Source organism: Jiangella gansuensis DSM 44835, from assembly GCF_000515395.1.
Classification (GTDB): Bacteria; Actinomycetota; Actinomycetes; order Jiangellales; family Jiangellaceae; genus Jiangella; species Jiangella gansuensis.
Window position 1 is genome coordinate 388,422 of record NZ_KI911782.1, and the last position, 208,568, is coordinate 596,989.

Annotated in this window: 204 protein-coding genes, 4 tRNA genes and 2 pseudogenes; 108 read left to right on the top strand and 102 right to left on the bottom strand. The window is 70.8% G+C overall.

Going from position 1 to position 208,568, the window contains the following annotated elements; all coding sequences use genetic code 11:
* Positions 1-648: 648 nt before the first annotated feature.
* The 4 genes from JIAGA_RS0102015 to JIAGA_RS0102030 all read right to left on the bottom strand — a co-directional run bounded on the left by JIAGA_RS0102015 (position 649) and on the right by JIAGA_RS0102030 (position 5,602).
* Positions 649-2,271 (bottom strand): DEAD/DEAH box helicase, encoded by a 1,623-nt coding sequence (locus JIAGA_RS0102015; RefSeq protein ID WP_245597099.1) that lies wholly within the window; start codon positions 2,269-2,271, stop codon positions 649-651.
* Positions 2,272-2,441: 170 nt separating this feature from the next.
* Positions 2,442-3,536 carry a fatty acid desaturase family protein gene (locus JIAGA_RS0102020; protein WP_026874377.1) on the bottom strand — a complete coding sequence of 365 codons (1,095 nt, stop codon included), beginning with the start codon at positions 3,534-3,536 and terminating at the stop codon, positions 2,442-2,444.
* Between the two features lie 183 nt (positions 3,537-3,719).
* Positions 3,720-4,934, bottom strand: coding sequence for a sensor histidine kinase (locus JIAGA_RS32685; RefSeq protein WP_051425569.1), 1,215 nt, complete (start codon positions 4,932-4,934; stop codon positions 3,720-3,722).
* A complete protein-coding gene (locus JIAGA_RS0102030; protein WP_026874378.1) occupies positions 4,931-5,602 on the bottom strand; it encodes a response regulator transcription factor in 672 nt (223 codons plus the stop codon). Before JIAGA_RS0102030 ends, JIAGA_RS32685 begins: the two co-directional genes overlap by 4 nt.
* Before the next feature lie 190 nt (positions 5,603-5,792).
* Between JIAGA_RS0102030 and JIAGA_RS36310 the strand changes: the two genes are divergently transcribed.
* The 4 genes from JIAGA_RS36310 (at position 5,793) to JIAGA_RS26985 (ending at position 11,118) form a co-directional block, all read left to right on the top strand.
* Positions 5,793-6,479, top strand: coding sequence for a GNAT family N-acetyltransferase (locus tag JIAGA_RS36310; protein ID WP_051425570.1), 687 nt, complete (start codon positions 5,793-5,795; stop codon positions 6,477-6,479).
* A complete protein-coding gene (locus tag JIAGA_RS0102040) occupies positions 6,476-7,465 on the top strand; it encodes a twin-arginine translocation signal domain-containing protein (protein WP_157552571.1) in 990 nt (329 codons plus the stop codon). The genes JIAGA_RS36310 and JIAGA_RS0102040 overlap by 4 nt, the downstream gene beginning before the upstream one ends.
* Positions 7,466-7,889: 424 nt before the next feature.
* The gene (locus JIAGA_RS0102045; protein WP_035813214.1) at positions 7,890-8,378 is read left to right on the top strand and encodes a gluconokinase, GntK/IdnK-type; all 489 of its coding nucleotides are present in this window, start codon (positions 7,890-7,892) and stop codon (positions 8,376-8,378) included.
* 208 nt (positions 8,379-8,586) lie between these two features.
* Positions 8,587-11,118, top strand: a complete 2,532-nt coding sequence (locus tag JIAGA_RS26985; protein ID WP_051425572.1) for a transglycosylase domain-containing protein — start codon at positions 8,587-8,589, stop codon at positions 11,116-11,118.
* On the opposite strand, the gene JIAGA_RS26990 is transcribed toward JIAGA_RS26985, so the two are convergent.
* Positions 11,119-12,465: an FAD-dependent oxidoreductase gene (locus JIAGA_RS26990; protein WP_051425573.1), complete on the bottom strand. Its 1,347-nt coding sequence runs from the start codon at positions 12,463-12,465 to the stop codon at positions 11,119-11,121.
* Positions 12,466-12,766: 301 nt separating this feature from the next.
* Between JIAGA_RS26990 and JIAGA_RS0102060 the strand changes: the two genes are divergently transcribed.
* The 7 genes from JIAGA_RS0102060 to cobA all read left to right on the top strand — a co-directional run bounded on the left by JIAGA_RS0102060 (position 12,767) and on the right by cobA (position 22,693).
* Positions 12,767-14,191, top strand: a complete 1,425-nt coding sequence (locus JIAGA_RS0102060) for an MFS transporter (protein ID WP_035811973.1) — start codon at positions 12,767-12,769, stop codon at positions 14,189-14,191.
* A 161-nt stretch (positions 14,192-14,352) separates the two neighbouring features.
* Positions 14,353-16,452: a molybdopterin oxidoreductase family protein gene (locus JIAGA_RS26995; RefSeq protein WP_051425574.1), complete on the top strand. Its 2,100-nt coding sequence runs from the start codon at positions 14,353-14,355 to the stop codon at positions 16,450-16,452.
* Complete coding sequence (locus JIAGA_RS0102070; RefSeq protein ID WP_084469405.1) at positions 16,449-17,918, top strand: FAD-dependent oxidoreductase; 1,470 nt, start codon at positions 16,449-16,451, stop codon at positions 17,916-17,918. Before JIAGA_RS26995 ends, JIAGA_RS0102070 begins: the two co-directional genes overlap by 4 nt.
* Positions 17,915-20,449, top strand: a complete 2,535-nt coding sequence (gene nirB, locus JIAGA_RS27000) for a nitrite reductase large subunit NirB (RefSeq protein WP_035811974.1) — start codon at positions 17,915-17,917, stop codon at positions 20,447-20,449. Before JIAGA_RS0102070 ends, nirB begins: the two co-directional genes overlap by 4 nt.
* Positions 20,446-20,787 carry a nitrite reductase small subunit NirD gene (gene nirD / locus JIAGA_RS0102080; RefSeq protein WP_026874383.1) on the top strand — a complete coding sequence of 114 codons (342 nt, stop codon included), beginning with the start codon at positions 20,446-20,448 and terminating at the stop codon, positions 20,785-20,787. Before nirB ends, nirD begins: the two co-directional genes overlap by 4 nt.
* Complete coding sequence (locus JIAGA_RS0102085) at positions 20,784-21,962, top strand: uroporphyrinogen-III synthase (RefSeq protein ID WP_026874384.1); 1,179 nt, start codon at positions 20,784-20,786, stop codon at positions 21,960-21,962. The genes nirD and JIAGA_RS0102085 overlap by 4 nt, the downstream gene beginning before the upstream one ends.
* Entirely contained in the window at positions 21,959-22,693 is a 735-nt protein-coding gene (gene cobA, locus JIAGA_RS0102090; protein WP_026874385.1) for a uroporphyrinogen-III C-methyltransferase, read from the top strand. The genes JIAGA_RS0102085 and cobA overlap by 4 nt, the downstream gene beginning before the upstream one ends.
* Before the next feature lie 8 nt (positions 22,694-22,701).
* On the opposite strand, the gene JIAGA_RS0102095 is transcribed toward cobA, so the two are convergent.
* Positions 22,702-24,216 (bottom strand): threonine/serine exporter family protein, encoded by a 1,515-nt coding sequence (locus JIAGA_RS0102095; protein WP_051425575.1) that lies wholly within the window; start codon positions 24,214-24,216, stop codon positions 22,702-22,704.
* 49 nt (positions 24,217-24,265) lie between these two features.
* Here JIAGA_RS0102095 and JIAGA_RS0102100 point away from each other — a divergent pair, with 49 nt between their 5' ends.
* The gene (locus JIAGA_RS0102100; protein WP_211239470.1) at positions 24,266-24,970 is read left to right on the top strand and encodes a sirohydrochlorin chelatase; all 705 of its coding nucleotides are present in this window, start codon (positions 24,266-24,268) and stop codon (positions 24,968-24,970) included.
* A gap of 91 nt (positions 24,971-25,061) precedes the next feature.
* Here JIAGA_RS0102100 and JIAGA_RS0102105 read toward each other — a convergent pair whose 3' ends face one another.
* The 5 genes from JIAGA_RS0102105 to ddaH all read right to left on the bottom strand — a co-directional run bounded on the left by JIAGA_RS0102105 (position 25,062) and on the right by ddaH (position 29,151).
* The gene (locus JIAGA_RS0102105; protein ID WP_026874388.1) at positions 25,062-25,601 is read right to left on the bottom strand and encodes a hypothetical protein; all 540 of its coding nucleotides are present in this window, start codon (positions 25,599-25,601) and stop codon (positions 25,062-25,064) included.
* Positions 25,598-26,734 carry a hypothetical protein gene (locus JIAGA_RS0102110; RefSeq protein WP_157552574.1) on the bottom strand — a complete coding sequence of 379 codons (1,137 nt, stop codon included), beginning with the start codon at positions 26,732-26,734 and terminating at the stop codon, positions 25,598-25,600. The genes JIAGA_RS0102105 and JIAGA_RS0102110 overlap by 4 nt, the downstream gene beginning before the upstream one ends.
* A 191-nt stretch (positions 26,735-26,925) precedes the next feature.
* Complete coding sequence (locus JIAGA_RS0102115; protein WP_026874390.1) at positions 26,926-27,144, bottom strand: hypothetical protein; 219 nt, start codon at positions 27,142-27,144, stop codon at positions 26,926-26,928.
* Positions 27,134-28,405, bottom strand: coding sequence for an ornithine--oxo-acid transaminase (gene rocD, locus JIAGA_RS0102120; protein ID WP_084469406.1), 1,272 nt, complete (start codon positions 28,403-28,405; stop codon positions 27,134-27,136). The genes JIAGA_RS0102115 and rocD overlap by 11 nt, the downstream gene beginning before the upstream one ends.
* Positions 28,354-29,151 carry a dimethylargininase gene (gene ddaH, locus JIAGA_RS0102125; protein ID WP_035813225.1) on the bottom strand — a complete coding sequence of 266 codons (798 nt, stop codon included), beginning with the start codon at positions 29,149-29,151 and terminating at the stop codon, positions 28,354-28,356. The genes rocD and ddaH overlap by 52 nt, the downstream gene beginning before the upstream one ends.
* Before the next feature lie 215 nt (positions 29,152-29,366).
* On the opposite strand from ddaH, the gene JIAGA_RS27005 reads away from it, so the two are divergent.
* Together JIAGA_RS27005 and JIAGA_RS32690 are read left to right on the top strand one after the other, a co-directional pair.
* Positions 29,367-29,849, top strand: coding sequence for an Lrp/AsnC family transcriptional regulator (locus tag JIAGA_RS27005; RefSeq protein ID WP_051425576.1), 483 nt, complete (start codon positions 29,367-29,369; stop codon positions 29,847-29,849).
* Between the two features lie 145 nt (positions 29,850-29,994).
* Positions 29,995-31,362, top strand: a complete 1,368-nt coding sequence (locus JIAGA_RS32690; RefSeq protein WP_026874393.1) for a C40 family peptidase — start codon at positions 29,995-29,997, stop codon at positions 31,360-31,362.
* 75 nt (positions 31,363-31,437) lie between these two features.
* Here JIAGA_RS32690 and JIAGA_RS0102140 read toward each other — a convergent pair whose 3' ends face one another.
* A complete protein-coding gene (locus tag JIAGA_RS0102140; RefSeq protein WP_026874394.1) occupies positions 31,438-31,935 on the bottom strand; it encodes an inorganic diphosphatase in 498 nt (165 codons plus the stop codon).
* A 97-nt stretch (positions 31,936-32,032) separates the two neighbouring features.
* On the opposite strand from JIAGA_RS0102140, the gene dacB reads away from it, so the two are divergent.
* The 6 genes from dacB (at position 32,033) to folE (ending at position 39,138) form a co-directional block, all read left to right on the top strand.
* On the top strand, positions 32,033-33,442 hold the full coding sequence (gene dacB, locus JIAGA_RS27015) for a D-alanyl-D-alanine carboxypeptidase/D-alanyl-D-alanine endopeptidase (protein WP_051425577.1): 1,410 nt from the start codon (positions 32,033-32,035) through the stop codon (positions 33,440-33,442).
* Between the two features lie 101 nt (positions 33,443-33,543).
* Positions 33,544-34,602, top strand: a complete 1,059-nt coding sequence (locus tag JIAGA_RS0102150) for a zinc-dependent metalloprotease (RefSeq protein WP_026874395.1) — start codon at positions 33,544-33,546, stop codon at positions 34,600-34,602.
* A 2-nt stretch (positions 34,603-34,604) separates the two neighbouring features.
* Positions 34,605-35,591: a tRNA lysidine(34) synthetase TilS gene (gene tilS / locus JIAGA_RS0102155; RefSeq protein WP_035811976.1), complete on the top strand. Its 987-nt coding sequence runs from the start codon at positions 34,605-34,607 to the stop codon at positions 35,589-35,591.
* A gap of 150 nt (positions 35,592-35,741) precedes the next feature.
* Positions 35,742-36,293, top strand: coding sequence for a hypoxanthine phosphoribosyltransferase (gene hpt, locus JIAGA_RS0102160; protein ID WP_026874397.1), 552 nt, complete (start codon positions 35,742-35,744; stop codon positions 36,291-36,293).
* Positions 36,294-36,526: 233 nt separating this feature from the next.
* Positions 36,527-38,527 carry an ATP-dependent zinc metalloprotease FtsH gene (ftsH, locus tag JIAGA_RS0102165; RefSeq protein WP_026874398.1) on the top strand — a complete coding sequence of 667 codons (2,001 nt, stop codon included), beginning with the start codon at positions 36,527-36,529 and terminating at the stop codon, positions 38,525-38,527.
* Positions 38,524-39,138 (top strand): GTP cyclohydrolase I FolE, encoded by a 615-nt coding sequence (gene folE / locus JIAGA_RS0102170; protein WP_035811978.1) that lies wholly within the window; start codon positions 38,524-38,526, stop codon positions 39,136-39,138. Before ftsH ends, folE begins: the two co-directional genes overlap by 4 nt.
* 174 nt (positions 39,139-39,312) lie before the next feature.
* Here folE and JIAGA_RS0102175 read toward each other — a convergent pair whose 3' ends face one another.
* Together JIAGA_RS0102175 and JIAGA_RS27020 are read right to left on the bottom strand one after the other, a co-directional pair.
* Positions 39,313-40,095 (bottom strand): LLM class F420-dependent oxidoreductase, encoded by a 783-nt coding sequence (locus tag JIAGA_RS0102175; RefSeq protein WP_026874400.1) that lies wholly within the window; start codon positions 40,093-40,095, stop codon positions 39,313-39,315.
* A 94-nt stretch (positions 40,096-40,189) separates the two neighbouring features.
* On the bottom strand, positions 40,190-40,888 hold the full coding sequence (locus JIAGA_RS27020; protein WP_035811980.1) for a GAP family protein: 699 nt from the start codon (positions 40,886-40,888) through the stop codon (positions 40,190-40,192).
* A gap of 89 nt (positions 40,889-40,977) precedes the next feature.
* Here JIAGA_RS27020 and JIAGA_RS27025 point away from each other — a divergent pair, with 89 nt between their 5' ends.
* Entirely contained in the window at positions 40,978-41,610 is a 633-nt protein-coding gene (locus JIAGA_RS27025; protein ID WP_051425578.1) for a TetR/AcrR family transcriptional regulator, read from the top strand.
* Here the strand turns inward: JIAGA_RS27025 and JIAGA_RS35495 are convergent.
* Positions 41,603-41,746, bottom strand: coding sequence for a GPGG-motif small membrane protein (locus JIAGA_RS35495; RefSeq protein ID WP_342673655.1), 144 nt, complete (start codon positions 41,744-41,746; stop codon positions 41,603-41,605). The two genes, JIAGA_RS27025 and JIAGA_RS35495, sit on opposite strands and share 8 nt — an antisense overlap.
* A 162-nt stretch (positions 41,747-41,908) precedes the next feature.
* Here JIAGA_RS35495 and purB point away from each other — a divergent pair, with 162 nt between their 5' ends.
* The 4 genes from purB to purL all read left to right on the top strand — a co-directional run bounded on the left by purB (position 41,909) and on the right by purL (position 46,808).
* Positions 41,909-43,342 (top strand): adenylosuccinate lyase, encoded by a 1,434-nt coding sequence (gene purB / locus JIAGA_RS0102195; protein ID WP_026874401.1) that lies wholly within the window; start codon positions 41,909-41,911, stop codon positions 43,340-43,342.
* A gap of 217 nt (positions 43,343-43,559) precedes the next feature.
* Positions 43,560-43,817: a phosphoribosylformylglycinamidine synthase subunit PurS gene (gene purS, locus JIAGA_RS0102200; protein ID WP_026874402.1), complete on the top strand. Its 258-nt coding sequence runs from the start codon at positions 43,560-43,562 to the stop codon at positions 43,815-43,817.
* The gene (gene purQ, locus JIAGA_RS0102205; RefSeq protein WP_026877988.1) at positions 43,814-44,491 is read left to right on the top strand and encodes a phosphoribosylformylglycinamidine synthase subunit PurQ; all 678 of its coding nucleotides are present in this window, start codon (positions 43,814-43,816) and stop codon (positions 44,489-44,491) included. The genes purS and purQ overlap by 4 nt, the downstream gene beginning before the upstream one ends.
* A gap of 55 nt (positions 44,492-44,546) precedes the next feature.
* Positions 44,547-46,808, top strand: a complete 2,262-nt coding sequence (purL, locus tag JIAGA_RS27030; RefSeq protein ID WP_157552576.1) for a phosphoribosylformylglycinamidine synthase subunit PurL — start codon at positions 44,547-44,549, stop codon at positions 46,806-46,808.
* On the opposite strand, the gene JIAGA_RS0102215 is transcribed toward purL, so the two are convergent.
* The 3 genes from JIAGA_RS0102215 to JIAGA_RS0102225 all read right to left on the bottom strand — a co-directional run bounded on the left by JIAGA_RS0102215 (position 46,772) and on the right by JIAGA_RS0102225 (position 49,259).
* Positions 46,772-48,103: an MFS transporter gene (locus JIAGA_RS0102215; RefSeq protein WP_211239473.1), complete on the bottom strand. Its 1,332-nt coding sequence runs from the start codon at positions 48,101-48,103 to the stop codon at positions 46,772-46,774. The genes purL and JIAGA_RS0102215 overlap by 37 nt on opposite strands.
* On the bottom strand, positions 48,100-48,690 hold the full coding sequence (locus tag JIAGA_RS0102220) for an ArsR/SmtB family transcription factor (protein WP_026874404.1): 591 nt from the start codon (positions 48,688-48,690) through the stop codon (positions 48,100-48,102). The genes JIAGA_RS0102215 and JIAGA_RS0102220 overlap by 4 nt, the downstream gene beginning before the upstream one ends.
* Before the next feature lie 143 nt (positions 48,691-48,833).
* Entirely contained in the window at positions 48,834-49,259 is a 426-nt protein-coding gene (locus JIAGA_RS0102225) for a VOC family protein (protein WP_026874405.1), read from the bottom strand.
* A gap of 79 nt (positions 49,260-49,338) precedes the next feature.
* Here JIAGA_RS0102225 and JIAGA_RS0102230 point away from each other — a divergent pair, with 79 nt between their 5' ends.
* The 6 genes from JIAGA_RS0102230 to JIAGA_RS27035 all read left to right on the top strand — a co-directional run bounded on the left by JIAGA_RS0102230 (position 49,339) and on the right by JIAGA_RS27035 (position 53,290).
* Positions 49,339-49,974 (top strand): TetR/AcrR family transcriptional regulator, encoded by a 636-nt coding sequence (locus tag JIAGA_RS0102230; RefSeq protein WP_051425579.1) that lies wholly within the window; start codon positions 49,339-49,341, stop codon positions 49,972-49,974.
* A 7-nt stretch (positions 49,975-49,981) separates the two neighbouring features.
* Positions 49,982-51,151 carry an AAA family ATPase gene (locus JIAGA_RS0102235; protein WP_026874407.1) on the top strand — a complete coding sequence of 390 codons (1,170 nt, stop codon included), beginning with the start codon at positions 49,982-49,984 and terminating at the stop codon, positions 51,149-51,151.
* A 62-nt stretch (positions 51,152-51,213) separates the two neighbouring features.
* Positions 51,214-51,738: a 2'-5' RNA ligase family protein gene (locus JIAGA_RS0102240; protein ID WP_026874408.1), complete on the top strand. Its 525-nt coding sequence runs from the start codon at positions 51,214-51,216 to the stop codon at positions 51,736-51,738.
* A 53-nt stretch (positions 51,739-51,791) separates the two neighbouring features.
* Entirely contained in the window at positions 51,792-52,064 is a 273-nt protein-coding gene (locus JIAGA_RS0102245; RefSeq protein ID WP_026874409.1) for a type II toxin-antitoxin system Phd/YefM family antitoxin, read from the top strand.
* A complete protein-coding gene (locus JIAGA_RS0102250; protein ID WP_026874410.1) occupies positions 52,061-52,489 on the top strand; it encodes a type II toxin-antitoxin system VapC family toxin in 429 nt (142 codons plus the stop codon). Before JIAGA_RS0102245 ends, JIAGA_RS0102250 begins: the two co-directional genes overlap by 4 nt.
* Before the next feature lie 9 nt (positions 52,490-52,498).
* Positions 52,499-53,290, top strand: coding sequence for a sterol carrier family protein (locus tag JIAGA_RS27035; protein ID WP_051425580.1), 792 nt, complete (start codon positions 52,499-52,501; stop codon positions 53,288-53,290).
* Positions 53,291-53,309: 19 nt separating this feature from the next.
* On the opposite strand, the gene JIAGA_RS32695 is transcribed toward JIAGA_RS27035, so the two are convergent.
* The 9 genes from JIAGA_RS32695 to rhaI form a co-directional block, all read right to left on the bottom strand.
* Positions 53,310-54,017 carry a zf-HC2 domain-containing protein gene (locus JIAGA_RS32695; protein WP_026874411.1) on the bottom strand — a complete coding sequence of 236 codons (708 nt, stop codon included), beginning with the start codon at positions 54,015-54,017 and terminating at the stop codon, positions 53,310-53,312.
* Positions 54,010-54,540 carry an RNA polymerase sigma factor gene (locus tag JIAGA_RS0102265; RefSeq protein WP_211239474.1) on the bottom strand — a complete coding sequence of 177 codons (531 nt, stop codon included), beginning with the start codon at positions 54,538-54,540 and terminating at the stop codon, positions 54,010-54,012. Before JIAGA_RS0102265 ends, JIAGA_RS32695 begins: the two co-directional genes overlap by 8 nt.
* A gap of 78 nt (positions 54,541-54,618) precedes the next feature.
* A complete protein-coding gene (locus tag JIAGA_RS27045) occupies positions 54,619-54,906 on the bottom strand; it encodes a hypothetical protein (protein ID WP_035811984.1) in 288 nt (95 codons plus the stop codon).
* A 10-nt stretch (positions 54,907-54,916) separates the two neighbouring features.
* Positions 54,917-56,602: a sodium:solute symporter family protein gene (locus JIAGA_RS0102275; RefSeq protein WP_026874414.1), complete on the bottom strand. Its 1,686-nt coding sequence runs from the start codon at positions 56,600-56,602 to the stop codon at positions 54,917-54,919.
* 389 nt (positions 56,603-56,991) lie between these two features.
* Entirely contained in the window at positions 56,992-58,344 is a 1,353-nt protein-coding gene (locus tag JIAGA_RS0102280) for a serine hydrolase (RefSeq protein ID WP_157553570.1), read from the bottom strand.
* 83 nt (positions 58,345-58,427) lie between these two features.
* Positions 58,428-59,864, bottom strand: coding sequence for a rhamnulokinase (locus JIAGA_RS0102285; protein WP_026874416.1), 1,437 nt, complete (start codon positions 59,862-59,864; stop codon positions 58,428-58,430).
* Between the two features lie 4 nt (positions 59,865-59,868).
* Positions 59,869-61,908, bottom strand: coding sequence for a bifunctional rhamnulose-1-phosphate aldolase/short-chain dehydrogenase (locus JIAGA_RS0102290; RefSeq protein WP_026874417.1), 2,040 nt, complete (start codon positions 61,906-61,908; stop codon positions 59,869-59,871).
* Positions 61,905-62,261 (bottom strand): L-rhamnose mutarotase, encoded by a 357-nt coding sequence (locus JIAGA_RS0102295; protein WP_026874418.1) that lies wholly within the window; start codon positions 62,259-62,261, stop codon positions 61,905-61,907. The genes JIAGA_RS0102290 and JIAGA_RS0102295 overlap by 4 nt, the downstream gene beginning before the upstream one ends.
* Before the next feature lie 2 nt (positions 62,262-62,263).
* A complete protein-coding gene (gene rhaI / locus JIAGA_RS0102300) occupies positions 62,264-63,430 on the bottom strand; it encodes an L-rhamnose isomerase (protein WP_026874419.1) in 1,167 nt (388 codons plus the stop codon).
* A gap of 159 nt (positions 63,431-63,589) precedes the next feature.
* On the opposite strand from rhaI, the gene JIAGA_RS0102305 reads away from it, so the two are divergent.
* The 7 genes from JIAGA_RS0102305 to JIAGA_RS0102335 all read left to right on the top strand — a co-directional run bounded on the left by JIAGA_RS0102305 (position 63,590) and on the right by JIAGA_RS0102335 (position 73,509).
* The gene (locus tag JIAGA_RS0102305; protein ID WP_026874420.1) at positions 63,590-64,597 is read left to right on the top strand and encodes a LacI family DNA-binding transcriptional regulator; all 1,008 of its coding nucleotides are present in this window, start codon (positions 63,590-63,592) and stop codon (positions 64,595-64,597) included.
* Positions 64,598-64,825: 228 nt separating this feature from the next.
* The gene (locus tag JIAGA_RS27050; protein WP_051425581.1) at positions 64,826-67,072 is read left to right on the top strand and encodes a 5'-nucleotidase C-terminal domain-containing protein; all 2,247 of its coding nucleotides are present in this window, start codon (positions 64,826-64,828) and stop codon (positions 67,070-67,072) included.
* Positions 67,073-67,205: 133 nt separating this feature from the next.
* Complete coding sequence (locus JIAGA_RS27055) at positions 67,206-69,827, top strand: ExeM/NucH family extracellular endonuclease (protein WP_051425582.1); 2,622 nt, start codon at positions 67,206-67,208, stop codon at positions 69,825-69,827.
* Positions 69,828-69,908: 81 nt separating this feature from the next.
* The gene (locus JIAGA_RS0102320) at positions 69,909-71,258 is read left to right on the top strand and encodes a dipeptidase (RefSeq protein WP_026874421.1); all 1,350 of its coding nucleotides are present in this window, start codon (positions 69,909-69,911) and stop codon (positions 71,256-71,258) included.
* Positions 71,255-71,806, top strand: coding sequence for a DUF1697 domain-containing protein (locus tag JIAGA_RS0102325; protein ID WP_026874422.1), 552 nt, complete (start codon positions 71,255-71,257; stop codon positions 71,804-71,806). The genes JIAGA_RS0102320 and JIAGA_RS0102325 overlap by 4 nt, the downstream gene beginning before the upstream one ends.
* 99 nt (positions 71,807-71,905) lie before the next feature.
* Positions 71,906-72,946 carry a M14 family zinc carboxypeptidase gene (locus tag JIAGA_RS0102330; protein ID WP_035811986.1) on the top strand — a complete coding sequence of 347 codons (1,041 nt, stop codon included), beginning with the start codon at positions 71,906-71,908 and terminating at the stop codon, positions 72,944-72,946.
* Between the two features lie 98 nt (positions 72,947-73,044).
* A complete protein-coding gene (locus JIAGA_RS0102335; protein WP_157552582.1) occupies positions 73,045-73,509 on the top strand; it encodes a hypothetical protein in 465 nt (154 codons plus the stop codon).
* A gap of 109 nt (positions 73,510-73,618) precedes the next feature.
* On the opposite strand, the gene JIAGA_RS0102340 is transcribed toward JIAGA_RS0102335, so the two are convergent.
* On the bottom strand, positions 73,619-74,443 hold the full coding sequence (locus JIAGA_RS0102340; RefSeq protein WP_035813241.1) for an SDR family NAD(P)-dependent oxidoreductase: 825 nt from the start codon (positions 74,441-74,443) through the stop codon (positions 73,619-73,621).
* Between the two features lie 111 nt (positions 74,444-74,554).
* Here JIAGA_RS0102340 and purF point away from each other — a divergent pair, with 111 nt between their 5' ends.
* The 3 genes from purF (at position 74,555) to purM (ending at position 78,446) form a co-directional block, all read left to right on the top strand.
* Positions 74,555-76,144 (top strand): amidophosphoribosyltransferase, encoded by a 1,590-nt coding sequence (purF, locus tag JIAGA_RS0102345; protein WP_026874426.1) that lies wholly within the window; start codon positions 74,555-74,557, stop codon positions 76,142-76,144.
* A gap of 205 nt (positions 76,145-76,349) precedes the next feature.
* Positions 76,350-77,183 carry an SH3 domain-containing protein gene (locus tag JIAGA_RS0102350; protein ID WP_211239476.1) on the top strand — a complete coding sequence of 278 codons (834 nt, stop codon included), beginning with the start codon at positions 76,350-76,352 and terminating at the stop codon, positions 77,181-77,183.
* A gap of 192 nt (positions 77,184-77,375) precedes the next feature.
* Positions 77,376-78,446: a phosphoribosylformylglycinamidine cyclo-ligase gene (gene purM, locus JIAGA_RS0102355; RefSeq protein ID WP_026874428.1), complete on the top strand. Its 1,071-nt coding sequence runs from the start codon at positions 77,376-77,378 to the stop codon at positions 78,444-78,446.
* 84 nt (positions 78,447-78,530) lie between these two features.
* Here the strand turns inward: purM and JIAGA_RS0102360 are convergent, their stop codons facing one another.
* Together JIAGA_RS0102360 and JIAGA_RS0102365 are read right to left on the bottom strand one after the other, a co-directional pair.
* On the bottom strand, positions 78,531-78,740 hold the full coding sequence (locus JIAGA_RS0102360; RefSeq protein ID WP_026874429.1) for a DUF3073 domain-containing protein: 210 nt from the start codon (positions 78,738-78,740) through the stop codon (positions 78,531-78,533).
* 144 nt (positions 78,741-78,884) lie between these two features.
* A complete protein-coding gene (locus tag JIAGA_RS0102365; RefSeq protein ID WP_026874430.1) occupies positions 78,885-79,979 on the bottom strand; it encodes a Glu/Leu/Phe/Val dehydrogenase dimerization domain-containing protein in 1,095 nt (364 codons plus the stop codon).
* An 80-nt stretch (positions 79,980-80,059) separates the two neighbouring features.
* Here JIAGA_RS0102365 and JIAGA_RS27060 point away from each other — a divergent pair, with 80 nt between their 5' ends.
* The 13 genes from JIAGA_RS27060 to JIAGA_RS0102430 all read left to right on the top strand — a co-directional run bounded on the left by JIAGA_RS27060 (position 80,060) and on the right by JIAGA_RS0102430 (position 96,455).
* Positions 80,060-81,700 carry a DHA2 family efflux MFS transporter permease subunit gene (locus JIAGA_RS27060; RefSeq protein WP_051425584.1) on the top strand — a complete coding sequence of 547 codons (1,641 nt, stop codon included), beginning with the start codon at positions 80,060-80,062 and terminating at the stop codon, positions 81,698-81,700.
* Positions 81,701-81,890: 190 nt separating this feature from the next.
* Positions 81,891-82,112 carry a BldC family transcriptional regulator gene (locus tag JIAGA_RS0102375; protein ID WP_026874431.1) on the top strand — a complete coding sequence of 74 codons (222 nt, stop codon included), beginning with the start codon at positions 81,891-81,893 and terminating at the stop codon, positions 82,110-82,112.
* A gap of 838 nt (positions 82,113-82,950) precedes the next feature.
* Positions 82,951-83,883, top strand: a complete 933-nt coding sequence (locus JIAGA_RS0102380; protein WP_026874432.1) for a 5-dehydro-4-deoxyglucarate dehydratase — start codon at positions 82,951-82,953, stop codon at positions 83,881-83,883.
* 155 nt (positions 83,884-84,038) lie between these two features.
* Positions 84,039-87,014: a right-handed parallel beta-helix repeat-containing protein gene (locus tag JIAGA_RS0102385; protein ID WP_026874433.1), complete on the top strand. Its 2,976-nt coding sequence runs from the start codon at positions 84,039-84,041 to the stop codon at positions 87,012-87,014.
* Positions 87,015-87,049: 35 nt separating this feature from the next.
* Positions 87,050-88,372, top strand: a complete 1,323-nt coding sequence (locus tag JIAGA_RS0102390; RefSeq protein ID WP_026874434.1) for an ABC transporter substrate-binding protein — start codon at positions 87,050-87,052, stop codon at positions 88,370-88,372.
* Positions 88,373-88,377: 5 nt separating this feature from the next.
* Entirely contained in the window at positions 88,378-89,400 is a 1,023-nt protein-coding gene (locus JIAGA_RS0102395) for a carbohydrate ABC transporter permease (RefSeq protein WP_026874435.1), read from the top strand.
* Positions 89,397-90,278 carry a carbohydrate ABC transporter permease gene (locus tag JIAGA_RS0102400; RefSeq protein ID WP_026874436.1) on the top strand — a complete coding sequence of 294 codons (882 nt, stop codon included), beginning with the start codon at positions 89,397-89,399 and terminating at the stop codon, positions 90,276-90,278. Before JIAGA_RS0102395 ends, JIAGA_RS0102400 begins: the two co-directional genes overlap by 4 nt.
* Before the next feature lie 8 nt (positions 90,279-90,286).
* Complete coding sequence (locus JIAGA_RS27065; protein ID WP_157552591.1) at positions 90,287-91,333, top strand: enolase C-terminal domain-like protein; 1,047 nt, start codon at positions 90,287-90,289, stop codon at positions 91,331-91,333.
* Positions 91,330-92,034 (top strand): SDR family NAD(P)-dependent oxidoreductase, encoded by a 705-nt coding sequence (locus JIAGA_RS0102410; RefSeq protein ID WP_026874437.1) that lies wholly within the window; start codon positions 91,330-91,332, stop codon positions 92,032-92,034. Before JIAGA_RS27065 ends, JIAGA_RS0102410 begins: the two co-directional genes overlap by 4 nt.
* Positions 92,031-93,317 carry an enolase C-terminal domain-like protein gene (locus tag JIAGA_RS0102415; protein WP_026874438.1) on the top strand — a complete coding sequence of 429 codons (1,287 nt, stop codon included), beginning with the start codon at positions 92,031-92,033 and terminating at the stop codon, positions 93,315-93,317. Before JIAGA_RS0102410 ends, JIAGA_RS0102415 begins: the two co-directional genes overlap by 4 nt.
* Positions 93,311-94,507: a hypothetical protein gene (locus JIAGA_RS27070; RefSeq protein WP_051425586.1), complete on the top strand. Its 1,197-nt coding sequence runs from the start codon at positions 93,311-93,313 to the stop codon at positions 94,505-94,507. The genes JIAGA_RS0102415 and JIAGA_RS27070 overlap by 7 nt, the downstream gene beginning before the upstream one ends.
* Positions 94,508-94,575: 68 nt before the next feature.
* Complete coding sequence (locus tag JIAGA_RS0102425; RefSeq protein ID WP_035813247.1) at positions 94,576-95,514, top strand: LysR substrate-binding domain-containing protein; 939 nt, start codon at positions 94,576-94,578, stop codon at positions 95,512-95,514.
* Positions 95,511-96,455, top strand: coding sequence for an aldo/keto reductase (locus tag JIAGA_RS0102430; RefSeq protein WP_026874440.1), 945 nt, complete (start codon positions 95,511-95,513; stop codon positions 96,453-96,455). Before JIAGA_RS0102425 ends, JIAGA_RS0102430 begins: the two co-directional genes overlap by 4 nt.
* 13 nt (positions 96,456-96,468) lie before the next feature.
* Here the strand turns inward: JIAGA_RS0102430 and JIAGA_RS0102435 are convergent, their stop codons facing one another.
* On the bottom strand, positions 96,469-96,843 hold the full coding sequence (locus JIAGA_RS0102435) for a nitroreductase family deazaflavin-dependent oxidoreductase (protein ID WP_026874441.1): 375 nt from the start codon (positions 96,841-96,843) through the stop codon (positions 96,469-96,471).
* 152 nt (positions 96,844-96,995) lie between these two features.
* Between JIAGA_RS0102435 and JIAGA_RS0102440 the strand changes: the two genes are divergently transcribed.
* Together JIAGA_RS0102440 and JIAGA_RS0102445 are read left to right on the top strand one after the other, a co-directional pair.
* On the top strand, positions 96,996-97,613 hold the full coding sequence (locus JIAGA_RS0102440; RefSeq protein ID WP_051425590.1) for a TetR/AcrR family transcriptional regulator: 618 nt from the start codon (positions 96,996-96,998) through the stop codon (positions 97,611-97,613).
* An 84-nt stretch (positions 97,614-97,697) separates the two neighbouring features.
* The gene (locus tag JIAGA_RS0102445; protein ID WP_026874443.1) at positions 97,698-98,471 is read left to right on the top strand and encodes a class I SAM-dependent methyltransferase; all 774 of its coding nucleotides are present in this window, start codon (positions 97,698-97,700) and stop codon (positions 98,469-98,471) included.
* 356 nt (positions 98,472-98,827) lie between these two features.
* On the opposite strand, the gene JIAGA_RS0102450 is transcribed toward JIAGA_RS0102445, so the two are convergent.
* From JIAGA_RS0102450 to JIAGA_RS0102490, 9 genes are all read right to left on the bottom strand, one after another.
* A complete protein-coding gene (locus tag JIAGA_RS0102450) occupies positions 98,828-99,223 on the bottom strand; it encodes a type II toxin-antitoxin system VapC family toxin (protein WP_026874444.1) in 396 nt (131 codons plus the stop codon).
* Positions 99,223-99,387: a hypothetical protein gene (locus JIAGA_RS34225; protein ID WP_157552597.1), complete on the bottom strand. Its 165-nt coding sequence runs from the start codon at positions 99,385-99,387 to the stop codon at positions 99,223-99,225. The genes JIAGA_RS0102450 and JIAGA_RS34225 overlap by 1 nt, the downstream gene beginning before the upstream one ends.
* A gap of 150 nt (positions 99,388-99,537) precedes the next feature.
* Positions 99,538-99,834 (bottom strand): hypothetical protein, encoded by a 297-nt coding sequence (locus JIAGA_RS0102460; protein ID WP_026874445.1) that lies wholly within the window; start codon positions 99,832-99,834, stop codon positions 99,538-99,540.
* Positions 99,831-100,355, bottom strand: coding sequence for a hypothetical protein (locus JIAGA_RS0102465; protein ID WP_026874446.1), 525 nt, complete (start codon positions 100,353-100,355; stop codon positions 99,831-99,833). Before JIAGA_RS0102465 ends, JIAGA_RS0102460 begins: the two co-directional genes overlap by 4 nt.
* Positions 100,356-100,654: 299 nt before the next feature.
* Positions 100,655-100,727 (bottom strand) — tRNA-Phe (locus tag JIAGA_RS0102470).
* Positions 100,728-100,874: 147 nt separating this feature from the next.
* On the bottom strand, positions 100,875-102,881 hold the full coding sequence (locus tag JIAGA_RS27075) for a bifunctional copper resistance protein CopD/cytochrome c oxidase assembly protein (protein WP_051425592.1): 2,007 nt from the start codon (positions 102,879-102,881) through the stop codon (positions 100,875-100,877).
* Entirely contained in the window at positions 102,881-103,531 is a 651-nt protein-coding gene (locus JIAGA_RS27080; protein WP_084469410.1) for a copper resistance CopC family protein, read from the bottom strand. The genes JIAGA_RS27075 and JIAGA_RS27080 overlap by 1 nt, the downstream gene beginning before the upstream one ends.
* Entirely contained in the window at positions 103,524-104,267 is a 744-nt protein-coding gene (locus JIAGA_RS0102485) for a YcnI family copper-binding membrane protein (protein WP_026874447.1), read from the bottom strand. Before JIAGA_RS0102485 ends, JIAGA_RS27080 begins: the two co-directional genes overlap by 8 nt.
* A 68-nt stretch (positions 104,268-104,335) precedes the next feature.
* Complete coding sequence (locus JIAGA_RS0102490; protein ID WP_026874448.1) at positions 104,336-104,854, bottom strand: hypothetical protein; 519 nt, start codon at positions 104,852-104,854, stop codon at positions 104,336-104,338.
* Positions 104,855-105,038: 184 nt separating this feature from the next.
* On the opposite strand from JIAGA_RS0102490, the gene JIAGA_RS0102495 reads away from it, so the two are divergent.
* Together JIAGA_RS0102495 and JIAGA_RS0102500 are read left to right on the top strand one after the other, a co-directional pair.
* The gene (locus tag JIAGA_RS0102495; RefSeq protein WP_026874449.1) at positions 105,039-105,818 is read left to right on the top strand and encodes an ABC transporter ATP-binding protein; all 780 of its coding nucleotides are present in this window, start codon (positions 105,039-105,041) and stop codon (positions 105,816-105,818) included.
* Positions 105,819-105,820: 2 nt separating this feature from the next.
* Positions 105,821-107,182: an FtsX-like permease family protein gene (locus JIAGA_RS0102500; RefSeq protein WP_026874450.1), complete on the top strand. Its 1,362-nt coding sequence runs from the start codon at positions 105,821-105,823 to the stop codon at positions 107,180-107,182.
* A gap of 13 nt (positions 107,183-107,195) precedes the next feature.
* Here the strand turns inward: JIAGA_RS0102500 and JIAGA_RS0102505 are convergent, their stop codons facing one another.
* The 4 genes from JIAGA_RS0102505 to JIAGA_RS32700 all read right to left on the bottom strand — a co-directional run bounded on the left by JIAGA_RS0102505 (position 107,196) and on the right by JIAGA_RS32700 (position 110,713).
* Positions 107,196-108,518: a formimidoylglutamate deiminase gene (locus tag JIAGA_RS0102505; protein ID WP_026874451.1), complete on the bottom strand. Its 1,323-nt coding sequence runs from the start codon at positions 108,516-108,518 to the stop codon at positions 107,196-107,198.
* Positions 108,515-109,678 carry an allantoate amidohydrolase gene (locus tag JIAGA_RS0102510; protein WP_035813255.1) on the bottom strand — a complete coding sequence of 388 codons (1,164 nt, stop codon included), beginning with the start codon at positions 109,676-109,678 and terminating at the stop codon, positions 108,515-108,517. The genes JIAGA_RS0102505 and JIAGA_RS0102510 overlap by 4 nt, the downstream gene beginning before the upstream one ends.
* A gap of 46 nt (positions 109,679-109,724) precedes the next feature.
* On the bottom strand, positions 109,725-110,087 hold the full coding sequence (locus tag JIAGA_RS34230) for a hypothetical protein (RefSeq protein WP_157552600.1): 363 nt from the start codon (positions 110,085-110,087) through the stop codon (positions 109,725-109,727).
* Between the two features lie 197 nt (positions 110,088-110,284).
* Positions 110,285-110,713, bottom strand: a complete 429-nt coding sequence (locus JIAGA_RS32700; protein ID WP_245597102.1) for a nucleotidyltransferase family protein — start codon at positions 110,711-110,713, stop codon at positions 110,285-110,287.
* A gap of 339 nt (positions 110,714-111,052) precedes the next feature.
* Between JIAGA_RS32700 and JIAGA_RS0102525 the strand changes: the two genes are divergently transcribed.
* Positions 111,053-111,829 (top strand): DUF72 domain-containing protein, encoded by a 777-nt coding sequence (locus tag JIAGA_RS0102525; RefSeq protein ID WP_026874453.1) that lies wholly within the window; start codon positions 111,053-111,055, stop codon positions 111,827-111,829.
* 318 nt (positions 111,830-112,147) lie between these two features.
* Here the strand turns inward: JIAGA_RS0102525 and JIAGA_RS0102530 are convergent, their stop codons facing one another.
* Positions 112,148-112,546 (bottom strand): VOC family protein, encoded by a 399-nt coding sequence (locus JIAGA_RS0102530; protein WP_026874454.1) that lies wholly within the window; start codon positions 112,544-112,546, stop codon positions 112,148-112,150.
* Between the two features lie 128 nt (positions 112,547-112,674).
* Here JIAGA_RS0102530 and JIAGA_RS0102535 point away from each other — a divergent pair, with 128 nt between their 5' ends.
* The 5 genes from JIAGA_RS0102535 to JIAGA_RS27090 all read left to right on the top strand — a co-directional run bounded on the left by JIAGA_RS0102535 (position 112,675) and on the right by JIAGA_RS27090 (position 115,451).
* Positions 112,675-113,394 carry a TetR/AcrR family transcriptional regulator gene (locus JIAGA_RS0102535; RefSeq protein WP_026874455.1) on the top strand — a complete coding sequence of 240 codons (720 nt, stop codon included), beginning with the start codon at positions 112,675-112,677 and terminating at the stop codon, positions 113,392-113,394.
* A 52-nt stretch (positions 113,395-113,446) separates the two neighbouring features.
* Positions 113,447-113,920: a Fur family transcriptional regulator gene (locus JIAGA_RS0102540; RefSeq protein ID WP_026874456.1), complete on the top strand. Its 474-nt coding sequence runs from the start codon at positions 113,447-113,449 to the stop codon at positions 113,918-113,920.
* Positions 113,921-114,098: 178 nt separating this feature from the next.
* A complete protein-coding gene (locus tag JIAGA_RS0102545) occupies positions 114,099-114,368 on the top strand; it encodes a hypothetical protein (protein ID WP_026874457.1) in 270 nt (89 codons plus the stop codon).
* Positions 114,358-114,591, top strand: coding sequence for a hypothetical protein (locus JIAGA_RS0102550; protein WP_026874458.1), 234 nt, complete (start codon positions 114,358-114,360; stop codon positions 114,589-114,591). The genes JIAGA_RS0102545 and JIAGA_RS0102550 overlap by 11 nt, the downstream gene beginning before the upstream one ends.
* Positions 114,588-115,451, top strand: a complete 864-nt coding sequence (locus JIAGA_RS27090; RefSeq protein ID WP_211239480.1) for a metal-dependent hydrolase — start codon at positions 114,588-114,590, stop codon at positions 115,449-115,451. The genes JIAGA_RS0102550 and JIAGA_RS27090 overlap by 4 nt, the downstream gene beginning before the upstream one ends.
* Here the strand turns inward: JIAGA_RS27090 and JIAGA_RS0102560 are convergent.
* Complete coding sequence (locus JIAGA_RS0102560; RefSeq protein ID WP_026874459.1) at positions 115,406-116,077, bottom strand: class I SAM-dependent DNA methyltransferase; 672 nt, start codon at positions 116,075-116,077, stop codon at positions 115,406-115,408. The two genes, JIAGA_RS27090 and JIAGA_RS0102560, sit on opposite strands and share 46 nt — an antisense overlap.
* Before the next feature lie 46 nt (positions 116,078-116,123).
* Positions 116,124-116,861 carry an endonuclease/exonuclease/phosphatase family protein gene (locus JIAGA_RS0102565; protein WP_169738802.1) on the bottom strand — a complete coding sequence of 246 codons (738 nt, stop codon included), beginning with the start codon at positions 116,859-116,861 and terminating at the stop codon, positions 116,124-116,126.
* A gap of 95 nt (positions 116,862-116,956) precedes the next feature.
* Between JIAGA_RS0102565 and JIAGA_RS27095 the strand changes: the two genes are divergently transcribed.
* A complete protein-coding gene (locus JIAGA_RS27095) occupies positions 116,957-118,306 on the top strand; it encodes an MFS transporter (protein ID WP_051425597.1) in 1,350 nt (449 codons plus the stop codon).
* Positions 118,307-118,369: 63 nt separating this feature from the next.
* Here JIAGA_RS27095 and JIAGA_RS0102575 read toward each other — a convergent pair whose 3' ends face one another.
* The gene (locus JIAGA_RS0102575) at positions 118,370-119,188 is read right to left on the bottom strand and encodes an NAD(P)H-binding protein (RefSeq protein ID WP_026874461.1); all 819 of its coding nucleotides are present in this window, start codon (positions 119,186-119,188) and stop codon (positions 118,370-118,372) included.
* Positions 119,189-119,297: 109 nt separating this feature from the next.
* Here JIAGA_RS0102575 and JIAGA_RS0102580 point away from each other — a divergent pair, with 109 nt between their 5' ends.
* The 7 genes from JIAGA_RS0102580 to JIAGA_RS0102610 all read left to right on the top strand — a co-directional run bounded on the left by JIAGA_RS0102580 (position 119,298) and on the right by JIAGA_RS0102610 (position 127,261).
* Positions 119,298-119,690 (top strand): winged helix-turn-helix transcriptional regulator, encoded by a 393-nt coding sequence (locus tag JIAGA_RS0102580; protein ID WP_084469412.1) that lies wholly within the window; start codon positions 119,298-119,300, stop codon positions 119,688-119,690.
* Between the two features lie 182 nt (positions 119,691-119,872).
* Positions 119,873-120,706: an IclR family transcriptional regulator gene (locus JIAGA_RS0102585; protein ID WP_026874463.1), complete on the top strand. Its 834-nt coding sequence runs from the start codon at positions 119,873-119,875 to the stop codon at positions 120,704-120,706.
* A complete protein-coding gene (locus JIAGA_RS27100; protein WP_084469413.1) occupies positions 120,703-122,070 on the top strand; it encodes an FAD-dependent oxidoreductase in 1,368 nt (455 codons plus the stop codon). Before JIAGA_RS0102585 ends, JIAGA_RS27100 begins: the two co-directional genes overlap by 4 nt.
* The gene (locus JIAGA_RS0102595) at positions 122,067-123,398 is read left to right on the top strand and encodes an ABC transporter substrate-binding protein (RefSeq protein WP_026874464.1); all 1,332 of its coding nucleotides are present in this window, start codon (positions 122,067-122,069) and stop codon (positions 123,396-123,398) included. Before JIAGA_RS27100 ends, JIAGA_RS0102595 begins: the two co-directional genes overlap by 4 nt.
* On the top strand, positions 123,395-124,330 hold the full coding sequence (locus JIAGA_RS27105; protein WP_051425599.1) for a carbohydrate ABC transporter permease: 936 nt from the start codon (positions 123,395-123,397) through the stop codon (positions 124,328-124,330). Before JIAGA_RS0102595 ends, JIAGA_RS27105 begins: the two co-directional genes overlap by 4 nt.
* Positions 124,327-125,205, top strand: coding sequence for a carbohydrate ABC transporter permease (locus tag JIAGA_RS0102605; protein WP_211239481.1), 879 nt, complete (start codon positions 124,327-124,329; stop codon positions 125,203-125,205). The genes JIAGA_RS27105 and JIAGA_RS0102605 overlap by 4 nt, the downstream gene beginning before the upstream one ends.
* A gap of 58 nt (positions 125,206-125,263) precedes the next feature.
* The gene (locus JIAGA_RS0102610) at positions 125,264-127,261 is read left to right on the top strand and encodes a hypothetical protein (protein ID WP_157552605.1); all 1,998 of its coding nucleotides are present in this window, start codon (positions 125,264-125,266) and stop codon (positions 127,259-127,261) included.
* Here the strand turns inward: JIAGA_RS0102610 and JIAGA_RS0102615 are convergent.
* A complete protein-coding gene (locus JIAGA_RS0102615; protein WP_026874467.1) occupies positions 127,246-127,614 on the bottom strand; it encodes a hypothetical protein in 369 nt (122 codons plus the stop codon). The two genes, JIAGA_RS0102610 and JIAGA_RS0102615, sit on opposite strands and share 16 nt — an antisense overlap.
* Here JIAGA_RS0102615 and JIAGA_RS34235 point away from each other — a divergent pair.
* Together JIAGA_RS34235 and JIAGA_RS0102625 are read left to right on the top strand one after the other, a co-directional pair.
* A complete protein-coding gene (locus JIAGA_RS34235) occupies positions 127,613-127,777 on the top strand; it encodes a hypothetical protein (RefSeq protein ID WP_157552608.1) in 165 nt (54 codons plus the stop codon). The two genes, JIAGA_RS0102615 and JIAGA_RS34235, sit on opposite strands and share 2 nt — an antisense overlap.
* 139 nt (positions 127,778-127,916) lie before the next feature.
* A complete protein-coding gene (locus JIAGA_RS0102625) occupies positions 127,917-128,471 on the top strand; it encodes a TetR/AcrR family transcriptional regulator (protein ID WP_157552611.1) in 555 nt (184 codons plus the stop codon).
* Between the two features lie 9 nt (positions 128,472-128,480).
* On the opposite strand, the gene JIAGA_RS35500 is transcribed toward JIAGA_RS0102625, so the two are convergent.
* From JIAGA_RS35500 to JIAGA_RS0102645, 3 genes are all read right to left on the bottom strand, one after another.
* Entirely contained in the window at positions 128,481-128,975 is a 495-nt protein-coding gene (locus JIAGA_RS35500) for a DUF4143 domain-containing protein (protein WP_342673684.1), read from the bottom strand.
* Complete coding sequence (locus JIAGA_RS35505) at positions 128,864-129,172, bottom strand: DUF4143 domain-containing protein (protein ID WP_245597103.1); 309 nt, start codon at positions 129,170-129,172, stop codon at positions 128,864-128,866. The genes JIAGA_RS35500 and JIAGA_RS35505 overlap by 112 nt, the downstream gene beginning before the upstream one ends.
* Before the next feature lie 602 nt (positions 129,173-129,774).
* Positions 129,775-130,356, bottom strand: coding sequence for a TetR family transcriptional regulator (locus JIAGA_RS0102645; protein WP_026874471.1), 582 nt, complete (start codon positions 130,354-130,356; stop codon positions 129,775-129,777).
* A gap of 66 nt (positions 130,357-130,422) precedes the next feature.
* On the opposite strand from JIAGA_RS0102645, the gene JIAGA_RS27115 reads away from it, so the two are divergent.
* Entirely contained in the window at positions 130,423-130,731 is a 309-nt protein-coding gene (locus JIAGA_RS27115) for a putative antibiotic biosynthesis monooxygenase (protein ID WP_051425600.1), read from the top strand.
* Here the strand turns inward: JIAGA_RS27115 and JIAGA_RS0102655 are convergent.
* Positions 130,688-131,386 (bottom strand): ABC transporter permease, encoded by a 699-nt coding sequence (locus JIAGA_RS0102655; RefSeq protein ID WP_051426566.1) that lies wholly within the window; start codon positions 131,384-131,386, stop codon positions 130,688-130,690. The genes JIAGA_RS27115 and JIAGA_RS0102655 overlap by 44 nt on opposite strands.
* Before the next feature lie 86 nt (positions 131,387-131,472).
* Between JIAGA_RS0102655 and JIAGA_RS0102660 the strand changes: the two genes are divergently transcribed.
* The 3 genes and pseudogenes from JIAGA_RS0102660 (at position 131,473) to JIAGA_RS0102670 (ending at position 133,413) form a co-directional block, all read left to right on the top strand.
* Positions 131,473-132,084, top strand: coding sequence for a cob(I)yrinic acid a,c-diamide adenosyltransferase (locus tag JIAGA_RS0102660; protein WP_026874473.1), 612 nt, complete (start codon positions 131,473-131,475; stop codon positions 132,082-132,084).
* Between the two features lie 21 nt (positions 132,085-132,105).
* Positions 132,106-132,735 (top strand): annotated as a pseudogene (locus JIAGA_RS27120) (MBL fold metallo-hydrolase).
* Between the two features lie 51 nt (positions 132,736-132,786).
* Positions 132,787-133,413: a hypothetical protein gene (locus JIAGA_RS0102670; protein ID WP_026874474.1), complete on the top strand. Its 627-nt coding sequence runs from the start codon at positions 132,787-132,789 to the stop codon at positions 133,411-133,413.
* Positions 133,414-133,672: 259 nt separating this feature from the next.
* On the opposite strand, the gene JIAGA_RS0102675 is transcribed toward JIAGA_RS0102670, so the two are convergent.
* Positions 133,673-134,023: a metallopeptidase family protein gene (locus JIAGA_RS0102675; RefSeq protein ID WP_026874475.1), complete on the bottom strand. Its 351-nt coding sequence runs from the start codon at positions 134,021-134,023 to the stop codon at positions 133,673-133,675.
* Between the two features lie 73 nt (positions 134,024-134,096).
* Between JIAGA_RS0102675 and JIAGA_RS27125 the strand changes: the two genes are divergently transcribed.
* The 3 genes from JIAGA_RS27125 (at position 134,097) to JIAGA_RS0102690 (ending at position 135,885) form a co-directional block, all read left to right on the top strand.
* Positions 134,097-135,620, top strand: coding sequence for a metallophosphoesterase family protein (locus JIAGA_RS27125; protein WP_157552614.1), 1,524 nt, complete (start codon positions 134,097-134,099; stop codon positions 135,618-135,620).
* A gap of 70 nt (positions 135,621-135,690) precedes the next feature.
* Positions 135,691-135,763, top strand: a tRNA-Glu gene (locus tag JIAGA_RS0102685).
* A 47-nt stretch (positions 135,764-135,810) separates the two neighbouring features.
* Positions 135,811-135,885, top strand: a tRNA-Asp gene (locus JIAGA_RS0102690).
* 17 nt (positions 135,886-135,902) lie between these two features.
* Here the strand turns inward: JIAGA_RS0102690 and JIAGA_RS0102695 are convergent.
* Genes JIAGA_RS0102695 through JIAGA_RS0102710 form a run of 4 tightly spaced genes read right to left on the bottom strand, consistent with a single transcriptional unit; the run spans position 135,903 to position 139,328 of the window.
* On the bottom strand, positions 135,903-137,162 hold the full coding sequence (locus JIAGA_RS0102695; RefSeq protein WP_026874476.1) for a tyrosine-type recombinase/integrase: 1,260 nt from the start codon (positions 137,160-137,162) through the stop codon (positions 135,903-135,905).
* Positions 137,162-137,440: a helix-turn-helix domain-containing protein gene (locus tag JIAGA_RS27130; protein ID WP_035811997.1), complete on the bottom strand. Its 279-nt coding sequence runs from the start codon at positions 137,438-137,440 to the stop codon at positions 137,162-137,164. The genes JIAGA_RS0102695 and JIAGA_RS27130 overlap by 1 nt, the downstream gene beginning before the upstream one ends.
* A complete protein-coding gene (locus tag JIAGA_RS0102705) occupies positions 137,425-138,999 on the bottom strand; it encodes a replication initiator (RefSeq protein ID WP_035811999.1) in 1,575 nt (524 codons plus the stop codon). Before JIAGA_RS0102705 ends, JIAGA_RS27130 begins: the two co-directional genes overlap by 16 nt.
* Positions 138,999-139,328: a hypothetical protein gene (locus JIAGA_RS0102710; protein ID WP_026874478.1), complete on the bottom strand. Its 330-nt coding sequence runs from the start codon at positions 139,326-139,328 to the stop codon at positions 138,999-139,001. The genes JIAGA_RS0102705 and JIAGA_RS0102710 overlap by 1 nt, the downstream gene beginning before the upstream one ends.
* A 163-nt stretch (positions 139,329-139,491) precedes the next feature.
* Here JIAGA_RS0102710 and JIAGA_RS0102715 point away from each other — a divergent pair, with 163 nt between their 5' ends.
* The gene (locus tag JIAGA_RS0102715; protein WP_026874479.1) at positions 139,492-140,256 is read left to right on the top strand and encodes a GntR family transcriptional regulator; all 765 of its coding nucleotides are present in this window, start codon (positions 139,492-139,494) and stop codon (positions 140,254-140,256) included.
* Between the two features lie 24 nt (positions 140,257-140,280).
* Here JIAGA_RS0102715 and JIAGA_RS0102720 read toward each other — a convergent pair whose 3' ends face one another.
* Positions 140,281-140,565, bottom strand: a complete 285-nt coding sequence (locus JIAGA_RS0102720; RefSeq protein ID WP_026874480.1) for a DUF7660 family protein — start codon at positions 140,563-140,565, stop codon at positions 140,281-140,283.
* Between the two features lie 198 nt (positions 140,566-140,763).
* On the opposite strand from JIAGA_RS0102720, the gene JIAGA_RS0102725 reads away from it, so the two are divergent.
* Positions 140,764-141,627 carry a hypothetical protein gene (locus JIAGA_RS0102725; RefSeq protein WP_026874481.1) on the top strand — a complete coding sequence of 288 codons (864 nt, stop codon included), beginning with the start codon at positions 140,764-140,766 and terminating at the stop codon, positions 141,625-141,627.
* Positions 141,628-142,068: 441 nt separating this feature from the next.
* Here the strand turns inward: JIAGA_RS0102725 and JIAGA_RS0102730 are convergent, their stop codons facing one another.
* The 5 genes from JIAGA_RS0102730 to JIAGA_RS0102755 form a co-directional block, all read right to left on the bottom strand.
* Positions 142,069-143,148 carry an ImmA/IrrE family metallo-endopeptidase gene (locus JIAGA_RS0102730; protein ID WP_026874482.1) on the bottom strand — a complete coding sequence of 360 codons (1,080 nt, stop codon included), beginning with the start codon at positions 143,146-143,148 and terminating at the stop codon, positions 142,069-142,071.
* A gap of 780 nt (positions 143,149-143,928) precedes the next feature.
* Positions 143,929-144,306, bottom strand: coding sequence for a hypothetical protein (locus JIAGA_RS0102740; RefSeq protein ID WP_035812003.1), 378 nt, complete (start codon positions 144,304-144,306; stop codon positions 143,929-143,931).
* Positions 144,306-144,560: a type II toxin-antitoxin system Phd/YefM family antitoxin gene (locus JIAGA_RS27135; RefSeq protein ID WP_051425603.1), complete on the bottom strand. Its 255-nt coding sequence runs from the start codon at positions 144,558-144,560 to the stop codon at positions 144,306-144,308. Before JIAGA_RS27135 ends, JIAGA_RS0102740 begins: the two co-directional genes overlap by 1 nt.
* A 160-nt stretch (positions 144,561-144,720) precedes the next feature.
* Positions 144,721-145,017, bottom strand: a complete 297-nt coding sequence (locus JIAGA_RS0102750; protein ID WP_026874485.1) for a hypothetical protein — start codon at positions 145,015-145,017, stop codon at positions 144,721-144,723.
* Positions 145,014-145,538: a hypothetical protein gene (locus JIAGA_RS0102755; RefSeq protein ID WP_026874486.1), complete on the bottom strand. Its 525-nt coding sequence runs from the start codon at positions 145,536-145,538 to the stop codon at positions 145,014-145,016. Before JIAGA_RS0102755 ends, JIAGA_RS0102750 begins: the two co-directional genes overlap by 4 nt.
* Positions 145,539-146,080: 542 nt before the next feature.
* Here JIAGA_RS0102755 and JIAGA_RS0102760 point away from each other — a divergent pair.
* The 3 genes from JIAGA_RS0102760 to JIAGA_RS0102770 are packed head-to-tail and all read left to right on the top strand — an operon-like array spanning position 146,081 to position 147,544.
* Complete coding sequence (locus tag JIAGA_RS0102760) at positions 146,081-146,425, top strand: ArsR/SmtB family transcription factor (RefSeq protein WP_026874487.1); 345 nt, start codon at positions 146,081-146,083, stop codon at positions 146,423-146,425.
* A 49-nt stretch (positions 146,426-146,474) separates the two neighbouring features.
* On the top strand, positions 146,475-146,924 hold the full coding sequence (locus JIAGA_RS0102765; protein WP_035812008.1) for an SRPBCC family protein: 450 nt from the start codon (positions 146,475-146,477) through the stop codon (positions 146,922-146,924).
* The gene (locus JIAGA_RS0102770) at positions 146,924-147,544 is read left to right on the top strand and encodes a dihydrofolate reductase family protein (protein ID WP_026874489.1); all 621 of its coding nucleotides are present in this window, start codon (positions 146,924-146,926) and stop codon (positions 147,542-147,544) included. Before JIAGA_RS0102765 ends, JIAGA_RS0102770 begins: the two co-directional genes overlap by 1 nt.
* A gap of 161 nt (positions 147,545-147,705) precedes the next feature.
* Here JIAGA_RS0102770 and JIAGA_RS0102775 read toward each other — a convergent pair whose 3' ends face one another.
* Positions 147,706-148,995, bottom strand: a complete 1,290-nt coding sequence (locus JIAGA_RS0102775) for an Nramp family divalent metal transporter (RefSeq protein ID WP_169738803.1) — start codon at positions 148,993-148,995, stop codon at positions 147,706-147,708.
* A 119-nt stretch (positions 148,996-149,114) separates the two neighbouring features.
* The gene (locus tag JIAGA_RS27140) at positions 149,115-149,804 is read right to left on the bottom strand and encodes a GntR family transcriptional regulator (RefSeq protein ID WP_051425604.1); all 690 of its coding nucleotides are present in this window, start codon (positions 149,802-149,804) and stop codon (positions 149,115-149,117) included.
* A 158-nt stretch (positions 149,805-149,962) separates the two neighbouring features.
* On the opposite strand from JIAGA_RS27140, the gene JIAGA_RS27145 reads away from it, so the two are divergent.
* Entirely contained in the window at positions 149,963-151,342 is a 1,380-nt protein-coding gene (locus tag JIAGA_RS27145) for an FAD-dependent oxidoreductase (protein ID WP_051425606.1), read from the top strand.
* Between the two features lie 76 nt (positions 151,343-151,418).
* Here JIAGA_RS27145 and JIAGA_RS0102790 read toward each other — a convergent pair whose 3' ends face one another.
* From JIAGA_RS0102790 to JIAGA_RS0102830, 9 genes are all read right to left on the bottom strand, one after another.
* Positions 151,419-151,802: a type II toxin-antitoxin system VapC family toxin gene (locus JIAGA_RS0102790; RefSeq protein ID WP_026874491.1), complete on the bottom strand. Its 384-nt coding sequence runs from the start codon at positions 151,800-151,802 to the stop codon at positions 151,419-151,421.
* Positions 151,789-152,034: a type II toxin-antitoxin system Phd/YefM family antitoxin gene (locus JIAGA_RS0102795; RefSeq protein WP_026874492.1), complete on the bottom strand. Its 246-nt coding sequence runs from the start codon at positions 152,032-152,034 to the stop codon at positions 151,789-151,791. Before JIAGA_RS0102795 ends, JIAGA_RS0102790 begins: the two co-directional genes overlap by 14 nt.
* Positions 152,035-152,152: 118 nt before the next feature.
* The gene (locus tag JIAGA_RS0102800) at positions 152,153-153,925 is read right to left on the bottom strand and encodes an IucA/IucC family protein (RefSeq protein ID WP_051425608.1); all 1,773 of its coding nucleotides are present in this window, start codon (positions 153,923-153,925) and stop codon (positions 152,153-152,155) included.
* Positions 153,926-153,936: 11 nt separating this feature from the next.
* Positions 153,937-155,229 carry a lysine N(6)-hydroxylase/L-ornithine N(5)-oxygenase family protein gene (locus tag JIAGA_RS0102805; protein ID WP_211239485.1) on the bottom strand — a complete coding sequence of 431 codons (1,293 nt, stop codon included), beginning with the start codon at positions 155,227-155,229 and terminating at the stop codon, positions 153,937-153,939.
* Positions 155,226-155,870 carry a GNAT family N-acetyltransferase gene (locus JIAGA_RS33605; RefSeq protein WP_084469416.1) on the bottom strand — a complete coding sequence of 215 codons (645 nt, stop codon included), beginning with the start codon at positions 155,868-155,870 and terminating at the stop codon, positions 155,226-155,228. The genes JIAGA_RS0102805 and JIAGA_RS33605 overlap by 4 nt, the downstream gene beginning before the upstream one ends.
* Entirely contained in the window at positions 155,867-157,708 is a 1,842-nt protein-coding gene (locus JIAGA_RS27155; protein WP_169738804.1) for an IucA/IucC family protein, read from the bottom strand. The genes JIAGA_RS33605 and JIAGA_RS27155 overlap by 4 nt, the downstream gene beginning before the upstream one ends.
* Positions 157,705-159,153 carry a pyridoxal phosphate-dependent decarboxylase family protein gene (locus JIAGA_RS27160; RefSeq protein WP_051425612.1) on the bottom strand — a complete coding sequence of 483 codons (1,449 nt, stop codon included), beginning with the start codon at positions 159,151-159,153 and terminating at the stop codon, positions 157,705-157,707. Before JIAGA_RS27160 ends, JIAGA_RS27155 begins: the two co-directional genes overlap by 4 nt.
* A complete protein-coding gene (locus JIAGA_RS27165) occupies positions 159,150-160,529 on the bottom strand; it encodes a diaminobutyrate--2-oxoglutarate transaminase family protein (protein ID WP_035812014.1) in 1,380 nt (459 codons plus the stop codon). The genes JIAGA_RS27160 and JIAGA_RS27165 overlap by 4 nt, the downstream gene beginning before the upstream one ends.
* A 262-nt stretch (positions 160,530-160,791) precedes the next feature.
* Positions 160,792-161,541, bottom strand: coding sequence for a DUF4190 domain-containing protein (locus tag JIAGA_RS0102830; protein ID WP_169738805.1), 750 nt, complete (start codon positions 161,539-161,541; stop codon positions 160,792-160,794).
* 155 nt (positions 161,542-161,696) lie between these two features.
* Here JIAGA_RS0102830 and JIAGA_RS27170 point away from each other — a divergent pair, with 155 nt between their 5' ends.
* The 3 genes from JIAGA_RS27170 to JIAGA_RS0102845 all read left to right on the top strand — a co-directional run bounded on the left by JIAGA_RS27170 (position 161,697) and on the right by JIAGA_RS0102845 (position 164,940).
* On the top strand, positions 161,697-163,043 hold the full coding sequence (locus JIAGA_RS27170) for a M14 family zinc carboxypeptidase (protein ID WP_084469420.1): 1,347 nt from the start codon (positions 161,697-161,699) through the stop codon (positions 163,041-163,043).
* A gap of 174 nt (positions 163,044-163,217) precedes the next feature.
* Complete coding sequence (locus JIAGA_RS0102840; RefSeq protein WP_026874496.1) at positions 163,218-163,907, top strand: VOC family protein; 690 nt, start codon at positions 163,218-163,220, stop codon at positions 163,905-163,907.
* A gap of 1 nt (position 163,908) precedes the next feature.
* On the top strand, positions 163,909-164,940 hold the full coding sequence (locus tag JIAGA_RS0102845) for a PHP domain-containing protein (protein WP_026874497.1): 1,032 nt from the start codon (positions 163,909-163,911) through the stop codon (positions 164,938-164,940).
* Here JIAGA_RS0102845 and JIAGA_RS27175 read toward each other — a convergent pair whose 3' ends face one another.
* Entirely contained in the window at positions 164,941-166,170 is a 1,230-nt protein-coding gene (locus JIAGA_RS27175) for an MFS transporter (RefSeq protein ID WP_051425615.1), read from the bottom strand.
* Positions 166,167-166,742: a TetR/AcrR family transcriptional regulator gene (locus JIAGA_RS32705; protein ID WP_169738806.1), complete on the bottom strand. Its 576-nt coding sequence runs from the start codon at positions 166,740-166,742 to the stop codon at positions 166,167-166,169. Before JIAGA_RS32705 ends, JIAGA_RS27175 begins: the two co-directional genes overlap by 4 nt.
* A gap of 136 nt (positions 166,743-166,878) precedes the next feature.
* Between JIAGA_RS32705 and JIAGA_RS0102860 the strand changes: the two genes are divergently transcribed.
* Positions 166,879-167,580, top strand: a complete 702-nt coding sequence (locus JIAGA_RS0102860) for an alpha/beta fold hydrolase (protein ID WP_026874498.1) — start codon at positions 166,879-166,881, stop codon at positions 167,578-167,580.
* Positions 167,581-167,606: 26 nt separating this feature from the next.
* On the opposite strand, the gene JIAGA_RS0102865 is transcribed toward JIAGA_RS0102860, so the two are convergent.
* Positions 167,607-168,983 (bottom strand): FAD-binding oxidoreductase, encoded by a 1,377-nt coding sequence (locus JIAGA_RS0102865; RefSeq protein WP_026874499.1) that lies wholly within the window; start codon positions 168,981-168,983, stop codon positions 167,607-167,609.
* Between the two features lie 245 nt (positions 168,984-169,228).
* Between JIAGA_RS0102865 and JIAGA_RS0102870 the strand changes: the two genes are divergently transcribed.
* Together JIAGA_RS0102870 and JIAGA_RS0102875 are read left to right on the top strand one after the other, a co-directional pair.
* A tRNA-Lys gene (locus JIAGA_RS0102870) sits at positions 169,229-169,301 on the top strand.
* A gap of 358 nt (positions 169,302-169,659) precedes the next feature.
* On the top strand, positions 169,660-170,352 hold the full coding sequence (locus tag JIAGA_RS0102875) for a GAF and ANTAR domain-containing protein (RefSeq protein ID WP_026874500.1): 693 nt from the start codon (positions 169,660-169,662) through the stop codon (positions 170,350-170,352).
* Positions 170,353-170,506: 154 nt separating this feature from the next.
* Here JIAGA_RS0102875 and JIAGA_RS0102885 read toward each other — a convergent pair whose 3' ends face one another.
* The 4 genes from JIAGA_RS0102885 to JIAGA_RS0102900 all read right to left on the bottom strand — a co-directional run bounded on the left by JIAGA_RS0102885 (position 170,507) and on the right by JIAGA_RS0102900 (position 174,400).
* Entirely contained in the window at positions 170,507-171,589 is a 1,083-nt protein-coding gene (locus tag JIAGA_RS0102885) for an SAM-dependent methyltransferase (protein ID WP_026874501.1), read from the bottom strand.
* Positions 171,590-171,656: 67 nt separating this feature from the next.
* Positions 171,657-172,277, bottom strand: coding sequence for a dihydrofolate reductase family protein (locus tag JIAGA_RS0102890; protein WP_026874502.1), 621 nt, complete (start codon positions 172,275-172,277; stop codon positions 171,657-171,659).
* 483 nt (positions 172,278-172,760) lie between these two features.
* The gene (locus JIAGA_RS33610; RefSeq protein ID WP_084469422.1) at positions 172,761-174,068 is read right to left on the bottom strand and encodes an alpha/beta fold hydrolase; all 1,308 of its coding nucleotides are present in this window, start codon (positions 174,066-174,068) and stop codon (positions 172,761-172,763) included.
* A complete protein-coding gene (locus JIAGA_RS0102900) occupies positions 174,065-174,400 on the bottom strand; it encodes an ArsR/SmtB family transcription factor (protein ID WP_035812015.1) in 336 nt (111 codons plus the stop codon). The genes JIAGA_RS33610 and JIAGA_RS0102900 overlap by 4 nt, the downstream gene beginning before the upstream one ends.
* A gap of 121 nt (positions 174,401-174,521) precedes the next feature.
* Between JIAGA_RS0102900 and JIAGA_RS0102905 the strand changes: the two genes are divergently transcribed.
* Genes JIAGA_RS0102905 through JIAGA_RS0102915 form a run of 3 tightly spaced genes read left to right on the top strand, consistent with a single transcriptional unit; the run spans position 174,522 to position 176,325 of the window.
* Complete coding sequence (locus tag JIAGA_RS0102905; protein ID WP_026874505.1) at positions 174,522-175,001, top strand: DUF2975 domain-containing protein; 480 nt, start codon at positions 174,522-174,524, stop codon at positions 174,999-175,001.
* Entirely contained in the window at positions 175,001-175,207 is a 207-nt protein-coding gene (locus JIAGA_RS0102910) for a helix-turn-helix domain-containing protein (protein ID WP_026874506.1), read from the top strand. The genes JIAGA_RS0102905 and JIAGA_RS0102910 overlap by 1 nt, the downstream gene beginning before the upstream one ends.
* Entirely contained in the window at positions 175,192-176,325 is a 1,134-nt protein-coding gene (locus JIAGA_RS0102915; protein WP_035812016.1) for an FAD-dependent oxidoreductase, read from the top strand. The genes JIAGA_RS0102910 and JIAGA_RS0102915 overlap by 16 nt, the downstream gene beginning before the upstream one ends.
* Before the next feature lie 21 nt (positions 176,326-176,346).
* Here the strand turns inward: JIAGA_RS0102915 and JIAGA_RS0102920 are convergent, their stop codons facing one another.
* Positions 176,347-176,988, bottom strand: coding sequence for an NAD(P)-dependent oxidoreductase (locus JIAGA_RS0102920; protein ID WP_026874508.1), 642 nt, complete (start codon positions 176,986-176,988; stop codon positions 176,347-176,349).
* Positions 176,985-177,890: an EamA family transporter gene (locus tag JIAGA_RS34240; protein ID WP_425402774.1), complete on the bottom strand. Its 906-nt coding sequence runs from the start codon at positions 177,888-177,890 to the stop codon at positions 176,985-176,987. The genes JIAGA_RS0102920 and JIAGA_RS34240 overlap by 4 nt, the downstream gene beginning before the upstream one ends.
* Positions 177,891-177,974: 84 nt before the next feature.
* Here JIAGA_RS34240 and JIAGA_RS0102930 point away from each other — a divergent pair, with 84 nt between their 5' ends.
* From JIAGA_RS0102930 to JIAGA_RS0102940, 3 genes are all read left to right on the top strand, one after another.
* Positions 177,975-178,868: a LysR family transcriptional regulator gene (locus JIAGA_RS0102930; protein ID WP_026874510.1), complete on the top strand. Its 894-nt coding sequence runs from the start codon at positions 177,975-177,977 to the stop codon at positions 178,866-178,868.
* Positions 178,869-179,017: 149 nt separating this feature from the next.
* Positions 179,018-179,620, top strand: coding sequence for a dihydrofolate reductase family protein (locus JIAGA_RS0102935; protein WP_026874511.1), 603 nt, complete (start codon positions 179,018-179,020; stop codon positions 179,618-179,620).
* Between the two features lie 66 nt (positions 179,621-179,686).
* Entirely contained in the window at positions 179,687-181,681 is a 1,995-nt protein-coding gene (locus JIAGA_RS0102940) for a DUF2264 domain-containing protein (protein ID WP_035812019.1), read from the top strand.
* A 15-nt stretch (positions 181,682-181,696) separates the two neighbouring features.
* Here JIAGA_RS0102940 and JIAGA_RS0102945 read toward each other — a convergent pair whose 3' ends face one another.
* The 7 genes and pseudogenes from JIAGA_RS0102945 to JIAGA_RS0102980 all read right to left on the bottom strand — a co-directional run bounded on the left by JIAGA_RS0102945 (position 181,697) and on the right by JIAGA_RS0102980 (position 188,548).
* Entirely contained in the window at positions 181,697-182,935 is a 1,239-nt protein-coding gene (locus tag JIAGA_RS0102945; RefSeq protein ID WP_026874513.1) for a Zn-dependent hydrolase, read from the bottom strand.
* A pseudogene (locus JIAGA_RS36315) lies at positions 182,932-184,337 on the bottom strand (sodium:solute symporter family protein). Before JIAGA_RS36315 ends, JIAGA_RS0102945 begins: the two are co-directional and overlap by 4 nt.
* A 73-nt stretch (positions 184,338-184,410) precedes the next feature.
* A complete protein-coding gene (locus JIAGA_RS34245) occupies positions 184,411-184,569 on the bottom strand; it encodes a hypothetical protein (RefSeq protein WP_157552620.1) in 159 nt (52 codons plus the stop codon).
* On the bottom strand, positions 184,569-185,366 hold the full coding sequence (locus JIAGA_RS0102965) for a hypothetical protein (protein ID WP_026874516.1): 798 nt from the start codon (positions 185,364-185,366) through the stop codon (positions 184,569-184,571). Before JIAGA_RS0102965 ends, JIAGA_RS34245 begins: the two co-directional genes overlap by 1 nt.
* Complete coding sequence (locus JIAGA_RS27185) at positions 185,363-186,181, bottom strand: aspartate/glutamate racemase family protein (RefSeq protein WP_051425619.1); 819 nt, start codon at positions 186,179-186,181, stop codon at positions 185,363-185,365. The genes JIAGA_RS0102965 and JIAGA_RS27185 overlap by 4 nt, the downstream gene beginning before the upstream one ends.
* On the bottom strand, positions 186,178-187,404 hold the full coding sequence (locus JIAGA_RS0102975) for an amidohydrolase family protein (RefSeq protein ID WP_026874517.1): 1,227 nt from the start codon (positions 187,402-187,404) through the stop codon (positions 186,178-186,180). Before JIAGA_RS0102975 ends, JIAGA_RS27185 begins: the two co-directional genes overlap by 4 nt.
* Positions 187,397-188,548 carry a CapA family protein gene (locus JIAGA_RS0102980; protein ID WP_026874518.1) on the bottom strand — a complete coding sequence of 384 codons (1,152 nt, stop codon included), beginning with the start codon at positions 188,546-188,548 and terminating at the stop codon, positions 187,397-187,399. The genes JIAGA_RS0102975 and JIAGA_RS0102980 overlap by 8 nt, the downstream gene beginning before the upstream one ends.
* A 107-nt stretch (positions 188,549-188,655) precedes the next feature.
* Between JIAGA_RS0102980 and JIAGA_RS0102985 the strand changes: the two genes are divergently transcribed.
* The 3 genes from JIAGA_RS0102985 to JIAGA_RS0102995 are packed head-to-tail and all read left to right on the top strand — an operon-like array spanning position 188,656 to position 192,111.
* On the top strand, positions 188,656-189,792 hold the full coding sequence (locus JIAGA_RS0102985) for an Lrp/AsnC family transcriptional regulator (RefSeq protein ID WP_211239486.1): 1,137 nt from the start codon (positions 188,656-188,658) through the stop codon (positions 189,790-189,792).
* 37 nt (positions 189,793-189,829) lie between these two features.
* Positions 189,830-191,059: a dipeptidase gene (locus JIAGA_RS0102990; RefSeq protein WP_026874520.1), complete on the top strand. Its 1,230-nt coding sequence runs from the start codon at positions 189,830-189,832 to the stop codon at positions 191,057-191,059.
* A 2-nt stretch (positions 191,060-191,061) separates the two neighbouring features.
* Positions 191,062-192,111: a zinc-binding dehydrogenase gene (locus tag JIAGA_RS0102995; RefSeq protein ID WP_026874521.1), complete on the top strand. Its 1,050-nt coding sequence runs from the start codon at positions 191,062-191,064 to the stop codon at positions 192,109-192,111.
* A gap of 51 nt (positions 192,112-192,162) precedes the next feature.
* On the opposite strand, the gene JIAGA_RS27190 is transcribed toward JIAGA_RS0102995, so the two are convergent.
* Positions 192,163-192,684 (bottom strand): MarR family winged helix-turn-helix transcriptional regulator, encoded by a 522-nt coding sequence (locus tag JIAGA_RS27190; protein WP_035813304.1) that lies wholly within the window; start codon positions 192,682-192,684, stop codon positions 192,163-192,165.
* 5 nt (positions 192,685-192,689) lie between these two features.
* The gene (locus JIAGA_RS0103005) at positions 192,690-193,298 is read right to left on the bottom strand and encodes a DJ-1/PfpI family protein (RefSeq protein ID WP_026874522.1); all 609 of its coding nucleotides are present in this window, start codon (positions 193,296-193,298) and stop codon (positions 192,690-192,692) included.
* Between the two features lie 238 nt (positions 193,299-193,536).
* Between JIAGA_RS0103005 and JIAGA_RS0103010 the strand changes: the two genes are divergently transcribed.
* On the top strand, positions 193,537-193,944 hold the full coding sequence (locus JIAGA_RS0103010; protein ID WP_211239487.1) for a hypothetical protein: 408 nt from the start codon (positions 193,537-193,539) through the stop codon (positions 193,942-193,944).
* A 161-nt stretch (positions 193,945-194,105) separates the two neighbouring features.
* Here the strand turns inward: JIAGA_RS0103010 and JIAGA_RS0103015 are convergent, their stop codons facing one another.
* Positions 194,106-195,227 carry a sulfite oxidase gene (locus JIAGA_RS0103015; RefSeq protein ID WP_026874524.1) on the bottom strand — a complete coding sequence of 374 codons (1,122 nt, stop codon included), beginning with the start codon at positions 195,225-195,227 and terminating at the stop codon, positions 194,106-194,108.
* Between the two features lie 122 nt (positions 195,228-195,349).
* Here JIAGA_RS0103015 and JIAGA_RS0103020 point away from each other — a divergent pair, with 122 nt between their 5' ends.
* Positions 195,350-196,720, top strand: coding sequence for an FAD-binding oxidoreductase (locus JIAGA_RS0103020; protein WP_026874525.1), 1,371 nt, complete (start codon positions 195,350-195,352; stop codon positions 196,718-196,720).
* 7 nt (positions 196,721-196,727) lie between these two features.
* On the opposite strand, the gene JIAGA_RS0103025 is transcribed toward JIAGA_RS0103020, so the two are convergent.
* From JIAGA_RS0103025 to idi, 4 genes are all read right to left on the bottom strand, one after another.
* The gene (locus tag JIAGA_RS0103025; RefSeq protein ID WP_051425621.1) at positions 196,728-197,540 is read right to left on the bottom strand and encodes an endonuclease/exonuclease/phosphatase family protein; all 813 of its coding nucleotides are present in this window, start codon (positions 197,538-197,540) and stop codon (positions 196,728-196,730) included.
* Between the two features lie 44 nt (positions 197,541-197,584).
* A complete protein-coding gene (locus JIAGA_RS0103030) occupies positions 197,585-197,935 on the bottom strand; it encodes an MmcQ/YjbR family DNA-binding protein (RefSeq protein WP_026874527.1) in 351 nt (116 codons plus the stop codon).
* Positions 197,936-197,978: 43 nt separating this feature from the next.
* Complete coding sequence (locus JIAGA_RS0103035; protein ID WP_035812025.1) at positions 197,979-198,644, bottom strand: pyridoxamine 5'-phosphate oxidase family protein; 666 nt, start codon at positions 198,642-198,644, stop codon at positions 197,979-197,981.
* Positions 198,645-198,724: 80 nt separating this feature from the next.
* Positions 198,725-199,318: an isopentenyl-diphosphate Delta-isomerase gene (idi, locus tag JIAGA_RS0103040; protein WP_026874529.1), complete on the bottom strand. Its 594-nt coding sequence runs from the start codon at positions 199,316-199,318 to the stop codon at positions 198,725-198,727.
* A gap of 134 nt (positions 199,319-199,452) precedes the next feature.
* On the opposite strand from idi, the gene betC reads away from it, so the two are divergent.
* The gene (betC, locus tag JIAGA_RS27195) at positions 199,453-200,940 is read left to right on the top strand and encodes a choline-sulfatase (protein WP_051425623.1); all 1,488 of its coding nucleotides are present in this window, start codon (positions 199,453-199,455) and stop codon (positions 200,938-200,940) included.
* A gap of 28 nt (positions 200,941-200,968) precedes the next feature.
* Here betC and JIAGA_RS34250 read toward each other — a convergent pair whose 3' ends face one another.
* Both JIAGA_RS34250 and JIAGA_RS27200 read right to left on the bottom strand, forming a co-directional pair.
* Complete coding sequence (locus JIAGA_RS34250; RefSeq protein ID WP_157552626.1) at positions 200,969-201,112, bottom strand: hypothetical protein; 144 nt, start codon at positions 201,110-201,112, stop codon at positions 200,969-200,971.
* Positions 201,113-201,141: 29 nt separating this feature from the next.
* Positions 201,142-201,813: a GAF and ANTAR domain-containing protein gene (locus JIAGA_RS27200; RefSeq protein WP_051425625.1), complete on the bottom strand. Its 672-nt coding sequence runs from the start codon at positions 201,811-201,813 to the stop codon at positions 201,142-201,144.
* A gap of 131 nt (positions 201,814-201,944) precedes the next feature.
* Between JIAGA_RS27200 and JIAGA_RS0103060 the strand changes: the two genes are divergently transcribed.
* On the top strand, positions 201,945-202,535 hold the full coding sequence (locus JIAGA_RS0103060; protein ID WP_026874530.1) for a TetR/AcrR family transcriptional regulator: 591 nt from the start codon (positions 201,945-201,947) through the stop codon (positions 202,533-202,535).
* Positions 202,536-202,760: 225 nt separating this feature from the next.
* Positions 202,761-203,543 carry a GAF and ANTAR domain-containing protein gene (locus JIAGA_RS27205; protein ID WP_051425626.1) on the top strand — a complete coding sequence of 261 codons (783 nt, stop codon included), beginning with the start codon at positions 202,761-202,763 and terminating at the stop codon, positions 203,541-203,543.
* 6 nt (positions 203,544-203,549) lie between these two features.
* Here the strand turns inward: JIAGA_RS27205 and JIAGA_RS0103070 are convergent, their stop codons facing one another.
* Entirely contained in the window at positions 203,550-204,818 is a 1,269-nt protein-coding gene (locus JIAGA_RS0103070; RefSeq protein ID WP_211239488.1) for a Dyp-type peroxidase, read from the bottom strand.
* Complete coding sequence (locus JIAGA_RS0103075; protein WP_157552629.1) at positions 204,815-205,015, bottom strand: hypothetical protein; 201 nt, start codon at positions 205,013-205,015, stop codon at positions 204,815-204,817. The genes JIAGA_RS0103070 and JIAGA_RS0103075 overlap by 4 nt, the downstream gene beginning before the upstream one ends.
* Before the next feature lie 444 nt (positions 205,016-205,459).
* On the opposite strand from JIAGA_RS0103075, the gene JIAGA_RS34875 reads away from it, so the two are divergent.
* Positions 205,460-208,568, top strand: a 3,109-nt coding sequence (locus tag JIAGA_RS34875) for an SdrD B-like domain-containing protein (protein ID WP_035812027.1), incomplete at its 3' end; no start/stop codon positions are given.

Sequence of the window (208,568 nt, forward strand, 5' to 3'; positions counted from 1 at the left end):
GCTGGGGCTACGTCACGTGCTGGGTCTGAGTCACGCGCACGGATCGGCCGCCCGGCGTTCCGCGGCACTCACGCCCAAGACGCGACCCAGACCCAATAGGCCATCGCGCGCCTCCCCGCCGGGACCGTCCGACCAGCCGAGCAGGCCCGGCAGCGGCGCGACGAGCGCGGTGCCCCACCCTGTCGCGGGCTGGGCGTCGCAGGGTGCCGTGGTTTCCACCTGATCGTCGATGTGTCGCCTGATCGGGTCGGTGGCGACGATCAGGTGGCGTCAGCACCCATGACGGCGCTGATAGCGCACCTGATCGTCGCCAGCATGTGGACACGAAACGATCAGGCGACCTCGACACGGCGATTCGGCGCGATCGGTCACCTGATCGTTACGCCCGGGGTGGCGGCAGGAAGCCGAACGCACCGGCACTCGATGCGACAGGGAACGATGCGACGAGGCGGCGCATCGGCCGCGACCGAGTGCGGGTGCCCGCCTCGGCACCACCCACGGCGATGACCCACTTCGATAGCGCCTGCCACGCCAACACCCGGATCGGGGCGCTATGGCGCGGACGCGGCTATTGAGGTCGCACGACGCTATTCAGGTGCATGCCCGGCCCGCGATGACCGACGACCGGGCCGAACAGCCCGCTGACCGTTACCGGCGGCGGCCGGAGAATGACGCGGAGAAAGCGCCCGCGGTGGTCGAGCGGCCGGACGCGGCGGTGGTGGTGCCCCGGCCCCGGCGCTGTGCGGCGCGGCCGGCGGCAGCCGCTTCGCTGCCGCCCGAGCGTGCGGTGCCGCCCGAGCGCGGGTTGCCGCCCGAGCGTGCATTGCCGCCCGAGCCGCGCGTCGAACCGCCACCCGAACGGCGACGGCGGCCGTTGCCGTTCCTGTTGCCGGTCCGCTCGCCGCGGGACAGCTGGGGCGCAGGTGTGTGGGCTACGGGCTCCACGAACGGCGCCTTCGGCCCGGTGAGCGCCTCGATGGCGGGGTCGCCCGCCGACACGCGCGAGATTACCGGCGTGATACCGGCCTGCCGGCAGAGCGTTCGCACGTCACCAGCCTGGTCCGGCGTCATGACGGTGACGACGGCACCGTCCGCGCCGGCCCGGGCGGTGCGGCCCGAGCGGTGCAGGTACGCCTTGTGCTCGGCGGGCGGGTCGACGTGCACCACGAGGGCGACGTCGTCGACGTGGATGCCGCGCGCCGCGATGTCGGTGGCTACCAGGACACGGGCGGTGCCGGCCGAGAAGGCGGCGAGGTTGCGCTCACGCGCGCCCTGGCTGAGGTTGCCGTGCAGGTCGACCGCGGGGATGCCGGCGGCGGTGAGGCTCTTCGCGAGCTTCTTCGCGCCGTGCTTGGTGCGGGCGAACAGCAGCGTGCGGGTCTGTCCGGCGGCCAGTTCGCGCACCACCTGGCCCTTGTCGCCGGCAGGGACGGCCAGGACGTGATGGGTCATGGTGGAGACCGGCGCGACCGCGGGCGCCGTCGAGTGCATGACCGGGTTGGTCAGGTACCGCCGCACCAGTGTGTCCACGCCGTTGTCCAGGGTGGCCGAGAACAGCAGCCGCTGTGTGTCGCGCGGTGTGGTGTCGAGCAGTCGCTTGACCGCCGGCAGGAAGCCGAGGTCGGCCATGTGGTCGGCCTCGTCGAGCACTGTGACCTCGACCGAGCCCAGGTCACAGTGGCCCTGCGCGATGAGGTCCTCGAGCCGGCCCGGGCAGGCGATCAGGACGTCGACGCCGGCGCGGAGCGCGCGGGTCTGCGGTACCTGGCCGACGCCGCCGAAGACGGTGGTGGTGCGCAGGTTCATCGCGGCCGCGAGCGGCGCGAGGGCGGCCGCCACCTGGTTGGCCAGCTCGCGCGTGGGCACGAGCACGAGCGCGCGGGGGCGGCCGGGTCGCCGGGGCCGGTCGGACAGCGTCAGGCGGCTCACGGTCGGGACGGCGAACGCGATGGTCTTGCCGGAGCCGGTCTGGCCGCGCCCGAGTACGTCGCGGCCGGCGAGGGTGTCCGGGAGCGTGGCGGCCTGGATCGGGAACGGAGTGCTGACGCCGCCGTCCGCGAGGGCGGCGACGACGGCTGCCGGCACGCCGAGCTCGGCGAACGAGCGACCTTCGACTGCGGCGGCCGCCGGCCGGCCGGCCGGCGGTGCCGCGTCGATGGCGGCGGAGCTAGCGGTGGTCTCGCGGGCCGCCGCAGCGGGCTGCGGGGCGCGACGATTACGGGCACGACGGCGGGCGGAACCGCTCCGCGGCGTGCGGGTATCAGTGGGCACAGACGTCCTTCCAGGACGAGATGAGATTGGCCGGTCACGAACGGACGCCCACTCATTCTGGAAGGGGGAACCTGCGCCTGCTGACGGCGCGTCGCACTCGACCTCGGGGGCGTTTCGGCACGCCCCGTCGTCACACAGTCTGCCTTACCGGCCGCCGATGACCAAACGGCTCACGCCCGGTACTGCGCGGTGAGCGGGCACTTGAACGGGTCGCGGGCCTGCAATCCCACGTCGTTCAGATAGCGGACGACCACCCGGTAGGAGTCGAACAGGCTGGTCTCGGTGTAGGTGATCTTGTGTTTGGCGCAGAACTCTCGCACGATCGGCTGCGCCCGCCGCAGGTTCGGCCGCGGCATGCTCGGGAACAGGTGGTGTTCGACCTGGTAGTTCAGCCCGCCCATGGCGAGGTCGGTGAGCACGCCGCCGTGGATGTTGCGCGACATCAGCACCTGGCGGCGCAGGAAGTCGATCTTCATGGAGGCCGGGACGATCGGCATGCCCTTGTGGTTGGGCGCGAACGAACCGCCCAGCAGCAGGCCGAAGAGCCCCAGCTGGACGCCGAGGAACGCCAGCGCCTTCCCCGGCGGTAGGACGACGAACAGCGCGGTCAGGTAGCCACTGAGGCGGACGCCGACGAACAGCGCCTCGACCCAACGGTGCTTGAGCCGCTCGCGGCGCATGATGGTCTGGATGCTCACCACGTGCAGGTGCAGGCCCTCGAGCAGGAGCAGCGGGAAGAAGAAGTACCCCTGCCGGTTGGCCAGCCAGGCGGTGAGTCCGCGGCGGCGCTCAAGCGCCGCAGGCGAGAACGCCAGCACGCCGGGCGCGATGTCCGGGTCGGCGCCTTCCTTGTTGGGGTTGAGGTGGTGGCGGGTGTGCTTGCGCATCCACCAGCCGTAGCTCAGCCCGGTGAAGAGGCCGGACAGGACCCGGCCGGTCCATTCGTTCCAGCGGTGCGAGGCGAAGATCTGCCGGTGCGCGCTCTCGTGCCCGAGGAACCCGAACTGGGCCAACACGACCGCGAGACCCGCGGCGAGGAAGAGCTGGTACCAGGAGTCACCCAGCAGGGCGAAGCCCACCCAGATGCCGACGAACGCCGCCACAGAACCGATCATCAAAGACCAGTAAAAGCCGTACCGGCGCTTCAACAGTCCGGCCGACTGGATGATGCGCGATAACTCGGCATAGGCGCTCACGTGCCGCTCGCGCGGCGAGGCGCCCGCCAGAATCGGCCCGTCGGCGGAGGTCAGCGTCGTCTGTGTCATCCGTGGGTCACCGTTCTGTCGGGGGTGGCCGCGAAGGCCGGGACGTCGTGGGCACGGTCGCGCGTGGCTCCACCGGCGACGGAACCCTGGCGCTCGGAGCATACCCGTCATGTCGGGCGATCATGCCGACGACGATGTTCGGCCTGGCCGCAGCGGTGGCCGGCGCCCGGCTCGATGCGCAGGTCAACGGGCGGCGGGGAAGGTCAGGGTGACGGTGGCTCCGTCGCCTGGGCGTCCGTCGATGACCATCGACCCGTCGTGGGCGTGAACCACCTCGTCCACCAGTGCCAGGCCGAGCCCGAGGCGGTGGCCGTTGCCGTTCGCGCCCGGGCCGCGGCGGAACCGTTGAGTCAGTTCGGCGGCCAGTTGCGGGTCGAGCCCGACGCCGTTGTCGATGACGCTGATGCGCGCGTGGCCGTCGTCGCCGGTGAGGCTGATGGTGACAGTACCGCCGCGCTCCACGTGGTCCATGGCGTTGTCCACGAGGGCGGCGACGGCGCGGCGCAGGGCGCTGGGCACGCCGGACACGACGTGCTTGCCGTCCGGTGCGGCGTCGACGACGATGTCCACCCCGGCCTCGTCGGCGGTGGCGGAGAAGGAGTCCTTGATCTGCGTCGCCACCCGGGCCAGGTCGACGGGCTGTCGCGCCTCCGGGCGGTACTGCAGTTCGGCGGAGAGCAGCATGTCGTTGACGATGTCGGTGAGCACGCGGGCATCCTCGACCAGCTGGGTGATCTCCTGCCGCTGGTCGTCGTCGGTGACGGGGCCGCGCTCCAGCAGTTGGGCGCGCGTGTGCAGGATGGCCAGCGGGGTGCGCAGCTCGTGGCTGGCGTCGGCCACGAACCGTCGTTGTGACGTCAGCGCGTCACCAAGCGGCCGCACCGCGCGGCGGGCCACCAGCCAGCCCAGCCCGGCCGCCGCCAGGACCCCGATGGCACCCACCAGGATGGACAGGCGGGCCAGCCGCTCGGTCTCCTCCTGCTGCTCGACGAAGCTGGTGACGGCCGCGGCCCGGACGCCGTCGGTCTCGGCCACATAGGCGAAGAACGGCGTGTCGCAGGCTTCGAACTCGGTGCCGCCGGCCGGGAGGCTCTCGACGGTGGCTTCGAACGCCGCCTGGTCGCACCCTTCCGGCAACGGGTCGATCGTCAGCGGCTGGGCCGCCGACGGGTCGTAGCCCTTCGGGTTCGCGATCTTGTCCTGGAGCTTGTGCTCGGTGGCTTCGCGCCGTTCCTGCAGGCTGATGGAGTACACCAGGGCGATGACGGCGGCGACGACGACCGCCGCCGCGATCCCGGTCTGGACGGCGACGACGATCGATGCCCGCCGCAGCAGCCGTCGGTCGGACGGTGCGGACGGTGGACGGCGGCCCTGCTGGCCGCGACGGCGCCAGCTCAAGCGGATCCCATCTGATAGCCGAGGCCGTGGACGGTCCTGATGATGTCCCGGCCGAGTTTCCTGCGCAGATAGTAGACATAGGTGTCCACGGCACCGGGGCTGTCCGCGTCCTGGAACACCAGCCGCCGCAGCTCGTCGCGGGTGAACACCTGGGTGCGGTGTGCGGCGAACAGGTGCAACAGTTCGCATTCCCGGCCGGACAGCTCGATCGGTGCGGCGGTGCCGCCGGCCACCCGCCGCGACGTGACGTCCAGGTACCGCTCGCCGAGGTCCAGCCGGGTCGAGGTGTCGGTGTGCCGCCGCAACAGCGCGCGCAGCCGGGCCAGGAGTTCGTCGATCTCGAACGGTTTGACGACGTAGTCCTCGGCGCCGGCGTCCAGGCCCTCGACGCGGTCGTCGGTGGTGCCGCGCGCCGTGAGCACCAGCATGGGCGTCGTGACCCCGCGCGAGCGCAGTTTGCGGATCAGGTCGACGCCCTCGATGGCCGGCAGCCCGCGGTCGATGACCATGACGTCGAACTGGCTCGTCAGCGCCTGGTGCAGGCCGGTGTGGCCGTCCCGCGCGACGGTGACGTCGTAGCCCTCGGCGGTGAACAGCCGGCCGAGCAGGTCCGACAGCTTGGTGTCGTCCTCGACCAGCAGGAGCCGGTGGCGGCGGTCCGCTGTCATGACCTCGATGGTCCCACGGGTGCTCTGAGGTTCCTCTGAGATTCGCTCTCGACGATGGAACGTGCTGGTGACCTGGGCTTTGCGGCGCACGCGGTGGGTGATCGCCACCGGCCGACATCGCGGCGGACGCGTCCTGCGTCTACAGGTGTGAAGCCGGTCGCCTACGAGGCATCGGCGCAGGGAGGCTGATATGCGCACTGGTCGCGAGATCGACGTCGTGCCCGCGGGTGAGGACGATCTGCGGCACACTGCGGAGCTGCACGTGACGGAGCTCCCGCATGGGTTGTTCCCGCGACTCGGCGACGGGTTCGTCCGCCGTTGGCACGGCGCACACCTGGCGTCGCCTCACGGCGTGCTGCTCGTCGCCACCCGCGGCGACGAGGTGGTCGGTTTCGTTCTGGGCACCACCGACCGGCCCGCCAACGTGTCGTGGATCATCGGGCACCACCGCCGCGAGCTGGTGATGGCGGCCCTCGGCAGCCTGGTCACCCGCCCCGGAGTGGCGGCGGGGTTCGTCCGCACCCGAGGGCTGCGTTACCTGCGCCGGCTGTTCGGGCGCAGCGCGGCGCCGGCCAGGGTGGCCGGCCAGGGGGGCGTCCCGGAGGCGGACTTCGCGTCCATCGCCGTGCTCGAGGCGGTCGTCGTCGCTCCCGGTGCACGCGGGGAGGGCATCGGCACAGCCCTGGTCGAGGCGTTGCTGCGCGTCGTGGCGGCGGCCGGTGCGGAACGGACCGAGCTGGTGACGAAGGCCGGCGCAGCGGGCGCGGCCGGGTTCTACGAGCGGGCCGGCTGGCACCGGGTGGGCGGTCACGTCGACCGTGACGGCGACGAGGTGCTGACGTTCCGCATCGACCCGAGGTTCGTGCGGGCTCGATGACTCGACGTACCACCCGGCGCGCGTTCCTCGCCGGCGGGCTCGCCGCCGCTGCAGTAGCGGCCTGCGGCACCGAGCCGCAGACACAGCCGCGCACGATCCGCACACCCGATCCGGCACCCAAACTGCCGGCAGGTCCGGTACCTGAGCCCCCGTTACCGGTACCGGACCTGTCGGCGACCCAGCCATGGGAGCCATCCGCGGGAGAGATCGCGCCCGAGATCAAGGTGGCTGCTGTCCGGGTCATCGAGGCGCTGGGCAACGCGCCCGACGGTGCCGCCCCACCCACGCAGCGGCTCACGGCGGCGGGTGCCGAGCCGCGGCTCGCCGCTGCCGCCGGCCCGCTCGTGCCCCCGTCGGTGCCGTCCACCGTCGCGGTCGTCTACCCCCAGTACGGCGGGCTGGAGCGGTCAACCGCCAGCGTCATGGCCGTGACCGAGCAGACCTGGGTGGTCGACCGCGCCCTGGTGAGCCGCAGCGTCACCGTCGACGTGCGGCTGAAGCGCGGCTCCGCCGGCTGGCTGGTCGACCAGCTGCTGCCGGCCGAGGTGATCGACCGGGCGGCGCTGACGCTCGACGGTGCGGCGGCGCAGCTGGCCGCCAGCCCGCGGGTCCACCTGCCGGATGCCGCGGTGGCGGATCTGGCCGCGGGCATCGTGGACGCGCGGGTGGTCGCCTCGCTGCTCGAGCTCGCCGCGACCTACGAGCTGTCGGTGTCGGTGTTCCGCGCCGGACACCCGGAGAACGTCTTCGGCACGGACCGCACCAGCAACCACACTCGCGGCCGGGCCGTGGACATCTGGGCCGTCGACGGTGTTCCGGTGGTGACCATGGGGCTGGACGACCCCCTCCTGCTCGGCTTCCTCGACGCCGTACGGTCCACGGGCAGTGACGAGATCGGTGGCCCGGTCGACCCGGACGGGCCCGGTGGGAAGCACTTCGCCGACGACCTCCACCGGGACCACGTCCACCTGGGCTTCGAGCGGTGAGGACGGACATTGCACGTGCCGTGCGCCATCGGAGCCGGCGCGAGCCCGGCGAGGAAACGATCAGGTGACCGTTCGCGGCGAATTGGCGTGTCGGGGTCGTCTGATCGTTTCGTGTCCACATGCTGGAGGTGATCAGGTGCCCGACCCGCGTTGTCCCCGGGTGCTGTCGTCACCTGATCGTCGCCACGGACCCGATCAGACGACACATCGACGATCAGGTGGGACACCGCCGGCACGGGCAGAGCGCGCCGCGTCGCGCCGGACACACTCACCCGAACCGGCGGTGCCCATCGCCACGCCGGGCGGCACCCATGTCGTCACCCGCGGTGGCGGCCGACGCCTGTGTGGCCGGACTGGCCGGACCCGTCCGTGAGGCCGCATATGTGATCCTGGTGCCGTGAACACAGTGCCGCACCTCGTCGTCATGGGCGTGTCCGGATCCGGCAAGACGACGGTCGCGCGGCGACTGGCCGAGGTCCTGGACCGCCCGTTCGCCGAGGCCGACGACTTCCACCCGCCGGCCAACGTGGCGAAGATGGCCGCCGGTACACCACTCACCGACGAGGACCGCTGGCCGTGGCTCGAGATCGTGCGCGACTGGCTGTCCGAGCAGACCAAGGCCGGCCACAGCGCCGTCGTCACGTGCTCGGCACTGCGCCGCGCCTACCGTGACGTGCTGCGCGAGGCAGCCGGTCCGGTGCGGTTCGTGCACCTGGACGGCGACCCCGAGCTGATCGCCGAGCGGATGCGGCATCGGAAGGGGCACTTCATGCCGCCTGTGCTGCTGCGCTCGCAACTGGACACCCTGGAACCCCTGGAGCCCGACGAGGACGGCGTGCGGATCCCCGTCACCGGAACGCCGGACGAAATCGTCGAAGATGCGCTGAAACAGCTGAATCAGCTCGACCCGTGACGTATGTGACGGTTTCAACCGATGCGCATGCCGGGTATATGGGGGCGGCGGGCAGGGCGCGGCGGGTCGAGTCTCCGCTCGCGGGGGTGGCGGAGAAGCATCGCTGCGCCGTGCCCGCGCCCCGGTGCGGAACTAAGGTGGATGGTCCGGCCGTCTTCTCCTGTGACGGAAGCACGCCCAAACCAGCGCAACTCAGCATCGAAAGCAGATGAGCACCGAACCGGAACCTGACGTCCACGGCCGGGGTGACAAAGGCCCCCGCTACCGAGCCACCCGGCCCAAGCGGACCGGGTGGCGACGCGTCGTCAACTGGAAAACCTTCGGCTTCTCGCTCCTGGGACTGTTCCTGCTCGGCGCGGCCGGCATCGGGATCGCCTTCGCGGTGATCGATGTGCCGGAGCCCAACGACTTCTCCACGTCCGAGTCCACCATCGTCTACTTCGACGACGGCGAAACCGAACTGGGCAGGTTCAGCGCGGAGAACCGCGAGATCGTCGACGCCGAGCAGATGCCCGAGACGCTGAAACAGGCCGTGGTGGCCGCCGAGGACCGCAGCTTCTACGAGAACTCCGGCTTCTCCGTCACCGGCATGACCCGCGCCGCGTGGGACACGCTGCGCGGCAACCCCAGCGCCGGCGGCGGGTCCACCATCACCCAGCAATACGTCAAGAACTACTACCTCACGCAAGACCGCTCGTATACCCGTAAGGTGCGCGAGCTCGTCATCTCGGTGAAGATCGACCAGGAAGTCGACAAGGAACAGATCCTCGCCGACTACCTCAACACCATCTGGTTCGGTCGCGGCACCTACGGCGTGCAGACGGCAGCGCGGTCCTACTTCGGCGTCAACGTCGAAGAGCTCGACCTCGCGCAGAGCGCGGCAATGGCGGCCATCCTCCGCTCGCCGAGTCGGTACGACCCGACACTGGGGCCGGAGAACGCCGAGCGATTCGAGCAGCGGTACCGGTACGTGCTGGACGGGATGGTCGCCACCGGTGCCATCGACCAGGCAACCGCCGACGCCGCCACGTTGCCGACGGTGCTGCCGGAACAGCAGGTCAACCGCTACGGCGGACCGAATGGCTACCTGCTGATGATGGTCCGCGACGAGCTGCTCCAACTCGGGTACGACGAGCAGGAGATCGAGACCGGCGGCCTGCGCGTGACGTCGACGTTCAACGCGCAGGCGCAGACGGCCGCCGTCAACGCGGTGAACGAGGAGCGGCCCACCGAGGATGCCGAGCGCGTGCACATCGGGCTGGCCGCGGTGCGTCCCGGCGACGGGGCCGTGGTCGCGCTCTATGGCGGACCTGACGCCGTTGAGCAGAGCTTCAACGACGCCGTCGACGCCGTCCCGCAGGCCGGTTCCACCGTGAAGCCGTTCGTCCTGGCCGCCGGGCTCGAGAACGGCTACTCACTGAACAGCCGGTTCTGGGGCAACTCACCGTTCGATCCGCCGGAGCTCGGCCCGCCGGTCAACAACCAGGGCAACCGCGACTACGGTCGGCGGGTCACGCTGGAACGGTCGATGGAGAACTCCATCAACACCGCGTTCATCGACCTCACCATGCAGATCGGCTCACAGACCGTCATCGACGCACTGGTCCGGGCCGGTTTCCCCGAGGACGAGCAACTGCAGGCCAACCCTCGCGTGGCCATCGGCATCGGCGGGGTGTCGGCGCTGAACATGGCCAACTCGTACGCCACCCTCGCGGCGCAGGGTGTCCGCTCCGACGCCTACGTCGTGTCGGAGGTGCTCGACCGGGACGGCCAGGCCGCGTACACCCACGAGGCGGTGACGGAGCGCGCGTTCGAGGAGGACGTCATGGCCGACGTCACCTACTCGCTCACCGAGACCGTCGAGAACGGGACCGCGGAGGTCGCTCAGGACCTCGACCGCCCGGTCGCCGCGAAGACGGGCACGCACGACGACCTCACCGCGTGGTTCAGCGGCTACACACCGCAACTGGCCGCGTCGGTGGCGTACTTCCGCGGCGACGGCACGGCGGCCGGCACGGAGTCGCTCACCGGCGTCGGGGGCATGGAGAACTTCAGCGGCGGCGCCTACCCCGGCCGCACCTGGACGGCGTTCATGCAGGGCGCCATGGAGGGCCTGCCGGAGGAGGAGTTCCCCGACCGGGCCGACGTCGGCGACGGTGGCAACGGCGGCGGCAACCAGGGCGGCGGCAACGGCGGCGGCAACGGCAATGGCAACGGCAACCAGGGCGGCGGCAACGGCAACGGCGGTGGCCAGGACGACGACGATGACGAGGACCGCCCGTCCGGCGACGAGGGTGGCAATGAGACCGGCGGTACCGAGGGCGGTGACGAAGGTGGCACCGAGGGCGGTGACGAAGGTGGCACCGAGGGCGGCGACGAGACCGGCGGTACCGAGGGCGGCGACCAGTCGGGTACGGAGAGCGGCGACCAGTCGGGTACGGACGGCGGCACGGAGGGTGGCACCGACGGCGGTACCGAGGGTGGCGACCAGTCGGGTACGGATGGCGGCACGGAGGGTGGCACCGACGGCGGTACCGAGGGTGGCGACCAGTCGGGTACGGATGGCGGCACGGAGGGTGGCACTGACGGCGGCACGGAAGGTGGCACGGAAGGTGGCACGGAGACCGGCACCGAGCTCGGCGGCGAGTGGAGCGGCACCGACACCGGCCGCGCCGCCGCCGCGCTGGCCGGCGCGGGCGTCCTGGTCACCGCTGGAGGGCTGCGGCGCCGCCCCGACTGATCAGCCGGCGGCGGCCTCGATCACCTCGATGACGGTCTTGAGGTCGTGCACGACGATCGGGTCGGCCCCCGCGGCGTCGCCGGCCGCCTTCTCGTGGGCCTCGAGGCGCAGCCAGTCCTCCCAGCCGACCACGCGGACGTCGCGGTCGGCCAGCAGCCGCTCGACGGCGTCCGGGTCGGAGCGTCGCGCCGGCAGGGTCGGTACGTCGGCGAGCACCGACTCGACGACCTCGTTGGCGTCGCCGCGGTTGGTGGCGATGACCCCAGTAGGTCCGCGCCGCAGCCAGCCGGTGACGTAGACGCCGGGCAGCGCGTCGTCGCCGGCCACCACCCGTCCGTCGCGCGACGGCACGGTGCCGGTGGCCTCGTCGAAGGGAAGCCCGGGCAGCGCGCTGCCGTGGTAGCCGATGGCGCGCACCACGAGCTGGGTCGGCAGCCGCAGCGTCGGCCGGTCACCGGATCTGGTGGCCTCCAGCTCGATGGCGGTGACCTGGCCGGGGCCCTCGATGCGCACCGGCCTGCGCCAGAAGTGCAGGTGGATGCGGCGGCGCGCGCCGGTGGCCGGCCGCTGTGACCACTCATGGCAGACGTCCACGGTCACCCGTGCGTGCCGGTCGGTCGCCACCGCTTCCTCGTCGGCGGGGCCGAGCACGAGGTCGTCGGGGTCGACGATGATGTCGACGCCCTCCAGCGCGCCGAGTTCGTGCAGCTCGGGCGAGGTGAACTTCGCCTGCGCCGGGCCGCGGCGGGCGACCAGGTGGACGTCGGTCAGTGTGCTGGCGGCCAGCACGTCGACCACGTGCCGCGGCATGGAGGTGGCGCGCAGGGTGGCGGCGTCCTTGACCAGGATGCGGGCGATGTCGAGCGCGACGTTGCCGGCGCCGATGACGGTGGCGGCGCTCAGGTCGGCCGGCAGCGCGATCGGCCGCGCCTGCGGATGGCCGGTGTACCAGGCGACCATCTCCGAGGCGCCGAGTGAACCCTCGAGCTCCTCGCCGGGGATGCCGAGGCGCCGGTCGCCGAGCATGCCGGTGGAGACGACGACGGCGTCGTACGCCGCCCGGAGCTCGTCGATGGTGACGTCGCGGCCGACCGACACGTTGCCGAGGAAGCGGACCTGGTGCTGCTGCAGCCCTCGCGCCAGCACCCGGGAGATGTTGCGGGTCTTGGGGTGGTCGGGGGCGACGCCGTAACGCACCAGGCCGTACGGCGCCGGAGCGGCCTCGTAGACGTCGACGCGGTCGAAGGCCTCGCCGCGCAGTAGCGCCGCCAGGGCGTACAGGCCGGCGGGACCAGCACCGACGACGGCGGCGGCACGCGCCGCGGCGGGGGACCCGTCGTCGTCCATCACCCCAACGTTAGCCACGAACGCCCCACCCCCGCCATACCCTGCGTTGATCTTGGAGTAACTGCGGCATTGCGGGGCGATTTGTCCGATGGATTCCGCACGAACTCCAAGATCAACCGGGATGGAGCCTCACGGAGCCGGAAGCGCAGACGTGAGCAGACGTTGACATCTCCGCGTCACCTGGGCGACGCGCGTGTAACGGCGGCTCCATAGCGTCGGCGGCCATCCGAACCGAATCGGACGTCCACCCCAGATCACCGCCCGGACGGCCACGCCAGCCGACCACCCACCGGAGGCCGCCATGACCGACACCCCGACCATCGCACCGGTGCGTGAGGCCGGTCCCACTCCGCGCCGCGACGGACGGTGGATCGACCACTGGGAGCCCGAGGACGAGGGGTTCTGGGAACGCACCGGCCGGGCCGTCGCCCGTCGCAACCTGGTCTTCTCGATCTTCGCCGAGAACGTCGCGTTCTCGGTGTGGACGCTCTGGAGCATCTCCGCTGCGCTGCTGGTGGCGCACTACGGCTTCGGTTTCAGCGCCGCGCAGCTGTTCTTCCTCGTGGCCGTGCCGAACGTCGTCGGTGCGGTGCTGCGGATCCCATACACGTTCGCGGTCCCGAAGTTCGGTGGCCGGAACTGGACGCTGGTCAGCGGCCTGCTCTTGCTGGTCCCGACGGTTTTGCTGGCAATGGCGGTGAACAACCCGGGCACGCCGTACTGGGCGTTTCTGCTGATCGCCGCGACCGCGGGGTTCGGCGGCGGGAACTTCGCCTCCAGCATGACGAACATCAGCTTCTTCTACCCGGACCGTAAGAAGGGCCTCGCCCTCGGGCTGAACGCCGCCGGCGGGAACGTCGGCGTCGGGATGATCCAGCTGGGACTGCCGCTGATCGTGGGTGCCGGTGGGCTGTTCGGGATGGTCGGTGCGAGCGCGGCGGGCGTGGACCTGGCCCGGGCCGGCTGGGTGTGGGCGGTACTGGCCTTGGCGGCCGCGGGCTGTGCCTGGTTCTTCATGGACAACCTGTCGGTGTCGCTGGCGAAGTTCAGTGAGCAGATCAGAGTGGTCCGCTACCGGCACACGTGGGTCATGTCGTGGCTGTACATCGGGACTTTCGGGTCGTTCATCGGCTACTCGTCGGCGTTCCCCCTGCTCATCCAGTTGCGCTTCCCGGAGGTGACGGCGTCCAACTACGCGTTCCTCGGTGCCCTGGTCGGCTCGGTGGCGCGGCCGTTCGGTGGCTGGCTGTCCGACCGGCTGGGCGGCTCGAGGGTGACGCTGTGGAACTTCGTCGCGATGGCGGCCGGCACGGTCGTGGTGATCGTCGCCGTGAACGTCGAGACCTGGCCGCTGTTCCTGGGCGCGTTCCTGTTCGTGTTCGTCACCACCGGCATCGGCAACGGCTCCACGTTCCGGATGATCCCGATGATCTTCCAGAAGCAGGCGCTGCGGGCGGCGCCGCACGGTGACCGGGAGGCGGCGCTGGCACGGGGCCGCACGGAGGCCGCCGCGGTGATCGGGTTGTCCTCCGCCGTCGGAGCGTTCGGCGGCTTCGTCGTGGTGGCGACGTTCGGGGTGCTGGGCCTGCTGAACGACGGGCGCGTGCCGCCTGGCGCGATCGCGACGGCGTTCGTGATCTTCCTCGTGTTCTACGTGAGCTGCGCGGCGCTGACCTGGTGGAACTACACCAGGCGCGGCTCGGCCATGGCCGGCGCCGACGTCTGAACCACTCCCATGATCATCGGCCTTCGGCCCCGCCATGACGGGGTGGATCGCCGATGATCATGAGCATTCACAGGTCGCGGAGGTGACCGGTGCGACGCATTTATTCCGGACGTAACACCGCCGAGTCGGCGGGGAAACCGCAGGTTCACACCGTAGCGGGCATGGGATCGACGGCCACCCACTGCTCCTACTGCGCGTTGCAGTGCGCGATGACGCTGTCGCCGTCCGCTGATGGGACGGTGGCGGTGCGGCCGCGGGAGTTCCCGACCAACCGGGGCGGGCTGTGCCAGAAGGGCTGGACGGCGGCCGACCTGCTCACCTCACCGCACCGGCTGACCGGCCCGCTCGTGCGGGACGAACGGGGCGGTGACCTCCGCCCCGCGAGCTGGGATGAAGCCCTGGACGTCGTCACCGCCGGCATCCGCGCCACCCAGTCCCGCCACGGGCGCGACGCGGTGGCCGTCCTCGGCGGCGGTGGCCTCACCAACGAGAAGGCGTACCAGCTGGGCAAGTTCGCCCGGGTGGCGCTGCGGACGAAGAACATCGACTACAACGGCCGCTACTGCATGTCGTCGGCGGCGGCCGCGTCGAACCGGGCGTTCGGCATCGACCGTGGCCTGCCGTTCCCGCTGACAGACCTGGCGCGCACCGGTGCGGTGCTCGTCGCCGGCGGCAACGTCGCCGAGACGATGCCGCCGTTCATGCAACACCTGACCGCCGTCCGCGACCGTGGCGGTGCCCTCGTCGTCGCAGACCCCCGCCGCACCGCCACCGCCGACCAGGCAACGCTGCACCTGCCGGTCATGCCGGGCACGGACCTGGCGCTGGCGCTTGGGCTGTTCCACCTCGCGGTGACCGACGGCCACGTGGACCGGGCTTATGTCGCCGACCGTACGACGGGGTTCGACGCGGCCTGGCGAGCGGCGGCGCAGTGGTGGCCGGAACGGGTGGAACGGATCACCGGCGTCTCGGTGAGGGCCCAACGGGCCACCGTGCGGGCGCTGGCCGACGGTGCCCGCGGCGACGGCGCCGTGATCCTCACCGCGCGTGGCGCCGAGCAGCAGAGCAAGGGCACCGACACCGTCTCCGCACTGATCAACCTCGCGCTGGCGCTCGGGCTGCCGGGCCGGCCGAACAGCGGGTTCGGCTGCATCACCGGGCAGGGCAACGGGCAGGGCGGGCGCGAACACGGTCAGAAGGCCGACCAGCTGCCCGGATACCGGCGCATCGACGACCCCGCCGCCCGGGCGCACGTCGCCGGCGTCTGGGGCGTCGACCCCGACGACCTGCCCGGGCCAGGGCCGTCGGCGTACGAACTGATCGAGAGCCTCGGCACCGACGGCGGGCCGCGGGCCCTGCTGGTGCACGGGACGAACCTCGCCGTCTCCTCGCCGCGCGGGCACCGGGTCCTGGAACGGCTGTCGACGCTCGACCTGCTGGTTGTCAGCGATCTGGTGCTGTCCGAGACGGCGGAGCTGGCCGACGTCGTCCTGCCGGTCACCCAGTGGGCGGAAGAGGACGGGACCATGACGAACCTCGAGGGCCGGGTGATCCGCCGGCGCCAGGCCGTGGAACCGCCGCCCGGGGTGCGCACCGAGCTGGAGGTGCTGGCCGGGCTGGCCGAGCGACTGGGATGCGGCGAGAAGTTCCCCACCGATCCCGAGGCGGTCTTCGAGGAGCTGCGCCGGGCCAGTGCCGGCGGTGTCGCCGACTACTCCGGCATCAGCTGGGAGCGCATCGACACCGACGGCGGCGTCTTCTGGCCCTGCCCGGCGCCGGCTGAACCCGGCGCCGCGGACCATCCAGGTACGCCGAGGCTGTTCGCCGACGGGTTCCCGACGCCGGACGCCCGCGCCCGGTTCGTCGCCGTCGAGCACCGGCCGGTGGCCGAGGACGTCGACGGCGACCACCCGGTCTACCTGACCACGGGCCGCGTGCTCCAGCAGTACCAGAGCGGTGCCCAGACCCGCCGGATCCCGGCGCTGGCCGCGGCCGCCGAGCCGCACGTCGAGATCCACCCCGACCTGGCCGGGCGCAGCGGCCTCGCCGACGGCGACCTGGTCCGGGTGGTGAGCCGCCGCGGCGACGCCGTCGGCCGAGTCCGGATCACCACCGCGATCCGCGCCGACACCGTCTTCATGCCGTTCCACTGGGGCGGCGAGCAGGCGGTCAACCGGGTCACGAACCCGGCGCTGGACCCGGTGTCGCGGATGCCCGAGTTCAAGGTCTGTGCCGTCCGGCTGGAGAGGGTGATGTCGTGACGCATGTCGTCGTGGTCGGCCATGGCATGGCCGGCGCCCGGTTCGTCCAGGAGCTGCGTGCCCGGGACCCGGAGCGCCGGCTGCGGATCACCGTGCTGGGCGCGGAACCGGAAGCCGCCTACAACCGGGTGCTGCTGTCGTCGGTGCTGGCCGGCTCGCTGACGCCGGCGGAGATCGAGACGGTCCCGTCGGCCTGGTACGCCGCCGAGGACGTCGAACTGCGCACCGGTGTCGAGGTGGCGCGGATCGACCGCCGACGCCGGCGGGTGCTGACCAGCGCCGGGGAGTACATCGACTACGACCACCTGGTGCTGGCGACCGGCAGCCGCGCCTGGGTGCCGCCGATCGACGGGCTGGTCCGCGACGACGGCGAGCTGGACGACGACGTCGCGGTCTTCCGGACCTTGGGCGACTGCCGGCAGATGCTGTCCCGGCTCGGCCGGGTGCGCCGGGCGGTGGTGCTCGGCGGCGGCCTGCTCGGATTGGAAGCGGCCCGTGGGCTGGCCGGCCGCGGAGTCGACGTCGAGGTGGTGCACCCCGCCGATCGGCTCATGGAGCGCCAGCTCGACCTGGACGCCGGCCGCGTACTCGCCCGGACGCTGCGCTCGCTTGGAGTGCGGGTCCGGCTCGGTGCCCAGGCCGTGCGGTACGACGACGGTCCCGGCGGGCGCGTGCTGGTGCTCGGCGACGGCGCCCGGTTGCCTGCGGACCTCCTGGTGGTCGCGTGCGGGGTCCGGCCCAACACCGGCCTGGCCGTCGCCGCGCGGCTGGAGGTCGGGCGGGCCATCGTCGTCGACGACCGCCTCACCTCCGTCACGGACCCGGCCGTCCACGCGATCGGCGAGTGCGCGCAGCACGCCGGTCAGGTGTACGGGCTGGTCGCACCGGCATGGGAGCAGGCCGCCGTGCTGGCCGATGTGCTCACCGGCGGCGCGGCCCGCTACGGCGGCTCGGCGGTCGTCACCCGGTTGAAGGCGGCCGACGTCGACCTGGCCGCGATGGGCGACACCGACGTGGACGACCTGGACGAGGAGCTCGAGGTGCTGCGCTTCGCCGACCCGGCCCGCGGCACGTACCAGAAGATCGTGATCCGGGACGAGCGCGTGACCGGGGCCATCATGCTCGGCGGCCCCGAGACAGTCGGGACGGTCACCCAGCTGTTCGACCGGGCGGAGCTGGTCCCGCTGGACCGGCGGGCGCTGATCTTCCCCGGTGTCGCGGACGGTGCGGGCGCCGTCGACCCAGCCGACCTCCCCGACGACCACACAGTCTGCCGCTGCAACGGCGTTTCCTGCGGGCAGATCCGGACGGCCTGCCTCGGCGGGGCACGCACCGTCGCCGACATCGCCGCGAAGACCCGTGCCACCACCGGCTGCGGCGGCTGCCGCTCCGACGTCGCCGCCCTGCTCGCGGCCGCCCAGCCCGCCGACAACGAGGCCCAGACCACCGTGGAGGTTCCGGCATGACCACCCACCAGCGCACCCTCGTCGTCGTCGGCAACGGCATGGTCGGGCAGCGGCTCGTCGAGGCCGTCCGGCAGCGTGACCCCGGCCGCGGCTGGCGCATCGTCGTGCTTGGCGAGGAACCACGACCGGCGTACGACCGCGTCGCGCTGACGTCGTACCTGACCGGCACCAGCGCCGCGGAGCTGAGCGTCGTCCCGGACGGCTGCTACGACGACGACTGCGTGCTGCATCTGGGCGACCCGGTCCGGCAGCTCGACCGCGACGCGCGCACCGTCACCACCGCATCCGGGCGGGTCGTCGGGTACGACGCGCTGGTGCTGGCCACCGGGTCGGTGCCGTTCGTGCCGCCGGTGCATGGCGCGGACCTGGACGGCTGCTTCGTCTACCGCACCATCGAGGACTTGGACGCGATCCGGGAGCGGGCCGCGCGGGTGGGCAGCGGGGTCGTCGTCGGCGGCGGGCTGCTCGGCCTGGAGGCGGCAAACGCGCTGCTCTCGCTGGGCGCGCGGACCAGCGTCGTGGAGTTCGCGCCGCGGCTGATGCCGGCCCAGGTCGACCAGGGCGGCGGCGAGGTGCTGCGGCGGAAGGTCGAGGAACTCGGCCTGGAGGCCCGGCTGGCCACCGCCACCGAACGCATCGAGGCCGCCGACGACGGGTTGCGGATGGTCTTCGCCGACGGATCGTCGCTGGACACCGGGCTCGTCGTGTTCTCCGCCGGCATCCGGCCGCGCGACGAGCTGGCCCGGGCCGGCGGGCTGGACGTCGGCGAGCGCGGGGGCATCGTCGTCGACGACGGCTGCCGCACGTCCGATCCGTCGATCTGGGCGATCGGCGAGTGCGCCCTGGTCGATGGCAAGGTCTACGGCCTGGTCGCGCCCGGCTACGACATGGCCGAGGTGGTGGCCGACCGGCTGCTCGGCGGTGACGCCGTGTTCGCCGAGGCCGACACGTCCACCAAGCTCAAACTGCTCGGTGTCGACGTCGCCAGCTTCGGCGACGCCCACGCGGCCGTCCCGGACGCGCTCGAGGTCGTCTATGCCGACCCGGTCGCCGGCGTCTACAAGAAGCTCGTCGTCACCGACGACGCGACGCGGTTGCTCGGCGGTGTCCTCGTGGGCGACGCGTCGGCGTACGCCGCACTTCGCACGATGGTGGGCCGGCCGCTCACCGACACCCCGGAGCGGCTGCTGATGGCCGGCCCGGCAACCTCGGACCTGGGGGACGAAGCCCAGGTCTGCTCCTGCCAGAACGTCACGGCCGGGGCGATCCGCGGCGCGATCCACGAGCAGGGCTGTGCCGACGTGGCGGGGGTGAAGGCGTGCACCCGCGCCGGCACGGTCTGCGGCAGCTGCGTCCCGCTGATCAAGACGCTGCTGACCCAGTCCGGGGTGGTGGCGAGCACCGCCCTGTGCGAGCACTTCGACCTGAGCCGGGCCGAGCTGTTCGACGTCGTGCGGGTCACCGGGCTGCGCACCTTCAGCGAGATCATCGCCGAACACGGCCGCGGCCGCGGCTGCGACATCTGCAAGCCGGCCATCGCGTCCATCTTGGCCAGCCTCGGCTCCGGCCACATCCTGGACGGTGAGCAGGCGACCCTGCAGGACACGAACGACCAGTTCCTGGCCAACATCCAGCGCGACGGCACGTACTCGGTGGTGCCGCGGGTGCCCGGTGGCGAGCTGACCGCGCAGAAGCTGATCGCGATCGGTGAGGTGGCGCGGGACTTCGGCCTCTACACGAAGATCACCGGCGGGCAGCGGATCGACCTGCTGGGCGCCCGGGTGGAGCAGCTGCCGGGGATCTGGCGGCGGCTGGTGGACGCCGGGTTCGAGTCCGGGCACGCGTACGGCAAGGCGCTGCGGACGGTGAAGTCGTGCGTCGGCTCGACGTGGTGCCGGTACGGCGTCCAGGACTCCACGTCGCTGGCCATCATGATGGAGCTGCGCTATCGCGGCCTCCGGGCGCCGCACAAGATCAAGTGTGGGGTCTCCGGCTGTGCCCGCGAATGCGCCGAGGCGCGCAGCAAGGACGTCGGCATCATCGCCTCCGAGAACGGCTGGAACCTCTACGTCGGCGGCAACGGCGGCTTCCGGCCCCGGCACGCCGAGCTGTTCGCGTCCGACCTCTCCACGGAAGGACTGGTCGGCCTCGTTGATCGATTCCTCATGTTCTATGTGCGCACCGCCGACCGGCTGCAACGCACCGCCGCCTGGATCGAGAGCCTGACCGACGAGCACGGCGACGGGCTGGCCTACCTGCGCCGGGTGATCGTCGACGACGAACTCGGCATCGGCGGCGAGCTCGACGCCGCCATGGAGGAGCACGTCGGCTCGTACACCGACGAATGGGCCGCCGTCCTCGCCGACGAGGACAAGCTCGGCCGGTTCGTCTCCTTCGTCAACGCTCCCGACGCCCCGGACCCGAACATCCGCTTCGTCACCGAGCGCGGCCAGATCCGGCCCGCGCCGGACGCTCCCGGCGACGGGCCGCCGCTGGTCGCCGGAACGACCCTGGAGGTGGTACGCCCATGACCATGCTGGACGTTCGAACCTGGACCGCGGTGTGCCGCCACGAGCAGCTGCAGCCGGAGCGGGGCGTCGCGGCGCTCGTGGGCGACCTGCAGGTCGCGCTGTTCCGCACCCATGACGGCGGCCTGTACGCGCTGTCCAACCGCGACCCGTTCTCCGGCGCCCACGTGCTCTCGCGTGGCATCGTCGGCAGCCGTGGCGACGTGCCAACCGTCGCGTCGCCGATGCACAAGCAGGTGTTCGACCTGCGCACCGGGGAGTGCCTGGACCAGCCGGGCACCGCGGTGGCGGTGTTCGGTGTCCGGGTGCGCGACGGGGTCGTCGAGGTGTCCAGCCCGTGACGGCGGTCCAGGACACCGCGCCGTCGCCCGATGCCGCGAACGGCATCCTGCCGCTGGAGGGATTCACCGTCGGGGTGACCGCGGCGCGGCGCCGCGAGGAGTTGGGCGCGCTGCTGGAGCGGCGGGGCGCCCGGGTCGTGTACGCGCCGGCAATCCGGATCGTGCCGCTCGACGACGACGCCGAACTGCTGGCCGCGACGCAGGCGTGCGTGGAGCGGCCGCTGGACATCGCCGTGGCGACGACGGGAATCGGCTTCCGCGGCTGGATGGAGGCCGCCGACGGCTGGGGCCTGGGCGAGCAGCTGCTCGCCCGGCTGGACGGGGCGACCCTGCTGGCCCGCGGACCCAAGGCTCGTGGCGCCATCCGGGCGGCCGGGCTGACCGACCACTGGTCGCCGCCGTCGGAGTCGTCCGCCGAGGTGCTCGAGCACCTGCTGGCGCAGGACCTCTCCGGGCGTCGGGTTGCTGTGCAGCTACACGGCGAGTCCCTGCCGGACTTCACCGACGCACTGGCCGCGGCCGGTGCCGAAGTCGTGGTCGTGCCCGTGTACCGCTGGGTGCCGCCGGAGGATGTGACACCGCTGGCCCGGCTGGTCGAGTCGGTGGCGGCGCGGCAGGTCGACTGCGTCGTGTTCACCAGCGCACCGGCCGTCGTCAGCCTGTTGCGGCTGGCGTCGTCGGCCGGCCTGACGGCGGAGGTGGAGGCAGCGTTCCGCGGCTCCGTGGTGCCGGCCTGTGTGGGGCCGGTGACCGCTGCCCGGCTGGAGCGGATGGGCATCGCGACCGTCCAGCCCGCCCGGTCCCGGCTCGGTGCGCTGGTGCGCGAGATCGTGGCCGAACTGCCGGGCCGGTGCCGGACACTGCGGGTAGCCGGGCACGCGATCCAGGTGCGCGGCCACGCGGTGGTCGTGGACGGGGTCGCGCGGGAGCTGGCGCCCGGGCCGATGGCGGTGCTGACCGAGCTGGCCCGGCGGCCGGGCGTGGTCGTGTCGCGCGCGGACCTGCTGGCGGTGCTGCCCGGCGGCGGCAGCGACGAGCACGCCGTCGAGATGGCCGTCACCCGGCTGCGCGGCGCGGTGGGCGCCCGAGTGGTGCAGACGGTGGTGAAGCGCGGCTACCGGCTGGCCTACGAGCCGGAGGCCGCCGGCGGGGTCAAGTACGGCGGACAGCCATGACGGGACACGTGGCGATCGTGGGCGGCGGGCCGGGCGACCCGGGGCTGCTGACCCTGCGCGGCTTCGAGCTGCTCGAGCAGGCCGACGTCGTGCTGGTCGACCGGCTCGCCCCGCGGGCACTGCTGGACGGCCTGCGACCGGACGTGGAGGTCGTCGACGTCGGCAAGGAGCCGCACCGGCACCGGCGCAGCCAGCGCGAGATCGAGGAGCTGATGATCGACCGGGCCCGCCGCGGCCTGCGCGTCGTCCGGCTGAAGGGCGGCGACCCGTTCGTGTTCGGGCGGGGCGGTGAGGAGGCGCTGGCGTGTGCCGCGGCCGGCGTGCCGTACGAGGTGGTGCCGGGGGTGACCAGCGCCATCTCCGTCCCGGCGCTGGCCGGCATCCCGGTGACCCACCGCGGCGTCGCACAGGAGACGTCGATCGTGAGCGGGCACGCCCACCCCGACGACCCGGCGTGCACCGTCGACTGGGACCGCCTCGCCGCCGGTACGGGCACCATCGTGGTGCTCATGGGCGTGACGCACCTCCCGGCCATCGCCGAGCGCCTGGTGCTTGGCGGACGCGGCACCAACACCCCGGTGGCGGTGATCCAGGACGGCACGGGGCCGGCAGCACGGGTGGTGGTGGCGACCCTCGGGACGGTGACGCCGGCCGCCGCCGAGGTGCAGCCGCCGGCCGTCATCGTCGTCGGCGACGTCGTGGCGCTGCGCCAACAGCTTGCCGCCGGGTGATCGTGGACTCAGACGCGGGAACCGCGGGCCCGGCGGTTGACGCGCCGCTGCCAGCGGTCCATCTCCGAGCGCAGCGGTGTGGCCAGGAACTCGCCGAGCGTGACTCCGGCCGCCAGCGCCAGCGCGATGCCGAACGCGGCGATCAGTTGCCCGGTGCCACCGACGACGTCGTCGGCCTCGACCATCGCGAACATGGCGTTGTAGATGGCCAGGCCCGGCAGCAGCGGGGTGATCCCGCACACCGAGATGACCAGGTTCGGCGTGCCCAGCCGCTCACTGATACCACCGGCGAGCAGCCCGACCACCAGCGCGGCCAGGAACGACGCACCCACCGGTCCCAGGTCCAGCACCTGGCGGCCCAGCAGCAGCAGACCGGCCGACACCATGCCGGCCAGGACGATCACGAGCAGCGTACCGGCCCGCACATACGACGCCAGCCCCCAAGCACCGGCGATCAGTCCGCCACCCAGGATCTGGATGGTGGTGGGGATGCTCAGCGTCCCCGACTCCAGGACCGTGAGCGGCACCCCCAGGCGCTGGCCGATGTCGAGCATCACGCCGATGCCGACCACCAGGCCGATGGTGTTCAGGACCACCTCGTAGGTGCGCGCGGCCGCCGTCAGCGGATACCCCGCGATCGCGTCCTCGGCCGACCCCACCAGCGACAGCCCGGCCAGCAGCACCACGATGCCCGACGCGACGATCAGCGACGGCGGCAGCAACGTGGGCGACCAGCCGAACCGGTCCGTCAGCCACAACGCCAACAGTCCGACGAGCGTGGCGATGGCTGCGCCGATGACCTGCTGGAACAGATACGGCAGGCCCTTCAGCCGCAACAGGCGCAACGTCCGGTCGATGACCATGGTGGTCAGCGCAGCGACCACAGCCACCAGCCAGCCACCGTTGAGCAGCATCGACACGCCCGACGCCATCAGACCCAGGGCGAGCGTGACGATCCAGCGCCGGTACGGATGCGGCGCGTCCAGGATCTCGTCCAGCCGCCGCTGCGCCTCGTCGAGGGTGAGCTTCTTGTCCTGGATCGCGTCGACCAGATCGAACAGGTCGGCGAGCCGGCTGTAGTCGGACGTACGGACGTTGATGACCCTGACCTTGGTGATGGGGTCGTCGTCGCGGTCGATCGAGGCGATGATCGAGATGAACGTGATGTCGACCTGGCACCGCGTCACCCCGAACCCGGCCGCGAACCGCAGCAACGCCGCCGTGACGTCCGCGACCGGAGCGCCGGTGGCCACCATGGCCTCGCCGATGCGCAGCACCATGTCGAGCACCTGACGTTCCTCGTCCGCGGTGAGCCCACTGAGGCTGCCGCGGATGGCGATGGGAACCGTCGGGGGCCCCTCCGGGCGGACGACTCGCCGGGCCCGCTGACGCAGCGGGCGCGGCGGCTGCGTGCCCGGTTGCGCGCCGGCGTGCGGGCCGGTCGGCGAGGCGGCCTGCGGTGCCGCCTGCTGGCCCGGCTGTGGTGGCGTGGCCGGGGTGCCGGGGTCGTCGGGCGTCGTCACGATTCGACATTACGGATCACAGTGCCGTGCGTCGAGCAAGATGGTGGCCATGAGCGATCGTGACGTGTTGGTGGCCGTGGCGCACGGCACCCGGGCACCGGCCGGACCTGTCGTCCTGGAGGAACTGCTGGGCCTCGTCCGCGACCGGTTGCCCGGCGTGGACGTGCGCGTGGCCTACGTCGACGTCATCGGCCCCACCTTGGAAGAGGTGCTGACGGACCTCGGCGGCCGGGCGATCGTGGTGCCCATGTTCCTGGCCTCCGGCTACCACGTCCGGGTCGACGTCCCGGCGGCCGTCACGGCCACCGGCTCCGTCGCCACCGTCACGCCCGCGCTGGGGCCCGACCCCGCGATCGTGGCGGCCGTGGCGGACCGCTTGGCGACGGCGGGAGCGTCGGGAACGTCGTCGTCGGGGGCGGCGGCGGATTCCGTCGTGCTGGCCGCAGCTGGCTCGTCGGACCAGGACGCGCTGGCCGAGGTCGGCGTCGCCGCTGACCGCCTGGCGACGGTGCTGGGTGTCGAGGTCGTTCCCGCGTACGTGACGACGGCGGCACCGGCCGTGGGCCAGGCCGTCGCGGACCTGCGGGCGGCCGGACACCGGCGGGTGGCGGTGGCGTCGTACCTGCTGGCGCCGGGCCTGTTCCAGCAGCGCCTGAGCTCGGCGGGGGCCGACGTCGTCGCGGAGCCGATCGGGCCGCACCCGCTGGTGGCCGACCTCATCGTGGCGCGCTACCAGTCCGCGGCGCGGTCATGAGACGTGCTGCGGCGACGGGCTCCTCACTCGGCTGAAGGACGCAGTTCGCGGTTCAGGGCTGCCGGTGCGTCCACGCGGCGAGTGAGGTGCCTCAGGACGAGTACCAAGGCTCGCCCGGCTGTGCCTCGCGCAGCCCGGCCTCGGTGAGCCGCTTCAGGTGGTCGAGGTAGTCCTCCGGCTGCGGCCGGACGTTCACCATGCTGTCGGTCGAGGCGTCGTAGATTTCCTGCGCCTCGAGTCCGTGCCTGGCCAACCAGTCAGCAGCGCCGTCGGTGCTGCTCTCATCGTCCTCGCCCACCGCATGCAGCATGTAGTCGGTGAAGCGGATGCGCCCCCATTGTTCGCCGGGAACCGGATAGGGATCGCCTGGCGAGGCCTCAGGACCGAACACGTCGTACCAGATGCCTCGCAGCCACTCATCCGTGGACCACTGCGTCTCGTTGCGAGGCGGCGGCAACGACGACTCACGGATGTGGGTGGCCAACTCGTCGCGGAACTCGAGGAATGCGGCGTTCTCTTCCGCCAGCCATTCCGGTACCCGTTCGCAGCCGTCGATGTACATGCCGGGCTCCTGCGACGTGTCGCTGAACCAGGCGAACCAGCTCCTGAAGCTCTTGGAGCGTGGGATCACGTCAACTCCTCCAGCCGAACGTTGTCGTACGAGGGTTCTCCGGCCGGATAGGAGGTCGTCATGGTCCAGCCGTCCGCGTGCTTCTTGAAGATCAGCCGCACGCCGGGATCAGATCCTTCCACGATCGGATCGTAGGCAACGGAGCGCACCGGCGGCAGGCACTCATCGTCCTTCTTCCTGGCCGCGGCGCGCAGCTTGAGCCAGTCCTTCGCGGCCTCTTTCGTCCCCGTCCCTGCGCCGCGGAACCCGACGACGCCGCCGGGCCCTAGCCTGGCGCTGTTGGAGTTCACGAAGACCGGAGCGATCCCAGCGGCGAAGTGGTCGTCGAGGAAGCCGTCCACGCCGTCGGCATGACGCGCGGCTACGTCGAGGAACGCTTCGAGCGGGCGGACGAACGCTTCCGGCGAGCTGAATCGGGTGGCCTCGACGCCAGCAGAGTGCCTGGAGACGACTTTGCCGTCATCGTCGCGCACGCGCCAGCGGTCGGCGTCGGGTGTGCCGTGGTTCGGCGGGCGGGTCCAGCCGACGCGGAGTTCCAGTTCGCGGTCGGTGACGTGTGGGCCGTGCAGCTCGACGGCGTGGCAGTCGGGGTGCTCGAGCCATGCTCGGACCTGCTCGCGATACTTCGGCGCCACCGCGGCGATCGCGGCTTCCCTGGAGGCGATGATGGCCGCCTGGTCGGCGCCGGGTTGTGACTTGGCTTCGTCCTTGGTGGTCGCCCGGCCGCGGGGGAGATCGTCCAGCACGGTGCGGACGTAGTCGCGGGCGAATCCCTCCGGGAAGGCGTCGGCGAGGTCGTCGCCGACGGCGCCGAGCGGTGGGAGCGGGTCGAGCTGGTGGTGGCTGACGGCCAGTAGGCCGAGGACGGAATGGGCCGCGGCGCGCAGGGCAGCCTGGCTGGCCGGTACGACGGGCGCGAGATCGTCGGCCGTGCCTGCGGCCAGTGCGGCGATGTCGTTGGCGAGCTCGGTGACCGCCCGGTGCTTGCCGCCGGTGGCGCGGAGGGTCTCGGCCAGCGCGGTGATGGGTGCGGTGACCTCGGGACCGGCGGCGTCGGTCAGCCTGGGTACCTCGGCGTGCAGGCGCAGCAGGTCCTCGACCGTGCGCCGGAGGTCGCCCTGTCCGGTCACCATGCCGCACCCTCCGCCGTCGTCACCGGTCCCCGCCGCCACCGACTCGCCGTCGGTCCCGATCACGAAGGTGGCGCGGGCGGGTGCGCTGTGACACGGCCGCCCCAGGCGTCTTCCCGCGCCACCGGGCAAGCATTCCTGGTGAAGCGGGTACACCCATGCCGGACGTGATCATTTGGGGTCCGCCGACGGGGTTACGTCACGTTGACGCGCTGATCCGGCGGGAGCGGCTCGTTGTGCACCACGACGTCGTACTCGCCGCGGATCTCGATGCGCCGGGCATCGCCGTCGGCGGCTTTCAGGGCGTGCGCCCAGACGGTGGGGTCGACGCGCAGGACGGTGACGCCGTCACCGGACTTGTTGGCCACTGGGTCACCGTACGCCCGCGAGGTGTCCGGGGCGTCACGCGCCACGCTCCGACAGCACCCGGGCCAGTGCGTCGACGGCGGCGTCGATCTCGTCGCGGGTGACCACCAGCGGCGGTGCCAGCCGGATCGTCGACCCGTGCGTGTCCTTGACCAGTACACCTTCGGCGAGCAGAGCCTCGGACGCCTCGCGCCCGGTCAGCAGGGCCGGATCGATGTCGACGCCAGCCCACAGGCCGCGGCCGCGGACCTCGACCACGCCGTGTCCGATCAGGCCGCGGAGCCGGGAGTGCAGGTGCTCGCCCAGCTCGGCCGCGGCCCGCTGCCACTCGCCCGTCGCCAACATCGCGACGACAGCCCGGCCGGCCGCGCAGGCCAGCGGGTTGCCGCCGAAGGTGCTGCCGTGCTCGCCCGGGTGGATGACGCCGAGCACGTCGCGGTTGCCGACCACGGCCGACACCGGTACGACACCGCCACCGAGCGCCTTGCCGAGCAGGTAGAGGTCAGGCTCGACGCTGTCGTGGTCGCAGGCGAACGTCGCGCCGGTGCGGCCCAGGCCGGACTGGATCTCGTCGGCGACGAACAGGACCTGTCGCTGGTGGCACAGCTCGCGCACCCGCGTCAGGTAGCCGGTCGGCGGGACGACGACGCCGGCCTCGCCCTGGATGGGCTCGATCAGCACGGCGACGGTGGTGTCGTCGACGGCGTCGGCGATCGCGGCCGCGTCGCCGTACGGGACGACGGTGAAGCCGGGTGTGAACGGCCCGAAGTGGGTGCGCGCGACCGGGTCGGTGGAGAAGCTGACGACGCTGATGGTGCGGCCGTGGAAGTTGCCGGCGGCGACGACGATGGTGGCGCGGTCCTCGGGTACCCCCTTGACCTCGTAGCCCCACTTGCGGGCCACCTTGATGCCGGTCTCGACGGCCTCGGCGCCGGTGTTCATGGGCAGCACGGCGTCCTTGCCGGCCAGGTCGGCCAGCTCGCGGGCGAACGGGCCGAGCACGTCGTGGTGGAACGCCCGGCTGGTCAGGGTGACCCGGTCCAGCTGGGCCTTGACGGCGGCGACGATCTCCGGGTTGCGGTGGCCGAAGTTGACCGCGGAGTAGGCGGCCAGGAAGTCCAGGTAGCGCCGGCCCTCGATGTCGGTGACCCACGCGCCCTCGGCCTCGGTGACGACGACGGGGAGGGGGTGGTAGTTGTGCGCGGTGCTGCTCTCGACGAGCGCGATGGCGTCGTCGGTGCGGGTGGCGTGGGTGGTCACGGCTGCTCCTCGGCGGTGTTCGGGTGGTGCAGTTCCAGAGTGGCGCATTTGACGCCGCCGCCGGCCTTCAGCAGCTCGGAGACGTCGACGGGGACCGGCTCGAATCCGGTGCGGGCCAGCGCGGCGGCGAGGTCGGTCGCCTGTTCGGCGAGGACCACGTGCCGTCCGTCGCTGACGGCGTTGAGGCCCAGCACCAGCGCGTCGGCCTCGGTGGCGAGGATGGCGTCCGGGTAGAGCCGGCCCAACAGCTCCCGGCTGGCCGGTGCGAACGCGGGCGGGTAGTAGGCGATGGTGTCGTGGTCGAGCACCGCCAGTGCCGTGTCGAGGTGGTAGAAGCGCGGGTCGATCAGTTCCAGCGGGACCACCGGCACGCCGAAGACGGCGGCCAGTTCGGTGTGGGCGGCCGGGTCGGACCGGAACCCGGCCCCGGCCAGGATGCGGGTAAAGGCCCAGGCGAAGTCGCCCTCGCCCTCGTTGACGGCCCTGGGTTCTCGGACTCCGACGCCGGCACCCTCCAGCCAGGAACGGTGCGCGGGGGCTTCGCCGGCACGGACCCGCTCCCGGAAGCGGGCGCCGAGGGCGCGGTCCCCGACGACGAATGCCCCGTTGGCGGCGAAGACCATGTCCGGCAGCCCGGGCCTCGGGTCGAGCAGGTGCACGCGATGGCCGAGCCGTTCATACGTGGACCGCAGCGTCTCCCACTGTGAGACGGCGCGGTCGCGGTCGACCGGGCGCCCGGGGTCCATCCACACGTTGATCGAATAGTGCACCGCGAAGTGGTCGGGCCGGCACATCAGGTAGTCGCGGGTGGTTGCGGCTCGGCGGCCGGGAGAGGGGAGCCGGGTGCGCTCCGGCGTGGCGTTCACGGTCACATCTGTAGAAGGTAGGGCGCGCGGGGTCGGGCGATCCAGAGCGTTCTGTTGCGCACATGGATACGAAACGTTGCGTTGCCTCTCGCTGATGTAGCGATTCGTTGCGTCTGGCGGCGTGAACGGGGACGATTCCTCCCATGACCCTCGACGGCATCGATGAGCAGATCATCCGGGCGCTGACGGTTGACGGCCGGGCCAGCTACGGAGCCATCGGCGCGAAGGTCAACCTGTCCGCGCCGGCGGTGAAGCGGCGCGTCGACAGGCTGCGGGCCCGGGGTGTGATCACCGGCTTCACGGTCCGGGTGGAGCCGGCGGAGATCGGCTGGGGCACCGAGGCCTATGTCGAGCTGTTCTGCAACCCCCGGACCTCCGGTGCGGAGGTCACGCGCCGGGTGCGGGCCTATCCCGAGGTGGTGGAGGCGTTCATGGTCACCGGCGACGCCGACGCGTTGTTGCACGTGTTCGCCGGCAGCATGCAGCACTTCGAGCGGGTCCTGACGGAGATCTCGGCGGAGCCGTTCGTGGCGCGGACCCGCAGTGTGCTCGTTCTCTCACCGCTGTTGCGCCGCGTCCAAGCGCCCCGCTCTCACCCCGGTACAGCTGCCGACACGCCGGAGTGACCAGGAAAGTTGCGGAATTACATGACTGTTGTTGGTCAAGTCGACACGCCGTGGGGCTCCTGAAATTCCTGTGATTCCTGTTTCTCAGCGCGACTTTCGTGGCTAGTCTGCTCATTGGGACGCCTGATACGGGGGAGGTTGCCAGGTGCGGACGGGAATCGTGGTCGGCCTCGTGGCCGCCGCCGCGGCAGCCGGCGTGGTCGGGCCGGCGTATGCCGACCCGACCTATCCCAGTGAGAGCGACATCGAGGAAGCCCGCGACGCGGAGGAAGCCGCCGCCGGCACCGTCGCCGGGCTCGAAGCCCGGCTCGCGCAGCTGGCCGCGACCGTCGACGGCCTGTACATCCAGGCCGCCAAGGCGGTCGAGGCCTACAACGGCGCTCGCGTGCTGCTCGCCGAGGCCCAACAGGCCGAGCAGGCGGCGACCGAAGCCGCCGGCCGGCTGGCCGCCGAGGCCGAGCAGGCCAGGGCCGACCTCGGCCGGATGGCCGCGAAGTCCTACAGCAACGGTGGTCAGCTGGCCACCGTCGGCATGGTGCTCGGTGCCGAGGACGGCGAAGCACTGTACGACCGCGTCGGTGTGCTGCGCGCCGTCACCCGCTCGCAGGCCACGATCTCGCAGCGGGCCAAGGACGCCACCGCGGCGGCGGAACAGGCGGCGGCGGCCGCGGCCGAGGCCCGGGCCGAACGCGAGAACGCCGCCCGTGACGCCGAGGCCGCCCGCGACGCGGCCGAGGCCGCCGTGGCCGGCCAGGAGCAGGCGCTCGCCGCCGTCGAGGCGGAGCGGTCGACGGCGCTGGCGCAACTCGCCGCGGCGCGCGGCACGACCGTGGACCTGGAGCGGCAGCGGCAAGAGGGGCTCGCTGCCGAGCAGGAGGCGCAGCAGCCGGTCGAACCGCTGGCCGACGATCCCACCGTCACCGTCGAGCCGACACCGGAGCCGACGCCCACGACGGAGCCGACCGCCGAGCCGACGACGGAACCGTCCACCGAGCCGTCGGCCGAGCCGACCACTGAGGCGACCACGCCGCCTCGTCCAGAGCCGACCATAGAGCCGACCGCCGAGCCGACCAGCGAACCCACCGTCGAGCCGACGCCGGAGCCCACCGAGACGCAGCCGCCGGACGAGCCCGAGGAGCCGGAGCAGCCGGCCGGCGCTCAGGCCGCGATCGACTTCGCGCTGGCGCAGGTGGGCAAGCCGTACGAGTGGGGTGCGGACGGCCCGAACAGCTTCGACTGCTCCGGCCTGACCATGCGGGCCTGGCAGGCCGGCGGGGTGAACCTGCCGCACTGGAGCGTCGCGCAGGCGCAGCGGGTGGACCGGGTGTCGTACTCCGACCTGCGCCCGGGCGACCTGATCTTCTGGTCCGACAACGGTCAGGCCTCCGGCGTGTACCACGTCGGGCTCTACATCGGTGGCGGGAAGATGGTGCACGCGCCGCGGCCGGGTAAGAACGTCGAGGTCCAGAACGTCTTCTACTGGGTCGATCCCGCGTTCTACGGCCGGGTGTGAAGCCGTCATCCCATGATCATCAAGAGTTGACCCGGTGATGGCCGTATCAACCCTTGATGATCATGGGCGAGGGGATCAGTGGTGGTGGCCGCCGTTGTCGATGAGCCGCTGCCGCGACGCCTTGATCTCCTCTTCGGCGGCGGCACGGTCGACCCAGGTCGCGCCCTCGACCGACTTGCCCGGCTCCAGGTCCTTGTAGACCTCGAAGAAGTGCTGGATCTCCAGCCGGTCGAACTCGGGCACGTCGCCGATGTCCTGCAGGGCGACCTTGCGCGGGTCCTCCGCCGGCACGCAGATCACCTTGTCGTCGCCGCCGGCCTCGTCGGTCATGCGGAACATCCCGATGGCCCGGCAGCGGATCAGGCAGCCCGGAAAGGTGGGCTCCTCGATCAGCACCATGGCGTCGAGCGGATCGCTGTCGAGGCCGAGGGTGTCATCGATGAATCCGTAGTCATGGGGATACCGCGTCGAGGTGAACAGTCGCCGGTCGAGCTTGATCCGGCCGGTCTCATGGTCCATTTCGTACTTGTTGCGGCTACCCGCCGGAATCTCGATGGTGACGTCGAACTCCACGACCTCGTCCTTCCCCCTGCTGCGTCCCGATGTACTGATCGCGTCTAGTCTCCCGTACGGTGACGTCGGCCGGGTAAACAGGCTTGAGGGGGCGTGGATGTCGAGGCGGGCCGGGCTGGTCGCGGGCGTGTGCGCCGTGGTCCTGGTGGCCGGTGCGGGCGTGGCCGTGGAAGCCACGGTGGGACTGCCGTGGCTGGGCGACGAGGCCGTCGCCGACGGTCCGCTGCTGGTCCGGCCCGAGTCGCCGCCGGATCCGGACTGGGCTGCCGCGCCAGAGGTCCTCGCCGTGCCGGGAGCCGGCGACGCCGGTGGTGACGGAACCGGCGGCGGGGTCGCCGGTGGCCCACCGCTGGCGGATGTCCTGGGGCCGCTGCTGGCCGCCCCGGCGCTGGGCGGCAGCGTCGGGCTCGACGTCGTCGACCTCGGTACCGGAGCCACTGTCTTCGCCTCGGCGGCCGACGCCCCGATCGCACCGGCCAGCACGCTGAAGATCCTCACCGGCGTCGCGGCGCTGCACGTCCTCGGACCGGAGCACACGTTCACGACGCGCGTGGTGACGGCCGCGTCCGGGCTGGGTGGCGCCTCCACCATCACGCTGGTCGGCGGCGGCGATCCCAGCCTCACCGCCGACGACGAGGGCAGCGGCACGTCGCTGGTGGCCCTCGCCGACGCGACGGCGCAGGCGCTCACCGAGGCGGGTGTCACGTCTGTGGGCCTCGACTACGACGCCGCGCTGTTCAGCGGGCCCGCGGTCGACCCGGACTGGAGCCCGGGATACGTGCCCGGGCGGGTGGTGTCTCCGGTCAGCGCGCTCGCCGTCGACGTCGCCGACCGGCCGGGCGACCCGGCGCTGGACGCCGCCGAGACGTTCGCCGACCTGCTCGGCGACCGCGGCATCACCGTCGCTTCCGGCCCGCGGGAGGCGGTCGCGCCGGCCGACGCCGTCGACGTCGCCGCCGTGAACTCCGCGCCGCTGCCCGACATCGTCGAGACGATCCTGGACACCAGCGACAACGACGGTGCCGAGGTCCTGGCCCGGCACGTGGCACTGGGCTCCGGCCTCCCGGGCACTTCGGCGGACGCTGGCCCGGCCGTGCTGCAGGCTCTCACCGACCTGGGCCTGGACGTCGCCGGCGCCACGGTGCTCGACGGCAGCGGACTGGCGCGCGGCAGCGCGGTGCCGGCCTCCCTCGTCACGGCCACGCTGGTGCTGGCCGCGGACCCCGAGCGGCCGCAGTTGCGCTCCGTCATCACCGGGCTGCCGGTCGCAGGCTTCACCGGGACCCTGGCCGACCGTTTCGACGGTTCCGCCGCGCCGGCCGCGGGGGTGGTCCGCGCCAAGACCGGCACGCTCACCGGCATCAACGCGCTGGCCGGTGTCGTCGTCGCGGCCGACGGCACCAACTATGCGTTCGCGCTACTCGCCGACGACGTGCAGGGCACCCTGCCGGCCCGGGCCGCGATCGACCAGGTCGCGGCCGCCCTGGCCGGGTGTGGCTGCGCGTGATCGTCCGGGCCTCCGGGTCGTAACCCTGCGGCACTTCGATGTCAGAACCACCCGTCTGACATAGCGTGGAGCGCATGACGACCGCCGACGCTGTACCCGACATGGTCGACTGGGATCTCGCCGTCGCGACGGCCGGGCGGCTCGCCGGCTCCGGGCCGGTCGTGACCGACGACGAAGCCCGGGCCGCCGTGGCCGAGTTGCGTGCGCTCGCCGCTCGCGCCGAGGGTCACGTCGCCGCGTTCACCGGCCTCGACGCCTCCGCCGCGTCCGCACCGCTGGTCGTGGTCGACCGCGGGAACTGGGCGCGGGCCAACGCCCAGAGCATGCGCACCATCATCGCGCCGCTGGAGCGCAAGCTGCGCCAGCACCGCGAGCCCAGCCCGTTCCAGCGGGTCGGACCGAAGGTCACCGGACTGCAGACCGGCGCCCTGCTGGCGTTCCTCGCCACGAAGGTGCTCGGCCAGTTCGACCCGTTCTGGTCCGGTGCCGCCGACGGCGAGAAGGCGCACGGCCGGCTGCTGCTGGTGGCGCCCAACATCGTCCACGTGGAGCGCGAACTCGGCGTCGACCCGCACGACTTCCGACTCTGGGTCACGCTGCACGAGGAGACGCACCGGGTGCAGTTCACCGCGGTGCCGTGGCTGCGCGACCACCTGGCCGGCGAGATCGAGGCGTTCGTCGCCGCCACCGACGTCGACCCGGCCGCGTTCCTGACCCGCGCCCGCGAGGCCGTCCGCGCGCTGGCCGAGAGCGCCCGCTCCCCTGACACCGAGGTCTCCATCCTCGACCTCGTGCAGACCCCGGCGCAGAAGGCCGTCATCGACCGCGTCACGGCGTTCATGTCCCTGCTGGAGGGCCACGCCGACGTCGTGATGGACGGTGTGGGCCCCGAGGTCATCCCGTCGGTCGAGACCATCCGTCGTCGGTTCCAGCGTCGCCGGTACTCCTCCGTCGGCCTGGACCGCACGTTCCGCCGGCTGCTCGGCCTGGACGCCAAGATGCGTCAGTACCGCGACGGCGCGGCGTTCGTGAACTTCGTCGTCGACCGCGTCGGCATGGCCGGTTTCAACCGGGTCTGGGAGTCCGCGGACATGCTGCCCACCAAGGAGGAGATCGCCGACCCGATCGCCTGGGTGCGCCGGGTCCACGGCCCGGCCTGACCATGCCGCACCCGCACCTCGACGTCCGGCGTGCGGTCCGCGCCGAACTGGCCGACGTCCCGGCCGGCGAGACGGTGCTGGTGGCGTGTTCCGGCGGCGCCGACTCCCTGTCCCTGGCCGCCGCTCTCGCGTGGGTGGCCGACCGCGCCGGGCTGCGAGCCGGCGGGGTCTGCGTCGACCACGGTCTGCAGGACGGATCCGCGGACCGGGCCCGGACGACGGCGGCGGCGCTCGCCGCGCTCGGGCTCGACCCCGTCGAGACGGTGCACGTGGACGCGTCGCGCGGGTCCGGCGGGCCGGAGGGCAACGCACGGTCGGCGCGGTACGCCGCCATCGACGCGACGGCACAGCGGCACGCGGCGGTCGCGGTGCTGCTCGGGCACACCCGCGACGACCAGGCCGAAACGGTCCTGCTCGGACTGGCCCGCGGTTCGGGTGCCCGATCGCTGGCCGGCATGCCACGGCGGTCCGGCGCCTACCGCCGGCCGCTGCTGGACCTGCGGCGTACGACGGTGCGGGCCGCGCTGCCGGCCGGCCTCCAGGCGTGGGAGGACCCCCACAACGCCGACCCCGCCTACGCCCGGGCGCGGGTGCGCCACCGGGTCCTCCCGGTCCTGGAGGCCGAGCTCGGGCCGGGCGTCGCCGACGCGCTCGCGCGCACCGCGGATCTCCTCCGCGCCGACGCCGACGCGCTGGACACCCAGGCCGCCGACGCCCTCGCTGCGGTGATCGGCAGAGAGCCGCGACCCCCGGAGGGGTACCAGCTCCCTGTCGATCACCTGGTCAAGCTGCCGCCGGCGGTGCGCTGGCGGGTACTGCGCCGAGCGGCCATCGCGGCGGGCAGCCCTCCTACAGACCTGACCGCCGGGCACGTCGCCGCCGTCGACGCGCTGGTCACGGCGTGGCGCGGCCAGGTCGGGGTGGACCTCCCCGGCGGGCTGCGTGCCGTCCGCCGCGACGGCGCCGTCCACTTCTCGATGCGGCGGTAGACGACCACACAGACCGAGGTGGGCAGGCGGGGTGTGGGGGATGCCGGCAGGGGTAGGCGCGGGCGTCCGAGCGAGGAACGAGCCAGGCGGGCGGGGTCGGCATCCCCCACACCCCGCAACTCCAGCCGGCAGTGTGAAAGGCTGCCGTACGTGGATCCGCAACACGTCGACGCCGACCTCGAGAAGATCTTGCTGAGCGAGGAGGACATCCAGAATCGGCTGGCCGAGATGGCCGAGGCCATCGAGCGCGACTACGAGGGCAAGGATCTGCTGCTCGTCGGGGTGCTCAAGGGGGCGGTCATGGTCATGGCCGACCTCAGCCGGCACCTGTCGCGGCACGTCGAGCAGGACTGGATGGCCATCTCCTCCTACGGTTCCGGCACCCGCTCCAGCGGCGTCGTCCGGATCGTCAAGGACCTCGACACAGACATCACCGACCGGCACGTCCTCGTCGTCGAGGACATCATCGACACCGGGCTGACGCTCTCGTGGCTGGTGTCGAACCTCCGCTCGCGCGGTCCGGCCGCGGTCGACGTCTGCACGCTGCTGCGCAAGCCGGAGGCGGCGAAGACGTCGGTGGACGTACGCTACGTGGGTTTCGACATCCCGAACGCCTTCGTGGTGGGCTACGGCCTGGACTTCGCCGAGAAGTACCGCAACCTGCGGGTCGTCGGCACGCTGGCGCCGCACGTCTACAGTTGATCAGCGCCGTCGTCCATGCATGCTGTGACCGATCCGTCAAGTCCCCCGGGAACACTGCGGCTCACCAGCATCGTTGAGGAAGATGTACGAGGGGTGCCGGAATGGTCCGGCAGGCCTCGTGCAAGGTATCGTCGGACGAACCGACACCTTCGGTGGACATGCCGGGCGTTCGCGGTGTGTGCTGAAGCTGCCAGCCGATCATCAGGAGGTACGAGGCCGCAAGGTCTCGCATCATGAACGCCAAGCGATTCACGCGACCACTGATCTGGTTGCTCATCTTCGTGCTCGCCGCTGTCGTGCTGAGCAGTGTCCTGGACCGCACGGACGGTACCGAGGACGTCAACACCGCGCAGATCGTCAGCGAGATCAACAGCGGCAACGTCGAGTCCGCCAAGATCACCGGCGGTGAGACGCAGGAGATCGAGCTCACCCTGAACGACGGCTCCAAGCTGGTGGCGCAGTACGTCGAGGGTCAGGGCATCGCGCTGCAGGAGGAACTGCAGGGCCAGTACGACCAGGGCAACCTCGATGGTGGCTACGACGTCGAGGTCCCGCAGCCCAGCATCCTCTGGGGCATCCTCGGCACGCTGCTGCCGTTCCTGATCCTCGGTGCCCTGATCTTCTTCTTCATGACCCAGATGCAGGGTGGCGGCGGCCGGGTCATGCAGTTCGGCAAGTCCCGGGCGAAGCTGGCCAGCAAGGACGCCCCGAAGACGACGTTCGCCGACGTCGCCGGTGCGAACGAGGCCATCGAGGAGCTCCACGAGATCAAGGAGTTCCTGCAGGAGCCGGGCAAGTTCCAGGCCGTCGGCGCCAAGATCCCCAAGGGCGTGCTGCTTTACGGCCCGCCCGGCACCGGCAAGACGCTGCTCGCTCGAGCCGTCGCCGGCGAGGCGGGCGTGCCGTTCTACTCCATCTCCGGTTCCGACTTCGTCGAGATGTTCGTCGGTGTCGGCGCCTCCCGGGTCCGCGACCTGTTCAAGGAGGCCAAGGAGAACGCGCCGGCCATCCTCTTCGTCGACGAGATCGACGCCGTCGGCCGGCACCGCGGCGCCGGCATGGGCGGTGGCCACGACGAGCGTGAGCAGACGCTGAACCAGCTGCTGGTCGAGATGGACGGCTTCGACGTCAAGACGAACATCATCCTGATCGCGGCCACCAACCGGCCCGACATCCTCGACCCGGCGCTGCTGCGCCCGGGCCGCTTCGACCGGCAGATCGCCGTCGAGCCGCCCGACCTCGAGGGTCGCGAGAAGATCCTGGGCGTGCACGCCCGCGGCAAGCCGTTGACCGAGGACGCCGACCTGCGCGCCGTTGCCCGCCGGACGCCGGGCTTCACCGGTGCCGACCTCGCCAACGTGCTGAACGAGTCGGCGCTGCTGACCGCCCGCAGGAACGAGAAGATGATTACCCCGCAGGCGCTGGATGAGGCGATCGACCGCGTCGTGGCCGGCCCGCAGAAGAGCTCCCGCCTGATGAAGGACGCGGAGAAGCGGATCACCGCCTACCACGAGGGCGGGCACGCCTTGGTGGCGGCGGCGCTGCACCACACCGACCCCGTGCACAAGGTGACCATCCTGCCGCGCGGCGGTGCCCTGGGTTACACCATGGTGCTGCCGGACGAGGACAAGTACTCCACCACCCGCAACGAGATGCTCGACCAGCTCGCCTACATGATGGGCGGCCGGGCCGCGGAGGAGCTGGTCTTCCACGACCCCACCACCGGCGCGGCCAACGACATCGACAAGGCCACCACGTTGGCCCGCCGCATGGTCACGCAGTACGGCATGACCGAGCGGCTCGGCGCCATCAAGTTCGGCTCGGACCGGTCCGAGCCGTTCCTCGGCCGCGACATGGGTCACGAGCGCGACTACTCCGAGGCCATTGCCAGCCAGGTCGACGAGGAGGTGCGCAAGCTCATCGAGACCGCGCACCAGGAGGCGTTCGACATCCTGGTCGAGAACCGCGACATCCTCGACAACCTCGTGGTGGCGCTGCTGGAACGGGAGACGCTGAACAAGGAGGACGTCGCGGAGGTCTTCGCGGCCATCCGCAAGCGGGGCCGCCGCCCGGCATGGACCGGGTCGGCCACCCGCAAGCCCTCCGATCAGGGCCCGGTTGCGTTCCCGGTCAAGGTCTCCAGCAACGGTAACCACGCCGACCACGAGGAAGGCATCACCATCGCGCCTGAGCCGAACCCGGTCACGAACCCCGAAGGCCCGGGCGGGAGCTGAACCCGGTGAGTCTCGACGTGGAGTCCGGACCTCCGGAGGCGCTGCCTCAGTTCGACCACGCGCGAGCTGAGGCGGCGGTGCGTGAGCTGCTGATCGCGATCGGTGAGGATCCGTCCCGCGACGGCCTCGCCGACACCCCGGCCCGGGTGGCGCGCGCCTACGCGGAGATGTTCCGCGGGCTGCGGCAGAACCCCGCCGACGTGCTCACCACCACGTTCGAGCTGGGCCACGACGAGATGGTGCTGGTGAAGGACATCGAGCTGGCGTCCATGTGCGAGCATCACCTGGTGCCGTTCTCCGGGTACGCCCACGTCGGGTACATCCCCGGTCCCAGCGGCCGTATCGCCGGGCTGTCCAAGCTGGCCCGGCTGGTCGACGTGTACGCCAAGCGGCCGCAGGTCCAGGAGCGGCTGACCACGCAGGTCGCCGACTCTCTGGTCACCCTCCTCGAACCGGCGGGTGTGATCGTCGTGGTCGAGGCCGAGCACCTGTGCATGACCATGCGCGGCGTCCGCAAACCCGGCTCCAAGACGGTCACCAGCGCGGTGCGCGGTCAGTTGCGCGACGCCACTACCCGCGCCGAGGCGATGACCCTCATCACCAGCCGCTGACGGCTGGGAGCCGGCCCGCCCGACCTTCACGGGCGGGACCGCCGGCGGGATGGGGATGCCGGCCCGGCCGGAGCGTTGCGGGCGTGATCATCAACCGCTGGGTGCGTGATGACACACCCAACCGTTGATGATCATGGTCCACCGGGGACGGCCGCGGCAATGAGTCAGGCTGAGTCAGGCTGAACCGTTGCGAGCGTCGCGCCAGGCGACCCAGTCCGACACGGCGCTCAGGTCGAATGCCGGCCCGGACGCTTCGAGGACGAACAGCGTGAAGCCGGCCTCCACGAGCTCCTCGGCCCTCCGGCCCGGCTTGCCGCTGGCCTCCGTCGAACGCTCGATCTCGCCCGGATCCCGGCCGACCGTCTCGCACCAGGAGTCGAGGACGCCGGCCTTGTGGGTCAACGTCGTCACGTCGCCGAAGGCGTGCCAGATGGTCGCGTGCTCGGCGGTGTACCGCAGTGTCTTCTTCTCGCCGCCGCCCCCGATGAGGATCGGGATGTCCCGGGTCGGTCGCGGGTTCAGCTTGTCCCAGCGGTTCCGGATGCGCGGCAGTGCCTCACCGAGCTCGTCCAGGCGGCTGCCCGCGGTGCCGAACTCGTAGCCGTACTCGTCGTAGTCGCGCTGGAACCAGCCCCCGCCGATGCCGAGGATCAGGCGTCCGTCGCTGATGTGGTCGACGGTGCGGGCCATGTCGGCCAGCAGATCGGGGTTGCGATAGCTGTTGGCCGTGACCAGCGCCCCGATCTCGACCCGGGACGTCGACTCCGCCCAGGCGCCGAGCATGGTCCAACACTCGAAGTGCAGGCCGTCAGGGTCGCCGGCCAGCGGATAGAAGTGGTCCCAGTTGAAGACGATGTCGACGCCGAGGTCTTCGGCCTGCGCCGCCGCACGGCGGATCGCGGCGTAGTCGGCATGCTGGGGCTGGATCTGGACACCGATACGGATCGGTCGGGTCATGAACGCCTCGTTCGCCTGAGTCGGAGAGCCTTGTCGCCAGGGACAACCCCATTCGGGGCCGGCCGCATTCCGTCGCCGACGGGTCAGGTCCGGCTCAGCCGAAGAGGCCGAAGTCGGAATGCAGGACGACGATGGCGTCGCGCAGCAGCAGGAAGCCGGCAATGCCCATGACCCAGGACAGTGTCTCCCTCGAGTTGGCGCTCAACCAGGTGCGCAGCCGCTCGAACCGGCCGCGGACCCGTTCGCCGGCGATGCGCCAGGCCACGTACATGAGGACCGGCGGCAGCACCATGATCAGGTTGTAGCCGGCCAGCAGCGGCGCCCACTGTCCGGCGGGCAGGTCCGCCGAGGTCATGATGCCGATCGCGGCCAGGTACGGCAGCGCGGTGGCGGCCTCCAGCAGGCCGGTGGTGACGCCCAGGCCGATCATCGCCGGTGCGTTGTGTGCCCGGCTCATCCGCCGCTCCTGGCGGCCGGCCGGGTCGGCGTCCTTCTTCCTCGGGACGAACCAGCTGGCCGCGAAGAGCGCGGCTCCGATGGCTGCCTGCACCAGATAGCCGGCCCGGTTGTCCAGCACGTCGCCGAGCGAGTCGACGACCGCACCCAGGCCGAGCATCAGGGCGCTGCCGAGGCAGAAGTAGAACGCCGCCACGGTCGCCAGGTAGGTGAACAGAAGCCGCGCGGCCCGCTCGCGCGCCGTGAGCAGCACATAGACCGAGATGCCGATGGTTGCCGGGCTGAGCGTGTCGAGCAGCGCCAGGCCGTAGACCGGCAGAAGAACGTCTAGGCCCACAGTCAGCTCCTCCGATCAAGGGTCTTCGTCAAACCCGTATTCACACGCCTGTGAGAAATAAACTAGCACAGTCGTGATAGAAAAGGGCCATGCCGAAGGTCGTCGACCATGAGCAGCGGAAACGCGAGATCGTGGCGGCCGTGTTGCGGGCGGTCGCGCGGGACGGTGCCGCGGGTGCGTCGGTCCGCACGGTGGCTGCTGAGACCGGCTGGTCGACAGGCTCGGTGCGCTACTACTTCTCCACCCAGCGCGAACTGCGTGAGTTCACAGTCGACGTCGTGATCGAACGGGTGGGCCGCCGCATCCAGACCTACATCAAGGAGCACGAGCCCGAGCTGCCGCCACCGGAGTTGGCTGCCGGCATCCTCGAGCACCTCATTCCCCTGGACCAGGAGCGGCGCGAGGAGTACCAGCTGTGGCTGGCGATCGCCGAGTGGTCGCGGCAGGGGGAGATGGCCGGATCCGCGCAGTTGTGGGCGCAGCAGCGAGACATGTATCTGCAGATCGTCTACCGGCTGGCCGGCTATACGAACGAGCCGGTGCCTGCCGATGTCGACTCGCGAGTCATGGCCTGGGCGGAATACCTGCACGTCTTCGTTGACGGGCTGGCCGCCCAGGCCATGTTCGTACCCGACGACATGCCGCCGGATCGGATACGCGAGGTGTTGCGGTCGTTTCTGACGGTGGTGCCGCCGCTGGCGGCGCCGGCCGGGGTCAGGTGAAGACGCTCACTCCGCCGGGGCCGACCAGCAGCCCTACCACGATCAGCACGATGCCCCAGAGCATCTGACCACGTATCAACGTGACGATCCCGCTGATGACGAGGATCACGGCCAGAATCCACAGCACAAATTCCATCGTGACAACCCTTTCGTTCCCGGCATACGGCCGGATTCGATGATCAGGTCGTGCCCGGGGCCGGGATTCCTAAACGTGGTGGTACGCCCAGATCCAGCGTCTGTCGCCGGGCAGCGGGGCGCGGTGACCGGCCGCTACGCCGGATGCGGGAGAATGGGCGTCGTGCCTGACAAGCCCTCGATTCCCGACGTCCTCGCCGCCCGCTATGCCTCGCCGGAACTGGCCCGGCTGTGGTCCCCCGCGCACAAGATCGTGCTGGAGCGTCAGCTGTGGCTGGCGGTCCTGCAGGCGCAGCGCGACCTCGGCGTCGAGGTTCCCGACGGCGTGGTGGAGGCGTACCGGGCGGTGATCGACCAGGTCGACCTCGACTCCATCGCCGCGCGCGAGCGCGTCACCCGGCACGACGTCAAAGCGCGCATCGAGGAGTTCAACGCGCTGGCTGGTCACGAGCACATCCACAAGGGCATGACCAGCCGCGACCTCACCGAGAACGTCGAGCAGCTCCAGGTGCGCCGGTCCCTCGAGCACATCCGGGCCCGCGCCGTGGCCGTGCTGGTGCGGCTGGCCGCGCGGGCCGGTGAGCACGCCGAGACGGTCATGGCCGGGCGCAGCCACAACGTGCCGGCCCAGGCCACCACGCTGGGCAAGCGGTTCGCGTCGGCAGCCGACGAACTCCTGGTCGCCTACGACCGGCTGGACGACCTCGTCGCTCGTTACCCGTTACGCGGCATCAAGGGCCCGGTCGGCACCGCCCAGGACATGCTCGACCTGCTCGGTGGCGATGCCGAGCGGCTGACGGCTTTGGAGCAGCGGGTCGCGGCACACCTGGGCTTCGACCGCGTGCTCACCAGCGTCGGACAGGTCTACCCGCGCTCCCTGGACCACGACGTCGTCTCCGCTCTGGTCCAGGTGGCCGCCGGTCCGTCGTCGCTGGCCACCACCATCCGGCTGATGGCCGGGCAGGAGCTGGTGACGGAGGGCTTCAAGGCCGGCCAGGTCGGTTCCAGCGCGATGCCGCACAAGATGAACACCCGCTCCTGCGAGCGAGTCAACGGCCTGGCCGTGGTGCTGCGCGGTTACGCGTCCATGGCCGCGGAGCTGGCCGGGGCGCAGTGGAACGAGGGTGACGTGTTCTGCTCGGTGGTGCGCCGGGTCGCGCTTCCGGACGCGTTCTTCGCCCTCGACGGCCTGTTCGAGACGTTCCTCACCGTGCTCGACGAGTTCGGCGCCTACCCCGCCGTCATCTCCCGTGAGCTGGACCGATATCTCCCGTTCCTGGCGACGACGTCGGTGCTCATGGCCGCGGTGAAAGCCGGCGTCGGCCGGGAGACCGCTCACGAGGTCATCAAGAAACACGCCGTCGCCGTCGCGCTGGACATGCGCGAACGCGGCGTCGAGCGCAACGACCTGCTCGACCGCCTGGCCGCCGACCCCCAGCTCGGGTTGGACCGGACCCACCTCGACGCGCTGGTGCGATCGCCCATCGAGTTCACCGGTGCGGCATCGGCCCAGGTCGCCGAGATCGTTCGCCGGGTCGACGCCATCGCCGCGGCCCACCCCGAAGCCGCCGCCTACACCCCGTCGCCGATCCTCTGACGGCGCGGTCCGGCCGAGCACCGGTCCGGGCCTCTCCGCAAATGATCACGTGGACCATGCGTACTCCCGCTTCACCAGGCATGCACGCATCGTGGAGCGGGAGAACGCATGGTGACGAAGGTCCGGTGATCGACTGGTCCCGCTCGTGACGGCTGGGTGCCGCGGAGTGGGTATCCTGGGGGCGCCCCAGTTCTTTCCGCTGTTGAGGAGCGTTTCCGTGGCGCGGGTCGTTGTCGACGTCATGCTCAAACCCGAGATTCTCGACCCGCAGGGCAAGGCCGTGCAGGGCGCGCTGGGCCGGCTGGGCTTCGAGGGTGTCGCCTCGGTCCGCCAGGGCAAGCGCTTCGAGATCGAGCTGGCCGGTCCGGCCACGCCGGAGGCGGTCGCCGAGATCGAGCGGGTCGCGTCCACGCTGCTGGCGAACCCTGTCATCGAGGACTTCACCATTCACGTCGAGTCCGAGGTCGAGGTCTGAGCGTGCGCATCGGTGTCGTCACTTTCCCCGGCTCCCTCGACGACCGCGACGCCGCTCGGGCGGTCCGGGTCGCCGGTGGCGAGCCGGTCACGCTCTGGCACGGCGATGCCGACCTGCACGGCGTCGACGGAGTGGTGCTGCCCGGTGGGTTCTCGTACGGCGATTACCTGCGCTGCGGTGCCATCGCGCGGTTCGCGCCGGTCATGGAGCCACTGGTCGACGCCGCCCGCGGCGGGCTGCCGGTGCTGGGTATCTGCAACGGCTTCCAGGTCCTGTGCGAGTCGCACCTGCTGCCTGGGGCGCTGATCCGCAACGACCATCGCAAGTTCGTCTGCCGCGACCAACGACTGCGGGTCGAGAACGCGGCCACCGCGTGGACCTCCGGCTACGACCAGGGTCAGGAGATCGTCATCCCGCTGAAGAACGGTGAGGGCGGTTTCGTCGCCGACCAGCGCACTCTCGACGAGCTCGAGGGCGAGGGCCGGGTCGTGGCCCGCTATCTCGGCGACAACCCGAACGGTTCCTACCGCGACATCGCCGGCATCGCCAACGTCCGCGGCAACGTCGTCGGGCTGATGCCCCATCCGGAGCACGCGGTCGAGGAACTCACCGGGCCGAGCACCGACGGCCTCGGCTTCTTCACGTCCGTCCTGGAAGGGCTGGTCCGAGCGTGACCACGCATGACGGAACGGCGAGGCGACGAGTGAGGAACGAACGAGGAGCCCGAGCGTGACCACGCAGATCGACACCGTCGACACCGCCGCCAAGTCTCCCGACCAGCCCCAGCCGTGGGGTGAACTCGGTCTCAAGGAGGACGAGTACCGGCGCATCCGCGACATCCTCGGCCGCCGGCCCACCAATGCCGAGCTCGCCATGTACAGCGTCATGTGGTCCGAGCACTGCTCGTACAAGAGCTCCAAGGTGCATCTGCGCCAGTTCGGCGAGAAGGCGCCGGCCACCGACGCGCTGCTGGTGGGCATGGGCGAGAACGCCGGCGTGGTCGACATCGGCAACGGCTATGCGGTCACCTTCAAGGTCGAGTCGCACAACCATCCGTCGTACGTCGAGCCGTACCAGGGGGCGGCGACGGGTGTGGGCGGCATCGTCCGCGACATCCTCGCCATGGGCGCCCGCCCGGTCGCCGTCATGGACTCCCTGCGCTTCGGCCCGCTGGACGCCGCCGACACCCACCGGGTGTTGCCCGGTGTGGTGGCCGGTGTCGGCGGCTACGGCAACTGCCTGGGCCTGCCCAACATCGGCGGCGAGGTGGTGTTCGACCCGTCGTACGCGGCCAATCCGCTGGTGAACGCGCTGTGCGTGGGTGTCATGAAGCATGAGGACATCCACCTGGCCAATGCCTCGGGCGTCGGCAACAAGATCGTCCTGTTCGGTGCGCGTACCGGCGGCGATGGCATCGGCGGCGCGTCGATCCTGGCGTCGGAGTCGTTCGACGACAGTAAGCCCAGCAAGCGGCCGGCCGTCCAGGTGGGCGACCCGTTCATGGAGAAGGTCCTCATCGAGTGCTGCCTGGAGCTGTTCGCGGCGCGGGTGGTCGAGGGCATCCAGGACCTCGGCGCGGCCGGTATCTCCTGCGCCACGTCCGAGTTGGCCAGCAACGGCGACGGCGGCATGCACGTCCAGTTGGAGAAGGTGCTGCTGCGCGACCCCAGCCTCACTCCCGGCGAGATCCTCATGTCGGAGTCGCAGGAGCGCATGATGGGCGTCGTCACGCCCGAGAACCTCGACGCGTTCCTCGCCATCACCGCGAAGTGGGACGTCGAGACCGCCGTCATCGGTGAGGTCACCGGCACCGGCCGGCTGGTCATCGACTGGCACGGCGAGACCATCGTCGACGTCGACCCGCGCACCGTCGCCCACGACGGCCCGGTCTACGAGCGCCCGTTCGCGCGGCCGGACTGGCAGGACGAGCTGCAGGCGGCAACGCCGGCGCAGCTGGCGCGGCCTGGCTCCGGCGATGGACTGCGCGCCACGCTGCTGCGGCTGCTCGCCTCGCCCAACGTCGCGTCGAAGTCCTGGGTCACCGACCAGTACGACCGGTACGTGCTGGGCAACACCGTCCTGGCCCAGCCGGAGGACGCCGGCGTGCTGCGCATCGACGAGGAGTCCGGCCTCGGCGTCGCCATCGCCACCGACGGCAACGGCCGCTACGCCAAGCTCGACCCGTACACGGGCGCGCAGCTGGCGCTGGCCGAGGCGTACCGCAATGTCGCCACCACCGGCGCCCGACCGCTCGCCGTCACCGACTGCCTCAACTTCGGCTCGCCGGAGGACCCCGCCGTCATGTGGCAGTTCGCCGAGGCCGTCCGCGGCCTGGCCGACGCCTGCCAGACCTTGGGCACGCCTGTCACCGGTGGCAACGTCTCGCTGTACAACCAGACCGGCACGACGGCGATCCTGCCGACCCCGGTCGTGGGCGTGCTCGGCGTGCTCGACGACGTCGCCCGGCGCACCCCTCAGGGCTTCCGCACCCCCGGGCACGTCATCTACCTGCTCGGCGAAACCCGCGACGAGTTCGGCGGCTCCGAATGGGCCTGGGCCGAGCATGGGCACCTGGGTGGGCTGCCGCCGTCCGTCGACCTCGACGCGGAGCGGGAACTGGCCGAGATCCTCATCAACGCGTCCCGCGACGGGCTCGTCGACGCCGCGCACGACCTCGCCGACGGCGGTCTCGCGGTCGCGCTGACGGAGTCCGTGCTGCGCTACGGTGTCGGTGCCCGGGTGTGGGTGCCCGACGGCATCGATCCGTTCGTGTTCCTGTTCTCCGAGTCGCAGGCCAGGGCCATCGTGGCGGTGCCTCGCTCGGAGGAGGTCCGCTTCACCGACATGTGCTCGGCGCGGCACTTCGCCCACCAGCGCATCGGCGTGGTCGACGACGGCGGCGTGCTCGACGTCCAGGGTTTGTTCACGGTGCCGGTCGACGACCTGCGCGCGGCTCACGAGTCCACGCTGGCCTCCGCCGTCGAAGCCTGACGCCGCGCCGCGTCGATCTGGGCCGAGCCGAGCCGCGGCAGCGCGTAGACGAACAACGCCACGTGCAGCGCCGCGGCTATCAGGTACGGCACCCGCAGCGACCACTCGCGGCTCAGCATCGTCTCGCCGGCGGCCACCAGCGCGCCGCCGAGCAGGGTGCCGAGCGAGATCGCGCCCCAGGCGAAGAACCGGTACACCGAGTTCACCCGGCCGAGCAGATGGTCGGGGATGATCGTCTGCCGCAGCGAGACGGTGATGACGTTCCACAGCACCACGAGGAACCCCTGGGTCAGGAACACCACCCACACGACGACGGGCGACGACGCCAGCCCGATGGCCAGGAGCCCCAGGGTGAGCCCGGCAAGGGAGACGAACAGCGACGGGCCGTGGCCGATCCGGGTGGCCACCCGGTCGGCCAACACGGAGCCGAGCACCGCCCCGATGGCGACGCCGCTCATCAGCAGCCCGAACGCGGTGGCGTCGAGGCCGAGGACCTCCTGCGCGAACAGGACGTAGACGGCGGTGGCGGCGGTGGTCAGCAGGTTGGTGGCGCCCAGCAGGATGGCCAGCGAACGCAGCAGTTGGTGCCGCCACAGCCAGCGCACACCCTCACCGATCTCCGCCCGCCAGGCGATCCGGCCGCTGGTGGTCTTGCCTTTCGGCGCGAACTGGCCGGTCAGCGCGAACACCAGTGCGGCCGCGATGGCGAACGTGCCGGCGTTGACGAAGAAGGGCAGCGCGAACGCCAGGCCGAGCAGCAACCCGGCGAGCGGCGGGCCGACGAAGTTGTTCGCGACGATCTCGGCGCCCCACATACGCCCGTTGGCCGTCTCCAGCCGGTTCTTCGGGACGATGGACGGCAGTAGGGTCTGCGCGGTGTTGTCGCGCAGCACCTCCGCGGTGCCGAGCAGGAACGCCATCGCGTACAGCAAGGCCAGGAGGACGGCGCCGTCGGACGGCAACTCCGCGGTGCCGGCGGCCACCTCGTCGGGTGTGGCCAGGTCCGCCTGCCAGAACAGCACCACCCACGAGAACGCGAACATCACCGCGAACCGCAGCACGTCCATGGCCGCGACGAGTTTGCGCCGGTCGAGCCGGTCGCTGATGACGCCGGCGGGCAGCGCGAACAGCAGCCAGGGGATCTTGGTGGCGAAGGTGACCAGGGCGATCTGCATCGGGTCGCGGGTGACGGCGGTGGCCAGCCAGGGGATGGCGACCGCCGACAGTCCGTCGCCGAGGTTGGCGACGACCGAGGCGCTCCACCACTTCCAGTAGTTGCGCCCCAGCCGGCTCACTCGTCGTCCCCGGATTCGGGCAGGTGACCCCGTGTCGTCGGGAACAGCCCGACCAGCAGGCCGAACGTGACCTCGCCGCCCCGGGGTTCGCGGGCGAACTCGTCGAGCAGCTCGTAGACGCGCTCACGCCACTCCGCGGCCCGCTCGACCGGGATGCGGGCGTACCTGGCACTGGTTCCGGACGGGAGCTCCCGCAGGTGCTCCGGGAGGTTCGTGGCCTCGGTGACGAAGTGCTCGAGCAGCCCACCCGGGTCCAGGCCGATGCCCTCGAACTGGGTGCGGTCCCAGTCGTGGTAGAGGAACACCCGTGCGGTGCGCCCGTAGTACTTGGCCTCGATGGCGCGCACCTGCTTGGTCCGGACGATGCGCACCAGCCCGGCGTATTCCAGCACCTTCAGGTGGTGCCCGACCGTTCCCTTCGGTTTGCCCAACGCGGCGGCCAGCTCTGAGGTGGTAGCGGCGCGCTCGAGCAGCAGGTGAACGATCTTGAGCCGGGTGTCGTCGAAGAGCGCCCGGTACTGCGCGGGGTCGGTGAGCTCGAGTTCGTCGGCGAGCTCATAGTCGGGAACGGCAGACTGGTCGGCCATTGCCGTATGGTCGACAACTCCCGACCATACTGTCAAGACGTTTCGCAAATGATCACGTGGCGTTGGGGTCCTCCCGCCTCAACGGGAATGCTTGCCTGTGATGGCGTGAGAAGGCCTGGGGTGTCGCGGGGTCGGCGGGCGACTCAGTCCCCGGCCTCCGCCACGTACTGGGCGGCGTACTCGCCGGTCGGTTCGATCGGGGTGATCACGTCGACCAGGACGCCGTCAGGCGCCTCGACGATGAAATGCCGCTGGCCGAACGCTTCGCTGCGCAGGTCGAGCGCTACGGGCAGTCCCGCGGTCTGCACCAGCCGGGTGTAGACGTCGTCCACGTCAGGGACCTCGACGTTGAGCAGCAGCCCGCGGGCCGGCTGGCGGTACGCGGCCGGGATGGTCTCGTGCCGGTGGTCGACGAAGGCCAGTTCGAGCCCCGGTGCGACGCGGTGGCGCAGGCTGACGTACCAGTCGGCCTCGAACGTGACCTCGAAGTCGAAGTGTTCGACGTAGAAGGCGCGGGCGGCGGCCACGTCGGAGCTGCAGATGACAGGGTAGAAGCCGGTGGGTGTCATTGGGCACTCCCTTGCTCGATGGAAGATACGTACCGTAGGTATGTGTCTGGCAAGCCAAGCTAGGATACGTACCATCGGTATGTCAACAGGCTCCGGAGGCGCGGTGACCAGAACGAAAGAGCAACAACGCCTCGACACCACCCGTGCGCTCCTCCGTGAGGCGCGGGAGCGGTTCGCCCGCGACGGCTACGCGGCGGTCAGCCTGGCCGAGATCGTCGCGGCCGCCGGCGTCACCAAAGGCGCGCTCTACCACCACTTCGCGAACAAGGCCGCGCTGTTCCGGGCGGTTGTCGAACAGCTCCAGGGCGAGGTGGCCGACCGCGTCGTCGCCGCAGCCGAGGCCCACGACGATTCCTGGCGCCAGCTCACCGCCGGGTGCGAGGCGTTCCTGCGCGCCAGCGCCGACCCCGATGTACGGCAGATCATGCTGGTCGACGCGCCGGCCGTGCTCGGCTGGGACGAGTGGCGAGCGCTGGACGACGCGTCGTCCGCGCGGCACCTACGGGAGGCCCTCGAAGCGGTGATCGACGACGGCGTCGTCGCGCCTCAGCCGGTCGGGCCACTCACACACCTGCTGTCCGGCGCGATGAACGAGGCCGCGCTATGGCTGGCCGGCTCCGACGACCCACGCGACCTCGACGACACCGTTGCGGCCCTGTCGCGGCTCCTGGACGCCCTGCGGCAGCCGGCTCCTGGCCGACGTGCCGGGGGATGATGGGCGCATGCTCCGGACGGTCGCGATAGCGAACTACCGATCGCTGCGCGACGTCGTGCTCCCGCTGACCGGGCTCGATGTCGTCACTGGCGCCAACGGTACCGGCAAGTCGAGTCTGTACCGGGCGCTGCGGCTGCTCGCCGACTGCGCGCGTGGTGACGTGATCGCCTCGCTCGCCCGGGAAGGCGGCATGCCATCGGTCACCTGGGCCGGGCCGGAGCGGTTGAGCCGCGAGATGCGGGCAGGCGAGCAGGCAGTCCAAGGAGTCCGGCGGACGGGGCCGGTCAACGTGCGGATGGGTTTCGCCGGCGACGACTTCGGCTACCTGATCGACCTCGGGCTACCGCGGCCCATCAACAAGACGGAGCCGTCGTTCTTCGATCTCGACCCGGAGATCAAGCGCGAGGCGATCTGGAGCGGTCCGGTCCTGCGTCCCGTCGCCATGCTGGCGGACCGTCGCAACGAGATGGCGCGGGTGCGGGCGTCGGGCGGCGACTGGGACCACGTGGCGCAGGGGCTTCGCCCGTTCGAGAGCATGCTCAGCGAGATCGTGGATCCGGTCCGGGCTCCCGAGCTGCTGACCGTACGGGAGCTGGTGCGCGGCTGGCGCTTCTACGACCACTTCCGCACCGACGCCGACGCGCCGGCACGTCAGCCCAGGCTGGGCACCCGCACCATGGTCCTCGCCGACGACGGCGCCGACCTCGCGGCCGCGCTGCAGACGATCCGCGAGATCGGTGCCGCGGACGCCCTCGACGCCGCCGTCGCCGAGGCGTTCCCGGGGTCTCGTCTCAGTATCGAGCAGGTCGGTGGCCGCCTGGACGTGTCGTTCCACCAGCATGGGCTGCTGCGCCCGCTGACCGGGGCAGAGCTCTCCGACGGGACACTGCGGTTCCTGCTGTGGGCCGCTGCCCTGCTCACTCCTCGCCCGCCGGCCCTGATGGTGCTCAACGAGCCCGAGACGAGCCTGCACCCGGACCTGTTGCCGGCGCTGGCCGGGCTCATCGTCAAGGCGCACGAGGCCACGCAGGTGGTCGTCGTCACCCACTCGCGCCCCCTGATCGAGCAGATGGGTGCTGCGGCGGCGCGCATCGAGCTGATCAAGGACCTGGGTGACACCCAGGTCGCCGGGCAGGGCCGGTTCGACCGACCGTCGTGGAACTGGGGAACCCGCTGACGGCGGGGGCATCGTCTGGCACGTCGAGCGTCGGCTCGATGCGCGGGCTCTAGCGTAGGGCCGTGGCCCTCGCCGTCTGCCTGCTTCTCGATTCGCGGGCCGACCTCGCCGTCCGCCGGCTCTGGAGCCGGCTCGAGGAGCGCGGGATCGCGTCGTTGGCGTCGCACACCCATGGCGGGCACGTGCCCCATGTCTCGCTCGCAGTTCTGCGTCGCTGGGACGGCGACGAGGTCCGCGCCGCCCTCGACACCCTGCCGCAGGGGGAAGCGATCGACCTGCACTTCGACGGGATCGGGACGTTCCGGCGCGGCCGCTGCTGGCTGGTCTCGGCGGTCACCGCTGACCTCGTCACCCGCCAGGAGCGGCTCGTCGACGTGCTGCGGGCCAGCGGCGCCGACCTGCACCGCAACTACGAGCCCGGCTCGTGGATCCCGCACTGCACGATCTCTCCGCGCGTCCAGCTGGCCGATCTCGGTGTGCTGGCCGCGACAGTGTACGTCGTCCTGCCGTTGCGGGCGCGGGTGGAGCGGGCGGCACTGATCGACAGCGGCACCGGCCAGCAGTGGCCGTTGCCACACCTTCCCTGACCAAGATGACCATTATGACTATTAAGACTATCCTGGTCGCGGAGGTGGTTGCGGTGAGTCAGCTCGCGCACGCCGAGGAGTGGAGCGTCGCGGACGCAAAGGCGCGGTTGAGTGAATTGCTGGAGACCGTCGACCGGGAGGGTCCGCAGACCATCACCCGGCGCGGCCGGCCAGTGGCGGTGGTGGTCTCGGTCGAGGAATGGGCGTATCGCAAGCGCCGCCAAGGAACGCTCGCGGATTTCTTCGCGACCTCGCCCCTGCGGCAGCTGGGCGGGGAGCTGGACATCCCGCCAAGGGACGACCAGATGCGTGAGATCGATCTGTGAACTATCTGATTGACACCAACGTCGCATCCGAGCTCATCAGCGCATCCCCGGACCCGCGGGTCGAGCGCTGGATTCAGAGCGTGGATGAGGACACCGTTCACGTCAGCGCAATCACGATCGGCGAGCTTCGGTACGGCATTGAGCGGCTGACTGTCGGGCACAAGCGAAGCAGACTCGAAGAGTGGCTGGCGGGCCTGTTTCTACCTCGCTTCGAGGGTCGTCTACTTGCTGTGACTGCGGACGTTGGGGATATGTGGGGCCGTATCAAGGCAAGCGCGCAGTCCGTGGGCCGCCAGTTGACGCCGGCCGACGGACTCATCGCGGCAACGGCGTTCTGCCACGACCTCGTCCTGGTGACCAGGAACGTCGGCGACTTCGCGGCCACCGGGGTCGAGCTGCTCAACCCGTGGCACGACGCCGGGTAGCCTGCCGAGGTGGCGAAGCGCATCGATCCGTCCACGGTGCGGGCGGCGTATCGGGGTGGGCACGAGGCCCTACGCACCTGGCTGACCGACCTCCCATCGCGTGCCTGGGAGCAGCCCAGCGTCCTGCCCGGCTGGGCCGTCGCCGACCTGGCCGCACACCTCGCCCTGGTCGCCGACGCGGTGACGGCGGTGGCTCCGGCTCCGCGTGGGGTGCGCGCACGGACCGTCAGCGACTACCTCGCCGCATACGCACCCGTTGCCGGTGAGCAGGCCGAGCGCACCCGCGCCGTCGCCGCCGATGCCGGCCGTGACGCCGAGCGCATCCTCGCCGCCGTCGACGAGCGGTACGGCGCCGCCGTCCGGGCCCTCGAGGACCTCGGCCTGGACGATGTCGTCGTGACCACCCGCCGGGTACCTGTCCGGCTCGGCGACTTCCTGGTCACCCGGGTCATCGAGGCGGCGGTCCACGCCGACGACCTCGCCCGGTCCGTGCCTGACGCCGGCCCGCCCGCGCTGCCTCGCGACACCCTCCGGCTGGCCGTCCGGGCCCTGCTCGACGTCCTCGCCGAGCGGGCACCGGGTCGCAGCGTCGAGGTACGGGTGGCGCCGTTCGCCGCGGTCCAGTGCATCGAGGGCCCCCGGCACACCCGCGGCACTCCGCCGAACACCGTCGACCTCGGTCCGGCGTCCTGGTTGCGGCTCGCGGCCGGCCGCACGACCTGGAGCGACGAGGTGGCCTCCGGTGCCGTGCTGGCCAGCGGTAACCGGGCCGACCTCTCCGCCCACCTGCCGCTGCTCTGACTCGTCGCGGCCGACGGCGTCAGTCCGCCAGGTCCGCGGCGAACACCGTCCCGTCGGCGGCCACGAGCTCGATCCGCTCGATGTCGCGGATGTCGTACTCGACCGTGGCGCCGGTGCCGCCGCCGTCGTCGGACACCTCGTACCGGGCGACGCTCTCCGTCTCCTCGCCGGTGGCGACGATGACGTCGTACGTGCCGGCCGGGACGGAGCCGTCGAGCACTGTGAACACCCACGACGGCTCGCCCTGGTACAGGAAGACGTGACCGACCTGGGCGCCGTCGGGGTCCTGGATCGGCGCGGCGTGGAAGTAGCGGCCGTTCGCGACCTCCAAGGTGTCTCGGTAGCTCGCGGCCAGGTCGCGGTCGTCGGAGCCCGACTGCCAGGCGATGCCCGCGCCGACCGCACCGGCCACCGCGACCGCGGCGGCTGCCGCCAGTAGTGGCCACCGGCGGGGCGGCCGCAGCGACGTCACCGCCGCCGGCTCAGTACCCGGATCGGCGGCGATGCGGGCCAGCACGGCGCCTTCGAACCCGGCCGGCGGATCGTGTTGCGGAGCCACCAGCAGGACGTCGTCGGCGACCTTGGTCAGCTCCTCCAGCTCGCGACGGCAGTCGGGACACCCGGCCAGGTGGCTGAGAACTCGGGCGCGGTCCGGGCCGCTGGCGGCGCCGGTCGCGACCTCGGCCAGGGCATCGGCGATGTCGCCGCACCTCGTGGGCTCAACCATGGTTCACCTCGAGCATCGTGCGCAGCCGGGACAACCCGGTCCGGATGCGGGTCTTGGCTGTTCCGAGCGGTATCCGTTGTCGTTCGCTGATCTCCCGTGCGGTCAGGCCGAAATGGACGGACAGCAACACGGCGATCGCCTGCTCGCGCGGTATCGCGCGCAGCGCCGTGGTGATCCGGTCGCTGTCGGCGACCCGGTCGCCGTCGTTGGCCGGCGACACGAGCATCTCGGCCATCACGGCCGGCTCGGTGGCCAGCTCACGGCGGACCCGCAGCACGTCGATGGCGACGTTGCGGGTGATGGTGAGCAGCCACGTCGATGCCTGCGCACGGCGGGCGTCGTAGTTGCCGGCATGCCGCCAAGCCCGCACGAACGCCTCCTGCGCCACCTCCTCTGCAACGGCCGGGACGCCGACCACCGACAGCGCGAGGCCGAACACGCGACCCTGGTGGCGGCGCACGAACGCCGCCATCGCATCAGCGTCGCCGGCTGCCATTCCGGCAAGCAGGGCTTCGTCGGACACGCTCACATCCTGGTGTACGCGAATGGCGGCCGGATCGATTGCGCTGGGTGCTCGGCGTGGCGTGGACAGTTTTCCGGGTCACTCGCCGGAATGCTGTTCCTTCGGCAGTTCGCTCACCACGACCGGGCGCAGCAGTGCCCAGGTGACGAAGACGCCGGCGGCAACCAGCAGCCCGGTTCCGGTCCAGAGGTTGACGTTGACGCCGCCGGCCTTGTCCAGGTCGGCATCGCTGGTGGCGAACAGCCCCATCCCGAGCAGGATGAGGCCGAAGATGCCGAAGAGGCCCGCGATGACGGTCCGGATGTCGAAGAGGCCTGCCCGGCGCGCCCGGCGGGCCGAATCGGCGGAGGTTCTCTCGGGGCTCATGTCCGGCTCCTCAGAAGAAGACGATGTTCAGAACGATGATCAGCGCCAGCGCGATGCCGGCCATCAGACCCGGCCGCTGATACCAGGCCTCATCGCGGTCGCGCGGGTCACGCAGGTCCTCCTTCGGGGTCAGCCCGTACACCAGGCCGACCAGCTCACGGGCCGGCTTGGGCGCAGTGGCCTTGCTGACGACGACGCTGACCACGATGTCCACCACGAACGCCGCCCCCGCCGCCACGAACGCCGCGCCCTGGCCGGGCAGGTCGAGGACGCCGGTCTCGGAGAGGACGAAGATCGTCACGGCTGACAGCGTCCCCGCGACCAGTCCGATCCAGCCCGCGGCGGCGGTCATCCGCTTCCAGAACATCCCGAGGATGAACGTGGCGAACAGTGGCGCGTTGAAGAAGGAGAACAGCTGCTGCAGGTAGTCCATCAGGTTCGAGTAGCCGGACGCGATGAACGCGGTCCCGATGGCGGCGAACGTCGCGACGACGGTGATGGTGCGCCCGACGCGTAGGTAGTACTGGTCCTCGCGGTCCTTGACGACGTAGCGCTGCCAGATGTCGTAGCTGAAGACCGTGTTGAACGAGCTGATGTTGGCCGCCATTCCGGCCATGAACGACGCCAGCAGCCCGGCGATGGCCAGGCCCAGCATCCCGTTGGGTAGCAGGTCGCGGATGAGCAGCAGGATCGCGTCGTTGTAGTCGACGCCGGTCTCCGCCGACTGGGTCTCCTTGAACTGCGCGAGCTCAGGCACGATGATCGCGGCGATCATGCCGGGGATCACCACGATGAACGGGATGAACATCTTCGGGTAGGCACCGATGATCGGGGTCCGGCGGGCCGCCGACATGCTCTTGGACGCCATGGCTCGCTGCACTTCGACGAAGTTCGTCGTCCAGTATCCGAAGGAGAGTACGAAACCGAGTCCGAACACGATGCCGATGACCGAGAGCACGCTGGAGTCGAAGCCGGCCAGTTCGTTGCCTGGCCACGCGCCCATCTGCTCGGTCGAACCGGTGGAGTCGCGCACTCCGTCGACCAGTCCGTCCCAGCCGCCGACCCGGTTCAGCGCCACCATGGTCAAGGGGAACAGCGCCGCGACGATGACGAAGAACTGCAGGACCTCGTTGTAGATGGCGGCGGACAGCCCGCCGAGGGTGATGTAGCTCAGCACGATCAGCGCCGCCGCCACGATGGCAACCGGGATCGGCCAGCCCAGCAGCGCGTTGACCAGGGTTGCCAGCAGGAACAGATTCACACCCGCGATGAGCACCTGCGCGACGGCGAAGCTGATGGCGTTGACGAGGTGCGCGGTCGGTCCGAACCGTCGCAGCATGAACTCCGGCACGCTGCGGACCTTGGAGCCGTAGTAGAACGGCATCATCACGATGCCGAGGAACAGCATCGCCGGTACCGCGCCGACCCAGAAGTAGTGCATGGTCGGCATGCCGTACTCGGCGCCGTTGGCCGACATGCCCACGATCTCGATGGCGCCGAGATTCGCGGAGATGAACGCCAGGCCGGTCACCCACGCCGGCAGTGATCGCCCGGACAGGAAGAAGTCGAGGCTGTCCGACACCGCGTAGCGGGCCATCAGCCCGATTCCCAGGACGAACGCGAAGTAGATCGCGATCAGCGTGTAGTCCCAGAATCCAGCGTCGAGTCGCAAACTCGCGTCCGCGACCAGGGTCATCGCCATCACTCCCGGCAGCCGAATCGCCGCCGCCGCCAGCCCGGCGGTGGGGCGCCGGCCGTCGGCGCCACCGTGACCCTACCCGTTAGTAGCGGTCACATCCCCGGTCTCGGAGATCACGCGTCCGCCAGCCAAGACACGCCACAGGCGCTGGTCGTTCCCGCCTGCCGGCGCCGATGTCACTGCTTCGGTGGCGACACTCGGCGCCGGTAGCGCGGGCCTTCTCGCGTTCGGAGACCACGCCGCAACACTTCGGTCGCGTTCGGTCTCCGGCGGCGAGGATGCACACGGCCAGGCGGTCAGGGCGAGGCATTCTCCCGCTTCACCAGGCATGCATGGGTGGTGGGGCGAACACACCCATGCCGGACGTGATCATTTCCAGCCGGTTGCTAGTGCCAGCCGGCGCGGTCGATGCCGCCGGGGACGTCGGCGGCGGGATCGTACGGGGTGCGGGTGAACCGGAACGACGCCAGGTCCAGGTGGCTCACGGTGCCGTCCGGGCGGCGGATCGCGACCAGTGGTTCGCCGTTGTAGTACCCGTCCAGGCCGACCCAGCGGCCGTCGCCGTCGGGGCGGAACCGGGAGGTGCGGCCCCCGCCGCTGGCCGGCGCCAGGCGTAGCCACCCGTCGTCCATGGCGTGCAGTTCGAACGTCGCGGATCCCCAGTACCAGTGCCCGACCAGCTCGAAGACCTCGGGCGCGACGTCGCCGGCCTGCCACGTCGACGGCAGCCGGGGCTCGGCGGTGACGAACGCGTCCAGCAGGTCCGCTGCGAAGCTCCGGGTCAGTCCGGAGGTCGAGTTGGTGAGGACGACGACGCCGTCGCCGGTCTCGACGTCAACGCGCACCTCGGCGAGGAAGCCGGGCATGGATCCGCCGTGCCCGACGAACCGTCGCCCGTCGGTGTTCCACAGCTGGACGCCGAGACCGTGTGCACCGGTCCATGGGGCGCCGGGCACGTCGACGACCACCAGCGGCCGGCACATCTCGGCCAGGGTCTCCGGGTCGAGGAGGTCGCCGGTGCGGCCACCGAGGAACGCCGCCCAGCGGGCGAGGTCGTGCACCGTCGTCCACAGTTGGCCGGCCGGCGCCATCGCCCCGCCGTCGTGCTCGGGCTCGGTCAGCAGCACGTCCGCGAACGGGTGGACCGCGAGGCCGTGTGCGTGCGGGGCGACCGGCCGCTTCGTGGTGCGGTCCATGCCCAGCGGCTCCAGCAGCTCCTCGGCGACGACGCGGGACCAGGAGGTGCCGCGCAGCCGGCTCACCAGTTCGCCGAGGACCCCGAAGCCGACGTTGGAGTAGTGGAACAACCGGCCGGCCGGGTGGCGGCGGCCGAGCTGGTCGACCAAGGACCGCCACGGCCCGCCCTGCGTGCGCTCCCACCACGGGCCGTCGGTCTCGGCCTGTACACCAGCGGCGTGCGACAGCAGTTGGGCGATGGTGACGTCGCCGATCGAGGTGTCCGGGAGGTGCCGCTCGAGTGGGTCGGCGAGGTCCAGCTTCCCTTCGTCGCGCAACCGCAGCACGGCCACCGCGATGAACGTCTTCGTGATGGAGCCCATGCGGTACTGCGTGTGCTCGTCGGCGTCGCGTCCGGTGCGGCGGCCGTCGATGGTGCCGCGGGCGCCGGACCAGACGAGTTCGCCGTCGCGGACGACGCCGGCGGCGAGAGACGGCAGCCGGCTGCCGGACTGCTCCACGGCGAGCCGGCGGGTCAGGTCGGTGGCGGTGGCAGGCTGGATCACGCGCTGAGCCTAACCGCCTGCTCGGACACCGGTGATCGACAGGGCGGCGCTACCCCATGGCGGTAGCAACCCGCTGTCGATCACCGGGACGGCTCGTAGCGGCGAGTCTCCTGAGTGGCCCGGATCAGCGCCCGCAACGCCCACCGGTCGCCGTCGACGACGCCCAGCGAGCGAGCCTGCACGAGGACGTTCCCGAGCGCGGTCGCCTCGACGGGGCCGGCCACCACCGGCAGCTCGCAGGCGTCGGCGGTCAGCTGGCACAGCAGCTCGTTCTGGGCGCCACCGCCGACCAGGTGGACGACGTCGACCTCGCGGCCGGACAGCGCGGTGGCCTCGCGGACCGTCCGCGCGTACGCCGCGGCCAGGCTGTCGAGGATGCTGCGGACCAGCTCCGGCCGGTCCGCGGGCACCGGGACGCCGGCGCGCCGGCAGGCGTCCTCGATGCGGCTGGGCATGTCGCCGGGCGGCAGGAAGACCGGGTCGTCGGGGTCGAAGACCGGCCCGCCGGGCGGCACCTCGGCGGCCGCGGCAAGCAGCGTCGCCAGGTCCTCCACGTAGCCCGACCGCCGCCACGTCTCGATGGACTCGCTGAGCAGCCACAGGCCCATGACGTTGCGCAGGTACCGGATGGTGCCGTCGACGCCGCCCTCGTTGGTGAAGTTGGCCGTGCGGCTGGCCTCGGTGAGCACCGGCGCGTCGAGCTCCACCCCGACCAGCGACCAGGTTCCGCAGGAGACGTAGGCGAACCGCTCGTCCGCGGCCGGGACGCCGACGACGGCGGAGGCGGTGTCGTGCGAGCCGACCGCCGTGACGACGGCGGACCGGGGGAGCCCGGTGTCGTCGAGCACCTCCGGCCGCAGCGGGCCGACGACGGCACCGGCCCGGCGCAGCGGCGGGAACAGCGACGGCCGCAGTCCGGCCGCGGCGATCAGGTCGCCCGCCCAGTCGCCGGCGCGCACGTCGAACAGGCCGGTCGTGGAGGCGTTGGTGGCCTCGGTGCCCAATGTGCCGGTCAGCCAGTACGTCAGCAGGTCCGGCAGCAGGGCGACGTGGTCGGCGCGGGACAGCGCGGCGCCCTCGGCGGCCAGCTGGTAGATGGTGTTGAACGGGAGGAACTGCAGCCCGGTGACGGCGTACAGCTTCTGCTCGTCGACCAGCCGGTGCACGGACTCGGCGACGCCGTCGGTACGGCTGTCGCGGTAGTGGTACGGGTTGCCCAGCAGCCGGCGGTCGGCGTCGAGGAGCCCGTAGTCCACCGCCCAGGAGTCGATGCCGATGCTGGCGATCCCGCCGGCTGACCCGTCGTCGGCCGTGGCCCGCACCGCGGCCGCCAGCCCGTCGAGCACGTCCCGGTACAGCCTCAGCACGTCCCAGTGCAGGCCGTCGGGCAGCCGCACCGGGACGTTGGGGAAGCGGTGCGCCTCGGTGAGGTCCAGCCGGCCCGGGCCGACCCGGGCCAGCATCACCCGGCCGCTGGAGGCGCCGAGGTCGACCGCTGCCACCGTCGCCGATGTCATCGCGTCACCGCAGGAACGCCGCCGCGACGCCGGCGTCGACGGGGATGTGCAGGCCGGTGGTGTGCGACAGCTCGCCGCCGGTGAGGGCGAACACGGCGTTCGCGATGTGCTCGGGCAGCACCTCGCGCTTGAGCAGGGTGCGCTTGGCGTAGAACGCGCCGAGTTCCTCCTCCGGGACGCCGTAGACGGCGGCCCGTTTGGCGCCCCAGCCGCCGGCGAAGATGCCGGAGCCGCGGACGACGCCGTCGGGGTTGATGCCGTTGACCCGGATGCCGTGCTCGCCCAGCTCGGCCGCGAGCAGCCGGACCTGGTGCGCCTGGTCGGCCTTGGTGGCGCCGTACGCGACGTTGTTGGGTCCGGCGAAGACGCCGTTCTTGCTGGAGATGTAGACGATGTCGCCACCGATGCCCTGCTCGATCATGACCCGGGCGGCCTCGCGGGACACCAGGAAGGAGCCGCGGGCCATCACGTCGTGCTGCAGGTCCCAGTCCGCGACGCTGGTCTCGAGCAGCGGCTTTGAGATGGACAGCCCGGCGTTGTTCACCACCAGATCCACCCCGCCGAAGGCCAGCACCGCCTCGGCGAACGCGGCGGCGATCTGCTCCTCGGAGGTGACGTCGACGGTGACCGGGACGGCGACGTCGGTGCTGCCGATCTCGGCGGCGACCTCGGCGGCCGCCGCACCGTTGAGGTCCGCGACCACGACGCAGGCACCCTCGGCGGCCAGCCGCTGCGCGATGGCCTTGCCGATGCCCGAGCCCGCACCGGTGACCAGCGCCACCCGGGTGGCCAGCGGCTTCGGCTTCGGCATCCGCTGCAGCTTCGCCTCTTCCAGCGCCCAGTACTCGATGCGGAACTTCTCACTCTCGTCGATCGGGGCGTACGACGAGACGGCCTCGGCGCCGCGTATGACGTTGATGGCGTTGACGTAGAACTCGCCGGCCACGCGGGCGGTCTGGGCGTCCTTGCCGAAGGAGAACATCCCGACGCCGGGGACCAGCACGATGGCCGGGTCCGCACCGCGCATGGGCGGGCTGTCACCGGTGGCGTGCCGCTGGTAGTAGGCGGCGTACTCCTCGCGGTAGGCCGCGTGCAACTCACGCAGTCGCGCGACGACGTCGTCGAGCGGCGCCGTCGCGGGCAGGTCCAGCACCAGCGGCCGCACCTTGGTGCGCAGGAAGTGGTCTGGGCACGACGTCCCCAGTGCCGCCAGCGGGCCGAGCTTCTCCCGCGACAGGAACTCCAGGACCACGTCGGTGTCGGTGAAGTGTCCGACCTGCGGCTTGTCGGTTGATGCCAGGCCGCGGATCGCCGGGGCCAGCGCCGCCGCCCGGGCCCGCCGCTGTGCCTGCGGCAGCGGACCGAACCCGTCGACGAGCGCACCGAACGGCTCGGCCTTCCCGCGGTCGGCCAGGAAGGACTCAGCGGTGCGGATCATCCACAGCGAGTTGGCCTCGCACTCCTCGCTGGTGGCACCCCAGGCGGTGATGCCGTGGCCGCCGAGGATGCAGCCGACGGCCTGCGGGTGTGCGGCCTTGATGGCGGCTATATCCATACCCAGCTGGAAGCCGGGCCGCCGCCACGGCACCCACACCACCTTCTCGCCGAAGCACTCCTTCGTCAGGGCCTCGCCGTCGGCCGCGGTGGCCAGCGCGATGCCGGAGTCCGGGTGCAGGTGGTCGACGTGCGCGGCGTCGACGAGACCGTGCATGGCGGTGTCGATGGAAGGAGCCGCGCCGCCCTTGCCGTGCAGGCAATAGTCGAACGCGGCGACCATCTCGTCCTCGCGTTCCACGCCCGGGTACACGTCGATCATGGCGCGCAGCCGGTCCAGCCGCAGCACCGCCAGGCCCTTCTCCTGCAGCGTGCCGAGGTCGCCACCGGACCCCTTCACCCACATCAGCTCGACGTCGGTGCTGGTCACCGGATCGGTGTCGGTGCCCTTCGCCGACGTGTTGCCCCCGGCGTAGTTGGTGTTGCGCGGGTCCGCGCCCAAGCGGTTGCTCCGCTCGATCAGGGCGGCCACGGCGGCGTGTGTGGTCATCGGTCCTTCCCGGGTTCAGGGGTCAGCGCGGCCAGTTGGTCGTCGAGGTTGAACACCTCGTCCACCAGCCGCCAGTTCTCGTCGGGCCGGCCGCCGTCGGCGAACAGCTCGGCCATCTCCCGCTGCCAGCGGTCGTTCACCTCGGTGGCGGCCATCGCCGCCTTGGCGCGGTCGAGGTCGTCGGTCTCGACGTACCCGACCAGCAGGCCGTCGTCACCGAGGAACAACGAATAGTTGCGCCACCCGGTGTCGCGCAGCGCCCGCAACATCTCCGGCCAGACCGCCGCGTGCCGGCGACGGTACTCGTCCAGCCGGTCCGGATCGACGCGTGAGACGAAGCAGTACCGCGGCACGGTCAGGCTCCCCAGCCCGCCTGGGCACCGTCGGCCCGCTCGGAGCTGATCTTCTCGAAGTAGCCGGAACGGTGGTACGCGGCGATCGGGTCCGGGTCGAGTCCCTGCTCCTCGCGCAGGTCGGCGAGCAGCGGGCGCACGTCGGTGTTGTAGGCGTCCATCAACGCACCGTTCGCGCCGAGCACGTCGCCGTCGGCCTGCGCCTTCGCCAGGGCGTCGGCGTCCACCAGCAGCGCCTTGGCCAGCGCCTCCTGGACGTTGAGCACCGAACGGATGACCGCCGGGATCTTCGGCTCGATGTTGTGGCACTGGTCGAGCATGAAGTTGACCCTCGACTCCGGCCGGTGCGCGTCCTGGCTCACGATCTCGTGCAGGATGCGGAACAGCTGGAACGGGTCGGCGGCGCCCACCATGAGGTCGTCGTCGGCGTAGAAGCGGGAGTTGAAGTCGAACGCGCCGAGGCGGCCGGCGCGCAGCAGCATCATCACGATGAACTCGATGTTCGTCCCGGGCGCGTGGTGGCCGGTGTCGAGCACGACGGTGGCGCGCTCGCCCAGCGCGAGGCAGTGGCTGAGCGACGTGCCCCAGTCCGGGACGTCGGTGGCGTAGAACGCCGGCTCAAAGAACTTGTACTCCAGCAGGATCCGGTGGTCGTCGTCGAGTGCGGCGTAGATCTCCTGCAGCGCATCCGCCAGCCGCTCCTGCCGGTCGCGCAGCGAGTCCTGCCCGGGGTAGTTCAGACCGTCGGCCAGCCAGATCTTCAGGTCGGTCGAGCCGGTGGCCCGCATCACGTCGATACAGCGCAGGTGGTGTTCGACGGCCTTCTTGCGGATGGCCGGATCGGGATTCGCGAGCGAGCCGAGCCTGTAGTCGTCGTCCTGGAACACGTTGCTGTTGATGGCGCCGATCTCGACCCCCAGCTCGGTGGCGTGACGGGCCAGCGCCGCGAAGTCGTCGACCAGGTCCCAGGGGATGTGCAGCGAGACGCGTGGCGCCGCGCCGGTATAGCGGTGCACCTGGGCGGCGTCGGCGATCTTCTCGAACGGGTCGCGCGGCACCCCCGGCTGACCGAACACCTTGAACCGGGTGCCGGAGTTGGCGAACGCCCACGAGGCCGTCTCCACCCCCAGACCTCGGACTGCCGCCTTCACCGCGTCATTGGTCCTCATGCGCTGCCTCCAGCCCCGCTTGTGGGCGCCTCAGGTTGAACCGTTCCATCGTGCTGCGGGATGAATCGTTTCATATTTCATCGCAAGCTACGCGCCCGGGCCCGGCGCGTCAAGGGACGATGCCGCTGCCTGCAACCGTCCAGGCAGTAAGCTGCGACGATGGCAGGAGCTCCGAACATCCGCGAGGTCGCCCTGCGCGCCGGCGTGTCGGTCGGCACGGTCTCCAACGTGCTCAACCGGCCAGAGCTGGTGGCCGAACAGACCCGTGAGCGTGTCCACGCCGCCATCGCGGAACTGGGGTTCGTGCGCAACGACTCCGCCCGGCAGCTACGGGTCGGCCGCAGCCGCACACTCGGGCTGGTCGTCCTGGACGTCGCCAACCCGTTCTTCACGGATGTGGCCCGCGGCGTCGAGGACCTCGCCAACCAGGAGGGTCTCGCGGTCATCCTGTGCAACACCGACGAAGACCCCCGCAAGCAGTCGTCCCACCTGGACCTGCTGGCCGAGATGCGGGTCCAGGGGGTGCTCATCAACCCGATCGACGCCTCCGACGGGCGCATCAAGACCCTGCGCGAACGCGGCACTCCGGTGGTGCTGTTCGACCGGCTGGGCGACCCCACGGTGGAGTGCTCCGTGGCCGTCGACGACCTGCTGGGTGGCCGGCTGGCGGCCCAGCACCTGATCGACAGCGGGCACCGCCGCATCCTCTTCGTCGGCGGTCCGCTGACTCTGCGCCAGGTGCAGGAGCGCTACGACGGCGCTGTCGACGCCATCGAGGCCAGCGGCGCCGACATCGAGATGGGTGCCGTGACGACGCCGGCGCTCAACGTGGTCGGTGGCCGCATGGCCGGCGACCAGATCGCGGCATCGGGTGACCTGCCGTCCGCGGTGTTCTGCGCCAACGACCTCGTCGCGCTGGGCGTCCTGCAGGCGCTGACCCACGCCGGGCTGCGGGTGCCGGCCGACGTGGCCATCGTCGGTTACGACGACATCGACTTCGCCGCCGCGGCGGCGGTGCCGCTGACGTCGGTGCGCCAGCCGCGGCAGCTGCTCGGCCGGACCGCGGCGGAGCTGCTGCTGGCCGAGACCACCGAGGCCGAGCACACCCACCGGCAAGTGATCTTCGAGCCGGAGCTGATCGTGCGCGACTCCAGCGCCCCGCGCTGACCCCCAAATGATCACGTCCGGCATGGCTGTGTTCGCTTCACCACGGATGCTTGCCTGGTGAAGCGGGAGAGCGCCTAGGGGTAGCCGCGCCGCGCGAGGCGCCCGCCCGACGTACACCTGTTGACGTCCCCGTGATCGGCGCGACAGCCTGTGCCGTGATGTATGCCCGCCGTTCACAATCGGCCGATATGTTCTGCTGCGGTCATCAGTCTTGTAGGGGGTAGTTCTATGCGCCTGAACGGGCGTATCCACGGAGTCCTCGCGGCCACAGCCGCACTCGGGCTCGCCGGCGCCGGCGTCGCGTTCGCACCTGCCGCGGCCGCCGCCACCGTCACCATCGACATCTACGGCATCAACGACTTCCACGGCCGCATCGTCAACAGCGGTGGCGAGGAGGCCGGCGCGGCGCACGTCGCCGGTGCGATCAACGCGTTCCGCGACGCGCAGCCGAACTCGCTGTTCGTGTCCGTCGGCGACAACATCGGCGCGTCGACGTTCGAGTCCTTCATCCAGCAGGACCAGCCCACCATCGACTTCCTGAACGCCGCTGGGCTCGACGTCAGCGCCGTCGGCAACCACGAGTTCGACCAGGGTTTCGACGACCTGACCGAACGGGTCATCCCGGCGTCGGAGTTCCCGATCCTGGGCGCCAACGTCTTCGAGGAGGGCGGCACCGAACCGGTCCTGCAGCCGTACGAGGTCATCGACGTCGACGGTGTCGCGGTCGGCTTCGTCGGTGCGGTCACCGAAGCCATGCCGTCGCTGGTCAGCCCGTCGGGCATCGAGGGGCTGGAGTTCCGCGACATCGCCGAGTCGGTGAACGCCGTGGCCGACGACCTGTCCGACGGCGACGACGGCAACGGCGAGGCCGACGTCGTGGTCCTGTTGGTGCACGAGGGCGCGGCGAACGCCAGCGTCGAGGCGGCCACGAGCGGCGACTTCGGCGAGATCGTCACCGGCGTGAACGCCAACGTCGACGCCATCCTCTCCGGCCACACGCACCAGCGCTACGCCCACCAGCTCGAGCTCGACGGCCGGGACCTCCCGCTGCCGGTCCTGCAGGCCGCCGACTACGGCAAGGCCATGGACAAGCTGTCGTTCCAGGTCGACAACGTGACCGGCGAGATCCTCGGCGTCTCGGCCGAGATCCTCCCGCTGACCGAGGAGGTCGGCGAGGACTGGGAGCCGCTGTACCCAGCCGATCCCACTGTGGCCGACATCGTCAAGCAGGCGGAGGACGTCGCCGACGACCTCGGCGCGGAGTCGCTCGGCGAGATCACCGCCGACTTCAACCGCGCCAGCCAGTCCGACGGCAGTGAGAACCGCGGCGGCGAGTCGCCGCTGGGCAACCTCGTCGCCGACATCCAGCTGGCCGCCGCGCAGGTGACCGACCCCACCGCGCAGATCGCCTTCATGAACCCGGGCGGCCTGCGCACCGACCTGTCCTACGCCAGCAGCGGCCAGGGCGACCCGGACGGCAACGTCACCTATCGGGAGGCGGCGCTGGTCCAGCCGTTCGCGAACACGCTGGTGACCACCACGCTGACCGGCGAGCAGATCGTCCAGGTGCTCGAGGAGCAGTGGCAGCCGGAGGGCGCCTCGCGGCCGTTCCTGAAGTTGGGCGTCTCGGCCGGGTTCAGCTACACCTACGACCCCGCCGCCGCGGCCGGTGAGCGCATCACCTCTGTGACTCTCGATGGCGAGCCGCTGGACCCGGCCGCCGGGTACCGCGTCGCCGTCAACTCGTTCCTCGCCTCCGGCGGCGACAGCTTCTTCACCCTGGCCGAGGGCGTCGACGCCGCCGACACCGGCCAGGTCGACCTGCAGGCCACGGTCGACTACTTCGGCGCCAACTCGCCGGTCACGCCGGACTACGCGCAGCGGGCCGTCGGCGTCACCTGGGTCAGCGACCCCGCCGCGGTCTACATGCCGGGCGACGAGCTCGCGGTCGACCTGTCCTCGCTGCTGTTCAGCAACGGTGAGCCGGTCGACACGTCCGCGACGGTGACGCTGGGCGGGGCCGACCTGGGCACCGTCGAGATCGACCCGGCCATCGTCGACACCACCGACGAGGTCGGCCGGGCGTCCGTCCGCGCCATCACTCCGGCCGAGGCCGCGGTGACCGCCGCGGACGCCACCGAGACCGCGCTGGTGATCTCGCTGCCGGAGACCGGCACCGAGGTCACGCTCCCGGTCACCGTCGACCTCGGCGACGAACCGGGCACGGACGACGGCGGCGACGACGGCTCCGAGGACGGCACCGACGACGGCGGCACCGACGACGGCGGCACCGACGACGGCGGCACCGAGAGCGGCACCGACGACGGCGGCGAACTGCCCGACACCGGCTCGTCCGGAGTGGTCTGGTGGATTGTCGGCGGCGTGATCGTGCTGGCCCTCGGCGGCGGTCTCTACGCGCTGTCCCGGCGCCGGGCGTCCGCGCCGGACAACGGCGCCGGCGGCTCGTCCGGCTAGACGCCGATGGTGGTGCCCCGCGGACACCCGCGGGGCACCACCGCGACACCCACACGTCCCCGACGCCACCGCGGCACGATCTCGTCGCCCCGCGACATTCGTACCCACCCATCCCTCAGCGAAAGGCCGTCCGATGCGCTCGACACGGCGTTCCACCCGATGGCTGGCGGCGGTCGCCGCGGCCGGACTCACCGGCGGCAGCCTCGTCGCCGCGCTCGCCAGCGGGTCCGCGCTCGCCGCGGACGACGACCCCTTCATCAGCGAGATCCACTACGACAACGTCGGCACCGACACCGGTGAGGCCATCGAGGTGCAGGCCGCCGCCGGCACCGACCTGTCCGGCTGGCAGCTCGTCCTGTACAACGGCAACGGCGGCGCGGTCTACGACACCCGGACCCTCAGCGGCGCGGTGCCGGAGGCGGGCGTCGTCGTCGCGACCTACCCGGCCAACGGCATCCAGAACGGCTCACCCGACGGCGTCGCGCTGGTGGGGCCCGACGGCACCGTCGCGGAGTTCCTCTCCTACGAGGGCGGCATGACCGCGGTCGGCGGCCCGGCGGATGGCATGTCCAGTGTGGACATCGGGGTCTCCCAGGCCAGCTCCACACCGGTCGGTCAGTCGTTGCAGAAGGTCGACGGCACCTGGACGGGCCCGGTGCAGAACACGTTCGGTGCACTCAACGGCGGTGGTGACCCCGATCCCGACCCGGATCCCGAGCCGCAGGACGCCACCATCCCGGAGATCCAGGGCACCGGCCCCGACTCGCCGCTCGACGGTGCGGTCGTGACCACGGCCGGTGTCGTGACGGCCGCCTACCCGACCGGCGGGTTCGGCGGCTACTACATCCAGACGCCGGGCAGCGGCGGTGACGAGCCGCGTACCGCGTCGGACGCCGTCTTCGTCTACTCGCCGGCCACGGTCGGCGAGGTCGAGATCGGCGACCACGTCCAGGTCACCGGCGAGGTCACCGAGCACTTCGGCCTGACCGAGATCGTGGTGGACGCCGACGGTCTCGACCTGCTCACGGAGCCCGCCGAGGCGGTCAAGCCGGTCACCTTCGAGCTGCCCGCCGACGACGCCGCCCGCGAGGCCTACGAGGGCATGCTGGTCAGCCCGGTCGAGGGTTTCGTCGTCTCCGACACCTACGCGCTGGGCGGCTGGGGCACCAACGCCTTCGGCTCGATCGGCCTGGGCTTCGGCGGCCCGCTGGTGCAGGAGACCGACGTCGCCGCGCCGGGCTCGCCCGAGTACCAGGACGCCGTCGCCGACAACGCGGCCCGGTCGGTCACGCTCGACGACGGCCAGTCCAACCGCACCCCGGCCAGCGCGCAGGTGCCGTACCTGACGGCGCAGACGCCGCCGCGGACCGGCGCCGGCGTGACGTTCCACGAGGACGTCATCTTCGACTACCGGTTCCAGTGGAACTTCCAGCCGACGGCACCGGTCCACGGCCCGGCGCCGGACGTCGTCACGTTCGACACCGGCAACACCCGGGCCGCCAACGCCGAGCCCGAGGACGTCGGCGGCGACCTGCGGATCGCGACCTTCAACGTGCTCAACTACTTCACGACGCTCGGGACCGACCTGCCCGGTTGCGAGCCCTACACCGACCGCGACGGCAACCCGATCAGCGTGGCCCGCGGCTGTGACGCCCGCGGTGCGTGGGACGCGGAGAACCTCGAGCGTCAGGAGGGCAAGATCGTCGCGGCCGTCAACGGGCTGGGCGCCGACGTCGTCTCGCTGGAGGAGATCGAGAACTCGGCGCGGTTCGGCAAGGACCGCGACGCGGCGCTGGCGACGCTGGTGAACGCACTGAACGAGGACGCCGGCGCGGGCACGTGGGCGTACGTCGAGTCGCCCGCCCAGCTGCCGGCGGACGAGGACGTCATCCGCAACGCGTTCATCTACCGCACCGCGGCCGTCGAGCCGGTCGGCGAGTCGGTGATCCTCACCGGCGACCCGGCGTTCGACAACGCGCGCGAGCCGCTGGCGCAGCGCTTCGCCTCCGTCGAGTCCGGCTACGAGTTCCTCGCCGTCGTCAACCACTTCAAGTCCAAGGGCGGCGACTGCGGCGACCTGCCGGAGGGATGCTTCGACGCCGACCGTGTCGAGCAGGCCGAGTCGCTGGTGGCCTTCGCCGACGACCTGGTGGAGCAGACCGGGGTCGAGGACGTGTTCCTGCTCGGCGACTTCAACTCCTACGGGCAGGAGAACCCGATGCAGGTGCTCTACGACGCCGGCTACACCGACCTGAACGAGGCCTACGCCGGCGAGCACACCTACGTCTTCGACGGCAAGGTCGGCTCGCTGGACTACGTGCTCGCCAGCTCGTCTGTCACCGAGGCCGGTCTGGTCAGCGGCGTCGACGTGTGGAGCATCAACTCGGTGGAGTCGGTGCTGTTCGAGTACTCCCGGTTCAACTACTTCGCCAGTGAGCTCTTCCAGGCCGGCACCGTGTTCCGGGCCAGCGACCACGACCCGATCCTGGTCGGTGTCCAGACGCCCGGCCCGGTGACGTTCGACGACGTCCGCGCGATGGTGGAGGATTACGCCGCCGCGGGCACCGTCAACCGGTCGCAGGCGGCCCAGCTGAACGCGCACCTGGCGACCGCCGAGCGGCTGGCCGGTCGTGGACTGGCAGGACCGGCCGACCGGTCGCTGGCCCGGTTCGCCACAGTGGCAGAGCGGGTGGCCGACGACGAGGCCCGTGACGCGCTGCTGGCGGCTGCCGCTGAGTTGCGCGAGCAGCTGTAGACGCGAGTCGTCGCTGAGGGCCACTCTCCTGGTGGGGAGGGTGGCCCTCAGCCGTCGGAGGCGACCCCTAAAGTGTCGGGCATGACCGATCTCCGGGCCGCCGTCGAGGCCGTTCTGCCGTCCGTCCGCGCCGACCTCGAGAGGTTGGTGCGCATCCGCAGCGTGAGCGCCGATCCGGCCCGCGCCGACGACGTGCGCGCCAGCGCCGACGCGGTGGCCGAGCTGGCCCGCGGCGCCGGTGCCGCCGAAGTCGACGTCGTCAGTGTCGACGGCGGCGCGCCGGGGGTCATCGCCCGCTGGCCGGCGCCGGCGGGCGCTCCCACGGTGCTGCTCTACGCCCACCACGACGTGCAGCCCACCGGCCCGCGCGAGCAGTGGAGCAGCGACCCGTTCGAGGCCACCGAGCGCGACGGCCGCTTGTACGGGCGCGGGGTCTCGGACGACAAAGCCGGCGTGGCCGCGCACATCGCGGCGCTACGGGCGTTCGGCGGGCGGCCGCCGGTGGGTGTCGTGCTGTTCGTCGAGGGCGAGGAGGAGATCGGCTCGCCCACGTTCACGGCCTTCCTCGAGACGTACCGGGAGCGGCTGGCGGCCGACGTCATCGTCGTCGCCGACTCCGCGAACTGGACGCCAGAGGTCCCGGCGCTGACCACCAGCCTGCGCGGCCTGGCCGACTGCGTCGTCACCGTCCGGGTGCTCGACCACGCGGTGCATTCCGGCGTCTTCGGCGGGCCGGTCGTCGACGCCCTCACGGCGCTGTGCCGGCTGTTGGCCACGCTGCATGACGACAAGGGCGACGTGGCGGTGGCGGGCCTGGTCACCTCCGAGGCCGCCGATGTCGACTACCCCGAGTCGCGGTACCGGGCCGAGGCCGGCGTCCTCGACGGCGTGCAGCTCGCCGGCACCGGTTCGCTGGCCGACCGGCTGTGGGCGCGCCCGGCCGTGTCGGTGCTGGCCATCGACGCGCCACCGGTGGCCGACGCCGCCAACATCCTGCTGCACGAGGCGCGGGCCAAGGTGAGCCTGCGGCTGGCGGCCACCCAGGACCCGCAGGCGGCCCTGGACGCGCTGGCCGCGCACCTGCGCGAGCACGCGGAGTTCGGGGTACAGGTCGAGGTCGGTGACGGCACGGTGGGCGGCGGCTGCGCGCTGCCGACGTCCGGTCCGGTGGTCGAGGCCGCGGAGGCGGCGCTCTCCGAGGCGTTCGGCGTCCCGTCGGTGCGGGCAGGCATGGGCGGCTCCATCCCATTCATCGCCGAGTTCGAGGAGACCTTCCCGGACGCCACCGTGCTGGTCACCGGTGCCGGCGACCCGGACTGCCGCGCACACGGCCTGGACGAGAGCCTGCACCTGGAGATGTTCGCGAAGAACTGCCTGGCCGAGGCGCTGCTGCTGCAGCGCCTGGCGCCGGCTCAGGCGCCGGGGGCATGACCCGCTACGCCGCGCTGCTGCGCGGCATCAACGTCGGCGGTCACAACACCGTCCGGATGCCCGAGCTGCGCAGCATGGTCGAGTCGCTCGGCCACACCGACGTCGTCACCTACATCAACAGCGGCAATGTCGTGTTCACCAGTGGCGCCGGTGGGGCCGGCCGGGCCGAGCTGGAGGCCGGTATCGAGGACCGTCTGGAGGCCGAGCTGGACAGGCGCATCACGGTCCTGGTGCGCTCCCGCGACGAACTCGCCGAGGCCGTCGAGGCCAACCCGTTCCCGGACGCCGTACCGAACCGGCTGTTGCTGGCGTTCCTTCGCACCGCGCCTGCCGAGGATCAACTCGCCGCGGCAGCCGCCGTCGAGTCCGGTGCCGACGAGTTCCGGCTGCTCGGCTCCACGTTGTATCTGCACTGCCCGGACGGCATGGGCCGCAGCAAGCTCGCGGCGGCGCTGAGCAAGCCGGTCAGCGACGGCACGTCCCGCAACCTCGCCACGGTGCGCAAGCTGGTGCAGTTGGCGGGCGGAGAAACGCCGGAAAGATCTTGACAGCGGGTGAGTCGCACCGTTAGAGCTGGTATCCCCGAATTTCACCCAGCCGTGCCACATCCTCCGCAGCGGGACGGCGCCAGCCTCGAGGAGCTGCCAATGCTGCGCTCACGTCGATCGATCTCCGCCCTCGCCATCAGTGCCGCCACGGCGCTGACGCTGTCGGCCGCGCCCGCGGTCGCCGAACCCGCCACCGTGCCCGGCGGGCCCTGGGTGGAGGACTCCCAGCACGTGTCGCTGGAACGCCTGCACACGTACGCCGAGCTCACCGACGCCCTGCACCAGCTGGAACGACGCAGCAAGGGCAACGTGGACGTCAGCAGCATCGGCACCACGAACGAGGGCCGCGACATCTGGTACGCCCAGGTGGGCACCGGCGCCACAAAGGTCCTCTACGTCACCCAGCAGCACGGCAACGAGCCGCTGGGCACCGAGGCCGCGCTGCGCGTCCTGCAGCAGCTGGGCACCTCGAAGGCCTCATGGGTGCGGGACATGCTCGGCGAGATCACCCTCGGCGTGGTGGTCCGGGCGAATCCCGACGGCACCGAGCGGTTCCAGCGGCAGAACGTCGACCCCGGCTGCTCCGGCGCGTTCTGCCTGCCGGGCGTCGGCTACGACATCAACCGCTATCACGACCCGGCCATCGACCCTGCCGACAACCCCGTCCCCGAGGCGGCAGCCGTCCAAACGCTGGTGCGGCAGTGGCAGCCCGACATCACCGTCGACTACCACCACCAGGGCTCCTACGTCGCCGACGACGGCAGCATGATCACCACGTCGATCCTGTGGCCCACCAACGCCGGAGTCGCTCCCGCGGTCGTGGACGCGTCCAAGCAGGTCGCCGTCACGGTGTACGACGCGCTCTCCGCCTACGGGCACGGCGAGGTGAGCCAGTACCCGGGCGGCGACATCGCCGGCATCGCCCGCAACTCCTTCGGCCTGCAGGGCAGCGCGAGCCTGTTGCTGGAGCTGCGTGGTGGCATCGGGCAGAAGAGCAGCGGCTACCTGATCCGGCAGGCCTACGTCTCGATGCTGGCGGTGGCGCAGGCGGCAGCGGACGGCACGCTGGCGTCGGTGGACCCGAGCAGCGCCGACGACATCCCGCCGCGCGGCCCGGCAGTTTCCGACGAGGAGGAGTAGACCCGGCTCACGTACGCCTGTCGATCATGGTCTGAGGGGTCGTTCCGCGCACGGGACGGCCCCTCGGCCGTGATCGACTTCTCCAGTCGCGTTCTCGGGTGAGCGCTGCACTGGGAAACTGGGGCATGGACAACGAGGCGATCCTGCTGCAGGTGCGCGACGGCGAGCTGGTGGGCGTCGGTTCCTGGGTCTACGTCTGGCTGCGGCCCAGCACGGACCAGCCCGTGATCTACGTGGGCAGTACAGGGGTGCCGCCGGTGGTGCGGACCTGGCTGCATCTGCACGACGACGACCCGGACGTCGGCCGCGTCGTGGCCCGCTACCCGGACGCCGCGCACGAGGCCATGGATGTCCTGGCCTTCTCCGTGCCGCGGCATCTGTCGCGCTCCGCGGTGAAGGCGGCGCTGATCGACCTGCTCGACACACGCGGGCTGCTGTCCGATCGGTACGCCGGGGATCAGCCCGGTCTGCTCACCCCCGACGGCGGCGCCTCCCCCACCGCGGAGTGGATGGCCGACCAGGTCGCCGCCCACAGCGGCCCGGCCCGCCCGGATGGTCGCTGACCCCTCGCCCAAACCACGTTGATCTTGGAGTTCTTCGGGAATCCATCGGACATTTCGGGCCGCATTTCACGCGTCAGTCCAAGATCAACGGGATCGGTGGGGCGGGCCGTCACCGATGGGCGGCGAGCGCCCGATCGACCAGGGCGTCGCTGAGCTCTCGCAGCCGCCGGCGCGCCGAGGCGGCGGCTGCCTGCGGGTTCGGCTCGGTCCGCTCGGTCTGGTCGAAGTAGGCTCCGCTGACCTCGGCCAGCGCGGGGTCGGTCACGAGCCGCACGGTGGCCTCGCCGCCGTCGTCCAGCGTGCTCAGTGGGTTGAGCTGGGTCTCGCGCACCATGGTGGTGTTCATCAGGCTGGCCGGATGCAGCGCATTCACCGTGACGCCGGTGCCGCGGAGTTCGGCGGCCAGGTCGATGGTGAACATGATCTGCGCGAGCTTGCTCTGCCGGTAGGCGCGGAACCCGTCGTATGCCGATTCCAGCATCGGGTCGTCGAAGTCGATGGGGGCCTGGCCGATCGAGGCGACGTTGACGATGCGTGCCGGGGCCGACGAAAGCAGCGTCGGCAGCAGCCGCCGGGTCAGGTGGTAGCCCGCCAGGTAGTTGACCGCGAACCGCAACTCGATGCCGTCGGCGCTGAGCTCGCGGCCTCCGCCCGGCGGGCCGAAACCGACGGCGGCGTTGTTCACCAGCACGTCGAGCGTGTCGAACCGGGCGGTGAACTCGTCGGCGAGCCGGTCCACCTGGACCAGGTCCGCCAGGTCGGCCAGTAGCGTCCCGGCCGGGCCGCGGCCGCCGGTGCGGCGGAGCTCGGCGGCGGTGTCGTCAAGACGGGCCTGGTTGCGGCCGTGCAGGATGACGTCGGCGCCATCCGCGGCCAGCCGGCCGGCGAGCCAGCGGCCCAGCCCGTCGGTGGCTCCTGTGATCAAGACCTTCATGGTGATGCGAACCACAGGACGGCGGGCCGTCTTCCCCATGATCGCCGACGATTTCGCCGCGATGAGCCGGGGAATCGTTGATGATCAAGGGTTCGCCCTACACTGGGTGCCGTGGCCCGGGGTGATGGACGACTCACACACGACATCGACCCACAGGAGAAGGGACCGCAGGACGCCTGCGGCATCTTCGGCGTGTGGGCGCCAGACGAAGAGGTCGCCAAACTCACCTACTTCGGCCTGTACGCGCTGCAGCATCGTGGCCAGGAGTCCGCCGGCATCGCCGTCGGCAACGGCCAGCAGATCCTCGTGTACAAGGACATGGGCCTGGTCAGCCAGGTCTTCGACGAGTCCACGCTGAACACGCTGACCGGGCACGTCGCCGTCGGGCACACCCGCTACTCCACCACCGGCGGCAGCCACTGGCAGAACGCCCAGCCCACGCTCGGCGCCACCCCGGCCGGAACGGTCGCGCTGGCCCACAACGGCAACCTCACCAACACTGCCGAGCTTCTCGACACGGTGCACCAGCGGGTCGGCACCGACATCGGCGAGCTGCGTTACGGCAACACGACCGACACCGCGCTCATCACCGCGCTGATGGGCTCCTACGCCGACCGGACGCTCGAAGAGAGCGCGCTGCAGGTGCTGGCGCAGGCCCGTGGCGCGTTCTCGTTGGTGTTCAGCGACGAGTCCACGCTGTACGCGGCCCGCGACCCGCAGGGCGTCCGGCCGCTGGTGCTGGGCCGGCTCGAACGTGGCTGGGTGGTCGCCAGCGAGACGGCTGCGCTCGACATCGTCGGTGCCTCGTTCATCCGCGAGGTCGAGCCGGGCGAGCTGGTGGCCATCGACGCCGACGGCCTGCGCTCGCACCGGTTCGCCGCCGCGGCCCCGAAGGGCTGCCTGTTCGAGTTCGTCTACCTGGCCCGCCCCGACACCCAGATCTCCGGGCGGTCGGTGCACCAGACCCGGGTCGAGATCGGCCGGCGGCTGGCCCGCGAGCACCCGGTCGACGCCGACCTCGTCATCCCGGTCCCGGAGTCCGGAACTCCGGCCGCGGTCGGTTACGCCGAGGCGTCCGGCATCCCCTACGGCATCGGCCTGGTCAAGAACGCCTATGTCGGGCGTACCTTCATCCAGCCGTCGCAGACCCTGCGGCAGTTGGGCATCAGGCTCAAGCTCAACCCGCTGCGCGAGATCGTCGCGGGTAAGCGGCTCGTCGTCGTCGACGATTCCATTGTGCGCGGCAACACCCAACGGGCCTTGGTGCGGATGCTGCGCGAGGCCGGCGCCAGCGAGGTACACGTGCGCATCTCCAGCCCGCCGGTCAGCTGGCCCTGCTATTACGGCATCGACTTCGCCTCCCGGGCCGAGCTCATCGCCACCGGCCTGTCCACCGACGAGATCCGCCGCTCGATCGGCGCCGACTCCTTGGCCTATGTCGACCTCGACGAGCTCGTGGAGGCCTCGACGGTGCCGAAGGAGAAGCTGTGCCGGGCCTGCTTCGACGGCGTGTACCCGATCGAGCCCCCGGAGCGTGCGGGCAAGGACCTCCTCGAGCAGTCGGCCATTCCCGGCATCACCGGGTGCGAGTCCCCGGACCGCGAGGGTTATGAGCGATCCGCGTCACTCGGTGACCCGACCGATGGGCTGAACACGCTGCTCAGCGCGGGTGGGGCGGCTGACTCGCTGAAGCGGCCGTGATCGAAGTTGTGACAAATCGCCCGTTTTGTGGTTGCCTGCTCTTCGGTCACGAAATGGTCTCGACCGCCGACGAGGGAGGAACGTAGTGCCGCGGTCCCGTCATGGACGGTCTCGTCACAGACGCACCAAAGCCCATCCGCTCACTCGTCGTATCGTCCTCGTTGCCGCGCCCGCGGTCGTAGCTGCCGGCGCCGCCACCGGAGTGGTGTTCTGGCCGGACGACACCGACGGGTCGATTGCCGCCGACGCCACCACCACGCTCGGCATCCCGGAGCGCGAGCGAGTACCCAGCCGGGGTGAGGACCGCCTCGAGCTGCCCTCGGTCGCCCCCACGCCGAGCGCGACGCCGACTCCGACACCCACCCCGACCCCAACGCCCACGCCGACTCCCACCCCGACGCCGACGCCCACTCCGACCCCGACTCCGACGCCGGAGCCGACGGTCGCCGGGCACCTGTTCGTCACGGCCGGGCTGAACGTGCGCACCGAGCCGGACCCGGACGCCGAGGTGCAGACGGTGCTCGGCACCGGCACTCAGGTGGCCATCACGGGCGCCACCCAAGGCACCTGGTCGCAGATCCTGCTCGAGGACGAGGTCTACTGGGTCGCCACCGAGTACCTCGCCGAGACCGAGCCGGAGGAGGAGCCGTCCGGCGGCATCTCCGCGGCCGAGTGCGCCACCGGCTCCTCGGTCGAGGACGGTCTTCAGCCCGACGCCATCCGGGTGCACCGTGCGGTCTGTGCGGCGTTCCCGGACGTCTCGTCCTATGGCGGGCTGCGTCCCGGCGACGGCGGCGAGCACGGTTCGGGCCGCGCGCTGGACATCATGGTCCGCGGCTCGCTGGGCGACCAGATCGCCGCGTACGTCCGCGAGAACTACCAGGCGCTGGGCGTCAGCGAGGTCATCTGGGAACAGCGCATCTGGACCGTCGAGCGCTCCAGCGATGGCTGGCGGCCCATGGAGGATCGCGGCGACGACACCGCGAACCACTACGACCACGTGCACGTCACCGTGTACGGCAACGAGGGCACCAGCTGACGTCGGCCCACGGGCAAATGATCACGTCCACCATGGGTCTGCCCCCTTCCCCAGGAATGCTTGCCTGGTGAAGCTGGCAGACCCATGGTGGACGTGATCATTTCCAAGGGGGGGTCAGGCGACCACGCGGAACCGTGGGCATCCCTGGTCCGCGTCGCGAGGCTGACACGCTCTCCGGTTAGGCTCTTCGGTGTGTCGAGCAGCGAACCCGCGCCCTCGGGTGCCACGTATGCCAGCGCCGGTGTCGACATCGAGGCCGGTGACCGCGCCGTCGAGCTGATGAAGGAGTGGGTGGCGAAGACCCGCCGCCCGGAGGTGGTCGGCGGCCTCGGCGGCTTCGCCGGGCTGTTCGACGCCAGCGCCCTCAAGGCCTATCGCCGGCCGCTGCTGGCCACCAGCACCGACGGCGTCGGCACCAAGGTGGCGGTGGCGCAGCGCATGGACGTCCACGACACCATCGGCTTCGACCTGGTCGGCATGGTGGTCGACGACATCGTGGTCTGCGGGGCCGAGCCGCTGTTCATGACCGACTACATCGCCTGCGGGCGCGTGGTGCCGGAGCGGACCGCCGCCGTGGTCAAGGGCATCGCGCAGGCCTGCGTCACCGCCGGCTGCGCCCTCAGCGGCGGGGAGACCGCCGAACACCCCGGCCTGCTGGGTCCGGACGAGTACGACGTCGCGGGCGCCGTCACCGGGGTCGTCGAGGCTGACGCGCTGCTCGGTGCGCAGCGGGTGCAGGCCGGTGACGTCGTCGTGGCGATGGCGTCGTCGGGGCTGCACTCCAACGGCTACTCCCTGGTGCGGCACGTGTTCTTCGACGTGGCCGGCTGGGCGGTAGAGCGGCAGGTGCCGGAGTTCGGCCGCACCCTCGGTGAGGAACTGCTGGAGCCCACCCGCATCTACGCGCGTGACTGCCTGGCGCTGGCCGGTGCGGTCGAGGTGCACGCGATGTCGCACGTGACCGGGGGCGGGCTGGCGGCCAACCTGGCGCGGGTGTTGCCCGAGACGGTCTCGGCCCGGCTGGATCGCGCCACGTGGGCGCCGAAGCCGGTGTTCCGGATGGTGGGGGAGCTCGGTGGCGTGGCCGAGTCTGAACTCGAGCGGACCCTGAACATGGGTGTCGGCATGGTGGCCGTGGTGTCAGCCGACGCCGCGGACGCGGCCGTCAGGTTGCTGACCGAGCGTGGCGTGGACGCCTGGGTCGCCGGTGAGGTGGTTGCCGGAAACGGCGCCGCGACACTGCACGGCGCCTACCGCGACTGAGTTCGTCGCCAATCGGCTGGGCTGGCGGTCCGTTGGCCCCGGATGCCCGGTGCCAACAGACCGACCTGCTCTATCTGGACTCGGTCAACCCGCGTGACGACGGCGTTCGTCGTCCTCGTCGGCGAGGTAACGCGAGTATTCCTCGTCGTCGTCCTCGTCGAGGTTGGTGACCTCGCCGCCATTGCCGTCGGTGCCCAACTCCCGCTGCAAAGCGTCGAAGTCGGTGTCCAGCTGCTGGTACTTCAACCGACGGGCGACCTTTGTCTGCTTGGCCTTGGCCCGGCCGCGCCCCATAGGGTCGACCCCCTCGCACAAAACCGGGGCGACCAGTTCACCGGACGCCCTCGTTTCCCTTCGAATGACATCTGCTCGTAGGGACAACGGTACAGGGTCCGAGCCTGTTCCGCCTCATCCGGTTCGAACTACGGGCCGCCCGGGTCATCGTCCGAGGTAGACGTCCCGCAGTCGGCTCACTGCGGCGATTCGCCGCTCGGCCAGCCGGTCCGCCGCGACCGCCGGCGGGACGCCGTCCTCGGCGGCGAGCGCGAAGATGTCGCGGGTGGTGCGGAAGACCTGCTCGGCCTTGGACTTGGCCCGTTCGAAGGAGAATCCGTGCAGCTCATCGGCGACCTGGATCACTCCGCCGGAGTTCACCACGTAGTCGGGCGCGTAGAGAATGCCGGCGTCATCGAGCTGCTTCTCGATGCCGGCGTGCGCCAGCTGGTTGTTGGCCCCGCCACAGATCGCCGCCACGCCGTCCTCGGCGAGCGCCGTGACGGTGTCGTCATCCAGCGCCCCGCCCAGCGCGCACGGGGCATACACGTCGATCCCGGCGCGCAGCAGCGCATCGGCGTCGTCGACGACCTCCACCTGCGGGTGGGCGGTGCGGACCTGCTCGAGCGCCGCCTCCGACACGTCGGTGACGACGACGGAGGCGCCGTCGTCGAGCAGCAGTCCGGCCAGCTTGGAGCCCACCTTGCCGACGCCGGCGATGCCGACGCGGCGGCCGGTGAGGGTGGTGCTGCCCCACAACCGCTCGGCGCAGGCGCGCATGCCCTGGAACACGCCGTATGCGGTGAGGACGCTGGAGTCGCCCGCGCCACCCTCCGCCGCCGAGCGGCCGGTGACCCAGCGGCTCTCGCGCGCGACGACGTCCATGTCGGCGACGTAGGTGCCGACGTCGCAGGCGGTGATGTAGCGGCCGCCGAGGGACGCGACGAAGCGACCGTAGGCGCGCAGCAGCGGCTCGGACTTGTCGAGCTCCGGATCACCGATGATGACGGCCTTGCCGCCCCCGTGGTCGAGGCCGGCCAGCGCGTTCTTGTACGTCATGCCGCGGGATAGCTGCAGCACGTCGTCGAGAGCGGCCTCCTCCGATTCGTAGGGATAGAACCGGGTACCGCCGAGGGCGGGCCCCAAAGCGGTGGAGTGAAGCGCGATGATGGCTCGAAGTCCGCTGCCGGCGTCCTGACAGAACACGACCTGTTCGTGTCCCGTGTGACGGCCGAATACGAGGGGCGACGCCTCGGTCATGGTGGTGACCCTTTCACGTCCGGGCCCGCGGGGTGGTGCGGGCTGATGTCACGCTCACTGTAGGACGAGCAAGGAGGCTTGTGTTGAGGAGATGGCGCGGCAACCCGTGGGCGATCCTGATCGCTCTGTGCCTCGGGTTCTTCATGACCCTGCTCGACGTGACCATCGTGAACATCGCGATCCCGAGCATGATGGACGACCTGGGCGCCTCGCTCGACGAGATCCTCTGGGTGATCAACTCCTACGTCATCATGCTGGCCGTTCTGGTGATCACCGCCGGCCGCCTCGGCGACCTGCGCGGCCAGCGGGCCATGTTCATGCTCGGCGTCACCGTCTTCACGCTCGCGTCGCTGTCCTGTGGGCTGGCACAAGGCCCGGCCATGCTGATCGCCTTCCGGGTGCTCCAGGGAATCGGTGCGGCCATCCTCATGCCGCAGACGTCGGCGCTGCTGATCACCACGTTCCCGCCGGAGCGGCGTGGCACGGCGTTCGGCATCTGGGGTGCCGTCGCCGGGGTGGCCACGGTCGCCGGTCCGACCCTCGGCGGGTTCCTGGTCACCGCGTTCGACTGGCGGTGGATCTTCTTCATCAACGTGCCGGTCGGCGTGCTCGTGCTGGCCATGGCGTGGACCATCATCCCTGAGTCGCCGCGCCGGGAGCGGCACTCGCTGGACCTCCCCGGCGTCGCGCTGGCCAGCGTGGCGCTGGTGTGCCTGACCTTCGGCCTGGTCGAGGGTGAGCGGTTCGGCTGGGGACAGGTGTGGCGGTTCGTATCGATACCAGCCTTGCTGGCGACCGGTGCCGCCCTGCTGGCGGTGTTCCTAATGGTGCAGGCCCGCCGCCAGGACCGGGAACCACTGATCCCGTTCGAGCTGTTCCGCGACCGCAACTACTCGGTCATGAACGCGGTGGCCGGCTTGGTCTCGATCGCGATGGTCGGGACCTTCCTGCCGATCACCATCTACCTGCAGTCGGTGCTCGGCTTCTCGGCGCTACAGGCGGGGCTGACGCTCGCGCCGATGTCGGCGGTGTCTATGGTGGTGGCTCCGTTCGCGGGAAGGCTCAGCGACCGGGTGGGTGGCAAGTACATCCTGATGGTCGGGCTGCTGCTGTTCGGCGTGGGCATCGGCGGTTTCGCCCTGGTGGCCGCGGCGGACTCGGCGTGGTGGCATTTCCTGCCGCCGCTGCTGGTGGCCGGGCTCGGGTTGGGTGGCGTCTTCGCACCGATGAACACGGTGGCGATGCGCGACGTGCCCGGCCGGGTGGCGGGCGCCGCGTCAGGGGTGCTGAACACCACCCGGCAGCTGGGCCAGGTGCTCGGCAGCGCATCGGTCGGCGCGGCGTTGCAGAGCTTGCTCGTGGGCGCCATGCATTCCGAGGCGGTTGCGGCCGCAAGGGAATTGCCGGCGGGCGTTCGCGGTCCGTTCATCGCGGGTTTCGAAGATGCCGCGGCGGGCGGAGTGCAGGTCAGCCCCGCGCAGGACAGTATTGACATTCCACTTCCACCAGGAGTTCCGGAAGAAGTCGCGGGAAAGATCGCCGAAATGGCCCACGATGTGTTCATACAGGGCTATGTTGATGCAATGAAGCCGACGCTGATCGTTCCGGTCGTCGCCGTCGTCTGCGGGGCCGTCCTGTGTCTCGCAGTCAAGCGGCGGGGAACGGCGCGCGAAGCTGACGCTGAGGGTGCTGGCGCTCGGACGATCTCCGAGGCCAGATGATCCGGCCTGGCATGACTTGGGCCGGTTCGCGGCTTACGTCGACCTTACGTAGGCTAGAGGCATCCTGGGCGGACATCATCCGAATGGATGGCAACGGTCCAGCCGTACGGGGGTGCCGCTCAGGGTGGCGACAAGGTGGAATATCCGGTGTGGCGGGAAACCTCCCGCTATGGTTCTAAAGGAGGTGACGATGGCGACCAGGACGCAAGACGCCGAGCCCCTCCTCACTCCTGCCGAGGTGGCGGCCATGTTCCGGGTGGATCCGAAGACAGTGACGCGGTGGGCCAAGGCCGGCAAGCTCACGTCGATCCGGACACTCGGTGGCCACCGGCGGTACCGCGAGTCCGAGGTGCGAGCGCTGCTCAACGGGCAAGGGTCCGCCGTAGAGCGTGTCGAGGTCGGCGAGCTCTGAGGGGTGAGGATCGCCTCACTACACGCTCGACTTGTGCCGAGCGGGGGCGGTAACACGGGGAAGACAGGCTGGGCCCGTAGGCGGCGGGCCAGGCCGTGATGGGGGCTGCGCGGTAACGCGCAACTAGAAGTCGCGCGATCTGTGAGGTCACTCCGGTCGCGCGCGATCGGGTCGGAGTCGCTGGTGCGGCGTGATCATTCTCGAGGGTGGGACATGATCTTCACGCGCATCGATGAAGCCGCCAGACGTCGACACGGGCGGCACGCACGACAGCCGCCCGTGTCAGCATCTTTCGAGTTTCACTTTCTTTTCTCGTCCGGGAACTTTCCTTTCCGGCCGGCCGCGGCTCGGCCGTCTCCATGATCCCGGCATCGGCCGATCGGCCATTCTTCTCGGATGAATTCGCTGCGGTAGCAGAACTTCAACTTTCAATTGTTCCGACGCGGTCATCGCGCACCTCGTGCGAATGCATTCGCATCTCGAGCTCGCCTGCTGTGACGCCGCCTGCGGAATCCTGCCGACACTTGTCACATGTGAATCGACGCCGTCGATGGCGCCCACACGAGCGAGCCGATGCATACCTCAGGAGGTCGAGCCGCCGACCGGGGCGTCCGCGGCGGGTGCTCGACCGGACGGCGCCGGCGGGTGCGCTCGGTCAGCGACTGCGGGCTCCAGGCGCCGCCCGGGTAGCGCATGGGTTCTCCTCGGAGTCGTCGTCGGCGGAACGCTACGACTTCGAGCGTGGTCAAGGTCGCTCCCGACCGAACAGCTCATTGATCGTCGTTCAGTCTTAGTAGCGCCTTGTTGCGAGCCAGTCTCTATCAATACAGTCGTCGCCGTGACTGGACACCATCGAGCCGACGAGCTCCGCCGGGCGCTGTCCGGCCTGAACTCCTTCCCCGTCACCCCGTTCGAGGCCGGTGGCGACGTGGACCTCCTCCGCTTCGCCGCGCATGTCGATCATCAGGTGCGGCACGGAGCCACCTCCGTCTTCCCGGCCTGCGGTACGGGCGAGTACGCCGCGCTCGCGCCGGTCGAGTACCGAGCCGTTGTCGAGCAGGCGGTGCGCACCGTCGACGGCCGGCTGCCGGTGCTCGCCGGCGTGGGGGTCAACCAGGCCGTCGCGCGGGAGCAGCTGGCGTTCCTCGAGCAGGCAGGGGCCGACGGTGCCTTGCTCCTGCCGCCGTACCTGGCGCCGGGTGACGCGCACGCCCTCGCGGACTACTACCGCGGCGTGATCACCGCGACCGACCTTCCGGTCCTGCTCTACGTGCGTCCGGAAGCACCGCTCGACGCCGACGCCCTCCTGCTGCTGTGCGAACACGCGAACGTGCTCGGGGTGAAGGACGGCATCGGCGATGCCGAGCGGCTCTCCCGGATGGTCGGCGCGCTGGGCGACGAGCGGGTCGTCCTGAACGGCATGCCCACCGCCGAGCTCTCCGCGGCGGCATTCGGCGGCCTGGGGGTCACCGGCTATTCGTCGGCGGTCTACAACTTCGTCCCGGACATCGCGGTGGCGTTCCGTCGCGCGGTCGCCGACGGTGACGCCGCGCGACAGGAGCAGATCCTCGACGCGTTCTACCGGCCCTTCGGTGAACTGCGCGACCGCCGCCGCGGCTACGCCGTCAGCCTGGTGAAGGCGGGTGTTTCGGCTCTGCTCGGCGACGTCGGTGTGCCGCGCGCCCCGTTGCCGACGGCCGACGGCGCGACCGCGCGGAGCCTGGTCGACCTGGTGGGCAAGGCGCGCGCCGCACTGGGGGAGAGCAGCTGAACGTGACGTTCCGGACGGGGCCCTGTCGAGCAGAGTAATAGGCAGTTCATCTCAATACCACCTTGTTGAAACTTGCCCGTCATAAATAGCGTCAGCGGGGACCAGAGGACACCGACGCCGACCGTGGCCGAGCAGCCACTGAGGGAGAGGACGCGATGACGCGTACTTCGACGCACCGACGCGAGGCCACCGGGATTCGCGCCGCGGGAGCCGTAGCCGCCCTGACGACGCTGGTCGCGGCGGTGCTGCCGGCTCAGGCGGCGACCCCGGACCGCCTCGGCCCGCCGGCCCACGCGAACCCGCCCGCGCACGCCGCCGCAACCGTCACCATCGTCGTCGCGCCGGATGGCGACGACGACAACCCGGGGACGGTGGGCGCGCCACTGCGGACGCTGACAGCGGCTCAGCAGGCCGTCCGGGATCTCGATGCCATTCCCGGCGGTGGTGTGGAGGTGCTGCTGCGCGGCGGCCGGTACGAGCTGAGCGACACGTTAAGCTTCGACGCGCGCGACTCCGGCCGCGACGGCCACCCGGTCACCTGGGCGGCCTGGCCCGGGGAGGAACCCGTGATCGACGGCGGCCGACTCGTGGACGGGTGGGCGGTCCACGATCCGGCCGCGGGCATCTGGGCGGCGCCGGCCGACGGGCGGACTGCCCGGCAGCTCTACGTCGACGGCGCCCGCGCCACCCGCGCCCGCACCGAGTCCTTCACCGGTACCACTACCACCGACGACACCGGTCACGTGACCACCGACGCCGGCCCGCTCGCCTGGCAGCGTCCCGAGGGCGTCGAGCTGGTGTACCGGCGCATCTGGACGCAGCCGCGCAACCTCGTCGCGTCCGTGTCCGAGACGACCGACGGACGCACCCGCGTCACCATGGCCCAGCCCGGCTGGGGCTACAACCGGCGCAAGGGCGGCACGTCGACCACTACGCCGCCGGAATGGATCGAGAACGACTACACCTTCCTCGACGAGCCGGGCGAGTGGTACCTCGACCCGGTCGCCGACACCGTGTACTACATTCCGCGTGCCGGTGAAGACCTGAGCACCGCCGACGTCGTCATCCCGGCGGTCGAGCGGCTGGTGACGGTGGACGGTACGGCCGACGAGCCGGTTCACGACCTCGCCTTCGACGGCATCACGTTCGCGCATTCGACCTGGATGCAGCCCAGCGGCGAGCTGGGCGGCCACCCGGACATCCAGGGCAACCTGGTCCGCTTGCCGGAACCGGGCATGGACAACAAGGTCGCACCGATGCTGGTGACGCCGGGCGCGGTGTACCTGGAGCATGCGCACCGCGTGTCGGTCACCGACGCCGTGTTCACCCGGCTCGGCAACGCCGCGCTCGACATCGCCCGGGGTTCGCGGGACGTGACGGTCGCCCGCTCACGCATCGAGGACGTCGCCGGCGGCGGAGTCCAGATCGGCGAGGTCGACCTGTCCGACGGCTCGTACACGTACGACACCACGTCGCCGTACGACACCAGGAACTACAACCCGGAGGACGAGCGGGACATCATCCGCGGTGTCGACGTGACGGGCAACCACATCGCGCGGGTGGGGCTGGACTACGCCTCGGCGGTCGGCGTCTTCGTCGGCTACACGCAGGAGGTCACGGTCGCGCACAACGACCTCGTCGACCTGCCGTACAGCGCCATCAGCATGGGCTGGGGGTGGGCGCAGCCGCAGCTGCTGGCCGGTTCCATCGCGAGGGACAACGCGATCGTCGGCAACACCATCAGGAACGCCATGACCACCCTGCACGACGGCGGCGCCATCTACACGCTCGGTGCCCAGCCCGGCACCACGATCCACCGCAACGTCATCGAGGACTCGGTGCTCGCGCTGTATCTCGACGAGGGCTCCAGCCAGATCGACCTCGCCCGGAATGTCTCGCTCGGGTCCGCCACCCTCGCGCTCCAGCAGGACTTCACCAACCGGCGCTACCCGACCGGAGCGTTCGGCAACACCGTCCGCGAGACCTACTGGCAGGGCGGCTCCGGTCCCGCCGCCGACGGCGTCGTGGCGCGGGAGAACGGCGACAACGTCCTGACCGGCAACGTGCGGGTGGCCGTGGGCACGCCGTGGCCGGCCGCGGCCGAGGAGATCGCTCGCGACGCCGGGATCTCCGCCGCCGACTGGGAGGTCGGCGACCCGTACGCCGCATTCCGGTTGACCGCGACAGCGGGGCCTGTCGAGGACGGCGCGGCCGAGGTTCAGGTGACGGCGCGCGTGGCGCGGGCGGCGCACATCGACCCGGACACCGAGGTGCGCTGGATCCTGGACGCCGGTAGCGACCTGGCCGGCCGCACGTTCACTGTCGACGGCCACGGCGCCGTCACCACGGACGCGAACGGCCGCGCCGTGTTCGGCACTCCGGAGCGGTTCGCCGACGCCGTCGACCTGCGTGGTCTGACCGGCCGGGAACTGCGGCTCGGCGGGACGGTGCCGATCGGCCGGCACGAGTTCCGGCTCGGCCTGGCCGACGCCTCCGTCACCACCGCGGACGCGCTCGTCTGGTCCGAGCCGCGCGACGTGCTGGTCGCGCCGGAGATCAGCATCCTGACCGAGGACTTCGAGGCCACGGACCTCGGCTCGCTGCCGGCGGGATGGACGACGTCCGGCTCGCCGGGCAGCGCCGGCGTCGTCGCCGACCCCGACGGCACCGGCCGGAGCCTGCGGATCGACCACCAGACCACCGGTTCGTCGTCGTTCCTGGCGTCGCTGCCGTTCCCGGCGCAGACCGGCGAGCTCGTGCTGAGGCTGCGGACCCGCGCCGAGCAGACCGGTGCGTACGGGTACGGGCCCTGGCTGCGTGACGGCGCCAACGTCCACGGGCCGATGGTCGCCTTCCTCAACAACGGCAACTTCGGCGTCTACCGCTCGAATTCCTGGGGCGCCATCGGCGGCTACGAGGCCGGCCGCTGGTACGACCTCGTGCTACGCATCGACGTCGCCGCGAACCGCTACAGCGTCGCCGTCGACGGAACCATCCTCGCCGTGGACGTACCGTTCCGGGGAAGCGTCGACGACCTCGCGCTCCTGCAGTTCGGCGCCTTCTCCGGTGACACCGGCACCTTCCACGTGGACGACATCGAACTGTCCCGCATCGACGGCGGCGCAGCGTGACGCGCGCCTGCCGCAACGAGAGGAGATCACCTGCCATGAAGGCTGGATGGACGGCGAGGGTCGCGGCCGCGGCGGCGTTCTCGCTCGCGTTGAGCGGGTGCTTCAGCGGCTCGGAGGCCGACGACACCACCGGCAGCTCGGAAGGTTCGGGCGAGTCCGGCGAGACGGTCAGCCTGCGGCTCGCGCACGGCTGGACCGGAGAGGTCCCGCAGGCCCGCGCCTTCGAACCCGCGGTCGAGCGGTTCCAGGAGGAGCACCCCGAGATCGACCTGACCGTCGAGACCGCGGCCGGCAACGAGATCAAGACCCTGGTCTCCTCGGACATGGCCGCCGGCCGGGAGCCCGACGTGTTCCTGCACTGGGGAACCCGGGACACCTCGCCCTACATCGAGGACGACCGCCTCGCCGACCTGACCGACTACCTCGACGAGAACCCCGAGATCCGGGACCGCTACGAGGAGGGCGCGTTCGACTCCGTCACCTGGGACGGCCGGGTGTACGGGCTGCCCATCGGCGCCTACGCCCAGGTGCTCCTGATCAACGACGCGGTTATGGACGCCGCCGGCGTCGAGCCGCCACAGGACGAGGCGGACGTGTTGCGCGCCGTCGAGGAACTGGTGGCCGCCGACGTCATCCCGTTCGCGGTCAACGGCACCGCCGAGCGGTACCTGTTCGAGCTGTTCCTCGCCCGCGAGCTGGGCGCGGACGGCCTGGACGCAGTGGCGACGGGTGACCCGGCCACTCGGGACGCCATCACGTCCGCCGCCGCTCAGGTGATGGAGCTGCGCGACGCGGGCGCGTTCCCGGAAGGTGCCGAGACCCTGCAGACCCTGCAGGCGCTCGAGCTGTACAACTCCGGCGCGGCGGCGATGTTCTACAACGAGACCTGGACCATCGGGAACCTCACCGACGAGGTCATCGAGACCACGACGCTGTCGACCTACCCGGGCGCCGACGTGCGCACACTGGCCGGCGCCGGCTACTACGTGTACATCAGCGCCGACGCCTGGGCGGACGAGGAGCGCCGCGCGGCCGCCCTGGAGCTGGCCGAGTACCTGGCCGGCCCGGAGGTGAACACCGACCTCGTCGAGATCTCCTGGTACCCGTCGCCGATGGTCGACGACGAGCTCGACGTCGACACGTCGGCGCTGCCGGCTCTGGTTCAGGACATGCTGCAGACCCGCGCCGACGCCGTCGCATCCGGTGAGTTCGCCGACAAGCTCGACGAGAAGCTGACCGCTGGGGCGTTCGAGAGCCTGACGTCGCTGGCCGAGCGGTTGTTCATCGGGGAGCTGACGCCCGAGCAGTTCGCCGACGCGCTGCTCGACGCCACCGCCGCCGACCCGGCGAGGCTCTGACGTCCATGGCCGCACCATCGGCGTCCAGCGCCGTCACTCACGGGGGCCCGGCCGGTCGTGCACCGTCCGGGCGGGTCCCCGGCGCCGCGCCGCGACAGCCGGCGGGCACCGTGCGCCCCCGCCGCCGCTCCAGCCTGCGTCGCAACCGGTACCGGGGCCGCAACCTGCTGGTCCTGGCGCTGTTCCTGCTGCCCGCGGTTGCGCTGTACGGCTGGCTGTTCATCGGCTCGGTCGGCCAGACCGTGCTGTACAGCTTCTACGACTGGAACGCGGTCAGTGACCCGGTTCCCGTGGGGCTGGACAACTTCACCCGGCTCGCCGCCGACCCGATCTTCGGCCAGGCATTGGTCAACACGCTGTACATGACGGGCCTGCTGGTCTTCGTGCAACTGCCCGGCGCGTTCCTGCTGGCCTGGTTCCTCTACCGGCGGGTACGCGGCTGGCGGTTCCTGCGCACCGTGTACTTCCTGCCCGTCGTCATCTCCACCGCCGCCGTCGCGCTGCTGTTCGGCTTCCTGTACGAGCCCAACTTCGGTGTCCTGAACGCCCTGCTGGAGCGGGTGGGCCTGGACGACCTCGGCCGCGACTGGCTGGGCGACCCGCTCACCGCCATGACCGCCGTCTCCGTTCCACTGCTGTGGAAGGAGGTCGGGCTCATGATGATCATCCTGCTGGCGGCCATGCAGGGCCTGCCCGGCGAGGTGCTCGAGGCCGCCGAGATCGACGGCGTCAACGGCTACCAGCGGCTGCGGCACATCGTGCTGCCGCTGCTGTCGCGGGCCATCGGGCTGTGCCTGCTGCTGTGCATCACCACGGCGTTCAAGGTCTTCGACTTCGTGCTGCTGATGACCGGCGGCGGCCCGGGCAACCGGACCGAGATCACCGGCTCCTACCTGTACGCCCAGGGCTTCGAGCGGTTCGAGTACGGCTACGGCAGCGCCGTCGCGGTCGTGCTCACGCTGGTCGTGGTACTGGTCGTCAGCATCCCGCGGCTGTTCCGGCTCGTCATGAGGAGGCCGACGCCATGACCGTCACGGAGACCCCGCCGCCGACCACCGAGGCAGGTGCGTCGCCCGGCCGGCCGCGGCGGCCGGTGCTGGCGCTGGCCCGCGGCTCCTTCGTGTGGGGCTACGCCGCGATCACGATCTTCGGCTTCGCATTCGTGGCGATCTCGGCGTTCAAGTCCAACGCCGAGATCTTCGCCGACCCGTTCGCGCTGCCGCAGTCGTGGGGCTTCGACAACCTGACCCGTGCCTGGACCACCGCGAACATCGGCGACTATTTCGTCAACACCGCACTCGTGGCGGTCGTGACGACGGTGGCCAGCACGCTGTTGGCGGCCACGGTGGCCTACACGATCGTACGGATGCGCTTCCCGGGGTCGTCGATGGTGTACCTGGCGTTCGCCATCGGCGTCGGCGTGCCGCTGCAGGCGCTGCTCGTGCCGACGTTCATCGTCATGAACAACGCCGGCCTGCTCGACAGCCTCACCTCGCTGATCCTCGTCTACACGGCGTTCGCGCTGCCCAAAGCGGTGTTCCTGCTGGCCGCCTTCATGAAGGACGTGCCGGCAGAGCTGGAGGAGGCCGCGCTGATCGACGGAGCGGGCGAGTTCACCATCTTCCGTCGGGTGGTGGTGCCGCTGTGCCGGCCGGCCCTGGCGACGGTGGCAGTGCTGGAGTTCCTGGGCGCGTGGAACGAGTACGTGTACGCCAGCGTGCTCATCCGCAGCCCCGAGAACCGGACCATCTCGCTGGGCCTGGCCTCGTTCAGTTCCGAGTACGCCAGCGACTACGGGCTCATCGCGGCCGGCGTGCTGATCACGGTCGTGCCCGTCGTCATCGTCTACATCCTGCTGCAACGGCAGGTCGTCGCCGGCCTGTCCTCCGGCGCTCTGAAAGGGTGAGCACCGCCATGACCGCACGGACCATCGTCGACGTCCGGGCCACCGAGCACGTCCTCCCGGTCGATCCGCCGTTCCGGTGGCGCGACGGTCTGCCGCCGTCGGGGAAGACCCGCGGGGTCACACAACTCGAGATCGTCGCCGACGACGGCACGGTGGGTGTCGCGGTGCTGCCGCGCGGCACCATCGGCGTCGACCTGGTCGAGCGGCGGATCCGGCCAACCCTGGTCGGCCGCGACGCCATGCTCACCGAGGACTGCTGGGCGGCGCTGCACGAGGCGGACCGGGTCGAGCACTTCCCGCCGTACGCGCTCGGTCCCGTCGACGTGGCGCTGTGGGACCTCAAGGCCAAGGCGGCCGGGCTTCCGCTGTACGCGCTGCTCGGCGGGGCCCGGACCCGGATCCCGGCGTACGCGAGCACCGTCACGTACGAGGACGTCGACACCTACCTTGCCGTGGCCGACACCTGCCTGGAGGCCGGCTTCCGAGCCATCAAGCTGCACGCTTGGGGCGATGCCGGACGCGACGCCGAGCTGGTCCGGCGGTTGCGACGGCACGTCGGCGACGACATCGATCTCATGTACGACGGTTCCGGCGCGTTCGACCTGCGCGACGCGGTCCGGCTCGGTCACGTCCTCACCGACCTCGGGTTCGGCTGGTACGAGGAGCCGATGCGCGAGTGGGGCATCGGGCCGTACTCCCGGCTGCATGACGCCGTCGGGGTGCCGATCCTCGGGCCGGAGACGACGCCGGGCGTCCATCACGCCGTCGCCGACTGGATCACCGCCGGCGCCGTCGATCTCGTCCGCACCGGAGTGCACTACAAGGACGGCATCACCGGCGCGCTGCGGATTGCCCACCTGGCCGACGCACACGGGCTGCGGGCGGAGGTGCACGGCGGCGGTGCCGCGAACCTGCACCTCGCCTGCGCGATCCCCAACACCACGTACTACGAGGTGATCGTGGCGGGGCTGCCGGCCACGCCACGCTTCCCGGTCGGCCCGGACGGTCACGTCTCGGTCCCGCAGGGCGCGGGGACCGGGGAGACGGCGCTGTGACGGGCCGCACCGTGTTGCTCACCGGCGCGACCGGGCTGATCGGTGGCGCGCTGGCCGACCGGCTGCGAGCCGAGGGCTGGGACGTCGTCGGGGTCGGCCTGGAGACGGGCTCGCCGGACGACGTCGTCGCCGACCTGGCCGACGACGGTGACCTGGCGCGGGTCTCGGAGCTGGTCGCCTCGCTGCCGGGACTGCGCGCCGTCGTCAACAACGCCGGCGTCACCGGGCCGCGCCGACGCCCCGAGGACGTGACCGTTGCCGACTGGGACGCCGCGCAGGCGATCAACGTGCGGCCGGTGCTGGCGTTGACCCTGGCCGCCGCCCGTCGGTGGATCGCCGCGGGCGAGCCGGGCGCCGTCGTCAACGTGTCGTCGCCGGGCGCCACCCGCGCGCACCTGCACCGGGCCGTGTACGACGCCACCAAGGGCGCCGTCGAGGCGCTGACCCGGGCCTTGGCGGTCGACCTCGGCGAGCACGGCATCCGCGTCAACGCCGTCGTGCCGGCGGCGGTCGCGGGGAGTCATCCGGACCTGCCCCTGGGCCGCGGCGCCGCGCCGGCCGACGTCGCCGCCGCGGTGTCGTTCCTGGTGTCCGACGACGCCCGCTCCACCACTGGCCACTGCCTCGCTGTCGACGGCGGACTACTCGCGCAGGCGCGCAGCCGGGGCGTGGCCGTCCAAGCCGACGGAGGCACCGCATGACCACCGGCACCAGGGCCGACAGCAGCATCGTCGAGGTGCGGCTGACACCGGTCGCGTTCGTCGAGCCACCGCTGCGCAACTCCGCCGGCGTGCACGGAACCACCGTGGCGAGGCTGGTCATCGAGGTGCACACGGCCGGTGGCGCGGTCGGGCTGGGGGAGACGTTCGGCGATCCCGCGGTGCTGGCCGTCGCCCGGGAGGCGGCCCGGCGGTTGCCCGGCGGCGACGTCTTCGACCTGGTCGAGCTGGCCCGCATCCTCGACGTGGACCCGCTGGTGGACGGGCAGCCGGACGTCGTCACGGCAGCCGAGGTGCGGGAGCCGGGCACGTTCGCCGGCACGACCCGGGTGAAGGCGTACTCGGCGTTCGAGGTGGCCTTCCTCGACGCGCAGGGCCGCCTGCTCGACCGGCCGGTGCACCAGTTGCTCGGTGGCCGCGTCCGGAGCGAGGTCGACTTCTGCGGCTACCTGTTCTTCAAGTTCGGTGCCCACCCCGGCGAGCCCGAGGACGAGTGGGGCGAGGTCCTCGACCCGGCCGCCATGGTCGGGCTGGCCCAGCGCTTCGTCGCCGACTACGGGTTCGGCTCGCTCAAGCTGAAGGGCGGAGTGCTCGATCCGGTGGCCGAGGTCGAGACGTTGGAACGGCTGGCCGCGGCGTTCCCGGGGGTGGCGCTGCGCATCGACCCGAACGCCGCCTGGACCGTGCCGACCAGCCTCGACGTCGCGCGCAAGACCGACGGGCTGGTGCAGTACCTGGAGGACCCGACCGCCGGGCTGACCGGCATGGCGCACGTGGCGTCGGCCACCTCCACCCCGCTGGCCACCAACATGGTGGTCACGTCGTTCCGGCAGATCCGCCGCTGCGTGGAGCTCGGCAGCGCCGGCATCATCCTGGCCGACCATCATTTCTGGGGCGGGCTACGCGCCACCCAGCAGCTCGGCGCGGTCTGCGCGGCGCTCGGACTGCGCCTGTCCATGCACTCGAACTCGCACCTCGGCATCAGCCTGGCCGCGATGGTGCAGGCCGCGGCGGTGCTGCCCGGGCTGGACTACTCCTGCGACACCCACTACCCGTGGACGGTCGAGGACGTCGTCGACGCGCCGGTCATCAAGGAGGGCCGGATCGCCGTCGGCGACGCACCGGGCCTGGGTGTCACCCTCGACCGCGACCAGCTGGCCCGGATGCACGAGCGCTGGCTCCGGGACGGCGAGCGGCCCCGCGACGACGTCGCGGCGATGCGCCGGCACGTGCCCGGCTGGGTGGACCGGAGACCACGGTGGTGACCGGCACGGGACTGCTCGCGTACCCGTGGGAGTTCGCGATCGACCCCGATGCCGGACAGGCCATCGCCGGGGCAGGCGTCGGCGCCGTCTGCGTCGCCGGGGCCTATCACGCCGTCCGCGCGTTGCGGGCGCGCGGCTCACGGGACGGTGCGCCGCGCGTCGTCGACCAGCCGCATGCCGCGGCGTACTGGCCGGTGGACGCGGCGCGGTACCCGGGACGGCTGGCGCCGGCCGCGCCGCCGGCCCCGTGGGCCGACTGCGCCGTCGCGGCGGTGGCGGCATGCCGCGCCGTGGGCCTCGGTACCGGACTGTGGCTGAGCGTGCTGCACTCGACCCGGCTGGCCACGCTGGCTCCCGACCTGGCGCTGGTCAACTGTTTCGGCGACGTCTACCGGCACGCCCTGTGCCCCGCCCATGACGAGGTGCGTGCGTACGCCGAGGCGCTGGTCCGGGACGCGACGGACCGGCTCGCCCCGGACTGGGTCGAGCTGGAGGCCGTCGGCTACCACGGCTTCCGGCACGCGTCCCTGCACGACAAGGCCGGAGTCCCCGTCGGCGACGACACCGCCTACCTGCTGTCGCTGTGTTTCTGCCCGGCCTGCCGCCGACTTTTCACTGCGTGGGGCGGCGACCCCGAGCGGCTCGCCGCCGCGGTCCGCGAGGAGGTGCGGCGCAGGCTGGCGGGATCCTTCGGCGGGGACGTGGACCCGGAGCTGGACCCGGCGGTGCGGGCGGAGCTGGCCCTGCTGGCGGAGGTGCGCGACGACGTCGGTGCTGCGCTCGTTGCCGCCGCGGCGTCGCCCGTGCGTGCGGCAGGGCTGCCGGTGGTCGTGCACGCCGGCGTCTCGCCGACGACGGTGGGGTCACGCTCGCCGCTCACCCCAGCGCTCGGCGCGCTGGCCGACGCCGTCGTCGTCAGCACCGACGGGCGGGACCCAGCCGACGCCGACGACGACATCGCGGCCGCCGTACGGGGAGTGGCCGGCGGCCGCGATGGCGGTGCCGCGGCCGCGGTGCTGGCCAGTGTCCGGGCCTTCCCACCGGACGTCGCCGCCGAGGAGCAGGTGCGCCGGCGGCTCACCGGAGCCGCCGACGCCGGCGCCGTCGGGGCGCGGGTCCACACGTTCGGCCTGATCTCCGACACCCAGCTGAGGTGGGTCGGGTCGGCGGACCCGTGGCGGGCCGCATGACGACCGGCCGGGCGGCGGGACGGCCGGATCAGGCCGAACGGGCGGCGCTGATCGCTAGGATCGTGGGCGTGCCCGACGAGTCGTGGAATGGGCGGGTCGAGCTGCGCCAGCTGCGCTACTTCGTGGCGGTGGCCGAAGAGCTGCACTTCGGCCGGGCGGCGGCTCGGCTCCAGCTCGCTCAGCCCGCACTCAGCCAGTCCATCATCGGGCTCGAACGCGCCATCGGCGTGCAGCTGCTGCGCCGGACCACCCGCACCGTCGAGCTCACCGCCGCCGGGCGGGTCTTCCTCGACGAGTGCCGCCGGGCGTTGCTGCAGGTCGGCACCGCGGTGCAGAGCGCTCAGCGCGCCGAGCGCGGTGAGGCCGGGCTGCTGCGCATCGGCTACGTCGTCTCGGCGAGCTACGAGATCCTGCCGCCGATCCTGGTCGCCTTCCGCCGCCGGCACCCGGGCGTCGGACTGCAGCTCATGAGCCGCAGCGCGACGGAACAGGTCACGATGGTCCTCCACGAGGAGCTGTCGGTCGGCTTCGTCCGCGAGTTCCAGGACACCGACGAGCTCGACAGCGAACTGCTGGTCGACGAGCCGCTCGTCGCCGTGCTGCCCGCCGACCACGCCGCCGCGCACCGGTCCAAGGCGCGGCTCTCCTGGCTGGCCGAGGACTCCCTGCTGATGTTCGACCGCGACCGTGCCCCCGGCATGTACGACAAGGTGGTCTCCAGCTGCGTCGACGCCGGGTTCACGCCACGGATCGTCCAGCAGTCGTCGGACGTGCAGAGCGTGCTCGGGCTGGTGGCCGGCGGCATGGGCGTCACCGTCGTGCCGGCGTCGTTCCGGCACCTGTCCATCGACGGCCTGGTCTACCGGCCGCTCGCCGACGTCGGCACCCGCATCGGGCTGTACGCCGTCTGGCGCAAGGACGGCCGCACCAGCGTGCTCGACGGCTTCCTGGACGTCGCCCGCGAACACGCCGGCCGGGTCGGCCGGCGTGCGTCGACGTCACGATGACGGCGGTGTCGCTGCCGCCGCTGGGCTTCGGCGGCGCCTCGATCGGCAACCTCAGCACCGAGATCAGTGACGCCACGGCGGCGGCCACGGTCCGGGCCGCGTGGGACGCCGGCATCCGCTACTTCGACACCGCGCCGCACTACGGCCTTGGTCTCTCGGAACGCCGCCTGGGCGCGGCCCTGTCGTCGTACGACCGCGACTCCTACATCGTCTCCACCAAGGCGGGCAGGCTGCTGCGGCCGGTGCACGGCCCGGTAACCGGATCCGATCGCGGGTTCCGCGTCCCCGCCACGCACGAGCGCGTCTGGGACCTCAGCCGCGACGGCATCCGGCGCAGCCTCGACGAAAGCCTGGTGCGCCTGGGCATGGACCGCGTGGACATCCTGTACCTGCACGACCCGGAGGGGCGGCTGGACGTGGCGCTGTCGTCCGCACTGCCGGCGCTGGCGTCGCTGCGGGAGGAAGGCATGGTGCGCGCCGTCGGCGTCGGCTCGATGGACCTTCGCGCGCTGTCGGTGCTGGTCGACACCGGTGCCCTGGACGTCGTCATGGTGGCCGGGCAGTACTCGCTGCTGACGCAGCCCGCCGCCGAGTCGTTGCTGCCGTCGTGTGTTCGGCACGGCGTGCAGGTGGTGGCGGCGAGCGTGTTCGGCTCCGGCCTGCTGGCGTCGTCGGCACCCGATGAGAACGCGACGTACAGGTACGCGCCGGCGCCACCGGAGGTGGTGGCGCGGGCGCGGTCACTGGCCGAGCTGTGTTCGGCTCATGGCGTCGCCTTGCCGACGGTGGCCCTGCAGTACGTCCTGCGGCACCCGGCCATCCGGTGCGCGGTGGTCGGCATGCAGGAACCGTCCCAACCCGCGGCGAACATGGCCGCCCTGTCGACGCCGGTCCCTGCGCAGCTCTGGGCCGAGCTCGCGGCCGCACACCAGGCCCATTGACCGCTGCGGATCGTCAGCTCGCGACGAGGTCCATGCGGAGGAACTCGGTGATGCGCAGCAGCCTCGGCGGACGCGCCACCTCGTCGGAGAGGGCCCGGAACGCCTCGTCTCGGCCGACGATGCGCGGAGCGGCAAGCTCCACGTCGCGCCCGCCGACCCGGAGTCGCGCACGGTCGGCGGCCAGGACGTTGCGCACCCAGTCCGAGCGCGACCCGTACACCACGACGAACAGGTAACCGCCGTCGACCGGATGCGCATCGAGCGGCGTGCGGTACGTCGCGCCAGATCTGCGTCCGACGTGAGTGAGCACCGGCCACCGCCCGCCCGCGATCGCGCGGGGGTTGAACAACCGCTTGTTGACCTGTCCCCACCACGTTGGCATGGGCATTGGGAATCTCCTCTTCGCCGCGATGGTTGGACTTACGCCTGTAAGGCTGACTTACACCTGTAAGATTGTCAATCCGTCCGGACCCTGGAGTCGCCGTGCCACCATCGACCCCGCCGCAATCGCAGCGGCGTCCGCTCAGCACGGACCGCGTCATGGAGGCTGCCATCCGAGTCGCGGACCGCGGTGGCGTCGAGGCCATGACGATGCGGCGGGTGGCACAGGAACTGGGCGTCGAGGCGATGTCGCTCTACCACCACGTCCCGAACAAGGACGCGATCCTCGACGGCGTCGTCGACGCGGTCTTCGCGGCGATCGAGTTGCCCACCACCGAGCGCGACGACTGGCGCGACGCCATCCGTGGCCGCGCGTGCTCCGCGCGGACCGTCCTGTCGCGGCACAGCTGGGCGCTCGGCCTCATGGACTCCCGGCGCAACCCGGGCCCGGCGACACTACGCCACCACAACGCCGTCCTCGGCGTCCTCCGGGAGGCCGGCTTCACCCTGCCGATGGCCGCGCACGCCATCTCACTGATCGACAGCTACATCAGCGGCTTCGTCCTCCAGGAATCGAGCCTGCCGATGGCGAACCCGGACGACGTCGAGGACGTCGCCGGCGGCATCCTCGAGCACATGCCCGCGGACGAGTTGCCCTACCTCGCCGAAATGATCGCCGACCACGCCCTGCGGCCGGGCTACGACCACCGCAACGAGTTCAGCTACGGCCTCGAGCTGATCCTCGACACCCTCGAAGCCCGCCGAACGTCGCAGTGACCCGGTGATGGCGGGTGGTTTGGTGGGGCTATAGCGCCACCAAACCACCCGCCATCGAAGCCACGGCCGAACTAGGCTGCAGCGATGGCACGCGAAACCGACGTACCCGAGAGCATCGCCCAGTCTGTGGATCGGGCCCAGGCGAATGACTACGACAGTTTCGCCGAGGCGTACTCAGCGGAGAACGAGAACAGCCTCGTGAACGCGTACTACGAGCGGCCCGCGATGTTGGCCCTCGCCGGAGACGTGGCCGGCCGTCGGATTTTGGACGCCGGTTGCGGCTCGGGTGCCCTGTCGGCCGCGCTACGCGATCGCGGTGCGCTCGTCACCGGCATCGACGCCAGCGCCGGAATGCTGGCATTGGCGAGGCAGCGGCTCGGCGACGACGCAGCCCTGCACGTGGCCGACTTGAGCGACCCCTTGCCGTTCACCGATGGTGCGTTCGACGATGTGGTCGCAGCGCTGGTGCTGCACTACCTGGAAGACTGGGGGCCTACGCTCGCCGAGTTGCGGCGAGTGCTCACGCCCGGTGGCCGGCTGATCGCGTCGGTGGACCACCCTTTCGTGGCCTACTCGTTCCAGGATCCTCGGCCCGACTACTTTGCGACTACCAGCTATGGCTTCGACTGGTGGTTCAACGGACAGTTGGTCCCGATGAGGTTCTGGCGCAAGCCGTTGCACGCGATGACCGAAGCCTTCACCACCGCCGGTTTCCGCCTTTCGGTCATCAGCGAGCCGCAGCCAGAGCCGGACGCTCGTGAGCTGTTCCCCGACCAGTTCCATGACCTGTCGACCAAACCCTGCTTCCTGTTCTTCGTTGTCGAGGTGCCGCCGTCGGCTACCGGCTCGGACGACTAGCCCGCGGCGGATCACGAGCGGGGCCAGAGTCGGGTCGAGGCTACTCGGCAACGGACAGCTCCCAGCGCCGATCCTGGCCTCCCAGCTGCGCCTTCGTATGAGGAGGCCGGAGCAGAGTAGGTCGATCCCAATCCAACGCAGGCACGTCACCGAACTGCGTCCCCCTCATCGCAGCCGTTCTTTGACCTCCACTCCGGTCGTCAAGGGCGTCAAGATCGTTCGCCGAGTTCACGTACGCACGGTCACGGTGGGTCGACGACGAGGCGAACCATCTTGACGTCGCTTCGCGATGGCGTAGGCGCCACCCTTGACCCGCTGTGCTCCGGCCAACGACCGGCAGCTATGAGGACGACGCCTCAGACACGAACCGCGTTCACACCTGGCGCCTTGGCGAGCTTAAGGTCGGCCGTTACGAGCGTGGCGCGCAGATGGCGTGCCAACGCGACGTAGAGACCGTCGTGGACGGTGACGGTGTTCCGCATCGTCCATGCATCTCGCAGTAGCGGTGTGATCCTGACGACGTTGAGCGGCCACTCAATGAGATCGTCGACGAGCTGGCCGGCGTCGGCGTCGGTGAGGTCGCCACGCAGGACGTCGCGGCGGATGACCTTGGTCACCTCGACGTGGAAGTGTTCGACGGTCCACTCTTCAACGCCGTCCCGATAGGTGCGTGCGGCCAGTGCCATGCCGGCGGGCGTGCGGTTGAGGATCTCGACGCCGGCGGAGGCGTCGAGGACGTAGCGCGGTGGCACTAGTCTTCGTCGCGGATCTCGGCGAGCACCTCAGCCGCGGGACGAGAACGCTCGACCGTGGGTCGCGTCGACCACCGCGCCCACCACTCGGCACGTTCACGGCGTGCGTCAGCCGGCGAGGCAGTGACCTCGATGGCTGGATCGCTGAACGCCGGAACAGTCATGGCTCCATAGTAGCGGACACCCACGGACGCGCCTTTTACCTGCATGTTTACTCCATCCGGTCGTGGAAGGGGCCGGCCCCAGCTCGATTCCATGAGGCCGCGAGCTAGGGCCGGCCTCCGTCACTGAGCAGTTCTCGGATGGCTCATAGTTCAGGTGTCGTCGCGGCCGATCCGCCGATGGATGCGCCCCACGGCCTCGGGGATCGCCTCCGCGACCTGTATGGCCTCGCCGGTGGCCATCTGCACCATCACCGGGGCACCTCGACGCGGCATCGCGGTGAGTTCCACCGTCGTCGCCTCGTCGCCGGGCCGGGCGATGTTGACCCCCAACGACCAACGACCCGCAGCAACCACCATTGACGCCAGGTACAGCCGGTGCGTCCAGTGCTCGCCGGCTTCCTCACACCACCGCACGCCGCAATCGGCAGGGTCCACGGTGCCGGTCACGACGCGTCCTCCGTCCCGGCCGCGTAGACCGCGCGCAGGTCGCCGATGGCGGTGTCCAGCTCGCGCATCGTCACCCCAGCCGCCGACAACGCCGCCGCCACGCGCTCCACCAACTCCCGGTGCGCTTCAGCGGTGAGCTGGTAGCCATCGGCCGGATCGAGCACGCCCGGCGAAACCAGCTCGAACCCACTCTCACGGCGGGCCAGCCGGTTCAACCGCTCCACAATCTGCGCGTCCGTCGCGCCCGGCAGGTACCGCTCACGCACCTGCGCCAGCAGCGCCGGCGTCCAGGCCGCGTTCTGCGCCACATCAGCCATCCGCACCAACTCCGCGGCGAGCTGACGGGCCTCCTTGGGGATCAGATCGAACCGGGCGTACATGGTGGTCTCGTACGGCTTGATTTCGACGTCGATGTGCGGGTTGCCGGCATCCAGGTGCGCGACCATCTCGCCCACCATCTCGTCGACGACCGGTGCGCGGGCGATGATCTCCCGAGCGTCGGGTTCGGGTAGCTTGACCACGGGTCTCCTCCTGCGGGTTCAGGTTGGGGATCAAGTCCCCGGCCCGGCGTTCGCGCACCGGCCGGGGGCGACTCATCGATGAGGTCGATCCCGCCAACAGGAGGGCCGCGCGCCCAACCTGTCGTCAGCAGGGCGACGGGACGGGAGTTGTCCCGCCCGCACAGCACACGATGGCTAGGCCGACGATGCGGCCAAGATGAAGATCGCCGTGCCCCCCGCGTGCCCCAAGGGCCGGCTAGAAGGGGGAAGTCACGGTCATTCGCGGCGACCAGCGGATGACGTTCGTGCTGGTCAGAGGGTGGACAGGGGCGGGTTCGATCCGCCGACCTTCCGCTTTTCAGGCGGACGCTCTTCCAACTGAGCTACCTGTCCTTGCGTTGGCGGCACGAGTTTAGCGGACGCCTGCGCTCGGGGCGAAATCGACCCACCGCCGCCATGATCATGGCCCCTTTCTGCCGCTCACCGGACTCACAGAGGGACATGATCATGGGGCAGCACGGCCACGGCCCCACTGCCGGCTCAGGGTTCGCGGCGGGAGCGCTGCTCGAGCTTGGCGAGGTAGGCGTTGTAGGCGGTGCGTTCGGCTTCGTCCTCGCCTTCGCGGCGGTCGAAGCGGCGGGCGTCGCGTTCGTCGGAGCGGTACCACTGGACGAACAGGGCGCCGATGACGATCAGGCCGGGCAGCTCGCCGAACCCCCAGGTGAGCTGGCCGCCGAGGATCTGGTCGTCGAGGGTGTCCGGCAGCCAGGTGATCTCTTCGCCGAGTTCGCGGTAGTAGTCGCCGGCGATGAGTCGGGACGACTCCATGAGCGCCAGCCCGAACACGGCGTGGAACACCATGCCCAGCAGCTGGATCACCACCCGGGCGGGGAACGGTGGCCGTTTGGGCAGGGGGTCGATGCCGATGAGCATCTCGAAGAAGAGGTAGCCCACCACCAGGAAGTGGACGCCCATGAGCATGTGGCCGGTGTGCCCGCGCATCGCCGACTCGAACAGGCCGGTGAAGTACACCGTGAACGAGCCGGACACGAAGAGCGCCAGCGCGACGAGCGGATGCGTAAGCACCCGGGCCACCGGGCTGTTCACCGCCGCCATGATGAGTTCGCGCGGCCCGGTGTCGCCGCGCCGGGCCGGTTTCAGTGCTCGCAGCGCCAGGGTGATGGGGCCGCCGAGGACCAGCAGGACGGGACTGACCATCATCAGGACCATGTGCTGGACCATGTGCACCGAGAACATCGTCATGCCGTAGGTCATCAGCCCGGACAGCCCGGCGAACGCCACCGTGGCAACGCCGGCCATCCAGGCGATCGTCCGCCCGACCGGCCAGCGGTCGCCGCGCCGGTGCAGGCGCCACACGCCGCCGGCGTACAGCAGGACGGCGGCGAGGCAGCCGAGCGCGAACAGCGCGTCCGGGTAGGTCTGCGTGAACAGCCGCCCGAAGCTGAACTCCGGCGGGATCGGGAACCCGATGAGCGACCGGACCGGCGTGATCACCTCGGGGATCTCCGGGGTGGGCGGTTCGGTGCGGCTCAGCGCGACCGCCAGCCCGATCGCGGCGGCCATGATGACGACCTCGCCGGCGGCCAGCCGCCGGAACGCCCCGGGCCGCCCGGCCTCGAGCGCCACCAGTGTCCGGCGACGATGCTGGAAGCCGAACCACCCGAGCGCCACCAGCGCGGTCGCCTTGCCGATGAGCATCAGGCCGTACGCCGACGAATAGACGTCGGAGAACGTCTGCACGCGCACCCATGCGTTCAGCACGCCGCTCGCGCCGACCATCACGAAGCAGCCGAGCGCGACGGCGGAGAAGGCGCGCGCCGCCCGGGGGAGTTCGCGCCCGCGTCTGCCGGCGTACCAGGCGACCGCGACCAGCCCACCCACCCACAGGGCCATCCCGATGAGGTGCACGAGCAGCGACACCCGCGCGGAGTGGTGGTAGTCGCCGGACGACGAGTGGCCGATGAGCCCGGACGGGATGATCGTGGCGACGCCGAGGCACAACAGCGCGACCGCGCCGCCGTGCCCGAGCGTCAGCCGAGCGGCCGGGATGATGGTGAGTGCCAGCACGACCGTGGCCGCGTAGGCCCGGCCCTGCTCGACGCTCGAGGTGTAGGAGACGAACGAGTCGCCGGCCAGGGCGTCCTGCAGCGGCCGTCCCACCAGGTCGGACAGGGTGAGCAGGTGCACGACGGCGGCGCCGAAGGCCAGCACGAGCGCCGACCACGACGCCGCGCGCAGGGCCAGCAGCGCCTCGCCGCCCAGTTCGCCCTTGCGCACCGGCAGGATGACCGCCAGACCCAGCAGCCCGACGGTGACCGCTCCGGCCCCGTCCATGATGGCTTTCCCGACGGGCAGCCCCCACCGGGTGAACTCGCCGGGGTCGCCGAGTCCGGGGATGGCGGCGGTGGTGCCGCCGCCGCCCACGAACAGTGCGACGGCCAACGTGACCAGGGCGACGGCGATCGCCGCAACGCCCCACTGGCGGGTGGGCGGCACGATGTCGGTGGCCGGGCTCGCAGTGTTCATCAGCTGCCAGTGTCCTCCGACGTTCCGCGCCGCCGGCCACCGCCCGCCAGGAAGGCGACGAGGGCGATGACGACCGCCGCGGCCACGATCACCAGCACGATGGCCGTCGTCCCCATGCCGTCGCCGTCATCGGAGGCGCCGGCCGGGGTGGTGTCCGGGGACGCCGACGGCGGCGGCTCGGCCTCCTCGGTGGTCGGCGCGGAGTCCGGTGTCTCCTCGTCGGCCGGCGCTCCACCGTCGGACGGCGTCTCGGCCGGTGCCCCGCCGGCTCCGGCCACCGTGAACGACACCGTGCCGGTGATGGGGTGACCGTCGGAGGAGACGATCCGGTAGGCGATGGTGTAGTCGCCGTCCGGTAGCTGGTCGACCGCCTGGCTGACCGTCGGCCCGACCACTGTCGGCTCACCTTGCTGGTGTTCGCCCTCCGCGGCGTCCAGGACGCTCACCTGGGCGAACTCGGTGGAGACGGGGTTGTTGAAGGTCAGCTCGACGACGGTGAGCGGCTCGCTGACCACCGCGCCTTCGGCGGGCGAACTGGAGACGAGGACGTCATGGGCGGCCGCGGGTGGGGCGGTCGCGACGGTGAGCGCGGCGGCGGGGACGACGGCGAGCGCCGCCATCCCCGCGATCGCCGCAGCGACCCTACGCATTGCGCCGCCGCAGGGCCGCGGCGCCGAGGCCCAGCCCGGCAGCGCCGACCACCACGCCGCCGATGCCCACGCCCCGCGCCAGGCCGTCCGTCGAACCGTCGCCGGACGACGCCGCGGCATCGTCCGCATCGTCGGAGCCGGACGACTCGTGCGACGAGTCGCTGACGGCGTGCGCGTCGCCGCCCTCCGGGGCCGCGACGACCGTCAGCACGGGAGCCGGCCGTTCCGGCTCCGCGCCGTCCTCGGCCGGCTCCTCCGCCCAGGCGACCACTTCGCCGTCGTCGTAGGTCTGGGTCGCCGGCAGGTAGTACGTGCCCGGGTCCGGCAGCGGGCCGACCGAGATGGCGAACTCGTCGAACTCGTCCGGGCCGATGCGCACGCCCGGCTCGGCGGTCCAGGTGACCGAGGTGACGGCCTCCTCGAGGACGCGGTCACCGACCTCGACCGGTTCCGGGAACTGGGTGCGGGTGACCTCGGCGGTCCAGCCCTGCCGGGGCTGGACCCGGACCGACGCGAACGGGGTGTCGGCGGGCAGGTCGAGACGGACCTGGGTGGTGCCGGCGGTGTCGGACTCGTTCGGTACCCGGACCGTGATCTTGGAGTAGGAACCGGCCGTGTCGATGTCCGGGCGGATGGTGACGTGAGCGGACGCGGTGGCCGTGAGCAGCAGCCCGGCGGCGATGGCGCCGGCAGCGGTCAGCGATGCGCGCGCGACGGCGCGCCGATGAATGATCATGATTGTCGTCCCTCGTCGTGGGGTCGGGGAGAGGTGGGCGCGCAGGGTGCGGCGCCCGTAACGCGACGTCAGCGAGTGCCCGCGGGCACCGGCGGACCTCTCCACGGCGTCGACCGGATCAGCTCCACGCTGCGCGGCGTGGCCGCATCCGCGACGCTGTCGACGACCACACGTGCCGGACTCGGCAACGGCGGCTGGGCCAGCAGGCGGCGGATTCTGGTCAGCAGCACCGTCGCCGACAGCGCCGCGAGTGACCACGCGACGTTCTCCGCGCCGGCCAGCAGGATCGTCAACGCACCCGCCGACACGATGTGGGCGAGTGCCATCGACGGGCCGGGTACCGCCGAGGTCATGTCCCCGTGGCCGCCCAACGTGAGCAGCACGTGCAGCAGCGGCTGGGTGAGCAGGAGCAGCGCCGCGATCTCGCCGGCGGAGCGCCGCCGGTCGGCCAACGCGACGCAGGCCACGCTCAGCAGCGCGGCCATGACCAGGAAGCCGGCCTGGACGGGTGCGGCCCCGCCGGCGGCGACGTGCGCGGCCGTCGGGACCAGGAGACAGGCCGCGGCCATGATGAGTCCGCGCGCCACACGCGCTCGTCCTCGCCCCAGCCCACGCACGTCGTCACTGTACCCAGCGGGTCAAGGGCAGCGAGCCGGCGGCACTGGTGGTACCCCCACCCCAGGCTCGGGAGGTCGCTCCATCGCTCGTCCACCCTGCTGATCCCTAGCGTTGCGGTAGGCCGAGAGGCGTGGCAGCAAGAGGGAGACGGACATGATGGGGCAGGACACGAACAGGGCGGCGGAAGCCCTGCGACTCGTCGGGGTCAGCAAGACCTACGGCACCGGTGAGAACCCGGTCCGGGCGCTGGACGGCGTGTCCGTCGGCCTGCCCGCTGGGACCTTCACCGCGATCATGGGGCCGTCCGGCTCCGGCAAGAGCACGTTCCTGCAGTGCTCGGCCGGGTTGGACCAGCCCACCGAGGGCCGCGTGTTCATCGACGGCTCGGAGCTGACCGGCGGCAGCGAGACCGAACTGACGAAGTTCCGCCGCCAGCGCATCGGCTTCATCTTCCAGCAGTTCAACCTGCTGCCGGCGCTGACGGTGATGCAGAACGTCGCGCTGCCGTTGCGGCTGGCCGGCAAGAAGGTCGACCGCAAGCACTGCCGGGCCGTCCTGGAGCGGGTGGGCCTGGGTGACCGGCTCGACCACCGCCCGGCCGAGCTGTCCGGCGGCCAGCAGCAGCGCGTGGCCATCGCCCGGGCTCTGGTGACCAACCCGAGCGTGATCTTCGCTGACGAGCCGACCGGTGCCCTGGACACCCGCAGTGCCCGTTCGGTGCTGACCCTCCTGGCGGAGGCGGTCCGGGAGTTCGGCCAGTCGGTGGTCATGGTGACCCACGACCCGGTCGCGGCGTCCTACGCCGATTCGGTCGTCTTCCTGGCCGACGGCCAACTCGTCGGCACGCTCGTCCACCCGACGGCCGAGGCGGTCGCGGAGCGGATGACGCACCTGGGCGACGAGGTCTCCCTGCGGCATGCGGTAGGAGCCTGATCATGATCCAGCTGGCTGTGCGTTCGCTGCGGCACCGCACCGGTGGCTTCGTGGCGAGCTTCCTGTCGATGTTCCTCGGCGCCACGGTCGTGATGGCGTTCGCCGCCATGCTCGACACGGCGGGCGGTGCCGGGGTCGACGCGGTGAGTGAGGAGACGCTGACCACGATGGCCATGGTCGTCGGCGGCTGGGGTCTGGTGATCGTGCTGTTCGCGGTCGTGTCCACCATGACGTTGTCGGTGCGGCAGCGGGCCGGCGAGGTAGCGCTGCTGAAGAGCGTCGGTGCCACCCCGTTCCAGGTCGGCCGGATGATCGTCGGCGAGACGGCGCTGGTGGCTGTCGCGGCGTCGCTCCTGGCGCTGCCGCTCGCCGCGGGCGGCGGCTGGGTGCTGCTCGAGATGCTGAAGGAGACCGACCAGGTCGCGCCCGGGGTGTCGTACGCGTTCGGCGCGGCCGCCCTGTCCATCGGCATCGGCGTGACCATGCTCGCGGCCGTCGGCGGCGCGGCCGTCGCTGCTCGCCGGGCCACGAAGCTGCGGGCCAAGGAGGCCATGACGGCCGTCACCATCGAGCAGGCGAAAATGACGCGCAAGCGCACCGTCGCCGCCATCGTGTTCCTCGCGGCCGGGCTGAACTGCGGCATCCTGACCGCCACCGTCTTCGACGGCAAGGGCATCGACGCGATGCAGACCGCCGGTCAGGCCTCGATCTGGTTCTCGATCGGGCTGGCGCTGTTCGGGCCGGTGCTGGTACGCGCGGTGACGGCGGTGCTGGCCGGTCCGCTGCGGCTGCTCGGCGGCACCAGCGGCTACCTGGCGGTTGAGAACGTGCGGCGCCGGACGCAGCACATGGCCGGTGCGCTCATGCCGATCATCCTGTTCACCGGCATCGCGACCGGCACGCTGTACATGCAGAGCATCGAGAACTCCGCGCCGCCGGCTGCCGCGTCGTCGATCCCACCGGAGGACGTGGCGGCCATCGAGACGCTGAACCTCGTGGTGGTGGGCATGCTCTCGGTGTTCGCGGCCATCATGGTGATCAACACACTGGTCGCGGCCACCACGTACCGACGCCGCGAGTTCGGCCAGCAGCGGCTGGTCGGCTCCACCCCGCCGCAGGTGCTGAGCATGGTCGGCATGGAGGGCGTCGTGCTGGCCGCCGCCGGCGTCCTGTTCGGCTCGATCGGCTCGATCGTGACGGTGATCCCGTACAGCCTGGCCCGCACCGGCGAGCTGCTGCCGGACACCACCATCGGCATCTACCTGGGCATCGTCTCGGTGGCGGCGACGCTGACGCTGGCGTCGTGCCTGGGTGCGGCCCGCAAGGCGATCCGGGTGCCCGCGGTGCAGGCGGTGACGGCCTGACCCAGGACCACCCCTACTCCCAGAGCGGGGCGATGACATCGGCCAGGAGGCCGGCGACGTCGCCCCGCTCGTGCATGCCGTCGCGCACCACGACCCGCCCGCCGACGACGACGGTGTGGACGTCGGCGGCGCCGGCGGCGAGGACGATCTGGGCCGGGTCGCAGCCCGCCGTCCGGACGGTGTCGGTGCGCAGGGCGACGAGGTCGGCGGCGGCGCCGGGGGCGATGCGGCCGTTCTCCGGCCAGCCGAGCGCGGCATGTCCGCGGTGGGTGAGCGCGGCGACGAGCTCGGCCGGGGTGAACGCGCCGCGCTGCCCGGTGCCGAGCCGCTCGTGCATCTCCAGCAACCGGGCCTCGGTGAGCAGGTCGACGACGGCATGCTGGTCGCTGCCGAGGCACAGCGGTGACCCGGCGTCGGCGAGCGCCCGGGCCGGGGAGAGCCCGTCGGCGAGGTCCTGCTCGGTGGTGGGGCAGGCGCAGATCGCGGTGCGGGCGTCGCCGAGCAGGCGGACGTCGGCCGCGTCGACGTGGTTGGCGTGCACGGCGGTGGTGTGCTCGGTGAGGGCGCCGTGGTCGGCCAGCAGGCCGGTGGGGGTGCGTCCGTAGGCCGCGAGCGCCGCGTCGTTCTCGGCGATCTGCTCGGACAGGTGGACGTGTAACGGTGCGTCGTGGCGCTGGGCCCAGCCGGCTACGACGGCGATCGCGTCGGGTGGGACGGCCCGCACCGAGTGGATCGCGGCGCCGAGCCGGAAGCCGTCGCCGTCTCCGGACAGCTCGTCGACGCGTTCGGCCCAGCGGTCGGCGGTCCCGTCGCCGAAGCGCAGTTGGACGCCGTCGAGGGGACGGCCGATCCCGCCGGTCAGGTAGCAGGTGTCCAGCAGCGTGAGCCGCAGGCCGGCGTCGGCGGCGGCCTGCCGCAGCGCGGCGGTCATCGTGTTGGGATCGTCGTAGCGCTGCCCGCCGGGGCCGTGGTGCAGGTAATGGAACTCGCCGACGACGGTGACACCGGCCAGCGCCATCTCGGCGTAGGCCGCCAGCGCCAGCCGGTAGTAGGTGTCCGGGGTGAGCCGGCCGGCCAGCGCGTACATGGCGTCGCGCCAGGTCCAGAAGGACCCGCGACCGGTGTTCGTGCGTCCGCGCAGCGCCCGGTGGAACGCGTGCGAGTGCGCGTTGGTGAAGCCGGGCAGCACGATGCCGGGCAGCCGACGGTCGCCGGGCTCCGGGTCGGAACCAGGCGCCACGGCGACGATGACGCCGTCGTCGCCGTGCTCGATGCGCACCCTGGCCCGCGGTTCGTCACCGATCCAGGCCAGCTCGGCCCAGAAGGCGCCGCTCACCGGGTCAGCTCCGCGAGCACCGCCGCCAGCGCGTCGACACCGGCCAGGCAGTCGTCGCGCTCGGCGTATTCGGCGGGGGAGTGCGAGACGCCGGTCGGGTTGCGGACGAACAGCATCGCGGTCGGGACGCCGGCGGCGCTGAGGATGCCGGCGTCGTGCCCGGCCCCGGTGGCCAGCAGCGGTGCGTCATCGAGCAGCGCGGCCAGCCGGGCGGCCAGGGCGGCGTCGAACACCGTCGCCGGCGTCCACGACTCGCGGTGCGGCGCGTAACCGGCGAGGTCCGCGAGCACGGCGTCGACGGCTGCCGCGTCGGCGCCGCGGCAGTCCAGCCAGGCCCGGACCTGCGACGGGATGGCGTTGACGCCGTTCGGGTCCACCTCGACCTTGCCGACGGTGGCCAGCACGCCGTGGGTTCCGGCCGCAGTCCGGGCGGCCGTGACCAGGGCGGCGAGGTCCAGCATCGGGTCGACGCGGTCGGCGAGCGGCGTCGTGCCGGCGTGGTTGGCCTCACCGTCCAGCGTGACCCGCCAGCGTCCGTGCGGCCAGATGGAGGTGCCGACCGCGACCGGCCGGCCGAGGTCCACCAGCCCACGGCCCTGCTCGACGTGCAGTTCCACGAACGTGCCGATGCGGGCCAGGGCCTCAGGGTCCGGGCCCAGCCCGGCCGGGTCGATGCCGTCGCGGCGCAGCGCCTCGGCGAGGCTCACCCCGTCGCCGTCGGCGAGGGCCAGCGCCCGGTCCGGCGGCAGCACGCCGGTGACGATGCGCGACCCCGCACAAGCCACCCCGAACCGGGCGCCCTCCTCGTCGGCGAAGCAGGCGACCCCGATCGGCCGCGCGGGTGCGTGATCGCGTTCCCGCAGGAGGTCGACGGCAGCGAAGGCCGAGACCACGCCGAGCGGGCCGTCGAAGGCGCCGCCGTTCGGCACCGAGTCCAGGTGGCTGCCCGCCACCACACCCGGCGTCCCGGCGGCCACCGCGGCATCCGGGTCGCCCCACCACGCCCACAGGTTGCCGGCGCGGTCCTGGGTGGTGTCCAGGTGCCGGCGACGTGCCTCGGCGACGAACCACGCGCGCAGCTCGGCGTCGGACCCGGTCCACGCGAACCGGCCGTACCCGCCGCGCGGGTCCCGCCCGACCGGCTCGAGGTCCGCCCACATCGAATCGAAGGTGCTGCTCACAGATTCCTCATCGGTGTCTCCGGGTTCATCGGCTCGCCGCCAGGAGCAACTCGGCGTGCTCGACGAGCCTCGATGCACAGCGAAGCACGCTGGTCAGCCGCGACGCTACGAGCACGTCAGCGGAGTGGTGGGCCTGATCCTCGACCGCGAGCACCTTGGCGAGCTGCCTCGCGAGCTCGGTTCCGTCGGGCCTGACTCGTTCGAGGAGCTTGACGGCAGCTCGGTGGTCTTCGCCGGCATGGTAGAGGCCTAGGGGGTGTCTCGTGGATCTTCGGCGGCGCGGATCGACGCCCAGACGCCGACCAGCTGCGTTGTCGTCGTCGTTCGATGGCTCCGCATCGACCTCCTCCTCCGCCTTGCTGGACCGACGCCTGGACGCCGCCCGCATCCACCAAGATCCACGAGACACCCCCTAGTCGCAAACAGCAGATGGCATCGGCTGCCGCGACCGCGGCCAGTACCGCGTTGCCGGCGGCGGCGTTGTTCGCCGGCTTCCTGCCTTCGCCGGCCGCTAGCTCAGCCAGCTGTAGATATTCGCGAGCGATCGACGAGCGGGTCAGCGCCATGGCCCGGCTTCCCGGGCGATCACGCGGAGTCACGACGGCCCCGCAGGAGGGAGTGGACGGACGGCCCGAACAGGGTGATGCCGTCTCGGCGCCATTCCTCGACGATCGGTTCGTCGGTCGAGGTCATCCGGTGGAGATCTCCTTCGTCGAGTTCGAACCAGCTGACCCAGTTGCCGGTCCATCGGTGGATGGCCGAACCGGACCCGGCGAGTTGGTCATCCCAACGCTCGCGATGATCTGGTGTCGGGAAAGGCGGCTGGACGACCAGGATGTCCAGGTCGGAAGCGGTGCCGCCATCGCCGCGGGCGGCAGAACCGAACACGGAAACGTGGAGGGCGGTCAACGGCCAGCCGGCGGTTTCGCGCCTGAGACGGTCCAGCAACGTCGATCGGAGGGTCGCAAGGGCGATCGCCGGCTCCGCCGCCAGATGCTCGTGGTTGAGCCGCACGTGCCGAGACCCAACGCGTTGGTCGACGTGGATGAGTCCGTGGTCCGCCAGGCGGTCGACGGCCTGGCGGGCACGGGTGGGCGATACGTTGGCCAGGCCGGCGAGTTCGCGGATGCTGAACGGCCCATCCGCCCCGGCTAGCACCCTCAAGACAGCTGCCGTCCCGTGTGACATGACCACACGTGCTGGTTCGGTCCAGTCCATGTGCACGCTCCATGCTGATGTGCGCTCATTATAGGCTCATCCGCGCTTAGTGTGAGTCCACGTGCGCTTGGAGGGAGACGCCACCGCCGGGTTGACGGGACGTTCGAATCGCCGGGGATGGGGCACGAACCGGGTATGTCGGTGCTGGTGGGGACCTCGGGATGGCAGTACGACTCGTGGCGTGGCGTGCTCTACGACTCGAAGCTGCCGCAGCGGGCCTGGCTGGAGCGCTACGTCGAGGCGTTCGCGACCGTGGAGAACAACAGCGCGTTCTACCGGCTGCCGAAGCGTGAGACGTTCGAGTCGTGGCAGAAGCGGACGCCGGACGGATTCGTCATGGCGGTCAAGACCAGCCGGTATCTCACCCACATCAAGCGGCTGCAGGACGCCGAGGAGCCGGTGCGTCGTTTCGCGGGTGTCGCGGAAGGGCTGGGCGACCGGCTCGGTCCGGTGCTGGTGCAGCTGCCGCCGAACCTGCGGGCCGAGCCGGACCGGCTGGCGGCGTGCCTGCGCCTGTTCCCGCCCGGGGTCCGTGTGGCGGTGGAGCCCCGGCACGACTCGTGGTGGACCGACGAGGTTCGCGAACTGCTGACGGCCCACGGCGCGGCACTGTGCTGGGCGGACCGCAACAGCCGCCCGGTCGCGCCGCTGTGGCGCACCGCGGACTGGGGGTACCTGCGCCTGCACCACGGCGCGGCCCAACCGTGGCCGTCGTACGGCGACCAGGCGTTGCGCAGCTGGGCCGGCCGGCTCGCCGACACCTGGCCGGAATCGCAGGACGTGTTCGTGTACTTCAACAACGACCCGGGCGGTGCCGCGGTGCGCGACGCGGTCCGGTTCGCGGCGGCGGTGCGGCGGCGGGGCCGGAGCGTGAGCCGGACCCCCGCGCGGGACGAACTGGGAGTGAGCTGATGGCGATCCGGGTGGCCACGCTGAACATCTGGGGCCGGGACGGCGACTGGCGACGGCGTCGCGAAGTGCTCCGCGACGGGTTCCGGGCCCTGGACGCCGACCTGGTCGCTCTGCAGGAGACCGTGCTGGACGGCACCGCCCGGGTGGAGCGGTCCGGCTCTGCGGATCGCGTCGTGCTGTCGCCTTTTCGACCGGCCGGTCGGCGATGTGTGGCGCAGCGACCACTTCGGTGTGGTCGCCGACCTGGCCGTGGCGGACTGATCGCGCGGCGCGATCCCGGTCCGCCGCGGCCGCGGTCTGTGCGCGCGACGTGGAAGGTCAGGCCGCCCCAGCGTTCGGGTCCATCCACATGACCTCCCAGTGATGGCCGTCGGGGTCGAGGAAGCTCCAGCCGTACATGAAGCCCTCGTCCTGCGGGTCCTTGGCCTTCTGCCCGCCGGTGGCCAGTGCCTTCTGGACCAGCTCGTCGACCTCCTCGCGGCTCTCGGCCGACAGCGCGTATGCGGCGCCGGTACCGGTCCAGGCGATGTGGTCGGTGACGATGGTCGAGAAGAAGCTCTCGGAGACGAGCATCGCGAAGAGCTGGTCATTGATCTTGACGCAGGCCGCCTGCTCGTTGGTGAAGTCCGGGACCAGTTCGAAGCCCAGCGCGGTGTAGAAGTCGGACGCCCTGCTGACGTCCTTGGTCGTCAGGTTGAGGAACAGCGTGCGGGACATGTGAAGCCTCCTGGTCGCGGTTTCGGTCGGTCCACTGTTTCCGACGGTGATAGCTGTGTCCTACAGATACTGTTTCTGCAAGACTCAATTTTGGTAGAGTTTTGTCACCGGACGACGAGAGGGCACATGTGACGGACTCCGAACTGGCGAAGGACGGCACGATCGCGCTGCTGTGGGGCTTGCGAGAAGGGCCGACGCGAGGGCCGAAACCGCTGCTCAGCCTGGAGCGCATCGCCCGGACGGCGGTCCAGGTCGCCGACGCCGAGGGCATCGGCGCGGTCTCGATGCAGCGGGTCGCGCAGGAGCTCGACTTCACCAAGATGTCGCTCTACCGCTATGTCGCGGGCAAGGACGAGCTGGTCGCGGCCATGATCGACGTGGCTGTCGGCGCACCGCCCGACCCCGCCACCATGGCCGGCTCCGACACCGGCTGGCGGGCGCGTATCGAGGCGTGGGTGCGGCTGCTCGCAGAGACGTGGGAAGCGCATCCCTGGCTGCCGTGGGCCACCATGGGCGACCGGGTCATGGGACCCAACGAGGTCGGATGGACCGAAGCCGCCCAAGCCATCCTGCGCGATTCCGGTCTGCTCCCGGCGGAGCGTACGGGCCTGGCCCGGCTACTCGGTGGGCACATCCGCACCACGTTGTCCACGGCCACCGCCGGAACCCAGCCATGGGCCAGCACGCAGCAGGCCGCCATCCTGCGCGAGTACGGCGACCGCTTCCCAGCCCTGATGGAGCTGGCCGACGGCGACGGTGACCTGCTGGCCGGTGCCGACCGCGAGTTCGGCCTGCGCATCATCCTCGACGGCGTCGAGAAGCTGCTCGCGGAGCGCACTGCCTCCTGACACTGCTGGCCGCGGCTGGCGGTTCGCCGGCACGGCAGTGACACTAGGGGGCATGAGTGTCGAGGCCGGGACACAGGACGACCGGGCGGACGCGAGCCACCCCGCGGTGGAGCGCGCGCTGACGATGCTGCGCTCCGGCGGCCATCGCATCACCGGTGCCCGGCACGCCGTCATTGAGACCCTCGCCACCATCGACGGCCACCCCAGCGCGGAGCAGCTGTCCGAGCAGGTGCGCACCCTGCACCCGACGGTGCACCGCGCTACCGTCTACCGGACGTTGGAGACGCTCGCCGCGCTGGGCGTGGTCACGCAGGTGCACCTGGCCGGCAACGCGACCACGTACCACCTGGCCGGCGACGCCACTGGGCACCACCACCTGCACGCCAGCTGCCGGGTCTGCGGCCGCATCATCGACCTGCCCAGCGACCTGCTCGACCCCATCACCCGCCGGCTGGCCGAGGAACGCGACTTCGCCCTCGACCCGCCACACATCGCGCTGTCCGGCACCTGCCACACCTGCCAGTAGCGCAGCCTCCTCCAAATGATCACGTCCGGCATGGGTGTTCCCGCTCCACCACGAATGCCTGCCTGGTGAAGCGGGAGGAGACCTCCAGGTGGACCTGCGCTACCGACGATCACGGGCAGTGCGCGCCGGCGGCCCAACGGCGCTGACGCCCGGCTGCGGCCGTGTAGGGTACGACGCCATGTGCACCGGCTGCTTCACCCAGGTCGACGCGCTCGTCGCACAGAGCGCAGTGGCCGCGCTGCTCGCCAGATCCGGGTGGAACCGCCTGCGCGACCGGGCCGCCGGCCGGGACGCGCACGATCGGCGCCGCGACGCGTACCGCGAGAACGCCGCGTTCCTGACCGAGATCGGCCACGAGCCCGCCGACGTGCTGGGTGCGCCGCCGCTGCGGGATCCGTCCGCCGTTCCCTACGGCCGGCCGACCGGGGCCGTCGGCGTTGTCAGCTGAGACCGAGCCCGCCGGCCGTCGGCCACCCGAGTCCCTCGGCCTGGCCTGGTACGCGTTCGCGCTGGTCACGTATGTCGCCGCCGGTTACTTCTACAAGCCGGTGTTGATGAACTGGACGCTCGGCCCGCTGTTCCTGCTGGTCGTCCTGTACGTGGTGCCGACCGTTGCGCGGGCGGCATGGAACCGGCTGCGGCCGAGCTCGCGTGCGGGGCGGCCGACGTGAGCTGGGCGGCGCACGAGTTCGAGCTCTACTTCATCCAGAAGCACGTCGGCACGAAGGCGTCGTTCCTGGCTGTCGTCATCGGCACCCAGCTGCCCGACGCGCTGACGAAGTCGTTGGTCTACGCCGCCGACGACACCGCGCACTTCCACCGCGGCTGGCCGGGCGTCGGCTTCACCCACTCGCTGCTGTTCGGGGCGATCCTGGCGGCGCTCGTGCTGGCATTGACCCGCAGCCGCGGGTGGGCGTTGGGCATCCTGATCGGGCACTGGGCGCACGTGTTGACCGACATCGCCGACACCGCCGGCGTGATGCTGTTCTTCCCGTTCTCCACCGAGCCGATCACCATCAGCATGTGGAAACACGCCGCCGTCGAGGGACGCTACGGTGACGCGGCGGCCTACTACAGCAGCCTCGGTGGGGTCTGGGATCTGTTCTGGCTGGTCATGATGCTGATGTTCGCGTGGCGGACGTTGACGCCGGCGTACTTCCGCGACGTGGTGATCCCCGCCGACCCGCGCGTCTGGAGTTGGCTGCACCGCACCTTCCGGCTGCCCGAACGCGCGTTGCTGCTGCTCTACCAAGGCCTGCTCTTCTACGGCGTGGGCCGCATGATTACCTGGTTCCTCTACGCCAGGTTCGACGCGCGGACGCCGTTCGAGCCGTTCTGGGGTGGGCCGGAGTACATCGGCGGCAACGACATCTCCGACGCCGGCCTGGCGGAGGTGCTGGTGCGCACGGTCATCGGCGCGGTGCTCCTCGCCGTGTTCCTGTGGGCGTGCTGGCGGACGTTCGGCAAGCGGCTGTGGGAGCGCGGCTACGACGTGCCCGCGGCCGAGCCGCCCTTGCGAGCCAGCAGATAGGCCTGCGGCGTCGGCTCCCGGCCTTCGGGCTCGCGCACCAGGGTGGCGAACACCGGTGTCCCGGCATCGGCGAGCAGACCGGCGACGGCGTCGGGTGACAGCCGGTAGGCGTCGAGCGCGAGACCGTCGTGACCGTAGCCCTGCTGGATGTGCCGCTTCTCGTTGCCCGTCTGGAACGCCAGCAGCAGATGACCGCCGGGAGCGAGCACCCGAGCGAACTCCGCGAACACCTCCGGCAGCAGCTCCGGCGGGGTGTGGATGACGGAGTACCACGCGACCAGGCCGCCGAGGGCGCCGTCGGCGATGGCCAGGTCGGTCATGGCGCCGACAGTGAAGTCCAGGCCTGGGCGGTCGCGACGGGCCTGCTCGATCATGCCGGGTGACAGGTCGACGCCGAACGCCGTCAGGCCGAGCCCGTCCAGGTGCGCCGTGACCCGGCCCGGACCACACCCCACGTCGGCGACCGGCCTGGCCGTACCGTCGGAGCGCACCAGTTCGGCGAACGCAGCCAGCATGGCCCGGTCGAACGGCTTGCCGGCCAGCTCGTCACGCAGCAGATCGGCGTAGTCGGCAGCGACGGTGTCGTAGGCGGCCCGGGTGGCGGTGAGGTACTGCGGCTCGGTCATGCGGGAACGGTAAGCGGCGGGTCCGACACCGTCTTTCCCGCCGAGGTCACAGCCGCAGGGTGGCGACCACCGGCCAGTGGTCGGACGGCAGCCGGCCACCGGGCCGCTCGTAGGCGACCGCGGCGTCCGCGACCGTCCAGTGCGGGCTGACCAGGATGTGGTCGATGCGCCGGCCGTCGTGCCGGCCGGTGAAGCCGTGCGAGGTGCCGCCCTCGATCGGCACCCGGCGCAGCCCCACGGCGGCGAGCGGTTCGAACACGTCGGCCGAGCCCGGCGTTGTGTTGAAGTCGCCGAGGACGACGGCCGGGACATCGAGGTCCATCCAGCCGGCGAGCTGTTCGGCACTGGCGATGCGGTTGGCGTGGAGGTGCTCGTCGAGGTGGGTGTTGGCGACGGCGAACTCTCGTCCGCTGTGCTCGTCACGGCAGCGCAGCAACGTGACGATGCGCGGGAACGACGCACCCGGCAGCCGGCTGCCGGGAATGGCGGGGGCCGGCCCGAACCAGGCGGTGCGGTGGTCGAGCACGGTCAGCCGTGGCGCCGCCACCACCAGCGGGCACTGCTCACCGGCCCGGCCTCCCTCGCGGCCCTGACCGTGCCAGCGGCGGCCCGGGAGGCGGCGGCCGAGGTAGCGGCGCTGGAAGTCGAAGACCTCCTGAAGGCCGATCACGTCCGCGTGCAGGGCCTCGATGGCAGCGGCCGTGGCGCCGCGACGGAACGGCCAGGAGTTCAGCCAGTCCAGACCCCAGCCGTTGCGGATGTTGAACGTCGCGAAGCGCAGCATCGCCCCCATCGAAGCACGGCGAAGCGGGTCGCGATGAATTCCGGCGACTTTGTCGGTCCACACGGGCAGAATCACCTCTCGAAAGGACGTGAGGCATGACCGAGACACCCGCCGGTGGCCGCCGTGGCCGTTCGCTGCCCCGGGCGCTGACGCCGTTCCGCACCGCGGCCTACCGGCGACTGGCGCTGGCGCTGGTGTTGTCCAGCTTCGCCTCGGGCGTGTGGATCGTGGCTCAGGTCTGGGAGGTCATCCGCATCGGCGGCGGGCCGGCGCAGCTGTCCGTCGTCACGACGGCGTCCGCCGTCGGCGTGCTGCTGCCGGCGCTGCTGGCCGGCGTCGTGGCCGACCGGGTGCCGCAGAAGTCCATCCTGCTGTGTGTCGCGACGGTCGAGCTGTGCGGTATGTCCGTGGTCGCCGCGCTGTCGCTCACCGGCGCCACCCAGCTCTGGCACCTGGCCGTCGTCGCGTTCGTCACCGGCGCGGGCCTGGCGTTCTACTTCCCGGCATACTCCGCGTGGCTGCCGGCGCTGGTCCCGGCCTCGGACCTGATGGCGGTGAACGGGTTCGAGGGCATGGTCAGGCCGGCCATCGGGCAGGCGCTCGGCCCGGCTGTCGCCGGCGCGGTCGTGGCGGCGGTCAACCCCGGTGCCGCCGTGGGAGTCGCCGCCACCGCCGCCGCGCTTGGCCTGCTCGCGCTCACCGCCGTGCCCAAGACGCCGGTCCGCCGCGAGCTGAGCGACGATGCCGCCGCGCATCCGGTGCGCACCGCGCTGGCCGACGTGCGCGAAGGCTTCGTCTACATGTGGCGCACACCGTGGCTGCTGGCCACGCTGCTGTTCGCCAGCGTGATGATCCTGGTCATGATGGGCCCGCTCGAGGTGCTCATCCCGTTCCTGCTCAAGGACCGGCTGGGCGGCGGCCCGGGTGACCACGCATGGGTCATGGGCGCGTTCGGCATCGGTGGTGCCGTCGGATCGCTCGCCATGGCGTCGCTGAAGAAGATGCCGCGCCGCTACCTGACGCTCATGAACCTCATGTGGGGCGTGGGCTGCCTGCCGCTGGTCGTCATCGGTGTCGCGGACGCCATCTGGGTGGTCATCGCGTCGGCGTTCGTGTTGGGTGTGCTGTTCTCCGCGCCCATGGTCATCTGGGGCACGCTGCTGCAGCGCCGGGTGCCGCCGGCGCTGCTCGGCCGGGTGGCCAGCCTCGACTTCTTCGTCTCGATCTCGCTGATGCCGGTGTCCATGGCGCTGGCCGGGCCGGTCTCCGAGGCGCTCGGGCTGCGCACCACGTTCCTCATCGCCGGGCTGGTGCCGGTGGTCGTCGCGGTGGTGGCGGTCGTGTGGGCGAAGCTGCCCGCCGACGAGATCGCCCACCCACTGGACGACGACTCCGAGCCGTCGCCGCCGGATGAACTGCTGGAGCCGGTCGCGGCCACCCGGTGATCGACAGGCAGCCGCTGGCCCCAGAGGGGTAATGACGCCTTGTCGATCACCGGGCCGCGGGCGTCAGCCGGCCAGCGCGGCGCGGACGGCTTGCTCCAGCGGTGTCGCCGGCCGGCCGAGCAGCCGCTCCAGGTCCGGAGCGGGCGTGCCGAACTGTTCCAGCCGCAGCAGCGGCAGGATGAAGGCCATCGGTCCGGCCTCGTCGTCGCCGACCTCGCGGTGGCGCACCGGCCGGCCGCTGACCGCGGCGAGCGTGTCGGCCAGCTCGGCGTACGTCCAGCCGGGGCCGCGCAGCTCGTAGACGGCGTTCTCGTGCCCGGGGCTGGTGAGCACGGTGCTCGCCGCGTGTGCGAGGTCCGCGATGGTCGCGGTCACGAGGGGATGGCCGATGGCCGGCGCGGCCAGCTCGCCGTTCTCAACGGCCGCCGCGAGCATCGGAGGGACCAGCAGTTCCTCGGTGTAGAAGGTGTTTCGCAGGAACGTGTAGGTGAGCCCGGCCGCGCGGATCGAGCGTTCGGTGGTGGTGTGGTCGGCCAGGAAGCTCTGGGCGTCCTCGGCGGTGATCGCGCTGGTGTAGACGATGTGGCCGACGCCGGCCGCCACCGCGGCATCGACGACGGCGCGGTGCTGGCGCTCCCGCACGCCCGGCGTGGTGTCCGACCCGGACACGAACAGCAGCGTGTCGGCGTCGGCGAAGGCCTTCTCGAGGCTGGCCGGGTCGTCGTAGTCACCCTGCCGGACCTCGACCCCGCGTTCGGCCAGGGCGGCTGCCCTGGCCGGGGTGCGAGCGACGACGGCGAGCTCGTTCGCCGGCCGGCGGTTCAGCAGGTCGTGGGCGACGACGGAGCCGAATCGTCCGGTCGCGCCGGTTACAACGATCATCAGGGTTCCGTTCCTCGTGCGTCAGGATGTGTCGTGCAGCCGAGCCGAAGCTACGCTGGACGCTAACCATGCGTAAGTACGTACCTTGAGGTAACTACCGGAGGAAGACGTGAGCCACGAGGTCATCGGTCATCCGGAGTTCCTCGACAGTGACGTGTTCGACATCAACTGCCCGTCGCGAGGTGTGCTGGAGCATGTGACGAGCCGCTGGGGCGTGCTGGTCCTGGCCGCCCTCGCGGAGGGTTCGATGCGCTTCAGCGAGCTGCATCGGCGCATCGGCGGCGTCAGTCAGAAGATGCTCGCCCAGACTCTGCGGACACTCGCGGCCGACGGCTTCGTCCATCGCGAGGTCACACCGGCCACGCCGCCGCAGGTCTCGTACCGCCTCACCGAGCTCGGGTCCGACGTCACCCAGCACGTCGTCGGTCTGGTCGGCTGGATCGAGCACAAGGTGCCGGAGATCCTCGAGGCCCGCCAAGCCAACGCGGCCGCCGACGCCTGACGCCGGGGTGCGATGCGCATGATCATGGCGGGCTTCGTGCTGCCATAGCGACCACCGACGCGCCGTGATCATGACCGTCGGAGAGCTCAGGAGGCATTGACACGTTTCAAGCGACGTCCTACGCTCGCCGCAATGTCGAACGAGCTTCGATATTACCGAACAGCGACGAACGGAAGCGACGCATGCCAGACGACGACGTCCCGCCTCTCGCCGCCGCTCCGCGTCCGGAGCCCCGCACGGCCATCCAGGCGATCGACCGCACCATGGCCCTGCTCGACGCTGTGGCCGATGCCGGTTCGCACGGCGTCGCCCTGCGTGATCTGGCCGAGCGCGTGGGGTTGCCGGCATCGACGGCGCGGACGTTGCTGGCGTCGCTGGTGGCGCACGGCCTGGTCGCCCAGCTCGCCGGCAGCCGGCACTACCTGCTGGGTTCGCGCTTCTTCGAGTTGAACCGCCGGTTCGTCATGCAGACCGATCTGTCGGCCACGGCCGCGCCGGTGCTGCGGGCGCTGTGGCAGCGCTGTGATGAGACGGTGCATCTGGCCGTGCTGCACGGCTCGCGACGCGTCGACATCGCGGTGCTGGTCAGCTCGCAGTTGCTCACCATCGACCCCACGTCGGCGCGGTTCGTCGACGCGTCGGCGACGCCGTTGTACCGGACGGCGGCCGGCAAGGTGTTGTTCGCCGGTATGCCGCGCCCGGACCGGCTGACCATGCTGCGTTCGGCGCCGTGGCACGACGCCCAAAAGCGTGACGAGGGCGAGCTGATGGACTCGATGGACGACGTCGCCGCGCGCGGCTACGCCACGAACGTCGAGGAGGAGGCGCCGGGCGTTTGCGGGGTCGCCGCACCGGTCCGCGACCACACCGGCCGGGTCGTGGCGGCCGTCTGCATCGGCTACCCGGCGGTCCGGCACACCGAGGCGCATGCCGCGACGCTGCGCGATGAGGTCGTGGACGCCGCCGGCGAGCTGTCGCTGCTGCTCGGCGCCGACCCGGGTGCGGTGAGCGCATGAGCACCGACTACGACGTCATCGTGGTGGGCGGCGGCACCGCCGGCGGACCTGCCGCGGCGCAGGCCGCCCGGCTCGGAGCGCGCACCCTGCTGGTCGAGAAGAACGGCGCCCTCGGCGGCACGACGACGGTGGCGGGTGTCTCACTGCCCGGGCTGTTCCACGCCTGGGGGAAGCAGATCATCGCCGGCATCGGCTGGGAGGCCGTCTCGCGGTCGGTCCGCGAGGCCGGGATGACCCTGCCGGATTTCTCCCGGTGGGCGGAGCTGCCGCATCACCGCCTGCAGGTGCGGGTGTCGCCGGCGGTGCTCGCCGCGGTGCTCGACGACGTCGTGGTCGGTTCGGGCGCGGAGCTGCTGTTGCACACGATCGTCGCCGAGGCCGGCTGGGACGGCGACAGCTGGCGGTTGACGCTCGCGACGAAGGACGGGCTGCACCGGGTGCGCGCCGGCGCCGTCGTCGACTGCACCGGTGACGCCGACATCGTCGCGCTGTCCGGGTTGCCGCGGTACACGCGGGCGCGCCGCCAGCCCGGCACCATCATGGTCCGACTGGGCGGCTACGACCTCGCTTCCATCGACGTCGACGCCGTCCAGGCGGCCCACGACGACGCGGTCCAGCGTGGCGATCTGCTGCCCGCGGACCTCGCGCACAACCCCGTCGCGAAGTTCCTGCGGGTGCGGGGTGAGAACGCCATCCACGTCACTGGTGTGCAGGGCGGCACCAGCCGCGACAAGACCGCCGCCGAGCTGGCCGGGCGCCGCACGCTGCTGCGCATCCTGCGGTTCCTGCGCCGGCAGCCGGGCCTGGAGGCCGTGCGGATCGATTCGTGGGCCACCGAGACCGGCATCCGCGAGAGCTGGACCATCCACGGCCACGCCAGCATCACCGTCCAGGACTACGTCTCCGGCCGGGCCTGGCCGGATGCGCTGAGTTACAGCTTCTACCCGATCGACGTGCACCGGCCCGACGGCGACGGCATCGACATCCGGCCGCTGCCGTACGGCACCCTGCCCACGATCCCGCGTGCGGCCATGGTCCCGCGCGGGTCGACCCGCCTGGTCGTGGCCGGCCGGGCCATCAGCGGCGACCAGGAGGCGTCGTCGGCGTACCGCGTCCAGGCTTCGTCGATGGCGATGGGCCAGTCCGCCGGTGTGCTCGCCGCTCGCGCCGTCGCGAGCGGGAGCGATGTCATGGACCTGCCGCTCGAGCAGGTCCGCGCCGACCTACGCGCCCATGGAGCGATCCTCCCCGGCGACGTGGTCGTGCCCCCGCCACCCGACGCTCTTCCGGTTCAGGCCGGTCACGACCGCACCGCGGCGACCGCCGGGCCGTCCGATCCCTCGCCGACGAAGGAGTCAGCATGACCATCGACCACACCCGGACCCGTCCGCTTCGGCCCCGTCCGGTCCGGGCCCGGCGGGCGGCCCTGACGACGCTGGCGGCGACGCTCGCCGCCTCCCTCACCGCGTGCGGATTCGTCAACAGCGACGACAGCTCCACCGAAGACGGCGGCGGTGGTTCCGGCACCGTCACGGCGTACGTCAACACCGAGCAGAACGCCGGCCTGGCGCCGCTCGTCGAGGCCTACGAGGAGGAGACGGACAGCACCGTCGACGTCTCCTCGGCCAACACCGACGAGTTGAACCAGCAGCTCCGGGTCCAACTGACGTCCGGGACGGCCGCGGACCTGATCCGCGTCTCGCCGGGCAACTCGAGCCCGGTGGCCGCCGGCGTGCTGGGCGCCGAGGGTGAGCTGGCCGACCTGTCCGACGCTGCCTGGACGGCGGATCTCTCCGACGACACTCGTGCGCTCGCCGAGGTCGACGGCCAGGTGCTGGCCTTCCCGGTGAGCCGCAACGCCATCGTCATGGCGTTCAACAAGCAGGTCTTCGCCGACGCGGGGGTGGAGGTGCCGACCACCTGGACGGAGCTGATCGCGGCGTCCGAGGCGCTCGCGGCGGCCGGGGTCACCCCGATCGCGGCGCCGTTCCAGGGCGGCATCTACTTCCAGTTCTGGGTCTACGCGCTGGCCGGGACACTGGTCTATGCCGAGCAGCCGGGCATCGACGCGCAGATGGAGGCGGGTGAGACGACGTTCGCCACCAGCCCCGAGTGGGGCGAGGTGTTCGCGAAGATGGCCGACCTGCGCGACGCCGGCTTCCTCTCCGACGGCATGCTCGGTCTCCCGCCGGACCAGGGCCTGCAGGCGGTCGCCACCGGCGAGGCCGCGATGGTGCTGATGGTCTCCGCCGGCCTGCCCCAGCTGTACGGCTACGCCGAGGAGGGCGCCGAGGCGTTCGACGTGTTCGCCCTGCCGGCTACCGACGACGCCGGCGCCACCCGGGTGCCGGTCGCGCCGGACTTCCTGGCTGTCAACGCCGCCGGAGATCAGGAGGCGGCGATGGAGTTCCTGGACTTCCTCGCCCAGCCGGAGAACGTCGAGGAGTACGCGAACGAGATGGGTGTGCTGCCGGGGCTGGCCCTCGACGTCGACCTGGAGAACACCGCGCTGGACCCGATCCAGCCGCTGTTGTCCGAGGGGCGCAGCGTCGCCTACGCGAACTACCTGTGGCCCAACGGCGACGTCCAGCAGACCATGCTGCAGTCGGGCCAAGAGTGGCTCGACGGCGCCATCGAGACCGCCGACCTGCTCGGCCAGATGGACGCGGAGTACGCCCGGGGCCGTTCGTGACCGTCACCCAGACCCGGTCCGCCGTCACCGGCGGGCCGGGCACGGAGCAACAGCGCCGCCGGCGTCGACCGCCGAATGTGCCGTACCTGCTGCTGGTGCCGGCGCTGGTGTTCTACGCGTTCGTGGTGCTGGTGCCGACGCTGAGCGGTGCCGGGTACGCATTCACCGACTGGGCCGGCCGCCGTGAGACCCCGGGGTTCGTCGGGCTGGACAACTTCACCGAGCTGTTCGCCGCGCCGGCGGCCCGCTCGGCGCTGCGCAACACCCTGATCATCGCGGTGAGCACGACGGTGGTGCAGACGCTCATCGGCTTGGCGCTGGCGCTGGCCCTGCATTCGACGCTGGCCAGCCGGAACGTGCTGCGCACCATGTTCTTCGCGCCGGCGCTGCTGCCACCGGTGATCATCGGCTTCCTGTGGCAGTACATCCTCACTCCAGCCGGGCCGCTGAACGACGCGCTCAGCTCGATCGGGCTGGGCGGGCTGACGCAGAACTGGCTGGGCGACTCGTCGGTGGCGCTGGCCAGCGTCATCGGGGTGATCATCTGGCAGAACGCCGGCCTCACCATGGTGATCTACCTGGCCGGCCTGCAGGGCGTGCCGCCGGAGCTGCACGAGGCGGCCTCGATCGACGGCGCCGGGCGCTGGCAGCGGCTGCGCAACGTGACGCTGCCGCTGCTCGCCCCGGCGACCACCATCGCGCTGTCGCTCACGCTGATCGGCAGTCTCAAGCTCTTCGACCAGGTGTACGTCATGACCAACGGCGGCCCCGGCTACGCGACCGAGACGCTGTCGGTGGTCATGTACAAGGAGGCGTTCGTGTCCGGCCGCTACGGCTACTCCACGGCGATCGCGCTGGTCCTGACGATGATCGTCTTCGCGTTCGCGCTGCTCCAGCTGCGCGGACTGCGCCGGTACGAGGTGCAGCAGTGAGCGCGGTCGAGGTGAGGGGGACGACCTCGGGCGTGCGGCCCGGACCCCGCCGGCGGCGCTGGACCCTGCCGCGCATCGGCGCCGAGCTGGGCATGCTGGTGGTTGCGGCGATCTTCCTGTTCCCGTTCTACGTGTTCCTGTCCGTGGCCCTGAAGACGCCGGCGGAGGTGGCCCGCTCGCCGCTGGCGTTCCCGACCGATCCGGCACTGTCGAACTTCGCCGAGGCGTGGGAGCGCGGCGACCTCGGCACCGCGATGGTGAACTCCGTCGTGGTGGCCAGCCTGTCGGTGCTGATGCTGGTGGCCGCCGGGTCGCTGGCCGCGTACGTGCTGGCCCGCCGCGGGTCACGGCTGAGCTACGGGCTGTACCTGCTGTTCCTGCTCGGCCTGATGATCCCGCTGCAGCTGGGCATGGTGCCGCTGTACCAGCTGATGCGCGACCTGAACCTGCTGCAGACGTACACCTCGCTGATCATCTTCGAGGTCGGGCACCAGCTGCCGCTGGCGGTCTTCCTCTACGCGGGATTCCTGCGTGCGCTGCCGAAGGAGTACGAGGAGGCGGCGCGGGTCGACGGCGCCGGCCCGCTCTCCGCGTTCGTGCGGATCGTGTTCCCGCTGCTGCGGCCGGTCACCGGCACGGTCATCATCCTGTCGGCCATCAACATCTGGAACGACTTCCTGACCCCGCTGCTCTACGTCGGCGGGAGCCCGCAGCAGACCCTGCCGGTGGCCATCTTCGCCTTCCGCGGTGAGTTCGCCAGCCAGTGGCAGATCATCTTCGCCGGCATGGGCATCGCGATCGTGCCGATTCTCCTCGTCTACTTCCTGCTCCAAAAGTACGTCATCAAGGGCTTCGCCAGCGGCGTCAAGGGCTGACCGGCCCGCTCACCGAGCCCACCTCGAAGGCCGCGGTGCGGCGGATAAGGAGGCACGTATGACTGTCGGAGGCATTCGACCCAGCCGGCGGACGGTGATCGTCGGCGGTCTCGCCGGCGTCGCCCTGGGCACCACCGCGGGCTCGGCCTGGGCCGGGCCGGCAAGGACCGGCGCCGGAGCCCGAGCCGTCGGGGCCAGGGACGCCGGAGCCGACCCTGGGAGTGGCCCGCTGCCACGGGTGGCCGCACTACCCGCCGGAGTGCCGCGGCGCGGCGACTTCGCGCCGGACGAGCAGCGCCTTGCCGCGTACCTGGTGACGCTGGCGGCGATGGTGAACGACATCGACGACTCCGACACCGAAGTGCGCGGCTACATGGCCGGCGGCTGGTGGCGCACGCCCAGCGAGCCGTTCAACGCGCGGATCATGGAGCACGTGGCCACCCTGGCGTGGTTCCACGCCGCCGACCGGCCGTGGAACCCGTACCGCGGCGACCCCGCGCTGCTGGCCCGGCTGGACGCCGCCATCGGCTACTACCTGCGCCTGCAGCACGACGACGGCTCGTGGCCGGAGTACTCGGTCGACGAACGGTCCCGGGCGGCGACGGCGTTCGCGTTGGGTTACCTGAGCAAGACCCTGGCGCACCTGCGGTCCATGGACGCCTTGCCGCGGCGGCGGGTGGAGATCACTGCGTCCCTGCACCGTGCCATGGTGTGGTTCCTCGACCCGGCCAACACCGGAATCTGGCAGGACGGCATGGTCGAGTTCGCCAACCAGCCCGCGGCCGGGCTGGCCGGAGCTGCCAAGGCGCTGGCGCTCGACCCGGACCCCGGCCTGCGCCGGCTGCTGGACGACCGGATCGCCTACTTCTCGAGATATGCCCAGAGCCCGGCCGGGTTCCTGTACGAGCCGCGCGGCATGGACATCGCCTACAACCTCAATGTCACCCTCACGGAGATCCACGAGATCCACACCGAGCTGGGCAGCCCGGTGCTGCTGCCGATGGTCCGCCGCCTCGCGGACTGGTTCGGCTACACCGTGGTGCCGGAGCCGGACGGTGCCGGGCTGGTCTCGTTCGCCTCCGGCGCCGCCCGTACCCCCATGTACTTCCTGGACGCCGTCACGCCGGATCGCCAGCAACGCGACCTCGGCTCGGTGTTCTCCCGGTCGGTGCCGGAGCTGCGGGTGTTCTACCCGGCGCGTGAGGACCGGGCGGCGCAGCGCGCGGCTTGGGCGGCGTCGCCCGATCCGGTGGCGCCGCTCGCACCGGGCGACACCAACCCGCGCATCCCCGCGAATATCCCGTATGGCGAGGGGTACCCGACCCGGCGGCAGCGCGAGGCCGCCATCGCCGGCCTGCCAGCGGTGCGGCACCAGCGGTTCACCGAGCTGCGCGCCGACCCGCTGGACCAGCACTACCTGTTCGTCCGGCGGCCGGCGTACTACCTGCAGGCGTTCCTCGGCACCCGGCCCAACGGAGTGGTGCGGGCGGGCTTCGGGCTGCTGTGGCACCCGGCGGCGGGCACGTTCGTCCACGGCGGCCAGAACTCGAACACCGAGTGCTGGGCGACCGTGCTGCCGAACGGCGGCACCGACGGGGCGTCGAACCTCACCCCGTCGTACTTCGACGGCCCGGTCGCGGACGGAGCGGCGGTGCCGGCCGACGCGGTCCGGAAGGTCCGCGGCGACCTCGGCCTGCGCTGGACCACCGCCGGCGGCAACGTCACGGGTGCGGCGTTGCTCACGGACACCGGCGTGGTGCGCGAGATCACCACGACGATGGACGGGGTCGAGCAGATCCCGCTGGTGCTGCGGCCCGACGACGACGTCCGGTGGTCGACCGGTGACGCCGTCGCGTACGGCGCGGCCGCCGCGGCGACCGCCACCGGCATCACAGTCACCCGCGGCGACGTCACGCTGGCCATCGAGTGGGGCGCGGCCGCCGCTGCCACCGTCACACCGGGCGCACGCACCTACTTCCTGGACGCGTCGCGTCGGCTGCACATGCTGCGGGTGCCGCACGGGCTGGCCGGCCGGATCAGCTACACCTTCAGCTGATCGGCGAAGACGTGCAGGTAGGGCGGCCGCGGCTGGATCGGCTCCGCGGCCGCCGCCACCGCGAGCGCCAGCGCACCGGCGGCAGAGTCGCCGTCCGGTGCGACGAAGCGGGCCTCGGGAAGCCGCCGCCGGATCGTCTCCTGGAACGGCTCGAGCACCAGGTCCGCGGCGTCGAACAGCCGGCCGCCCCAGGAGAAGACCGGCTCCAGCCCGGTGGCGGCGGCGATGGCGGTCTCACCCAGCTGGCGGCCGGCCTCGTGCCAGATGCTCAGTGCGATCGGGTCGCCGGCCCGGGCCGCGGCGGCCACCGGCCGGGCGAACGACGCGAGCTCGTGCGCCGGCGACTCCGCCATGAGGCTCGGACGCGCCGGGGTGAGCGCCCGGTACCTGGTGTTGATCGTGCTGGCTCTGACGGTGCTGCTGCCATTCGTCAGCATCGTGCTGGCGGCGCTGCACGCACCGGGTGCACAGGTCAGCGGGTTCCCGCTGCTGGCAGCGGCCAGCCTCATCGTGTAGATGACGTTCCAGCGCAGCTTCGTCAGCGGGATCACCCAGGGCGCCATCAAGGCTGACCCGCCCCATGATCATCAAGGGTTGACCTGCCATAATCGGGTCAACCCTTGATGATCAACGGGATTCGGGCATGCTGGAGGCCATGACGACGCACGTCGACGGCCGCCTCGCCCGCGGCGCCCAGCGGCGCGGCGAGATCATCGAGAGCACGCTGCGCGAGATCGAGGAGCGTGGCGTCGCCGGCGTGACCCACCGCACCGTCGCGGCCCGCGCCGGCGTCCGCCCGTCACTGGTGGTCTACCACTTCGCCACCCTCGACGACCTCCTGGTCGCCGCACTGGAGTCCGCGGCCGGGCAGTACCGCGCGCAGTACACGTCGCTGGTCGCGGACGGCACGCCGCCGCTGGAGGCCGTCGCCGCGATCCTCGCCGACGCGCGCGGCCCGGGTCGGGCGCGTGCCCTGGCCGAGCGGGAGCTGATCCTCATGGCGGCCCGGCGTCCGGCGCTGCGGCCCCTCACCACGCACTGGTCGGACCTGGTGGCGGAGGCCGCCGCGGGTCACACCACCGACCCGGAGACCGTCCAGGTGCTGATCGCCGTCGCTGACGGCATCTGCACCCGGATCCTGCTGGCCGACGAGCCCCTCGACCAGGCGGCCGTGCACGCCCTGCTGCTGCGGGTCCTCGACCGCTCGTGACGGTTCGGGTCAGGGCCCGAGGAGAGCCGCGGGCACGACGGCGACGCCGTCGGGGCGCCGATAGGCGTAGCGCCCAGTGGTGATGACGACTGCATCGGCGAGGACGTCGCCGACGCGGTCGCCCAGCCACCTGAGGTGCACGGTGTCGGCGTCGTCCACGGTGCGCGCGAGCTTGACCTCGATGGCCACGATGCGACCGTCGTCGCCCACCACGACGAAGTCGACCTCGTGGTTGCCGTTGCGTTCGCGCAGGTGATACACGCTGGCCTCGGCAGCCTGTGCATAGACGCGAAGGCTCAATGCCGACAGCGATTCGAACAGGGGACCGGTCAGGTTCGAACGCCGTGGGCCACGGGTGTGTGACGCGCCCAGCAGAGTGTCGGAGTCGACCTTCAGCAGTCGGCGGCGAGGGCTGGATCGGCGAGGTGGTGCTTGGGGGACTGTGCCAGCCGGCCGAGCGGATTGTCGGCCGGTGACCAGCCAGGGATCGGGTCGAGCAGCCAGAGCTGGGCGAGGACGTCCCGGTACGTCATTGTCGTGGTATTGGCCGGCTTGCCGGATTCACCAGGCGTGGCCGCGTCCAGGATGGCGTTGTACGACGTCATGCTCGATGTGGCGGCCGCATATGCCTCCAGCCACGAGCGCAACGTCCCAGGCTTGCGCACTCGGTGGCCCTGGTCGCGGAAGTCCCGCGCGACCACCCGGGCGAGGTACCCGTCCAGCTGCGCGCGCCTGGCTTGAGGCAGCAGGCGGCGGATGGCGGAAACCCCGAGTTCACGATCTCGTCGACGTAAACCGGCAGGTCCACCGACGTCTCACCCTCGATCGGATCCCACTGGCCGTTGAGGAGGTCGCGCAAGCTGATCGCTGGGACATCGAGGTCGCGCTCGACCAGGCTCATCGGTCGCCTGCGGAGCTGGACGATCCGTCCGGCCCCGGAATGAACCGACGCGTCGACGGGCGCCGCGCTGCCGGTCAGGATGAATCGTCCCGGACCGCCGGCCCCGGTCGACGTTACGGCGTACGGCGTCCCAGACGCCGGGATGGCGTTGCCTCTCGTCCAGGAGGATGGTGCCGGACCAGCGGCTCAGCCAGTTCGGGTCGGCTTCGAGAAGCTGACGCTGCTCCGCGACGTCCAGCTCGATGGCGATGTCAGCCCGCCGAAGCGCGGTGGCGGTTTTACCCACGCCCTTGGGTCCTTCGATGGCGAGGGGAACGCTACCGTTCGCACAGCTCCTAAGCTACCGTTAGCACAACGTCCAGGCTGCCGTTGGCATGTGTCACGGGCTGGGCGTTTGACGGTTCAGGGTGCGCTCATGCGCCTGGCCAGTTCGACGACGGCGGCACGTTGCGCCGTACGCCCGAGGCCGTCGGCGCCGACGGTCATGCGGACCACGTGCGGTGCGACGAACCACCAGTCGACCAGGGCCATGATGCCGTAGAGCAGCTGCCCGGCGGAGACGGCCCGGGTCACCAGGCCGCGCTTCTGGGCGTCGGCGATGGCCGCGACCTTCTCGTTCTGCAGTGCCGTGCGCTTGGCCGCCGCGACCGCTTCGCCGCCGGTGGCCAGCCCTTCCCAGTGCAGCAGCCGCAGGAAGTGTGGATGGTCCGTGTGGTGGTCGAACAGGCGGCCTGCGTATTCGCCGAGGTCGCCGGCCTGATCCGGGGTGAGCGGAACGGCTGCCGCCAGTCGCTGGAGTTCCTGCTCGAGCACCGCGCGGTACAACCCGTCCTTGTCGCCGAAATATTGGTAGATGCGTTCCTTGTTCACTTCAGCGGAGCGAGCGATCCGGTCGACCCGGGCGCCCGCCGGGCCGTGCTCGGCGAACTCCTCGACGGCGGCGTCGAGCAGGCGGCGGCGGGTGGCCTCGGTGTCCCAGGGCATGGGCCTACGGTAGCAATCTCCAACCAGATAGTTGCTTTTTCGGCTGCGGCGAGTAAAACTCCAACTATGCAGTTGGAAACCTCGTCGACGTCTCCGTCGGCCACTCCCTCGGCGGCCGCACCCGCGCCGTCCGTGCCACCGCCGTCCGTCCACCGCCGTGCCCTGATCATCTGGCTGTCCATCTACCCGCTGGTGACGTTGGGGCAGTTGCTGCTGCGTCCGCTGATCAGCGACCTGCCGATCGCCCTCAGCACGTTGGTGCTGACGCTCATCGTGGTGCCGGTCGCCGTCTACCTCGTCGTCCCGGCGCTGACCCGCGTGAACGGACGGGTCATGGCCGCACGAGCACGCCGCGCCCGACCAGCTCGATCGTGACGGCCACCGCCAGCGCTTCCACGGCGACCAGCGCCACCAGGACGAACAGCTGGACCGCGCCGGCCTGGACCGGGCTGGCTCCACCGATGAGCATGCCCACGAACGCACCGGGGAGGGTGACCAGCCCGACGGTGCGGGTCTGGTCGAGCACTGGGATCAGGGCCGTCGTGGCCTGCGGCCGGGCGATCTCCAGGGCGGCTTCGCGGGGGAGCAGGCCGACCGAGAGCGCGGCCTCGACCTCGCCACGTCGGGCCGCGAGCTCGTCCAGGGCGCGCCGGCCGGCCAGCGCCGTCGCCGTCATGGCGCCGCCCACCAGGATGCCGGAGACCGGGATAACCGCCAGCGGATCGGCCGGCAGCACGCCCGTGGCCAGTAGTCCGGCGACGACCGGTGCCGCGCCGGCCGCGATTGGCAGCACCGCCCACCGCCACGAGCGGTCCCGGGTCATCCGGCGCCCGGCGGTCACCGTCGCCGTCGTCAGCATCACGGCCAGGAACGCGACGGTGAGCGGCTCCAATTCGACGACGGCGGTGAGCACCAGGGCGACGGCGGCGAGCTGACCGACGGCGCGCAGGGCGGCCGTGGCCATCGCCCGCGCATGTCCCAACCCGCCGACGACGCTCGCCACGATCGCGACGGCCACCAGCACCACCATCGCGATCCCGAGCGCCGGGCCCACCGGCAGCAACGTGGACGACACGGCCCGAGAATCCCACGTTCCCGCTCCGTAGTGTGGGTGTCATGGTCAGGTTGACGAAGATCTACACCCGTACGGGCGACGACGGCACCACCGGGCTGGGCGACTTCAGTCGTACCCGCAAGACCGATCCGCGGTTGATCGCCTACGCCGACGCCAACGAAGCCAACGCCGTCATCGGCGTGGTCGTAGCGGCCGAACGTGCCGGAACGGGCGGCGGCGACCTGGGGCCGGACGTGCTCGGCGTGCTCGAACGCGTCCAGAACGACCTGTTCGACGTCGGTGCAGACCTCTGCCTGCCGCTCAAGCCGGAGTCCGAGTACAAACACCCACCGTTGCGAGTCCAGCCTGAATGGATCGCCGAGCTGGAGTCCGACTGCGACCGTTACAACGCCGAACTGGCCAACCTGACCTCCTTCATCCTGCCCGGCGGCACCGTCGCCGCGGCACAGTTGCACGTGGCGACGACGACGGTGCGCCGCGCCGAGCGGTCGGCCTGGTCGGCGCTGGAGGCGTACGGCTCCAGCGACGACGGCGGCGTCAACCCGCTGACCGCCACCTACCTCAACCGGCTCTCCGACCTGCTGTTCGTGCTGGCGCGCTACGCCAACCGCAACGCCGGGGACGTCCTCTGGCGGCCGGGCGGCGGACGCTAGGGGTACGCGTAGCCTCGATGTATGAGGCTGACGAAGTTCGAGCACTCCTGCGTCCTCGTCGAGGACGGCGGCTCCCGTGTCCTCATCGACCCGGGCGCGTACTCGCACGGGTTCGAGCAGCTCACGGAGTTGACCGCGGTGCTCGTCACCCACCAGCACGCGGATCACCTCGACATCGACCGGCTGCGGCCGTTGCTCGACGCCAATCCGGATGCGGCGCTGCACGCCGACGCCGGTACGGCGGCCGTCCTGGCCGAGGCCGGCATCGCCGCGGCGGTGGTGCAGCCAGGCGACCACCTCGCTCTCGGGACGACGGTGGACGTCCTCGGTGGGCACCACGCCGTCATCCACCCCGAGGTACCGGTCGTCCCGAACGTCGGCTACCTGGTCGGTGGCCGCTTCTTCCACCCAGGTGACTCCTTCACCATCCCCGACGTCGACGTCGAGATCCTCGGCCTGCCCACGGGCGCGCCCTGGCTCAAGGCCGCCGAAGCCGTCGACTAATTGCGCGCGGTCACCCCGCACGTCGCCGTCCCCATCCACGAGGCGGTGCTCGCGAATCCGGCCATGCACTACGGCCTGTTCGACCGGCTCGGGCCGGACAAGACGGAGTTGCGGGTTCTCGCGCCTGGTGAGGCCGTCGACCTGTGACGCCGGGAGGCGGATGCGGGATTTCGCCGGCGACCGGGGGACAATAGTGGGGTGACCGACGGCAGATCCGCGCCCCACCGGCGCCCCCAGCTGCGCGCCGAGCTGCCCGAGCTGCCCGGCGACCCGGACCCGGCCGACCGCACCGCCGTTGCGCACGCCACCGCCGCCGCCGTGCTCCAGGCCGCCCGCCACGACGACTCCAGGCCCGGCACCACCCGCCGCCTGCTCGACCTCGCCGACCGCATCGGCCTGGACGAGATGGCCGAGCTGTGGCGGACCTCCGGGCCGGACACCCTGCCGGGCACCCTGTGGTCGCTGTACCTGCTGCGCAGCTGGGTGCACCGCAACGGGGCCGAGGCGGCCAGGGTGTTCGCCGCCGGCGAGCGGGTGGCAGAAGTGTCCACCGCGGTGGCCGGGGTGGCGCACCCACCCGGTCCGGCCGAGGTGGCCGCGCTCGGCGACGCCATTCTGACCAGCGCGTTCACCGGTGACTTCGCCGTGGCGCTGGAGCGGGCGTCGGCGTTCTGCCGGGTGGTCGCCGCGGGCCGGGCGCACACCGCCGACGACGTCGCCGACGACGAAGGGCAGCGGCAGACCCGGCTGGCCCGCGGCAACCTGCGCATGGCCGAGGAACTGGAGCATGCGGCCGCCCTGTGGCGCCGCCACGAGCTGCACTAGCGGCCCGCAGCGTTGGCGCCCGGGCGAGCCTCAGGTGCTGTCAAGGTGATCCTTCCCACGCCGTCCGGGTGGGAACACACGGGGAGATCAGGTAGTTTCAGGTACTGGCGACAGCCTTTCGGGGCTCTCGCTGGGCGGCGGGCCGCGGTAACCCCGGGTCCCACTTATAGCCGCTACGAGCGGCCGTTGCGCCGAGAGGCGTTCCCGGCCCGGCGCCCGCACTTCTCTTTCGTCGTGCTCCGTGTGCTCCCGCGCGGCGTCACGCCCACCCGAGTTCGTGTAGCCGGTCGTCGTCGATGCCGAAGTGGTGAGCCACCTCGTGCACCACCGTCACCAGAACTTCCTCGACCGCGTCTTCCGGCGTGTCACAGATCCGCAGGATCGGCAGCCGGAACAGCCGGATGGTGTCCGGCAGCACGCCGGTGTACCACTCGCCGCGCTCCGTCAGCGGTGTTCCCTCGTACAGGCCGAGCAGCTCTGGGCTGTCGTCGGGGGCCTCGTCCTCGACCAGGATGACGACGTTGTTCATCATCGCCCCCAGCTCCGGCGGGATCTCGTCGATCGCCTCGGACACCAGCTCTTCGAACTCCGCCTCTGTCAGCTCCAGCACGCCACCAGTGTCACGTGCCGGAGCCCGTCCGCGGGTATGCGGGGGCCAGATGTGTTACCAACGGGGTGTGCAGGTGACGACGCAGACCGGCCAACCCGGCGACACGGCGTGGCGATCCAGGTGGCGGCAGCGGATGCGTCCCACCGCCTGGCCGTCGTGGTTGCGGCGTACGGTCTCCGTCCTGTCCCCGGTGGTGCTGGCCCTCGCCGGCGCGTGGGTGGCGCTCGCCGTCGCCGGTACGACGCAGGCCTACGCCGGGCCGTTGGCCATCGACGTCGCCTTCAAGCCGACACTCTCCGGTGAGTCGATCATTCACCTCGACCCGGTGGGCGCCGTCGTCCTCGACACTCACCACGCGCCGGTGACGCTCGACATCTCCGTCCGGCAGGTCGACATCGAGGGCCTGAACGGGATCGTGCAGGACCCGTACTCGCTGAGCACCCTGGACGAGCAGATCACCAGCGGCATCCAGGACGTCCTGGTCGATGCCGCGGTGCGGGCCGCGCTGGCCGCCGTCATCGGCGCCGCGCTGGCCGCCGGGCTGGTGCTGCGGTCGGTTCGCCGGGCGCTCCTGGGCGCCGCGGTGGCCGCCGTCGCCGTCGTCGGCACGTACGGGCTCGCGGCGCTGAGCTACGATCCCGAATCCGTCGGCGAGCCGGCCTACACCGGGCCGCTGGCCGCGGCGCCGCAGCTCATCGGCAACGCCGAGGACATCGCCACCAACTTCGACGCCTACGCCGACCAGCTGGCGGGGTTCGTCTCCAACGTGGCCGCGGTCTACGACACCACGCTCTCCCTCGACACCTTCCAGCCCAACGACGACACCATCCGGGTGCTGCACGTCTCCGACCTGCACCTCAACCCGGCCGCATGGGAGGTCATCGGCGCCGTCGCCGAGCAGTACGACGTCGACGTCATCGTCGACACCGGCGACATCGTCGACCAGGGCACCCCCGTGGAGAGCGCGTACGTGCGCCCGATCGGCGAGCTCGGCCGGCCGTACGTGTTCGTCAAGGGCAACCACGACTCGGTCGCCACCGCGGCCGCGGTGGCCGCCCAGCCGGGCGCCATCGTCCTGAACGGCGACGAGGTCGAGGTGGCCGGGCTGCGGATCGCCGGGGCGCCGGACCCGCGTTTCACCGCGGACAAGTCCACGCGGGGCGTGCCCGGCGACGCCATCCGCATCGGGACCGAGGAGTTCGCCGAGGAGGTGGCCGAGTTCGACCCGCCGCCGGACGTCATCGCCTTCCACGACCCCAGCCATGCCGAGCTGTTCGACGGCATCGCCCCGCTCGTGCTCTCCGGGCACGCCCACAAGCGCGACACCTACACGCTCGACGAAGGCACCCGAGTGATGGTCCAGGGCTCCACCGGCGGCGCCGGGCTGCGCGGGCTCCGCGACGAAGAGCCCACCGCGGTGAACCTGTCCGTGCTCTACTTCGACCCCGAATCGCGGCGTCTGGTGGCCTGGGACGACCTCACCCTCGGAGGCCTCGGACGCACCAGCGCGGAGATCGACCGGCACCGCGCCGACGAGGACGAAGGGTCGGCCCAAGGGGACGAAGACCCCTCCCCAGCTCCCGATTTGGAGAACTGAACCGCGTCACCCTATGCTTTCACTCGTCCCCGACGGCGACGAGCCATGGGCCATGTCGTCCAGTGGTCTGGTCCCCATCGTCTAGCGGCCTAGGACTCCGCCCTTTCAAGGCGGCAACGCGGGTTCGAATCCCGTTGGGGATGCGGTACCCCTGCTCCGGCAGGGTGCTAGAAGCGCAACACCAATGCAAGGTCCTGTGGAGCAGCTAGGAGTGCTCGCCGCCCTGTCAAGGCGGAGGTCGCGGGTTCAAGTCCCGTCAGGACCGCCCAGCAACACCGCAGCTCAGAGGTCATCCTCTGAGCTGTTTTCATGTCCGGGGCCGGTCTCGTCAGCGGGCCGAGGCAGCGAAAAGGCATCGAACAGTCCCCTCACTCTGGTGCGAGCGCTTCCCGAGTCGTGCGTGTAGAGGTTGAGCGTCGTCGTCGCCTGCTCGTGTCCCATGACGCGCTGGACGTCGTTGACGGGCACGCCGTCGGAGACCAGCCAGGTCGCGTAAGAGTGGCGCAGGTCGTGGAACCGCAGCCCACCGGAGGCTCGGCGGGAGACCTCCTTGACGGCGGCGGCCTCGGTCTCGAAGGTTTCCGTCACCTCGCGGCCGGCGTCGTCCTGCCAGACGCCCCGGTAGACGCTCTCGGCCTCCTGGACCACCTTGCCCAGCAGTCCGGCCCGGACGAGCGCTGGACGCCACACCCGGACCCGGAACAGCGTGCGGCGGACCGGTCCCCCGACCTGGTTCGTGAACACCTCGCCCGCGTCGCCCTGTCCGTAAGTGCGACGGTGCTCGCGCAGAGCGGTCGCGACGAACGGCGGCAGCGGTACGACGCGGCGACCGGCACGCGACTTCGGGAACGGCTTCGTCGTGACGGCCCCGGCGACCTCGACCGCGACTCGCACGACGTGGACCTCCTCGGCGTCCAGGTCGACGGCATCCCAGCGGAGGCCGGCGCACTCGCCCCACCGCAGCCCGGTTCCGCCGGCCAGTGCCACCAGGGCGCGGTGACGCTCGGAGATGGCGGGCAGGAGTTGGCTCAGGAACACCTCGCGGCTGATCGTGCGCTCGTCGGTGTCCGAACGACGGATCGCCGGGAGCTGGACGCCCTCGCACGGGTTGAAGGCCAGCAGCCGGTCGCGGACGGCAAGGCGCATGATGCCCGCCAGGACGTGGAAGCACTTCCGCACGGTGGCCGGTGAGCGGGTGGCGTTCAGCTCTGACACCCAGCGCTGGACCGACGAGTGGTCGATCTTGTCCAGCGGCACCGACCCCCAGCGGGGCAACACGTGGGTCCGGAGCACCGAGTCGGTCCGCACGGTGGTCGTCGTCGCACTCGCCCGCCCAGCGACCCACGTCGCCGCATAGTCGCTCAGACGGACGCGCCCGGCACGAGGATCCACGTAGAGCCCGTGGTTCTTGGCCGACTCGACCTCGGCGAGAAATCGGGACGCCTCACGCTTGGTCGGGAACGACTTCGACCGCTGCGCTCCGGACGGATCACGCCATGAGGCGCGGTAGGTCCCGGCCGTCGTCTTGCGCACGAAGCCCATCAGAACAGCCCGTCCTGGCCGGGGAGCAGCGGTCCGGGCTCCGGGTCGGGCTCGATGGTGACGTTCTCGAGCCAGTCGTGGAACGCCTGTTTGGGGATGACCCAGCGGCCGCCGAGCTTGCGTGCGGGGATGTCGCCTGATCGTACGAGGGCGTAGGTGCCGCCGAGGGCGAGGTTGAGCAGCTCGGCGACCTCGGCGACGGAGTAGACCAGAGCGTCGACGCGGGGCCGTTGTCCTGGCGGCCGATGGGCGTCGAGACGGATCACGTTGTCGGGCATGGCGGGGTTCCTTCCGGGGAGGACGGGTCGGTTGCCGAAACATCACCGGACGGCGGTCCGGTGGCCTGTTTGGCGGCGTCGTACTGCTCGCGCCAGCGGCGGCGTTGTTCGATCGACTTCGCGACCGCCCACACGTACGAGGGCGCGTCGGGGTCGCCGGGACGGACCGGCGTCCAGACGTAGCGGGGTTTGCCGTCCGGTGCGGTGGCGGTGGCCGAGAGCTGGTCGTGGTCGTCCATCTCGATCCCGGCTTCGGCGAGGACGGCCCGGACGACGGCGGCCCGGTCGGCGCGGTGCTCGGTCAGCGTCTTGCCGGTCCACTTGCGGGAGACGAGGACGCGGCGGCCGCCGAGCCCGAGGTGGTCGCGGTCGTGGGCCTTGGACGGGCAGCGGCCGGGTTCCATGCCCGGTCTGGCGTTCTTCGGCTGGGTGCCGTAGCGCAGCCAGTTCGCGCATGTGGGCGAGCACGGGAGCCAGCGGACTTCCTCGGCGAGCCGGTCGATGTGGGCGCGGCGAGCGGCCGAGATGCGGTTCGGATCGTCGATGTCGAGCGGTTCGGAGATGGACTTGGTCAGGTACTTCGTCAGGTAGCCGACGCGGCGGTCAGCGGCCGGCGTCCCGGCGAGAATGCCTTGCAGGTCGACCTGGACGCCGAAGCGCAGCACGTGCACCGGCTGCGGTTCCTCGCCGAAGTCGAGACCGTCGCCGTTGTCGACGTAGTCCATCGCCTCGTCCCAGGTCGGCAGCATCCAGCCGCCGTCGTCGACGTAGCCGCCCTGTTCGTCGTCCCACGCCGGCCGGCCGTCGCGGTAGTGGTGGACGTGGTCGATGCCGGGCCACCAGACCTGGTGGTACGTGGCCGCCGTGACCTGCTTGATGAGCTTGCGCGGAACCGCACCACGAATGGCGGCGTGCAGGTGCGGTGCGAGACGCCGTTGCGGTTCGACGGCGGCGAAGTACTGCACGTTGTAGCCGGTGGCGCGGCGAAGGTTCTGCCAGAACCGGTCAACGAGCTTCGGGAAGTGCATCGCGTCCAGGGCGGCACGCCGGTAGTCGTACCGGTCCGGGTCGACCGGGACGCCCTCGTCGGTCACGCGCCCGTAGGACGGCATCGTCAGCGTGAGGAACATCGACGGCCGGTAGGTCTTGCCGTCCGGGGCCTCGAAGGTCCGTCCGACGGTGTGATCCGAGACCGGCAGCCGAGGCAAGTCAGGCACGTCCTCACGTCGCCGGGTGGACCGCACGCGCCGTTCGGTCGCGTCGTCCTCGTCGTCGGCCGTGGGAGTCTCGTCGTCGCCCTCTGTGGCGTCGGGGTCGGCGAGCTCGGGTTCGGTGTCGAGGTGCCAGCCCTCGCGGCACTGCTGCATCCTCAGACGGCGAGCCCGTTCCGCGCACGAGGGGCAGACCGCCTCGCGGGTCGCGCCGCACGCGATCGTCACGGTCCGCACCTCACCGGTCGTCGTGTCGGTCACCCGCGACAGGATCGGTCGCACGCAGGCGCCGACGAGTACGGCGGCACCGCGGACCAGCTCGTCGGACAGGGCCGGGCCGAGCACCATCACGGCCGCCCTGCCGGTCGCGGCGTGACCATGAACTCGGGCTCGTCGTCCTCCGGCCGGTACACGGGCAGGGGGCGGCGCAGCTCGGCGGGATCGACGGCGGGCGTGGCCTCCATCAGGCCGTGCACGCAGTGGCACGCGTCCAGCGGACCGAGCACGCCGAAGCCGTCGCAGTCGACGCATACGATCCACACCGACCTCTCGTGCAGGCCGACGCAGCGCGGCGACGCGCACCACCGGTAGCCGCACCAGATGCAGACCTGGGCGAAGTTCAGCCGCAGCGGGCGGAGCGTCGCCGCCGTGGCTGAGGCGAGTGTCTGGGTCGTCATCGTGACCTCCGGGGATAGGGGATGACTCCATCCGGCACTCAGCACGTTCTAACAAGTAGCACGACTGGACAACGTGGAATCCGACACGCCAGGCTGACCGCCTCAGTTACGCGGGTGACCGCCCAGGTGGAAGACTTGTTCTGTCGAGTAGAGGGGAGGGCCTGTGGCGGACTTCAGGGGTCGCCCTGCCTACCTGCAGATCGCTGACGACATCCGCAGCCAGATCCTCGACGGCACGTTGCAGGCCGAGGACCGGTTGCCCAGCGAGACCGACCTCATGGCCGACTACGGCGTCTCACGCATCGTCGTGCGCAACGCTGTCGAAGTCCTCCGGTCCGAAGGACTCGTGGTCAAGCAGCAGGGGCGCGGCAGCTTCGTCCGCGCGCAGCGCCCCCAGCGCACCCGCGTCGTCGGCGACCTCTACAGCGAGCGTCCCGAAGGATCGCCGTTCGCGGCGTCAGCCCGAGCGTCCGGCCAGGTGCCGGAGTGGGAGTACCAGACGCGCCGCACAACCGCCTCGAAGACCATCGCTGACCGGCTCGGCATCGCGGCCGGCGACCCAGTGATGCGCACCAGCTACCGGTTCTTCGCTGACGGCGAGCCCGCGATGCTCTCCACCTCGTTCGAGCCGCTCGCCATCACCGAGGGCACACCTGTTGAGCAGCCCGAAGGCGGCCCCGTCACCGGCGTCGTGCCTCGTATGGACGCCATCGGCATCCACATCACCCACGTCGTCGAAGACGTCACCGGCCGATCAGCACGCCCCTACGAGGCCGAGACCCTCAAGGTCCCGGTCGGCGTGCCCATCCTCGCGATCGAACGCACCTACTACGCCAAGAGCCGGCCCATCGAGACCGCCGACATCGTCGTCTCCTCCGACCGCTATGTTCTGTCGTACCGGCTCCCCGTGCCACCCCGGCAGGAATGACCTCAGCTACCCGCCGAGGTACGTTCACTCGTAGCCAGTCGCCCCGACAAGCAAGCGCGCCAGGAGCGCCCAATCGAGCTGCGGCGGCTGATCTTCGCCGCGGTTGCGTAGCTGGTTGTCGACGCTGTCGATGATGGCCGCGAGTGCGTCGAGATAGCGCTCAAGTGTGTGGTTCTCCCACTCCGCGGGATGGGCGTGAAGATCCGCCCGCATGGCCTGCACAACCTGCGCCACGTCTCGATGATCACGTACCTCGTCGAGGAGTGCGCCGACCTCTGCGGAGCGACCGGTGTCCCACTGATGCGTCACAACGCCAGCATGCCCTACATACGTCGTTGCGACTCAACTCAATGAAGGCCGCTCATCCGCTGACGTCGCCATTCTTGGCGTCGGGCCTAGTCGTTGAGATGCCCCTTCCGCCGCTAAGCCCAACTGTGTCCGGGCGAACGGGTACGGTACGCGGCGGGATCTGATGGTCCCGCAGGCACCACGAGAGGGCGCTTCTCGATGCTGAACAACCGCGAATGGGCTCTGGTGATCTGGGGCGCTGTCGCCCTGGGTTTCGTGTTGCTCAAGCCCAAACCCCGGGAGAGCTTGGCAAAAGTCCTGCGCGCCATGCTTGCGCGACGGCTCGTCATTACCGCGATGCTCTACTTCGGATACCTGGCAACTGTGGTCAGCCTAGCTGCGTGGGCAAACGTCTGGGAACCGGCACTTATCAAAGACACGGTCATTTGGGCAATCGGGCCAGGCATGGTTCTGACATTCGGCATCATTAGCTCCAGCAAGAAGCACTATCTGCGGAATGCGCTCCTGGCCAGTTTCGAGCTGGCGGTGCTCATTCAGTTCATCACCAACCTATTTGTGTTGCCATTGCCGGCCGAACTCGCACTAACTCCCTTCCTCGTTCTCCTTGGTGTCATAGGCGCCTACGCAGCCCAGCATCCCGAGCATAATCCGGTGGCTCGACTCGTAAACGTCCTGCTTGGCGCTATCGGTATCAGCCTGTTTATCTATGCCACATGGAATCTCATAAATGGATGGCGCGAGCTTGACGCGACCGCACTTGCTGAAGCATTCGTACTGCCCATGTGGCTCACCGTCGTCGCATTGCCATTGGCCTACTCGATGGCCCTCTGGGCAGGTTACGAAGCAGCGTTTCACATGATTGACTTCTTCGCCATGAAGGCTGGCACTCCCACGGCGGCGCGGCGAGCAAAGCGGGTACTGGCCTTGCGACTACACCTACGACGGACGGCTATAGCGACCTTTAAAGCCTCATGGACGCGGCAGATGGCACAAGCCGAGTCAACGGAGGACGCCAATGCCGTCGTGAGCGACTTCCTGAAGGCACAACGTCCGGCATCGTGACGCGGGTGGCACCCGGCCTTGGAGCAGCAAGCTAGTCGGCATACGGTTCCTGTTCGAGCGTCATCCCCGCGCCAAGCACTGAGTGCGCTGCTGGATTGAGCTATTGAGTGTCAAGCGGCGCGCTGCGCGCGCCGTGCCCGCCCGGCCTCCGGGCCGGGCGTGCGGCCTGGCGGCCGTTCCGGGCCCTGTCGGCCGGCGGGCACATCCGCCGACGCTCGACTCGTCCAAGCCTGCAAAGGTCACCCGGGCTGGCGTCCCCCTCATAGCGGCCATCCTTTGGCCTCCGCTCCACGCGTCAAGGGCGCCTCCGGCGTCACTACGTGATCGGCTACGCCGACCCTTGACCCGCTCCGCTCCAGCCAACAACCGGCAGCTACGAGGACGACGCCTCAGAATGAGGCGCACAGTAGGACCAGAACAAGTCCCCAACGCGGCACCCGGCTAGTCGACGAAATTCAACCGGACGAACAAAGATTGCCCATGCGTCGGTGGCCATAGTTCGCGGCGATGAAGGCGGCCTACGACGATGCCAGGAGAGACGCCGATCTGCTCGGCAAAGGTGATCACATCATCTTTGGACGTTAGCAAGGAAAGATCAGGATCAAAGATGCTTGGTATCAAGGTTTCCTGAGCAAAATCGTTCGCCTGACGCTCAAACTCGCTATCCTTCCCGTCGATCCCTTCGACGAAAAGCTGATCGCGCGGATGCAGCAGAACATGGCCGAGTTCGTGAAACAGTGTGAACCAGAACTGGCCATCGTTCTTTCCACGCAAAGAAAGCTGAATTATCGGATGCTTGCGAAGCCATCTCGTCGCACCGTATGCACGACACCCCTCGACCTCAGGCACAGCAACCAGGATTACCCCGAGTTCCGCAAGCCTCGCGGAAAGAATCTCCGGGTAGTTCGTGGACCGAGATAGGGAGCGAATATCCTCCAGCGATTCTCTGAGCCTTGATTCGCTGTACTCTTTTGCATTAGGAAACTCGTCCATAGCTTCAAGCTCACCCATACGGAGCCATGTAGCCACAGATGCGACGTCAATCCGGTGCGCTTCAGATTGCCTGAAGGCGGCGACAGGCTTCTGCAGCTGTAGACTCAGTTGGTCCGCATCCCCGACACCAAAAAAGGCCATGATCTCCCGGAGAAGGATGCCCGGCTTACGGCGAGTTGCGGTGACTATTTGGTGCTTCCGCAGGTATGCGGAACTCTTGGCTAGCTGGTCCAATAGGTCGGTACGAGAAGCTAACTCTTCCTCTTGACCGAGACGCTCGATGTCGGCACGGTACGTCCCCTCAAGAGCGAGCCACCGCGCCGCAGGAACACCCGTCACCAGTTGGAGTCGGTTGGCGAAGTCGGGCGTAAGTGGCGCTCCAGCGATCACCCGGTTGACGTGCTTCCTGGACATACCCATCTGCTGCGCCAACTCGCCTTGGCTCACCTCGTGGTCGTCTAGCCACTCAGTGATGAACTCGCCCGTGGGCACCGCGTAGTCCGTAGGTCCTTCGTAGTACGTCGTCATGAACCTGCCTCCTCCCTGGCGCTCAGTGGTAGTCCTCGATGCTGATGACTAGTGCTAGGGCTTCCTCTAGAAAGGACACGACCAGTCGAAGGGCCCCGGTCACCTCCGCGGCAACGGTCCCAGCACGGTCACCGTGCAGCGGATGCCAGCGTCCTGGTCCCTCGAACAGGTCCCGGTAGGTCGTCGCCGACTCTAGTTCCTTGATCCGCCGCTTGAGGCGCCTTACGCCTTCTTCACCCAACTCGCGTCGGGCCTCACGTTCGTTCGTGCAGAGGGTCAGGACATCCTTGTCCGCATACACGATCTTCAACGGGTGCTACCCACTAGGTAACAGTAGCCGAGCTTGCCGTGTTCCGGCCATAGGTGGCTGATGCGCGCGTCTGCCCCCATGTCAGCCCCTTCACCCCCCATGTCACGTATGGCGATGCCTGTCCGTTCGGATCACTGATCATGTTGCCTAGGTCCGGGTTCCGCAACTAGCCGGCGCACCGCAGCTCTAGCCCGGCCTTAGGCTCAAACCGCAGCGCGGACGACCGGGGGACTGTACCGACAGGCTGGGACTCTTGCTTCCGCTCAAGTAGGGCTGCTAGCCCGGACAGACGCCGTTGATCCGCCACTAACGCCTGTGCCAACACGAACCCCTGGACGACGGTAGATTGAGACGATGCCACCGGGTCCCCGATGGAGATGAGCGCAGCTCAGAGGATGTCTGTGGACGCTAACGGAGCACCGTTGGCCGCCTACGGATCAGATGCGGATCGCCCCAGCATTCGGCTGTTGCTACACAGCGTGCAAGCGGATGGGCTTGTTCAAGGCGTCGGCCAAGTGGGCGAGGTCGCCTGGGTCACTGCTGACGACGAGGTCGCCGCGCGAGAGCGCGGAGATGACGACCGTGGCGTCAACAACATCGCTTGTTCTCGCGGCTGCGCATGCGGCGCCGGCATCGCGGGCCAGTTGTTCGGTCATCGGCTCGATCTTGCAGCCACGTAGCAGGCGCGAGAGCTGGTGCTGTGGGCCGCCGCGCCATGCTTGCGCCAGGACGGCGGCGGGGACGACAGGGCGGATTTCGTGGCGTAGCGCGTCACGATGGAGCGCCCAGATGTCGACGCGGTTGGCTTCCGCCGCGACCAGGGCGCCGGTGTCGTAAGTGATGCCCATCAGTCAGTGATGACGCCCTCGCGGACCAGCACGTCGTGCGCCTTGCGTGCCTCGTCGGCGGGGATCGGTCCGTGCTCGGCCTCGAACTCCTCGACGGCGAGCAGGCCATCGAGGACGGCGGCGCGTTCGGCCGGCATGATGGCGGCCAGGCGCTCGCCGTGGTCGGTCAGGTAGATGACCTCCCCGGTGGACGTGGCTCGGCTGATCACCTCGCTGAGGTGATCCTTCGCGTCCTGCACCGGCATCTCGGACATAGTCCCAGCGTACGGCAGAAGCTCAGCAGACACAGCAGTCTCACTTTCGATCGAGACGACGCAGGCTCGGGAATGGTCGTGCGTCGTCGCAGCTCGTATGGGGATACGGCTGGTCCCGTCGCACCATCAGCGGACGCGACGAGACCAGCCGGCACAACTGTCAGAGGTCGTCGCGGCCGGCTCGTCGCCGGATGCGGTCGACGGCCTCGCGGATCGCCTCGTGCAGTAGCTCGGCCTCATGCCTCCCGAGGCGGACCACGGTGCTACGGCCATGACGCGGCACGGTCGTCAGCTCGACGCCGATGATCGAGCTGTGCGGGCGGACGACGTTGACGCCGAGCACCCAGCGTCCCGAGTCGGCCGGGATCGACTCCAGGTAATCCCGGTGGATGGTGTGCACGCCGGCCTCGTCGCACCACTTCACGCCGCAGCTCTCGCGATCAGCGGCGGCGGTCATGATGCGTTCTCCACGTCGGCGCGGTGGACCTTGCGCAGATCACCCACGACGGTCTCCAGCTCGCCCAGCGTTACACCGGCCGCCGACAACGCAGCCGCGATGCGGTCGACCAGCTCGCGATGGGCATCGGCGGTGAGGGCGTAGCCGTCCTGGGGGAACAGCAGACCGGATTCGAGCAGTTCCAGACCGTCGTCTCGCTCGGCCAGCCGCCGCAACTGCTCGATGATCTGCGCATCCGTCGCGCCGGGCAGGTAGCGCTCACGGACATTGGCCAGCAGCCTCGGTGTCCACGTCGCCTGCTGCGCGACCTCGGCCATCCGCAGCAGCTCCAGTGCCGTCCGGCGGACCTCTTTCAGGTTCAGGCCGACCTTGGCGTACATGTCGGTCTCGATCGGCTTGATCTCCAGGTCAATGTGCGCGTTCCCGTGCAGCAGGTGCGCCACCATCTCACCGACCATCTCGTCGACGAACGGCGCGCGGGCGATGATCTCTCTCTTGTCACGTTCAGGTACGTTGACCACGGGTCTCTCCCTGGCTAGCTCAGGTTGGGATCAAGTCCCCGGCCCGGTGTTCCAGCACCGGCCGGGGGCGACTAACTGATGAGGACGCGCAGGCACCAGGCGGGCCACGTGGCCGCGCAGCTAAGAGGCAGCGAAGAGGCATCAGAACCCGCACCGCCCACGAACAAGGGCCAGTATCAGCCGCCATCCTGACCTGCGCAGATGGACCGCCAACGGCAACGGACGACAGCGGACGACGAGCCCGATCCGCACTGTCAAGGCGGAGGTCGCGGGTTCAAGTCCCGTCAGGACCGCCAGCAAAACCCCGAGGCCAGGCGCTTGCCGCCTGGCCTTGATCTGTTTTGGTGGTCGGTTCGGTCCGCAGATCGTTCGCAGTTCGGGCGATCTCGTCGAGTCGGTCCGCCACAGGGTGGAGTCGTCCTCGAACAGATCGGCGTCATGGACGCCTTCGCACGCCCCAGCATCCGCTGCACGGCGTTCACGTTCGCCCCTACGAACACGGCTCGTCCTACGCATACCCATATGGGTATATGATTGCGGTCATGGCACGAGCAGCGACGACGTCGGACGTCTTCAACGCGATCGCCGAGCCGCAGCGCCGGGAGCTCCTGGTGCTGCTGCGGGCGGGTGAGCAGCCGGTGACCGAACTGGCCCAGGAACTAGGGATGACTCAGCCAGGGGCATCCAAACACCTGCGGGTCCTCCGGGAGGTCGGGCTGGTCCGGGACCGCAAGGCCGGCAAGCGGCGCCTCTACTGCCTGGACGCCCGCGGGCTTCGCACGATCCACGAATGGACCGGCGGGTTCGAGCAGTTCTGGAACGAGAGCCTCGACCGGCTGGACGCGTACGCGCAGGAACTCAAGCAGGAAAGCAAGAGGAGTGGCTGATGAGCGAGACAGACAAGGAGCACCGGCGCCGTCCGCGGACCGGGAGATCATGATCTCTCGGGTCATCGACGCCCCACGGGAGCTGGTGTTCGAGGCGTTCACCCAGGTGCGGCACCTGTCGCGGTGGTGGGGACCGGAGGGATTCACGACCACGACACTGGGGTTCGAGTTCCGAGTCGGCGGGGAGTGGGACTTCGTGATGCACGGACCGGACGGGACCGACTATCCCGAGTGGATCACCTGGACCGAACTCATCCCGCCGGAGCGGATCAAGTTCCTCCATGGCGAGTACCGCGACGACCCCGACGCCTTCGAGTCGGTCCTGACGTTCGAGTCCGTTGGGGCGGCGACCCGGATCGAGATGCGCACGGTGTTCGCCACCAAGGAGCTGCGCGACGAGGCGGTCGAGAAGTACCACGCGGTCGAGGGCGGGCAGCAGACCCTGAGCAACCTGGCGGTCTACGTCACAGCGCTTGTTCGTAACGGAGCGGAGGGCTGATGGCGGGGAAGGTGTTCTTCAGCGTGTCGATGTCGCTGGACGGGTTCATAGCGCCCGAATCCCTCTCGGAGTTGATGGGGCAGCAGTGGATGGAGCTGCAGGCGTGGATGTTCCCGCTGCGGTTCATCCGCGAGAACTTGAGTCTCGGCGAGGGCGGTGAAGAGGGGCGCGACAACGACATCGCGCGGGAGGCGTTCGACCGCACCAGCGTGAACATCATGGGCAAGCGCATGTTCGACGCCGGCGAGCAGATGTGGCCGGAGAACGCCCCGTTCCATACACCGGTGTTCGTCGTGACGCACGAGAAGCGTGACCCCTGGGAGCGGCCCGGCGGCACAACCTTCCACTTCGTGAACGACGGCATCGAGTCCGCGCTCGAGCAGGCCCGCGAGGCTGCCGGCGACCGCGACGTGCGTATCGCGGGTGGCGGCGCAACGATCCTGGAGTACCTGAACGCCGGCCTGGTCGACGAGTTCACGATCGCGCTCTCACCCGTGCTGTTCGGCTCCGGAATCCGCCTGTTCGAGGGCGTCGACGCCGCCCGCGTGGCCCTCGAGCCGCTACGTGCTGAGCCAACCGATCGGGTCACCCACCTGAGCTACGCAGTTCGAAAGCGGTGACGCACTCTTCATGTGCCGGCACCGGCCAGCGTTGATCATCGACGATCCGGCACGCCACCAGGCGTTCTCCCGCTCCACCATGCCTACATACCTGGTGGAGCGGGAAGAAGCCTCGTGAGGTCCGCAACCAGCAGGCCGTGCACGAGCGGCTGAGCGGGGAACTAGAAGAAGATCCCCATGATCGCCTGGTAGGACGCCCAGAAGCCGATGCCGCCGACGACGACCAGGGCGGCGGTCACCCACCACCGGTTGACGTACTGCGGCAGGACGAACCTGCTGCTGGAGGTCAGCACGATCACCGCGATGATGATGACCGGGGCGGCCACCGCGGCCAGGGCGTTGACGAGGATCGTGAGTTCCACGAACGACGGCATGGCCGGGATGGAGAACATCAGCGGCAGCACCAGGAGGAACCCTCCCTGCAGCCACCGGAACGACGCCCTCTTCTCGAAGTCCGCGGCGGCGAGCTGCGTGGCCTCGTCGGCACTCGACTGGACGGTGTGGGTGACTCCGTCCATCAGGAGCTTCGTCTGCCCGTATGAGTACGCCGGGAACGTCGTGAACGTGATGAAGAACAGGCCCAGCCAGAACAGGACCTCGCCGAGCTGCCCGATCGTGTTGCCCAGCAGCATCGCGAGCGTGTTCACGTCGTCGATCGCGCTGCCGGAAACGTCCGCCTCCGCCGCGGTGACCCAGATCGCGAGGTTGATCACGAGGATCACCATGATCCCGACGAACAGGTCGATGAGCTGGATCTTGCGATGCCCAGGTGTGAGCCAGCCTTTGTCCTGCAGGAAGTAGTTGTACATCAGGTTCGTGGTCGACCCGCCGACGCCGCCGATGAGGGCGGCGACGATGACGAGGCTCTCGACGCCGCCCGTGCTCTCGGGAACCTGGAAGGCAAGGCCCTCCACGAACGCCACCGGGTCGAAGCCCTGGATGACGGCGACGGTGCCGAAGCTGACGAGCAGGATGATGGCCGCGGCGCGGGCGGTGAACTCCAAGGTCGCATACTGACGACGGGTGAACAGCAGAACCAGCGTGATCGCCACGAGGCCCGCCGCTGAGTAGAAGACTCCCCATTCGGAGTCGCCCGGACGCCCGATGAGGTTGTAGAACGCGGTGCCGGCGCCTTTGATGATGTACGTCGCGTAGCCGAAGCCGAGAATGAACGCACACAGCCCCACGAGCAGCGGCAGAGGGCGCCAGAGCCGGCGGAACCCTTCCATGATCGAGTTGCTCGAGACGTTGTTGCACAGGACGTACTTCGCGATCGCGGAGACGAACACGTAGCGCGCGAGCAGCGACAGCACCAATGCCCAGATCAGGACGTAGCCGTAGTCGGCACCGGAGACCGACGAGGCGACGAGGTCGCCGGCGCTCATCCACGCCAGGGCCATGACGACGCCAGGCCCCAAGGAGCGCAGGTAGCCCCCAAATCCTTCCGGCACTGCGGCCACGGTGAGTCTGGATTCGGTGGCTACCATGCGAGATCACTACTCCTCGTTGAGTACTGCTCCGGGTGCGGTCACTGCGGATTTCGGGTTCCTGGCGAGTCGGTCGGTGCTCATCAAGGGAGGGGGCTGTCGCCGGCCAGGTGCGTTCGAAGGAAGCCGGCCCAGGTCGCCACGTGTGTGCGCATGGCGTGTTCGGCGCCGTCGGCGTCGCCGCGGCTGATGGCTTGCGCGATGGTGAGATGCTCTTCCGCGGCCCGCCGTGCCCACGATGGGGATGCGTGGCCGTAGGTCAGCCGTCGGCACAGCCGCACACGATCGTGGATGGTCGCGAGCAGTTCGATGACCGTGGCGTTCCGGCTGCCCTGGGCGATGGCGTCGTGGAAGTCGTTGCCGAGTGCGGACTCCTCGGCCGGGTCCATCGTGATCGACCTGTCGATCAGGCCTTTGAACTGCGCCATGAAGGGTTCGAGATAGTTCTCGTCGACACGTTCGGCGGCGAGCCGCGCGGCCATCCCCTCCAGGGCTTCGCGCGCCTGGTAGAGGCTCTGCATGTTCTCCGCGCTGAACTGACGGACCTGCGCGCCTCGCTGCGCGACGATGGAGACGAGCCCGTCCCGTTCCAGTTGCCGAAGCGCCTCACGTACCGGTACCCGGCTCACGGCCAGCTCGTCGGCGATCACCCGCTCCGGAATGGGATGCCCGGGTTCGTAATGACCGCTGAGGATCCGAGCGCGCAGCTCCTGACGGATGGCCTCGTACTTGCGCGTGCCGCCTTCGCCACGGCTGTGCTTCGTCGCGGTCATCGGAACTCCGAGTGGTATACCAACATCGCGCTATGGTATACCGGACCCAGGTCGAGTCAAGGTCTTGGCGGCTGACGATTCCGGCGAGTGAGTTGGCGCTGCTCACCACGTCCGTGGCCCATCTGGCAACGCGTACGACGGCTACCGAAAGAGGAACCATGGAGCATCTCGGCACGTACGACACCATCGTGGTCGGAGCCGGAGTCACCGGCATCGTCGCGTCCGTCGCCGCAGCCCGGGCCGGCGCCCGCGTGCTGCTGGTGGAGAGCAGTGGGATCCTCGGCGGCCTCATCACCGGTGGGCGCCTCACCAAGCCGACCGGCATCGTCCAACCCGGCGTGTACCTGGACCTGATCGAGCGGGCGGCTTCCTACGGAGGGGCCGACCCGAATGTCCAGGCCTCCCACTGGGGCACCTACAGCGGGGTGTTCGACACCGAGGTGATGCAGCGCGTCATCATCGAGACGCTGGAGGAGGCCGGGGTCGAGGTGATGCTGTTCGCTCATGTCACCGGCGCGCTACAAGAGGGCCACGTGATCCGCGGGGTCGAGCTGCACACCAAGGCGGGGCCGTACCTGGCCACCGCCCCGACCGTGATCGACGCCAGCGGTGACGGCGACGTCGCGGCCCTGGCCGGCGTCAACTTCATGTACGGGCGTCCAGGCGACGGGCACGTCCAGCCCATGACCAGCTACTTCCGCATCTTGAACGTCCAGTTCTCGGAACTGGCTCAAGACTGCCTGGGCCACCCCGACGACATCCGTGAGCTGGTGATCCCCGACGGCGCCGGCCGGGACAACGGCGACTACGTGCTGAAGTTCTACATGGCCGGATTCGAGCAGCGCATCGCGGACGCTCGTCGTGACGGCTTCGAGTGGATCATCCCCAAGTCACACCTGCACATGAAGGCGGGGCTCCTGCCCGGCGAGCTCAACGTGAACGCCACCCGCGTACAGGGCAATGCCCTCGAGCCCCGGACTCGTACCCGGGCGGCGATCGAGGTGCGGAAGCAGGCGTACTGCGCGTTCGACTTCCTGAAGCGTTACGTCCGCGGCATGGAGTCGGCCATCTTCCTCGACGTCGCGCCGGTTCTCGGAGTTCGCGAGACCCGCCGTATCGAGGGCGACTACGTGCTCACCGAGGACGACGTCCGTAAGCAGGCGCGGTTCCCCGACGCCATCGGACTGTCGAACGCGCCGCTGGACATCCACGAGCCCGGCGGCGAAGGAGGCGCGATGATCGGCGTCGGCAGTGGCTACGGGATTCCCTACCGTTGCCTGCTGCCGCGCGGTGTCGAAGGCCTGCTGATCGCCGGCCGGTGCCTGTCGGTCGACGCGGGCGCGTTCGCTTCGACGCGCAACACGCCGGCCTGCGCGATCACCGCCCAGGCGGCCGGGGTTGCCGCTGCCGAATGCGCGCGCCGGAACGTCACACCGCGGGAGCTGCCGGCGCAGGTCGTCCAGGAGGCACTGACCGCGATCGGTGTCTCGCTGGGGAATCATGCATCCGATCGTGCCGTCGCCACCGTGACGTCGTGAGCGCCCGCTGCATCTCGTGGTGACGTCGCCGACGCTCGTCGCGGTCCGTCGCGGCACAAGCCCGCGGCCACGCCTGCTACGACGTGGCGTCGATGATGAAGTCCTGGCCGAGCGCCAGCAGCACCCGATCCGCGGTCAGCAGGCGGAGGTTCGCTCTCGCCGCCTGGGCGACGAGGAGCCGGTCGAACGGATCGTGGCGAGCGATCGCCGGGAAGTCGCGGATCGCTTCGGCGTGCTCGGCTGTGACGTCCAACATGACGAGACCTTGATCGGCCAACAGCTCAGCGAAGCCGTCCGGTAGCCGCAGCTTGCCGAGCATCGACTTGATGGTCAGCTCCCACACCGTAGCAGCGGAAACGTGGACCAAGGTAGCCGTGCTGATCTGCTTTCGGGCTGATCCGCCGAGGCGGGGACTGTCGTCGAGGACCCACAACACGACCTGGCTGTCAAGAAGCAGCATCGTCGCCGTAGAAGAGGTGTTGGATGTCCGGGTCCGGCGCCGCTAACGAGTCGTCGTCGTAGCCGAGTTGTCCCTTCAAGCCGCCGAACTGGACGGGCCGATGCTGATGGGGGATCAGGTCGGCGACCGGCTTGCCTGCCTTCGAGATCACGACGCGCTCGCCGGCCGCGACCTGCTCGAGCAGCCGAGACAGATGCGTCTTCGCCTCGTGGATGTTGACTGTGACGCCCATGCGTCGAGTGTACTTAGTCCGACTTAGTCGAACAAGGTTCGGAGTGCGATCACAGGCTTACCCCCACTGCACCGGGTAAACATCCCTGGTGCAGCGGGAGTACCCCAACGCCACGTGATCATTTTTGGAAGGTCGGGGCAAGCGGGTTCGCGACGGTGCCGACGGCGGAGATCACCGGGCGCTCGGCGTCGTCGACGTAGCCGCGCTCGAACAGCCGCAGCCGGTTGAGGCACAGCTTGGGGAACGTGGGCGACTCGAGGTCGAAGAGCGCGAACCGGTCGCCCAGTTCACCGCGGAACCGCTGCTGATACGACGACAACACATCGCGCGCCGAACTCCAGAACGCCGTCTCCGGCACGCCCAGCCGGTCAGCCGCGATCTCCGCAAGGTAGCGGTACACGCAGATCAGCAGCCCGTTCTGCAGGTACTTGCGCAGCGTCTTCGCCTCCAGCGTGACGTCCGCCAGCGCCTCCCGGACGGACGACGGCAGCTCGGCGTGCTCGGGGATCCGCTCCGAGCAGATCGCCAGGTCGTCGACGAAGTCCTTGACGACCAGGCGCGTGGGTACGCCGGAGCGATGCACGATCATGCAGTTCTGCCCGTGCGGGGAGAACATCGCGCCGTACTGGTACAGCACGTGCAGCAGCGGCGGCAGGATCGCGGCGTGCAGCCGATCGACCCACTCCGCGGCGGACAGCCCGCTGCGGGCCACGAGTTCCGCCGCGAACGACCCGCCCTGCGGGTCCACGTGCAGCAGCGCCGCCAGCGACACCGCCTGTTCGCCGGGCTCCAGGTACGGCTGGACCGGCTCTCGCCAGATGGCGCCCAGCAGCTCTGTGTACTGGTACGGGACGCCGGGCAGCGCCTCGTACGCCGGGTGGGCGACACTGACGCCGGCCACCTCGCCGAGCAGGATCACCCCGGTCTCGCGCAGGAAAGCGTCGCCGTCGACCACCGACGCCAGCCACGAGGTCAGGGCCGGCGCCGCGAGCGTTCGCTCCCGTGGCAGCCCGCGATAGACCGACGTGTTGAGGATCGAGACCGGCAGCTTGAGGTACCTCCGCGATGGGTGATCGAGGTCGGTCATGGTGCGGATGGCCAGCTGCGGGCGGTACCGAGCGGGGCCCTCACCAAGGAACACCAGCGACCCGCGGGCCAGGTCCGCGGCGTGCAGCGGCACGATCCGGTGCGTCCACTGCCACGGGTGAACCGGCAGGTAGACGCAGGTGCCCGGGTCGAGGCCGCCGAGGTGGGCCCGGGCGCGCAGCCGATCCCAACCCGCCGGACCCACCTGCTCGCGCACGACGGTGTGGTGGTCCAGCCCGGGCACGGTCGCCACCTGCGCCACGGACGGATCGGCGGCCAACCAGAGCAGCCGCACGTCCTGGCCGGCTTCCGGCGGGTACGCCTCCAGGTCGCCGACGTCGAAGCCGACCCGCCCCTTGCTGGCGACGATCCACGGGTGACCGGTCAGCTGGCTCTCCACCAGCACCGGCTCCTGGTCGACGAACTCGGCGGTGGGACGCGCGGTGGCCAGGTGCAGCGCGTCGGAGAGCAACGTCGAGGACAGCTCCGCGATCGCGCCGGCGACGGTGGCCGCGTCGGCGTCGCGCAGCAGGTGCCGGAAGACGTCGACGGCGTCCGGCAGCGCCGCGTCACCGGATACGGCCAGCGACGACGGATCGACCCGCCACCAGCCCAGCTCTCTGCGGACCGCTCGTCCGGTCAGGAACCCCGGCGGCAGCTCGAGCCGCAGACTGCCGCCGTCGTCGACCGCCGGCGCGATGATCTCCTCGTACCAGAACTCGGTGAGCATCTTCGCGATCAGCTCGCGATTGGCCCGCTCCCAGTGGGAGGGCGTGAGGGCGGCCAGGATGGGACTGTCGTTCATGCGGCTTCTCCTCAGCCCAGCTGGTCGGCGCCGAAGCGCTGGTAGACGGTGCGCTCCCGGACGGGGTAGACCTCGCGGCCGGTCAGCGCGTTGACGATGACGCTGTTGCGGTGTGCCCCGAGGCCGAGGTCGGGCGCTCCGACGCCGTGCGTGTGCAGCTCGGCGTTCTGGGCGTACAGCGTCGACGGCGCACCCGAGGCGAGCTCCAACCGGTAGTCGGCCGCGACCAGAGGCCGCCCGCGCTCGTCGCGCGCCAGCAGACCCGGCGCCACCGGCAGCGGGGCAGGCTCGTGTCCTGTCCCGAGCACCACGACGTCGGTGTCACGGGTGAACGTGCGGTCTTGGTCGCGGTGGTGCCAGGTGAGCCGCCAGCGCCGGCCCGGCCGCGGCGACGGTTCGATGGCGCGCAGCTCGCAGCCGCCGCCGTACGTGACCGGCGGGTCGTCGCGGTCGATCGTCGCAGCGTAGAGAAGGTCGTAGATGCGTTCGCTGGTTTCGGCGGAGAGCCCCTTGTAGAGCAGATCCTGCCCGGCCCGGACGCGGTCGCGGACCTCCGGCGGCAGGCCGTGGAAGTACGCCGTGTACTCGGGCGTGAAGTGTTCGAGTCCGAGCTTCGAGTACTCCATCGGCAGGAACCCGCCCGAGCGGGTGAACCAGTCCACCGTCAGGCCGCCGGGCAACCCGGTCTCCAGGAGGTCCGCCACGACCTCGCCGGCGCTCTGCCCGGACCCGACGACGGTGACGGCGCCCGCGGTCACCGCTTTCTCCCGGTAGGTCAGGTAGTCCGCGGTGTGGAAGACGGCGTCACCGACGACGTCGCGGGCGACGGCTGGCACCGACGGCCGGCTGCCCACCCCGAACACGACCGAGCGGGCTCGATGCTCCTCGACGCCGTCGGACGTGCACACCCGCACCAGCCAGCGGCCGTCGCCCGCTGGCGTCACGGACTCCACGCGCGACCCGAACCGGCACGACGGCAGCGACTCGGCAACCCAGCGTGCGTAGGCGTCGAACTCCGCGCGCGGCACGTGGAACCGCTCGTAGAAGTAGAAGCGGTACAGCCGGCCGCGCTCGTGCAGGTAGTTCAGGAACGAGTACCGGCTGGTCGGGTCGGCAAGGGTCACCAGGTCGGCCAGGAACGGCACCTGAAGGGTCGTGCCGGGCAGCATCAGCCCGGGATGCCAGGAGAACCGGGGCGAAGCGTCGAAGAACCTCGCCTCGACGTCCGGCACCGGCGACAGCAACGCGGCCAGGCCGAGATTGAACGGTCCCAGCCCGACGCCGACGACGTCCAGCTCGCTCACGATGCCTCCCCAGCCGCATGGCTGCGGGATCCGGGCTGCCCTGGCGTCCCGGATCCCGCAACCATCGGGTCCATGGACGCGGCGACGGCGGCCCGGTCGCCCGGCCAGCGCGCGTCGAACTCCGCTCGGGTGCAGGCGAGCACCGCGGCTCGCTTGTCCGGCAGGTCGGCCTCGCCCAGCGTCGTCAACCCCAGCCGGGCGCAGTAGGCGAGCATCCGGCCGTTGCGGACGTCCGGCTCGCAGACGGCCCGCGCGCCCCGGCCCAGCAGATACGCCAGCACCGCCCGGCCCATCAGCCGGGGCACCCCCGTGCCGAGCATCGACAGCGGCCCGGCCAGCAGGTGGAAGCCCACGTCGTCGGCGCGCGCCGGGTAGTACGCGGCCAGCGGGTCGTCCTGCACGCGGTAGGTCTCGACGTAGCCGAACGGGACTCCGTCGGCCGACACCACCCACGGCGCGAGGTGGGTGAGCCCGGCCAGGTAGTCGCGGATGGCCGGTAGCGGCTTGTCGAGCTGCCACCACGGGACGACGTGTGGCCGGTTCATCCAGTCGTGGACGAGCGCGGCGTCGGCGTCCGCCCGGGCTGGGGTGAACGTCAGCTCGACGGCGGCACCCGGGAGCGTCACGAACAACGCGCTCATGGGGCCACCCCCAGCAGCGGGTTGGGCAGCGTCACGTACACCGACTGGGTGGCGATGTCGCCGACCAGTTCGTCCATGTCGCGCGCCCGGGTGAGCAGGTTCGCCTTGCACGGCCAGCGTTCGTCGTCGAGAAGCCGGTCCAGGAGCGTCGCCGGGTATCGCCCGCCGCGCCGGCGTTCCGATGTCAGCACCCGGCGCAGGTCCGCCAGCAGCAGCGACTCGTCGGCGCACGGGCCCAGCGCGTTCACCACACCGAGAGTCAGGTTGACGAACAGGTAGTAGACGAGCCGCTCGTCGGCCAGCGTCTCCGGGAAGATCGATTCGGTGGCTTCGCCCAGGCCGGGGACGACGGCGGTCAGGTCGCCGTGCGCCGCCTCGCGGTGGAAGTACCCCTGGCTGTCGCGGTACGCCCCGCGCACCGGCCAGCCGTCCTCCAACTCGACCAGCGTGTTCTGCTGGTGCGCCTCGAAGCACAGCCCGACGTCGAGGTACAGGCGGATCAGCGACCGGACGACGACGTCGCAGAACCGGCCGAACCACTCCCGGGCGACGTCGTCCTCGGCTCGGCCGGTCCGGGCCGCGATCGCCGCGACGATGGCCGACAGCCGGCTGCGTCCGCCGTACGGGTGGTCCTGGCACAGGGTGGTCAGCGCGGACACGTCCCGTGGCCCGCCGGTGCCCCACCGGTTCGACCTCAGCAGTACCGAGAAGCCGTTCAGGACGTCGTCGCCGCGGGTGACGGTGAGGTAGGCCGGGTCCTGGACGAGGACGAAGTCCGGCGCGGCCTGCGCGGTCCACTGCCCGACCACGGTGCGCGCCAGCCGTGCGGACTCCACGGCGCGGTCCAGCTCCTTCGGCAGCGTGACCCGCATCGAGTTCGTGACCCGCACGTGCAGCGAGAACTTCAGCTGCCACGGCGACTCGGCCCGGTAGACGGTGCGGACGGACGTGGTGGGCAGGTACGGCGAGCCCCACTCTCCGAGGTCCACGACCGCGCCGCTGTCGAACAGGTCCGCGGTTTCCGGTGCGGTGGCCAGCCGGTCCGCCTCGTACGGGTGCGCCGGCAGCAGCATCCGGTCACCGCCGACGGCGCCGAGCGTGGCGTCCAGCGCGGCGGAGTCCACCGCGGGGTCCTCGCGCAGCAGCGCTTCGGCCAGGAGCGGCGCCGGGGTGTCCACCGCGCTGCCGTGCCGGATGAGGTCGGCGGAGACGGCCAGCCAGCGCAGCGGGAACCGGCCGCCGGTCTCCGGGGAGTACCGCTGCCGTTCCGTGCCGCTCATCTCGCCGCGGCTCTTCGGGGTCGGGTGCACCAGGTGCCCGAGCAGGAGTGCCTGTTCGGTCTCGCCGAAGGTCAGCGGCTCGGGCGACCAGAGCCGGTCGATGTCGCCGCCTCGGCGGGTCAGGTGGTCGGCGACCGCGGCGGCACTGTCGAGGACCCGGGTCAGCAGCGCTTCACCGCGGCCCGGTGCCTCGTCGAGCGTGTCGGCCAGCAGTACCGCCAGCGGCGCCAGCGCGATCGGCCGCGGCGCGGCGTCGCCGAGCTGGATCAGCGCCGGCAGCTCGAGCTGGTGCCGGAACGTCGCGGAGACACGCCGGACCCCGATCAGCAGGCGGCCGTTCCAGCGGGGCAGCGGCACGACGACGACCGGCTGATCGCCGCGGGTGTCCAGCGTCCAGCCGGGCAGCTCGCGCAGCCAGCAGGTGAGCAGCGCGTGCGCGCCGGCGTCGTCCGCGGCCTCCCGTGGCGACGGTTTCCGCGACTCCTGGAGAGTTATGCACCCTTCCGGAGCACTTTCAGCGTGCACAACTCTCCAGAAGTCGCGGGTGGGGGCGGTCACGCGGCCTCCTTGGCGGTGGTGACGACGGTGTCGAGCAGGGCGGCGATGTCGCCGGCCGTGGTCAGCGGATTCGTCAGGGTGAGCTTGAGCGCGACCCGTCCGCGGTGCCGGGTGCGGCCGACGACGGCGCGGCCGGACGCCAACAGGCGCCGCTGGACGGCCACGTTGAGCTCGTCCAGCCGGGCCTCGCCCAGCCCGGCCGCACGGCAGCGGAACAGCACCATCACCGTCTGCGGCGGCGCCAGCAGCTCCAGCTCCGGCCGGTCGGTGACGGCGTCGCCGGCGGACGCGGCCAGGTCGACCAGGTGCTCGACCATCGCGGCCAGCCGGCGCCGCCCGGTCGCCCGCAGCGACACGAGGATCTTCAGCGCGTCGAACCGCCGCGACGTGTCCAGTGATCGGTCGACGAGGTTGAGCACGTCCGCGTCGTCGGTCCGGTTCAGGTAGTCGGCCGGTTCGCGCACGCTGCCCAGCAGCGCGGCGTCGCGGACCAGCAGCACGCTGGCGCCGATCGGTTGCCACCACAGCTTGTGCAGGTCGGCGGTGATCGAGTCGGCCCGCTCCAGACCGGTCAGAAGCGGCCGCAGCCGGTCGCTGAGCAGCAGCGCTGACCCGACCGCGGCGTCCACGTGGAACCACGCGCCGGCGTCCGCGGCCCGGTCGGCCAGGGCGTCGAGCGGATCGATCCCCCCGGTGTCGGTGGTGCCGGCCGTCCCGACGACGGCGATCGGCACGGCTCCGGTCTGCCGCAGCCCGTCCAGGCAGCGGTCCAGCGCGGGGACATCCATCCGGCCGGCGTCGTCGGTGGCCACCGCGACGACGGCGTCCCGGCCGAGGCCCAGCACGGCGGCCGCCTGCCGGACGCTGACATGGGCCGCGGAGGAGGCGAGGATGCGCCACCGCGCGGCCACCGGCGGCAGCCCGTTGACGTTCGCGCCCCCGGCCGCGTGGTCGCGTGCGAGCAAGAGACCGAGCAGGTTCGACGCCGTCCCGCCGGCGGTCAGCACGCCCGACGCGGCGGCCGGCAGCCCCGCCAGCGTGCCCAGCCTGCTCACCAGCCGGTCCTCGACGTAGGTGGCGGCCGGCGCCTGGTCGAAGGAGTCCATCGACTGGTTGGTGACCGCGATGGCCAGCTCGGTCGCGGCCGCCGTCAGCAGCGTCGGCGGATGCAGGTGAGCCGCGCACCACGGATCGGTGACTCGGGCGCCGTTGGCCAGCACCTGCCGCCCGACGTCGGCCAGCACGTCGCGCAGCGGTTCGGCGTCGTCAGGCAGGGGTTCGACGGCGGCGGCCGCCGTTCGCAGCCCGGCCGGGTCCAGTGCCGGGAACGGCGGGCGGTCGTCGGTACCGGCCAGCACGTCCAGCACGTCCGCGACCGCCGCGCGCAGAGCGTCGTGCGAGGCGGCGCTGCCGTCGAGGAACAGCGGTGTGTCGTGGCCGGTCACCGCGGTTCGTCCCGGCTCGCCCGCAGCGCCGCGCCGAACGCGTCGACCACCCGGTCGACCTCCGCCGCGGTGATGATCAGGGGTGGCAGGAACCGCACGACGGCGTCATGCGTGCCGCCCACTTCCACGATGACGCCGCGGTGCAGCATCTCCCGCTGCACCCGGCCGGCCAGCCAGCCGTCCGGCACCGGGACGCCGTCGGCGTCGATCACCTCCGGGTCGACCAGTTCGGCGCCGACCATCAGGCCGCGACCGCGCACGTGCCCGACCCGCGGGTCGTCGGACGCAACCGCCAGCAGGCCCTCGGTGAGCCGGCGGCCGACGTCGCGGGCGTGCTCGACCCACCCGGCCGTCGTGACCTCCCGGATCGTCGCCGCGCCGGCAGCCAGTGCCAGCGTCGAGCCGCGGAACGTGCCGGCGTGCGCGCCGGGCTGCCAGCCGTCCAGGGCACCCCGGTGGACGATGACCGCGAGCGGCAGCCCACCACCGATCGCCTTCGAGAGCACCAGGACGTCCGCCTCCAGGCCGACGGCCTCGCTGGCCCACAGGTCACCGGTGCGGCCGAGACCGGTCTGGACCTCGTCGGCGATCAGCACGGTCCCCGCCGCCCGGGTGGCCCGGCGGACGGTGCCGGCGAACGCCGCCGGCATCGGGTGCACGCCGCCCTCGCCCTGCACCGGCTCGGCGATGACCGCGGCCGGCGCGGCGATCCCGCTGAGGTCGTCGGCCAGCGCCCACTCGACGACTCTGCCGGCCATGCCCGCGGCGTCGTGCAGGCCGAACGGCGAACGGAACGCCGTCGGGAACGGCAGGTGGTGCACGTCCGGCAGCAGCGTGCCCAGCGGCTCCTTCGCCGAGCGGCGGCCGGTGAGCGCCAGCGTGCCCTGGGTCATGCCGTGGTAGGCGCCGCCGAAGGCGAGCACCCCGGACCGCCCGGTCGAGGTGCGGGCCAGTTTGACCGCGGCCTCGACGGCGTCGGCGCCGCTCGGGCCGCAGAACAGGATGCGCCCGTCGCGCAGGTGTTGCGGCAGTACTTCGAACAGCTGGGTGACGAAGCCGTCGCGGACCGGCGTCGGCAGGTCCAGCGTCGACAGGGGCGCACCGGAGTCGAGAGCGTCCCGGATCGCCTGCACCACCACCGGATGGTTGTGGCCGAGGGCCAGCGCACCGGCGCCGGCCAGGCAGTCGAGGTAGGCGTTGCCCTGCCGGTCGCGGACCGTGCACCCGCGTGCCTCGACCAGGGCGATGGGCAGCCGCCGGGGATAGGAACGGGCCGACGACTCCCGGCGGCGTTGCCGTTCGAGCAGCTCGTCGTGGGGTTCGGTCGTTCCGGTTGCTGGTGGATCGGCGAGCTTGACACCCTCGTGGTACGCCACGGGCGCGGTCCTTTCACGGAGAATGATCTGCAGTCAACTAGGTTTGCCTAACCTAACTCAGACCGCAAGTGCCTCCGTGATGCTGCTTGCTGTGCACCCCGAAAATGATCACGTCCACCATGGGTGCACCCGCACCACCATGGATGCATGCCGCGTGGAGCGGGAGAACGCCTGGGGGCGGCCGGCAGTTCGACCCGAAGACCGCCCGGCCGGGCGGCGAGCGGAGCGGCTGCGGCGGAATCGACGCGCCGCCGCTCCGTCGTCAGGTCTGGGCCCGCTCCGCGAGCGTCCCCGTCAGCGGGCCGTTCGGCGACATGGCGATGCAGATGATCTCGCGGCTGGACACCCAGCGATCCTCGGCCGGGTAAATGTAGGTGAACCCGATGGTCATGTTCTGGGCCGCCGAGGGTGCGTAAGCCCACAGCAGGTCATTGCACCTCTGGTCAGCCTCCGCGAAGACCGCATCCTCGCCCGGGTAGGGTCCACGCTCCAGCTCGACGATGCCGAACACCTCGCCTTCGTGCGGCTGCGCGCACGGCACGGCAGGCAGTGAGAAGACCCTGGTCGTCTCCTCCAGGTCGTTGACGCAGTCGCCGACCCCCAGCTTCTCCGGCGCGAGATCCCCCGCCTCGGTGACGCGACCCGACTCGTCGCGGTCGGCCCGGTCCGTGGTGCCGACCGCGCTCAGGGTGATGATGAGCGTGAGCCAGACGCCGGACGCCACCAGCCCGCCGATCGCGTGCTTCTTGCCGGGCTGGTTCCGGTCGCTGAGCTGGACCAGCGCGATGATGGCGCAGGTGATGGCCAGCGGGAAGACGGCGAAGACCCCGAACAGCAGCGCGGCCACGGCGAGCTTGTTCGTGGACGGGTCGCGTGGCGGCCCCTCTTCGGCAGCCCATGGGTTGTACGGGCCGGGTGTGTAGGGCCGGGGTTCGAAATACGGCCGCGGCTGCGGATGGGGCTGCGGCGGTTGTGCTGGCTGGGCGTACGGGTCCGCCCCGGGATCGGACATGGTGCGGACGGTAGCGCCTCGGCCGGACAGATGCCTCACAACATGACATTGCATAGGTCTCGTGCGGAACGTAACGCGGCGATAACCTCTGCCCTACATCGGCCGATCTTCAATGGTCGAGCTTGTGCCCTGTCGGTCCCGGAGAGGAACGCGTCATGAGGCTTACCGATCAGCCCCGTTCGAAGCGCCGCCTGGTGGTGGCCGCCGCTGCCGCCACGCTCGCGCTGACGGTCGTCGCCGTCCCGCCCACCGTCGGCGCCGCGGAGTCGAGCCTGCCCAGCGGCAACACCGAGTACCGCACGCTGGCCGACTACGAGGCGGACATGGCGGAGCTGGCCACCGAGCACCCGGACCTGGTCAAGCCGATCACGTTGCCGTACGCGACGACGTCCGGCCGCACCGTCCACGGCATCGAGATCAGCCGCGACGTCGACGTCGACAACGGCAAGCCGGTCTTCGTCAATGTCGGCATGCACCACGGCAACGAGTTCCCCAGCGGCGAGCTGACCATGGAGTTCGCCATCGACCTGGTCGAGAGCGCGGCCGCCGGCGACCCGTACGTCACCCGGCTGCTCGACGAGGCCCGCGTCGTCGTCGTGCCGGTGGTGAACGTCGACGGCTTCGTCCGCGGCCGCCGCCAGACCGACACGAACACCGACATGAACCGCAACTACGGCCTGGGCTGGCTGCCTATCTCCACCGGTGGCGCGGCGGCATGGTCGGAGCCGGAGACCCGCAACATCGAGTGGTTGCTCTCCACCCGGCAGGCCACCGTGTTCAACACCCAGCACACGTGCATCCAGGTGGTGCTCTACCCGCCGCTGCAGCTCGAGGCCGGCCCGGCCCAGGACGTCGACCGGCTGCACGCGCTGGCCTCGCAGGTGGCGGCGGCGTACGGCCCCAATTACAAGGCGCTGCCGTCGGCGGAGGACTACGAGACCACCGGAGAGGCCATCGACTGGGCGTACTTCGCCACCCGTGGCCTGTCCATCACCACCGAGACCTGCCCGGACGCGGGCGTGGCGCGCACCTACCAGACGCAGGTGCTGGACGTGTACGACGAGCACCGCCAGGCCGCGTTCACCATGCTGGAGACGGCGGCCGACCCGGCCGAGCACGCCGTCATCGCCGGCCAGGCACCGAAGGACGCGGTGTTGCGCATCACCAAGTCGTTCGACATGTACACCAGCCCATATCTCCAGGCGGACGGCTCGACCCGTCCGTCGTCGTTCACCACCACGCTCACCGACGATCTCGACATCGCCAGCCGCAACGGCAAGTTCGAGTGGTCGGTCAACCCGTCGTACCGGCCGATCCCCGCCTACCAGGCCAGCGGTGTCGAAGGGAACCAGACGGGGTTCTACACCGAGCCGTGGATCCTCACCTGCGAGCGGCCGGACGGCACGGTGCTGCAGACCGTCCCGGTGAACGTCGACCTAGGCGAGCGGGTGACCGTCGACCTCAAGGAGTGCCGCCGCGAGTTCCACCGCGACCGCAGCTGACATTCGCCCCTCCCTTCTCCGACCCGGAAATGATCACGTTGCGTTGGGGTTCTCCCGCTTCACCAGGGATGCTTGCCTGGTGAAGCGGGAGAACGCCTGGTGTCGGGTCGCCGCGCCCACCCAACCCGAGCCATACCGGCCCGGGTTGTCGGCCCGGCGTGTGAAGATGGCGGCATGGGTGAGGACCGCTCCGCACTGAGCCGGCCGGACGCCTCCGCGGCGGTGTCCCATCTCGGCTGGCGTTATCTGCTGGGCCGGTTGCACACCGGCGTCGCCGTCGGGTCCCTGGCCGAGGCGGCCGAGGTCGCGACGACGGCGGCGCAGGCGGCCGGCACGTCGGCGAGCCTCTCACTCGACCTGCGCCGTGACCGGGTGCTGCTCGCCGTCCAGGACCCAGCGATCGCCGACGTCACCCCGGCCGATGTCGAGACGGCCGGACGCATCACGACGGCGTTGCTCGCGGCCGGCCGGCACTCCGACCCTGGCCTCGGAGAGGGCGGCCGCGTCGTGCAGTCCCTCGAGATCGGCATCGACGCCATCGACATCCCGGCCATCCGGCCGTTCTGGAAGGCAGTCCTCGGCTACACCGACGAGCCGGGGCACGAGGGTCCGGAGGACCCCCTGGTCGACCCTCGCGGCCAGGGTCCGGCCGTGTGGTTCCAACAGATGGACGCACCGAGACCGCAGCGCAACCGCATCCATCTCGACGTGACGGTCCCGCACGACGAAGCGGAGAACCGGCTGCGGGCAGCGCTCGCCGCCGGTGGCCGGTTGGTGTTCGACGCCATGGTGCCGGCGTTCTGGGTGCTGGCCGACCCCGAGGGCAACGAGGCGTGCATCTGCACCTGGCAAGGGCGGGACTGAGGTGAGCGCCGACGCCAACCCGGGCGACGTCCTGCGGCGCATCGCGTACCTGCTGGAGCGGGCGCGCGAGCCGACGTATCGAGTACGCGCCTTCCGCACCGCGGCGGCCGCAGCGGACACCGTCGGCGGGGCGGAGCTGGCCGAACGGGTCGCCGCAGGCACTCTCACCGAGCTGCGTGGCATCGGCAAGGTCACCGCCGAGGTCATCACGGAGGCGCTGGCCGGTGAGGTTCCGGTCTACCTCCGTCGCCTCGAAGCCACCGCCGGGCAGCCGGTCGCCGAGGGTGGTGCCGAGGTCCGCGCGGCACTCCGCGGCGACCTGCACACCCATTCGGACTGGTCCGACGGCGGCAGCCCGATCCCGGAGATGGTGCGTGCGGCGGCCGGGCTCGGCCACCAGTACATCGCGCTGACCGACCACTCGCCCAGGCTCACGGTCGCCAACGGGCTGTCCGTCGAGAGGCTGCGCCGTCAGCTCGACGTCGTGGCCGAGCTGAACGAGCAGTCCGACGGCATCCGCATCCTCACCGGCATCGAGGTCGACATCAACGAGGACGGGTCGTTGGACCAGACCGACGAGCTACTCGGCCGGCTCGACGTCGTCGTCGCGAGTGTGCACTCCAAGCTGCGGATGCCCGCGGACGAGATGACCCGCCGTATGGTCACGGCGATCGCCAACCCGCACGTCGACGTGCTCGGGCACTGCACCGGCCGGCTGGTCACCGGCGGTCGCGGCACCCGGCCGGAGTCCACCTTCGACGCCGAGCTCGTCTTCGCCGCGTGCGAGCGGTTCGGCGTCGCGGTCGAGATCAACTCCCGGCCGGAGCGGCTCGACCCACCGAAGCGGCTGCTGCGACTTGCGGTCGAGGCCGGCTGCTCGTTCGCCCTCGACACCGACGCCCACGCGCCCGGCCAGCTGGACTGGCAACCGTACGGGTGTGAGCGGGCGGCCGCGTGTGGCGTCCCGGTCGAGCGCATCGTCAACACCTGGGCGGTCGACGACCTGCTGGCCTGGACCGGCCGCTCCCGGTGATCAACAGGGAGTTGCTACCGCTGGAGGGGGCGTAGCTTCCTGTCGATCACGGGATGCTGGATCCCGCCGACGGGTCGCGGCGAGGCCGAAGCCGAGTGCCAGCGCCGCCATGGCCGCGCATCCCCACAGTGCTGCCGTCGGTCCGGCTCCGTCCACCAGCACGCCGAGCACACTCGTCGTGCCGGCGGCGATGCCGATGCTCAGCCCGAGCGCCACCCCGGACGCCAGCCCAGCGTGCCTCGGCAGAGCGTCCTGGGCGACGATGACCAGCGGATACACGCTGCCCTCGATGGCCAGCCCGATCAGCACCAGCAACGCGACCGCCATGACCGTCGTCGACAACGGCAACATCGCCGTCAGCGGTAGCAAGACCGCCACCGAGACCACGATGACCGGGCGGCGGCCATGCCGGTCGCCTAGCCACCCGCCTGCATAGGTGCCGACGGCACCGGCCACCAGCATCGCGGTGACGGCGGCGCTGCCGAGACCGACGCCCGCGCCGAGCACCTCGTCGAACCACACCGGCGCGAACGCCATCAGGCCGAAGAGCACCGCGGTGGCGGCCGTCGCACCGGCTGTCGCGTACCCGAACGTCCGCCAGTCGCTGGGGAGACCGGCGAACTCGGCCTCGGTTGCGTCCGACGCGGGACCTGACGCGTCGATGCCGCGGCCCAGGAGCAGCGCGCCGGCCAGCGGGATCACGGCGACCGCGGCCACGGCCGGTAGCCCGAACGCGGCACCGAGCGGCACCGCCAGGGCCGGGCCGAGCGCGAAGCCGATGTTGCCGCCCAGTGCGAACACGCCCAGGGCCGAGCCGGGGCTGTCGCCCGCCGCCGCGCGGGTGGCCCGGATCGCCTCCGGGTGGAAGACCGCTACGCCCAGGCCGCCGGCCAGCAACGCCACCGCGATGGCGGCGAACGACTCCACCGCGGTCGCCAGCGCCAACCCGCCGGCGGCCATCACCAGGCCGAGCGGCTGCAGCCATGCCGCCCGTACGCGGTCGCCGACCAGCCCGGCGACCGGTTGCATCACGGAGGAGGCAAGGCTGCCGGCCAGCACGAGCAGCCCGGCGTCGGCGTAGCTCATGCCGCGGTCGGCGACAAAGAACGGGACCAGTGCCGGGACAGCGCCCTGGAAGAGGTCAGCGCCCACATGTCCCACGGTCAGCCGGGCCACCCGGCCGCGGTGGACGCCCTGACCGGGCAGCACCCGGTCGAGCACGGCGGTCATGGGAGCAGCCCGTTCAGGGCGAGATCGAGAACGGCGCCGGTGGCCCGCTGCGCCGGCCACCGGTGCTCGCGGCGCAGGTGCAGGTACGTCTCGGTGACCTGGACGTACAGCACGGTCGCGGCCTCCTCGGGGTTGTCGAAGGTGCGCAGCGAGCCGTCCAACGCGCCGTCGCGCAGCAGCCGCACGATGGGCGCGGTGAACTCCGCCCGGGTGAGGGAGTCGTCTCCCGGCTCGTGGTAGATCGCGTTGAGTGCGGCGTCGTCCAGTCCGCTCAGCAGGTCGGAGCGTTCGTCGGTGAGCGCGCACACGGCCTCGACGAGCGCGGTCAGCCGGGTCCGGGCGTCGCCGTCGGCGGCCAGGATGGGCAGCAACCGTGCGCTCTCCTCGCGGACCAGTTCGTCACGCAGGGCCGCCAGGATGGCCGTTCTCGTCTCGCCGCGTCGGTACAGGGTGACGCGGGTGATGCCGGCCTCCTTGGCGATGTCGGCCATGGAGGCGGTGCGTAACTCCTGACGCTCGGCGAGCCGCTTGGCGGCTTCGAGCACATCCTGAGACACCCTGTCGTCATTCACGATACAAGGTGTATCACAGGATTCGCGGTCGAGGAAGACTGTCAGCGGTACGAACGGGTGGTTTCCGGCCTGGTTGCGTGTCGCGGTGGGGGCACATCGCCAGGCGATGGCAGGGGAGCGCGTACTCTCTGCGCGCATGGACATCATCCTGATCCCGGGCTTCTGGCTCGACGGCTCGTCGTGGAGCCAGGTCACGCCGGTGTTGGAGCAGGCGGGTCACCGGGTGCGCGCGCTCACGCTGCCAGGGCTGGAGTCAGTCGGGGCTGATCGCAGCGGCATCGGGCTGCGCGATCACGTCGCCGCCACGGTCGCCGCCGTGGACGAGGTCGACGGCCCCGTCGTGCTGGTGGGGCATTCCGGTGGGAGCGCCATCGCGCACGGTGCCGCCGACGCTCGGCCGGACCGCGTCGCGCGGGTGATTCACGTCGACTCCATCCCGCTCGCCAACGGTCAGCCGATCAACGCCGCGCTGCCCGTGGTGGACGGCGAGATCCCGCTGCCCGACTGGTCGGAGTTCGCGGTCGAGGACATGCGGGACCTGGACGACGACCTGCGCGCGGCGTTCCGCGCGCGGGCCATTCCCGAGCCGACGGGCGTGGCCTTCGACCCGCAGGTGCTCACCGACGATCGGCGCTACGACGTCCCGGCCACGGTCGTCGCCTGCGAGTTCACCGGCGAGCAGCTGCGGGAGTGGATGGCCGAGGGTGACCCGGATCTCGCGGAAGTGGCCGCCCTGCGCAAGGTCGAGTACGTCGACGTGCCGACCGGCCACTGGCCGCAGTTCACCAAGCCCGCCGAACTCGCCCAGGCCATCCTCGGGGCGCTCGACCGCACCTGACGTGCGGTCCGCGAGGCGACGAGCGCTCAGCAGGGTGCCGGGGCGATGTTCGCGTTGAGCCGGAACAGGTTGTCCGGGTCGTAGCGCCGCTTCACCTCGGTCAGCCGGTCCCAGGTGGCGCCGGGATAGGCCTCCCGGATGCGCGCCGGGGCGTCGTCGCCGAGGAAGTTGACGTACGCGCCGGGGCCGCCGTTCTGGATCCGCTCGGTGAGCTGGACGACCCAGGCCTCGCGCTCGGTCCGCGTCTCGGGGCCGTCGACGAACGCCGCGACGTTGACCATGAAGCCGCGCCGGCGGTGGGCGTACGCGGTGGCGTCGTCGGGGACCCGCGCGATGGCGCCGCCGAGCGGCCGCAGCTGGGTGACCCGCATCGGAGCCGGGGCCGACGCGAGTTGCTCGAGGATGCCCTCGACCAGCGGCCGGTCGATCTGGTCGGCGAAGAGCGTGCGGGCCACCGCGACCGGGTGGTAGTCGTTGTCCTCGGGTGGGAACATCGCCGCGTACGTCATGGGCTGCACCATGTCGACGATGGGCGTGGCCAGGGCCCGGATAGGGGCGAGCACCTTCTCCGCCTCGTCGACGGGCCCTGCGTAGCAGACCAGCGCGAACGCCACCATGGTGCCGTGCAGTTCCTCCGGCACGAAGGGCATCGGCGGCGCCGGCATGAGGTTGACGATGACCGACAACTCGTCCGGAGCGGCAGCGGCCTCGGTGAGGAAGCCGTGCACGACGTCCGCGGTGGCCGGGAGCATGAGCATGCCGCCCACGATGCCCGGCAGCTCCCGCACCTGGTACTGGAACCGGGTGACGACGCCGAAGTTGCCACCGCCGCCGCGGATGGCCCAGAACAGCTCGGGATGGTTCTCGGCGTCGACCACCAGCACCTGGCCGTCGGCAGTGACGACCTCGGCCGCCACCACGGCGTCGATGGTGAGGCCGTACTTGCGGGACAGGAACCCGACCCCGCCGCCGGTGGTGATGCCGCCGATGCCGACAGTGCCGGTGTCGCCGAAGCCGAGGACCAGCCCGTGCTCGGCGAGCGCCGTGGTGACCTCGCCCGCCGTCAGGCCCGTCTGCGCCCACACGGTGCCGCCGGCGACGTCGACGTCGAGGTCGCGCAGCGCCGCGAGGTCGAGGGTGATGCCGCCGTCGCTGACGCCGTGGCCGACGGCGCTGTGCCCACCGCTGCGGACGGAGAGCTCCATGCCGGTGTCGCGAGCCAGGGCGACGACGGCGGCGACCTCCGCGGTGTCGGCGGGGCGAATGACGACGGCGGGGCGGTGGTCGGCGCCGCCGTAGAAGACGGAGCGGGCGGCATCGTAGCCGTCGTCACCCGGTGCGATGACCTCGCCGGCGAAGTCGGAACGGAGCCGGTCGAGGGAGAGAGTGGTAGGCGTGCTCATGCGGTCAGGGGTCTCCTTCGCGTGTCGTGGCGCCGTGGCCGGTACGACCCGGGCAGCGTGTCGGGTACGACACTGCCCGGACGCGCTGACAGATCGCTCACAGAACGGTGTCAGCGCCACGCGCCGGCTGGGCCTCGGACTCCATTCAAGCCGAAGCCACCGACAAGGTCGGAACGGTTTTCGCGCACAGCTCGACCGGCCGGGGCGCGTGGAGCGGGCCGGACGGACTGGGTAGCCTGTGCCCGGGGCCTCTAGCTCAATTGGCAGAGCAGCGGACTTTTAATCCGCGGGTTCAGGGTTCGATCCCCTGGGGGCCCACCTCTGGTTCGGAGACTTCGCATACGACCGATCCGCAGGTTCACGGTTCGAGGTCATCGTCATGACGAGTGCCTTCAGAGGTCCACGTGATTCGTGCGCGGCACCAGCACCGTCGCCCTGGTCTCCGGGGCGGCAAGCGACGTGTCGGCCCTTGGCTCGAACCGACACGTCTAGCCGAAGCTCCGTCGCGCGCCGAAACGGCGGCTTGCTGTAACGTACCCGCTCGACGAATTGACATGTGCCCGCCTGCGTGTTCTACAGGCATGGGGCGACGAACGACCTGTCGCTGCGTTTCCGTGGTGAAGTCTCGTTGGGATCGCCGACACCTTGAGGGCTGTGGGAGGGGGCAACCGAGGTGATGGACCGCTATCAGTTCAACCGACTCTTGGCCGAGGCAGCGCGCGACATGGCGGACGAGCCGGGCACGCAGCTCACATTGGACCGGGCTGTTCTGATGGCCACCGACATCATCGAGAACTGCGACCTTGCCGGAATCTCCCTCGTCCACCGGAGCGGGATCGACACCCCCGCCGCCAGTCACAAACAACTCCGGCAGATCGACGAGTTGCAGTACGAGCTGAACGAAGGTCCCTGCCTCGATGCTCTGAAACAGACCGACGTGTTGGCCGTCACCAACCTGGCCGAAGACCCCCGCTGGCCGAACTGGGGGCCCCGCATCGCCGCCGAGCTCGACATCCACTCCTCGATGAGCTTCCGGCTCTTCACGACCGGCGAGAACCTGGGTGCGCTTAACCTCTACGCCACCAAGATCGACGCCTTCAGTCACGAGGATCTCCTCGACGGGCTCGCGTTGGCCGCTCACGCAGCAGTCGCGCTGGCGGCGGCCGTCGAGGAGGACCATCTGCACCGAGCGTTGGATACCCGCCGCATGATTGGCGAGGCGACCGGCATTCTCCGCGAACGCTACGGCCTCACCACCGGCCAGGCATGGGGCGTCCTGCGCCGCATCTCCTCCCATCACAACATCAAGCTCCACCAGGTGGCCGAGCAACTCGTCGACATCGGCACTCTCCCCGACAGCAGCGGATGATCGGATGGCTCGAACCGAGCCAGCAGGTGTGCGCCAGAATCTCGGCCGCGTTGAGCGAGGCGGAACGCACTCTCATGCCGATGACCGGCGGGGCCCTCTGACGGTCCACGCTGGTTGAGGCTGGTTCGACCGACAGAGACGGGCCCAGCTCAGATCATGGGAGCAGTCGGTAGAAGCGCCAGTAGTCGGTGTCGATCGGCAGGGTCTGCACATCGCGGAAGCCTGCCTGGAGGGCATAGTGACGAAGCACCGAGGGGCGCATCACGGCCCCGGTGGCCGCGGTCTGAGGGTCTGCCATGGCGCCGGGTAGGCAGGAAACCACGCTCCAGCCGTACTCGGTTCGTTCCCGGAGCGAGGCGGGTGCGGCGAACTCCTCGTTGACCAACCCGTCGACCACGAGCATGATCCCGTCCTGGGCGAGGATCTGCCGGGCGGCACCGAGCGCGTCGACGGGCCGCGACATGTCGTGCAGGGCCTCGAAGATGGTCACCAGGTCATACCCGCCCGGATTCCCGAGGTTGGCGGCGTCAGCGACTGAGAACGTCACGCGATCGGCCACGCCGGACCGTTCGGCATTCCGGCGAGCGGCGGTGATGGCGTCGGGGTCGAGGTCAACGCCGTCCACGTGGACGCTGGGGTACGCGCGCGCCATGGCGATGCTCGACCAGCCGGTGCCGCACGCCACGTCGGCGACCCGTGCCGGCGGTTCTGCCCGTAGCCGGACGTCGACGTCGGCGATCGCGGGAAGCCATTCGTTGCCGAGCAGGTTGATGAACCGGGACCGGTTGGGGTCCGCCCGACCCTCCGGCTCCCACGGCAGGGGCGGCGGCGCATTCCCAGCTCGGAACGCATCCACCAGCTGCGGAAGCCGGCGCCCAGCGCGCACGAGGTCCACTGCGACGTGGGCCTCGTACCGGACATCGTCGGGGTCGGCGAGGACAGGGATGTGCTCCGCCGGCAACCGGTACCGCCGAACGAGCGGGTCCGCCCGCGGTTCGTCGACATCGATGAGTCCGCTCACCGCGTGCTGCTCGAGCCATTCACGTGCGTAACGCTCGGCTGTCCCCGTCCGGTCGGCAAGCTGCGAGGAGCTGGCCGGACCACCCTCTGCCAGCGCCCGGTACAGCCCGAGCCGTACGCCGAGGTAGATCGTGTACAGCTCCAACGCCGCAACGGCACTGTTGGACATCCGCTCGCGCAGGGCCTCCGTGCGGTCCACGCCGGGACGCGAATCCACGGGGGCGCTCCGCGTGTCGAACGGTTCGGGTTCGCTCTCGGACATCACCGCCACCTCCCGGTACAGCTCAGGACAGCACGCGGTAGGTCACATGTGTGACCAGGCTCGCCGCCCGCGACGACACTTGTTCGAGTTCCAGCGTCGGTACTCCCTCGAACAGCCGCGTGCCCGCGCCGAGCGTGAGCGGCACGATGTGCAGCCGCAGTTCGTCGATCAGTCCGGCGGCGAGGTACTGGTTGATGGTCGTGGCGCCGCCCATGATCGCGACGTCGCCGTCGCCGGCCGCCGCGCGTGCCTGTGCCAGCGCGGCCTCGATTCCGTCGGTGACGAAGTGGTAGGTGGTGCCGCCGTCCATCGGCTGCGGCTCGCGTGCGTGGTGGGTGAGCACGAACACCGGGGCGTGGTAGGGCGGGTTGTCGCCCCACCAGCCGTTCCATTGCCGGTCCCACTCGCCACGCACCGGGCCGAACATGTTGCGCCCCATGATGAATGCTCTTGCGGCGGTCATCTGCTCGATCTCGGCCTGGTTCTCGTCGGCGGTTTCGGAGTACCAGGCGTGCAGCTTGTCGCCCCAGCCGTCGCCTCCGTCGTCGCCGAACGGGCGTTCCTCGCTCTGGTTGAGCCCGGCCGTGTACCCGTCGGCTGTGACTGTGATGCCGCTGATCACTCTGCCGGTACGTGTGGTCATGCTCTCCTCCTCGTAGCGGCCTCGGTCGCCGTCCGCAGGGAGCCTGCAAGGGCCACCGTACGGGTCCGTGTCCGCGGGTCACTGTTTCCTGCTGGAGCCAACTGTGTCCTAGGGACACTGTTTTCGCAAGGCTCCCGTGGAGAGCCGTTTCACCGATCGCAGGTCGACGGGGTGCGGCGCGACGGCCGAGCCATGCGGGCGATATGACCCGGCAGGCCCGGCCGTCCGCGGTACGTGACCGTGCGGCTCAGGAGCTGATGCGACTGCGGGTCTGGCGGCGCTAGCTTCGGGCGAGCGGGCTGAGCTGGTCCTCACGGTGCACGTCGGTGACGGCGACGGCCGATGTCCCGTCCGCCGGGCACGCGGCGGCCCATTTCGCCGCGTGGACCTATCACGCCCGCGAAGGTGCCCGACGGGTTGGCCGGTACGGCGAGACTTTCGCACCGCCACCGACCCGTCAAACCCCCACGCCGCTCCGGACGCTCAGCGGGGCAGGAAGGTGCGGACGGACTGGGCGACGGTGTCGGGGGCCATCCAGAACGCGGAGTGGTCCTGGCCGGGCAGGATCTCGACGGTGACCTGCGGCAGGATCTCGGCAAGCGCGTGGGCGCCTTCGACAATGAACGGCTCGCTGTTCTCGCCGACCAGCACCATGACCGGCGCGTCGATGGACCAGCGGTCGCGGGGGAGCGGCCGGCCGTCCTGCGTGCCTTGCATGATGCGGCCGTCGTAGGCGTAGGTGTGGGCGAGTGCGGCCATCTCGTCCCACGACGGGTCCTGCTTCATGCCCGCGACCCACTCAGCCGGAACCCCGACCACCTCGGTCATGAAGTACTCGACCGCCTCGCTGCGCTTGCCTGCCGCGACGAGAGCCTCCTGGTGCTCGACGTAGCCGGCGGGCGCCGGCGGGCGCGTGTCGCTGACGATGAACGGCGGCTCGAAGAGGTGCAGCGCCGTGACCTTGGAGCCGAGCGCGCTGGCGGCGTCGAGCGCGAGCACGCAGCCGCCGGAGCCGCTGATCAGCGCGGCCCGGCCGCCGACGGCGCCGATGAGCGCCTCGATGTCCTCGATCTCGCGGGCCGGGTCGTACGGCTGCGGGTCGCCGCTGCCGCCGCGGCCGCGTCGGTCGAAGTTGACGACGGTGAAGTCCTTCGCCAACTCGGTGGCGATGCCGACGACGCCGGTGTGGTCCTCGGCGACGGTGCTGATGACCACGACGGCGGGGCCGGAGCCGGCCGTCTCGTACGCGATGGTGGTGCCGTCCTTGGAGGTCAGGGTGTTCATGGTGGTTGCCTTTCGGGTGCGGGTTTGGTCGATGTCGGTGTCGAGGCGGGCCAGCGCCTCCTGGTAGCCCTCCGCCATGCCGAGCGCGATGGCCTGCTGGAGGGCGTCACGGTCGGAGAACACGGCGGTGATGGCGACCCTGGTGCCGGTTCCGTCGGCGGTGAACGTGACGTCGGTGGGGACGCCGTCGCCCGTGACGGTCCAGTCCGCTGCGGCAAACTGGTCGAGGTAGCCGAGCCGTTCGCGCGGCACCACCTCGCGGTAGGTGGCGACGATGTGGACGGGATCGGCGGATCCGTCGTCGGGAACCATGGAGAACCGCCACTGGCCCCCGGGGCGGACGTCCATCAGGTCGACGGTGGTGGTCCAGCCGTGCGGTCCCCACCAGCGGGCGATGGCGTCGGGGTCGGTCCACGCTGTCCACACGCGCTCGGCCGCAGCGCGGTAGTGTCGGCTGATCGTCAGCATCTTGGTCTGCTCGTCGATGACGATGCCGTCGGTGGTCACGAGCTGTCTCCGTTCGGGTCGGTGTCGTCGAGGAAGTCGCCGAGGCGGTCCAGCCGCTCGGCCCACAGGAAGGCGAAGCTCTGCGACCACGCGCCGATGTCGCGCAGGGGCTCGGGTCGCAGTTGGTAGATGCGTTGCTGGGCCTGCCGGGTCGCGGTGACGACGCCGGCATCGGCCAGCAGTCGCAGGTGCCGGGACACGTGCGGCTGGGCCATCCCGAGCGCGTCGACGATGGCGCCGACGCTGTGCGGGCCGGAGCGCAGCAGTTCGACGATGCGGAACCGGTTGGGCTCCGCGATGACGCTCAGCCGATGCTGCAGCAACTCGTCCATGCACTGAACATACATCCAAACATATATACACGCAAACAGATGTTCAGGGTGCAGTGTCTGGTTTGGTGACCGTCACCACATATCTATTGACATTCGATAGGTAGTCATCGAAGGTCGATGCATGACGACGATGGGTCGGGCGGTGGGGCTGCTTCGGGTCCTGCTCGCCGTTCTGTTTGCCGGTCTGGTCGTGGCGCAGGTGGCGATCCTGCCGGGAACGCTGGCGTACCTGGCGGAGGAGGAGCCGGACCTGGCATACCTGCGCTGGCCGATGCTCGTGTTCTCGATCGTGGAACTGGTGTGCGTCCAGGTCGTGATCGTGTGCACCTGGAAGCTGCTCACCATGGTCAAGGCTGACCGGATCTTCAGCGAGGCCGCCTTCGCGTGGGTGAACACCATCGTGTGGTCCATGGGAACCGCCTGGGTGCTGCTGTTCGGGGTGTTCGTGTACGTCACGGCCGTGGTGTCGGGGCCCGGGCTGCCGGTCCTGCTGTTCGGGACGGTGCTGGCCGGCGGCGTGCTGGTCCTGCTCATGGTCGTGATGCGGGCGCTGCTCCGGCAGGCCACGACGCTGCGCAGCGACATGGACGCGGTGATCTGATGCCCATCGTGGTGCGCATCGACGTCGAGCTCGCCAAGCGCAAGATGAGCGTCGGCGAGTTCGCCGAGCGGGTCGGGCTGACGCCGGCGAACGTCGCGGTGCTGAAGAACGGCCGGGCGAAGGCCGTCCGCTTCAGCACCTTGGAGGCGATGTGCCGGGTTCTCGACTGCCAGCCCGGCGACCTCCTCGAATGGGTCGACGAGTGACGCCGTCGACGGTGGCCGACGTGCTGGTGGTCGGGGCCGGGCTGGCCGGGCTGCACACGGCCACCCGGCTCGCCGAGCACGGTCACGACGTCCTCGTGGTCGAGCGGCGGCCCCGGCTCACCGGCGCGATCCGGACCACCGGCATCTTCGTGCGGCGCACGCTGGACGACTTCGCGCTACCCGCCGACTGCCTCGGTCCGCCGATCCGGCGGGTCGTCCTCTACCCACCCAGCCGGCGCCGCCCGGTGAGCCTGGTCAGCGAGCGGGACGAATACCGCGTCGGTGACATGGCGGGGCTCTATGTCGCCGCGGCCCGGACCGCGTCCGACGCCGGAGTCCGGATCATGTTGGGCACCGCTTTCACCGGCCGGGGGGCGGGCTGCTTCGTCGCCACCGGCCCGGACGGTCCGATCAGCGTCCGTGCCCGGTTCGTCGTCGGCGCCGACGGTGCCCGCTCAAGGGTCGCCCGCGACCTCGGCCTCGACCGCAACCGGCACCTGCTGGTCGGAGCGGAGGAGGTCTTCCCGATTCGCGGCGGGGCGGATCCGCCCGCCTTCCACTGTGTCCTCGACCCGTCGCTCGCGCCCGGCTACCTGGCGTGGGTCGTCAACGACGGAGAGCATGCGCACGTCGGTGTGGCCGGCTACGCCGACCGCTTCCCGGACGGCATGCGGCGGTCACTGTCGAGGTTCCGTGCGTCCGCCCCCGGGCTGGCCGGCGCCGGGAGCCCGGACGAGGTGGAGAAGCGCGGCGGGCCGATCCCCGTCGGCGGGATGCTGCGCCGCATCAGCTGCGTCGACGGACTTCTCGTCGGGGACGCGGCGGGGGCGGTCTCTCCACTCACCGCGGGCGGGCTCGACCCGTGCCTGCGGCTGTCCGAGCTCGCCGCGGCCGCCCTCGACGAGGCGCTGCGAACCGGCCGTCCGGATGCACTGGCCCGGTACGACGGCTCCGCGCTGCGGGCCCGCTTCCGCGGGCGGTTGTTGCTGCGTCGGGGCCTGGCCCAGGTGCGCACGCCCACCATGGCGGCGACGGCGTTCACCCTGCTGCGCACCCCGTTCGGCCGGGCGGCGGCCGGCCGCATCCTGTTCGGCGACGGGTCCTTTCCGGACCCATGAGGCGCCGGAGAGGACCGGCCGTCACGCCGGCGCCTGAGCCACGGTGAAGTGCCGGTCGGTGCCGGGCCGTTCGAGTTCGTCGACGGCGGCGACCGCGAGGTCCTCGGCGCTGATGCGCGACGTGCCATCAGCGTCGGTGAGCAGGGTGGTGGTGCCGCGCCGGTACCGGCCGGTGCGCTCGCCGGGTTCCAGCAGGGCCGGTGGGCTGAGGTACGTCCAGGCCACGCCTGGGTGGTCGCGGCAGGCCCGCAGCTGGGCCAAGCTGGCGGCGGCGATGGTGCGCCACTGTGCCGGCACATACGCGGGGTCGTCGACGACGCGGAGGCCCGGCGCGTTGGGTGAGGCCAGTGGGCCGGCGCCGCCGATGACGACGACGGGTGCCCCGGCTGTCCGGGCGGCGTCGAGGACGGTCGTGGTCAGGGCCGCCAAGGTGTGCTCGCGGCCGGCGCCGGGACGGACGGCCAGGAACACGGCGTCGACGCCGTCGAAGAGAGGTGTCAGCGTCTGCGGCTCGTTCGCGTCGACGGCGACGGAGACGATCCCGGCAGCCGTGGACGGTCGCGGGGTCCTTGCCGCGGCGATCACGTGGTGGCCGCGGGTGGTGGCTTCGGTGACGAGCCGGCTGCCGACCATGCCGGTGGCGCCGATGACGGAGATCCTCATGGACGGGACGGTCCCTTCGCGCGACGCGGGGTGAGTTGGCCGGCGACGAGCGCGGCGAGGGCGAGCGCGAACCCGGCGACCTGAGCCGCGGTGAACGTCTCCGCCAGCAGCACCATGCCGAGGACGGCCGCCACCAGGGGAGAGAGCAGGCCGAGCAGGGCGGTGGCGGTGACGGGAAGCGTCCGGAGCCCGTTGAACCACAGGCTGTAGGCGAGGAGCCCGCCGACGATGCCGAGCCACGCGTAACCGGCGACGGCCGGCGGATCGATCTGAGCGGGGACGCCCTCGACAAGCGCGACCGGGACGAGGAGGGCCAGGCCGCCGGCCGTCAACAGCCAGCCCGCGAATGCCACGGCTCCGACCTCGGGTGGCCGCCCCCACCGCTTGGTGAGCGTCACGCCCAAGCCCATCGAGGCGGCACCGGCCAGGCCGGCGAACACTCCCGCGGTGTCGAGCGCGGCTTGCGAGTCGAGAACGACCAGTCCGACGCCGGCCACACCGGCGACGCCCCAGGCCAGCCGCCAGGTCGAGAGCCGTTCCGAGAGCACGCCCATGGCCAGGAACGCGACGATGATCGGCTGGGTCGCGCCGAGCGTCGCGGCGACGCCGCCGGGCAAGCGTTCGGCGGCCAGGAACAGCAGTGGGAAGAACGCCGCGATGTTGAGGACGCCGAGGACCGCGGCCTTCCACCACCAGTCGCCGCGCGGGAGGACGCGGGAGATCGCCAGCGCCAGCAGGCCGGCAGGCAGCGCCCGCATCAGCGCGGCGAACAGCGGATGCCCTGCGGGCAGGAGCTCGGTGGTGACGACATAAGTGCTGCCCCAGACCGCCGGGGCCAGTGCGGTGATCAAGGTGAGCGGCAGGCGCGCCGTATCCGGGCGAGGGGCATCGAGCAGGGTGATGGTCACCCCTCCACCCTCATCCACCACGATCGATGAGTCCAACACATGCTTTTCAATACAGCTATCGTGATTCACGATAGATGGATGGAGCTTCAACAGTTGCGCTATGTGCTGGCCGTGGCCGAGACCGGCAACTTCACCCGCGCCGCTCGGCAGTGCTTCGTGGTCCAGTCGGCGCTGAGTCACCAGGTCGCCGCGCTGGAGCGGGAGCTCGGGTTCACCCTGTTCGCCCGCACCAGCAGGCGGGTGGAGCTCACGGCTGCCGGCGAGGCGTTCCTCCCCGCGGCCCGTGCCTGTCTCGAGTCGGCCGGCCGGGCCGTCGCCGACGCCGCCGCCGCCCTCGGCCACGTGCGCGGCACGCTCACCGTCGGCGTCATCCCCACCGTCACGGCTGTGGACGTTCCGTCCGCGCTGCGCGACTTCCACTACGAGCATCCGCAGGTGCGTATCGCGATGCGGGTCGGCGGGAGCCACGACCTGTGCGCGGACGTGCGCTCCGGTCAGGTCGACGTCGCGCTGCTGGGGCTGCCGGAGGGGGATCAGCCGCGCGGAGTCCGCTCACGGGTACTGGCCCGCGACGAGCACGTGGCCGTCGTCGCCCGCGACCACCACCTGGCCGGACGGGCCGGCGTCAGCCTCGACGACGTCGCCGCGGAGACCTTCGCCGACTTCCCGGCCGGTTCACCGGGACGGGCACAGAGTGACCTGGCGTTCGCCGCGGCCGGCCTGACGCGCGACGTCGCCTTCGAGGCCATGGCGGCCGACTTCCTGCTCGGCCTGGTCCGGCAGGACCTCGCGATCGCGCTGCTGCCCTCGGCGTTCGCGCCCACAGCCCCGGACCTGGTGGCGATCCCACTCGTCGGCGGGCCCACACGAGTGGAGTACCTGGCCTGGAGCGACTTCAACCCGAGCCCGGCCGCGTCGGCGTTCCTCGACGTGCTGGACCGGCGTGCGGCTGACGAGCCCGTCGGCGACTGACCCGCGATGGACGACGCCGGGGCCGTGACGTCGGCCGGCGCCGACGGGCCAGCGATTCGCGGGGCGCGCAGGGGGTTGCCAAAACAGTGTCCATGGGACACAGTTTGCGTACACGCCATCGACCTGGCGATACGGAAAGGAAGGCAGACATGACAAAGGTCGTCTACGACATGAGCATGTCCCTCGACGGGTTCGTGACCGCAGCCGGCATCACCGCGGACGAGCCCCTCGGCGCCGGCGGTGAGCGCCTGCACAGCTGGGCCTTCCCCGGCGCCGACGAACGCAGCGCCGCCTTGGTGAAGCAAGGCCAGCAGAGCCTCGGGGCGATGATCACCGGGCGGACCACCTACGACGCATCGCTGCGCTGGTGGGGCCCGGACGGCCCGACCGGCGCGAACCGGGTGCCGTTGTACGTCGTCACGCACCGCGAGACGCCCCGCCCGGCCGACGGGAGCGTGTACACGTTCGTCACCGACGGCATCGACAGTGCGGTGAAACAGGCCAAGGCCACCGCCGGCGACAAGAACGTCGCGATCAGTGGGGTCAGCGTCGGAAGCCAGCTCATCCAGGCCGGATATGTCGACGAGTTGGTGGTCCACGTCGTGCCGCTGCTCTTCGGTGACGGCGTCCGGTTCTACGACCATGTCGGCGGCGACCACGTCGACCTGGAGCTGATCGAAGCGATCCCGACTCCGCACGCCACCCACCTGCACTACCGCGTGGTCGGCCGACGCGACCCGACGTCGGGCTGATCGCCGTCGGCGCGGCGCATACGGCAGGGTGGCCGGTGACGTTCACCGACCCGGGAGGACCGCATCGTGTCGCCTGACCTCGACGTGCCCGCCGCGCCGTACACCGGCTGGACCAGGAAGCACTGGGAGGACGTCGCCGACCGGCTGCTGGCCGCGCCGCGCCGGTACGCGACGCCGGGGCACGGCTTGATCCACCTGCCGGGGCCGGCCAGCAGGTCAGGACGGTGGAGCGACGCGTTCGAGGGGTTCGCCCGGACCTTCGTGCTGGCCGGATTCCGGTTGGCCGGTGCGGGCGGTGCGGATCCGGACGACCTGGCCGGCTGGTACGCGCGAGGCATCGCATCGGGCGTGGACCCGTCGTCGCCGGAGCGCTGGCCCACCATCGCCGAGCGGAAGCAGGCCGCCGTCGAGGCCGCGTCCGTCGCCATCGCCCTGCACGAGACCAGGCCCTGGATCTGGGACCGGCTGAGCGACCGCGCCCGCCAACAGGCGGTCGACTGGCTCGCCGGCATGGTCGGCGCCACCATGCACGACAACAACTGGGTGTGGTTCCAGAACGTCGTCGAGACGTTCCTGGCGTCGGTGGGCGGCCCCTGGGACCACGGCGACATCGAGCGCAACCTGGCCGCGCACGAGCGGTGGTACCTCGGGGACGGCTGGTACACCGACGGCGGTACCAGCAACTTCGACTACTACGCCGGGTGGGCGATGCACTTCTATCCGGCGTGGTACGTCCGGATGGGCGGGCCGGGCGCCGGCGAGCTGGCCGAGACCTACCGCGAGCGGCTGCGCCGGTTCCTCCTCGACGCGCAGCACCTGGTGGCGGCCGACGGCGCACCGGTATTCCAGGGCCGGTCGCTGACGTACCGTTTCGCGATGCTGGCGCCGTTCTGGGCCGGTGAGCTGTCCGGTGCGTCGCCGCTCGCGCCCGGCCTCACCCGCCGGCTGGCCAACGGCGTGCTCAGGCACTTCGTCGACCGGGGCGCCATCGGCGCCGATGGCCTCCTGCCGCTCGGGTGGTACGGAGCGTTCCCCCGGATCCGGCAGCTCTACAGCGGCGGCGGATCGCCGTACTGGGCCAGCAAGGGTTTCGCCGGGCTGCTCTTGCCGCCGGAGCACCCGGTGTGGACACACGAGGAACTGCCACTGCCACTGGAGCGAGACGACGTGCTGGTGAGCCTGCCGGCGCCGGGGTGGATCGTCGCCGGTACCACCTCCGACGGCATCGTGCGGGTGGTCAACCACGGCACCGATCGGGCCGTCGACGGCGCACCAGGCGCGGACCTGCCGTTCTACACCCGTCACGGCTACGCGACCCACGCGGCGCCGGAGCTGTTACAACGGGATGCCCGGCAGCCGATGGACTCCACCGTCGCCCTCCTCGACACCGACGGCGTCCCGTCACACCGCACCTCCTTCGTCCGCGTGCACGTGGGCGGCGACGCCGCGCTGGGCTCACGGGGCCGCAGCCGGTGGTGGGACCTGGCGGCGGCCGGAGGCGACTCGGCGGCGGCCACCGCCTGGCGGATCGGTCCGTGGCTGACCACGGCCTCGGTGGTCCGCGACGGCGTGGAGGTGCGGCTGGCGCGGATGGACCCCGCGGATGCCGAGTCCGGGCGGCCGGGGACCGCGGACGACGACGATCCCGACGCCCATCTGCAGACGAAGACGGGACCGTGGCGGCTGCACGTCGGCGGCTACGCCGTGGCGTCCGATCGAGTGGACACACCCCTGGACCGGCCGGTGGAGGTGGCGGCCGTGACGACGGATCGGGGCATCACGAGCGCCGTGGTCGCGCTGCGCGGCCTCGACGGCGCTGGAGTGTCGACCGCCGTGGGCACCAACCCGCTCGGCCTGCGCTCGGCGGTGCCGTGGGTGGGCACCACCGGTCCGGTGACCCCCGGCGAGATCCACGCCGCCGCGGTGGTGCTCACCGGCAGCCCCGATATCGTCGACCAGGCCGCCGCGATCCGCCTCGACGTGTCGGGCGACCAGGTGACGATCCAGTGGCCGTCCGGCGAGCGCGACACCGTCGTCGTGCCGGGGCCGCCTACGCGGTGAGGTCGTGACGCCAGGTCACCGCGTCGCCAGTGCGATCACCGTGCCGAGCAGGACGTTCGCGCCGGCCTCGACGTCGGCCCAGGAGCTGTGCTCGGCCGGGGAGTGGCTGCGCCCACCGGTGCTCGGGATGAAGATCATCCCGGTCGGCGCGAGCCGGCTCATGTTCTGCGCGTCGTGCCCGGCACCCGACGGCATGAGCCGGGTGGAGTGGCCGCGGCCGGCGGCGACGGACTCGATCAGGTCCTGCAACCCCGAGTCGAGCGGTGCCGGATCGGTGATGCTGTCGCGGGTATGGGTGACCTCCAGCCCGTGCCGGCCAGCGGCGTCACTCGCCGCGGCGACCAGGGCTGTCTCGAGGTCCTCGATGGCCTCCCGGCGCACATCGCGGAAGTCCAGCTGAAGCCGGGCAAGAGCCGGGACAACGTTCGCCCCGCCGGGTTCGACGCCGATGATCCCGCAGGTCGCCACCGCGGTCTCGCTGATCGACGCGGTGATGTCGGGCAGCTGGGCCAGGAACTCCCCGGCGCCACGCAGCGGATCGCGCCGCATCGCCATGGGCGTGGTGCCGGCGTGGTCGGCCCGCCCCGTGAACTCCAGCCGGCCACCGCCCATGCCGACGATGGACGTGACCACGCCGATGTCCGCCGAGGACGTTTCCAGCACCGCTCCCTGCTCGATGTGCAGCTCGACGAACGCGTGCACCGAACCGGCCGGCACCGCGGTCCGGCCGGCGGCCGCGACATCCCAGCCGAGTCCGCCGAGCGCGTCGACCAGCAGGTCGTCGTCGCGTCCGCGCAGGGCGGCCAGCTCGTCCGGCGGGAAGGGGCGCACCAGGGCCGTCGAGCCCAGCAGATGGTGGTAGCAGCCCTCCTCGTCCGCGAACACCACCATGGTGACCGGGCGCCGAAGCGGCACATCGGCTTCGGTCAGGCGGCGGACGACCTCCAGCGCGGCCATGCTGCCCAGGGCGCCGTCGAACCGGCCGCCGTCGGGGACGCTGTCGATGTGTGAGCCGGTCCAGACCGCTGGGGCGTCGGTGGCACCGGCCGGGGCCACCGTCACGAACAGGTTGCCGATGCCATCGGTACGCAGGGAGAGCCCGGACGCCTCCACCTCCGCCCGCAGCCATGCCCGGGCCTCGGCGTCGGCGGCGGAGAAGCTGGTTCGGCTCACGCCGCTCGCGGTGGCTCCGAACCGGGCCAGCTCCTCCAGCGTCGAGCGCAGCCGGGAGCCGTCGACGGTGACGTCCTTCATGCTGGCCTCTGGGTGTCGGCGCGCGGGCCCGCCCGGTCCAGGCCGGAGTCGGGTTCGAGGTCGGTGAAGAAGGGGTCCGTCGCTTCGGCCGGCGGGGGTGCCGTCGCCAGACTGACGACAACCATGAGGACCAGCGAGGCGGCGAAGCCTGGGACGACGGGGTCGATCGTGCCGGTGTCGCCCCACAACCGCCAGCTGATCGTGCCGGCCAGACCGCCCAGCATGGCCGCGATGGCGCCCTCCCGGGTGCCGCGCTTCCACAGCACACCGGCCACGACCGGCACCAGGAAGACCGCGCCCATCAGCGCGCTGAAGAGCGCGACGATGAACTGGACCAATTCGCCCTCCCCGAATCCGGTGAGCACCATGATCATCGGCACGACGCCGACGATGACGGTGCCGACCCGGCCGATGAACACGCGCCGCTGTGGTGAGCCGCTGGGCCGGAGCACGCCGTATATGTCGTGCGAGAGCGCGGTGCCGGCAACCAACAGCACCGAGGAGATGGTCGACATCATGGCCGAGGCCACCGCGACCAGCAGCAACGTCCCCAGCAATGTCGGCAGGGCATGGACGGCGAGCACCGGCATGGCCTGGTCGCCGGTGCTGAGGGCCGGGAACAGTGCGCGGCTGCCAAGCGCCAGCACGAAAACCAGCGTGTGCGCCAACCCGACCAGGACGATCACGAAACCGATGCCCTTGCGGATCGTGGCCATGTCCTTCATCGCATAGAACGCACCAGCTGTTCGGGCCGGGCGACGGCACCGAGGAAGAATGCCAGTGACAACGTCAGCAACAGTGACGGAGCCATGCCCTCCCAGGTGAACGTGGTCGGGTTGGCACTGTCGACCAGCCCGAGCAGTGAGTTCAGCCCGCCGGTCTGGCCGAGGACCATGGGGATGGCGAGGGCGGCGCCGACGATCATGATCATCATCTGCAGGAAGTCGGTGTAGACGACGGCGAACATGCCGCCGATCGCGGTGTACGCCAGCACCACCACGGTGAAGCCGACCATGCCGGCCTTCACGGGTACGCCGAAGAGCGCGTTCGCGATCAGCCCGCCCGCGATGACCTGGGCGGAGATGTAGACGACGAAGGCGACCAGGATGATCAGCGCCGCGACCACCCGGGCGCCGCGGCTGTAGTAGCGCGCCTCGACGAAGTCGGGCAGCGAGATCCGGCGCTGCCGGGTGAACCTCGGTGCGATGACGGCCACCATGAGCCAGTACGCGATCGGGAAGACGAACACCACCCAGGCGAAGGACCATCCGACCGCGTACATGATGCCGATGGTCCCGATGAACAGACCGGAGCTCATCTGCGTGGCGGCGATGCTGGCCCCGCCGACGGCCCAGCTGAGTCCGCCGCCGGCGATGTAGAAGTCCTCGTCGTTCTTGGTCATCCGCAGGCCGAGGTAGCCCAGGGCGAGGATCAGGACGGAGTAGGCGAGGAGCACGGCCCATTCGGTCACGTCGTCACCTGCTCTCTCGGCCGGCCCGGCCGGCGTCACGCTCGGCGCCGCGCCGGGCGTCTCGACGGTTCTGCGTCGACATCCAGCCGAAGTACGCGGCCGTCAGGACGATGTAGAGGGCCAGGAAGCCCCAGAAGATGAAGCCCGCTTCGAAGATCGACATCACTGCCTCCGTTCGGGTGCCGGTACCGCATCTCCCGGCTCGGCGGCGCGGGCACGGCCACGGGTGATAGAGACGTACAGGGCGGCGCCGCCGGCCAGCAGGGTCAGGACGAGCACCAGGTTGACGCTCCGGCTCAGCGTCAGGAGCGGAGCATCGCCGGTCGTGCTGACCGAGCGCAGCAGTGCGGGCATGGCCGGGACGTCGTAGCTGACCTCGGTGCGGTTGCCGGAGACGGCCACGTCCCGCGGGTTCGCCGGGAACCCTTCGACGTAGCGGTGGTCCGGCGCGAGCCGCACCGAGGCGCTGAAGACGCCGGGCGCGGTGCTCGCCGCCGGCAGGTCGAACGTCAGCATCGGAACGTCGGTGGTCATCCGGTCACCGGTGACGTCGCCGGCCTCCGGCGCGGAGTACCGCACGGTGAGCTCGGTCTCCGTACCTGGGGTCAGGGGCTCGGCCAGCGTCGCCGTGACGGTCGTCTTGAGCTCCACCGTCTCGGTCGTGACCTCGAGCCGGGCGCCGTCGGCGGTGGTGATCTCGATGTCGTCGACCGGTGCCCGGCCGGTTCCGGAGAAGTCGAGCACGGAGAACGACAGCGTGGTGGCCGGTTCCTCGCCCGCGGCACCGCCGGCGACGACGTAGTCGAGCTGGACCTGGGCGGTGCCCTGGTCGTCCACCTCGACCGTGGCATCGACGTCGACCAGGGTCGGATCGGCAGCCGCTGCCGACGCGCCGGCGATCGGCGCCAGGACGGCCAGCACGCTCACCATGACGGCGCGACGCGCGAGGGGCGTGGTCATGGGCGGGCTCCGTCGCCACTGAGGAACAGCTCGGCGAGCTTCGCGCCGGCGGCGATCTTCGGCGGCGTCATGTAGGCGCGCCGGCTGTGCCTCAGCCCCTGCGCGACCGTCATCTCCGCCGCGTGCAGACCCGCCCGGGACGGGTTGATCACCGGCACGCCGAGCTGTTCGGTCATCTGCTCCGCCACGTCGAGGAAGCCCATGCTCATGCAGCCGAGGACCAGGACGTCGGCACCGTCCTGCTCGACGGCTAGCCGGCCCTGCTCGAGCATGCGGCCCAGCGCGGCGTCGTGGTCCTGGTTGACTCCGAGCACCGACGTCTCGATGTAGCGGACCGATGCGAGCGCGTCGGCGGCACCAGCTTCCCAGGCCAGCCGCCGCAGGGCGGGCACGATGGTGGCGGTGACCGTGACGAAGCTGAACCGGTGACCGAGTGTGGTCGCCAGTGCGATCGACGCCGAGGCGGGGCCGACGACCAGCATGTCGCTGATCTCGCGCAGCCCGTCGAGGCCGGGGTCGCCGAAGCAGCCCACGATGGCCGCGTCGAAGCCGTCGGCCTCGGTGGCGGTCAGCAACTCGGCCATGGCGGGGATGCTCAGGTACTCCTCGTACATGGACTCGATGGAGGCCGGGCCGCGGTCGACGGCGCGGACCTCGACCTCGGTGCCGGGGAGCGCCCAGCGGTGCAGCGTGGCCTGCCGGCGTTCGAGTTCGGCGGAGCCTAGTGCGGTGCGATGCATCGGGCCGGGGACGAGGTAGGCGATACGGCGGACGGCGTCGTCGTGCGCGTGCGGGTCGGTGGGGGTGGACGTCATGGGTGCTCCTCGCGATGTGTCGGTGCCGGTGGGGCTGGGCGCGTGTAGCCGTTGGCGTCGACGACCTGGTTGCCGCTCCGGAAGACGCCCGCAACCTCGCGGACGGCTCCGATGTCGGTGAGTGGGTTGCGCAGCAGGGCCACGAAGTCGGCCCGCCGGCCAGGTGCCAGGGCCCCGATGTCCTGGACGTCCATCAGGTCGGCTCCACGTACGGTGCCGGCGAGCAGCGCCTCCTCCGGTGACCAGCCGTGCTCGACGAGCCACTGCATCTCGTAGCCGAACAGGCCGTGCATCGAGTCGGTGCCAAGCGCGATCGGCACGCCGGCGGCACGGACCCGGTCGGCAGAGGCCTCCATGGCGGCGCGGGCCTGCCGGACCTTCGCCAGGATGGCCGGTTCGCTCGCGTCCCCCTGTTCGATGCCGGTGGGGTGGAACAGGATGGTGTTGGTCAGGACCAGCCACGTGCCGTGTCGGGTCATGGTGTCCAGGTTCTGCTCGGTGAGCAGTGCACCGTGTTCGATGGAACGCACACCGCCGGCGGCGGCCAGGTCGACACCAGCGCCACCGTGGGCGTGCGCGGACACCATCAGTCCGAGCTCCGCGGCCGCGAAGACGATCGCGGCGATGTCCTCGGCTGAGTAGTTCGACTCCGCCAGCGAGGTGTCGGTCGATGACACCCCGCCGGTGGTAAAGATCTTGATGTGGTCGGCGCCCTTGGCGGCGTTGGTCCGGACGGCCTCGCGTGCGGCGTCCGGGCCGTCGACGCCACCGGCGGCGCTGCCGTGCTTGCCGGTGGGGCTCAGCCCACGCCCGGCGACGCGCAGCGCGGGACCGGCCACCTCGCCGGCCCGCACTGCGGCCTTGAAATGGACGTCGATGTCGTGCTCCTCGGTCATGATGCGCGCCGTGGTGACCCCGGAGAGGAGCATCCGGCGCAGGTTGTCGACGCCGCGGACGGTCTGCCAGGCGGCCGGTTGCTGGAGCTGGCCGTGCTGGTCGCCGTCGCCGGGCCGGATGGTGACGTGGGTGTGCGCGTCGACGAACCCGGGCACCAGGTACACCTCGCCTAGGTCGACTCGCGTGGCTCCCGGCGGGCACGCCTCCTCGGGCGGGCCGACGGCGACGACCCGGCCGTCCCGGACGAGGATGCCGGCGCCGGCGCGCATCCCGGGCCGGACCGCGTCGAACACGCCGACGGCGCGGTAGAACGTGGAGTCAGTCATGGTCGAGTGACACCTCACCGATCGTCGTGCCGGGCAGGAGGTCGTCGCGGAGGGTGACACCGGCAGCGGCACCGGGCCAGCTGAGGCGCTCGACGACGGCGCGGGCGCGCTCGCCGGTGGCGAGTACCGGCTCGCCGCCGACCATGGTGGTGGGGACGAACCGCACCGTGAGCCGAGCGCCGTCCGGCGGCGCGACCACCACCACGACCGAGTCATCCGTCACGTCGGCGCCGAAGGCGCTGCGGTAGGGCGCGGCAGGGACGCGTGTCGGGAAGGCGCCGTCCCCGGCTGCGGCGGCCAGAGCGGACCAGGCATGGAAGAGGAAGTTGCCGATCGAGTACGCGACCAACCCGCCCCGATGGACGTCGACGGGGTGGATCTCATGCGGGTGGTGCCCGATGACGAGCCGGGCGCCCGCCTCGACCAGAGCATGTCCGGCCGGACGTTGGTAGTCGGCCAGGACGCCGTAGGACGCGGCCGCGAACCCGTGGGGGACGCCCCAGTGGACGGCGACGACCACAACGTCCGCCGTCTGCCGGGCCGCGGCGACCACGGAGCACGCTGCGTCGAGATCGTCGACGACGGCCGACGTGTGCACGTACGGGGCCATCCCCGGCTGCTCGGACGCCAGCGCCGGGTCGATCGCGACCTGCTGCAAGACGCGCAACGGCGCCACACCCGGCCGGTCGGCCGTTGCCGCGAAGCCCGGTGGGAGGGCGGCGCACAGGCCGATGACGGCGGCGGTACCCGATGCGGTGGTGCGGACGGCCGGGGCGCGGGCCGCAGTGTCGTCGTGACCGGCACCGACCGGGGCGATGCCCGCACCGCGCAGTGTCTCGACGGTGTCGGCCATGCCGTCGGCGCCGAAGTCGAGGACATGGTTGTTGGCCAGGGTCGCGACGTCGATGCCCAGTGCGGCGAGGTCGGCGGCACGGTCGGGGTGGGTGCGATGCACGAAGGCCTTCTCGGCCGGCACTCCGCGTTCGGTCAGCGGCGACTCGACGTTGGCCACGGTGGTCTCGGCGCCGCTGAGCAGGGCGACGAGGCGAGGGTCGACGTTCCCGGGCGGTTCGGTCACCACGACGTCGCCCACCGCGGCGATCCAGGCCGGGCCGAGGCTGTCGATGCTGGACTCGACGGTCATGTCTCACCCCTCCGCACATCGGTGGTGTGGGAGTTTCGCAAGGTTCATCCGATCTGACAACCCCTTGTGGGCGAAGGTTACTGTCCATCGCAACGTTCCGGGAGAGATTGCCGAAGATCGATGTCCTGGTTCACCGGTACGACGAAAACGAGCATGATTCCTTGCCTGAGATGAGAAGGTTTGCAAACATGGCGGGCATGCCGAGCGATTCGCCCGCGTGGAGGCCCGGAAGATTGCCCGCGATGCCGCCGGGACGCACTCCCCTTGATGATCTCGATCGGGCGATCGTCGCGTGCCTCCAGGTCAATGGGCGGGCCACCTGGCAACAGGTGGCCGCGGTCGTCGGCGCGTCCGAGTCGACGGTCTCGCGCCGGGCCAATCGGCTACTGCGCGACCAGGTCGTGTGCGTATCGGCGGTGCCCGACCCGCCCCGCTGCGGCCTGGGCACGCCGGTACTGATGCAGGTGGAATGCGCGGTCGGGGCCACCACGGCGGTCGCGGGCGTGCTGGCGATGCGCTCGGACGTGCGGTTCCTGGCCATGCTGACCGGTTCGCACGACCTCGTGCTCGAGGTGATCGTCGCCTCACGGGCCCATTTGGCTGAGGTGCTCGTCGAGCAGTTGCGGTCCATCCCGGGGATCACGCACACCAGCACCGAGACCGTGGTGCGCAACTTCAAGACCTCGTACGACTGGAGTCGCCGGATCCTCGGCGACGCGGCGAACGTCCTGGAACCGCCCCCCGTGGATGTCGCCGGCCCGGCCTCGCTGGATGGCGTCGACCTGCAGATGGCGCAGATCCTCGCCGCTGACGGCCGCACTCCCATGTCGGAGGTCGCCGCCCGCGTGGGCATCGGTGAGGCCGCGGCCCGCCGCAGGGTGGACGCGCTCACCTCCCGCGGCGCTTTCTGGTTCGCCACCTTCGTCGATCCGCAGTCGATGGGCTACGAGACCGAGATGTTCCTCTGGCTCGACGTCGACTTCGCCCACCTCGAAGAGGTCGCGTCGGCGCTCGGTCAGCACCCCGAAGTGCGCTACATGTCGGCGACCGCCGGTTACAGCGATCTGGCCTGCGAACTGGTGCTGCGCGACCTCGACGACCTTTACCGCTTCAACACCGAGGTGCTGGGCTCCCTGCCTGGCATCCGCCGGGTCGAGATGGGCCAGGAGCTGCGCATCGTCAAACGCGGCTTCCTGACCAGCTCGGCCGTGCTCCCCGACGTCGCTCCGTACCTGCCGCGTTGACCCGCGGCCGGCGGAGCACGAGAGATGAGGTGCTCACATGACCGAGACCGTCCGGCCGGCCACTCCGTACCGGTCGCGCCGCTATACCGGCTACACGTCCTATTCGTACCTGGAGGAGGGGCGCGACTACGAGTCGTTCGCGCTCGCGCCCGAGCTCGACCGGGTACCGCCGTACGACCTCGGTCTGGACGACGCGCAGGAGGAACGCACCCGGCGGCTGATGCAGGACAACATCATCATCAGCCTGCACGACCACCCGCAGGTGTTCCCGGCGGACATGAACGAGGTCCGCGCCTACATCCGCACCGGCCGCGAACGCACCGGGTACCTCGGTCTGTCCCGGTCGGGCATGACCGCGGTCTTCGACAACCTCATGGACGGCACCGCCTGCGTCACCAGCAAGTCCGGCTGGAAGTTCGACGACATCGTCTACGACATCGGCATGCGCACCTCCGACATCGCCCATCAGGACTATGTGCGCATCGCCTACGGCTTGGACGACATCCGGGCCGCGCACGACGCCGATCAGCTGGCCATCGTGCTGTGCCTCGAAGCGGCGACGCCGATCGAGAACGAGGTCGACCGCATCGACCTGTTATACGGGCTGGGCGTTCGGCAGATGGGCATCGCGTACTCCGAGTCGAACACCCTGGGCTCGGGCCTCAAGGAGGCCGGCGACGGCGGCCTGACGGCGTTCGGGCACCGGGCCGTCGAGCGGATGAACAAGCTCGGCGTCGCCATCGATGTCTCACACTCCGGCGACCGGACCTGTATGGACACGTTCGCCGCGTCCACGAAGCCGGTCCTGATCACGCACGCCGGTGCCCGGGCGCTGTGGCCGACCCCGCGCATGAAGCCCGACGAGGTGATCCGCGGGTGCGCCGAAACCGGCGGCGTCATCGGCATCGAGGCCGCTCCGCACACCACCCTGACCGAGGCGCACATCGAGCACTCCCTCGAATCGGTCATGGAGCACTTCGAGTACTGCGCCGAGCTCGTCGGCATCGAGCACGTCGCCTTCGGGCCGGACACGTTGTACGGCGACCACGTGGCGCTGCACGACGTGTTCGCGGCCAATCTCGGCGTGCATGACGCCCACCGGGGCCCCACGTACCCGAAGATGCCCTACGTGGCCGGTCTGGAGAACCCGACCGAGTGCTTCCACAACATCGTCGGCTGGCTGGTCAAGCACGGGTACAGCGACGAGGACATCGTCGCCGTCACCGGCGGCAACACCCTGCGGGCGCTCAGCGAGATCTGGGTCTGACCGTGCGTTCGGTCGTCCTCGAACGGTACGGCGGGCCCGACGTCCTGAATGTGGGTGACCTCGCCGAACCCCGGCCGACGCCCGGGGAGGTCCTCGTGCGGATGGCCGGCTCGGGCCTGAACCGGCTCGACGTCTTCGTGCGGCTGGGACTCACCGGCCCGGGGGTGCGGCAGCCGCGAGCGCTGCCGCATGTCATGGGCGCGGAGGGCGCGGGCACGGTGGTCGAGGTCGGCTCGGAGGCCAGCACCGAGCTCGCGCCCGGAGACGAGGTCATCGTGTTCTCCGGGCTGTCGTGTGGCCACTGCCGGTACTGCCGGCGTGGTGAGACCAGCCGGTGCGCGAGTTACGAGATCCTCGGCGAGGACGTGTGGGGTGTACAGCGCGAGTTGGTCGCGCTGGCGCCGACCAGCCTGCTGCGAGTGCCGGAGGGGTTGTCCCTGATCGAGGCCTCAGCGGTGCCGACTACGTACACGACGGCTTGGACCATGCTGATGACGACCGGGCGGTTGCGCGCCGGCGAGCGGGTGCTGGTGGTCGGCGCCAGCGGTGGGGTGTCGATCGCGGCGATGCAGCTCGCCGCGCAGGCCGGCGCCGAGGTGCTGGCCACCACCCGCAGCCCGGACAAGGCGCGGCGGCTGGCCCGGCTGCCGTACGTGCACCATGTTCTCGACTCCGCCGAGCCGGGCTGGTCGGCCCAGGTACTGGAGTACACCGGCGGCGACGGCGTCGACCTGGTGGCCGACGCCGTCGGTGCACCGACCTGGCGTGACTCCATCCGGTCGCTGGCGACCGGTGGCCGGCTCGTCGTCTGCGGGGCCACCGGCGGGGACCGTCCCGACATCAGCATCCGGGAGCTTTACCAGGCGCACCGGCAGATCCTCGGGGCACCGTTCGGCGGCTGGAACGACTTCGTCGACGTCGTACGCATGATCCAGCGGGCGGATATCCGTCCGCTGATCCACGCCAGCGTCTCGATGGAGCGCACCGCCGACGGGCACCGCGTCATCGAGAACGACGAACACATCGGCAAGGTCGTTGTCGACCTGAGTTGAGGACGCGAGCCACCGACGTGCCCTACTGTGACGATCTGGGCTGACCCGGTCCTACTCGCCCGTGTCGGGCCGGTCGGCCTCCAGGACGGTGACCAGGCGACGCATGGTGGCCGCGGCGGCACGCAGCTCCTCGAGGTCGACCTGTGCGCCGATGCGATCGGCCCACGGGTGCTGGACGAGTGAGATTCGCCTGATTGCCCAGTAACCGGCCTCGGTGCAGGCCAGCAGCTTGGCACGCCTGTGCTCGGGGTTGGGCCGGTACTCTGCCAGGCCCTGCTCGACCAGCAGGTCGGCGACCCTGCGGACGCCCTGCCGGGACATGCCCATACGCCGTCCTATGCCGGCCAGGGTTCGCGGCTCGTCCAGTACGCCGCCGAGCACCTGCCACCATGCGGCCGTGATGCCGCCGGCCGCGGCCATGTCCTGGGCGGCGTCCATGAGCCGGGCATTGAGGCGGAACGTGGTGAGGGCGAGGTCGGTGAGTGCTTCACCGGCCGGAGTGGCCGGCGAAGGTGCCGGCCACTCCTCCCGAGGTGGGACGGCGGCGTCCAGCCCGTTCTGCGCGGTGGTCATGCGCATCAGTGTGCCTGCATCAGGACCGGGAACGCGCTCGCGTCGGCCCGGTGGAAGACACCTTCGTAGGCCTCCAGCGTCCGGTAGGGCGCCAGCCCGAGCCGGCCCAGCGTGGCGCGGGCGAACTGGACGGGCGAGGCAGGGCCGGCAGTGATCAGATCGCCGTCGACCACCGCCCGCTCGTCGACGTAGAGGTGGGCGCCCTGGTAACCGGTGGCCTGCAGGTATTCGGGTGCCGCGCTGGTGTGGCGGCGGTGGTCGAGCAGGCCGGCCCGGGCCAGCCCGGCCGTGGCGCCGCAGATGGCCGCGACCGGCACGCCGGCATCCAGGAAGCGGGCGGCAGCGGTGAGGAACGCGGCGCCACCGCCGGCGTCCCAGAAGTCGGCGCCGGCCAGGATCAGCAGATCGCTGGCAGCCGGATCGAGGTCGGCCAGCAGCATGTCCGGCAGCATCCGGACCCCGCCCATGGACGTGACCGGATCGGCCGACTCGGCGACGGTGACGATGTTCCACGGTGCGCCGGTGAAGCGGCCGGTGCGCAGTTCGACGAGCAGGTGCCCGACCTCCCAGTCGGCGAGCGTGTCGTAAAGGGCGACGTGTGCGGTAGCAGTCATGGAAACATCTTGTCATATAGGAAACATGTTGTCAATATCGCCGCTCGGTGGCGTTCGTGCACTGCCGATCGTCAGGCAGCCGCCCGGTCGTACGGAGCGGCGCGAAGGATCAGGCGACCATCCCCGCCGAATCGCCGCGCCGAGGTCGCCCCACGTCGTCACCGAGGTAACGGCTGGCAGCCCGTACGCTCCAGGTATGTGTGTCGCGCTGCCTTTCGTCGATGAGCATCGAGTGTCGGTGGCTGCCCCGGCACGGGTCGTCTGGGACGCGCTCGCAGCCCGGGTTCCGGGTGCACAGGGTGCCCGTGCCGAGGCCTATGGGCGGCTGGTCGCGGCCGAGCCGCGTCAGGCGTCCGGCCGCTTGTTCGACGACGGCGCGACGCTGCCGGGCTTCACCGTGGTCGAGGCGGAACCGCACCGTTTCGTGCGTCTCGCCGGCCGGCACCGGTTCTCGCGGTATGAACTCAGGTTCGCTCTCGCCGAGCATTCCGGTGCGACCGAGCTGACGGCGCGGACGCTCGCGGACTTCCCCGGCCTGCCCGGGTCGCTCTACCGGCTCGTGGTCATCAGGTCCGGCGCGCATCGCGTCCTCGTCAACCGCATGATGCGCGCTGTGCGACGCGACGCGGAACGTGCCCTGACATGAGGTTCCGGCCCGATCGGCGTATCGCTTCCCCGGTGAGCGACACGTGACGATCGGGCCGGAACCTGCCCCCCATCACCAAGCAGGACGTGGCTATGTGCCCGGAATGACGCGCTACGGCCTACCAATACATGTGATACGGGTCACACTACGAGGTCGACGGGTCAGCGGACCACGACATCGACGAGTTGGGCGTGATTGTTCGCCATGCCCTGCCGGTTCCACGCGGCCTCGACGGGTTGCACGTGGCCGGCGCCGTCGCGGGCCCGTGCCCGCAGCGCATACCGGCCCGGCTCCGGCGCTTCCCAGGTGAACCGCCACGGCCGCCACGCGTATGTGTCCGGCTGCGGCCCCAGCTCCGCCGCTGCCCAGGAGCCACCACCGTCCGCGCTGACATCGACGCCGAGGACTGGGGCCCAGCCCGACCACGCTCGTCCGGTGAGCACGACGCGGCCGCGGTCGACGATGCGGACCCTGCTCTGGAAGTCCGGGATGCCGGGTGGCCGGATCAAGGCTCTGGGCAGGATGCGCGTGACCGGCTCGCCGGGCTCGTCGGGTTCCCGCTTGACCCGGTACGCGGTGACGTTCTGGAAACCGTCGAACGGCGCGTCCAGGACGGTCACGCCGACCAGCCATTTCACGTGCGCCATGCCGTACCAGCCGGGTACCACCAGCCGCACCGGTGCGCCGTGCTGCGGCGGCAGCGGCTGCCCGTTCATCTCATAGGCGAGCAGGACGTCGTCCCGCAACGCCTCGGCCACCGGGAGGCCGCGCCGATAGACCTGCTCCTCGCCGCGTTCCACGCCTCGGTCCGCGCCGGTGAATGCGACGTCGACCGCCGCGTCCAGCAGGCGGGCACCGTCCCGCAGGCCGGCCTCGCCCAGGACGTCGGCGAGCCGGGCGCCGGTCCACGACGCCGTGCCGACCGCCTCGTCCAACCACGGCTGACTGACCGGCCGCGGTTCCAGCCGCGCCCGGCCGTTGCCCGCACACTCGAGCGTGACCCGATGCGTCACGGGCTCCCGGGCCCGGAGGTCGTCGAGGCTGAGCGAGAGCGGGCGCGGCACGGCGCCGTCGACGGCCAGCCGCCAAGCCGCCGGGTCGATCACCGGGATGTCGTAGTGCGTCAGTAGGTAGTGCAGCCCGACGGGCGTGACGTCGTAGTGCAACGCCTCCAGCGGCATGCCGTGGTTGCGTGCGGCCAGCCGCAGCTCGTCGACGGTGATGCCCTCGCCGAGTTCGGCGACTCGGGCTGGAGCGCTGACGGATTCGACGGACATGGACATGGTGGCCCCTGATCCCAGTCATACTCCTCCGCTCGCCGCCGGTCCAGGGCCGGGGATCGGGAGTACGGTGAGTGGGTCGACCGGGGGGCCGGCACATGGCCGAGATGCACGAGGGGGCAGCCATGGCCGAAATCACCATTGATCAGCTGCGAGAGCGCGTTCGCGGACCCGTGGTCGCGGCGACCGACGAAGGCTACGACGACGCACGTCGCGTCTACAACGCGATGATCGACCGGCGGCCACGGGTGGTGGTGCGCTGCGCGAACGCCGGTGACGTCGCCGCCGCGGTCGACTTCGCCCGCGAGAACGGTCTGCCCGTCGCCGTGCGCGGCGGGTCGCACAGCGTGCCCGGCTTCGGCACCGTCGACGACGGTGTCGTCGTCGACCTCGGCGGCATGCGAGGTGTCCGGGTCGACCCGCGAAACCGCACCGCCCGGGCCGAGGGCGGTGCGACCTGGGGCGACTTCAACGCCGCGACCTACGCGTTCGGGCTGGCGACCACCGGCGGGATCATCTCCACCACCGGCGTCGGCGGCCTCACCCTCGGCGGCGGCATCGGCTACCTCGCCCGCGGTTTCGGGCTGTCCTGCGACAACCTGATCTCCGCCGACGTCGTCACCGCCGACGGCCGCTTCGTCGTGGCGAGTGCGCGGGAGAATGAGGACCTGTTCTGGGCGCTGCGTGGCGGCGGCGGCAACTTCGGTGTCGTGACGTCGTTCGAGTTCGCGCTGCACCCGGTGCGCGACATCTACGGCGGGCCGATGTTCTTCGAGCTCGACGACGCCGCCGACGTACTGCGCTTCTACCGTGATTTCATCCAGGACGCGCCGGAGCAGTTCGGCGGCTTCCCGGCGTACCAGATCGCGCCGCCGTTGCCGTTCATCCCGCAGGACCGGCAGGGCGAGCCGTTCCTGGCGTTCGTGGCCTGCTGGGCCGGTCCACTGGAGGAGGGCGAGCAGGCGATCAAACCGCTGCGGGACATCGCGCCGATCGTGGCCCAGCACGTCGGGCCGATGCCGTATCCGGCACTGAACAGCGCCTTCGACGCGCTCGTGCCGCCGGGACTGCAGCACTACTGGAAGGCCAACTTCGTCACCGAGCTCACCGACGACGCCGTCGCGGCGCATCAGGAACACGGGCCGAAGGTGCCGGTCGTGAACTCCACGGTGCACATCTACCCGATCAACGGCGCCTGCCATCGGGTCGCACCGGACGAGACGGCGTTCGCCTACCGCGACGCCACCTTCGCGACGGTGATCGCCGGCATGTGGCCGGACCCGGCGCAGAACGACGTCAACACCCGGTGGGTGCGCGACTACTACGCCGCCACCGCACCGCTGTCGGAGGAGGGTGGCTACGTCAACTTCATGGCTGCCGATGACCAGGACCGGATCGCGGCGAACTACAAGGGCAACTACCAGCCGCTGGTGGACGTGAAACGCCGCTACGACCCGGACAACCTGTTCCACCTCAACCAGAACATCCGGCCCTGAGCCGGTGTCAGAGCGCGATGTCGGCCACGACGGCGTAGTGGTCCGACGGGTGCAGACCGTTGACGGTGTCGTCGACCAGGTACGCCTGGGTGATCTTCGGACGTTTCCCGGTCGCTGCCGGCCCGACGAGCACGTAGTCGATGCGCCGGTCCAGCTGCTTGACCGCGCCCCGGGGTGCGAACGGGACCGCGGAGCTGAGTGTGACGCCGTCGCCGGCACCACCACCAGCGTCCCAGGCATCGGTCAGCTCCGCGGTCAGGGCGCGGACCTCTTGGCTGTCCGGGCCGGCGTTCAGGTCGCCGACGAGCACGACCGGAAGGTCGCCGTCGCGGGCGCCGAGGTCGGTGGCCAGCCGGGCGAGCTCACGGGTCTGGGCGAGATGATCGCCGGCCAGGTGAGCGTGGTGCTCGACGCACGTGCAGACGACGTACAGCAGCCCGCGCGGGTGTTCCACGGCCGCCACCAGGGCGACCGGACGCTCCGGCCGGCTGGACGGCAGCGGATGCGTCCACGTGTGCCGGACCGGCCAGCGGCTGAGCACCGCGACGCCGAGGCCCACGCCGTCGTGGTCGGGCGACTCCGGTTCGGCCGGCAGGTCGGGCAGCGATGGCCCGCCGACCACGGAGTACTGGCCCAGCGGCGCCGCGAGGACCTCCGCCTGCGACGACTCCCGGGTGGTCCACGACTCCTGCAGGCCGACGATGTCCGGCTGGTGGGCGGCAAGGGTGGCCGCGATACCCACCTGGCGGTCCCGCCACTGCTCACCGAACCGCCACCAGACGTTCCAGGTCATGACCCGCAGGGTGTGCTCGTCCGGCATGTACCGACACCTCCTCACCCGGGGTGTACCCAGGGCGGACGGGGTCAGCGCGGCGGTTGGTCGCCGAATTCCTCGATCAGTGCGGGCGGGGCGGTGAGCCGCCATGCCTCGAATGTCAGCTCGGTCAGTTCGTCGTGGTCGATGCCCGCCAGCTGCACCACGACCCAGCCGAACCCGCCGGCAGTGAACTGGACCTCGAACACGTGTGGCCGCTCGGCGACCAGTGCGAGCTGTTCGGAGATGGTCTGCTTCAGCCCGACGGTCTGGGTGTCCGGCCACAGGTAGCCGAATGTTTTGCCGCGCACGGCGAAAGCGGTGTAGTTGCGCGACTCGGTATGCCGCACCTCGGGCAGTCGGTCGAGGATCCGCAGGAACGCGGTGTCGGGCACGGCCATGGGCACATCGAACCAGGCGCCGCCGACAGCTTCGGCCCGAGGTTCAGTGGTCGCCGGGCGCTGTGAGGGCTGTCACCGACGGCGGCAGGCCGATGCCGGGGTGCAGATCCGGCGCGGCGACCGGCGTGCCGTAGCCACGGCGCAGCGGGACGACCCCGGCCCAGGCCGGCCCGGCGACGTCCGCGGGGAGGTCCTCCGGCCACCGCTCGGACACCTTCAGCGACCATTCGTCGATCGGCATGGCCAGCAGGAGGGTGGCGGCCAGTTCCCGCTTCGACGGCTCGCGCAGCTCACCGGAGCGGCCGGGCACGATGTGGTCGATGACCACGTCCAGGCCGCGCCGCTTGGCCGCGTCGTCCAGAACGGTGAACCGGCCGAACAGCACAGCACTGCGGTAATGGAACGACGACTCGAACCCCGACCGGGCGACAACGACTGCGTCGATGGACGTCACCGTCACCGACGCACGCGCACCGCCGGCCAACGCTCGCAGCCACGACGACCCCGTCGACCCGTGCACCAGCAGGGTGTCGCCGTCGCGGGCGACCGCTGTCGGGAACGCGACCGGATGCCCGTCGAGGACGACGGCGACGTGCCCGAGCACCGTCTCGTCGAGCAGCCGGTGCAGCGCGGCGAGCTCGAGGACGGCCTTGTCGGGCATCCGCGTCAGCCGGGTCGGTGCCGCCGCGGTGGCCTCGTCTCGGATCATCGTCGTCTCCTGTCCTGGGCTCGGGCGTCCCATGATCATCGGCGAATACGCCACGTCATAGCGGGGTGGATCGCCGATGATCATGGGGAAACGCGGGCGGCCGGAGGTAGCGCGGACCACGGCGCGGCGGGCCAGTCGCGGGGGTCGTCGCCGAGGGTGGCCAGCAGCGGCACCTGCTCGGCGCACCATGGCGAGACCGGCCGCCCGCCGGCCAGCACGGTGTCGCGGAAGCGCGGCCACGGCTCCCACGCGTACTCGCCGACCTCGGACGGGTCAGGTGCGGGGTCGCCGTCCGCCACGGCCGCGAAGACCGGGCAGATCTCGTTCTCGACGACGCCGTTGGGCATGACCGCGCGGTACCGGAACCCCGGCAGCACGGCTCGCAGTCCGGTGATGGGCAGCCCCAACTCGTCGGACGCCCGTCGCTCGACCGCCGACGGCATGTCCTCGCCCGGGCCGGGGTGGCCGCAGAAACTGTTCGTCCAGGTGTCCGGCCATGTGGCCTTCGCGCCGGCACGCCGCGTCACCAGCAGCGATCCGGCCGTGTCGAACACGTAGCAGGAGAACGCCAGGTGCAGTGGGGTCGCCCGGTGGTGGACATCACGCTTCAGCGCGGTGCCGACAGAGGCGCCGCTCTCGTCGAGCAGGACGACGTGCTCTTCCGCAGCGCTCACATGCCACCCCTTCGCCGCCAGCCGACCGTGGAAGGATGCCCGAGAGCCGGTCGGCGCGGCAAGCACGGGGCCGCGCCGCCCGTGTGAGTTGGTGACAGCCCGTGACGTCCGAGCCACCAGGAGGCCCGCCGGTCATGTCCTCGCCCACGCTGCCGAACATCGTCGTGATCATGGCGGATCAGCTGATGCCGTTCCTCACCGGCGCGTACGGGCATTCGGTGGTGCGGACCCCGAACCTTGACCGGCTGGCCGAGCGGGGGGTGCGGTTCGATGCCGCCTACACACCGAATCCGCTGTGCGCGCCGGCCCGGGCAGCACTGATGACCGGACGGTATGCCTCCTCGATCGGCTGCTTCGACAACGCCGCGCCGTTTCCGTCCGACCAGCCCACCATCGCTCACCTGCTCACCAACGCCGGCTACGAGACCGCGTTGTGCGGCAAGATGCATTTCGTCGGCCCGGACCAGCTGCACGGTTTCCGGCGCCGCCTCAACCCCGACATCTTCCCCGCGGGCATGGACTGGGTCCCGACGGTGGACGAGAACGGCCGCTTCCCGCGCGGCGGGCATGCGCACTCGTACGTGCCGCCGGAGGTCGGTGTTCGGCCGTGGACGAAGTTCCTCACCTACGACGAGGAGACGGCGTTCCGCGCCACCGAGTTCGTCCGCGAACGCGCTCGACACGAGCGGACGGAGCCGTTCTTCCTGCTGGCGTCGTTCCACCATCCGCACGACCCGTTCCACGTGACGCAGGACTTGTGGGACCTGTACGACGGCGCGCCGATCGACCTGCCCGAGCCGTGGGACGGCCGCGGCCGGTCGGCGCTGGACCGGTGGCTCGACGAGGCTCATGACACCGGCGGCGTGGACCTCGCCGACCCCGATGCCATGCGTGCGTTGCGCCGCGCCTACTACGGCCTGGTCACGTACGTCGACCGGAAGGTCGGGCAGATCGTCGCGGCGTTGGAGGAGACCGGACAGCTGGAGGACACGGTCATCGCCTTCACCAGCGACCACGGCGACATGCTCGGTGAACGGGGCATGGTGCAGAAGCGCTGCTTCTACGAGTGGTCGGCCCGGGTGCCGCTGATCATCTCGTTCCCCGACGGCCGCGGCGCCGGCACCAGAGTGGCGGCGCCGGTGTCGATGATGGACCTCGCACCCACGCTGGCCGACCTGGCTCGCGTCGACCCCGCGGATCGGATGCCGATGGATGCCGAGAGCCTGCTGCCGCTGCTCGACGGTGGCGCCGCCGCCGACGACGAGCGGCTCGGCGCCCGCGTCGTGTACTCCGAGTACCACGCCGAGAAGGTGCACGCCCCGGCGTTCATGGTGCGCCGTGGCGGCCACAAGTACATCCACGTCTACGGCCATGGCAGTCAGCTGTTCGACGTCGCCGCCGACCCGGCCGAGCGGCACGACCTTGCCGGCCGGCCGGAGGCGGCCGGGCTGTGCGCCGAGCTGCATGGCCTGCTCGCCGAACGCTTCGACGCCGCGGCCCTGGACGCGGCTGCGCGGGACAGCGTCCGCCGGCGCGCGTTGATCAAGGATGCGATGCGCCGGAACGGCACCCGCTGGGATCACGTGCCGGTGCCGCCCGACGACGACCGCTACGTCCGCTGACCGGCGGTGCGGCGGCCGATGCGGCGGATCAGGAGTGGATGAGCAGCAGTGCCGAGAACGACCCGGCGAGGACGGCGAGCAGCGTTCCGATGATCTTGTACTGCGTGCCGGGGCTGATCAGCCAGCGCCGCAGCGGGACGAGGGCGGGGCGATCTCCGACGGTGACGGACACGGCGGACTCCTGGCGTCGTGGTGCGTTGGTCAATCAGAGGCGCGGCTGGTGGCGACGATCTGCCGGGCGCGCTCGCTGAGCGTGGTCTTCCGTTCCTGCGCGCTGTTGCGCAGCATGGTGAACGCGGCTTCGGCGTCGAGAGCGTGCCGCTCCATCAGGATGCCCTGTGCCTGGCCGATGACCTGGCGAGCGTCGATGGCGCGCCGCAGCCCCGACTCGTGTCGCGCGGCGGCCAGCGCGACGGATGCGTGCTGGGTGTAGAGCCGGGCGACGGATTCCGCGTCTGTGGCGAACGCTCGGGCTCGGGTGGCGTAGACGTTCAGCGCGCCGATGGCGGAGGTGGTGGTGCCGATGCGGAAGGACAGCGAGCTCTGCAGGCCCATCTCGACCGCGCGTTCCCGCCACCGCTGCCAGCGGGCCTCGGCGGTCAGGTCGTGGACGACCACCGGGCACGGCTGCGACATGGCGGACAGGCCGGGTCCCTCCCTGTGCTCGAGCTGGACCAGATCGGCCTGCTCCGCGACCGGGGAGGAGGACACGACCTCGGTGCGCCGCCCTCGCTTGATGATCATGGCGGCGCCGTCGCCGCCGGTCAGTGCCTGAGCATGGCGGAGAATGCCATGGCAGGTGCGTTCGACGTCCCGTTCTCGATGCAGATCGGCTGCCAAGGCGGCCAGCCCCGATGAGAGGCTCAGCGCCACGGTGCACCTCCAATGAGAGTGTTGGACAGGCCGTCACTGTACTAACCAGGCCGACGAGTTGTACAGACGGGTCTGTCTCTTTGAGGCAGACCCTTCTGTCTTCCGCGGTTTTTCGAGTAGCATCAGGGGTCATGCACGGGCCGGAAGCGACGAGCACGCCAGTGAAGGCGAGAGAACGCATCCTGAGCACGAGCTACCGGTTGTTCGCCCGGCGGGGCGTCAACGGGGTGGGTGTGGACGAGGTCATCGAGCGTTCGCACGTGGCGAAGGCCACTTTCTACCGGCACTTTCCGTCCAAGGACGCGTTGGTGCTGGCGTATCTGGAGCGGCGCGAGCAGGAGTGGACGCACGGGCTGGTCGAGCAGGGTTCCGAGGCCCGCGGGAACACCCCGGAGGAGCGGCTGCTGGCCGTGTTCGACGTGTTCGACGAGTGGTTCGACAGCGATGACTTCGACGGCATCGCGTTCATCACGGTGCTGCTGGAGATGGGTAAGGACCATCCGCTGGGGCAGGCCAGCATCGAGCACCTGGCCAACCTGCGGGCCATCACCCGGCGGCGGGCGGAGGAGGCCGGGCTGCGCGACCCGGAGGAGTTCGCCCGGGCCTGGCACATCCTGATGAAGGGCTCCATCATCGCCGCGCTGGAGGGCGACACCGGTGCGGCGCGGCGGGCCAAGTCGATGGGCAAGGACCTCATCGAACAGCACCGGACCACGTCGTGACCCCAGTTCCGCATCCGGTGGTGAGGTAGCCAACAGAACCCAGGAGCCTGTCGGCTGCTAAAGTGGCGGCACCGGTTGGGAGGTCAGCCGGCGGCAAATCATGCCGCAGTGCGCTACGTCCCTCCCGGAGTCGTCAGTGGCTCGTCGCCGCTTCATCTATCCCACGCTGCTTCCCTGGTACTGCCCTACCGACCATCGATCCTGCCCTGCCGCGCGAGGTGCCCGGTGACTCGGCCGGTCCCGCCGACCGGTCACGAGAACAGGGCCTCCCCCACGGCCGCCTGGGACCTCGCGGACGAGACCGCGAGCCTGCTGGCCGACGTCGCGGTGCAACTCCACCGCCAACCCGGCGTCGGTAACGCGCTGCGGGCGGCGGTGGGCCACCTGGTCGATCTCGCCGGCTGCGACGCCGCCACCGGCGCGCTCTTCGCGCGGCGCCGCTGGCGGCTGCACACTTCCGTGGCCACCGGGGCGGTGGCTGAGGAGGCCGACGCCCACCAGGTCCGGCTCCGTGAGGGCCCGGCCTTCACCGTGATGCGCGAACGGACCAGCGTCGTCGTCCCGGACGCCGTCACCGATGTGCGCTGGCCCAGGTGGCGGGCGCTGATCGCGCCGGCCGGGGTGCGGGCTGCCGTCGCGGTGCCGCTCGACCTCGGCACCCACCTCACCGGTGTGGTCACCGCCTACTGGACCGGCGCGGGCCGGCCGGGTCCTGACGCCGTCGAGGCGGCTGAGCTGCTGGCCCTGCATGCCTCGATCGGCCTGACAGTGGCGCGCGAGTCGACGACCCTGCGGGAGGCGATCGACGCCCGCCATCGCATCGGCGTGGCACAGGGCATCCTCATGGAACGCTACGGCCTGTCGGCCCAGCAGGCCTTCGACGTGCTGCGTCGGTACTCCCGGGACAACAACGTCAAGCTCGGCCAGGTGGCGCGCGAAGTCGTCGAGACCCGCTCGCTGCCCGGGTGGGCGGCTGGTCCGACGAACCGGCCGCCGTCCGGGCCGTGATCGACGTCAGGGCAGGGTGGCACCGAGCGGCCGGTCGGCGCTGAAACCCGGCAGGATCAGGAACGTCGCGCTGCCGGTCGGGGTCACGTATTCCGTCAACGCGTCGGTCTCGTCGAGCCGGAACTGGGTCTGGACGAACGTGCGCAGGTCGCGCTGGAAGCAGATGAACAGCAGCCCCGCGTCGGCGGTCCCATCCGTGACACCGTCGTCGAAGGCGTAGCCCCGCCGCAGCATCAGGTGGCTGCCGGTGAGTGCTGGATGCGCCGCCCGCACGTGTGACCGGACCGGCGTGACGTACTGCCCGTCCGGCGTCTTGGCCAGGAGGTCCACCTCGTCGGAGGGACCGCCACCGGACAGCGGCGAGCCGTCGTGCCGGTGCCTGCCGATGACGGCCTCCTGGTGCTCGACCGGCTCGGCGGCGAACGCGGTGGTGTCCAGCCGGAGCCGCCGCACGACGCAGATGCTGCCGCCGGCCATGGGGCCGTCGGGGATCCACACGTGCTCGGCGAGTTCGTGGTCGCCGCGCGGCACGATGACGCCGTCGTGGAACCCGAGTGGGTTGCGCGCTACGGTGCCGCTGCCGGGTGCCCGGAAACCCCGCTGCGACCAGCGCACCGTCGCATCCGGGACGGCCTCGGCGAGCCAGTGCGCCGCCCGGTGGACGTCGTTCGGGTCGCTTCCGTAGGTGGCGATCAGCAGGTCGCCACCGGCGCGGGTGGCCGGGACGGCGTCGTCGCCGGCGAAGGCGGGCAGCGGCTCGGCGCCGGGCAACTGGGGGTCGAGCGCCGCCATCACCCGCGGGCCCAGCCCGACGGTGACGGTGAGGTCGCCCGGCCCGTCGAGAAGGCCGGCGGTGTCGGCGCTGTCGGCACTGGTCAGTGTCATGATCGAGCGTCCGAGTCCAGCGCACAGCTCGCGTAGCCGATCGCGGAACGCGGCGTCGGCGGCGCCCGGCTCCGGCACGTCCGGGAGGTCCAGCGCCAGCAGCAGACCGTGCGGCTGTGGGGTGTCCGGGCGGGCGATCCCGGCCTGCTGGTCGCCGTCGGCGGCGACGGATGCGGCCCGCCCCGTCGCCGGGGTGCCGCTGGTGTCCGGGCCGGATGCGTGCGGCGCGTCGTCGTCCTCGGCCGCGGACGATGCCAGCAGGCCGGCGGACAAGCCGGCACCGGCGCCGATGCCGGCCGCGATGGCGCCGCGCAGCAGGTCGCGGCGGCGCGTCCCGGTGGGTGCCGGATTCGGTGCGGTGGGGTGGGGCGTCGCGTCGTCGTCCATCATCCACCCGTCGTGGTACCGAGAAACGCGTCGGCGAAGCTCACGTCCGCAGGAGCATCGGAGAGGTCGACCGTCGTCAAGTCGCCGGAGCCACCGAGCCGGGCCTTCATCCGAAGGCCGTCGACGGCGAATGTGCGGCCGTTGTCGACCACGTCGAGCCGCACCGAGCGGACCCCGGTGGTGTAGTTCGCGTGGCGCATCATCGACACCCGCTGGCGCCGTGCGGGGTGCCGACGTCGTCGTCGGAACAGCCGGCGAACAGCGCGATGACCAGGGCGGCCGGCAGGGCCAGGCGCCTCATGACGCGGCTGCGCGGTGGGCTGCGGGGGTGTGCATGGCAGTGAGTGTAAGTAAGCACGGCACGCCTGATGTCCGGTTCGCGGAGTTCGTGACTCCTCTCGGCGTGCGGCCAAACGTGATCTGTGTCACATCGCGTGCTGACCGTGCGTGCTTCCGGCTCCTTGTAGTCAGCGCCGTCATCTACCTGCCGTCCGGCAGGCCGCCCGACCGGGTTGTCGGACGGTGGGACATCGGCGCTGGTGCAAGGACAGCTACGGAGGGATCTGCCAGTGAGATCGCTGAAACGACAGGCGGCCAGCCCAGGAGGCGGCCAGGTGAGACGAACATCACGGCGGACGATTCGAGTGGCCGGCGCGATCACCGCGCTCGGCGTCATCGGCTCGACGCTGGCCGGTGCCGGAGCCACCCTGCCCGCGCTGGCCGCGCCCGGTGACCCGATCACCGGCACGATCTGGCAGGACTACGACTCCGACGGGATACTCGACACTTTCGAGGACAACGGGCGGCTAGAAGGCATCGAGGTATATGCCTACGACGCCGACGGCAACGTCGCCGGCCCGGTCACCACGGGTCCTGACGGAACCTACTCGCTGCCGGTCACCAGCGATGCCGGCCCGTGGCGGGTTGAGGCCAACGTGCCTGACACACCGGAGTGGGCCGCCTGGCGCGACTCCGTCGTCGGACGCGCCGCAGGAACGAGCAACGGCACCACCGTCCAGTTCATCGACTCCATGCCTGCCGCTGAGGTCGATTTCTCCTTCCAGGTACCCAGCGCCTATGTGGAGAACAACCCGTTGGTCTATGTTCCAGACCAGCGTTTCGGCCCCTCCGACGGGGTGAGCGCTGCCGAACCCGGCGGGGTGACGATCGAGTACGAGGCGGAGAGCAACGCCGTCGACGACCCAGTACCGCAGACAGCGGTCGTACCGTTCTCGCAGGTGGGTTCCACCAACGGCTCGGCGATCTTCCGAGCGGAGGCGCCGGATGAGATCCCTACGGTCCTCACGGCGGCGTACCTCAAGCGGAACTCCGGGTTCGGTCCGGAAGGCATCGGTGCGATCTACCGAGTCACGCCGGACGGCGACGACTGGCTGGCGCCGACAGCGTCGGCCGAGCTGTACGTCGACGTCACGGATTACGGCATCGACTTGGGCGGGCCGGACCCGAATGCCGGCCAGACCGCATACGGGCTGCGCCCGGATGTCACCGCCGACAACCCGAACTATGACTGGGCAAGGGACGCGCAGGCGTGGAACAACGTCGGACGCGGTGGGCTCGGCACGATCGCGTTCAGCGCGGACCAGCAGTACCTCTATGCCGTCAACCTCCACAACCGATCGCTGATCCAGATCGAGACCGGAGGCGACATCTCGCAGCCGCCGGTGAGCGTCCGCGAGATCGAGCTCGACGGCTACTTCCCCGACGGCAGTGACCTGCGTCCGTTCGGCGTGTCCAGCGACCCGCTGACCGACGAGCTGTACCTGGCCGTCACCGACACTGCCGAGACAACTCAGAACGCCGGTCAGCTGCACGGCTACATCTACAGTTTCCGGCCGGAAGTCCCGGAGAACCTCACCGAGGTGCTCAACTTCCCGCTGGACTTCCCGCGCAACGGGTATCAGACGCAGTTCTACCCGTGGGCCACCCAGGCCAGCCAGTACTTCACGAATGGTGTCACCGTCTTCTATCCGATGCCGGTGGTCGCCGACGCGAAGATCCTGCACGGGAACCTCATCATCGGCGTCCGTGACCTCACCGGCGACACGATGGCTACGAACGTCCCGTTGTCCGGCGATCCGACCGACGGGGACACGCGATTCTTGGGCGGCCTCAGGTCAGAAGGTGACGTGTTCATCGCCACGCCGAGCGGTGACGGCACTTTCACACTTGAGAGCAACGGTATAGCTGGCGGAGTCGTCGGTGCCGGCGTGGCGAAGGGCATCCTCGGCCCAGGCGGGTTGAAGTACTTCGACACCCACTGGAGCGACATCGGCGGTACCGGCCCGGTGAACTCGTATGAGGCGCTGGGTTCGATCGTCGTCGTCCCGAGCCGGGACGACGGTGTGCTGACGACCGGCCTGCATGTCGCGAACGCCGGCCTGCAGTCCGGGATGCGTCGACTCTTTCAGAACACCGGCCAGCCGTATGACCCGCGCGGGGCCATGATCAAGCGCACTCTGGTGGGCACCGAGCCGGGCATCAACGGTAAGGGCAACGGCCTCGGGTCGGCGTCCGTGCTGGCGTCGGCGGCGCCGATCGAGATTGGCAACTTTGTCTGGTATGACGTCGATAACGACGGTGTGCAGGATCCGGATGAGCCGGTGGTGGAGGGTGCCACGGTGAATCTGTATGAGGTGGACGCGGACGGTAACCGCACCCTGGTCAGCACCACGACGACCGACGGGAAGGGTGAGTATTACTTCTCGTCGAATGATGCGGCGTATCAGTTGAAGACGCACACGGATTATGTGGTGGGTGTGGACAATCCGGCCGATTACGGGGCGGGTGGTCCGTTGGAGAACTGGTACCCGACGGTGCCCGACACCGGTGACGCGAACTCCGTGGACGCCGACCGCAACGACTCCGACGGCATCGTGGAGTCGACCGACGAGGGCGACTTCCCCTACGCGGCGATCACGACCGGCGGGCCGGGGGAGAACGACCACACCATCGACTTCGGCTACTCGAACATCGACTACGAGTTCGACAAGCGGATGGTGTCCGGCCCGACGGAGAACCCGGACGACGACGGCACCTGGACCATCACCTACGAGCTGGTGGTGGAGAACACCGGCATGATCGACGGCGGGTATCTGCTGACTGATGATCTGACCGGGTACGGCGAGGGTGTCGAGGTGGTGGACACCCAGGTGGTGTCCGGCCCGCCGGAGGCCGATGGGTTGTTGAACCCGGACTGGGACGGCAGCGGTGATATGAACGTCGTCACCGACGTGGTGCCGATCGAGGCGCAGTCGACGGTGGAGAACGGCACCGAGCACATCTACACGCTGACGGTGTCGGTCGCGTTGGAGACGGACCCGCAGACCGGCGAGGCGATCGCGCTGCCGGAGGACCTGGCCTGCACGCCGGATCAGGTGGCGGGTGAGGGGACGACGGGGCTGTTCAACACGGCCACGCTGGACCCGACCAACCACGAGGACCTGACCGACGACGAGTGCAGCGAGCTGCCGCTGGTCACGTTGGACAAGACCGTGGTGACCGAGCCGTATGTGGTGGACCGGGAGAACCAGCCGGGCGTGTGGGAGATCACCTATGGGCTCACCGTCACCAACGAGACCGAGGTTCTCACCGACTACGATCTGGAGGACCTGCTGCGCTTCGGCACCGGCATCGAGATCGTCGACGGCTCGGTGGTGGCGGAGAACACGGTGCCGGGCACGATCGTCACGCGGCCGGAGTATGACGGTGTCAGCGATGTGCTGATCGTGGAGG

What these genes read in the sequence shown, in the direction of transcription:
- JIAGA_RS0102020 (WP_026874377.1), bottom strand. Translation starts at nt 3,536, where the DNA reads ATGACACAGACGACGCTGACCTCCGCCGACGGGCCGATTCTGGCGGGC.
- JIAGA_RS0102030 (WP_026874378.1), bottom strand. Translation starts at nt 5,602, where the DNA reads ATGACAGCGGACCGCCGCCACCGGCTCCTGCTGGTCGAGGACGACACC.
- JIAGA_RS36310 (WP_051425570.1), top strand. Translation starts at nt 5,793, where the DNA reads ATGCGCACTGGTCGCGAGATCGACGTCGTGCCCGCGGGTGAGGACGAT.
- JIAGA_RS0102040 (WP_157552571.1), top strand. Translation starts at nt 6,476, where the DNA reads ATGACTCGACGTACCACCCGGCGCGCGTTCCTCGCCGGCGGGCTCGCC.
- JIAGA_RS0102045 (WP_035813214.1), top strand. Translation starts at nt 7,890, where the DNA reads ATGGGCGTGTCCGGATCCGGCAAGACGACGGTCGCGCGGCGACTGGCC.
- JIAGA_RS26985 (WP_051425572.1), top strand. Translation starts at nt 8,587, where the DNA reads ATGAGCACCGAACCGGAACCTGACGTCCACGGCCGGGGTGACAAAGGC.
- JIAGA_RS26990 (WP_051425573.1), bottom strand. Translation starts at nt 12,465, where the DNA reads ATGGACGACGACGGGTCCCCCGCCGCGGCGCGTGCCGCCGCCGTCGTC.
- JIAGA_RS0102060 (WP_035811973.1), top strand. Translation starts at nt 12,767, where the DNA reads ATGACCGACACCCCGACCATCGCACCGGTGCGTGAGGCCGGTCCCACT.
- JIAGA_RS26995 (WP_051425574.1), top strand. Translation starts at nt 14,353, where the DNA reads ATGGGATCGACGGCCACCCACTGCTCCTACTGCGCGTTGCAGTGCGCG.
- nirB (WP_035811974.1), top strand. Translation starts at nt 17,915, where the DNA reads ATGACCACCCACCAGCGCACCCTCGTCGTCGTCGGCAACGGCATGGTC.
- nirD (WP_026874383.1), top strand. Translation starts at nt 20,446, where the DNA reads ATGACCATGCTGGACGTTCGAACCTGGACCGCGGTGTGCCGCCACGAG.
- cobA (WP_026874385.1), top strand. Translation starts at nt 21,959, where the DNA reads ATGACGGGACACGTGGCGATCGTGGGCGGCGGGCCGGGCGACCCGGGG.
- JIAGA_RS0102100 (WP_211239470.1), top strand. Translation starts at nt 24,266, where the DNA reads ATGAGCGATCGTGACGTGTTGGTGGCCGTGGCGCACGGCACCCGGGCA.
- JIAGA_RS0102110 (WP_157552574.1), bottom strand. Translation starts at nt 26,734, where the DNA reads ATGGTGACCGGACAGGGCGACCTCCGGCGCACGGTCGAGGACCTGCTG.
- rocD (WP_084469406.1), bottom strand. Translation starts at nt 28,405, where the DNA reads ATGCGCCACTCTGGAACTGCACCACCCGAACACCGCCGAGGAGCAGCC.
- ddaH (WP_035813225.1), bottom strand. Translation starts at nt 29,151, where the DNA reads ATGTGCCGGCCCGACCACTTCGCGGTGCACTATTCGATCAACGTGTGG.
- JIAGA_RS27005 (WP_051425576.1), top strand. Translation starts at nt 29,367, where the DNA reads ATGACCCTCGACGGCATCGATGAGCAGATCATCCGGGCGCTGACGGTT.
- dacB (WP_051425577.1), top strand. Translation starts at nt 32,033, where the DNA reads ATGTCGAGGCGGGCCGGGCTGGTCGCGGGCGTGTGCGCCGTGGTCCTG.
- JIAGA_RS0102150 (WP_026874395.1), top strand. Translation starts at nt 33,544, where the DNA reads ATGGTCGACTGGGATCTCGCCGTCGCGACGGCCGGGCGGCTCGCCGGC.
- tilS (WP_035811976.1), top strand. Translation starts at nt 34,605, where the DNA reads ATGCCGCACCCGCACCTCGACGTCCGGCGTGCGGTCCGCGCCGAACTG.
- ftsH (WP_026874398.1), top strand. Translation starts at nt 36,527, where the DNA reads ATGAACGCCAAGCGATTCACGCGACCACTGATCTGGTTGCTCATCTTC.
- JIAGA_RS0102175 (WP_026874400.1), bottom strand. Translation starts at nt 40,095, where the DNA reads ATGACCCGACCGATCCGTATCGGTGTCCAGATCCAGCCCCAGCATGCC.
- JIAGA_RS27025 (WP_051425578.1), top strand. Translation starts at nt 40,978, where the DNA reads ATGCCGAAGGTCGTCGACCATGAGCAGCGGAAACGCGAGATCGTGGCG.
- JIAGA_RS35495 (WP_342673655.1), bottom strand. Translation starts at nt 41,746, where the DNA reads ATGGAATTTGTGCTGTGGATTCTGGCCGTGATCCTCGTCATCAGCGGG.
- JIAGA_RS0102220 (WP_026874404.1), bottom strand. Translation starts at nt 48,690, where the DNA reads ATGGCCGACCAGTCTGCCGTTCCCGACTATGAGCTCGCCGACGAACTC.
- JIAGA_RS0102225 (WP_026874405.1), bottom strand. Translation starts at nt 49,259, where the DNA reads ATGACACCCACCGGCTTCTACCCTGTCATCTGCAGCTCCGACGTGGCC.
- JIAGA_RS0102230 (WP_051425579.1), top strand. Translation starts at nt 49,339, where the DNA reads ATGTCAACAGGCTCCGGAGGCGCGGTGACCAGAACGAAAGAGCAACAA.
- JIAGA_RS0102235 (WP_026874407.1), top strand. Translation starts at nt 49,982, where the DNA reads ATGCTCCGGACGGTCGCGATAGCGAACTACCGATCGCTGCGCGACGTC.
- JIAGA_RS32695 (WP_026874411.1), bottom strand. Translation starts at nt 54,017, where the DNA reads ATGGTTGAGCCCACGAGGTGCGGCGACATCGCCGATGCCCTGGCCGAG.
- JIAGA_RS27045 (WP_035811984.1), bottom strand. Translation starts at nt 54,906, where the DNA reads ATGAGCCCCGAGAGAACCTCCGCCGATTCGGCCCGCCGGGCGCGCCGG.
- JIAGA_RS0102275 (WP_026874414.1), bottom strand. Translation starts at nt 56,602, where the DNA reads ATGACCCTGGTCGCGGACGCGAGTTTGCGACTCGACGCTGGATTCTGG.
- JIAGA_RS0102285 (WP_026874416.1), bottom strand. Translation starts at nt 59,864, where the DNA reads ATGACATCGGCGACGGTGGCAGCGGTCGACCTCGGCGCCTCCAGCGGC.
- JIAGA_RS0102290 (WP_026874417.1), bottom strand. Translation starts at nt 61,908, where the DNA reads ATGACCACACACGCCGCCGTGGCCGCCCTGATCGAGCGGAGCAACCGC.
- rhaI (WP_026874419.1), bottom strand. Translation starts at nt 63,430, where the DNA reads ATGAGGACCAATGACGCGGTGAAGGCGGCAGTCCGAGGTCTGGGGGTG.
- JIAGA_RS0102305 (WP_026874420.1), top strand. Translation starts at nt 63,590, where the DNA reads ATGGCAGGAGCTCCGAACATCCGCGAGGTCGCCCTGCGCGCCGGCGTG.
- JIAGA_RS27050 (WP_051425581.1), top strand. Translation starts at nt 64,826, where the DNA reads ATGCGCCTGAACGGGCGTATCCACGGAGTCCTCGCGGCCACAGCCGCA.
- JIAGA_RS27055 (WP_051425582.1), top strand. Translation starts at nt 67,206, where the DNA reads ATGCGCTCGACACGGCGTTCCACCCGATGGCTGGCGGCGGTCGCCGCG.
- JIAGA_RS0102320 (WP_026874421.1), top strand. Translation starts at nt 69,909, where the DNA reads ATGACCGATCTCCGGGCCGCCGTCGAGGCCGTTCTGCCGTCCGTCCGC.
- JIAGA_RS0102325 (WP_026874422.1), top strand. Translation starts at nt 71,255, where the DNA reads ATGACCCGCTACGCCGCGCTGCTGCGCGGCATCAACGTCGGCGGTCAC.
- JIAGA_RS0102330 (WP_035811986.1), top strand. Translation starts at nt 71,906, where the DNA reads ATGCTGCGCTCACGTCGATCGATCTCCGCCCTCGCCATCAGTGCCGCC.
- JIAGA_RS0102340 (WP_035813241.1), bottom strand. Translation starts at nt 74,443, where the DNA reads ATGAAGGTCTTGATCACAGGAGCCACCGACGGGCTGGGCCGCTGGCTC.
- JIAGA_RS0102360 (WP_026874429.1), bottom strand. Translation starts at nt 78,740, where the DNA reads ATGGGGCGCGGCCGGGCCAAGGCCAAGCAGACAAAGGTCGCCCGTCGG.
- JIAGA_RS0102365 (WP_026874430.1), bottom strand. Translation starts at nt 79,979, where the DNA reads ATGACCGAGGCGTCGCCCCTCGTATTCGGCCGTCACACGGGACACGAA.
- JIAGA_RS0102375 (WP_026874431.1), top strand. Translation starts at nt 81,891, where the DNA reads ATGGCGACCAGGACGCAAGACGCCGAGCCCCTCCTCACTCCTGCCGAG.
- JIAGA_RS0102385 (WP_026874433.1), top strand. Translation starts at nt 84,039, where the DNA reads ATGACGCGTACTTCGACGCACCGACGCGAGGCCACCGGGATTCGCGCC.
- JIAGA_RS0102390 (WP_026874434.1), top strand. Translation starts at nt 87,050, where the DNA reads ATGAAGGCTGGATGGACGGCGAGGGTCGCGGCCGCGGCGGCGTTCTCG.
- JIAGA_RS0102395 (WP_026874435.1), top strand. Translation starts at nt 88,378, where the DNA reads ATGGCCGCACCATCGGCGTCCAGCGCCGTCACTCACGGGGGCCCGGCC.
- JIAGA_RS0102400 (WP_026874436.1), top strand. Translation starts at nt 89,397, where the DNA reads ATGACCGTCACGGAGACCCCGCCGCCGACCACCGAGGCAGGTGCGTCG.
- JIAGA_RS27065 (WP_157552591.1), top strand. Translation starts at nt 90,287, where the DNA reads ATGACCGCACGGACCATCGTCGACGTCCGGGCCACCGAGCACGTCCTC.
- JIAGA_RS0102415 (WP_026874438.1), top strand. Translation starts at nt 92,031, where the DNA reads ATGACCACCGGCACCAGGGCCGACAGCAGCATCGTCGAGGTGCGGCTG.
- JIAGA_RS0102430 (WP_026874440.1), top strand. Translation starts at nt 95,511, where the DNA reads ATGACGGCGGTGTCGCTGCCGCCGCTGGGCTTCGGCGGCGCCTCGATC.
- JIAGA_RS0102435 (WP_026874441.1), bottom strand. Translation starts at nt 96,843, where the DNA reads ATGCCCATGCCAACGTGGTGGGGACAGGTCAACAAGCGGTTGTTCAAC.
- JIAGA_RS0102440 (WP_051425590.1), top strand. Translation starts at nt 96,996, where the DNA reads ATGGAGGCTGCCATCCGAGTCGCGGACCGCGGTGGCGTCGAGGCCATG.
- JIAGA_RS0102445 (WP_026874443.1), top strand. Translation starts at nt 97,698, where the DNA reads ATGGCACGCGAAACCGACGTACCCGAGAGCATCGCCCAGTCTGTGGAT.
- JIAGA_RS34225 (WP_157552597.1), bottom strand. Translation starts at nt 99,387, where the DNA reads ATGACTGTTCCGGCGTTCAGCGATCCAGCCATCGAGGTCACTGCCTCG.
- JIAGA_RS27075 (WP_051425592.1), bottom strand. Translation starts at nt 102,881, where the DNA reads ATGAACACTGCGAGCCCGGCCACCGACATCGTGCCGCCCACCCGCCAG.
- JIAGA_RS27080 (WP_084469410.1), bottom strand. Translation starts at nt 103,531, where the DNA reads ATGCGTAGGGTCGCTGCGGCGATCGCGGGGATGGCGGCGCTCGCCGTC.
- JIAGA_RS0102485 (WP_026874447.1), bottom strand. Translation starts at nt 104,267, where the DNA reads ATGATCATTCATCGGCGCGCCGTCGCGCGCGCATCGCTGACCGCTGCC.
- JIAGA_RS0102495 (WP_026874449.1), top strand. Translation starts at nt 105,039, where the DNA reads ATGATGGGGCAGGACACGAACAGGGCGGCGGAAGCCCTGCGACTCGTC.
- JIAGA_RS0102500 (WP_026874450.1), top strand. Translation starts at nt 105,821, where the DNA reads ATGATCCAGCTGGCTGTGCGTTCGCTGCGGCACCGCACCGGTGGCTTC.
- JIAGA_RS0102510 (WP_035813255.1), bottom strand. Translation starts at nt 109,678, where the DNA reads ATGTGGGCGGACCTCGAGCCGGTCGGGCGGGACCCGCGCGGCGGGTAC.
- JIAGA_RS34230 (WP_157552600.1), bottom strand. Translation starts at nt 110,087, where the DNA reads ATGCGGGCGGCGTCCAGGCGTCGGTCCAGCAAGGCGGAGGAGGAGGTC.
- JIAGA_RS0102525 (WP_026874453.1), top strand. Translation starts at nt 111,053, where the DNA reads ATGTCGGTGCTGGTGGGGACCTCGGGATGGCAGTACGACTCGTGGCGT.
- JIAGA_RS0102530 (WP_026874454.1), bottom strand. Translation starts at nt 112,546, where the DNA reads ATGTCCCGCACGCTGTTCCTCAACCTGACGACCAAGGACGTCAGCAGG.
- JIAGA_RS0102540 (WP_026874456.1), top strand. Translation starts at nt 113,447, where the DNA reads ATGAGTGTCGAGGCCGGGACACAGGACGACCGGGCGGACGCGAGCCAC.
- JIAGA_RS0102545 (WP_026874457.1), top strand. Translation starts at nt 114,099, where the DNA reads ATGTGCACCGGCTGCTTCACCCAGGTCGACGCGCTCGTCGCACAGAGC.
- JIAGA_RS0102560 (WP_026874459.1), bottom strand. Translation starts at nt 116,077, where the DNA reads ATGACCGAGCCGCAGTACCTCACCGCCACCCGGGCCGCCTACGACACC.
- JIAGA_RS0102565 (WP_169738802.1), bottom strand. Translation starts at nt 116,861, where the DNA reads ATGCTGCGCTTCGCGACGTTCAACATCCGCAACGGCTGGGGTCTGGAC.
- JIAGA_RS27095 (WP_051425597.1), top strand. Translation starts at nt 116,957, where the DNA reads ATGACCGAGACACCCGCCGGTGGCCGCCGTGGCCGTTCGCTGCCCCGG.
- JIAGA_RS0102575 (WP_026874461.1), bottom strand. Translation starts at nt 119,188, where the DNA reads ATGATCGTTGTAACCGGCGCGACCGGACGATTCGGCTCCGTCGTCGCC.
- JIAGA_RS0102585 (WP_026874463.1), top strand. Translation starts at nt 119,873, where the DNA reads ATGCCAGACGACGACGTCCCGCCTCTCGCCGCCGCTCCGCGTCCGGAG.
- JIAGA_RS27100 (WP_084469413.1), top strand. Translation starts at nt 120,703, where the DNA reads ATGAGCACCGACTACGACGTCATCGTGGTGGGCGGCGGCACCGCCGGC.
- JIAGA_RS0102595 (WP_026874464.1), top strand. Translation starts at nt 122,067, where the DNA reads ATGACCATCGACCACACCCGGACCCGTCCGCTTCGGCCCCGTCCGGTC.
- JIAGA_RS0102610 (WP_157552605.1), top strand. Translation starts at nt 125,264, where the DNA reads ATGACTGTCGGAGGCATTCGACCCAGCCGGCGGACGGTGATCGTCGGC.
- JIAGA_RS34235 (WP_157552608.1), top strand. Translation starts at nt 127,613, where the DNA reads ATGAGGCTCGGACGCGCCGGGGTGAGCGCCCGGTACCTGGTGTTGATC.
- JIAGA_RS0102615 (WP_026874467.1), bottom strand. Translation starts at nt 127,614, where the DNA reads ATGGCGGAGTCGCCGGCGCACGAGCTCGCGTCGTTCGCCCGGCCGGTG.
- JIAGA_RS0102625 (WP_157552611.1), top strand. Translation starts at nt 127,917, where the DNA reads ATGACGACGCACGTCGACGGCCGCCTCGCCCGCGGCGCCCAGCGGCGC.
- JIAGA_RS0102645 (WP_026874471.1), bottom strand. Translation starts at nt 130,356, where the DNA reads ATGCCCTGGGACACCGAGGCCACCCGCCGCCGCCTGCTCGACGCCGCC.
- JIAGA_RS27115 (WP_051425600.1), top strand. Translation starts at nt 130,423, where the DNA reads ATGCAGTTGGAAACCTCGTCGACGTCTCCGTCGGCCACTCCCTCGGCG.
- JIAGA_RS0102655 (WP_051426566.1), bottom strand. Translation starts at nt 131,386, where the DNA reads ATGGTGGTGCTGGTGGCCGTCGCGATCGTGGCGAGCGTCGTCGGCGGG.
- JIAGA_RS0102660 (WP_026874473.1), top strand. Translation starts at nt 131,473, where the DNA reads ATGGTCAGGTTGACGAAGATCTACACCCGTACGGGCGACGACGGCACC.
- JIAGA_RS0102695 (WP_026874476.1), bottom strand. Translation starts at nt 137,162, where the DNA reads ATGGGCTTCGTGCGCAAGACGACGGCCGGGACCTACCGCGCCTCATGG.
- JIAGA_RS27130 (WP_035811997.1), bottom strand. Translation starts at nt 137,440, where the DNA reads ATGCCCGACAACGTGATCCGTCTCGACGCCCATCGGCCGCCAGGACAA.
- JIAGA_RS0102705 (WP_035811999.1), bottom strand. Translation starts at nt 138,999, where the DNA reads ATGGTGCTCGGCCCGGCCCTGTCCGACGAGCTGGTCCGCGGTGCCGCC.
- JIAGA_RS0102710 (WP_026874478.1), bottom strand. Translation starts at nt 139,328, where the DNA reads ATGACGACCCAGACACTCGCCTCAGCCACGGCGGCGACGCTCCGCCCG.
- JIAGA_RS0102725 (WP_026874481.1), top strand. Translation starts at nt 140,764, where the DNA reads ATGCTGAACAACCGCGAATGGGCTCTGGTGATCTGGGGCGCTGTCGCC.
- JIAGA_RS0102730 (WP_026874482.1), bottom strand. Translation starts at nt 143,148, where the DNA reads ATGACGACGTACTACGAAGGACCTACGGACTACGCGGTGCCCACGGGC.
- JIAGA_RS0102740 (WP_035812003.1), bottom strand. Translation starts at nt 144,306, where the DNA reads ATGGGCATCACTTACGACACCGGCGCCCTGGTCGCGGCGGAAGCCAAC.
- JIAGA_RS27135 (WP_051425603.1), bottom strand. Translation starts at nt 144,560, where the DNA reads ATGTCCGAGATGCCGGTGCAGGACGCGAAGGATCACCTCAGCGAGGTG.
- JIAGA_RS0102750 (WP_026874485.1), bottom strand. Translation starts at nt 145,017, where the DNA reads ATGACCGCCGCCGCTGATCGCGAGAGCTGCGGCGTGAAGTGGTGCGAC.
- JIAGA_RS0102760 (WP_026874487.1), top strand. Translation starts at nt 146,081, where the DNA reads ATGGCACGAGCAGCGACGACGTCGGACGTCTTCAACGCGATCGCCGAG.
- JIAGA_RS0102765 (WP_035812008.1), top strand. Translation starts at nt 146,475, where the DNA reads ATGATCTCTCGGGTCATCGACGCCCCACGGGAGCTGGTGTTCGAGGCG.
- JIAGA_RS0102770 (WP_026874489.1), top strand. Translation starts at nt 146,924, where the DNA reads ATGGCGGGGAAGGTGTTCTTCAGCGTGTCGATGTCGCTGGACGGGTTC.
- JIAGA_RS27140 (WP_051425604.1), bottom strand. Translation starts at nt 149,804, where the DNA reads ATGACCGCGACGAAGCACAGCCGTGGCGAAGGCGGCACGCGCAAGTAC.
- JIAGA_RS27145 (WP_051425606.1), top strand. Translation starts at nt 149,963, where the DNA reads ATGGAGCATCTCGGCACGTACGACACCATCGTGGTCGGAGCCGGAGTC.
- JIAGA_RS0102790 (WP_026874491.1), bottom strand. Translation starts at nt 151,802, where the DNA reads ATGCTGCTTCTTGACAGCCAGGTCGTGTTGTGGGTCCTCGACGACAGT.
- JIAGA_RS0102795 (WP_026874492.1), bottom strand. Translation starts at nt 152,034, where the DNA reads ATGGGCGTCACAGTCAACATCCACGAGGCGAAGACGCATCTGTCTCGG.
- JIAGA_RS0102800 (WP_051425608.1), bottom strand. Translation starts at nt 153,925, where the DNA reads ATGAACGACAGTCCCATCCTGGCCGCCCTCACGCCCTCCCACTGGGAG.
- JIAGA_RS33605 (WP_084469416.1), bottom strand. Translation starts at nt 155,870, where the DNA reads ATGAGCGCGTTGTTCGTGACGCTCCCGGGTGCCGCCGTCGAGCTGACG.
- JIAGA_RS0102830 (WP_169738805.1), bottom strand. Translation starts at nt 161,541, where the DNA reads ATGTCCGATCCCGGGGCGGACCCGTACGCCCAGCCAGCACAACCGCCG.
- JIAGA_RS27170 (WP_084469420.1), top strand. Translation starts at nt 161,697, where the DNA reads ATGAGGCTTACCGATCAGCCCCGTTCGAAGCGCCGCCTGGTGGTGGCC.
- JIAGA_RS0102840 (WP_026874496.1), top strand. Translation starts at nt 163,218, where the DNA reads ATGGGTGAGGACCGCTCCGCACTGAGCCGGCCGGACGCCTCCGCGGCG.
- JIAGA_RS27175 (WP_051425615.1), bottom strand. Translation starts at nt 166,170, where the DNA reads ATGACCGCCGTGCTCGACCGGGTGCTGCCCGGTCAGGGCGTCCACCGC.
- JIAGA_RS0102860 (WP_026874498.1), top strand. Translation starts at nt 166,879, where the DNA reads ATGGACATCATCCTGATCCCGGGCTTCTGGCTCGACGGCTCGTCGTGG.
- JIAGA_RS0102865 (WP_026874499.1), bottom strand. Translation starts at nt 168,983, where the DNA reads ATGAGCACGCCTACCACTCTCTCCCTCGACCGGCTCCGTTCCGACTTC.
- JIAGA_RS0102875 (WP_026874500.1), top strand. Translation starts at nt 169,660, where the DNA reads ATGGACCGCTATCAGTTCAACCGACTCTTGGCCGAGGCAGCGCGCGAC.
- JIAGA_RS0102890 (WP_026874502.1), bottom strand. Translation starts at nt 172,277, where the DNA reads ATGACCACACGTACCGGCAGAGTGATCAGCGGCATCACAGTCACAGCC.
- JIAGA_RS0102900 (WP_035812015.1), bottom strand. Translation starts at nt 174,400, where the DNA reads ATGGACGAGTTGCTGCAGCATCGGCTGAGCGTCATCGCGGAGCCCAAC.
- JIAGA_RS0102905 (WP_026874505.1), top strand. Translation starts at nt 174,522, where the DNA reads ATGACGACGATGGGTCGGGCGGTGGGGCTGCTTCGGGTCCTGCTCGCC.
- JIAGA_RS0102910 (WP_026874506.1), top strand. Translation starts at nt 175,001, where the DNA reads ATGCCCATCGTGGTGCGCATCGACGTCGAGCTCGCCAAGCGCAAGATG.
- JIAGA_RS0102915 (WP_035812016.1), top strand. Translation starts at nt 175,192, where the DNA reads ATGGGTCGACGAGTGACGCCGTCGACGGTGGCCGACGTGCTGGTGGTC.
- JIAGA_RS0102920 (WP_026874508.1), bottom strand. Translation starts at nt 176,988, where the DNA reads ATGAGGATCTCCGTCATCGGCGCCACCGGCATGGTCGGCAGCCGGCTC.
- JIAGA_RS0102930 (WP_026874510.1), top strand. Translation starts at nt 177,975, where the DNA reads ATGGAGCTTCAACAGTTGCGCTATGTGCTGGCCGTGGCCGAGACCGGC.
- JIAGA_RS0102935 (WP_026874511.1), top strand. Translation starts at nt 179,018, where the DNA reads ATGACAAAGGTCGTCTACGACATGAGCATGTCCCTCGACGGGTTCGTG.
- JIAGA_RS0102945 (WP_026874513.1), bottom strand. Translation starts at nt 182,935, where the DNA reads ATGAAGGACGTCACCGTCGACGGCTCCCGGCTGCGCTCGACGCTGGAG.
- JIAGA_RS34245 (WP_157552620.1), bottom strand. Translation starts at nt 184,569, where the DNA reads ATGTCGATCTTCGAAGCGGGCTTCATCTTCTGGGGCTTCCTGGCCCTC.
- JIAGA_RS0102965 (WP_026874516.1), bottom strand. Translation starts at nt 185,366, where the DNA reads ATGACCACGCCCCTCGCGCGTCGCGCCGTCATGGTGAGCGTGCTGGCC.
- JIAGA_RS27185 (WP_051425619.1), bottom strand. Translation starts at nt 186,181, where the DNA reads ATGACGTCCACCCCCACCGACCCGCACGCGCACGACGACGCCGTCCGC.
- JIAGA_RS0102975 (WP_026874517.1), bottom strand. Translation starts at nt 187,404, where the DNA reads ATGACTGACTCCACGTTCTACCGCGCCGTCGGCGTGTTCGACGCGGTC.
- JIAGA_RS0102980 (WP_026874518.1), bottom strand. Translation starts at nt 188,548, where the DNA reads ATGACCGTCGAGTCCAGCATCGACAGCCTCGGCCCGGCCTGGATCGCC.
- JIAGA_RS0102990 (WP_026874520.1), top strand. Translation starts at nt 189,830, where the DNA reads ATGACCGAGACCGTCCGGCCGGCCACTCCGTACCGGTCGCGCCGCTAT.
- JIAGA_RS27190 (WP_035813304.1), bottom strand. Translation starts at nt 192,684, where the DNA reads ATGACCACCGCGCAGAACGGGCTGGACGCCGCCGTCCCACCTCGGGAG.
- JIAGA_RS0103005 (WP_026874522.1), bottom strand. Translation starts at nt 193,298, where the DNA reads ATGACTGCTACCGCACACGTCGCCCTTTACGACACGCTCGCCGACTGG.
- JIAGA_RS0103015 (WP_026874524.1), bottom strand. Translation starts at nt 195,227, where the DNA reads ATGTCCATGTCCGTCGAATCCGTCAGCGCTCCAGCCCGAGTCGCCGAA.
- JIAGA_RS0103020 (WP_026874525.1), top strand. Translation starts at nt 195,350, where the DNA reads ATGGCCGAAATCACCATTGATCAGCTGCGAGAGCGCGTTCGCGGACCC.
- JIAGA_RS0103025 (WP_051425621.1), bottom strand. Translation starts at nt 197,540, where the DNA reads ATGCCGGACGAGCACACCCTGCGGGTCATGACCTGGAACGTCTGGTGG.
- JIAGA_RS0103030 (WP_026874527.1), bottom strand. Translation starts at nt 197,935, where the DNA reads ATGGCCGTGCCCGACACCGCGTTCCTGCGGATCCTCGACCGACTGCCC.
- JIAGA_RS0103035 (WP_035812025.1), bottom strand. Translation starts at nt 198,644, where the DNA reads ATGATCCGAGACGAGGCCACCGCGGCGGCACCGACCCGGCTGACGCGG.
- betC (WP_051425623.1), top strand. Translation starts at nt 199,453, where the DNA reads ATGTCCTCGCCCACGCTGCCGAACATCGTCGTGATCATGGCGGATCAG.
- JIAGA_RS0103060 (WP_026874530.1), top strand. Translation starts at nt 201,945, where the DNA reads ATGCACGGGCCGGAAGCGACGAGCACGCCAGTGAAGGCGAGAGAACGC.
- JIAGA_RS0103070 (WP_211239488.1), bottom strand. Translation starts at nt 204,818, where the DNA reads ATGATGGACGACGACGCGACGCCCCACCCCACCGCACCGAATCCGGCA.
- JIAGA_RS0103075 (WP_157552629.1), bottom strand. Translation starts at nt 205,015, where the DNA reads ATGCGCCACGCGAACTACACCACCGGGGTCCGCTCGGTGCGGCTCGAC.